This is a genomic window from Nitrosococcus wardiae (genome assembly GCF_004421105.1).
Lineage (GTDB): Bacteria > Pseudomonadota > Gammaproteobacteria > Nitrosococcales > Nitrosococcaceae > Nitrosococcus > Nitrosococcus wardiae.
This window is the reverse complement of the sequence record NZ_CP038033.1, coordinates 2,521,886-2,752,571: the sequence shown is the minus strand read 5'-3', so window position 1 is coordinate 2,752,571 and position 230,686 is coordinate 2,521,886. Positions and strand designations below refer to the sequence as shown.

At 51.9% G+C, this 230,686-nt stretch carries 195 protein-coding genes, 2 tRNA genes, 3 rRNA genes, 1 pseudogene and 1 CRISPR repeat array (1 of these 202 only partly in view); of the genes and pseudogenes, 77 read left to right on the top strand and 124 right to left on the bottom strand.

Going from position 1 to position 230,686, the window contains the following annotated elements; translation table 11 throughout:
- Positions 1-30 precede the first annotated feature (30 nt).
- Both E3U44_RS13105 and E3U44_RS13100 read right to left on the bottom strand, forming a co-directional pair.
- The gene (locus E3U44_RS13105; RefSeq protein WP_166805080.1) at positions 31-594 is read right to left on the bottom strand and encodes a phosphatidylglycerophosphatase A family protein; all 564 of its coding nucleotides are present in this window, start codon (positions 592-594) and stop codon (positions 31-33) included.
- Positions 595-865: 271 nt separating this feature from the next.
- The gene (locus E3U44_RS13100) at positions 866-1,276 is read right to left on the bottom strand and encodes an EF-hand domain-containing protein (protein ID WP_134358602.1); all 411 of its coding nucleotides are present in this window, start codon (positions 1,274-1,276) and stop codon (positions 866-868) included.
- A 653-nt stretch (positions 1,277-1,929) separates the two neighbouring features.
- Here E3U44_RS13100 and E3U44_RS13095 point away from each other — a divergent pair.
- Complete coding sequence (locus E3U44_RS13095) at positions 1,930-2,664, top strand: response regulator transcription factor (protein WP_134358601.1); 735 nt, start codon at positions 1,930-1,932, stop codon at positions 2,662-2,664.
- A gap of 193 nt (positions 2,665-2,857) precedes the next feature.
- Here the strand turns inward: E3U44_RS13095 and E3U44_RS13090 are convergent, their stop codons facing one another.
- On the bottom strand, positions 2,858-3,169 hold the full coding sequence (locus tag E3U44_RS13090) for a hypothetical protein (RefSeq protein ID WP_134358600.1): 312 nt from the start codon (positions 3,167-3,169) through the stop codon (positions 2,858-2,860).
- A gap of 190 nt (positions 3,170-3,359) precedes the next feature.
- On the opposite strand from E3U44_RS13090, the gene E3U44_RS19360 reads away from it, so the two are divergent.
- On the top strand, positions 3,360-3,500 hold the full coding sequence (locus E3U44_RS19360) for a hypothetical protein (RefSeq protein ID WP_166804969.1): 141 nt from the start codon (positions 3,360-3,362) through the stop codon (positions 3,498-3,500).
- A 36-nt stretch (positions 3,501-3,536) separates the two neighbouring features.
- On the opposite strand, the gene E3U44_RS13085 is transcribed toward E3U44_RS19360, so the two are convergent.
- Positions 3,537-4,751, bottom strand: coding sequence for a sensor histidine kinase (locus tag E3U44_RS13085; RefSeq protein ID WP_134358599.1), 1,215 nt, complete (start codon positions 4,749-4,751; stop codon positions 3,537-3,539).
- 60 nt (positions 4,752-4,811) lie between these two features.
- Between E3U44_RS13085 and E3U44_RS13080 the strand changes: the two genes are divergently transcribed.
- Complete coding sequence (locus E3U44_RS13080) at positions 4,812-5,069, top strand: hypothetical protein (RefSeq protein ID WP_134358598.1); 258 nt, start codon at positions 4,812-4,814, stop codon at positions 5,067-5,069.
- A 71-nt stretch (positions 5,070-5,140) separates the two neighbouring features.
- Here E3U44_RS13080 and E3U44_RS13075 read toward each other — a convergent pair.
- Positions 5,141-5,230, bottom strand: a tRNA-Ser gene (locus E3U44_RS13075).
- Positions 5,231-5,401: 171 nt separating this feature from the next.
- On the opposite strand from E3U44_RS13075, the gene E3U44_RS13070 reads away from it, so the two are divergent.
- Complete coding sequence (locus E3U44_RS13070; RefSeq protein WP_134358597.1) at positions 5,402-6,070, top strand: Bax inhibitor-1/YccA family protein; 669 nt, start codon at positions 5,402-5,404, stop codon at positions 6,068-6,070.
- An 81-nt stretch (positions 6,071-6,151) separates the two neighbouring features.
- Here E3U44_RS13070 and E3U44_RS20695 read toward each other — a convergent pair whose 3' ends face one another.
- The 8 genes from E3U44_RS20695 to queA all read right to left on the bottom strand — a co-directional run bounded on the left by E3U44_RS20695 (position 6,152) and on the right by queA (position 11,130).
- Positions 6,152-6,247, bottom strand: a complete 96-nt coding sequence (locus E3U44_RS20695) for a DUF6494 family protein (RefSeq protein ID WP_420812593.1) — start codon at positions 6,245-6,247, stop codon at positions 6,152-6,154.
- Complete coding sequence (locus E3U44_RS13065; RefSeq protein ID WP_206054792.1) at positions 6,208-6,360, bottom strand: DUF6494 family protein; 153 nt, start codon at positions 6,358-6,360, stop codon at positions 6,208-6,210. The genes E3U44_RS20695 and E3U44_RS13065 overlap by 40 nt, the downstream gene beginning before the upstream one ends.
- Positions 6,361-6,391: 31 nt before the next feature.
- The gene (locus E3U44_RS13060; RefSeq protein ID WP_134358596.1) at positions 6,392-6,715 is read right to left on the bottom strand and encodes a HesB/IscA family protein; all 324 of its coding nucleotides are present in this window, start codon (positions 6,713-6,715) and stop codon (positions 6,392-6,394) included.
- Positions 6,716-6,737: 22 nt separating this feature from the next.
- Positions 6,738-7,883 (bottom strand): cysteine desulfurase family protein, encoded by a 1,146-nt coding sequence (locus tag E3U44_RS13055; RefSeq protein ID WP_134358595.1) that lies wholly within the window; start codon positions 7,881-7,883, stop codon positions 6,738-6,740.
- 23 nt (positions 7,884-7,906) lie between these two features.
- Positions 7,907-8,407: a Fe-S cluster assembly transcriptional regulator IscR gene (gene iscR / locus E3U44_RS13050; protein ID WP_134358594.1), complete on the bottom strand. Its 501-nt coding sequence runs from the start codon at positions 8,405-8,407 to the stop codon at positions 7,907-7,909.
- Positions 8,408-8,482: 75 nt separating this feature from the next.
- Positions 8,483-9,292 carry a serine O-acetyltransferase gene (gene cysE, locus E3U44_RS13045; RefSeq protein WP_134358593.1) on the bottom strand — a complete coding sequence of 270 codons (810 nt, stop codon included), beginning with the start codon at positions 9,290-9,292 and terminating at the stop codon, positions 8,483-8,485.
- Positions 9,293-9,360: 68 nt separating this feature from the next.
- The gene (locus tag E3U44_RS13040) at positions 9,361-10,092 is read right to left on the bottom strand and encodes an RNA methyltransferase (RefSeq protein ID WP_134358592.1); all 732 of its coding nucleotides are present in this window, start codon (positions 10,090-10,092) and stop codon (positions 9,361-9,363) included.
- Positions 10,093-10,095: 3 nt separating this feature from the next.
- Positions 10,096-11,130, bottom strand: a complete 1,035-nt coding sequence (gene queA / locus E3U44_RS13035) for a tRNA preQ1(34) S-adenosylmethionine ribosyltransferase-isomerase QueA (protein WP_134358591.1) — start codon at positions 11,128-11,130, stop codon at positions 10,096-10,098.
- Positions 11,131-11,213: 83 nt separating this feature from the next.
- Here queA and E3U44_RS13030 point away from each other — a divergent pair.
- Positions 11,214-11,300 (top strand) — tRNA-Leu (locus E3U44_RS13030).
- Between the two features lie 278 nt (positions 11,301-11,578).
- On the opposite strand, the gene E3U44_RS13025 is transcribed toward E3U44_RS13030, so the two are convergent.
- The 10 genes from E3U44_RS13025 to E3U44_RS12980 all read right to left on the bottom strand — a co-directional run bounded on the left by E3U44_RS13025 (position 11,579) and on the right by E3U44_RS12980 (position 25,381).
- The gene (locus E3U44_RS13025; protein WP_134358590.1) at positions 11,579-11,902 is read right to left on the bottom strand and encodes an EF-hand domain-containing protein; all 324 of its coding nucleotides are present in this window, start codon (positions 11,900-11,902) and stop codon (positions 11,579-11,581) included.
- Between the two features lie 318 nt (positions 11,903-12,220).
- Positions 12,221-12,793 carry a peroxiredoxin gene (locus E3U44_RS13020; RefSeq protein WP_134358589.1) on the bottom strand — a complete coding sequence of 191 codons (573 nt, stop codon included), beginning with the start codon at positions 12,791-12,793 and terminating at the stop codon, positions 12,221-12,223.
- Between the two features lie 70 nt (positions 12,794-12,863).
- Positions 12,864-13,379 (bottom strand): hypothetical protein, encoded by a 516-nt coding sequence (locus tag E3U44_RS13015; protein WP_134358588.1) that lies wholly within the window; start codon positions 13,377-13,379, stop codon positions 12,864-12,866.
- A gap of 234 nt (positions 13,380-13,613) precedes the next feature.
- The gene (locus E3U44_RS13010; protein WP_134358587.1) at positions 13,614-15,452 is read right to left on the bottom strand and encodes a DUF885 domain-containing protein; all 1,839 of its coding nucleotides are present in this window, start codon (positions 15,450-15,452) and stop codon (positions 13,614-13,616) included.
- 15 nt (positions 15,453-15,467) lie between these two features.
- Positions 15,468-16,817 (bottom strand): aldehyde dehydrogenase family protein, encoded by a 1,350-nt coding sequence (locus tag E3U44_RS13005; RefSeq protein WP_134358586.1) that lies wholly within the window; start codon positions 16,815-16,817, stop codon positions 15,468-15,470.
- Between the two features lie 102 nt (positions 16,818-16,919).
- Positions 16,920-18,329, bottom strand: coding sequence for a phospholipase D-like domain-containing protein (locus E3U44_RS13000; protein WP_240761463.1), 1,410 nt, complete (start codon positions 18,327-18,329; stop codon positions 16,920-16,922).
- Positions 18,330-18,435: 106 nt separating this feature from the next.
- Positions 18,436-20,277, bottom strand: coding sequence for an ABC transporter ATP-binding protein (locus E3U44_RS12995; protein WP_206054790.1), 1,842 nt, complete (start codon positions 20,275-20,277; stop codon positions 18,436-18,438).
- A gap of 292 nt (positions 20,278-20,569) precedes the next feature.
- Positions 20,570-20,684 (bottom strand): 5S ribosomal RNA (rrf, locus tag E3U44_RS12990).
- Positions 20,685-20,752: 68 nt separating this feature from the next.
- Positions 20,753-23,657, bottom strand: a 23S ribosomal RNA gene (locus E3U44_RS12985).
- Between the two features lie 179 nt (positions 23,658-23,836).
- A 16S ribosomal RNA gene (locus E3U44_RS12980) occupies positions 23,837-25,381 on the bottom strand.
- The 16S, 23S and 5S rRNA genes sit together here, the layout of an rRNA operon.
- A gap of 688 nt (positions 25,382-26,069) precedes the next feature.
- Between E3U44_RS12980 and E3U44_RS12975 the strand changes: the two genes are divergently transcribed.
- From E3U44_RS12975 to E3U44_RS12950, 6 genes are all read left to right on the top strand, one after another.
- Positions 26,070-27,227: a Do family serine endopeptidase gene (locus E3U44_RS12975; RefSeq protein ID WP_134358584.1), complete on the top strand. Its 1,158-nt coding sequence runs from the start codon at positions 26,070-26,072 to the stop codon at positions 27,225-27,227.
- A gap of 64 nt (positions 27,228-27,291) precedes the next feature.
- Entirely contained in the window at positions 27,292-28,023 is a 732-nt protein-coding gene (locus tag E3U44_RS12970) for a F0F1 ATP synthase subunit A (protein WP_134358583.1), read from the top strand.
- Positions 28,023-28,301, top strand: coding sequence for a F0F1 ATP synthase subunit C (locus tag E3U44_RS12965; RefSeq protein WP_134358582.1), 279 nt, complete (start codon positions 28,023-28,025; stop codon positions 28,299-28,301). Before E3U44_RS12970 ends, E3U44_RS12965 begins: the two co-directional genes overlap by 1 nt.
- 3 nt (positions 28,302-28,304) lie before the next feature.
- Positions 28,305-29,066: a F0F1 ATP synthase subunit B gene (locus E3U44_RS12960; RefSeq protein WP_134358581.1), complete on the top strand. Its 762-nt coding sequence runs from the start codon at positions 28,305-28,307 to the stop codon at positions 29,064-29,066.
- Between the two features lie 24 nt (positions 29,067-29,090).
- The gene (locus E3U44_RS12955; RefSeq protein ID WP_134358580.1) at positions 29,091-30,602 is read left to right on the top strand and encodes an alternate F1F0 ATPase, F1 subunit alpha; all 1,512 of its coding nucleotides are present in this window, start codon (positions 29,091-29,093) and stop codon (positions 30,600-30,602) included.
- Positions 30,603-30,607: 5 nt separating this feature from the next.
- Positions 30,608-31,492, top strand: a complete 885-nt coding sequence (locus E3U44_RS12950; protein ID WP_134358579.1) for a F0F1 ATP synthase subunit gamma — start codon at positions 30,608-30,610, stop codon at positions 31,490-31,492.
- A 257-nt stretch (positions 31,493-31,749) separates the two neighbouring features.
- Here the strand turns inward: E3U44_RS12950 and E3U44_RS12945 are convergent, their stop codons facing one another.
- Both E3U44_RS12945 and E3U44_RS12940 read right to left on the bottom strand, forming a co-directional pair.
- A complete protein-coding gene (locus E3U44_RS12945; RefSeq protein WP_134358578.1) occupies positions 31,750-32,028 on the bottom strand; it encodes a hypothetical protein in 279 nt (92 codons plus the stop codon).
- A 97-nt stretch (positions 32,029-32,125) separates the two neighbouring features.
- Complete coding sequence (locus tag E3U44_RS12940) at positions 32,126-33,493, bottom strand: nicotinate phosphoribosyltransferase (protein WP_134359839.1); 1,368 nt, start codon at positions 33,491-33,493, stop codon at positions 32,126-32,128.
- A gap of 128 nt (positions 33,494-33,621) precedes the next feature.
- On the opposite strand from E3U44_RS12940, the gene E3U44_RS19355 reads away from it, so the two are divergent.
- A complete protein-coding gene (locus E3U44_RS19355) occupies positions 33,622-33,783 on the top strand; it encodes a hypothetical protein (protein ID WP_166805079.1) in 162 nt (53 codons plus the stop codon).
- Between the two features lie 197 nt (positions 33,784-33,980).
- Here E3U44_RS19355 and E3U44_RS12935 read toward each other — a convergent pair whose 3' ends face one another.
- The 8 genes from E3U44_RS12935 to E3U44_RS12900 form a co-directional block, all read right to left on the bottom strand.
- Positions 33,981-34,559, bottom strand: coding sequence for a TerD family protein (locus tag E3U44_RS12935; RefSeq protein ID WP_013033903.1), 579 nt, complete (start codon positions 34,557-34,559; stop codon positions 33,981-33,983).
- A 78-nt stretch (positions 34,560-34,637) separates the two neighbouring features.
- Positions 34,638-35,660: a DUF475 domain-containing protein gene (locus E3U44_RS12930; protein ID WP_134358577.1), complete on the bottom strand. Its 1,023-nt coding sequence runs from the start codon at positions 35,658-35,660 to the stop codon at positions 34,638-34,640.
- Between the two features lie 41 nt (positions 35,661-35,701).
- Positions 35,702-36,679 (bottom strand): HpcH/HpaI aldolase/citrate lyase family protein, encoded by a 978-nt coding sequence (locus tag E3U44_RS12925; RefSeq protein WP_134358576.1) that lies wholly within the window; start codon positions 36,677-36,679, stop codon positions 35,702-35,704.
- Positions 36,680-36,707: 28 nt separating this feature from the next.
- Positions 36,708-37,832 (bottom strand): cysteine protease StiP family protein, encoded by a 1,125-nt coding sequence (locus tag E3U44_RS12920; protein WP_134358575.1) that lies wholly within the window; start codon positions 37,830-37,832, stop codon positions 36,708-36,710.
- Positions 37,829-38,572: an HAD family hydrolase gene (locus E3U44_RS12915; protein ID WP_134358574.1), complete on the bottom strand. Its 744-nt coding sequence runs from the start codon at positions 38,570-38,572 to the stop codon at positions 37,829-37,831. Before E3U44_RS12915 ends, E3U44_RS12920 begins: the two co-directional genes overlap by 4 nt.
- Positions 38,573-39,691, bottom strand: coding sequence for a phosphoribosyltransferase domain-containing protein (locus tag E3U44_RS12910; protein ID WP_134358573.1), 1,119 nt, complete (start codon positions 39,689-39,691; stop codon positions 38,573-38,575).
- 62 nt (positions 39,692-39,753) lie between these two features.
- A complete protein-coding gene (locus E3U44_RS12905) occupies positions 39,754-40,332 on the bottom strand; it encodes a TerD family protein (RefSeq protein WP_134358572.1) in 579 nt (192 codons plus the stop codon).
- Between the two features lie 25 nt (positions 40,333-40,357).
- Entirely contained in the window at positions 40,358-40,810 is a 453-nt protein-coding gene (locus E3U44_RS12900; RefSeq protein ID WP_013033896.1) for a tellurite resistance TerB family protein, read from the bottom strand.
- Between the two features lie 285 nt (positions 40,811-41,095).
- On the opposite strand from E3U44_RS12900, the gene E3U44_RS12895 reads away from it, so the two are divergent.
- The 9 genes from E3U44_RS12895 to recD2 all read left to right on the top strand — a co-directional run bounded on the left by E3U44_RS12895 (position 41,096) and on the right by recD2 (position 49,741).
- The gene (locus E3U44_RS12895; RefSeq protein WP_134358571.1) at positions 41,096-41,638 is read left to right on the top strand and encodes an acyloxyacyl hydrolase; all 543 of its coding nucleotides are present in this window, start codon (positions 41,096-41,098) and stop codon (positions 41,636-41,638) included.
- A 41-nt stretch (positions 41,639-41,679) separates the two neighbouring features.
- Positions 41,680-42,669, top strand: coding sequence for a hopanoid-associated sugar epimerase (hpnA, locus tag E3U44_RS12890; protein ID WP_134358570.1), 990 nt, complete (start codon positions 41,680-41,682; stop codon positions 42,667-42,669).
- Positions 42,670-42,707: 38 nt separating this feature from the next.
- Entirely contained in the window at positions 42,708-43,454 is a 747-nt protein-coding gene (locus tag E3U44_RS12885; RefSeq protein ID WP_134358569.1) for an endonuclease/exonuclease/phosphatase family protein, read from the top strand.
- A 161-nt stretch (positions 43,455-43,615) separates the two neighbouring features.
- Positions 43,616-43,945, top strand: coding sequence for an ArsR/SmtB family transcription factor (locus E3U44_RS12880; RefSeq protein WP_134358568.1), 330 nt, complete (start codon positions 43,616-43,618; stop codon positions 43,943-43,945).
- 17 nt (positions 43,946-43,962) lie between these two features.
- Positions 43,963-44,790, top strand: coding sequence for a phosphate ABC transporter substrate-binding protein (locus E3U44_RS12875; protein WP_134358567.1), 828 nt, complete (start codon positions 43,963-43,965; stop codon positions 44,788-44,790).
- Complete coding sequence (gene pstC / locus E3U44_RS12870) at positions 44,771-45,634, top strand: phosphate ABC transporter permease subunit PstC (protein WP_240761461.1); 864 nt, start codon at positions 44,771-44,773, stop codon at positions 45,632-45,634. Before E3U44_RS12875 ends, pstC begins: the two co-directional genes overlap by 20 nt.
- Positions 45,631-46,509: a phosphate ABC transporter permease PstA gene (gene pstA, locus E3U44_RS12865; RefSeq protein WP_134358565.1), complete on the top strand. Its 879-nt coding sequence runs from the start codon at positions 45,631-45,633 to the stop codon at positions 46,507-46,509. The genes pstC and pstA overlap by 4 nt, the downstream gene beginning before the upstream one ends.
- 49 nt (positions 46,510-46,558) lie before the next feature.
- Positions 46,559-47,389: a phosphate ABC transporter ATP-binding protein gene (locus E3U44_RS12860; RefSeq protein ID WP_206054789.1), complete on the top strand. Its 831-nt coding sequence runs from the start codon at positions 46,559-46,561 to the stop codon at positions 47,387-47,389.
- Between the two features lie 159 nt (positions 47,390-47,548).
- A complete protein-coding gene (gene recD2, locus E3U44_RS12855) occupies positions 47,549-49,741 on the top strand; it encodes an SF1B family DNA helicase RecD2 (protein ID WP_134358564.1) in 2,193 nt (730 codons plus the stop codon).
- 58 nt (positions 49,742-49,799) lie between these two features.
- On the opposite strand, the gene E3U44_RS12850 is transcribed toward recD2, so the two are convergent.
- Positions 49,800-50,642, bottom strand: a complete 843-nt coding sequence (locus E3U44_RS12850) for a class I SAM-dependent methyltransferase (RefSeq protein ID WP_134358563.1) — start codon at positions 50,640-50,642, stop codon at positions 49,800-49,802.
- A 252-nt stretch (positions 50,643-50,894) separates the two neighbouring features.
- On the opposite strand from E3U44_RS12850, the gene E3U44_RS12845 reads away from it, so the two are divergent.
- The 4 genes from E3U44_RS12845 to pyk all read left to right on the top strand — a co-directional run bounded on the left by E3U44_RS12845 (position 50,895) and on the right by pyk (position 55,270).
- A complete protein-coding gene (locus E3U44_RS12845) occupies positions 50,895-51,383 on the top strand; it encodes a hypothetical protein (RefSeq protein WP_240761456.1) in 489 nt (162 codons plus the stop codon).
- 332 nt (positions 51,384-51,715) lie between these two features.
- The gene (locus tag E3U44_RS12840) at positions 51,716-52,840 is read left to right on the top strand and encodes a dienelactone hydrolase family protein (RefSeq protein WP_240761451.1); all 1,125 of its coding nucleotides are present in this window, start codon (positions 51,716-51,718) and stop codon (positions 52,838-52,840) included.
- A 3-nt stretch (positions 52,841-52,843) separates the two neighbouring features.
- Positions 52,844-53,737 carry an alpha/beta fold hydrolase gene (locus E3U44_RS12835; protein ID WP_134358561.1) on the top strand — a complete coding sequence of 298 codons (894 nt, stop codon included), beginning with the start codon at positions 52,844-52,846 and terminating at the stop codon, positions 53,735-53,737.
- A gap of 54 nt (positions 53,738-53,791) precedes the next feature.
- Complete coding sequence (gene pyk, locus E3U44_RS12830) at positions 53,792-55,270, top strand: pyruvate kinase (protein WP_134358560.1); 1,479 nt, start codon at positions 53,792-53,794, stop codon at positions 55,268-55,270.
- 93 nt (positions 55,271-55,363) lie between these two features.
- On the opposite strand, the gene E3U44_RS12825 is transcribed toward pyk, so the two are convergent.
- The 6 genes from E3U44_RS12825 to E3U44_RS12800 all read right to left on the bottom strand — a co-directional run bounded on the left by E3U44_RS12825 (position 55,364) and on the right by E3U44_RS12800 (position 64,352).
- A complete protein-coding gene (locus tag E3U44_RS12825) occupies positions 55,364-55,945 on the bottom strand; it encodes a thioredoxin family protein (protein ID WP_134358559.1) in 582 nt (193 codons plus the stop codon).
- A 140-nt stretch (positions 55,946-56,085) separates the two neighbouring features.
- Positions 56,086-56,304: a hypothetical protein gene (locus E3U44_RS12820; protein WP_134358558.1), complete on the bottom strand. Its 219-nt coding sequence runs from the start codon at positions 56,302-56,304 to the stop codon at positions 56,086-56,088.
- Positions 56,301-59,780, bottom strand: coding sequence for a UvrD-helicase domain-containing protein (locus E3U44_RS12815; RefSeq protein ID WP_134358557.1), 3,480 nt, complete (start codon positions 59,778-59,780; stop codon positions 56,301-56,303). The genes E3U44_RS12820 and E3U44_RS12815 overlap by 4 nt, the downstream gene beginning before the upstream one ends.
- Positions 59,767-62,505, bottom strand: coding sequence for a PD-(D/E)XK nuclease family protein (locus E3U44_RS12810; RefSeq protein ID WP_134358556.1), 2,739 nt, complete (start codon positions 62,503-62,505; stop codon positions 59,767-59,769). Before E3U44_RS12810 ends, E3U44_RS12815 begins: the two co-directional genes overlap by 14 nt.
- A gap of 167 nt (positions 62,506-62,672) precedes the next feature.
- Complete coding sequence (locus E3U44_RS12805) at positions 62,673-63,701, bottom strand: AIR synthase family protein (RefSeq protein WP_240761450.1); 1,029 nt, start codon at positions 63,699-63,701, stop codon at positions 62,673-62,675.
- A 69-nt stretch (positions 63,702-63,770) separates the two neighbouring features.
- Positions 63,771-64,352 (bottom strand): hypothetical protein, encoded by a 582-nt coding sequence (locus E3U44_RS12800; RefSeq protein ID WP_134358555.1) that lies wholly within the window; start codon positions 64,350-64,352, stop codon positions 63,771-63,773.
- Positions 64,353-64,626: 274 nt separating this feature from the next.
- Here E3U44_RS12800 and msrB point away from each other — a divergent pair, with 274 nt between their 5' ends.
- Both msrB and E3U44_RS12790 read left to right on the top strand, forming a co-directional pair.
- Complete coding sequence (gene msrB, locus E3U44_RS12795; RefSeq protein WP_134358554.1) at positions 64,627-65,172, top strand: peptide-methionine (R)-S-oxide reductase MsrB; 546 nt, start codon at positions 64,627-64,629, stop codon at positions 65,170-65,172.
- Positions 65,169-65,354 (top strand): hypothetical protein, encoded by a 186-nt coding sequence (locus tag E3U44_RS12790; RefSeq protein WP_134358553.1) that lies wholly within the window; start codon positions 65,169-65,171, stop codon positions 65,352-65,354. The genes msrB and E3U44_RS12790 overlap by 4 nt, the downstream gene beginning before the upstream one ends.
- Positions 65,355-65,564: 210 nt before the next feature.
- On the opposite strand, the gene E3U44_RS12785 is transcribed toward E3U44_RS12790, so the two are convergent.
- The 3 genes from E3U44_RS12785 to E3U44_RS12775 all read right to left on the bottom strand — a co-directional run bounded on the left by E3U44_RS12785 (position 65,565) and on the right by E3U44_RS12775 (position 69,399).
- Positions 65,565-66,560 carry a ribose-phosphate diphosphokinase gene (locus E3U44_RS12785; RefSeq protein ID WP_134358552.1) on the bottom strand — a complete coding sequence of 332 codons (996 nt, stop codon included), beginning with the start codon at positions 66,558-66,560 and terminating at the stop codon, positions 65,565-65,567.
- A 64-nt stretch (positions 66,561-66,624) separates the two neighbouring features.
- Entirely contained in the window at positions 66,625-67,734 is a 1,110-nt protein-coding gene (locus tag E3U44_RS12780; RefSeq protein WP_134358551.1) for a transaldolase family protein, read from the bottom strand.
- Positions 67,735-68,244: 510 nt separating this feature from the next.
- Positions 68,245-69,399 (bottom strand): NAD(P)/FAD-dependent oxidoreductase, encoded by a 1,155-nt coding sequence (locus E3U44_RS12775; RefSeq protein WP_134358550.1) that lies wholly within the window; start codon positions 69,397-69,399, stop codon positions 68,245-68,247.
- 115 nt (positions 69,400-69,514) lie between these two features.
- On the opposite strand from E3U44_RS12775, the gene E3U44_RS12770 reads away from it, so the two are divergent.
- Genes E3U44_RS12770 through E3U44_RS12740 form a run of 7 tightly spaced genes read left to right on the top strand, consistent with a single transcriptional unit; the run spans position 69,515 to position 78,345 of the window.
- Positions 69,515-70,069, top strand: a complete 555-nt coding sequence (locus E3U44_RS12770; RefSeq protein ID WP_134358549.1) for a DUF2760 domain-containing protein — start codon at positions 69,515-69,517, stop codon at positions 70,067-70,069.
- A complete protein-coding gene (locus tag E3U44_RS12765; protein WP_134358548.1) occupies positions 70,066-71,910 on the top strand; it encodes an Hsp70 family protein in 1,845 nt (614 codons plus the stop codon). Before E3U44_RS12770 ends, E3U44_RS12765 begins: the two co-directional genes overlap by 4 nt.
- A gap of 11 nt (positions 71,911-71,921) precedes the next feature.
- Complete coding sequence (locus tag E3U44_RS12760; RefSeq protein ID WP_134358547.1) at positions 71,922-74,711, top strand: Hsp70 family protein; 2,790 nt, start codon at positions 71,922-71,924, stop codon at positions 74,709-74,711.
- A 17-nt stretch (positions 74,712-74,728) separates the two neighbouring features.
- Positions 74,729-75,457 carry a DUF72 domain-containing protein gene (locus tag E3U44_RS12755; protein ID WP_134358546.1) on the top strand — a complete coding sequence of 243 codons (729 nt, stop codon included), beginning with the start codon at positions 74,729-74,731 and terminating at the stop codon, positions 75,455-75,457.
- A gap of 47 nt (positions 75,458-75,504) precedes the next feature.
- Positions 75,505-76,965, top strand: a complete 1,461-nt coding sequence (locus tag E3U44_RS12750) for an RtcB family protein (protein ID WP_134358545.1) — start codon at positions 75,505-75,507, stop codon at positions 76,963-76,965.
- 2 nt (positions 76,966-76,967) lie between these two features.
- Positions 76,968-77,894, top strand: coding sequence for a CobW family GTP-binding protein (locus tag E3U44_RS12745; protein ID WP_134358544.1), 927 nt, complete (start codon positions 76,968-76,970; stop codon positions 77,892-77,894).
- A 19-nt stretch (positions 77,895-77,913) separates the two neighbouring features.
- Positions 77,914-78,345, top strand: coding sequence for an archease (locus E3U44_RS12740; protein ID WP_134358543.1), 432 nt, complete (start codon positions 77,914-77,916; stop codon positions 78,343-78,345).
- A 90-nt stretch (positions 78,346-78,435) separates the two neighbouring features.
- Here E3U44_RS12740 and E3U44_RS12735 read toward each other — a convergent pair whose 3' ends face one another.
- Both E3U44_RS12735 and E3U44_RS19675 read right to left on the bottom strand, forming a co-directional pair.
- A complete protein-coding gene (locus tag E3U44_RS12735) occupies positions 78,436-79,140 on the bottom strand; it encodes a response regulator transcription factor (RefSeq protein ID WP_134358542.1) in 705 nt (234 codons plus the stop codon).
- Between the two features lie 503 nt (positions 79,141-79,643).
- Complete coding sequence (locus E3U44_RS19675) at positions 79,644-80,204, bottom strand: rhodanese-like domain-containing protein (RefSeq protein WP_206054788.1); 561 nt, start codon at positions 80,202-80,204, stop codon at positions 79,644-79,646.
- Positions 80,205-80,355: 151 nt separating this feature from the next.
- Here E3U44_RS19675 and E3U44_RS12725 point away from each other — a divergent pair, with 151 nt between their 5' ends.
- The 4 genes from E3U44_RS12725 to E3U44_RS12710 all read left to right on the top strand — a co-directional run bounded on the left by E3U44_RS12725 (position 80,356) and on the right by E3U44_RS12710 (position 83,662).
- Positions 80,356-80,706 (top strand): EF-hand domain-containing protein, encoded by a 351-nt coding sequence (locus E3U44_RS12725; RefSeq protein ID WP_134358541.1) that lies wholly within the window; start codon positions 80,356-80,358, stop codon positions 80,704-80,706.
- 174 nt (positions 80,707-80,880) lie between these two features.
- The gene (locus E3U44_RS20690) at positions 80,881-81,165 is read left to right on the top strand and encodes a zf-HC2 domain-containing protein (RefSeq protein ID WP_134358540.1); all 285 of its coding nucleotides are present in this window, start codon (positions 80,881-80,883) and stop codon (positions 81,163-81,165) included.
- A gap of 224 nt (positions 81,166-81,389) precedes the next feature.
- Entirely contained in the window at positions 81,390-82,799 is a 1,410-nt protein-coding gene (locus E3U44_RS12715; RefSeq protein WP_134358539.1) for a dihydrolipoyl dehydrogenase family protein, read from the top strand.
- Positions 82,800-83,092: 293 nt separating this feature from the next.
- Entirely contained in the window at positions 83,093-83,662 is a 570-nt protein-coding gene (locus E3U44_RS12710; protein ID WP_134358538.1) for a Uma2 family endonuclease, read from the top strand.
- A 74-nt stretch (positions 83,663-83,736) separates the two neighbouring features.
- Here the strand turns inward: E3U44_RS12710 and E3U44_RS12705 are convergent, their stop codons facing one another.
- A complete protein-coding gene (locus E3U44_RS12705) occupies positions 83,737-85,896 on the bottom strand; it encodes an FAD-dependent oxidoreductase (protein WP_134358537.1) in 2,160 nt (719 codons plus the stop codon).
- Between the two features lie 222 nt (positions 85,897-86,118).
- Between E3U44_RS12705 and E3U44_RS12700 the strand changes: the two genes are divergently transcribed.
- Positions 86,119-86,880 carry a DUF3047 domain-containing protein gene (locus tag E3U44_RS12700; protein WP_134358536.1) on the top strand — a complete coding sequence of 254 codons (762 nt, stop codon included), beginning with the start codon at positions 86,119-86,121 and terminating at the stop codon, positions 86,878-86,880.
- On the opposite strand, the gene E3U44_RS12695 is transcribed toward E3U44_RS12700, so the two are convergent.
- Entirely contained in the window at positions 86,840-87,607 is a 768-nt protein-coding gene (locus tag E3U44_RS12695) for an alpha/beta hydrolase family protein (RefSeq protein WP_134358535.1), read from the bottom strand. The two genes, E3U44_RS12700 and E3U44_RS12695, sit on opposite strands and share 41 nt — an antisense overlap.
- A gap of 96 nt (positions 87,608-87,703) precedes the next feature.
- Between E3U44_RS12695 and E3U44_RS12690 the strand changes: the two genes are divergently transcribed.
- Positions 87,704-88,387, top strand: coding sequence for a rhomboid family intramembrane serine protease (locus E3U44_RS12690; RefSeq protein WP_134358534.1), 684 nt, complete (start codon positions 87,704-87,706; stop codon positions 88,385-88,387).
- A gap of 163 nt (positions 88,388-88,550) precedes the next feature.
- Here the strand turns inward: E3U44_RS12690 and E3U44_RS12685 are convergent, their stop codons facing one another.
- Together E3U44_RS12685 and E3U44_RS12680 are read right to left on the bottom strand one after the other, a co-directional pair.
- Positions 88,551-89,438 carry an IS982 family transposase gene (locus E3U44_RS12685; protein ID WP_134357379.1) on the bottom strand — a complete coding sequence of 296 codons (888 nt, stop codon included), beginning with the start codon at positions 89,436-89,438 and terminating at the stop codon, positions 88,551-88,553.
- Positions 89,439-89,642: 204 nt separating this feature from the next.
- Entirely contained in the window at positions 89,643-92,879 is a 3,237-nt protein-coding gene (locus E3U44_RS12680; RefSeq protein ID WP_134358533.1) for a hypothetical protein, read from the bottom strand.
- Positions 92,880-93,078: 199 nt separating this feature from the next.
- On the opposite strand from E3U44_RS12680, the gene E3U44_RS20085 reads away from it, so the two are divergent.
- Positions 93,079-93,624 (top strand): hypothetical protein, encoded by a 546-nt coding sequence (locus tag E3U44_RS20085; RefSeq protein ID WP_240761445.1) that lies wholly within the window; start codon positions 93,079-93,081, stop codon positions 93,622-93,624.
- 131 nt (positions 93,625-93,755) lie between these two features.
- Positions 93,756-94,507: direct repeats of the CRISPR family, unit length 37 nt; unit sequence GTTTCAATCCACACCCGTCCCGAAGGACGGGTGATGC.
- A 177-nt stretch (positions 94,508-94,684) separates the two neighbouring features.
- Here the strand turns inward: E3U44_RS20085 and cas2 are convergent.
- The 8 genes from cas2 to E3U44_RS20075 are packed head-to-tail and all read right to left on the bottom strand — an operon-like array spanning position 94,685 to position 102,451.
- Positions 94,685-94,975, bottom strand: coding sequence for a CRISPR-associated endonuclease Cas2 (gene cas2, locus E3U44_RS12665; protein ID WP_013032921.1), 291 nt, complete (start codon positions 94,973-94,975; stop codon positions 94,685-94,687).
- A 14-nt stretch (positions 94,976-94,989) separates the two neighbouring features.
- The gene (cas1c, locus tag E3U44_RS12660) at positions 94,990-96,024 is read right to left on the bottom strand and encodes a type I-C CRISPR-associated endonuclease Cas1c (protein WP_134358532.1); all 1,035 of its coding nucleotides are present in this window, start codon (positions 96,022-96,024) and stop codon (positions 94,990-94,992) included.
- The gene (gene cas4, locus E3U44_RS12655; protein ID WP_134358531.1) at positions 96,009-96,659 is read right to left on the bottom strand and encodes a CRISPR-associated protein Cas4; all 651 of its coding nucleotides are present in this window, start codon (positions 96,657-96,659) and stop codon (positions 96,009-96,011) included. The genes cas1c and cas4 overlap by 16 nt, the downstream gene beginning before the upstream one ends.
- 3 nt (positions 96,660-96,662) lie before the next feature.
- Entirely contained in the window at positions 96,663-97,760 is a 1,098-nt protein-coding gene (gene cas7c, locus E3U44_RS12650) for a type I-C CRISPR-associated protein Cas7/Csd2 (RefSeq protein WP_134358530.1), read from the bottom strand.
- Between the two features lie 14 nt (positions 97,761-97,774).
- Positions 97,775-99,523 (bottom strand): type I-C CRISPR-associated protein Cas8c/Csd1, encoded by a 1,749-nt coding sequence (cas8c, locus tag E3U44_RS12645; protein WP_134358529.1) that lies wholly within the window; start codon positions 99,521-99,523, stop codon positions 97,775-97,777.
- Entirely contained in the window at positions 99,520-100,197 is a 678-nt protein-coding gene (gene cas5c / locus E3U44_RS12640; protein ID WP_134358528.1) for a type I-C CRISPR-associated protein Cas5c, read from the bottom strand. Before cas5c ends, cas8c begins: the two co-directional genes overlap by 4 nt.
- Positions 100,198-100,253: 56 nt before the next feature.
- The gene (locus E3U44_RS20080) at positions 100,254-101,315 is read right to left on the bottom strand and encodes a CRISPR-associated helicase/endonuclease Cas3 (protein WP_240761440.1); all 1,062 of its coding nucleotides are present in this window, start codon (positions 101,313-101,315) and stop codon (positions 100,254-100,256) included.
- Between the two features lie 26 nt (positions 101,316-101,341).
- Positions 101,342-102,451 (bottom strand): CRISPR-associated endonuclease Cas3'', encoded by a 1,110-nt coding sequence (locus tag E3U44_RS20075; protein ID WP_240761438.1) that lies wholly within the window; start codon positions 102,449-102,451, stop codon positions 101,342-101,344.
- An 802-nt stretch (positions 102,452-103,253) separates the two neighbouring features.
- On the opposite strand from E3U44_RS20075, the gene E3U44_RS12630 reads away from it, so the two are divergent.
- On the top strand, positions 103,254-103,655 hold the full coding sequence (locus E3U44_RS12630; RefSeq protein WP_134358527.1) for a cupin domain-containing protein: 402 nt from the start codon (positions 103,254-103,256) through the stop codon (positions 103,653-103,655).
- Between the two features lie 17 nt (positions 103,656-103,672).
- Here E3U44_RS12630 and E3U44_RS12625 read toward each other — a convergent pair whose 3' ends face one another.
- On the bottom strand, positions 103,673-104,494 hold the full coding sequence (locus E3U44_RS12625) for an MBL fold metallo-hydrolase (protein WP_206054787.1): 822 nt from the start codon (positions 104,492-104,494) through the stop codon (positions 103,673-103,675).
- Positions 104,495-104,691: 197 nt separating this feature from the next.
- Here E3U44_RS12625 and E3U44_RS12620 point away from each other — a divergent pair, with 197 nt between their 5' ends.
- A complete protein-coding gene (locus tag E3U44_RS12620; protein WP_134358526.1) occupies positions 104,692-105,036 on the top strand; it encodes a hypothetical protein in 345 nt (114 codons plus the stop codon).
- Positions 105,037-105,119: 83 nt separating this feature from the next.
- Here E3U44_RS12620 and E3U44_RS12615 read toward each other — a convergent pair whose 3' ends face one another.
- The 7 genes from E3U44_RS12615 to E3U44_RS12585 all read right to left on the bottom strand — a co-directional run bounded on the left by E3U44_RS12615 (position 105,120) and on the right by E3U44_RS12585 (position 113,921).
- On the bottom strand, positions 105,120-105,404 hold the full coding sequence (locus tag E3U44_RS12615) for a DUF4242 domain-containing protein (RefSeq protein ID WP_134358525.1): 285 nt from the start codon (positions 105,402-105,404) through the stop codon (positions 105,120-105,122).
- Positions 105,405-105,836: 432 nt separating this feature from the next.
- On the bottom strand, positions 105,837-107,417 hold the full coding sequence (gene mutL / locus E3U44_RS12610; RefSeq protein ID WP_134358524.1) for a DNA mismatch repair endonuclease MutL: 1,581 nt from the start codon (positions 107,415-107,417) through the stop codon (positions 105,837-105,839).
- Positions 107,414-110,074 carry a DNA mismatch repair protein MutS gene (gene mutS, locus E3U44_RS12605; protein WP_240761830.1) on the bottom strand — a complete coding sequence of 887 codons (2,661 nt, stop codon included), beginning with the start codon at positions 110,072-110,074 and terminating at the stop codon, positions 107,414-107,416. Before mutS ends, mutL begins: the two co-directional genes overlap by 4 nt.
- 86 nt (positions 110,075-110,160) lie before the next feature.
- On the bottom strand, positions 110,161-111,516 hold the full coding sequence (locus tag E3U44_RS12600) for a YfiM family lipoprotein (RefSeq protein ID WP_134358522.1): 1,356 nt from the start codon (positions 111,514-111,516) through the stop codon (positions 110,161-110,163).
- 124 nt (positions 111,517-111,640) lie between these two features.
- Positions 111,641-112,123, bottom strand: coding sequence for an efflux RND transporter permease subunit (locus E3U44_RS12595; RefSeq protein ID WP_134358521.1), 483 nt, complete (start codon positions 112,121-112,123; stop codon positions 111,641-111,643).
- A 32-nt stretch (positions 112,124-112,155) separates the two neighbouring features.
- Positions 112,156-112,341 (bottom strand): hypothetical protein, encoded by a 186-nt coding sequence (locus E3U44_RS12590; protein ID WP_134358520.1) that lies wholly within the window; start codon positions 112,339-112,341, stop codon positions 112,156-112,158.
- Between the two features lie 521 nt (positions 112,342-112,862).
- Complete coding sequence (locus tag E3U44_RS12585; protein ID WP_134358519.1) at positions 112,863-113,921, bottom strand: AI-2E family transporter; 1,059 nt, start codon at positions 113,919-113,921, stop codon at positions 112,863-112,865.
- A gap of 316 nt (positions 113,922-114,237) precedes the next feature.
- Between E3U44_RS12585 and E3U44_RS12580 the strand changes: the two genes are divergently transcribed.
- Complete coding sequence (locus E3U44_RS12580; protein WP_206054786.1) at positions 114,238-114,702, top strand: MFS transporter; 465 nt, start codon at positions 114,238-114,240, stop codon at positions 114,700-114,702.
- Positions 114,703-114,773: 71 nt separating this feature from the next.
- On the opposite strand, the gene bfr is transcribed toward E3U44_RS12580, so the two are convergent.
- Positions 114,774-115,238, bottom strand: coding sequence for a bacterioferritin (gene bfr / locus E3U44_RS12575; RefSeq protein WP_134358518.1), 465 nt, complete (start codon positions 115,236-115,238; stop codon positions 114,774-114,776).
- Positions 115,239-115,389: 151 nt separating this feature from the next.
- On the opposite strand from bfr, the gene E3U44_RS12570 reads away from it, so the two are divergent.
- Positions 115,390-116,592, top strand: coding sequence for an NnrS family protein (locus tag E3U44_RS12570; RefSeq protein ID WP_134358517.1), 1,203 nt, complete (start codon positions 115,390-115,392; stop codon positions 116,590-116,592).
- A 28-nt stretch (positions 116,593-116,620) separates the two neighbouring features.
- Complete coding sequence (locus tag E3U44_RS12565; protein ID WP_134358516.1) at positions 116,621-119,896, top strand: calcium-translocating P-type ATPase, PMCA-type; 3,276 nt, start codon at positions 116,621-116,623, stop codon at positions 119,894-119,896.
- A 6-nt stretch (positions 119,897-119,902) separates the two neighbouring features.
- Here E3U44_RS12565 and E3U44_RS12560 read toward each other — a convergent pair whose 3' ends face one another.
- From E3U44_RS12560 to E3U44_RS12535, 6 genes are all read right to left on the bottom strand, one after another.
- Positions 119,903-121,591: a cation:proton antiporter gene (locus tag E3U44_RS12560; RefSeq protein WP_134358515.1), complete on the bottom strand. Its 1,689-nt coding sequence runs from the start codon at positions 121,589-121,591 to the stop codon at positions 119,903-119,905.
- 143 nt (positions 121,592-121,734) lie between these two features.
- Positions 121,735-122,853, bottom strand: a complete 1,119-nt coding sequence (locus E3U44_RS12555; protein ID WP_134358514.1) for an AI-2E family transporter — start codon at positions 122,851-122,853, stop codon at positions 121,735-121,737.
- A 223-nt stretch (positions 122,854-123,076) separates the two neighbouring features.
- Positions 123,077-123,706: a hypothetical protein gene (locus E3U44_RS12550; protein ID WP_134358513.1), complete on the bottom strand. Its 630-nt coding sequence runs from the start codon at positions 123,704-123,706 to the stop codon at positions 123,077-123,079.
- A gap of 146 nt (positions 123,707-123,852) precedes the next feature.
- A complete protein-coding gene (purE, locus tag E3U44_RS12545) occupies positions 123,853-124,332 on the bottom strand; it encodes a 5-(carboxyamino)imidazole ribonucleotide mutase (RefSeq protein ID WP_134359829.1) in 480 nt (159 codons plus the stop codon).
- 61 nt (positions 124,333-124,393) lie between these two features.
- Positions 124,394-125,509, bottom strand: coding sequence for a 5-(carboxyamino)imidazole ribonucleotide synthase (locus E3U44_RS12540; protein ID WP_134358512.1), 1,116 nt, complete (start codon positions 125,507-125,509; stop codon positions 124,394-124,396).
- Between the two features lie 93 nt (positions 125,510-125,602).
- Positions 125,603-126,838 (bottom strand): ketose-bisphosphate aldolase, encoded by a 1,236-nt coding sequence (locus E3U44_RS12535; RefSeq protein ID WP_134358511.1) that lies wholly within the window; start codon positions 126,836-126,838, stop codon positions 125,603-125,605.
- Positions 126,839-126,982: 144 nt separating this feature from the next.
- On the opposite strand from E3U44_RS12535, the gene E3U44_RS12530 reads away from it, so the two are divergent.
- On the top strand, positions 126,983-127,882 hold the full coding sequence (locus E3U44_RS12530) for a LysR family transcriptional regulator (protein WP_206054785.1): 900 nt from the start codon (positions 126,983-126,985) through the stop codon (positions 127,880-127,882).
- Positions 127,883-127,911: 29 nt separating this feature from the next.
- On the opposite strand, the gene E3U44_RS20685 is transcribed toward E3U44_RS12530, so the two are convergent.
- The 5 genes from E3U44_RS20685 to E3U44_RS12510 all read right to left on the bottom strand — a co-directional run bounded on the left by E3U44_RS20685 (position 127,912) and on the right by E3U44_RS12510 (position 133,019).
- Positions 127,912-128,043, bottom strand: a complete 132-nt coding sequence (locus tag E3U44_RS20685; RefSeq protein ID WP_134358510.1) for a ribbon-helix-helix domain-containing protein — start codon at positions 128,041-128,043, stop codon at positions 127,912-127,914.
- A 243-nt stretch (positions 128,044-128,286) separates the two neighbouring features.
- On the bottom strand, positions 128,287-128,604 hold the full coding sequence (locus tag E3U44_RS20680; protein WP_420812591.1) for an AI-2E family transporter: 318 nt from the start codon (positions 128,602-128,604) through the stop codon (positions 128,287-128,289).
- The gene (locus E3U44_RS20675) at positions 128,585-128,755 is read right to left on the bottom strand and encodes an AI-2E family transporter (RefSeq protein WP_420812622.1); all 171 of its coding nucleotides are present in this window, start codon (positions 128,753-128,755) and stop codon (positions 128,585-128,587) included. The genes E3U44_RS20680 and E3U44_RS20675 overlap by 20 nt, the downstream gene beginning before the upstream one ends.
- Before the next feature lie 278 nt (positions 128,756-129,033).
- On the bottom strand, positions 129,034-129,651 hold the full coding sequence (locus tag E3U44_RS12515) for a hypothetical protein (protein WP_134358509.1): 618 nt from the start codon (positions 129,649-129,651) through the stop codon (positions 129,034-129,036).
- A 113-nt stretch (positions 129,652-129,764) separates the two neighbouring features.
- Entirely contained in the window at positions 129,765-133,019 is a 3,255-nt protein-coding gene (locus E3U44_RS12510; protein WP_134358508.1) for an HAD-IC family P-type ATPase, read from the bottom strand.
- A gap of 150 nt (positions 133,020-133,169) precedes the next feature.
- On the opposite strand from E3U44_RS12510, the gene E3U44_RS12505 reads away from it, so the two are divergent.
- Positions 133,170-134,459: a DUF3422 family protein gene (locus E3U44_RS12505; RefSeq protein WP_134358507.1), complete on the top strand. Its 1,290-nt coding sequence runs from the start codon at positions 133,170-133,172 to the stop codon at positions 134,457-134,459.
- Here E3U44_RS12505 and E3U44_RS20670 read toward each other — a convergent pair.
- Positions 134,394-134,738, bottom strand: a complete 345-nt coding sequence (locus tag E3U44_RS20670) for a c-type cytochrome (protein ID WP_420812590.1) — start codon at positions 134,736-134,738, stop codon at positions 134,394-134,396. The two genes, E3U44_RS12505 and E3U44_RS20670, sit on opposite strands and share 66 nt — an antisense overlap.
- Before the next feature lie 134 nt (positions 134,739-134,872).
- Entirely contained in the window at positions 134,873-135,808 is a 936-nt protein-coding gene (locus E3U44_RS12495; RefSeq protein ID WP_134358505.1) for a universal stress protein, read from the bottom strand.
- Positions 135,809-136,069: 261 nt separating this feature from the next.
- On the opposite strand from E3U44_RS12495, the gene E3U44_RS12490 reads away from it, so the two are divergent.
- The 13 genes from E3U44_RS12490 (at position 136,070) to E3U44_RS12430 (ending at position 146,787) form a co-directional block, all read left to right on the top strand.
- Positions 136,070-136,621, top strand: coding sequence for a Na+/H+ antiporter subunit E (locus tag E3U44_RS12490; protein WP_134358504.1), 552 nt, complete (start codon positions 136,070-136,072; stop codon positions 136,619-136,621).
- Complete coding sequence (locus E3U44_RS12485) at positions 136,608-136,886, top strand: MrpF/PhaF family protein (RefSeq protein ID WP_134358503.1); 279 nt, start codon at positions 136,608-136,610, stop codon at positions 136,884-136,886. Before E3U44_RS12490 ends, E3U44_RS12485 begins: the two co-directional genes overlap by 14 nt.
- A complete protein-coding gene (gene mnhG, locus E3U44_RS12480) occupies positions 136,879-137,193 on the top strand; it encodes a monovalent cation/H(+) antiporter subunit G (RefSeq protein ID WP_134358502.1) in 315 nt (104 codons plus the stop codon). The genes E3U44_RS12485 and mnhG overlap by 8 nt, the downstream gene beginning before the upstream one ends.
- The gene (locus E3U44_RS12475; RefSeq protein ID WP_134358501.1) at positions 137,190-137,480 is read left to right on the top strand and encodes a Na(+)/H(+) antiporter subunit B; all 291 of its coding nucleotides are present in this window, start codon (positions 137,190-137,192) and stop codon (positions 137,478-137,480) included. Before mnhG ends, E3U44_RS12475 begins: the two co-directional genes overlap by 4 nt.
- On the top strand, positions 137,464-138,165 hold the full coding sequence (locus E3U44_RS12470) for an MnhB domain-containing protein (protein WP_134358500.1): 702 nt from the start codon (positions 137,464-137,466) through the stop codon (positions 138,163-138,165). Before E3U44_RS12475 ends, E3U44_RS12470 begins: the two co-directional genes overlap by 17 nt.
- A complete protein-coding gene (locus tag E3U44_RS12465; protein WP_134358499.1) occupies positions 138,162-138,479 on the top strand; it encodes an NADH-quinone oxidoreductase subunit K in 318 nt (105 codons plus the stop codon). The genes E3U44_RS12470 and E3U44_RS12465 overlap by 4 nt, the downstream gene beginning before the upstream one ends.
- Positions 138,480-138,644: 165 nt before the next feature.
- A complete protein-coding gene (locus E3U44_RS12460) occupies positions 138,645-140,135 on the top strand; it encodes a complex I subunit 5 family protein (RefSeq protein WP_134358498.1) in 1,491 nt (496 codons plus the stop codon).
- On the top strand, positions 140,132-141,634 hold the full coding sequence (locus E3U44_RS12455; protein WP_134358497.1) for a complex I subunit 5 family protein: 1,503 nt from the start codon (positions 140,132-140,134) through the stop codon (positions 141,632-141,634). Before E3U44_RS12460 ends, E3U44_RS12455 begins: the two co-directional genes overlap by 4 nt.
- Positions 141,631-143,313, top strand: coding sequence for a complex I subunit 5 family protein (locus E3U44_RS12450; protein WP_134358496.1), 1,683 nt, complete (start codon positions 141,631-141,633; stop codon positions 143,311-143,313). The genes E3U44_RS12455 and E3U44_RS12450 overlap by 4 nt, the downstream gene beginning before the upstream one ends.
- 67 nt (positions 143,314-143,380) lie before the next feature.
- On the top strand, positions 143,381-143,722 hold the full coding sequence (locus E3U44_RS12445) for a DUF29 domain-containing protein (protein ID WP_338040763.1): 342 nt from the start codon (positions 143,381-143,383) through the stop codon (positions 143,720-143,722).
- A 621-nt stretch (positions 143,723-144,343) separates the two neighbouring features.
- Positions 144,344-144,784, top strand: coding sequence for a hypothetical protein (locus E3U44_RS12440; protein WP_134358495.1), 441 nt, complete (start codon positions 144,344-144,346; stop codon positions 144,782-144,784).
- A gap of 877 nt (positions 144,785-145,661) precedes the next feature.
- Positions 145,662-145,919: a hypothetical protein gene (locus E3U44_RS12435; RefSeq protein ID WP_134358494.1), complete on the top strand. Its 258-nt coding sequence runs from the start codon at positions 145,662-145,664 to the stop codon at positions 145,917-145,919.
- On the top strand, positions 145,909-146,787 hold the full coding sequence (locus E3U44_RS12430) for a TonB-dependent receptor domain-containing protein (protein ID WP_134358493.1): 879 nt from the start codon (positions 145,909-145,911) through the stop codon (positions 146,785-146,787). The genes E3U44_RS12435 and E3U44_RS12430 overlap by 11 nt, the downstream gene beginning before the upstream one ends.
- Before the next feature lie 26 nt (positions 146,788-146,813).
- On the opposite strand, the gene E3U44_RS12425 is transcribed toward E3U44_RS12430, so the two are convergent.
- The 5 genes from E3U44_RS12425 to E3U44_RS12405 all read right to left on the bottom strand — a co-directional run bounded on the left by E3U44_RS12425 (position 146,814) and on the right by E3U44_RS12405 (position 152,766).
- Positions 146,814-147,620: an energy transducer TonB gene (locus E3U44_RS12425; protein WP_134358492.1), complete on the bottom strand. Its 807-nt coding sequence runs from the start codon at positions 147,618-147,620 to the stop codon at positions 146,814-146,816.
- A 5-nt stretch (positions 147,621-147,625) separates the two neighbouring features.
- The gene (gene exbD / locus E3U44_RS12420; RefSeq protein WP_134358491.1) at positions 147,626-148,066 is read right to left on the bottom strand and encodes a TonB system transport protein ExbD; all 441 of its coding nucleotides are present in this window, start codon (positions 148,064-148,066) and stop codon (positions 147,626-147,628) included.
- Positions 148,067-148,071: 5 nt separating this feature from the next.
- Complete coding sequence (gene exbB, locus E3U44_RS12415; RefSeq protein ID WP_134358490.1) at positions 148,072-149,007, bottom strand: tonB-system energizer ExbB; 936 nt, start codon at positions 149,005-149,007, stop codon at positions 148,072-148,074.
- A 114-nt stretch (positions 149,008-149,121) separates the two neighbouring features.
- On the bottom strand, positions 149,122-150,372 hold the full coding sequence (locus E3U44_RS12410) for a PepSY-associated TM helix domain-containing protein (RefSeq protein WP_134358489.1): 1,251 nt from the start codon (positions 150,370-150,372) through the stop codon (positions 149,122-149,124).
- 15 nt (positions 150,373-150,387) lie between these two features.
- A complete protein-coding gene (locus E3U44_RS12405) occupies positions 150,388-152,766 on the bottom strand; it encodes a TonB-dependent siderophore receptor (protein WP_134358488.1) in 2,379 nt (792 codons plus the stop codon).
- A 456-nt stretch (positions 152,767-153,222) separates the two neighbouring features.
- On the opposite strand from E3U44_RS12405, the gene E3U44_RS12400 reads away from it, so the two are divergent.
- A complete protein-coding gene (locus E3U44_RS12400) occupies positions 153,223-153,903 on the top strand; it encodes a DUF6607 family protein (RefSeq protein ID WP_134358487.1) in 681 nt (226 codons plus the stop codon).
- Between the two features lie 86 nt (positions 153,904-153,989).
- Positions 153,990-154,694, top strand: coding sequence for a 4'-phosphopantetheinyl transferase family protein (locus E3U44_RS12395; protein ID WP_134358486.1), 705 nt, complete (start codon positions 153,990-153,992; stop codon positions 154,692-154,694).
- Here the strand turns inward: E3U44_RS12395 and fhuF are convergent.
- The 9 genes from fhuF to E3U44_RS12350 form a co-directional block, all read right to left on the bottom strand.
- Entirely contained in the window at positions 154,688-155,476 is a 789-nt protein-coding gene (gene fhuF / locus E3U44_RS12390) for a siderophore-iron reductase FhuF (RefSeq protein ID WP_134358485.1), read from the bottom strand. The genes E3U44_RS12395 and fhuF overlap by 7 nt on opposite strands.
- Before the next feature lie 6 nt (positions 155,477-155,482).
- Positions 155,483-156,784, bottom strand: a complete 1,302-nt coding sequence (locus tag E3U44_RS12385; protein WP_134358484.1) for a lysine N(6)-hydroxylase/L-ornithine N(5)-oxygenase family protein — start codon at positions 156,782-156,784, stop codon at positions 155,483-155,485.
- Positions 156,785-156,820: 36 nt separating this feature from the next.
- The gene (locus tag E3U44_RS12380; protein WP_134358483.1) at positions 156,821-157,819 is read right to left on the bottom strand and encodes a GNAT family N-acetyltransferase; all 999 of its coding nucleotides are present in this window, start codon (positions 157,817-157,819) and stop codon (positions 156,821-156,823) included.
- A 127-nt stretch (positions 157,820-157,946) separates the two neighbouring features.
- Positions 157,947-163,328: an amino acid adenylation domain-containing protein gene (locus tag E3U44_RS12375; protein ID WP_134358482.1), complete on the bottom strand. Its 5,382-nt coding sequence runs from the start codon at positions 163,326-163,328 to the stop codon at positions 157,947-157,949.
- Positions 163,325-174,151, bottom strand: coding sequence for a non-ribosomal peptide synthetase (locus E3U44_RS12370; protein ID WP_134358481.1), 10,827 nt, complete (start codon positions 174,149-174,151; stop codon positions 163,325-163,327). Before E3U44_RS12370 ends, E3U44_RS12375 begins: the two co-directional genes overlap by 4 nt.
- A 40-nt stretch (positions 174,152-174,191) precedes the next feature.
- The gene (locus E3U44_RS12365) at positions 174,192-174,395 is read right to left on the bottom strand and encodes an MbtH family protein (protein WP_013032791.1); all 204 of its coding nucleotides are present in this window, start codon (positions 174,393-174,395) and stop codon (positions 174,192-174,194) included.
- A 101-nt stretch (positions 174,396-174,496) separates the two neighbouring features.
- Positions 174,497-176,158: a multidrug ABC transporter permease/ATP-binding protein gene (locus E3U44_RS12360; RefSeq protein ID WP_134358480.1), complete on the bottom strand. Its 1,662-nt coding sequence runs from the start codon at positions 176,156-176,158 to the stop codon at positions 174,497-174,499.
- A gap of 211 nt (positions 176,159-176,369) precedes the next feature.
- Complete coding sequence (locus tag E3U44_RS12355; protein ID WP_276321935.1) at positions 176,370-178,451, bottom strand: TonB-dependent receptor; 2,082 nt, start codon at positions 178,449-178,451, stop codon at positions 176,370-176,372.
- 241 nt (positions 178,452-178,692) lie between these two features.
- The gene (locus E3U44_RS12350) at positions 178,693-180,654 is read right to left on the bottom strand and encodes a cytochrome c/FTR1 family iron permease (protein ID WP_134358478.1); all 1,962 of its coding nucleotides are present in this window, start codon (positions 180,652-180,654) and stop codon (positions 178,693-178,695) included.
- A 201-nt stretch (positions 180,655-180,855) separates the two neighbouring features.
- Between E3U44_RS12350 and E3U44_RS20400 the strand changes: the two genes are divergently transcribed.
- Together E3U44_RS20400 and E3U44_RS20395 are read left to right on the top strand one after the other, a co-directional pair.
- Positions 180,856-181,518 carry a SulP family inorganic anion transporter gene (locus E3U44_RS20400; protein WP_206054783.1) on the top strand — a complete coding sequence of 221 codons (663 nt, stop codon included), beginning with the start codon at positions 180,856-180,858 and terminating at the stop codon, positions 181,516-181,518.
- Positions 181,515-182,618: a SulP family inorganic anion transporter gene (locus E3U44_RS20395; protein WP_338040756.1), complete on the top strand. Its 1,104-nt coding sequence runs from the start codon at positions 181,515-181,517 to the stop codon at positions 182,616-182,618. The genes E3U44_RS20400 and E3U44_RS20395 overlap by 4 nt, the downstream gene beginning before the upstream one ends.
- A gap of 2 nt (positions 182,619-182,620) precedes the next feature.
- Here E3U44_RS20395 and E3U44_RS12340 read toward each other — a convergent pair whose 3' ends face one another.
- Positions 182,621-183,961: a KamA family radical SAM protein gene (locus E3U44_RS12340; RefSeq protein ID WP_134358477.1), complete on the bottom strand. Its 1,341-nt coding sequence runs from the start codon at positions 183,959-183,961 to the stop codon at positions 182,621-182,623.
- A gap of 822 nt (positions 183,962-184,783) precedes the next feature.
- Between E3U44_RS12340 and E3U44_RS12335 the strand changes: the two genes are divergently transcribed.
- Both E3U44_RS12335 and E3U44_RS12330 read left to right on the top strand, forming a co-directional pair.
- The gene (locus tag E3U44_RS12335; RefSeq protein WP_134358476.1) at positions 184,784-185,062 is read left to right on the top strand and encodes a transcriptional regulator; all 279 of its coding nucleotides are present in this window, start codon (positions 184,784-184,786) and stop codon (positions 185,060-185,062) included.
- A gap of 113 nt (positions 185,063-185,175) precedes the next feature.
- Positions 185,176-186,798 (top strand): phosphoenolpyruvate--protein phosphotransferase, encoded by a 1,623-nt coding sequence (locus E3U44_RS12330; RefSeq protein ID WP_134358475.1) that lies wholly within the window; start codon positions 185,176-185,178, stop codon positions 186,796-186,798.
- A 6-nt stretch (positions 186,799-186,804) separates the two neighbouring features.
- On the opposite strand, the gene E3U44_RS12325 is transcribed toward E3U44_RS12330, so the two are convergent.
- Together E3U44_RS12325 and E3U44_RS12320 are read right to left on the bottom strand one after the other, a co-directional pair.
- On the bottom strand, positions 186,805-187,104 hold the full coding sequence (locus tag E3U44_RS12325; RefSeq protein ID WP_134358474.1) for a hypothetical protein: 300 nt from the start codon (positions 187,102-187,104) through the stop codon (positions 186,805-186,807).
- A 12-nt stretch (positions 187,105-187,116) separates the two neighbouring features.
- A complete protein-coding gene (locus tag E3U44_RS12320) occupies positions 187,117-187,491 on the bottom strand; it encodes a PH domain-containing protein (protein ID WP_134358473.1) in 375 nt (124 codons plus the stop codon).
- Positions 187,492-187,832: 341 nt separating this feature from the next.
- Between E3U44_RS12320 and E3U44_RS12315 the strand changes: the two genes are divergently transcribed.
- On the top strand, positions 187,833-188,177 hold the full coding sequence (locus E3U44_RS12315) for a DUF1523 family protein (protein WP_134358472.1): 345 nt from the start codon (positions 187,833-187,835) through the stop codon (positions 188,175-188,177).
- Positions 188,178-188,252: 75 nt separating this feature from the next.
- On the opposite strand, the gene E3U44_RS12310 is transcribed toward E3U44_RS12315, so the two are convergent.
- Both E3U44_RS12310 and E3U44_RS12305 read right to left on the bottom strand, forming a co-directional pair.
- Positions 188,253-188,900: a class I SAM-dependent methyltransferase gene (locus tag E3U44_RS12310; RefSeq protein ID WP_134358471.1), complete on the bottom strand. Its 648-nt coding sequence runs from the start codon at positions 188,898-188,900 to the stop codon at positions 188,253-188,255.
- Between the two features lie 4 nt (positions 188,901-188,904).
- Complete coding sequence (locus tag E3U44_RS12305; RefSeq protein ID WP_134358470.1) at positions 188,905-189,951, bottom strand: hemin-degrading factor; 1,047 nt, start codon at positions 189,949-189,951, stop codon at positions 188,905-188,907.
- 213 nt (positions 189,952-190,164) lie between these two features.
- Between E3U44_RS12305 and E3U44_RS12300 the strand changes: the two genes are divergently transcribed.
- Complete coding sequence (locus tag E3U44_RS12300; protein WP_134358469.1) at positions 190,165-190,794, top strand: hypothetical protein; 630 nt, start codon at positions 190,165-190,167, stop codon at positions 190,792-190,794.
- A gap of 123 nt (positions 190,795-190,917) precedes the next feature.
- Positions 190,918-191,676, top strand: a complete 759-nt coding sequence (locus E3U44_RS12295; protein ID WP_134358468.1) for an FAD-dependent oxidoreductase — start codon at positions 190,918-190,920, stop codon at positions 191,674-191,676.
- Between the two features lie 13 nt (positions 191,677-191,689).
- Here the strand turns inward: E3U44_RS12295 and E3U44_RS19660 are convergent, their stop codons facing one another.
- From E3U44_RS19660 to E3U44_RS12280, 4 genes and pseudogenes are all read right to left on the bottom strand, one after another.
- Positions 191,690-192,025, bottom strand: coding sequence for a hypothetical protein (locus tag E3U44_RS19660; RefSeq protein WP_206054780.1), 336 nt, complete (start codon positions 192,023-192,025; stop codon positions 191,690-191,692).
- On the bottom strand, positions 192,022-192,372 hold the full coding sequence (locus tag E3U44_RS19655) for a hypothetical protein (RefSeq protein WP_206054779.1): 351 nt from the start codon (positions 192,370-192,372) through the stop codon (positions 192,022-192,024). Before E3U44_RS19655 ends, E3U44_RS19660 begins: the two co-directional genes overlap by 4 nt.
- A 5-nt stretch (positions 192,373-192,377) precedes the next feature.
- Positions 192,378-192,920 (bottom strand): annotated as a pseudogene (locus tag E3U44_RS12285) (IS630 family transposase); the annotation flags it as partial.
- A gap of 1 nt (position 192,921) precedes the next feature.
- Positions 192,922-193,329 carry a helix-turn-helix domain-containing protein gene (locus E3U44_RS12280; RefSeq protein ID WP_134356860.1) on the bottom strand — a complete coding sequence of 136 codons (408 nt, stop codon included), beginning with the start codon at positions 193,327-193,329 and terminating at the stop codon, positions 192,922-192,924.
- 199 nt (positions 193,330-193,528) lie between these two features.
- On the opposite strand from E3U44_RS12280, the gene E3U44_RS12275 reads away from it, so the two are divergent.
- On the top strand, positions 193,529-194,137 hold the full coding sequence (locus E3U44_RS12275) for a hypothetical protein (protein ID WP_134358467.1): 609 nt from the start codon (positions 193,529-193,531) through the stop codon (positions 194,135-194,137).
- A 161-nt stretch (positions 194,138-194,298) separates the two neighbouring features.
- Here E3U44_RS12275 and E3U44_RS12270 read toward each other — a convergent pair whose 3' ends face one another.
- On the bottom strand, positions 194,299-194,484 hold the full coding sequence (locus E3U44_RS12270) for a hypothetical protein (protein WP_134358466.1): 186 nt from the start codon (positions 194,482-194,484) through the stop codon (positions 194,299-194,301).
- 309 nt (positions 194,485-194,793) lie between these two features.
- Here E3U44_RS12270 and E3U44_RS12265 point away from each other — a divergent pair, with 309 nt between their 5' ends.
- From E3U44_RS12265 to E3U44_RS12250, 4 genes are all read left to right on the top strand, one after another.
- The gene (locus E3U44_RS12265) at positions 194,794-195,429 is read left to right on the top strand and encodes a SpvB/TcaC N-terminal domain-containing protein (protein ID WP_134358465.1); all 636 of its coding nucleotides are present in this window, start codon (positions 194,794-194,796) and stop codon (positions 195,427-195,429) included.
- A 64-nt stretch (positions 195,430-195,493) separates the two neighbouring features.
- Positions 195,494-196,081 (top strand): hypothetical protein, encoded by a 588-nt coding sequence (locus tag E3U44_RS12260; protein ID WP_134358464.1) that lies wholly within the window; start codon positions 195,494-195,496, stop codon positions 196,079-196,081.
- 29 nt (positions 196,082-196,110) lie between these two features.
- Positions 196,111-197,862 (top strand): Tc toxin subunit A-related protein, encoded by a 1,752-nt coding sequence (locus tag E3U44_RS12255; RefSeq protein WP_134358463.1) that lies wholly within the window; start codon positions 196,111-196,113, stop codon positions 197,860-197,862.
- Positions 197,859-198,719 (top strand): Tc toxin subunit A-related protein, encoded by an 861-nt coding sequence (locus tag E3U44_RS12250; RefSeq protein ID WP_134358462.1) that lies wholly within the window; start codon positions 197,859-197,861, stop codon positions 198,717-198,719. The genes E3U44_RS12255 and E3U44_RS12250 overlap by 4 nt, the downstream gene beginning before the upstream one ends.
- On the opposite strand, the gene E3U44_RS12245 is transcribed toward E3U44_RS12250, so the two are convergent.
- From E3U44_RS12245 to E3U44_RS12195, 11 genes are all read right to left on the bottom strand, one after another.
- Positions 198,686-201,808, bottom strand: a complete 3,123-nt coding sequence (locus E3U44_RS12245; protein ID WP_134358461.1) for an efflux RND transporter permease subunit — start codon at positions 201,806-201,808, stop codon at positions 198,686-198,688. The genes E3U44_RS12250 and E3U44_RS12245 overlap by 34 nt on opposite strands.
- Before the next feature lie 7 nt (positions 201,809-201,815).
- Positions 201,816-203,366 carry an efflux RND transporter periplasmic adaptor subunit gene (locus E3U44_RS12240; RefSeq protein ID WP_134358460.1) on the bottom strand — a complete coding sequence of 517 codons (1,551 nt, stop codon included), beginning with the start codon at positions 203,364-203,366 and terminating at the stop codon, positions 201,816-201,818.
- Positions 203,363-204,667, bottom strand: a complete 1,305-nt coding sequence (locus E3U44_RS12235) for a TolC family protein (RefSeq protein WP_134358459.1) — start codon at positions 204,665-204,667, stop codon at positions 203,363-203,365. The genes E3U44_RS12240 and E3U44_RS12235 overlap by 4 nt, the downstream gene beginning before the upstream one ends.
- A gap of 3 nt (positions 204,668-204,670) precedes the next feature.
- A complete protein-coding gene (locus E3U44_RS12230) occupies positions 204,671-205,669 on the bottom strand; it encodes a M56 family metallopeptidase (protein WP_134358458.1) in 999 nt (332 codons plus the stop codon).
- Entirely contained in the window at positions 205,666-206,070 is a 405-nt protein-coding gene (locus tag E3U44_RS12225; RefSeq protein ID WP_134358457.1) for a BlaI/MecI/CopY family transcriptional regulator, read from the bottom strand. The genes E3U44_RS12230 and E3U44_RS12225 overlap by 4 nt, the downstream gene beginning before the upstream one ends.
- Positions 206,071-206,241: 171 nt before the next feature.
- A complete protein-coding gene (locus tag E3U44_RS12220) occupies positions 206,242-207,039 on the bottom strand; it encodes an ABC transporter permease (protein ID WP_420812621.1) in 798 nt (265 codons plus the stop codon).
- Complete coding sequence (locus tag E3U44_RS12215) at positions 207,036-207,632, bottom strand: ABC transporter ATP-binding protein (RefSeq protein WP_134358455.1); 597 nt, start codon at positions 207,630-207,632, stop codon at positions 207,036-207,038. Before E3U44_RS12215 ends, E3U44_RS12220 begins: the two co-directional genes overlap by 4 nt.
- A 483-nt stretch (positions 207,633-208,115) precedes the next feature.
- On the bottom strand, positions 208,116-208,472 hold the full coding sequence (locus E3U44_RS12210) for an HMA2 domain-containing protein (RefSeq protein WP_134358454.1): 357 nt from the start codon (positions 208,470-208,472) through the stop codon (positions 208,116-208,118).
- Between the two features lie 59 nt (positions 208,473-208,531).
- Complete coding sequence (locus E3U44_RS20785; protein WP_166805074.1) at positions 208,532-208,774, bottom strand: hypothetical protein; 243 nt, start codon at positions 208,772-208,774, stop codon at positions 208,532-208,534.
- A gap of 38 nt (positions 208,775-208,812) precedes the next feature.
- Positions 208,813-211,167: a TonB-dependent receptor gene (locus tag E3U44_RS12200; protein WP_134358453.1), complete on the bottom strand. Its 2,355-nt coding sequence runs from the start codon at positions 211,165-211,167 to the stop codon at positions 208,813-208,815.
- A gap of 366 nt (positions 211,168-211,533) precedes the next feature.
- Positions 211,534-212,217 (bottom strand): transposase, encoded by a 684-nt coding sequence (locus tag E3U44_RS12195; RefSeq protein ID WP_338040793.1) that lies wholly within the window; start codon positions 212,215-212,217, stop codon positions 211,534-211,536.
- Between the two features lie 674 nt (positions 212,218-212,891).
- Here E3U44_RS12195 and E3U44_RS12185 point away from each other — a divergent pair.
- Together E3U44_RS12185 and E3U44_RS20390 are read left to right on the top strand one after the other, a co-directional pair.
- Positions 212,892-213,326 carry a phosphate-starvation-inducible PsiE family protein gene (locus tag E3U44_RS12185; protein WP_134358450.1) on the top strand — a complete coding sequence of 145 codons (435 nt, stop codon included), beginning with the start codon at positions 212,892-212,894 and terminating at the stop codon, positions 213,324-213,326.
- A gap of 214 nt (positions 213,327-213,540) precedes the next feature.
- Positions 213,541-216,015, top strand: coding sequence for a caspase family protein (locus E3U44_RS20390; RefSeq protein ID WP_134358449.1), 2,475 nt, complete (start codon positions 213,541-213,543; stop codon positions 216,013-216,015).
- Between the two features lie 105 nt (positions 216,016-216,120).
- On the opposite strand, the gene E3U44_RS12175 is transcribed toward E3U44_RS20390, so the two are convergent.
- The 10 genes from E3U44_RS12175 to E3U44_RS12130 form a co-directional block, all read right to left on the bottom strand.
- Positions 216,121-216,417, bottom strand: a complete 297-nt coding sequence (locus E3U44_RS12175) for a hypothetical protein (protein ID WP_134358448.1) — start codon at positions 216,415-216,417, stop codon at positions 216,121-216,123.
- A 109-nt stretch (positions 216,418-216,526) separates the two neighbouring features.
- Positions 216,527-217,231, bottom strand: coding sequence for a head GIN domain-containing protein (locus E3U44_RS12170; protein ID WP_134358447.1), 705 nt, complete (start codon positions 217,229-217,231; stop codon positions 216,527-216,529).
- 11 nt (positions 217,232-217,242) lie between these two features.
- Positions 217,243-217,851, bottom strand: coding sequence for an OmpA family protein (locus E3U44_RS12165; protein WP_134358446.1), 609 nt, complete (start codon positions 217,849-217,851; stop codon positions 217,243-217,245).
- Between the two features lie 103 nt (positions 217,852-217,954).
- Entirely contained in the window at positions 217,955-218,254 is a 300-nt protein-coding gene (locus tag E3U44_RS12160) for a hypothetical protein (protein WP_134358445.1), read from the bottom strand.
- A gap of 13 nt (positions 218,255-218,267) precedes the next feature.
- Positions 218,268-219,695: a DUF4384 domain-containing protein gene (locus E3U44_RS12155; protein WP_240761429.1), complete on the bottom strand. Its 1,428-nt coding sequence runs from the start codon at positions 219,693-219,695 to the stop codon at positions 218,268-218,270.
- Positions 219,696-220,121: 426 nt separating this feature from the next.
- Positions 220,122-220,460 (bottom strand): hypothetical protein, encoded by a 339-nt coding sequence (locus E3U44_RS12150; RefSeq protein WP_134358443.1) that lies wholly within the window; start codon positions 220,458-220,460, stop codon positions 220,122-220,124.
- 69 nt (positions 220,461-220,529) lie between these two features.
- A complete protein-coding gene (locus E3U44_RS12145; RefSeq protein WP_134358442.1) occupies positions 220,530-220,844 on the bottom strand; it encodes a hypothetical protein in 315 nt (104 codons plus the stop codon).
- A 249-nt stretch (positions 220,845-221,093) separates the two neighbouring features.
- Complete coding sequence (locus E3U44_RS12140; protein ID WP_166805073.1) at positions 221,094-224,228, bottom strand: CHAT domain-containing protein; 3,135 nt, start codon at positions 224,226-224,228, stop codon at positions 221,094-221,096.
- Positions 224,221-229,911, bottom strand: coding sequence for a two-partner secretion domain-containing protein (locus E3U44_RS12135; RefSeq protein ID WP_134358440.1), 5,691 nt, complete (start codon positions 229,909-229,911; stop codon positions 224,221-224,223). Before E3U44_RS12135 ends, E3U44_RS12140 begins: the two co-directional genes overlap by 8 nt.
- 21 nt (positions 229,912-229,932) lie before the next feature.
- Positions 229,933-230,686, bottom strand: the final stretch of a protein-coding gene (locus E3U44_RS12130) for a ShlB/FhaC/HecB family hemolysin secretion/activation protein (RefSeq protein ID WP_134358439.1). 1,019 nt of this gene lie beyond the right edge of the window; only the last 754 of its 1,773 coding nucleotides appear in the window; its start codon lies off the right edge, out of view; it ends in the stop codon at positions 229,933-229,935.

The following is a 230,686-nucleotide window of genomic DNA, read 5'->3' as shown; positions in this document are numbered from 1 at the left end:
TAATTTTCTAAGCCGCATCATGGCCAGAGTCTAGCGATTCCGGTATCTCATATTACGCCACCGGCGGTGGTACCACTCCCATCCGATCAATCCGAAGAGCAATGTCCAGGCGTTTACCACGACATCATCGTAAACAATACCAATGCCTCCAGGCAGCTTCTCGACAGCGCGGGCTGGGGGTGGTTTGAGGCTATCGAGCACGCGGCTTATGATGAAAACGCCCGCAAGCAGCGCCGGATGATAGCGCACCGGCAACGCTACCGTAGCCACGGGAAAAGTAAGCGCCTCATCGGCAACGATACGCGCCTTGTCGCTGCCTTGATACTCCCGTGCGCCGTATTCGCATATTGGAACGGCCAACGCTACGAGAACCACAGTTGTGAGTAGCTGCATCCAGGGGCGCAACCGATCCAGCGCCAAAGCGATAATGATCCCAAGGAGAGCGCCTGCTGTGCCAGGGAAATAGGAAATATACCCGAGGCCTAGGCCTATCGCTAAATAACCCATGAGGCCAGCAAGGGTGCTGCTGGGAATGGCGTGGATTGAAACGAAGAAGGCCAGACCGCAGGTGATGGTCACAGGCGCAATAGTCACCGCGAAGATTATCCACCTTCTGCTCGTACCTTTCATTATCTCCGCCAATGCCCCTTATTCACTAGCCGCGAACGAAGCGAGGAGTTCGGTGCAGTGCTGAGTTAGACATGGTTTGCTGTCGCGAATGTTGATGCGTAATTCATAGCCTCGTAAAGATGCTGTTGGCTTAACGGTTCATCAACTGCTTTCTGTAACCGGAGGCAAGAACAGAGAGGGTACCTGCCCGCTTTAGGAGAAGCTTTTTCACAGGCCCCCCCTTCTCTTTCACCGACTACATTCCTTCTCTCTGGTGTCCTTCGCTGCCTTCCGGTGCTCCGCGGTGGTGCTCTTTCATATGTTCCTTCATATGTTCCTTTTTATGTTCCATATGTTTCTCAGCGGCGGACTGCCATTCCTCCTGGGTTATGTGATCGTCATCATCCTTATCCATGCGCTCAAATTTCTTCTCCATGACCTCTTCAAATTCATCCTCGCCGATCCTGCCATCGCCATTGTTATCTAGCTTCTGGAACATCTTTTTATGCATCTCCTTGTGCATCTCCTCCTTCCCCGCTGTTCCCTCTTCTTCACTGGGTACATTGCCCCCCGGCACGGTAACCTGTGCAAAAGCGGGTATTAAAACCAGCGATAAGACCCCGCCAAGCAAGAGGGAATGACACATCATCTTGTATTTCGCAACCATCCTGAAGTTCCTCCTTTCAGTTTTTCATCGATAGAAGTCACACCAAGCATGTCTTCCTTCTAATCAAAGGGTAGAGACTTCTTCCCACATCACAAGGGGAAAGGGTATAGCGAATTACCCCTATTGCGGAACGGCAATAGGGCTCACAGGGGGGGCTATCGGAAGTGTGGCCAGAAAAGCAGTGTGCCCTCTCCGGCCCGAATGAGTGGGTGAGTGGCTTCCCAGAATTAACGCCTGAAAGCTCCGTCTTCAAATAAATGCATTAAAGGCCTCTTTCGGTCGTCTTATTCCACATTTAATGGCATCAACCCTGATGAACTTAATTATTATAGAAGCGAGGGAAACGACAAAAAGTACGTAGAAATACGCATTCTTATTCTAGGGTTATTAGGCTTTACTTAACTTTACGTTCTAAATGCATAAAAAGTTGCCAAATCCCTGTTAAGTACAGGCGGCCCTATCACAACAAGCGCTTTCGCCATTAAGGGAGGCTGTGATGTCATTAGAGAGGCATGCCGTGAACGGCCTCTCCCACACGCTCTACCGTCTAGCTGTGGCTTGCAATAGCCCCCGCGCACGCTCACCTCCCTTCCCGCCCAAGAGACGGCTTTTAATCCCTTAAATAAAACTTCACCTTAACGCGGAGGTGTTCCATGAGCGGGTCCTATTTAAAACCCATCCCCGGCCTTACCCCGTACCGGCAAGGCTTTGCCGATGCCCCGGATGCTGCGAGCCCACCGGTCACCATTTTTATTGTCAGTGGCGATCGGGGGATGCACCAGACGCTCCGCCAAATCAGTGAATCCACGGGCGCCCCCTGTTCCGCCTATACTACGGCTGAAGCGTTTCTAGCGGATTTTGACCCCACCCTCCCGGCTTGTCTGCTGCTCGATATCCACGCCCCCCATATGGGCGGCTTAATGCTGCAGCAACAACTCCAGCATCGGGGTAGCCGGATTCCGCTGCTCTTCGTCTCGGCAGAGGCGACGGTGCCTGAGGCCGTTCAAGCCATCCAGGCAGGGGCCATGGACTTTATTATCCAGCCCTTGAAAGGTGCGGGATTGGTCAAAACGCGCCTGAAAACCTGTCTCGCCCAAGCCCGGCAAAACCAAATCGAACGACAAAAAGAGGCAGAAATCGCCGCTCGGCTAGCCCGGTTAACCCCGCGTGAACAGCAGATCATAGAGGGAGTGGTCGCGGGTAAACAGAATAAGCAGATGGCCTTTGAGTGGAATATCAGCATCAAAACCGTGCAAATCCACCGAGCTCGGGTGATGAAAAAACTCCAGGTTAGAAACCGTGCCGAACTCATTAATCTTGTGCTCTCCCTGAGAAAAAGGACCCAAGAAGTAGCCCGGAGGAGAGGGGGTCGCGCCTCTCTGGAATAGTGATGGAGTCCCTTCTTCCGGCACAAGCCCTCTGGCGGTTATGGGAGGTTTCCCTTGCCGTCTTTTTTTTGGCCTGTCGGCGCTTGATATTTAGCCTGGAGCAGGCTTGCAAGCGACAAAATTCAAGGGTAGATCTTGAGAGTTTCCTGGCGCGGCCACAGGAAACGAGCGCTAGGAGTCAATGTCCTGTCTACTAGCGGGGTAGTAAGTGAATTGGAACCTCAAGGTTTTGTGGGCGATCGATATATTCGATACCTTGCGGCACTTCGCCACGAAGGGCGGACTTAGGCATGGGGAGTTGGATGTTTTGGTAATCTAGATCACCCCCTTCCGTCTTCTGATGCGGGCACGAATCGAAGCGAATTATTCGCTCGGGTATGACCACGGGTTTGCTCGGATACCTAATCCACTTCAGAACAAGCCAAAGCTTCCCTTCGTAAGCTATTCCATCGCAGGTCGCAATCTTGCCATCGCTTAAACTCACTGAACACGTGAATATATACATTTTTTATACTCCTCCTTGAATAGGTATCCTATCGACCCCCCCGCTTCTATTCTTGAATTAACAACCCCCTCCTTCCCGCAGGCCCATGAGCCGGATATTGAGGATAGCCCGCTTGACAACCTTCTCTTCAACTTTTCACTTCAAAAAGATCTAGTATGTCATGTTAACAATGAACGACAGAAAAGTTTACGTGGGCAAAGTCATCAACTTGGGCGAACCCACAGAAACGAATGGAATGGATCAGGATATATCGATTATGCCGCTCGATACTGCGAAAGAATCTCCGCAAGAAGTTATTTTTCCGGTGGAATATATCTGCGGCTTTGCTTAGGGTTGCCTTATGCTATGGCAGGATAAGCCCTTATTTCTATTTTGATTGGGGATAACCCAGAGGGAACTTTATAGTAAACAGGGTCCCCTGGCTTAACTCCGATTCGAGCGAAACCCCCGCATCTAGTAGATCGCAAAGCCGCTTCACAATGGTAAGACCAATGCCTTCGCCTGCGTATGAATAGGGAGAAGAGGGTTGGCAATCCAGATCGGAGTCAGGCTCATTCAACTCCTGGGCCATAGGTGAGCCAAGCACACTTTGGAGACCAAGCCCCGTGTCGCTGATGCACATGACCCATCGCTGCGCCTCTACTTTCCACGACAGCCGAATCTCACCTTGTGAAGTATGCTCTAACGCATTGAGCAAGAGATTTTGAGCAATACGCCGAACCTTCTCTGGATCGGTCTGCACAAAAACTTCCTTGGGACCCTCGGTACTTAACTTTAATCCCTTTTCAGCGGCTACAGGATGGTATTCTGCGGCAAGGGATTCGAGCACATCCACGATGTTGACCGAAAGCAGTTTCGCTGGGTCTGCACCTGACTCCAGTCGGGATAGATCGAGGAGCGAGTTGAGCATTTCTTTTACTGAATCTACACTCCGGCTGAGGACCTCTAGCACTTCCGTAAAGGATTTATTGGGCTCTTGAGAGAGCTTGAGAACGGCTGAGGCGCTTTCAATCGCTGACAATCCACCCCGTATGTCGTGTACCGCCTCTCGGAGGAGTTGCCCGCGAACCTGCGTCAACTGGTCAAATTGCGTTTTTACGATCTCTAAATCCCTTGCCAGCGCCGCCGCCTCTGCTCGGCGAAGCGCGTCAAAACGCTGCACGCTATAGCCCGTCGCTTCGATGATGAATGCGGCAACCCGGTCTAAAGCTTTGGCTCTCTCAGCGGGGGCTTGCGGGTAGTGTGCTTCAAAGAAGGCTTCCGTCATTGCTACGAGCACCCGATTCAAGTGGCCCCAATCGCGAATCAGCTCTTCGAGACTAAATCCCTGTTTCCAACGCTCATGCCCATGTTTGGCCACCTCGCGCTTTATCGTCTCCGAGGATGCTTCATTGCTCCCACAGCTTAATACCCGGCACAACCCCTCAATGGCGAGGGGAATATTGTTGTGAAATTCTGTACGGGTAAGTTTGCTGACCACTCCCAATGCATCATCGGCTTCGCACGCATGCACCCAGCGCTCGACGAGGGCCTCCTGCTGGTCACTCAGATAATTGGCAAGTTCAGATAGGGGATTATTCATGTCAAAAGGCGCAGCACTTATCCATCGCCATTATCTCCTCTGAAAAGGCGGGGGGCAAGAATGGATTGGCCAAGACGGGCGAAGCCCCATCAGCGTGGAATAAAAGAATTGAGATTACCTTTTAATCACCCAGTACAGACAGGGATGCACTGGAGTAGCTTCGAGCGGCTGACCGCCCAGCAGGATGTCTTCGTACAAGTTTCATTTGCAGAGATGGCGATGACATCTTCCGTTCGTAGGGGGCGATTGATTAGAATAGCCAAACAGCCTTGTTCTACCTACACCGGGAATCATGAGCTAGCCTGCACGCTGCTGTAAGACCAATAGTAAGACCCAGGCAAAATTAAAGATGTTTACTTATTATTAATCAACAACTTGTTACCAATTAATGGCGGAGGGCCAGGGATTCGAACCCTGGAGGGACTTTCGCCCCTGCTGGTTTTCAAGACCAGTGCCTTCAACCACTCGGCCAGCCCTCCGATAACTTGACTTATGTTTAAAGATAACTAAAAGATACCAGAGAAGCCAAACTATTGCTATTTTCAAGAAAACTAGTAAGCTTAGAACTAAACCGCTAAACGGTTGTCATAGTTGACGAAACTCCTAATTTAAAGGTAAGGATGATCCAACCATCAAGGGGGTCAGAATAGATGAGTTACAATGATCAAGCAGTTTCACGCGCAGCACCTTCGGCACTTGCCACAAATAAGCTTCTGCGCAACACCTATACCCTCCTCGCTGCGACGCTCGTTTTTAGCGCCGTCACTGCGGGGATTGCCATGGCAACCAATGCCCCCCCAGTGCATTGGGTAATTACCTTGGTAGGTTACTTCGGTTTATTATTTCTAACCAATGCCCTGCGTAACAGCGTTTGGGGCTTGGCCGCCATTTTTGCCCTGACTGGCTTTATGGGCTACACCCTGGGACCCATTCTTAACTTCTATATGGGCCTACCCAATGGCCATGAAACAGTCATGCTGGCTTTAGGAGGGACTGGCGCTATCTTCTTCGGCCTCTCCGGCTATGCCCTGGCAACCCGCAAGGATTTTAGCTTTATTGGCGGTTTCCTGATGGTAGGCATTTTAGTGGCCTTTCTGGCGGGATTGGCGGCTATGCTCTTCCAAATCCCCGCCTTATCCTTGGCCGTCTCAGCCATGTTCATCCTGTTAATGTCAGGCTTTATCTTGTTCCAAACCAGCCTGCTCGTTAATGGGGGGGAAACCAACTATATCATGGCTACGGTAAGCCTGTATGTCGCGATATACAACTTGTTCTTGAGTCTGTTGCAACTGTTAGGCATCTTTGGTGGCGATGAATAATCGTCCCTTCTAACAGGCCATTCATAGATAGAAAAGGCCCCGGAAAATCCGGGGCCTTTTTAGTTTGGGGGGCTTATTTCATCAGGAGAGCTTAATTTCCCCTTCCGTGTCCATTTTAAGCTCGATGCCTTCCACTTTCACTGTAGCGTGGGCTTTAAGGGTTTCGTCTCCTTGCAAACGCCCACTGTCGAGGGCGCGTCCCTTACGGCCTTTTCTATTTCCCGTTGTGCTGTCACCCCCAAAGTTTTGAGGAACTTGCGCACCGACATGTTGAACTGTTCTTCATCCATTCTCGCCCCTCACTCGGCTCGGCTAAAGCGGTTAAACGCTGAAACTCTCTCCACAGCCACAGGAGGCAACCACATTGGGATTCTGAAATTTAAAGCTTTCGTTCAAACCCTCGCGCCGATAATCCAACTCAGTACCGTCAATAAACCCCAAGCTTTGCTTATCAACTACGATCTTAATCCCGTCATGGTCGAAGACGGTATCCTCCGGTTCTACCTGCTCCGCAAAACCGAGAACATAAGCAAACCCCGAGCAGCCGCTCTTTTTTACCCCCACCCGCAGTCCTTCTACATTCGCCTGCTGGGAGAGAACTTTCTTAATCTGTTTTAGTGCCGAATTTGTGACTGTAATTGCCATTTCTCGCCCTCTCCTTAATCAATCAATATGCACACAACAACATCCGTTGCAGTTGTTCTATTTGACTTTTTAGCACAGCAACCAGTTCATCTATTTGGTCCAAATTATTCCCTGCCCCAAAGCTGACCCGAATCGCTCCTTGTGCCAGCTCTGGCGCAATACCCATGGCCAATAACACATGGCTAGGCTGATGGCTGCCGCTGCCGCAGGCCGAGCCACTAGAGACTCCAATCCCGGCCTTATCCAAGGCCATCAGCAAAGTCTCTCCTTCAATTCCAGGAGCCGCAAAAAATACAGTGTTGGGCAAGCGTTCAGCCTTTTCTCCAAAAATGACAACCTCCGGTAGTTGCCGCAAGGCTTGCTCCAGATATTCCCGCCACTGGGACCATGCTTGGGCCCGATGATGCAGTTCCGCGCTCACAAGCTCGGCGGCCTTTCCAAACCCCACGATAGCAGCCACATTCTCGGTACCGCTACGCCGTCCCTTCTCTTGGCCACCTCCTTGCAGGAGCGGAGCAAGGTCTAAACTACTATCCACAACCAATGCGCCAATCCCTTTAGGCCCCCCCATCTTGTGGGCGGAAAGACTCATGAGATGGACGCCGCTGCGGCGAAAGTCAAGGGGTAATTTCCCTACTACCTGAACCGCATCGGTATGAAATATACACCCTTGCTCTCGAATACCTTTGCTCAAGGCAGGGATATCCTGCAAAACACCGGTTTCATTACTGGCCCACATTACAGAAACCAACCGGGTATCGGGGCGGAGTGCGCTCTCTAAGGTGGAAGGAGTCACCCGCCCTTGGGAGTCCACCTCAATTTCAGTCACCGTAAGGCCTTGGGCCCGCAAGGACAAAGCCGGTTCCCGGAGCGAGGGGTGCTCTACCGCGCTGATGGCAAGATGCCCCTGGGGACGGGGGCCCATAACCCCAAACACCGCCAAGTTATTGGCTTCAGTGCCCCCACTGGTAAAAACCACCTGAGAAGGTGCCGCCTGAACCAAGGCGGCCACCTGGGCACGGGCTTGCTCTATGGCCTCTCGGGCGATGCGGCCATAACGATGTACGCTGGAAGGGTTGCCCTGCTGCGCTCGAAGGTAAGGAAGCATGGCTTCCAACACCCGTTCATCGAGGGGTGCTCCCGCGTTGTGGTCAAAGTAAATTGCCATACCAGCTTCATCCTTAAGGAAGCTTAATTTGTATCAACGACGACGACAGGTACAGCCCGGTCACCACTGCCTACCGAGCCTGCCTTAGCGGCATTATCCAGCCGGGCCGAAATTTCCTGAATGTCGCGGCGCTGAACCAATTCACCCAGGGTAATACGGGAAAGAAATTCATAGATCTGCCGGCTGAGATCTTCCCACAACTCATGGGTCAGGCAGCGTTGATCCCCCTGGCAGTTTTTTAATCCTCGGCAGCGCGTGGCATCCACACTCTCATCAACCGCACTGATCACATCAATTACGCTGATCTTTTCCGCCTCACGACTTAAGCGGTAGCCCCCCCCTGGACCACGGGCACTGTCGACCAACTCTTTTTTGCGCAAACGGGCGAAGAGTTGTTCTAGGTAAGAGAGAGAAATCCCTTGCCGACGGGAAATATCCGCTAAGGTGATCGGCCCCTGTTCATAATGTAGCGCCAAATCCAGCATCGCGGTTACCGCGTAACGACCTTTGGTTGTCAGCCGCATGTCATCCGCCTCATTAAATTAAGCGTTATCGGGTTCAACCAACCAAAGAGTTACATAACTGACCATATTAGTCAACTATTTGGCCGCCGCCGACTTGCCCTTATCCACTTGCTGTGCTGATTCCTCCTCATTGCCGCTTGCAGATAATTCACAAGCCTCCAGATCAGGTAACTGCTCCTCAGGGAGTTTTCCCCCCAGGCGCTGTATCTCGGCGGCCATTTGCTCAATGCGGTCGTCTAAACGCTGGATATGCTCAATCAGGCCATGAATCGCCCGCTCGATGGGATCAGGAGTATCCTGGGGCGCCCCATAGGCATCAAATCCAATGCGTTTAGCCATCGCCCGGCGCTTGGCCTCCTCTCTGCGCTGCTCCTTTGGTCGGGCCACATGCCCTGGTACCCCCACAATAGTGGCATTCTCCGGGACATTTTTGACCACCACTGAATTAGAGCCTATCCGGGCTCCACTGCCGATATATATAGGTCCGAGAACCTTGGCACCAGCCCCCACCACCACATTATTTCCCAAGGTAGGGTGCCGCTTACCCTTTTCCCAACTGGTTCCCCCCAAGGTCACTCCATGGTAGAGGGTACAGTCATCGCCGATTTCCGCCGTTTCACCAATGACCACCCCCATCCCGTGGTCAATAAAAAAGCGCCGCCCGAGCTGGGCCGCTGGATGGATCTCGATCCCGGTCAACCAACGGCTTAAAGTAGAAATGGCTCGCGCCGGCCATCTCGCTCCTAAATTCCACAGCCGGTGACTCAACCGATGCCATAAAATGGCGTGGAAGCCGGGATAAGTGGTGACCACTTCAAAGACATTGCGTGCCGCAGGATCCCGCTCGAACACACAATTGATTTCTTCTCGCAAACGTTCAAACATATTTCCCTAATCAATAGGCCTATAACATTAAATCAATGACAACCTATTATTGTTTCATAATTATGGTGTTATAACCCTTTTGCTTTATCCTGGGCAGCCGTCAAAATCCCGCGCAAGATATTCACTTCACGGATCTCAAGATGAGCACGAAAAAACAAGCGGCGTAAGCGGCGCATCAGAAGCTTAGGGTTACTTGGATTAAGAAATCCGATCTCTATCAAGGTTTGTTCCAGATGTTGAAAAAAGCCTTCCACTTCATCTACGGACGCCGGGTGCGATTCTGTGGAGCGTCGGGAAGGGAGAGAAGTCCCTGCCATAGCAGCCATCCGAACTTCGTAGGCCATCACCTGCACCGCCGCCGCCAAGTTAAGAGAGCTATATGCTGGATTACTTGGAATATGGACCCAATAATTACAATAATCGAGCTCCACATTGGAAAGTCCCGAATGTTCTCGGCCAAACACTATCGCCACCTCCCCCTCCAGGGATTCCTGGACAGCCAGGGCACCGCAAGCACGGGCATCTAGCGCTGGCCAGGAAATATTTCGAGGCCGGGCGCTCAACCCAAACACCGTTCGGCAACCAGCTATTGCTTGGGGTAAGTTGGTGCAAATTTCCGCCTGGGCCAATAATTCATCTGCACCGGAGGCCCGCGCCGTCGCCTCAGCACAGGGAAAACGCGCTGGATTCACTAAGTATAGCCGGGATAATCCCATAGTGTGCATAGCCCGCGCTGCCGCCCCAATATTGCCGGGATGAGTGGTCCCCACCAATATAATACGCACCTTCGCCAATGACATGGGTTAGCGCGCTCCCGCCCCAGTAACCAACATGGCATCGCCATAACTGAAAAAGCGATAACCCTCCTTGACCGCATGACGATAAGCGGCCAACACCTGGTCACGGCCGGCAAAAGCGCAGACCAACATCAGCAGTGTTGTCTCTGGCAGGTGAAAATTGGTGATCAAGGCATCCACAGTGTGGAACCGATAACCAGGAAAGATAAAAATCTCTGTCTCCCCCTGGTAAGGGGCGAGTGTTCCTCCCACCGCGGCGCTTTCCAGCGCCCGCACCGTCGTCGTCCCTACGGCTACCACCCGTCCCCCTTGCCGTTGCGTCTCCCGTACCTGAACACAGACCTGCTCCGGCACCTCTACATATTCGGCATGCATCCGATGCTCTGTGATATTTTCAACCCGTACCGGCTGAAAAGTCCCTGCGCCTACGTGGAGGGTAACATAGCCTAACCCCACCCCTTGGGCCTGCAACTGTTCTAATAACGGCCTATTAAAGTGCAAGCCGGCCGTCGGTGCCGCAACAGCACCTGGACGGGCGGCATAAACGGTTTGATATCGCTCTCTGTCAATGGGCTTTGTCTCCCGGTGAATATAGGGGGGTAAAGGCATTCGGCCTACCGCTTCAAGGAGTTGCAGCAGGGGGCGGGGGTCCTGAAAGCGCAATTCAAACAAATCCGCAACCCGCTCCCCGACTTCCACCTCCACTGACTGCTCCAACACCAGCCGGCGCCCTGGCCGAGGGGGTTTACTCGCCCGCACATGGGCCAGAGCCCGGTGCTGATCCAGAAGCCGCTCGATGAGCACTTCCACCTTACCCCCGCTATCCTTAACCCCCAGGAGCCGGGCCGGTATCACCTTGGTATCATTGAACACTAACAAGTCTCCCTCCGATAGCAAGGTGGGAAGCTCAGCAAACCACCGATCCCCGAGGGCGCCGCAAGCGCCATCTAAAAATAACAAGCGGCTTTCTCCACGCCGCTCAGGGGGATACTGAGCAATCAAGCGCTCGGGGAGGTCATAGGAAAAATCACTTAGCTGCATAACCCTAAATTTTAGCATTATCAGCCAAAATTCTGGTTTGCCTCTTCTCGAACGTCAAAATTCCGATATAATGGGGGGGCAATGCCGAGGTGGCGAAATTGGTAGACGCGCCAGACTCAAAATCTGGTGGTGGCAACACCGTGCGAGTTCGAGTCTCGCCCTCGGCACCAACACATGCCATATTTAAAGAGTTTCCGCGTGTCTTGGGTCTTTTAGAGTCTGCAGATTCTCGGACATACTGACCATGTCCGTTTATTGCCCCTCTATCTAACGGGGGTAGAGAGTTGTTGGACTGCACGGCTCATTAACTGCTCTCTGGGATCGGAGGCAAAGAAGAGGGTATCTATCAGCTTAGAAAAGGCTTTTCCACAGACACCCCCTTCTCTCTTTCCTGCTATTATTCTTCCCTCTAGTATTCCCCGCAGCCTCCCTGTGCTCCGCGGTGATGTTATTTCTTATCTTTCTTCATGAGTTCCTTAGCGGCGGCCTGCCACTCCTCCTGAGTTACAAAGCCGTCATCATCCTTGTCCTTGCGCTTAAACTTTTCCTTCTTGGCCTCTTCAAATTCATCCTTGCTGAGCTTCCCATTACCATCTTTATCCAGCTTTTGGAACAAATTTTTGTGCATTTCCTGCTTTTCTGTTGCCCCTCCTTCTTTACCACCTATGATCCTATGCGGTATGACAGTCTGCGCAAAGGCGGGTATTAAAACCAGTGAGAAAACCCCTCCAAGCAAGAGGGAAGAGCTCATTACCTTGTATTTCGCAAGCATCCTGAAGTTCCTCCTTTCAGTCATCCATCTACAGAAATCACACAAGCATGCCTTCCTTCTAAATTAAAGGGTAGAAACTTCTCCACACATCACAAGGTGAAAGGACATAGCGGATTACCCCTCTTACGGAACGGCAATAGGACTCAGTTGCACCGAATTACTCAAGGTGCGCCTTAAGGCATGTCTCGCCCAAGCCCTGAAAAGCCAGGGCGAGCAAAAAAAGGAAGCAGAAATCGCCGCCCGCTTTGTGCGTGAGAACGGCAGATCATGGAAGAAGTGGTCGCAGGGAAACAGAATAAGCAGATGAGTTTTCAAAGCTCAGCCGATAAATGCATGACGCGGCTCCGATACTCCAGCCGGTTCTTCCCCCTTGAGGGCGGCCAACATGGTATCAGCATCGGAGGCCTCGAAAGGATCGGTGGGGCAGTTATCAGATAAGCCAGGCTCCACGAACAATTTTTCAATCTTGCCATCATTCACTAGCATCGAGTAACGCCAGGAACGCAGACCAAAGCCCAGGTTGCTCTTATCCACCAACATCCCCATCTTGCGTGTAAACTCGCCATTGCCATCAGGCAACATTTTGACGTTCTTCGCCCCTACATGCTTGCTCCATTGAAACATGACAAAGGCATCGTTCACTGAAAGACAATAAATTTCGTCCACGCCCAAAGCCTTAAACTCGTCGTAAAGTTCTTCATAACGCGGCAGGTGGTTGGATGAACAGATTGGGGTGAAGGCCCCAGGCAGGGAGAAGACAATGACCTTCTTCCCAGCAAAGATTTCCTCGCTGGTGGTGTCCTGCCAGCGATAGGGATTGGGATCTTTAACCGATTCATCCCGGACACGGGTTTTGAATATGGCATGAGGAACGTGTTCAATGACGGGCATGTTCTATTCTCCTTATAGGGTGTCAAATTTTCCTATCACCGACAAAACTACTGTGTTCAGAGTAGTAAAATCACTCAGCTGCAACTGTTTCAGTTTCCGCGGTTTTGGTTTGTTGGTATTCGATGCGATCAACAATCAAAAAAGCATCCATGGTTTCAAGTCTGACCTGGGTGCCTATCGTAAGATTCTTGCTATATTTATCCTTAATAGCCTCCAGATTAATAGGATACACAGTCCCTGTAACCCTCACTTCAGACCCTTCCCTCACGGAGATCCCTCTTTCAATCAAATTGGCCGGTATTACCACAACTATCTCATCATTGAAAAATCCACCACTTTCAAGAATAAAGGTGCGTGGAGTATGGGGAACAATACCGTCTTTTACTTTTCCCGGTACAGTGACAATTTGGCCGTAATAGCGAGCCTCTTTGTCCAGAAGTGCTTCTACATTCTCCACCGCCTGCGGCTCTATATTCCCTCCTTGGCTAGTCATCTGCGTAAAGCCTAGGGCAGAAAAGGCCAAGAGCAGAACAGTTGCTATCACTGCCTGAGTCCGTCTCACTATGCGATTTATTAATTCAGCCATACTTTTCTCCCCCTCTAATAATTATTGCAGGCCAATATCGCTTCAGTCTTTAATCAACTACAACTGAATTTTGTGAGTTTACGGCTTTCATTACCGTTACTTTTTTAATCAAGTAAAGCAGTGCAGGTAGGTTTGTCAAGCTATTCGTAAACAACTCCAGGACACACTCTTCCTCTTCCCACTCGAAAATAAAAAGGCTAATATCACCCCATAGCTTTAATACAACCCCGGGGGCTACTGGGATTGGTCGGCACTCTGTTGGTTAATTGCTTTTTTTTCGGTCTCAATCCACTGCTCGACATTGCACTCTAGGATATCTAAGGGAATGGAACCACTGCTAAGCACTAGATCATGGAAGGCGCGAATATCAAAGTCTTTGCCAAGTTTTTCCAGGGCCTCCTGGCGTAGCGCCTGGATTTTAAGCTCGCCAATTTTATAAGCTAGGGCTTGGCCTGGCCAGGCAATGTAGCGATCGATCTCATTGATAATGTCATGCTCTGTCTTGGCCGAATTTTCCTTAAAAAAATCAATGGCCTGCTTCCGAGTCCAACCCTTGGCATGTATTCCAGTGTCCACCACTAACCGGATTGCCCGCCACATCTCATAGGTCAACTGGCCAAATTTAGAATAGGGATCCTGATAGATTCCCAGTTCTTCACCGAGGCTTTCCGCGTATAACCCCCAGCCTTCCGAAAAGGCCGTAAAACCAGAAAAACGCCGGAAGTTCGGCAGCTCTCCCAATTCCTGCTGGAGAGCGATCTGAAGATGATGGCCGGGCACCGCCTCGTGCAGGGTAAGCACTTCCATTTCATATTTTGGGCGCACCTCCGGCTTGTAGAGATTAACGTAATAATAGCCAGCCCGGCTGCCGTCGGCGGCCGGCTGTTGATAATAGCCGGTAGGCAGATCCGGTGCAGAGGAACGGGGGATCGGCTTCACCCCATAGGGTATGCGGGGCAACTTACCGAAAAGATTAACCAATTCAGGATCAATCTTTTTCGCGATGGCCCGATAGCCTGCCAACAATGCATCCGACTCTTGGTAATAAAATTGGGGATCGGTACGCAAAAAATGAAGGAAGGCCTCGAAATCGCCCTCAAACTCCAGCTCTCTGATGAGCTGATCCATTTCATTCCGAATCCGGGCAACCTCCTGAAGACCAATTTGATGAATCTCCTCCGGCGTCAACGAGGTGGTTGTGAATTGGCGAGCCCGATAAGCATAAAACGCGTTACCATCCGGTAGCCCATGAGCGCCTACAACTTCACGGCAATTCGGCAAATACTGCTGATTGAAGAATACTTGAAACTGGCGGTAGGCAGGAACAACGACGTTGGCAATGGCCTGTTCTGCCTCTTGCCGTAGCTCGGCTTGAGTGGTCGCCGAAATGCCTTCCGGCATCTTTCTGAAAACCTGGTAGAAGGGGCTTTTTGTTGGTTCAGTAACGACCTGGTGGGCAATCTGATCCGGAATCCGTTCCATGATGATCTTTGGCGGGACACGCTCCTCCGCCAACCCCCTCTTCATGAGTGCCATGGTCTCCTCAACAACCCGGTCAATTTGATTGAGCCGCACAATCCAATCGCGGAAATCCTGCTCTCTCTGGAAACGTAAGCGCTCGGCCACTTGGTGTAGAGTCTGAACGCCCCCTTGTTGATCGAGGGGCATGAGAAAAGCCCGGTACTGAAAACCCTCAATCTTCGTTTTCAGCTGCTGCTCAAAAAGAGCATAGTTGAGCTTTTCTTTTTTGGGCAATACCGCCCGGTTAATGTCGTAAAGTTGCGCTAGGGCTTTTTGATCTGCTTCGTGACTGGCACGAATGGCTTCCAGGGAATGCTCGCCCCACTCATCATTGTAACGGCGATCCCCCAGGGAAGAGGCAAATACAGGGTTTTCCCGCAGGTAGCGTTCCCATTCGTCTTGGAAAAGCTGGCGCAGCCGTTTGGTAACCTGGACCGATGCTTCCCCATTGATATTAGCCTCATCTGAGGCGATGGCCTCACGGCTAGTATCTGGCTGGCAGACTAACAGCAGAACCGCCAAAGCGGTAAGAAAAATAGCTTTGAAGCCCATTTTAGTCTTAATAAATTATCCCAATAAACGACGAAACCACTTCAAGGCGCTTGCAGAGTAAGGGGGGTATTTAAAACTAGGATCAAACCAGGTACCACTATGGAGCACGCTCTTGCGGTTACTAAATGTGACAAACCCATCATAGCCATGATAACGCCCTTGTCCAGATTGATTAATTCCACCAAAAGGCAAGTCGGGATTGCTCAGGTGAACCATGGCATTGTTGGTGGCGCCTCCACCAAACTGGAAACGATTTAAGTAAAAATCTTGGCTTTCTTTTTCACCGGTAAAAAGATAAAAAGAAAGGGGATAAGGATTCTTTCTAATAATATCTAACGCTTCCGATCTGCTTTGATAGGTGATTATAGGTAAAATAGGGCCGAAAATTTCCTCTTGCATGACGGGCTGTGACAAGTCTGTCACTTGCAACAGGGTAGGAGCAATATAGCGCTCTTCCAAACTGTGTTGTCCGCCATATAAGACTTTGCCCTGTTCCAGATAGCTTACCAAGGTCTTCCAACGCCCCTCATTTACAATTCGAGCAAGGTGCTGACTAGGCTGAGAAGGATCGCCATAGAATGTTAATAAAGTCTCCTTTAGGATTTTGATAAAGGGATCAACCACCGTTTTATCTAAGAGAAGATAATCGGGAGCGACACAGGTCTGCCCGCTATTAAAAAACTTACCCCAAAGCAAGCGCTTGGCTGCCACCCCAAAAGCCGCAGAAGGCTCTACAATGGCTGGACTTTTCCCCCCGAGTTCCAAGGTGGTGGAAATCAGATGACGGCCCGCTTGTTCCGCAATCATAGATCCCACACGGGATGAGCCGGTGAAAAAGATATGATCAAAGGGATAATTCTCAATTAATTCTGGAACGACTTTACCACCCTCTCCTTCCACCACAGTGAGGTATTCTGGTGGAAAATGGTTGCTGATTAAATTTTTTATTAAGGCTGAAGTGTGGGGAGTGAGTTCCGAAGGTTTAATCACCACGCAGTTACCAGCGGTCATGGCAGCCACGACGGGGGCTAAGGTTAATTGAAAAGGATAATTCCAGGGACCAATGACCAGAACGACTCCCTTAGGTTCAGAATATACGCGGCTTTTACTCGGTTGAAGTGCCAGGGGGGTAGATACTTTCTCTGGTCTCATCCACCTGCGGAGATATTTAAGAGTATGATGAATTTCCTGGTATAAAAAAGCAATTTCACTGGCATAGGTCTCCACCACCGGCTTACCAAAGTCAGCCGCTAGCGCCTGAGTGATTTTTTTTTCATGCCCAGAAATTATCCGATGCAATTTTTGTAGTTGCTGCCTACGAAACTCCTCATCGCGGGTATTGCCATCGGCAAAAAAGGACCGCATTTTGTCTCTGCCAGGGAATAAAAAGTCAGGATCAGCCACTTTTAAACCAATTTCATAAATGTTGTTAAAACATTAATTAGCGTAGCAGCTTTGCTTTTGCAATTATAGGTAAGCTGAAAATAGCCAAAAGAAGCCATCCCGCAACCGGACCGGGATAGAGCGCTGGTCCAAATCCTCCAACCGCAGGATCTGCGCGTCTTTCCAAGCATCATCAAGATAATGATTGACAGTTGCCGCTAGCGCGGTATCGAATAATTCCACTCCCACTTCGAAATTCAGCCTCAAACTGCGCGGGTCCAGATTTGCTGAGCCAGCCAGCACATAGTCATCATCCACCATAAAAAGCTTACTATGGGCAAATGGCGGAGGCTTAAGGCCAACACGCACCCCCCACTGCAATAACTCCCACAATGAGTGCTGAGTGGCCCAATCCACATAACGCAGGTTAGATCGCTGCGGGAGCAAAACTTCTACCCTGATACCGCGAACAGCCGCACCCTGGAGGGCACCCATCAATTCACGATGGGGGAGAAAATAAGGCGTCATAATGCGAATCCGCTGGCGCGCCCCGCCGACTAAGCCCATGAGAGTCATGGCTAATCGATCTAAGCTCTCGTCTGGACCGTCTTCAATGACCCGCGCGCGCGCATTACCCCGTTCTTCCCCTTTACCGATCCTGGCGGCGAGCACTTCACGGGTAGCGGCGTACCAGTCGCGGGCAAAAGCTTCGGCTAAACTAACCGCCGCAGGGCCGTACAGTTCAAAATGCACATCCTTATGAGGATTATCAATCCGTGGGGCTGCGACAAAATGGCGATCATCAATATTCAGTCCGCCAAAAAAGGCATAGTCCGTATCGATAACCGCGATTTTGCGATGATTGCGCAGGTTGATATGAAGTGATGGTGGCAGCAGTCGCAGTGGCAGAAACTCAACATATCGAACTCCCATATCCTGTAGCCGCCGCCGCAAACTGTGCAGTGAATACCAAGCCCCCACACCATCTACCAATACACGCGTGTCCACTCCCCGTTTCACGGCATTTATAAGAGCAGCGGCAATCTCCATACCAATACCATTGCCAGAGAAAATATAACTGGAAATCCAAACCCGTGCCTGGGCGGATTTGATAGCCTCGATCAACCGCGGATAGAAAGCATCGCCGTTCTCGAGAAAAGTAACCTTATTCCCCCCTATCAGAGGGGTTACCGTCGTGCGCCAGCCCACATGGGCTAGCGGATGATCATCACTCTTCGGTGGCAGTTCTTGCGGCAGAAAGACCTCACCCCGCTCATAACCAAAATAGGGCAAGGTGGACTTCCATCCTGTAACTTCCCTCGCACTATGATGAATACGGTTAACACCGAAAAAAAAATAGAGTAAGGGACCTGCGATGGGAAATAAAATCGAAACACTGATCCAGCCGAGCGCGGCGCGATGGTCCCGTTTGAATAATAAAGCATGGACAACCGCAAACGGCGCAGCAATAAAATGAAAAAAAAGAACTATCAACCCGCCGAGCATATAGGGGCAAGATTATCGTATTTTTAATGCGCCATCGGTGGAAATAATTTTTATTTTTAAAAACTTACCACTTGGGGATTAAAAAAGAGAAATTTCAAGTCTGTGCTGCACCATAGAGCCTGGCATAGAGACCGTCATTACGAATCAACTCGTCATGGTGACCTTCTTCAATAATGCGACCCCCATCAAAGACATAGACCCGCTCTGCCTGTTTCACAGCACTGAGACGGTGGGCAATAATAATTGTAGTCCGTCCAGCAAGGAATTTCCCCAATTCCTGATGTAACTTACCCTCAGTCTCTGTATCCAAGGCCGAGGTGGCTTCATCCAAAATCACCACCTTAGGATCGGCCAAGATCATCCGGGCAACAGCTAAGCGCTGGCGTTGACCACCAGAGAGCCTGACCCCTTGGCGTCCGACCATGGTATCCAATCCCTGGTCCATTCCTGCCACTATCTCGCGCAATTGGGCCATTTCCAGGGCCTGCCAAAGAAGCTCATCGGGCATCTCCCGAGCTAGGGTAATATTAGCCCGCACAGTATCGTTAAATAAGGCGGGATATTGCAACACAGTAGCCACATTCTCCCGCACCACATCGAGACCGATCTCGGTAACCGGCACGCCATCGAAAAGCAAAGTGCCAAATTGGGGAGGATATAACCCTAATAGCACTTGGACCAAAGTCGTTTTGCCGCCGCCACTGGCCCCTACTAAGGCGACCTTCTCCCCTGCCTGGATATCTAAGCTGACGTGATCCAATACCCGGGGACCATTACCATAAGCAAAACATACATCTCGCAGAGATACACTGGTGGTAAGCTTGCCAATAAAAGGATTCTGACGATGGGGATAATGGGGCTCTTTCTTTAAGGCGGGCAATCGATTGAGACGCATTAGGGCTCCCTTTGCACTGGCGAGGGAGTATTGAATGTTAAGCACCTCTTGCACGGGCCCCATCATGAACCATAGATAGCCAAATACGGCAAACATTTGCCCAATGGTTAAATCAGAAAACACGACCATGAGCATCGCGGTGGCTCGAAATATCTCAAAACCGCAGAGAAACACCAAAAAGGATAACCGATTAGCTGTCTCGCTTTTCCATGCATAGGCAACGGAGTGATTCCGTACCCTCTGGGCTAAATCCATAAGACGTTGGACATAATGCCGTTCCCGATTGGCAGCCCGAACCTGCTGGATAGCATCTAAAGTCTCAGTGAGGGCACCCTGAAAAATTTCATAAGCTGTATTTTCTTTGTGCTTCAGATGTTTGACCTGCTTTCCCAAAACCATCGTGAAATAAATCACGAGAGGATTCATCAATAGAATCAATAATCCAAGCTGCCAATTTACCCAAAGCAGAACTGCCGCTACGCCAATGATCGTCAGCACGGCCACAATAAACTTGCTGATGGTGATACCCACAAACTGATCTACAGTATCTAGGTCAGTTACAAAGTGAGAGGCCACAGCACCGCTACCCAATGTTTCATATTCAGCCATAGAAACCCACCTAAGGCGGGCCAGCAGGTCTTTGCGCAGGCGATAAGTGATGTCCTTGGCAATATGGATGAACTGACGCATCTGCCACACCGCTAATAACATCGATCCTAGGCGCAGCAGCAAAGTTAATGCCAATACCGCTAGTACGTAGAAAATTGGCCCCTGCCAAGTTGACGGAAAAAGAGCATTAATAGTCGATACGATAATCCCAGATTGCTCCAATAATACTTCATCAACCAAAAGGGGCATGAGCATGGGTATGGGGACACTCATAAGCGCAGCTAGTATAGCAATCAGCTGGGCAGAGAGCAGCTTACGGCGGTGCTCCAGTGCCATTCCTAATATATATTTCCAGCTATAGGTATTCTCTGAGGATTGGGCTGGTAATGGCGCCACCGGAGACTTAAGGCCATTATTTACTGCTTGATTCATTTCGAAAAAATTCTAGTAAAAAAGAAAACCTATCGACCCCATGGGAGCGGATAAATTCACCCCCTGGCAGGAGTTTGAGAGCGATGGCAGGTGGCATAACCATCGTCTAAAGCGAGACAAAATCTAATTTAATATTTTACGCTGAAATGCTGTGATATCGAAGAGTTCTGCTTAAATTGGAATTTTTCTAATAAAGAGGAATTAAGACGGGTAAAGAGCGAAAAAAAATACCCCCATAAAGCAAAACCCCCGACTGAGGGTTTCAATCGGGGGTTTAACGAAGATATAAGATGCCTGGCGGTGACCTACTTTCACATGGGCAACCCCACACTATCATCGGCGCTGAGTAGTTTCACTTCCGAGTTCGGCATGGGTTCGGGTGGGACCTACTCGCTATGGCCACCAGGCAAAAACTGCTCTCTCTTGGGGGAAGTCTGCTCTCTCTGGCAATCCACCCAACTTGCTTGGGTGTTATATGGTCAAGCCTCACGGGCCATTAGTACGGGTTAGCTTCACACATTACTGCGCTTCCACACCCCGCCTATCAACGTTGTCGTCTCCAACGACCCTTCAGGAACCTCGCAGGTCCTGGGAGATCTCATCTTGAGGAGGGCTTCCCGCTTAGATGCCTTCAGCGGTTATCCCCTCCGGACATAGCTACCCGGCCATGCCACTGGCGTGACAACCGGAACACCAGAGGTCCGTCCACTCCGGTCCTCTCGTACTAGGAGCAGCCCCTCTCAAATCTCCAACGCCTACGGCAGATAGGGACCGAACTGTCTCACGACGTTCTAAACCCAGCTCGCGTACCACTTTAAATGGCGAACAGCCATACCCTTGGGACCGGCTACAGCCCCAGGATGTGATGAGCCGACATCGAGGTGCCAAACACCGCCGTCGATATGAACTCTTGGGCGGTATCAGCCTGTTATCCCCGGAGTACCTTTTATCCGTTGAGCGATGGCCCTTCCACTAAGAACCACCGGATCACTAAGACCGTCTTTCGACCCTGCTCGACCTGTCCGTCTCGCAGTCAGGCACCCTTTTGCCTTTGCACTCACTACGCGATTTCCGACCGCGCTGAGGGTACCTTCGCGCTCCTCCGTTACCCTTTAGGAGGAGACCGCCCCAGTCAAACTACCCACCATGCACTGTCCCCGACCCGGATAACGCGCCTAGGTTAGAACTCCAAACATGCCAGGGTGGTATTTCAAGGTCGGCTCCACCGAAACTAGCGTCCCGGCTTCTTCGCCTCCCACCTATCCTACACAAGCAGGTTCAAAGTCCAGTGCAAAGCTGTAGTAAAGGTTCACGGGGTCTTTCCGTCTTGCCGCAGGTACACTGCATCTTCACAGCAATTTCAATTTCACTGAGCCTCGGGTGGAGACAGTGTGGCCATCGTTACGCCATTCGTGCAGGTCGGAACTTACCCGACAAGGAATTTCGCTACCTTAGGACCGTTATAGTTACGGCCGCCGTTTACCGGCGCTTCGTTCAAGGGCTTCGCCTCGCGACTAACCCCATCACTTAACGTTCCGGCACCGGGCAGGCGTCACACCCTATACTTCCTCTTTCAAGTTCGCAGAGTGCTGTGTTTTTAATAAACAGTCGCAGCCACCTGGTCACTGCAACCTCCTTCCGCTCCAGACGCTCGGTCCTTCACGTACCAGAGGCACACCTTCTCCCGAAGTTACGGTGCCAATTTGCCGAGTTCCTTCACCCGAGTTCTCTCAAGCGCCTGAGGATTCTCTCCCCGCCCACCTGTGTCGGTTTCGGGTACGGTCTCACATAACCTGATGCTTAGAGGCTTTTCCTGGAAGCCGGGCCTCAACTGCTTCGCCCTTCAATAAGAGCTCGTCATCACGCCTCGGAATACGCGCCCCCGGATTTGCCTAGGAACGCTCCCTACACGCTTAAACCGGGACTTCCAACCCCCGGCCAGCCTAGCCTTCTCCGTCACCCCATCGCAGTTATGCCAGGTACCGGAATATTAACCGGTTTCCCATCGACTACGCCTCTCGGCCTCGCCTTAGGGACCGACTCACCCTGCGCCGATTAACGTTGCGCAGGAACCCTTGGGCTTTCGGCGAGGGGGCCTCTCACCCCCTTTATCGTTACTCATGTCAGCATTCGCACTTCCGATGCCTCCAACATGCCTCTCAGCACGCCTTCTACAGCCTACGGAACGCTCCCCTACCGCATAAATCCCCCGCAGAGGACTCATACCCGCAGCTTCGGTATATCGCTTTAGCCCCGGTACATCTTCCGCGCAGGCCGACTCGACCAGTGAGCTATTACGCTTTCTTTAAAGGATGGCTGCTTCTAAGCCAACCTCCTGGCTGTCTTCGCCTTCCCACATCGTTTCCCACTTAGCGATAATTTCGGGACCTTAGCTGACGGTCTGGGCTGTTTCCCTCTCCACGATGGACCTTCTCACCCACCGTGTGTCTCCCATGCTCCCACTTCCCAGTATTCGGAGTTTGCCTCGGTTTGGTAAGGCTATACGCCCCCCTAGCCGAAACAGTGCTCTACCCCCAGGAGTGATACATGAGGCACTACCTAAATAGCTTTCGGGGAGAACCAGCTATCTCCGAGCTTGTTTAGCCTTTCACTCCTAACCACAGCTCATCCCCTGATTTTTCAACATCAGTGGGTTCGGGCCTCCAGTGGGAATTACCCCACCTTCACCCTGGCCATGGCTAGATCGCCCGGTTTCGGGTCTACTCCCAGCGACTCAGCCGCCCTATTCAGACTCGGTTTCCCTACGGCTCCCCTCTCGGTTAACCTGGCCACTGAAAGTAACTCGCTGACCCATTATACAAAAGGTACGCAGTCACCTCCCTAAGAAGGCTCCCACTGCTTGTACGCATACGGTTTCAGATTCTCTTTCACTCCCCTCTACGGGGTTCTTTTCACCTTTCCCTCACGGTACTTGTCCACTATCGGTCGGTAGGGAGTATTTAGCCTTGGAGGGTGGGCCCCCCTTCTTCAGACAGGATACCACGTGTCCCGCCCTACTCATCTTCACCTGTAACACCCTTTCGTGTACCGGGCTATCACCGTCTACGGCCGGACTTTCCAATCCGTTCCACTAAAATCCTACAGGCTTTTGGGCTGCTCCCCTTTCGCTCGCCGCTACTCAGGGAATCTCGGTTGATTTCTTTTCCTCTAGGTACTGAGATGGTTCAGTTCCCCAGGTTCGCCTCACATGCCTATATATTCAGCATGCAATACCTAGCCTCAACTAGGTGGGTTCCCCCATTCGGATACCCCCGGATCATCGCCCGTTTGCCGGCTCCCCGAGGCTTTTCGCAGACTACCACGTCCTTCTTCGCCTCCTACCGCCAAGGCATCCACCGTATGCGCTTATTCGCTTGACCATATAACCCCAAACAACCTGGGCTATATCATTCTCGCCAACATACCTCGCAAGCTCCTCGCTTGCCTCGCCTTGAACTTCTCTTCCCCTCGTTTTTAAAGAGCAATTACAACCACTTGAGTGAGATACTGCAAGCAATTTGTGTGAGCACTCACGACCTAGTTTAGCGTGCTAAACTTTTTAGGAGGTGATCCAGCCGCAGGTTCCCCTACGGCTACCTTGTTACGACTTCACCCCAGTCATTGACCACACCGTGGTAAGCGCCCTCCCGAAGGTTAAGCCACCTACTTCTGGTGCAGCCAACTCCCATGGTGTGACGGGCGGTGTGTACAAGGCCCGGGAACGTATTCACCGCGGCATTGCTGATCCGCGATTACTAGCGATTCCGACTTCATGCAGTCGAGTTGCAGACTGCAATCCGGACTACGACCGGCTTTCTGAGATTAGCTCCGCATCACTGCTTGGCCACCCTCTGTACCGGCCATTGTAGCACGTGTGTAGCCCTGGCCATAAGGGCCATGATGACTTGACGTCATCCCCACCTTCCTCCGTTTTGTCAACGGCAGTCCCCCTAGAGTGCCCGGCCTAACCGCTGGCAACTAGAGGTAAGGGTTGCGCTCGTTGCGGGACTTAACCCAACATCTCACGACACGAGCTGACGACAGCCATGCAGCACCTGTCTCCCGGCTCCCGAAGGCACCCCCGCATCTCTGCAGGGTTCCGAGGATGTCAAAACCAGGTAAGGTTCTTCGCGTTGCATCGAATTAAACCACATGCTCCACCGCTTGTGCGGGCCCCCGTCAATTCATTTGAGTTTCAACCTTGCGGCCGTACTCCCCAGGCGGAGAACTTATCGCGTTGGCTACAACACTGAAAGGCTTACCCTCCCAACGTCTAGTTCTCATCGTTTAGGGCGTGGACTACCAGGGTATCTAATCCTGTTCGCTCCCCACGCTTTCGCACCTCAGCGTCAGTTATGGTCCAGGAGGCCGCCTTCGCCACTGGTGTTCCTTCCGATATCTACGCATTTCACCGCTACACCGGAAATTCCGCCTCCCTCTACCACACTCTAGCTCAGCAGTATCAAGTGCAATTCCCAGGTTGAGCCCAGGGCTTTCACACCCAACTTACTAAACCGCCTACGCGCCCTTTACGCCCAGTAATTCCGATTAACGCTCGCACCCTCCGTATTACCGCGGCTGCTGGCACGGAGTTAGCCGGTGCTTCTTCTGTGGGTAACGTCAACACGATGCGCTATTCACACACCGCTTTTCTTCCCCACTGAAAGGGCTTTACAACCCGAAGGCCTTCTTCACCCACGCGGCATTGCTGGATCAGGCTTGCGCCCATTGTCCAATATTCCCCACTGCTGCCTCCCGTAGGAGTCTGGGCCGTGTCTCAGTCCCAGTGTGGCTGATCGTCCTCTCAGACCAGCTACCGATCGTCGCCTTGGTAGGCCCTTACCCTACCAACTAGCTAATCGGACGCAGGCTCATCCCCTAGCGCGAGGCCCGAAAGTCCCCCGCTTTCCTCCTCAGAGCGTATGCGGTATTAGCCCGAGTTTCCCCGGGTTATCCCCCTCTAGAGGCCAGATTCCTACGCGTTACTCACCCGTCCGCCACTCGCCAGCCGCCTAAGTAAACTTAGACGCTGCTGCCGTCCGACTTGCATGTGTTAAGCATGCCGCCAGCGTTCAATCTGAGCCATGATCAAACTCTTCAGTTGAATCTTTAGTCGTCACATAAATGTGACGTATATGGTGCTCGATACAAACTTCCTCAAATAACATTGAGGTTACTGCATCGAAAAGCTTTTTTGAGCACAGCTTCCCATCGACGCGAGCGCCCACACAAATTACTTGTTACTTGCATCTCATCAAGTTTTTAAAGAACTAAGGAAACTCTCCGCCCGGCTACCCTAGATGAGCGGATCCTTATAATTTCATAAATCTTAAATCAAGGCTACTAGTACAGCATCTCTGCTTAACCAGCACCTTTCAGCAGCAAGAAATATGCTGCTTCAAGGAAAGTTCGATTTGCAAATTATAGCACTTGGTAAATCCCTTTGCCAACATTTATCTTTCCCTCTGCCTCGTCCCTGTAAGCTTGAATGCCGCCAGGAAAGTTATATAAATGTTACCTGAATATGACAATAATAACAAAGGGTATTTTACATTCCTTAATCAACCTTTAGTCCTTCAAGCCAATCCCTTTGGCCCAAACCCTTCCCCCTAACTTTAAATCATAGAACCAACCGGGTGACAAGTTTTTTCTTTTTAATATATTGTAAGCAATTGATCGTTATAACAAATCATCAAAAGGAGAAACTGGCCTCTGTTTCAGTACCGCTAATAATCAATAACTTAGTCTAAACTTTTTATATTTTATAGCTTAGGTTGCAATGGAGGGGCTTTATGTTGATAAAGGGAAAAGAATGGAGAGTACTCCTCTCGTTCCTCCTCTACACCGTATTACTACTATTGCTCGGTTGCTCTTCAGAAGAAGAATCACCTCTGGCACCCCCAACGGAGACTTCCAGAGCCCCTTCCAAGCCACAAGCTAGCCGGGAAGCCTTGCTGCCGTCTTTCGCAGATATTGTTGCCGAAGCAAAACCTGCCGTCGTCAATATCGCAACCACCCAAACGATTGAGACTCCTGAAGGGCATCCCTTTTTTGGGCCTGATTCCTTTGGGGAAGAAAATCCCTTTGAGGAATTCTTTCGACGCTTCTTCCCCGATATGCCCAAGACCTTCAAGCGGCAAAGTCTGGGCTCTGGATTTATAATTGATGCCGAGGGCCTAATTGTTACTAACCATCATGTGGTTGATCGGGCAGAGGAAATCATTATCCGCCTTGAGAAAAAGGAATTTAAAGCCCAGATTCTAGGCTCAGATCCAGCAACTGATCTTGCCATCTTGAAAATCAAGCCTGACAGGAAACTCCCGACTCTTAACTTCGGCGACTCCAACCAGCTCCAAGTGGGAGACTGGGTGATCGCCATTGGCAATCCCTTCGGCCTTTCCCAGACTGTTACCGCAGGAATAGTGAGTGCTACCGGTCGGGTTATTGGCCAGGGTCCTTATGATGATTTTATTCAAACGGATGCTTCGATCAATCCAGGTAACTCCGGGGGACCACTGCTTAACCTTAAGGGGAAAGTGGTAGGCATTAATACCGCCATCTTTAGCCAGACGGGTGCGAATATTGGCATCGGATTTGCTATTCCCAGCAACCTCTCTCGTGACATTACTGAGAAGCTACGGACTCAAGGAAAAGTAGTACGCGGATGGCTTGGCGTGGTGGTCCAGGACCTGGATGAGGACCTTGCAGCCGCCTTTAATCTCCCTGAGGTGCAGGGAGCCCTCATTGTGGACGTCAAAGAAGGAGGCCCCGCAGATAAAGCAGGACTCAAGCGCGGTGATGTGATCGCCAATTTCGGCAGGGAATCGGTTCAATCATTACAGGACCTTTCCCGTGAAGTTGCGGCTACCGAGCCAGGGATTAAGGTCCCGGTTGAAATCATCCGCCAGGGTGAAAAACAAGCACTCACAGTTGAGGTTGGCGAACAATAACCACCGTAACCTAGCCTATTGAAATCTCCCCAGGCTATACCCTAATAATTAAGAGATTAACACCATGACTATCAGTCCCGATAATATCGTGCTTTGGTCCTGGGGACCGGTCTCCCTCAATGGGACTCTTTTATACAGCTGGATTGTAATGTTGCTACTGGTGGGAAATTCCTGGTTAATTACCCGCCCCCTTTCCAGCAGCACTAGCATCTCCCGCTGGCAAACTCTATTAGAAGTTCTGATTATCGGGGTGCGCGACCAGATCCAGGAAGTCAGCCACCAGAAGCCAGGGCGCTATCTGCCTTTTATAGGGACCCTCTTCCTTTTCATTGGGACTTCTAACCTGCTGACTATTGTGCCAGGCTTTATACCTCCAACTAGTTCCCTCTCCACGACCACAGCGCTAGCTATCTGCGTCTTCCTTGCCGTGCCCCTCTATGGCATCACCTATGAGGGGCCTCTTAACTACCTCAAGCATTATACTAGACCAACGCTCCTCATGTTGCCCTTTAATATCATTGGGGAAATCTCCCGCACTGTCGCCCTGGCAGTGCGTCTTTATGGCAATATCATGAGCGGCACCGTCATTGTCGCTATCTTGATCAGCCTCACTCCCTTCTTTTTTCCCATTGTGATGCAACTCCTAGGTCTACTAACCGGGATGATCCAAGCTTATATCTTTGCCATACTGGCTATGGTGTACATCGCTTCGGCCACTTCAGCCCATCATCGAGAAGCAAACGGGCTGCCGGAAAAAGAACAGGCAACATCTAACGAAACACAGGAGCGCTCCTAATGGAGAATTTTTCTCTTATCGGCATGATCTCCATCATTACTGCGGGATTAACCATTGCCATTGGCTCCATTGGGCCGGCAATCGGTGAAGGCCGGGCGGTCGCCCAGGCCTTAACGGCCATCGCCCAGCAACCCGACGAAGCCGGCACTATTACCCGCACCTTATTCGTCGGTCTTGCTATGGTGGAATCAACCGCCATCTACTGTTTTGTGGTTTCAATGATCCTGATCTTCGCTAATCCTTTCTGGGACTATACCGTTTCCCAAGCTGGAGGCTGATGGATGCAGATCGACTGGATCACGGTCAGCGCACAAATTGTCAATTTTCTCGTTCTTGTCTATCTTCTCAAACGCTTTCTCTACCAGCCGGTTATTACGGCCATGGAGCAGCGCCAACAGCGTATCGCTAACCGCCTTCAGAAGGCCGAGCAGCGGGAGCAAGAGGCAGGCCAAGAGGCTCAACACTACCGTGAAAAAGCCCAGAACTTAGAGCAGCAGCGGGATGAGTTAATAGCCAAAGCCAAGGAAGAAGCAGAAGCGCAGCGTCAACACCTCCTCAATGAGGCTCGAGAGGAAGTGGCAACCGCCCGTAAAGAATGGTTGCAACAAGTAGAGCGGGAAAAACAAGAATTTTTAAAGGCGCTTAAAAAACAGACTGGGGAAACAATGGTAAAGACCACCCGTGCTGCCCTGGCAGATTTAGCCGATACCACCTTAGAGCAACAAATGGTTGGGATTTTTCTCACCCGCCTTGAGTCTTTGGATGAAGCGGATCGACAAGCCCTCAAGGAAACTCCCGGGGCGCTTCGAATCACAACCTCTTTCGAACTTAGCCAGAACTTGCGTGATAAAGTCACAGAAGCGGTACACGAGCACCTCATGCCCCATACCGATATCCACTATACTCAATCGCCTGAGCTCCTCTGTGGAATCGAACTGAATACCGAGGGTCGCAAAATCAGTTGGACCCTAGCAGAATACCTGGATGCCCTGGAAAACCAAATGACCACGGTGCTGGACTCCGCAAAACCCTCTACCGGCTAAACTCGAATAAAGAGTGACCTCAACATGTTAGAACAAATACTGGATGGCACTCGGGCGGCTTTGAATTCAGCGCTAGAAAGAAACGTCCCTGCCCTGCAGCTCCGAGAAACCGGAACAGTCACCCAGGTCAGTGGGGGGATCGCCCGAATAAAAGGATTGCCTAGCATCACCATGGAAGAACTGATCGCCTTTCCTGGGAATCTATTGGGGATTGCCATCAATCTGGAACCGGAAGAAATTGGTGTCGCCCTGCTTGGCGATAGCCCCGAACTGACCGCCGGGGCTGAAGTCCATGCCACCGGCCGGCTTACCGACGCCCCGGTCGGTAAAGGCCTGCTGGGCCGAGTGATTGATCCCACCGGGCGGATACTGGATGATGGAGGTCCCTTGCAGGCCAGTGAGCGCCGCCCCATAGAACGGGACGCCCCGGCCATTATGGATCGCGCTCCGGTCAGCATCCCCCTCCAAACGGGCCTTAAAGCAGTAGATGCTTTAATCCCCATTGGCCGCGGCCAGCGGGAGCTTATTTTAGGCGACCGCCAAACCGGTAAAACTACAGTAGCAGTCGATACTATTCTTAATCAGCGGGATAAGGAAGTCATCTGCATCTACTGTGCAATTGGCCAGCGAGGAACCGCTGTTGCCCGGGTAATCAATGAACTGCGCAGTCAAGGGGCCAACCGCTATTCCATTGTGGTAGTGGCTTCCGGAGAAGATCCTCCCGGTCTCCAATTTATCACCCCCTATGCTGCCATGACCATGGCAGAGTACTTTATGGAACAGGGCCAGGATGTGCTGGTCGTCTATGACGACCTTACTCGCCATGCCCGGGCCTATCGGGAACTCTCCCTATTATTGCGGCGTCCCCCCGGCCGTGAAGCTTACCCGGGGGATATTTTCTATATCCATTCTCGATTGCTAGAGCGGGCGACTCACCTGCGACAAGAAAAGGGCGGCGGTTCCATCACGGCCCTGCCCATTGTCGAAACCCAGGCCCAGGATATTTCCGCCTACATCCCCACCAATTTGATCTCCATCACGGATGGACAGATTTATCTCTCCCCAGAGCTTTTCCACAAGGGCCTGATGCCAGCGGTGGATGTGGGGAAATCAGTCTCCCGGGTAGGCGGGAAAACCCAGCTCCCGGCCCACCGGGCAGTGGCTGGAGATCTTCGGCTCTCCTACACTCAGTTTGAGGAATTGGAGACTTTTGCCCGCTTTGCCACCCGCCTGGATGAAGCCACCCGACAGACCATTGAACGAGGCCGACGGGTACGGGAAATATTAAAACAGGCCGAACATGAACCTCTCAGGATGGCCGAACAAATCGCGGTACTCAATGGAGTCAATGCAGGACTATTTGATCCCTTAGACTTAGAGGAGGTGCCGAAAGCCGAAAGGGCCATTCGCCAAGCGGTGCTTGAACAACTGCCTGAGATCTGTGAGCGAATCGAAGCCGGAAGCAAGTTGGACCCGGAAGAGTGGGACCGGCTGGTGACCACTGCCAGAGAAGCTATCAATAAAACAGCATCTTAGAAACTATGGAAACCGCAGAACAACTCCAGCAGCGGATTGAAAGTTTTAAAGATCTGCGCTCCATTGTCAGCACCATGAAGGCCCTTGCCGCGGTGAGTATCCGCCAATACGAGAAGGCCGTAGAGGCCCTAGCCGACTATTATCGCACCGTGGAATTGGGACTCCACGTAGCCTTGGGGGACAGGCAGCACCCTGAACTCCACCGCCGAAAAAATCGCCGGTTAGGCGCTATTGTTTTCGGTTCAGACCATGGCCTCTGCGGTCGCTTCAACGAGGACATTGCGGCTTATAGCCTGGAACGGATGCGGGCTTCGCCAGCCTCGCCAGAAGGACGTTTAGTGCTGGTAGTAGGTGCCCGGGCAGCGGCGCAGCTAGAGCAAGCAGGCCAATTGGTGGAAGAAGACTTTCTGGTTCCCGGTTCCGCCTCCCGCATTACTGCCACCGTTCGGCAAATATTATTGAAAATCGATGAATGGCGCCAAACTAGCGGGATAGAATATATCTATCTTTTTTATAATCGCCATTTATCAAGCGCCAGTTACCAACCCACAGGAGTGCAATTGTTGCCTGTCGACTTGCGGCGCTTTCATCGCCAGGAAGAAACACACTGGCCCTCCAAGGTATTACCTACTTTCACCATGAATCGCCAACACCTGCTCTCTTCCCTCCTGCAGCAGTACTTTTTCGTTTCCATCTTTCGGGCTTGCGCTGAGTCTCAGGCCAGTGAACACGGCAGCCGTTTAGCAGCCATGCAAGCGGCTGAAAAAAATCTAGACGAGCGCCTTGATGAGATCATTACCGAATTTCGCCGAGTCCGCCAGGAATCCATTACCACCGAGTTACTGGATGTCGTTTCAGGATTTGAGGCCCTGACCGGGGGAAAAGCTTGAACAATGGCCTCAAAACTCAGCCGGTGACCGTTTCCAATGCCCCAGGACCTTTGGTCTCCTCCCTGGGTATTCAGATTTCAACAGCGGGCTTTCGGCGGATACAGTTATCTAACCCTTATCAGGGTACCCCCTAAGCATGGGTCGGAATCTGCTCGATCTCCTGGGCGATTCGCTGATTGGCCAAACGGAGTTCGTACTGCTTCTGTAGATTCATCCATAACTCCGGGCCGGTCCTAATGTTTATTAATCCGGATACTCTATTCCCCTGCCCTATCACCACTAAGCGCTTCTAGCCTATTGCTGCGCAATTGACGTAAGCTATCGAGGCTAGGGGCTGCCTCTAGTATCTCGAGACCTTTTTCAGTCTGCTGTTGGAAGCTTTCAAATTCTTTAATACGTTCTCCTTCCGCAAACCGCCGTGTCTTGTCGACCAAGAACGGCTCCGCACCGAACGCGCCCGTGTGAACGAGAGTATCGATGATCTTATCCAGCGCTATTCCCAGAAAAATGGCGGGCAAAGTTGAGGCGTGAAGCATTGGGGCAGGGAGATGGGGCGCATAATCAACCTATCTCTCTGCTCTTTTCCCTTCTCTCAACTTCCTAAAAAAAGGAAAATATAAGACCCCACCTCGCTCAGCTATTGAGCTCCGCTTCCAATTCATGCTGCAGTTGTTCATTAGCCTGACGCAAAGCCTCACTAACCGTCACCGGATACCCCTGTTTCAAGGATTGCAAAGCATGGAATTCAGGAGGTAAAGCCTCCATTTGCTTCCGGGCATGCTCACGGGCTTGTTCCAGGGAGACCTGTCCCCGCTCAAGCCGTTTGCCTTGACTCATCACCTGCTCAAGCAAGGGCTGACCCTCTAAAGTTTCATCAAATCGAGCAATCACGTCCCACTTCATCTGGCCTGCTTCAAAGAATCTGAACACTTGCTTGCGGCCAGGTAAGAGTTCCTTGCTAGAAGACAACTTGGTCCGCGGTTGGTTGGCGTATTCGACTAATTTATAAGAGAAATCGAGCTCCGGCGCATCGCCCGAGACAGCCAGTTGAGTTCCCACCCCAAACCCATCGATAGGTGCTCCCTCTTCCAGCAGCGCTTGGATTTTATATTCATCTAACCCGCTGGAAGCCACGATCTTGACCTGATTCAGCCCGGCTTCATCAAGCAACCGGCGTGATTCCTTGGCTAATTTGCCCAAATCCCCTGAGTCCAGCCGGATAGCTTTAACCTTAAAGTCCTGGCCCAAAGCCTCTGCCAACGCAATAACCTTACGAACCCCTGCCAAAGTATCATAAGTATCCACTAACAAGGTGGTTTCCGGAAATTCCTGAACAAAAGCCTTTAGGGCGGTATATTCATCAGGATGGGCTTGGATGAAACTATGGGCCATTGTCCCTGTAGCCGGAATATTATAATGGCGGCCGGCAAAAACATTGGAAGTAGCGCTAGCTCCAGCAAGATAACTGGTGCGGGCGACCTTTAGGGCCGCATCCGTCCCATGGGCACGCCGTGAACCGAAATCCACCACCCGATGACCCCGAGCTGCGCTCACCACCCTCGCCGCCTTGGTAGCCACAACACTCTGTAAATGAATTTGATTGAGTAGGTAGGTTTCCACCAATTGAGCTTCTGGAAGCGGCGCAATCACCTGTACGACAGGTTCATTTTCAAACACCAGAGTACCCTCCGGCACGGCAAATACGTCACCGGTAAACTGGAACTCCTGTAACTGGTCCAAAAACCGCTGGCTAAATCCTCCTTGTGCCTTAAGCCAGTCCCGCTCCTGGTCCGTAAAACGGAGATGTTCAAGATAATTCAGAATATCATCGAGCCCTGCTGCCATCACAAAATTGCGATGGTGAGGCAATTTGCGGAAGAATAATTCAAACACGGAGACGGCATTCATCCCTTCCGCATAATAAGACTGCATCATGGTCAGTTCATAAAGATCGGTAAACAATGCGCTTTGATGGGGCATATTACCCTGTTGCTCAGACATCATTCTCCGCTAATACCTTTTAAACTATTTTTATTCGCCTAAACTTAAATTATAAATTATAGCTATTACAGTTGATATTCCAGACACTGAGTAAAGCTTACTTTATAATCCATATTCAGGAGATTTTGGTGTCGTCACTTGCAATACTTTCCCTTATCGTGGCTATTGTGGCTGCATTATTAGCAGTTTTGGGCATTGCAGGGGCTCAATTTACAGAAGCCTTTGTCCTCATTTTTATCATTGCCTTTATCACCGCATTTATATTGTGGAGGCAATCACCCCGTAAATAAGTATTAGCAGTGAGTTTTGAGGATCTTTATCGCCCCCTATCGGAAGAGAGGCTGGGAGCCGTGCTGGGGGATATCTTTAAAAGGGGGGAGCCGCTTCCTCCGGCCGCATGAGGTAATAGCGCGCCGGAGAAAGCCCTCTGTTGAACTTATATCATCTTACCTAGGAACATAGGAACATAGGAACACAGCCCCTAAAATTACACATGGGGACGCATCGCGGGAAGCAAGTCATTAAAAGTCCTTCCGCTTGCATTTTCACCAATAGCGTGCATCTTCCACTCATTATTATGACGGTAGACTTTGGCCATGATTTGGGCGCTGTGATCCCCCTGGCAACTTAAGTCATAACGGGCGATTTCAGCGTTGTTACTGCGATTGACCAGGCGGCAAAAGGCATTTTGAACCTGACTAAAGTTTTGACCGGTAAAGCTATTGACAACAAACATCAAACTTTTGACATTTGCGGGTACGCGAGTCAAATCTACAATGATTTGTTCATCATCGCCCTCCCCTTCCCCTGTGAGATTATCTCCCGTATGGGTGATACTCCCATCTTTACTTTGCAACTGCCGGAACCAGACCGTATCAACCACATTGCCTGCCTCGTCAAAGAGCACGCAAGAAGCGTCTAAATCAATTTGCTGACCGCCACCAAAGCCAAAAAATCCCTTTTTTCCTGCGGCATCCCAACCCAACCCCATCACCACCTGACTTAAGGCCCCACCACTTTCTTTTTCAAGAGAGATTTTTTGGCCTTTGACTAGCTTAACTGGCATATACCCTCCTATAGAGCAAATTCGCTGTGGATAAATTTACTTTCATTTAAACCAAGAGAGATCTTTATAAATTCCCCTTCAGATCCTTGTTTCTTGTGATTGATGTTTATTTCTATACCGAACAGAAGAAAACAAAGACAAGCCAATGAAAGCCGCTCCAATCAACCCGGTAACCACTTCAGGGATATGGACTTTTGTGCTTGCGAGCATGATGAAAGCCAAGGCACCGATAGCATAATGGGCACCATGTTCAAGGAAAACATACTCATCCAAGGTTCCCTTACGTACCAGGTATACCGTGATAGAGCGAACAAACATGGCACCAATAGCCAAACCTAGCATAATAATGATGACATCTTTGGTAATCGCAAAAGCCCCAATGACACCATCAAAAGAGAAAGAAGCATCCAGTACTTCAAGATAAAGAAAACCCATCAATCCACTATGCCTTGCTGCATGAACGACTGCCTCTCCCTTTTCCTCCTCTTCAAACAACCTAGACGCACTGCCTACCAGTACAAAGAGCATGATACCGCTGATCCCTGACAGCAGGGCGCTCAATTTTTCCTCCGGAGGCAAGAAACCCTGTAGGGCCCACAACACCGCCAATGCGATAACGATCTCAAGGGATTCTAACTTACCCATACCGGCTAATTTCTCTTCCACAATGCCCAACCAATGCAGCTCTCTAGTCTCATCGAGCAAAAAGGATAGAAAGACCATCAGCAAGAACATACCGCCAAAAGCGGAAATCTCCACATGAGAGGCAAGTAAATGCGTTGAATAGGTCTCTGGATCATTGAGCGCCATCTGCGCCACTTCCAGCATTCCAATATCTGCTACCACGGCGACAATGGCAATGGGAAAGACCAAACGCATGCCAAACACAGCAATGAGAATCCCCCAAGTCAGAAAACGGACTTGCCATTTGGGGTCCATGTCCTTAAGCACCGAAGCATTGACCACCGCATTATCAAAGGACAGGCTCACTTCAAGAATGCTTAAGATAGCAGCAATAAATAGACCAGTAGGGCCTCCCCATAAAAAAGCCGCAATCAGCCCCACGATAGTCACTAAGAAGGAATACTTAAAATATTTCATAAGTGATTGATAAATTAATAATTTTATAGCACGAGGTGTCGTTAAAAAGATTTTGGAGGACAGAGACAACCATTTGGCTGCTCACAGCATGCACCATAAAGCTCCGCTTGTAGCAGTAACTGTTCCGCCCAAGCGTAGTGGGTAGCCGGTTCGACCATTTGGCTATTGAATTTGAATACTGCCGGAGCCCCTTCCTTTAGGACCTGTTGCGCCAAATCCATGTCTTTTTGACAAACACGATAAGCCGCTTCTATCACAGGAACTTGGGTGGGATGAATTGCCGTCTTGGTGAGCAACCCATGAACGATATCCAACTCAACTTCACGCTGCAAAGTGTCATGATTATCAAGGTATTCAAAAACAGGGGAAGAGAGTGCATAACCAGCCGGGCGAAAAGTTAGAATGATATCATTGATCACGTTTCTCAGCGGCGTATCATATATTGTCAACTGCTTAGGTCGCCTTAGCCCTAATAAACGCAGGAGATCATTACCACCAATTCGAAGACACAAAATGGGATTACCCACTTCAGACAATTTATTACGCAACGCTTCAAGTCGTCTTCGGCTAAAAGCCACCTCAGTTTCAAGGGTAGGCATTAACAGCAATTCTGGAATTCTAGCAGCAATTTCTGCATAAAAGGGTAAATTTTGCTCATTGACCTTGGGCAGCACAAACCCATCAATCCTCCTAATTTCAGGAATACGTATTAATTGAGACAACACCTCAGGATTACGAGGACGAATAAACCTTAGCATGGAGGAAGAACGGAGTTGTTCTAATACTAACTGCAGATTAGTAAGAGCAGGAGCCAACTCTTGTTCCAAGATAGAATCTTCAGTACAAACAACGGCCGAACGTAGGCCGGTGAGTTTTTGCTGATTAAGAATTTTTCCAATATCCTGCCGAGTGGCGGGCATATAAAGAGTGGCGCCCAATTCCATGTAGTAAGGTATTTGTGCCCCCACCGGATAGGGCTTTATAGCCGGTTGACTCCTCTGAAGTTGCGACTGATACATGGCTTTTCTTTAAGGTTTATAGGATAGCCTAAGTTATTTTTATCGTTTTGATAAAAGCCACAGCATTAAAAGGCATATTGGGCTGGTGCTCGACAATCACCCCCTTTTCTTCAGCCAATATCAATAGATGAGCGACATCTTCTGCCTCTGGATCCCGCAGTAAAAGCCTTTCTGGAACTCGGCGCAGCATGACCCGAGTCGCTTCGGCAATACCTGGTTTAATATGGTTGATGTTCTTGACTCCATAACACTTTATCCATCGCTCCAGGTAAACCCGAGTTTGGGCATAGCGTTGTTCCCGAGGAACGGAGGAAAGTGGCGCAACCGTTTTAGCGTCCATCTCCGCTTCCACCTCGTCTAGGAACCAATGACTGACATCATATTGCCGTAAATGCTCGTAAAGGACACAGCCATGAAATTGCCCTGGCTGAATCTGGTGATTTAATATTGAGCGAGAAACCAGCCCTGAAACCGGTGCATTGAGAATGCCAGAAGGGATTACATAATCTTCGTAGGTTGCGGCCACATCTGCCACTCCACCAATATCAGAGATGACATAGAGGGTGTCTTTGAGCTGCTCCGGGTGGCAAGCATTCCAACGGGCAATTGAGCGTTTCAGTTCTTCCGTTATTACTCCCTTGGCCGTCCAAGCATCCACGAAGACTATTCCGTCCGCCGGACGCTGATGCGCTCTTAATAAAAACGCCAAAGCTTGTTCATCGATTCCCCGATCTCGAATAATGGAGATTGAATAATGCCGAGAGTCTACCTGGAGATGGCCACTCAAGGCCCGCTGGAGCAACGCCCCAATGGGTGTGCCAGCCCGCACGAGTGACACCAAGGTAATGGGCGCTAGCCGCGTGTTTGCAATACTCTGGGCCAGCCTCATCACCTCAGCGGCTAAGCGGCTCTTATATCGCTGAGTCATGTTTTGGAATAAAGCCAAATAAGCCTCACTAGGCGGAGGCTCAAAGCTAATCATTTCCGAATAATGCTTCTCGCCCGATTGAATGAGGCGCTCCTTCTCCTGGATAGAAAAAAACTTGGCCTGGAGTGGAGTCAATAAAAATTGACAATCGGCCTGGCGATAGCTACCTGTTAAGGGTTGAAAACAGGCTTTAAGCTCGGCGGAGTTCTTTACCGTCCTGCTCACTCCCAGATCTCCTGGTGAATTTGGCTATTCTGCGGAATAACCGCATAGTGGCAAGCGCGCAGGAAGGGAATATCGGTCAAACTATCTCCCATGCCAACAAAAAGAGGCGGCTTAGCACAATGTTCGCGAATAAGCGCCATGACATATCTCACCGCCTTGCCCTTATCTGCATAAGGAGGCAGGAGTGCCATATTATAATCATTGCGGTGAACTACCCCCCCCATTTCCCGGACCCAAAGCGGAATTACCACTTTCTCAATCTCAGAAAGCTGTTCCGGACTGCCTTTAACAGAAAGGTAGACCGGTATCTCGGCGTCATAAATAACACGAAATCGTAAATCCACTAAATTTTCCGTCCTCTGATGATCCTCAATGATGGTGAGGAGATGCTGCATCCGAGGCTCCCAGAGGACAATCTTTTGCTTAATATCTCTCTCCCACTCTGGAATTAGAGTGTCATCAGCATTCCAGACCAAGGCGCCGTGACTGGTGATCCGATAACTGGAAAAAGAGGGCGAACGAATTCGGCCTAGCGCCACTAGATTGCGTCCAGTCACAGGAATCAAAGTGCAAGGTTCAAGTATTTGCAACAACAGCAGTTGCTCCGGGGAATGGAAAGACAAAGGGCGCCCTTCTTTATCTACCGCAGCTTCCGTTAACGGACCGGAGGTGGAGCACTTACGCGAGGTCTGCAGCAGAGTGTCATCCAAATCAGAAAAAACGAACACAGAGTGCTTCATTCAGCGGTCCAGCAAGGCACTGCGGTCAACTCCCCAAACACTTCCTCCAAGCTGTTCTGGAAGGCTGTGATTCTGTGCCAGCTTGGCATGCTCATAAGCAATAATGATTTCCCTGTTACAGGGAGGGTTATGAAGGTAATTGTCAACACCTTCTCCATATTCATCTTTAAAGCGAAGGCTTTCGCAGATTGGACCACCCAACTGAACGGGGGAACGGGTCGTACTCTGAAACAAGATATCAAATCCCCTTTTTTCTAGCCATTCGGCCCACAAAAAGGGTTGAAATTGAAACTCGCCGGTCCCCACAACGGAAACTTTATGCTCTTTTGGGTAAGGACCGTTTGGGATAAGAGATTTCTCTCCCATACCTATTCCCCGCCGCCCCATCTGCGGCAAAGCTTGTAAAGCCGGCTGCATCGACTCGACTTTTCCAGGCAGGGAAGGCCTAAATGCTGGATTAGGGGTAAAGGAAAATGTTCCCTCCAACAAATTGATAAAAGACACGGGCTTGCCAACTTTTTCTTGAAATGCTTGTTTTTGCTCAGGGGAAAGCCAATTGATAATCGACACCAATATGACTTGGCGGACATTGGATAACTTTTGTGACAATTTATAGCCCAGTTGTGACAACGTCCTCCCGGTACTGATTTCATCATCCACAAGAACCAAAGTTTGAGCCTCGGCAAATCTTTGCTGGAAAGTAGGTAATGGTCTATAAAGGATATGGCCAGGGGCATGGCTATGCACTTCATCAAAACATATCCACTCACTGACAGGTAGCCTATGGCGGGTGGTATGCTGAAAAACCACATCACGGCGCTTTGCTTTCCGAGCCAAACTATCCGCAACACCTGCCCCTAGACCCGTAGCTGTCTCCGCCATACCAATGAAGATAACCGGACCTGGCACCTCCAAAAGAGGAGTCGCTAACCGATGGTAAATGTCTCGCATTGTTGAGGGCTTACAAGGAATATGCTTACCAAGGACCTTGGAAACAAATAAATACCCTCGCTTAGGATTAGTTCGGCTGGCAAAATCTAATAAATCATTCAGAGGAAGATGGGCTTTATGGACTTCAATGTTTAGGGTTCCCGCAGCAAGATGTATGGTCTGGCTCATAAGAAGTCCAACCATTGTTGAATGCGCCAGCTGAAAGCTGGCGCATTCCTTCAATGGATTGTTCAGCCGATATTGACACCAAAATCCCTAGCCACACCGGCCAATCCTCCCGAATAGCCTTGGCCTACTGCTTTGAACTTCCATTCCTCGCCATGGCGATAAAACTCCCCAAAAATCATAGCAGTCTCGATGCTGGCATCTTCCGATAAATCGTAACGGGCAAGTTCCGCATTGTCAGCGTTATTAATCGCTCGGATAAAAGCGTTACTCACTTGACCAAAATTTTGGTTCCGGGATTCAGCTTCATGAATGGTGACGACAAAAACGACCTTTTTGGCTTCTGTTGGCATTTTAGAAACATCCACAACGATTCTTTCATCATCCCCTTCACCCTCGCCGGTACGATTATCCCCCGTATGAGCCACAGCACCGCTAGGATCAGTGGCATTATTATAGAAAATAAAATGATTATCGCTCAGCACCTTGTTGTCTTCACCCAAGATGAGGGCGCTGGCATCCAAATCAAAATCTGCACCATCCGTAGAGCGAGCATCCCACCCTAGTCCAAAAGCAACCTCTTTCAGCCCGGGGGCCTCTTTGCTCAGAGATACATTTTGTCCTTTCTGCAAAGTTACCGCCATTGTTTTACTCCTTTCAATCAGTCTCTCAAAGATCAAAATCAGCGGGATTCAGTCCCAGTTCTGAACAGATTTTGCTTACCATTTTTCTTTCAGAGTTGTCAAAATCCCCGTCCGATGCACCGATAGCACAACAAACACGTACTAAAAGCCGAGCTTCCCCTTCTCTCTTTTTGACTTTACTTACTGCTTGAAGCGCATTGGCTTCGCCAATGGCAAGATCAAACTCAAATTGATCAGAAAATTTCTCAAATAACTTGATGACATCTCCGGTATCAAAGACTGACAACACATCAGAGGTCTTCAGAAATCCCATCATCTTCTGCTTTTCTTCAGGTTTGACGACGCCATCGGCGTAAGCTACTAGGGCGCATCCGGCCACAACGCCTTCAAGAAAATCCCTATTCTTGATCTTAGTCACCTCATTTTTCAGATTGGTAGAGACTTCGTCAAATTTACCCTTTAACCAACTCAAAGCCATTATATGTGAACCTCTTAAACGTGTGCGGCATTCCGAGGAAAGTTGACATGAAATACCCTGAATGCCAAACTTAGGGTTAATACACTCTATGACCCTTTTCAGACCTGTATCGTTTCCCTTCTAGATGACTTTAGGGCATCTAACAAATGAGCGGGCAGCTCAACAGCAGTAAGCTAGCATACCTATGCCGCCACAAAAAGCAAGCCTCCTTTGACGGCAGCGAATCGCTATCCCAATTAAATCGCTATTTATTAACATAACTCATGAAATCAATAACTTACTCATATGAAAGCGTTTTCAAGAACGATAATAGGGGTGGTGTTGGCTTTCTTTGTCTGGAATCACCCAGTACTGGCAGAAGACACTCAGCGTGCTCCCTTTAGTATCGGCGACATTGAATTCCTTGGCAATGAACCGAGTTACTTAGATCTTGGGGCTGGAGCTTTTAATTTCAATGATGATGAAACCTCTGCTGCAGGCTATATTGAATACCGATATGGGAAAAAGCTGCTTTTCATCGGCCCCGTCATTGGGCTTATGGCAAACACGGACGGAGGGGTTTTTGGTTACGGCGGTATTTACGCCAACCTGAAGTACCAAAAATTAATCATCACTCCACTAGCTACTCTAGGGGGATATCACCAAGGGGGAAGCAAAGATCTTGGAGGAACCTTCCAATTCAAGACCGGCATAAATTTTGCTTATCAATTTGACGGGGGTTCCCGCCTGGGGATACGACTCGCTCACGTTTCTAATGCCAACATCCATGACCGCAATCCAGGCGAAAATGAAATATTTTTGACCTATGCACTCCCCTTAGCTTTTTAGCCATTAGTTTTTTTCCAACGAATCCTCGAGGAACGGCAACCATGACCAGCTTTGTCACTGGAGCGACGGGTTTTGTGGGCTCGGCGGTAGTAAAGCAGCTCCTTGATAGTGGAGAAACCGTCCGAGTATTAGCGCGACCCAGTAGCAATCGGCGTAATCTGGAAGAGCTCCCTGTAGAAATCTTTGAAGGCGACCTCCGGGATCAGCGACTATTAGAAAAAGCTCTCCATGGCTGTCAAGCCCTATTTCATGTGGCAGCTGATTACCGATTATGGGCGCGCCGTTCCCAAGACTTTTATGACACCAATGTCCAAGGCTCCCAAAATCTCATCCTGGCTGCGGCTGAAGCTGGCGTTAAACGTATTGTTTACACCAGTAGCGTCGCCACCCTGGGATTAAATACCGATGGCACACCGGCCGATGAGGAAACACCCTCCAGCCTTGAAACTATGATCGGTCATTATAAACGCTCTAAGTTTTTAGCCGAGGAAGCCGTCAAGGACCTGGGGCGCAGATTGGGGTTGGACATCGTTATTGTAAACCCCTCTACACCCATTGGACCACGGGATATCAAACCTACCCCTACCGGCAAGGTAATTGTCATGGCTGCTGCAGGAGGCATGCCTGCCTACGTCAACACCGGTCTTAACGTCGTCCATGTGGACGATGTCGCTTGGGGCCACCTCTTAGCTTTTGAAAATGGTGAAACCGGTCAGCGTTACATTCTCGGAGGCGAAAACTTTACCCTTCGAGAGATCCTGGAAACTGTTGCCCATCTCACCCGACGGCGCCCCCCTAAAATCCGCCTTTCCCCTCATGCTGTCATGCCTATTGCCTATCTTGCCCAAGGCTGGGCGCACCTTACTGGAGGCAAGGAACCCATGACCACTGTGGACGGTGTACGGATGGCCAAGAAATATATGTTTTTCTCCAGCGCTAGGGCAGAGCAAATGCTAGGATATAAGTTCCGGCCCGCTCAAGAAGCGCTTTACGATGCGATTACCTGGTTTCGGACCAATCATTACCTATAGGGCTTTTCCTGCTCCTCAATCAGAGGAAAGGAGATGGTATGTCCAATTCGTTTCGATTTGTCGTTTGCACCCATAACCTGTGGAAGGATGAACGCTGGGCGGATCGTCAAGAGCCCCTGCGGCAATTCATCACCCTCCATCAGCCGGACATTCTCTGTGTGCAGGAGCTGCGCCCCCAGAGTCGCGCCCTCCTCGATCAAGTGTTGAAAACCCATCAACGGGTAGATGACTCCTTTGAGGGCTGGATAAAGGAGGGCAATATTTATTGGAATCAGGCGCTTTTCAATATGATAGAGTACGGAGCGGAGGACATTGGGATCCTGGAACAGTGGCGCCGTCTATTTTGGGTACGGTTACAGCCCCAAGCCACTGCCGGACCGCCACTCTTAGTCGCTACCGCCCACTACACGTGGCCTGGCAACCGCAAAGAGCGCAGCGACGGCATCAATGTACGAATCGGGCAAGCGTTAAGCACTGTCAAAGCCGTGAACCGGCTAGTGGACCCTTCCTTACCCCTATTGTTTATGGGAGATCTCAATGATCACTATTTACCACTGAAAGTGCTTCAGGAAGCCGGCCTCACCGACTGTTTTACTGCGTTGGGCCGCATTCCCCAAGTGACCCGCCCCACCTTTCCTACCCATGCCCATACCCCTGAAGTTGTCGACTGGATGCTCCATCGGGGGCCATTGCGCCCCATGATCTGCGATGTGGTAGATTTCTTTGTAGAAGAGGTCGCCCCCTCTGATCACAAACCACTGCTTACCACTTATCGGTGGGCATAAAAAATCCAGTCCTCTAATCTGGGGATGGACTAGCCCATCTATCCCCCATTGAGCTTACCTAAACACCTCAAGAAGCTGACAGCTTTCGTATTTTAATTCTATTCCGCCCTTGATATGAATAAATATTCAAATAAAATTTGATTCATATCAGGAGCATGTTAATGAGCGACTACTTTCCAAAAAATACCCGCGCTACTTTAGCCAAAGAAACGCTGTCGTGTGCAAATCAACTAAAAGTGCTGGCAGAGGAAACCCGTTTAGCTATTGTTGAACAGCTTTTAAACGGCCCAAAGCATGTAAGTAAAATTAATGAAACACTACGGGTGGAACAGAGTCTACTGTCCCATCACTTGAAGGTATTGCGTAAGGCAGGATTCATTTTGGCTGAACGGGATGGCAAAAGTATTCGGTATCGACTGGCTCCCCAGGTTGCCATGGCATCTAAAGGCAAAGCCATCAACTTAGGGTGCTGTTTTCTTTCATTTGACTGAGTTACTGAGAAACCCCCATGAAATCTTGGAGTGGGATTACCTTTACCCTGTGGCTTCTCATTATCGTCACTGCTCTGCCTGGCTGCAACTCCCCCGATCGCCCGCTGACCTTAACGTTAACCGGTTCTAGCACTATTGCACCACTGGCTTCAGAGATTGGTAAACGGTTTGAACGTCAGCATCCAGAGGTTCGAATCGACGTACAGACGGGGGGATCATCACGGGGAATTGCCGACGCCCAAAGCGGTCTGGCCGATATCGGCATGGTCTCTCGAGCTCTCCGGCCCGAAGAAAATAATTTATATGGGTTTACTCTGGCCCGAGATGGGATTGCCATCATTACCCACAAAGACAATCCGGTTCAACAACTGACCGATCAACAAATCATTGAAATCTACACAGGCCAGATCACCCACTGGAAAGAGGTGGGCGGGCAAGACGCTCCCATTACGGTTATCAACAAAGCTGAAGGCCGTTCCACCTTAGAGCTATTTCTGCAACACTTTTCATTGAAAAGTCAGGATATCGCCGCCGATGTCATCATCGGCGATAATGAGCAAGGCATTAAAACTGTAGCCGGCAACCCTGATGCCATCGGATATGTTTCCATTGGCACAGCTGAATTCGATGCCCAACAAGGCATTCCCATTAAACTGCTCCCCCTGGGATCAATCCCGGCCACCATTGAAAATGTGCGGAAAGGAAATTTCCCCCTTTCTCGTCCTTTAAATCTAGTCACGAGAATGCCCCCTGAAGGCTGGGTTAAGGAATTCATTAACTTTGCCCAATCCTCCCAAGTGCATGATCTCATCAAGGAACAATATTTTGTCCCCCTGGAGAAATGACAGATTACTGGCTTGGTGCCTACGTGGATGCGCGAGCATTGCAGGGTTAATCATCCTGTTGATTATTGGGTTTTTGGTCCTTGAGGCAATACCGGCCCTCCAGCAGGTGGGGGTGAGCAAATTTTTCTTTGACAGGGGCTGGCACCCTTCTTCCCTTGCTTCAGAAGGACACTTTAATCTAGCGCCAATGCTAGCTGGAACTTTGGGGGCTGCTGGGGGGGCTATCCTTCTGGCCGCACCGTTAGGGATTGGCGCCGCTCTTTTCTGCCACTATTATGCTCCCCCGTTTTTGGCCCGACTCTATCGTCGGTTAATTGAACTGCTGGCAGGAATCCCCTCCGTTATCTATGGTCTCTGGGGTCTGGTGGTCCTAGTGCCACTCATTCGCCAATTAGAGCCCCCCGGCCCTAGTCTGCTAGCCGGGATTTTAATCCTCGCCCTCATGATCTTGCCCACCATTGCTCTGCTTGCCGACGCTGCCTTGGCGGGGATTCCCAGAGAATATACGCAGGGAGCAGCGGCCCTAGGCTTTTCCCGCTTTAGCCTCATTTGGCATGTGGCCCTGCCTGCGGCTAAATCGGGCCTGTTGACGGGAATCTTGCTAGGCACAATGCGGGCACTCGGAGAAACCATGGCGGTATTAATGGTCTGTGGTAACGTGGTGCAAGTACCGGGAAACCTCTTTGAACCCATCCGGACTCTCACGGCTAATATCGCCCTGGAAATGGCCTACGCTATGGGGGATCACCGCTCAGCCCTGTTTGTGAGCGGATTACTGCTCATGGCATTGGTGATGGCCTTGATTACCATTGTAGAAATCTTAAAACCCAAAAGCAGTCTATGATTAACCCCAGTAATGCCTCTTCCCTTCCCCTCAGTTCCCGCTGGCCAGACCGAATAGCTACGGTCACCATCTGGGCTATGGCCCTACTGGTTACTGCTTTCTTTGCTTGGTTATTTATCGATCTTATTTGGCGCAGTTTAGATCGGATTTCTTGGTCCTTTTTGACTGATCTTCCCCAAAATGCCGGCCGTGAAGGCGGCATTGGCTCGATCCTGGTTTCAACAGGGTTGATCTTATTAGTTTGTCTAACTGTCGCAGTGCCCATTAGCGTTGGAGCGGCTATCTTTTTGGCTGAATTTACCCGGGCTGATAATCCCTTTGGCCGGCTGGTGGGCCGCAGTCTAGATATCCTGGCCGGTGTTCCTTCGATTGTGTTTGGACTATTTGGGAATGCCTTTTTTTGCATTTATCTTGGTATGGGCTTCTCAATTCTGGCGGGGGGACTTACCCTGGCCTGCATGGTATTGCCACTTCTCATTCGCGCCACTGAAGAAGGATTTCGTAACGTGCCCTTGGAATACCGTCTCGGTGCTGCAGCCCTGGGAATGAGCCGGATTAGCACCCTCTGGCATCTATTGCTACCTACGGCAACTCCTGGCCTTGTGGTGGGCTTGATCTTGGGGATTGGTCGGGCCATAGCTGAAACAGCAGCTCTCATCTTCACCAGTGGTTATGTGGATCGAATGCCCAGTTCTTTGCATGATTCCGGTCGAGCACTTTCGCTGCATATTTATGATCTCGCTATGAATGTGCCTGGCGGGACGTCAACCGCCTACGCTTCAGCATTGGTGCTCATTACACTGCTAGTACTCATCAACGGAATGGCAAACTGGCTGACTCACCGCTGGTTACAGCGAAAAGTGATCCTCCCCTAAAACCCCTAAACTAAACTTGTTGTCTTTTTGCTAATTAACAGGAGATTTGGTGAACCCCAAAATAGGAAGTGCCTCCCCAAAGACTGCTCAACAGGCCCAGCCTGCAAACATCATTGAACCTTTCCTTGAGGTTAAATCCTTGTCCGTTTATTACGGTCCTAAGCCGGCCCTCAAAGATGTGGCCTTCGCCATCCCCAAGGGCGGGATCACCGCTTTAATTGGCCCCTCTGGTTGTGGCAAAACCAGCTTTCTAAACTCTCTGAACCGGATTACGGATTTAATTCCAGGATGTCAGGTCAAAGGATATGTCCGCTTTGGCCATAGCGATGTTTACGCACCCACAACTGATCTTCTCACCTTGCGCCGACGTATTGGCATGATCTTTCAAAAACCTAACCCCTTTCCCCTTTCCATTGTTAAGAATATGGAATTGCCTCTCAAGGAGCACGGGATAACACAGCGCAGGCAAAGGGAAGAAAAAATAGAGAAAGTACTCAAAGAAGTCGGCCTATGGGAAGAGGTCAAAGACCAATTAAACACCCCCGCCCACTCCTTATCCGGGGGCCAGCAGCAACGACTGTGCATCGCCCGGGCCCTCGCGCTGCAACCGGAGATACTACTTATGGATGAGCCCTGTAGTGCGTTAGATCCCTTTTCTAGCCAGATTGTTGAAGACCAGATTGTCGAACTAGGTCGACAAATGACTATTTTAATTGTCACCCACAATCTCGCTCAAGCTCGTCGTATCGCTGATAATATTGCCCTATTCTGGGTTCAAGAAGGGGCGGGTCGATTAATTGAAATGAACAATGCAGCAAAACTCTTTAATTCACCCAAAAATCCCATTACCGCCTCCTATATCAGTGGGGCAAAGGGCTAACAGTCTATTGTAAAATTCTCATTTTTTTTAGCCTTTATATGATGGTTCTCATTTCAAGCTTCCAGAGATGAATTGACAGCGTGTCTTTCACGCCGACCCCAAGCGGCTTGGGTTCCATTTAATTGCGATAGACCGGACATTAGTCCCCTTATTAGTCCAATGAAGTCCCTCCTACATTCAGAAAATCCACCCGAATTCCTCAGCGGCGCTGTAGAGCGCGTTACCTTCCATAGCGAGGAAAATGGGTTTTGTGTCCTGCGAATTAAAGTGCGTGGTGAGCGGGATCTCATTACCGTGGTTGGCAATACTGCAACGGTCACGCCGGGTGAGTATGTAGAGTGCCACGGTGAGTGGGTTAACGACCGCATCCATGGTCTCCAATTTAAGGCCAAGCAGTTAAAAGTTATCCCCCCTAGCACCCTAGAAGGAATTGAGAAATATCTAGGCTCAGGAATGGTCAAAGGAATAGGTCCCCACTTTGCTAAGAAATTGGTGCAGGCCTTCGGCGAACAGGTTTTCGAAGTCATCGAGCATAAGTCTGAACGCCTTATCGAATTAGACGGTATCGGTCCCAAACGAAAAGAGCAAGTCATTCGGGCCTGGGCAGAACAGAGGGTCATTCGAGCTATCATGGTCTTTCTACAATCCCATGGAGTGGGTAGCGCCAGGGCAGTCCGTATTTATAAAACCTATGGCGAGCAAGCCATCGAGCGAGTCCGTGAAAACCCCTACCGGCTTGCACTCGATATCCATGGCATTGGCTTTAAAACCGCCGATAGGATTGCCCAACAGCTTGGAATCCCTGCAGATTCTCTCATCCGCGCCCAGGCTGGGGTTCGCCATGTGCTCCAGGAATTTGCCAATGAAGGGCATTGTGCCATGGAACAGGGACGGTTAGTGGAAACGGCTAGCCAATTGCTGGAAATCCCCGCCCCTATCATTGAACAAGCCATTACTCAAGAAGTCGCTGGAGGACAACTAATAACCGAGATCATTGCGGGCAAACCCTGCCTATTTCTAGCTCCACTTTATCGATCAGAAATAGGCGTGGCCAAACATTTGCAGCGGCTATTTCGAGGAATGCCCCCCTGGGGAAAAATTAATGTAGATAAAGCGATTCCCTGGGTTGAAGCCAAAACAGGATTATTACTCTCCCCTTCTCAACGCGTTGCTCTTATTCAAACAGTCAACAACAAGATCACCGTTATCACTGGGGGACCTGGTGTCGGCAAAACCACCGTCGTCAACAGCATTCTCCGAATTGTTCGGGCCAAGCAAACCAAGGTACTCCTTGGCGCCCCGACCGGGCGGGCGGCGAAACGGCTAACCGAAACCACGGGTCTGGAAGCCAAAACGATCCATCGCCTGCTTGAATTCGATCCCCATGTCATGGGCTTCAAACATCATGCGACCAATCCCCTTCAAGCCGATCTCATCGTTATTGATGAAATCTCCATGGTCGATGTGGGATTAATGAATCAATTGCTCCAAGCTATCCCTAATCATGCGGCGTGCATACTAATAGGGGATAAAGACCAGTTACCTTCGGTAGGCCCTGGACAAATACTAGCAGATATTATTGCCTCTAAGAAAATCACTACCGTCCACCTTACCGAAGTCTTCCGCCAGGCAGCCAGTTCTAAGATCATCGTCAATGCACACCGAATCAATCAAGGAAGAATGCCAGAGAAACCCGATGAAGCGACCCCACTTAGCGACTTCTATTTCATTTCTACCGAATCCCCAGAAGCCATCCAGGATAGGGTGCTGGAATTGATAGCTACCCGTATTCCCAAACGCTTCGGGTTTGATTCTATTCACGACATTCAAGTCCTTACCCCCATGAACCGGGGCAGTCTTGGTGCACAAACACTGAATGGGCTCTTGCAACAACAACTCAATGGACAAGCTCACCCCAAGATCAATCGGTTTGGTTGGAGCTTTGCCCCAGGCGATAAAATCATTCAAACTGTCAATAACTATGATAAAGAGGTTTTTAATGGGGATATTGGGAGGATAACCAAGATAGTGCTTGAAGAAGGTCTAGTGTATATCGACTTTGATGGCCGAGAAATAGAATACGAATTAGGCGAGCTTGACGAAATTGCTTTGGCCTACGCCACCTCGGTGCACAAGAGCCAAGGCTCGGAATATCCAGCAGTTATCATCCCCCTCGCCATTCAACATTATACCCTATTACAAAGAAATCTGCTTTACACCGGCATTACCCGGGGCAAACAGCTGGTGGTGATTGTGGGGCAACCTAAAGCCCTTGCCATTGCCGTCAAAAGAGTCAATTCAACTGTTCGCCTCACCCATCTTTCAGCTCGATTAGCTAACAGTCAAATTTAAGCTCTCAGAAAAAATCGACTGAAAGGGTAGAAGAATAGGCTCTCTTGCTGAAAAATTTTCACTTTATTCTCTCAAAAGAGAGCACCAGATAACGCAATAACCTTAGACGACTTGCCCACTCCACTATCCAGGTTTCAAACTTTGCAGAAGGATCCTTTATTTTAAGTTCCTCCCCCATAGCACGGAGAAAAGAATAGGTTGGAAGCGTATTTTTCGTAATATCCTTCTCCACTCGCGGTTTAAAACCCGTATTTTCGGCCAGGGATTTATATTGAGCTAGGGTGCATTGCAGATTGCAGCGGCCAAAAAAACCCCTTGAAAAAGGCCATTTCATACTCAAAGCCGTCAGGGGTAAAAGAAAAGCTCGGGGAACAAAGTCGGATAGGGCAAGGCGCCCCCCTGGTTTAAGTATCCGAAAGGCCTCTTCAAAAAATTGGCGCCGCTGAGGGAAGTGAAAAATGCACTCCACTGCCAAAACTACATCAAAGGACTGGTCGGGGAAAGGCAGCCAACAAGCATTTCCCTTTGTAAAGCAAATGAGATTACCTGAGCAAGCCTTTATTTTTTCTTGTGCCCGGACTAACTGCCGGGTATCGATATTCAATCCGATCAGTTCTACTCCAGAAAAATTTTCATTCAGGCTAGCGATAGTGCCACCGAAACCACACCCCACATCCAAAATCCGCTGGCCATTTTCAATACCAGCCGCATCATAAACCTCTCTAGTGAGATTCTCAGCCGCCTGGGAAAAATCCTCTGGTGAAACTACTCCTTGAGGCGCTTGGGGCCAATAACCCCAGTGAACGTGGCGTCCAAAGGCAAGTTCTAGTTTAGCATTGCCTTGCTCCAGTTGCGCCAATAGTAAATCAAAATAAGGAAGCAGGATATCCTTGACGGCCATCAGTTATTTCTACCCATTTTTTTATAAGTACGGCAACACATTTTGTAAAATCCCGTATTAATGTCAAGGACCAATCTCTATAAGAACAATTGAAGTATTTTTATCTGATTTAACACCCATTTTGTTTGGCAGTTGCTTATTCTCTACGCTATCCTTGCTATATGTTCCACCCAAATTTTAAATTTTAAGATTATGGCAAAACGAACGACGAAAAAGAAAACAGTCAAAAATACACGTAAGCAAACACCCATAGTGAGCGGATCAGTTACCCGCGCCGAGAAATCAATCACTGTGGCTGAGAAAAATTTGGAAAGAGTAGCACAACGGGTCGATAAGGCAAAAGAGCGTGTAGCGCAAGCAACTGCTAAAGCTAAAGAAACCAAACGCGCTACCACTATAGCGGCGGCTGAACGAGCTCGTGAGACCTTAGCTAAGGCAAAAGAAGACAAGCGAGAAGCCGCAGCCGCATTGCGCCAAGCAAAGATAGACCTCAAAGCTGCGGTCAAAGCAGAACGTGATCGCATCAAGCTTGAGGAGCGAGAAAAACGGCTCGTAGAAAAAAAGGCAGCCGCTAAAGCCCGCGCTATGGCTGCTTTCGAAAAAAAATGGGAACGGGAGTGGGAGCGCAAACAGCGTGCAAGGAAAACGACCAAGCGCACCCAACGCAGAGGAAAAACACGTGCTCAGGAGAGCAAACCAGAGACCTTAAAGGATGTCAATACGGAAATAACTGCTTCATAAGTCTATATCTTCTCTCAGATGAGCGCCTACCCCGGTATGAGTGACTAGGAAAACAACACTATGCCCATGGACGAGGCAGTAACTCCTGGATTTCTAGAGCACTCATACCGGGTTGATAATCCGAATCCTATGGAGGCCTTAATTTATAGCAACGCTTAAGCCAATTTTTTGGCAAGTATGCCCATTCATGGGCATGAAGATTCCAGTACTTCTACTTCCATCAAAGTTCGAGAGCTGGATTTTTTAATGATTTCTAGTTTAAGCCAGTGGGTATTACACTAATTTCATACCCCGAAAAAGTTGATAAAAAATATTTATGGCTCTGCATAGGTTTGATACTTTTACTTAATGGTTGTGCCCCCCAGCGCAGCTATGAAGCAGCACTCATACTTGCCGACACTGCAGCCAGGGAAGCCCCTTCACGCTGGAAATCAACCACCCCTACCCCAAGCCAAGCAGTAGTCACTTATACAGTTGCTGGCCGTACCCACCGGGGAACGCTCTATCTACCTACCGCTGCACCACCCCAAGCTGGAATCGTATTAGTCCCTGGCATAGTCCCCCTTGGCAAAGATGATCCCCGCCTAGTCGCCTTTGCCAACACCCTGGCACGGGCTCGCTTTGCCGTACTTACACCAGCGTTAAAAGAATTTAAGCATCTCCAAGTCAGACCCCGACATCCTCGGGTCATCGCCGATGCCCTCGCCTATCTTGCGAAGCGCCCCGACCTTGTACCTCCCGATCACCTAGGGATTGGCGCCTTTAGTTTTTCTGTAGGTCTAGCAGTCATTGCTTCCCTAGAAGAGGATATCCGCACCAAAGTACAGTTTATTTTCGGGGTAGGCGGCTATTATGATCTGGAAACAGCTATCCGTTTTTTTACGACAGGATATCTTTTAGAAGATGAACATTACCTAGAACCCAGCCAATATGGGAAACTGGTCTTTGCTGCTACCAGCCTCAAGTACCTTACCAATCCAACAGATCATGCCGTACTCAGGGAAATGATACACATTAAAATCCGCAACCCAGATGCAGATATTACTTTTCTCGCTTCCCGTCTAGGCCCCCAGGGGAAGGCAGTCTATTCCCTTTTGAATAACACTGACCCGGCCCAGGTCTCTACACTCATCCAGGCCTTACCCCAGGGACTACAACGACTTATTGAAAACTTAAGTCTAAGCAACCAAAATTTGACCCTGCTCCAAGCACAGATCATTCTCGTCCATGGCAAAGATGATCCTCTTATTCCCTATACTGAAAGCATCACCTTGGCTAATGCTCTGTCTCCTAAACAAACTCAGCTTTATATCATAGAACAGGCGCTTAGCCATGTAGACTTTAAGTTTCGGAGCTTCTTTACCCCTGCTTTTTGGAGTCGCGAGCTACCGGATCTCTGGCGAATGTATCGAGCTATCTACTTACTGCTCGAAAAACGAGCCCCCACAGATCCCTAATTCATGGCACCCATAGAAACTCATTTCGTCTCCGCTAATGGTCTTTGCTTTGAAGTTGATCAATGCGGCAGTGGTGACCGGCTTGCTCTTTGCCTACACGGTTTCCCTGAATGTAGCTATTCATGGCGCTATCAGATGCCGCTACTCGCAGAGCGAGGTTATCGAGTTTGGGCACCCAATTTGCGCGGCTATGGGCGTAGCTCACGTCCTTCAAAAGTAGCCGATTACCACACCGACCTCCTCCTTGCGGATATTGCCGCTCTCATAGAGGCTTCCCACTGCCAATCGGTTCTACTTATTGGCCATGATTGGGGAGCTGCGCTTGCTTGGCTATTCGCCATTGGTAAAGTCCGTCCCCTTGAAGGCCTTATCATTATGAATGTACCTCACCCTGTCCCCTTCCTTAAATGCCTAAAAACCTGGAGACAACTGAGGAAATCCTGGTATATATTATTTTTCCAAATTCCTTGGCTTCCCGAATGGCTACTAAGTAGAGGTAATGGTTGGCTCCTAGGCAAAGTTATACGCTACATGGCAGTGAATAAAAACCGCTTCCCCGATGATGTCGTCAATGTCTATCGTCATCATGGAGTCCAGCCTGGCGCACTCCGAGCAATGGTGAACTACTACCGGGCACTGTTCCGGAAAGCACCCTGGCGGAAACATCATGATTATGAATCTGCTATTGAAGTTCCTACCTTAATGATCTGGGGTGAAGAAGATCTCGCCCTGGGAAAAGAAACCACTTACGGAACAGAACATTATGTAAACGATCTCACTTTGCATTACCTTTCCGGGGTTTCACACTGGGTCCAGCAAGAGGCCCCGGAGCAGGTCAACAATCTGATTATCGAATGGCTTTCAAAAAAGATAAAGACCCATTCAATTCCCTATTAACATCTTGTTCACCTTCGATAACAATCGATTGAGTCATTTTGCAAGAGGTGTCCAGTGACTTCAGGGAATCCCAAAAGGGCTAGCAATACCCTGTTTTCTCCTTTCAGGTTTGAGAAAAATCCACGAGCCTGCCGCATTGTTTGCACCATCGGACCGTCTAGCCAATCCTCAACCATTCTAGAGAAGATGCTGCTGTCAGGGATGAACGTCGCCCGCCTAAACTTTTCCCATGGTAACCAGAAAAGCCATGGGGAAATAGCCCATGAGATCCGCAAGACCGCGCAACGGCTCATGAAACCAATTGCCATTCTCCAAGATCTTCAGGGACACAAAGTCCGGGTCGGCAACGTTCAGCACCCACCGTCCATCTGTCTAAATGAGGGGCAAGAAATTCTTTTGGGCCATGGTGAAACTGTCTCCAATAAACGGATCGGTATTGATTATCAAGACATTAGCCATTCTGTCACCCCCGGCCAGCATGTCTTTCTCGATGATGGATCCATTGAATTGGAAGTTCTCTCTACTCAAGGAGATGACCTTCATTGCCAAGTCAATCTTGGTGGCGAACTTCATAGTCGGAAAGGGGTTATCTTTCCTGACTCCCACCTCAGCTTCCCTCTTCTCAATGAAAAGGATGAAAAAGATGCCCACTTTGGCGTCTCTCTTAATGTAGACATGGTGGCCATGTCCTTCGTACGCTCAGCGACGGAGATTATCGAGATGCGCCTGCGCCTTGCCGCATGGGGCAAAAAGGATTCATTTATTGTTGCTAAAATCGAAGATCGCAAAGGCATTGATAATCTCGACGAGATCTTGCATGTGGCTGATGCTGTTCTCATCGCCCGAGGTGATTTAGGAGTGACATTACCGCGGGAGAAAGTCCCCGGTATCCAAAAAACCATTATCCAAAAAGCCAACACCTTTGGTGTTCCCGTAATCACGGCCACTCAAATGCTTGAGAGCATGATCTATCATGACAAACCTACCCGGGCCGAAGTCAATGACGTTTATAGTGCCGTCATCGGTGGCTCCGATGCCGTCATGTTGTCCGGGGAAACGGCCTCAGGCCGTTACCCCCTCCACGCGGTTCGGGAAATGGATCGTATTTGCCGTGAGGCGGAAAAAGAACTCCGAAATTTTAAAGGTGAAATCCCGGTGCGGGGCAGGCAAGACATGCATGACAAAATGGCCGCTTCAGCTGTTAACCTAGCCCGTAATACCAAGGCGCGCTGCATCCTTGCTTTCTCCCTTTCCGGCGCAACCCTAAAAGCACTTTCCGCAGCTCGCAGCAATGTTCCCGTCTATGGAATAGTGGTCGAAGAACAGGTTCTGCGGCAATTGCTCCTACATTGGGGACATTCTCTCATCACCATGCCCCATGAGGAAAAGCTAGAAGATCTCATCGGCCCTGCCCTTAGGCAACTTCAAGAGCAGGGCATTGTCCGTACCAACGATCGGATCGTTGTCATGGCTAGCGAGGCAGAGCCGGGCGCGAAGGAGACTTATCTTTTCAAACTCTATCTTTTAAAGTAACACCTTATTTACCATGAAAAACGACTCCGAAAAATTCTCCTTCGCGCCGCTGCTGATATGAAACAGCCTTCCTTTGGGGCTGTAGAAACACTTTTAACCGAAATAATCCGGCTCATTCCCCGCCTTCCATTTAATATTGCACCCCATGCTAGGCCGCTGCTCACTGGGAGCGGGTTGACCGCTAAGCACTGCCTCAACTGCTGCCCGGAGATCTTTGCCAGTCACCGGTAAATCATTACGGGGCCGGCTATCATCAAATTGTCCCCGGTAAACCAGTTTACAGTCTTTATCGAAGAGAAAAAAATCCGGGGTACAGGCTGCCTTATAGGCCTTCGCGACTTCCTGGCTGTCATCGTAAAGATAAGGAAAAACATATCCCTGCGCCTTAACCTCTTCCGCCATTTTCTCCGGGCTATCGTCTGGGTAGTGCTCAACATCATTGGCATTGATAGCCACAATGGCAAGCCCTTTAGACTGATATTCACGGGCAAATTGGGCTAATCCATCATTGATATGTTTCACATAGGGACAGTGGTTGCACATGAAAATCACCAGCAATCCAGGGGCATCTTTGAAGTCCGCCAGTGATACAGTACGTCCTGTCGCCGGCTCAGGGAGTTGAAAATCTGGCGCTTGGATACCCAAGTCCAACATCATGGATTCAGTTCGAACCATCGTTTCCTCCTTAATAGAAAAAATCAACTCAGTACTTATACTAACCCCAGAAACTAACGCTCTCTTCTATTTCTTCTTTCCTTGTAAAAAAGGGTGAAAATGAGGGAATTAATAAAAAATTTAATTAATTGAGATTAATATTATTTACTTAAGCACTCACTTTCGACTTTTGTCAAAACGAGATTTGGATTATCTGCACGTTGATAGTAGGGGGGTCGCTGCTGTAGTGCTTCAAACGCTTTATTTCGCTCTTCTGCTGTCCGGTACCATCGATAAGCTTCCCAATCTTCGCCAAGCAAGTGGGGCGCCCGCATGGTATCACTTGATTGTAAGGTAATACGTATGCCAAATTGTTTCATTTCTTTACGCTCTTCATAACTTGGTGATGATCTTTTGAACTTTCCGGGTTAGACCAGATCCACTCTCGCCAACCACACAGTTGAGGATAATAAAGTCCCAATCGTATCTTCTGGGTCTCAGGCTCTTTCAAGGCCATCAGAGCCGCATAACTCTCCAGTTGGAGACGATAGCGTTCTTGTTCCCTATCCAGAAATGCCTCCCTATCGCTCCCTTCATGGCTACCGGTTTTATAATCTACAATCCAGCGAACCCCCTCCTGATCGACAAAGGTGCGGTCGATGACAGCCCGGATGATCCGACCGTTTAGGATACCACTTAAAGGATATTCATTCAGCGCTTGTCGATGACTCGAGGAGAGAATCCAACGCCCCTGGGGATCTTCAAGAGTTTGTTTGAGTACCTCCTGGGTACGCTCCAGCGCACTTTCCAGCTCATCAGCGGCGACTCCTTGTCCCATAAGCGCTCGGCGAAGAGCAGGCGCAAGCGCAGTGATCTGGGCCGGGTTCCAGTGTTCGGGACCTTCTTGAGCAATGAGTTGCAGATAGCGGTGAACCACTATACCCATATAACGGACGGTTTCTCCGGCCCAATCAAATTCAATGGGCTCCAAGGCAGAAGCCGCCTCAGGGAGGCTCCCGATGTCTGTCGTTACTCCCGGCAACGGATCGGGGCATTGCCACTGGATACTTAGCCGGGAAAAGAGTCCAGAGTCTGAAAAATTCAGGGAATCTTCGCTTTCTCCCTGAACGCAGGCTTGCCGTAGAGAGAGGGCTGCAGCTTCAAATTCCTCTTGGACTGCAGGCCACAGGGAGGCAAGGAGGGAGCGCTTCGGAGGCGCTTTAGGTTGATCTGTTTTATCAAGCAGTACCTGCCCGAGTAGATGTAATTGGTGTTTAGCTCGGGTTGCCGCCACATAGAGCAAACGACCATTTTCAAAGCCGGCCTTTTCCTCATGGAGCCCTTTAATATAGTGGTAGATGGCATCAGGCTGCTGCCCCGTCTCGGCGATGGGCGCCAACAATAGCTGGTTGTCGTTTCCTAACGAGCGATCAGGGGCTGGACGCTCCGCCCAAAGAAGCAGTTGATGACTTTCATAACGGGGGGAATGCCCCAAACCAGGCACAATCACCGTATCGAACTCCAACCCCTTAGCCCGATGAATGGTCATGATCTGGAGGGTTTCATCGGCGAGCTTATCTGGCGGAGCAAACAGCTTCCTTACCCCCTCATCCAGGGCCGCAAAATCGAGAACTTCATCCGCCACCGCCTCTTGCTCTAGCAAATCCAAATAAACAGAAGCTTCCTCAAGTGCCGTGGGTTCAGGAACACAGGCGGGTCCACCGATAGCTAACCAGACCCCTTCCACCCGTCGGCGAGGCGAAACCCGCCGCCGCTCCCTGAGGGCCTCGGCCAACACCCGGCGAATTCTAGCAAGGCGTTGCTGACCCTCTCCACTCAGACGCTGAACACAATTATCATCCTGGATTCGATCCCAAATCGCGGCTTGTTGATCTTCACCTGCCAGGACATAAAGATCGGCCAAGGTCAAACCGCACCACGGAGCGCGCAGTATTGTCAGCCAACTGAGGCGATCTCCCAAATGAAATAGGGCCTTGGTCAAAGCCAGCAAATCTTGTACTACCGGACGATTACCCAAGGGCTCAATCTCCAAGGCTCGGAAACGCAACCCCGCTTCCCTCAGCAAGGGCACTATCTCGGCCAAATGTCCCCGGCTACGCACTAGAATGGCGATAGTAGAGTCTGGCGCGACCTGTTTTGTTTTCTCAACCAAGCGGGCCACCACTTCAGCCTCCTCCGCCAAACCTTTCCCAAAAAAGGGATGGATCTGCACTGCCTTTTCCGCCCGAGGCGGATGGAAAGCATGGGAGGAACTATAAGGAACGGCACCAGTAGCAATCTCCTCGGTCGCCGGCAAAACCTGACAGAAGGCGTGATTGACCCAGTCCACAATGCCCTGCTGGGAGCGAAAATTCACCGACAAAGTTAAAGGGATCAGCGGCAACTGCCCTACACCTTGCTGCCAGGCCTGCAAATAAAGCCCAACTTCAGCCTCACGAAAACGATAAATGGACTGCATGGGATCGCCAACGACCAATAAGGTCCGTCCATCGCCCGGTTCCCAACCCGTCGTTAACCGTTCCAGCAAAATATACTGGCTGAGACTGGTATCTTGGAACTCATCCATTAGTAAATGGCGAATCTGGTAATCCAAAACCAAGGCCAAATCAGTGGGTGCCTCAGCCTCTCCCAGGGCAGCGACTGCCCGTTGGGCAACCTCGGTGAAATCCACTTCGCCTCGCTCCTGAAACACCAATTGCAATTGGGCCACGGCTAAGGGTAAGAGCTGAAACAGGGCCTCCATGAGTACCCATTGGGACTCGATGTAATGGGCGGGAGGTAAAGAACGCAAGCTATGCAGCGCCCGGCGAAGGTCTTCTTGCCCCCCCAAGCGCTCAAGAAAATTTAAAAAAGACTGTTTTTGTGCCTTGAGGTACTGCTTTTCTTCTTTATCGCGGGCGGCACTGGGGGCAGGAAACCCAAGCGCCTTGGTTGCTTGCCTGCGCCATTCTCCCTCACAGGTCAATAAAAGCTGAGCCAGTCCTAACCATTGAGGCAATGCCTCAGCCTGGACTCCAGGGCGGACCCAAAGATCTCGGCAAATCCCGATGGGGGAAGTGGGATCAAGGGTGGCTAAATTGCCGGCGGCGAAACGGGCAAACCCCAACCCCTCCTCCATCACCGATTCAGGGCAACAACAACTCACCTTCTGCAATCCAGCCTGAATAGCGGCCTGCAACACCTCCTCCAAGCTCTCCCGCTGCAACCGTTTATCGTCAGTGAGATGCCGCAGCCATTGGTCCCGACGGGTGAGCATCGCCGAGAGCAGCGTTTCAATTTTGCCCCAATCATTATTCAAATGACGTAGCAAGACCTCTACACTTGCAGACCACTCGGCACCGCTTTCCACCTCTGTCAAGGTGGCGCGGGCAGCCTGGCGGTAGAGATTCTCCGCTTCTTCCGTAATTCCCGGTTGAGCACCAAACCGGGACAATAGAGGCATCTGCCGAGTCAAACTGGCACAGAGGGAATCAATGGTCTGAATGCGCAAACGGCTTGGGTGGCGCTCCAGCTCCCAGCCCTTATCCGCGTCACGGCGGGCTACGACACGGGCCAGCTCCCAAGTAGTTTTAGCAGGTTCGGCCTGAGGCGGTTGATTCTCCCGAGCGCTGATTAAAGCCTCCACAATCCGGTAACGCATTTCCGCAGCGGCCTTGCGGGTAAAGGTGATAGCAACGATTTCCTCCGGGGCCTCCACCCGCGCTAGTAGCACCAAATAACGTTGAGTCAGCAGTTCTGTCTTGCCTGAACCCGCTGGCGCTTGGACTATGAAGGATTGATGAGGATTTAGGGCCTGCCGACGGGCGGCAGTATCTGGAATACTAGAGTTGACCATCACCGCTATTCTTGTTTTTATTATGAGTGATTTTGCCCCCTAACTCGCCAATCCGGCATAAGCCGGGCAAGGCACAATAATCGCAACTCTTAGTGTCCTTTGGCGCCACAGCCGCATATCCTGCCATCACTTCCTCGGCAAGGGCGTGGAGGACCTGTGACCACTGGGCGAGTAGCCCTTCCCAAGTTTCTGGACCTTCAACAACGCGAGTAAAATCAGAAACCTCCGGCACACTCTCCGCTGCTTTAGTCACGCCCAGATATTTCACCTCCCCTCGACGAACTTGAGCAAACAATACTGCCGCCACCGGTTCCCTGTGAGCGATACAATATAAAGGAAGCTGGGGCTCCTCAGGGCGCTCACCAAACCAATGGTGGGGATCAGGCCGTCCGGTTTTATAATCGATAATCACCCGCTCACCATTTTCCAACCGATCAATGCGATCCGCCCGGGTAATTAAACCGATCCCGCCAAGCTTTAAGGGCTGAGACTTTTCTTGATGCAGTACCGTAAAAGAATCCCGCTGCTTATCTTGCTCCAGCCACTCTAGCAATAACTGCTCCAAACGCTCCTGCTCTATGGCCGTAAACCGCTCGGTAAAGGTCTGGGGGCGAACTGCCATTTGCGCGGCAATGGCTTGTTTCGCCGCTTCCGCCACCAGCGTCTGTAATTCCTCGGCAGTACAGGTTAACAGTGTTTGCTGGTCTTCTAAGCGTTCCCAGAGATAATGCAAAGCGCTGTGGATCAAAATCCCCTGGTCCAAGGCCGCTAGGCCTACACTGGGTTCTTCAAGCCCTCTGGCGCCCAAACGATACTCGGCAAAGGCGCGGAAAGGACAGGCCGCCTGGGCTTTCAATAAGGCAGTACCGCCTTCCACCTGGGTCCCCCTTGCCAGGGGTGGCCCTTGACTGTCCGCCAGGGTTTCCCCCATAGCCGTACGCTGGATCTGGTGCCCATAGGACTCAACTAAAGCCAGTTCCAGCGCTTCAGGGGGGATAGAAGGCAACTCGGCAATTAGGGGGCTCAGCCGCAGATCACTATCGCCCTCGCGGCAAGGATGGCTGACAATCACAACAGGCGCGCAGGCAAGCAAGCGCGCCGTTACCATCCGGGCATAAGCCAACTCCCGCTCGGCAGAGGCATGGGGCAAACGATGGTGACGTTGCAGCTCTACCGGTAACAACGGATTAGGGCGAGGCGCTGGAGGCCAAACCCCGTCATGGAGCCCTAGTATCCAAACCCCGTCAAACCGCTCACCGGCTGCTTCCAGAATTCCCATTACCTGTACCGGTACGGGAGAGCTTTCAGGTTGAAAGAGAATATCGGCGAGGAAACGCCGGAATTTTCTAATGGCCGTCGATTGCTTCAACGATGGCACCACGCCGTCCAAACTGGCAAAAGACTGTATCCCCTTGCGCCAGGCAGAAACAGCCTGCTGTTCTTCGCTATTGAGGGAGCGTTCTCCTGGCCAGCCCAGCAATTGAAGCCAGCGGACAAAGCTTCGGGCCCAACCACTCGGAGGTTGCCTTGCCGGCAACTGAGCCAGCTCGGCTTTAAACTGTTGGAGCCGCTCACTCAAGGCCGGACAGCGATGGACAACGCCCTCCATTCCTTCTGAAACGGCGGCCCTGAATAAACGCTCCAAAGATACCCTGGCCTCCCGGGTCTTGCGGAGATAAGCATCCAATAGGGCACGACGAGAAAATTCCCGCTCAGCTTCCCCCAAAAAAGGTGATCTCAGAAGCGCTCCCATCTCCACTAAGGAAAGTTCACCTTTGGTAAGCTCTAAAACCAATAGGGCCGTATGAACCAATGAATTATCCACTAAAGGCTGAGCCAAAGAAATATTATAGGCCCGCTCTATCCCCTCCCGGCCTGGCAATACGGCTTCAGGATGAAAGATTTCATCAAAAATGCGCACCACCTGGGCCCGTAGAAATTCCAATTGGGGAACAATGATTCCAATCTTCTCCCGGGGTGAATCTTCCAGCCTCCCCCGAGCCCAATGGGCTGCCGATGTGATTTCCTCTACCCCATCAACCAACGCCACGCGCATTACTCGTTCCGGCCTTCCCTGGGAAGCCAATGCTTGTAGCATAACCCCCTGCTTGGCAAGGGCAGCAAGGAATTCCTGCTGCTGGGGCGTATATTCATCAAATCCTGCGAAGATGACCGTTGCCGGCAAGGGGAACTGCCGAGTTCCTAGCATTTGAAGCACCACTCCAGGCAAACGAGCATGGTCCAACCAATGCCCTACTTGGCAATGGTGTTCAAAGGCCTGGGCCCACTCTAAGAAAGCTTGAGTATCTTCCGTAACAAAAAGAGACTGGTCCTGCAGCGGTAGGCACCAGGCATGCCAAAGCTGCCAAGCCTCCTGGGCGGTGCGGGCGGTTGCAGGAACTTGCAATAGTGCTCCACTATAAGACGAATCATAGATCACCCGCTCCCATAAACTTTGTTCCTGCAGCGGGCTAAGAAGAGTAGGATTACGGTTATCGGGTTCAGTGAAGGTCAGACTCTGATAACCATGCTGTAACCAAGCGAGCCAAGGAAAAATCCGCGGCGTCTCCCAGACAGCTAACCCCTTCGACTGTTGGGCAAAATCATAGCGATCTTGAAACTCCCGCGCTAGCCGGTTATTAATAGTCAGCAGGAGTGCCCCAGCCTCCAACGCCGCAAACATATCATCTTCGCTAATCAAAGGAAGAGACTGAGCGGTTTTCATTATTTTTTATCTAGCGTTTCCTATACTCAAGCAGGACGACCCATTTATCCATGCCCCCCTCTCGCCGGAGAGTGTCGTTGCGAGCGAATTATAGCCCGTTCCGACCCCAACTGAAATTAGAAGCTTAAAGAGGGATGCTTAGCCCGACCGTGAATAATGAGGCTACTTTAAAAATAGCAGCGGGTATTCTGCTGACGCGCAATCTCATCTTGCTTAGGACGAGGTAGCAGTGCGCGCTCGGTAGGTGTTTTGCACCATACCGAGGGAGCACCTACTTGGACTTCGCCAATCTCAGTGCAAGGGATACCCTCCTCCTTTAACGCAGAACAAATAGCGGCGGCCTCTTCAGGCGGCACCGTCAATAGCAATGCCCCCGAAGCGATGGCAGCAAGAGGATCCAACTCTAAAGCCTGGCATATCCGCGCGGCAAGAGGAGGCACCACCACCACTGCAGGATCAATATAAAGTGAACAACCACTTGCCTCGGCTAATTCCCAAAGAGCTGTGGCCACCCCTCCCTCAGTGGGATCATGCATGGCAGTAACCCTTCCCGCCTGGAGAGCCACTTGCGCATCACGGAGTACACAAATACCCGGATCATGGAGAAAATTCTGCGCCTGCTCAAGCTCAACTCTGCTCAATGTACCTTCCAGCATCCCAGGAAATTCCCGAGCCAGAATCGCAGTGGCTTCAATAGGCACTCCTTTAGTCAGCAAAATCCGATCATGGGGGGCCGCGCCGCGGGGAGTAATGAGATGATCTCGACTGACCTCGCCAATCATAGTCCCCACCCCAATAGGGCGTTCTAGACCCTGAGTAATTTCAGTATGCCCCCCAATCACTGCCACATTTATGTGACGGCATGCGGCGTAAATCTGGTCTATGATGGTTTCCACAGAATCAACAGTCGTTCTCCCTTCAGGGAGTAACAGGGTAACCATGAACCAACGGGGTACTGCGCCGGTGGTAGCAATATCATTGACATTAACTTGAACTAAATAATCACCAATTTTATCCGTCGTGAAGGTGATAGGATCAGACTTATAGACCAGGAGCGTTTCCCCCACGGCAACCACTGCACAATCTAGCCCAATTCCAGGCCCCAGCAATACCGCTGGATCCTCTACTGGAGCCTTGGCCAAAAGACGTGCTAACAAGGGGGCAGGTAGCTTACCAACAGGAAAAAACTTCTCCATATCCATCATCCCGACGCCAACATGCCAAAATGCCCTCCATGGCGATTCGCCATAAACCCTGTTATAGCATTAAACTTCAGCTTCTTCCTCTTGACCAACAAATGCTGGCTTTTTGTTTGAAGTTGTGGCTTTTCCTTCCGCAAATTTTTCCCATTGAGGCTCGCTCCCTTTTGCTCTAGCAGGAGTCTTGGTTTTCTTCCTGCGCCGATATTTACGGGGTTTGGCCGCTTTTTTCTCAAGCTTTTGGATCGCCTTCTCAATAGTTTGAAACTGCCGGGAACGTTTTTTTAGATCAGAAACTTCTTTCCTCAATACAGCAATCTCAGCACGGAGTTCAGTAATATTTGCCTTTAGTTCTGCTACCGCTAGCTGAGCTTTCTCAAACCGGGTTTGGACTGCCGCAGTGGTCTTAATTTTTTTCTGCTCACGTGCTTTCGCTAGCCGATCCATTGCCTTTGCAAGGCGACCTTTTAAGGTCTCTAGATTTTTAAGCCGGGACGCCAATGTCCGCTCTGTTGCCGCGATTGCCTTTTCATATTCTGCAGGCAATTTTTGCCGTACCGTATCAAATTCAGATTCAAACATCGCTACGGCATCTTCTGCCTGTGCCTGAAGGTTTTTAGTCCCAGGAGATTTTCTTGCTCTGGCCATGTAAATTCCTCTTGATCTATTTCAGTTTTAAAATCGGTCCGCTAATTTTAACGATAATAGACTAATAATTAAATGCTATTATGATGATTTAATCGTAAAAATGAAATTATCATACTAGTTTAATGCAATTATTAACAAAAACATTATCTAAACTTTTAGAAATGAGCTCAAAAAAAAACCATTAGTGCCTCCATATCGTATCGGCCCAAAACTAATTTTTTGAATAAAATAGATCGTTGCAAATATTAGTTTTTTGATAGCAAGGATAACCGCCATGAAAAAAATACATATTCTCCTTCTCGCTATGACGTTGCTGGTTTCTAAGTCGATTCTTGCCGAGGACAATGAAAAAAAAGGGTTTGATGCCAAGACCTTTATTAAACCCAATCCACAAGAAATAAGCACCAGGCTTACCCCTCGGCAATATGAGGTAACCCAGGAAGATGGCACAGAGCCACCTTTTAACAATGCCTATTGGGATAATAAAGAACCTGGAATCTATGTAGATATCATTTCCGGGGAACCTCTTTTTAGTTCAACGGATAAATATTCCTCGGGAACAGGTTGGCCAAGTTTTACCAAACCTCTTAATAAAAAATATATTATCACCGAAGAAGATTGGTCTTTTTTCATAAAAAGGACTGAGGTGAGATCAAAATATGCCGATTCTCATTTAGGCCATGTTTTTAATGATGGCCCCCCTCCGACAGGGCTGCGCTACTGTATCAACTCTGCAGCGCTTCGGTTTATTCCAGTGGAAAAATTGCAGGAAGAAGGTTATGGGGAATATTTACCCCTCTTTGAAAAAAGCACTCAATGAGCGCGGAAAACCCACTCTTGCCACGGGGGGAGGAACTACGTAAAGCCCTACGCTGGCTATGGGAACAGGGTGAAATCACAGGGAAAACTATCGAACAAGCTAGCCGGCAATATAATCTCTCTCCTCTGGAAGAGGATTTTCTCATCAGAAAATTTCTGCAAAAAAAGGAGCCTCAGGATTAGCCGTGAATAGAGAGAAACGCTACTGGTGCCACGCCTATGGCGGGTCGCTTTACTGTCAGAAAGGCCAAATTGATAAAATTTTCAGCACTTGAGGCGGCTTTTACAGCCACGTAAAGGGATCCCATACTCCGAGCTCGCCATGCTACCCCGTCGCAGACGGGGTTTTCGCCACCAAGCCTCCTGCTGGCAACCTCAATGACCTTCATAGATTTAAGTGTCTAACAATTCAACGATAGATCCCCCTGAGTGAAGACATTGAATGGCATCTGCGAATAGCCCTGCCGAATCCACAACCTGCAATTTCTCCCTAATGATCTCTTCATTCAACCTAAAAGGGGGAATGGTGTTCGTAATGATCATCTTTTCCAAAGCAGGCTCTGCGAGGACTTGATTAGCCTGCCCCACAAACAAACCGTGAGTGGCTGCAGCATAAATTTTGTTTGCTCCCTGCTCCTGGCAAGCCTTGGCAGCCCGAGCCAAGGTGGTACCGGTACTTACCAAATCATCGATAATGATAGCAACTCGATCCTTAACCTCACCAACCATAGCTCCGCCACTAACCACACCGCCGCTACGTTGCTTCTCCATAAAAGCCGTGGTGACTTCTTTTCCCAGCGCCTTACTCAAAGTCTCTCGGAACTGCTCCGCCCGCTTTACTCCCCCCACATCCGGTGAAATCACGACCACCTTATTCTCTTCTGATAGAGCCGACAAAGACGAAAAATAGCCTGTGAACAGTTTTTTTGCTTCCAAATGGTCAGTCCGACAATTAAAGGCATTCTGGAAAGCAGCCAGGTTGTGGACATCGATAGTCACCACCCGGTCCGTCTGGACCGCTTCTAATAAATTAGCCACATAACGGGTTGTCACCGGATCGCGGGATTTGGTTTTTCGATCCTTGCGAGCATAACATAGATAGGGAATTACAGCCGTCACCCGTTTGGCCGAAGCATCTTTCAAGGCCCCTATGAAAAACAGCAAACGGCATAGTTTATCATTAACGCTCTGCTGAGGATCACTATAAAAGGACTGAATGACAAAGACATCTTTCTCCCTTACGCTGACCAAAGGACGAGTTTTATGCTCGCCGTCTTCAAAATTCCTTTCTTCATGCTCAGATAAGGCTACACCCAGCCTTTCACTCACCTTTTGGCCAAAAGAATTACTCCCGCTCAGGGCAAATAGACACAAATCACTATGGCTCATTTAAAGCATTTCCATTCTCTTTCACTAGGCCCGACGAGCCACTAATATCATTTAATAGGCAAAACTACGGGGCTGCATACCCTTTCATAACGGCCTGGCACTTGTCCTTTAAAACCAGCAGCAACTGCTCATAAGCATAAAGATTGGCTTCTATTCTTTCTTTTTGTAATTCCTCCATCAACCTCTCAAATCCCACTCCCATCGCTTCCAAATCTTTAAAATCTCGCTCAGCCTCTCCAAAGGGGTCATCCAAGGTCATTCGGATCGCGCCATGGTGCTCAAAGGCGTCCAACATTTCCGGACTCATACTCACTACGGTATCCCGCCCAATTAAGTCCTCTACATAGCCCAAATCAGAATAGCCAGGCAGCTCCATGCGGGGATTCGGCCAAAGCAATCGCTGCACCCGGGCGCCGCGCTGTTGTTGCTCAAGAAAAAAGTCGGATTTAATGAATCGCTGAAAGCCCTGATAGGTCAACCGGGCATTGGCGAGGGCGATTTTACCCTGGAGACTAAGAGCTTCAGGAGTTCCCCTTCTTTCCAACTGCCACTCTATCTTACTATCCACTGCACTGATCAGGAAAGAGACTACGGAAGCTACTCTTTCAGGGTTTGAGTTCATGGCAACGCCCTGGGCATAAGCTGCCGCCGCCGCTTCATAACCAGACACTGAACACAGCAAGGTCACATTGACGTTAATGCCTTCTGCCAGTAAACGCTCAATGGCAGGAAACCCTTCCTGGGTACCCGGCACGCCAATCATAAGGTTAGGACGATTAATCTCTTTCCACAGATGGCGAGCTGCTTCAAGGGTTCCTTGAGTATCGTAAGCAAACTGTGGTGAGACGTCGATACTCACAAAGCCGTCTTCCCCCTGGCTGCTGTCATAAACAGGATGCAGAATATCTGCCGCTATTTGGGTATCCTGAATGAGCAGCCACTGGTAAAGCTTGGCCTCATCAATCTCATGGTCCGCTTGCACTAAATCACGGAGGGTGTCATCGTAATGATGGGTATTATTGATAGTGTCACCCCACTGGGCCGAATTGTGGGTAGCTCCCCTCACCCCTGCGGTAACTAGCTGCTTTAAGCTATCATTGACTAGCAAGTCCCGGCCTGCATAGTCTAACCATAGCGACTGACCATGCTCAAAAAGCACCAAGGTATTAGACATCTCTCTCGCTTCCTCTTCATTGACCGTTCAACAAGGTAAGCACTGCCACATCCCATCCCCTCAGAAGCTGTTGGAAAACCTTTTCAATAAATTATTTAGGGAAGTCCCTGCTCCTTAAGAATTTGATATCTTACTGGTTTTCAAAGGGTTGTTTTAACCACTCTCTAGCATTGGGAGATATAGCGCTTATAGCCAAGGGGTTTTCCAACAGCTTCTCAACCCGCTTGCTTAATTACTTCCCAGAATTTTCTCTCCCCTCTAAGTCACGGTGCGCCCCTTTGTGACAACTGGCAGTTCTACAGCGCATTTGCAAATAAGAGGACCGTCGGTTCATTCCGGTATTTTTTCCAATCACAAGCGAAACTGCATCACACGAAACTTTAATTCCCGATGGGTGGCAGTAAATAAGGCTTCCACTCCAAGAGAGTTAATTCAAAAAAAAGAAAACCTATTTTAGGCAACCATAGTTCATGGTCATTCAATATTCCAATAAAGCCGATACTATCCGGATTAACGAGAGGATATGACCCGTTTTCCAAGTTTTTTTATCATTAGGCGTATATAATCTTTATAGTCGATTTCACCCGCTAAGAGATCGAGATATTTTCTTACCATACTCTTGCTATGGGGAATCAAGCTCACAAATAATCGCTGCATCGGCTCGGGAAAAACTAAGTACCGCATCATTCTCGCTTGGGAAAACAAGCTAACTATTTGCCGATACTCTAAAAGATAATGTTGCAAGGCAGTTTCAGGCTGACCGGAATTAGCCGCTGCGGCAATGGCCCTAGCAGCTAATCGACCACTTTGCATCGCAAAAGCAATTCCTTCCCCCGTCACCGGCTCGACCAGGCCGGCGGCATCTCCTACCAAAAGGATATTGCCCCGTCCTGGCTTTCGTTTATAGCTCCCAAAGGGAAGATGATATCCCTTACAGCGGATATGGGGGAGAGGATCATAGTGCTGGCGAAGAAACGCACCGAAGGCGCTTTTTAGATCGGGGTTCTTACTCAACAATCCCCCAACACCCACCGTCTGAGTTTCTTTTTTAGGAAATATCCAGCCGTAACCCCACTTCACTACACCGAGGTAAATTTCGGGATCCGTAACCACCCTGGTGGCTTGCTCGAGGGGTACTTCAATTTCTAACCCCAAGGCAAGGTTCTTTTTAGCAGCGGTGTGCAGTAAGATAGCTTCAGCGACACGGCTGCGAACTCCGTCCGCACCCACGATAAAATCCGCCTTAAGCAGCTTTCCATTGTGAAGACGAACCGTCTTGCCATCGTCTGCCAACGCGATCATGGAAGTCCCTTCCATAAGATGAGTCCCTGCCTCCTTGGCTAATGTCGCCAGGTAGGCATCAAAATGGGTGCGGGAAGTGAAAAAAAAAGGCTGATAGTCATGGACCCCATTGAGATAATGGTCCTGGTAATAAAAACTGGCTCCCCGGGCGGTCCTTTCCACGATGGTCTGCCATTTGTTCTCTCCGAATATCTGGGCAAACTCCCTTCGAGCACGGGCACTTAACAGGCCGCCACAGAGCTTTTCACGGGGAAAAGTCTTTTTCTCGACTAAGGCCACTTTGAGACCCAAGGCGGTAAGCGCATGGGCGGCGGCAGAACCTCCAGGCCCGGCGCCTATTACGATTACATCAAATGTCTTCACAGTCAGGATACCTATAGAACAATATACGCTATCTATTCCAGCCAGCAATTGTCAGCACAACCCTCAGGTTAGAATATTGCCTGTTCAGTCAACGGGACGAAAGGAGTAACATCCAATGACAGAGTCAAAGCCCTCATTTTTTAGCCGGCTATTCCTTGCTTTTAGTACTTTCTGGAGCATCCTGCTAAACAAGGAATTCGCCGCCGCCATGCTCCGCTTTCGCCATGGCGAAATTTCCCCCTCGGCCGAGCCCATCGAGATTCCCCCTGAGCCGCCAGCGTTGAAAGAAGCCAGCCCAGATGCCGCCCTCCAGCTTCTAGGGTTACTGCAAAGGGAAGGTCGATTCATTGATTTTCTTGAAGAAGAGATGGACCGCTATTCCGATGCCGAAATAGGTGCAGCTGCACGTATCGTTCATAGAGGCTGTCGCAAAGTACTCCATGAGCACTTTAGCATTGTTCCAGTACGCACTGAAACTGAGGGAACGCGGATTACCCTAAATCGAGGATTTGATGCCTCCACCATCCGGCTCACTGGCAATGTGGTGGGAGAACCTCCCTTCAATGGGCGATTGACTCATCCCGGGTGGCAAGCACAGGATATCAGACTACCCAAGATCGCTGCTGACCATAAGGTTGAAGTGTTGGCACCCGCAGAGGTAGAACTATGACCACGCCCCGCTACGCCATTGGTATTGACCTGGGAACCACCCATTGCGCCTTATCCTATGTGGATCTCCACACCAGTGAGGGGGAACAGATCAACCAACAAGTAATGTTATTACCACAACTCAGGGGACCGGGAGAAATCGAGGAGCACGTGCTACTCCCCTCTTTTCTTTATTTACCTCATCCCGATGAAATGGCACCCGGGGATTTGACCTTACCCTGGACTGATCAACAACCCTTTGTGATAGGAGAGCTAGCTCGAGAATTAGGGGCACAAACCCCGATTCGCTTAGTCTCCAGTGCCAAAAGTTGGCTCTGCCATCCAGGGGTCGATCGCCGTGCCGCTCTTTTGCCACTAGATGCCCCGGCTGAAGTCCCCCGGGTCTCTCCTCTTGAAGCCTCAACCCGTTACCTGGAACATGTCCGGGATGCCTGGAATTTTGCTTATCCTGAATTCCCCCTTCAGCAGCAGGAGGTCACTGTCACCATTCCTGCTTCCTTCGACCCGGCAGCCCGGGAACTCACCTTAGAGGCAGCGGAAGCGGCCGGTTACCAGCAACCCACCTTACTTGAAGAGCCCCAAGCCGCCCTCTATAGCTGGATTCAAAGCAGTGCCGGCGGTTGGCGTAGTCAAGTCCAGATGGGAGACATCATTTTAGTAGTGGATGTGGGAGGAGGCACTGCCGACCTCTCCCTAGTGGCCGTCATCGAGCGGGAAGGATGGTTGGAACCCCACCGCATCGCCGTGGGCGATCACATTCTGCTGGGGGGAGACAATATGGATTTGGCCCTCGCCCATCTCATTGCCAGAAAGCTTGCTGCTCAGGGCACTCAGCTAGACCCCTGGCAATTACGGGCACTCACCCATGGCTGCCGGGTCGGCAAAGAAATTCTCCTCCACCAGGCGGATCAAGAGACCGTCCCCATCGTAGTTCCAAGCCGAGGTTCCAATCTGATCGGGGGCTCAATCCGCACTGAATTGACCCGCTCCGAGGTGACAGAAACCCTCTTAGAAGGCTTTTTTCCCCAAGTGGAAGCCTCTCACCGTCCCGCCAGCCGAGCGCGCGCCGCCTTGACTCAATTGGGATTACCCTATGCCCAGGATGCGGCCATTACCCGTCATCTAGCTGCCTTTCTCGGCCGCCAGACCCAAGCCATCAGTGACCTGGAGGGTTTTGCCAAAGCTCTTCCGGAAGGCGCCACCTTTCTTCATCCCACCGCCGTGTTGTTCAATGGCGGCGTCTTCAAGTCTTCCTTATTGGTAGAACGCACCATGGGGACCCTGAACGCCTGGCTGGCCGCTGAAGGCGCTCCCCCGGCCCGCTTGCTAGAGGGCTCTGATCTGGATCTCTCTGTGGCCCGTGGAGCCGCTTATTACGGTTATGTCCGCCATGGCGGTGGCGTCCGTATCCGGGGAGGAACCGCTTGCGCCTACTATGTGGGGGTAGAGTCCGCCATGCCTGCGGTGCCCGGTTTAGAACCTCCTATTCAGGCCTTGTGCGTGGCCCCCTTTGGCATGGAAGAGGGCACGGAAGGGGATTTGCCGCCCCATGAGTTTGGTTTAGTGGTCGGTGAACCGGTTCGATTTCGCTTCTTCAGCTCTTCAGTACGGCGCCATGATACGGTAGGGGTGGTACTGGAACAATGGTCACCGGAGGAACTCCAAGAACTGGGGGATATCGAAGCGACACTACCGGCAGACGGACGCCCACCGGGTGAAATTGTGCCCGTCCGCCTCCGCTCTGCCTATACAGAAACCGGCATTTTAAGATTGGAAGCGTTGACTCGTGAAGGTGACGAACGTTGGAAAGTAGAATTTGATGCCCGTGGTGAAAAGGACTAGGAAGGCTTGAGGTGTCCCATTATTTGGTTGGTATTGATTTAGGTACTACCCATACCGTCGTCGCCTATGGGGAAAAGAACGATCAGGGGCAGGTGCCCCTCATTCAGCTATTTGAAATCGAGCAATTGGTGGCTTTGGGGGAGGTCGCCGCTCGGCCGGCGCTGCCGTCGGTACGTTATCACCCGGCCCCAGGGGAATTGAATGAGGCAGATATCCAGCTCCCCTGGCCTCGAGCTGATGTGGTCGACATCCCCCAAGCAGTAGTGGGAAGTTTGGCCCAGGATCTGGGTACCCAAGTCCCGGGCCGGTTCGTGGCCAGCGCTAAAAGCTGGCTTTCCCATCACGGCGTGGACCGCACTGCGCCCATTCTGCCTTGGGGAGCGGTGCCCGAGGTGCCCAAGATCTCCCCCCTCAATGCCAGCGCCAGCTACCTGGCCCATATACGAGCGGCCTGGAATTGGCGTTTCCCCAAAGCGCCCCTGGAACAGCAGGAAGTGGTGCTCACTGTACCGGCTTCCTTTGATGAGGCGGCCCGAGCCCTTACTGTCCAGGCGGCTAACGCCGCCGGCCTCAACCACATCCGCTTGCTGGAAGAACCTCAAGCGGCTTTCTATGACTGGCTTTTTCGGCACCAAGATGAGCTTGACCCCGCACTCCAGGATATCCGTTTAGCATTGGTCTGCGACGTGGGTGGGGGAACCACGGACCTGACCTTGATCCGGATAGCGCCGGACCAAGCAGAACCAGAACTGACGCGGGTAGGCGTCGGCGACCATCTCATGCTGGGGGGGGATAATATGGATTTGGGGTTAGCCCACGTGGCGGAAGGACGCCTCGCGGCCTCCGGGACTCCGCTCGGGACTGCCCGCCTGTCCCAACTAACTCAGCAATGCCGCGTCGCCAAGGAACGCTTGCTAACCCCCCAGGCCCCCGAGGCGGTAACCGTGACCCTCCTTGGGGCAGGCACCCAATTGATTGGCGGTGCCCGCTCCACCGAGCTCACCCGGGATGAAGTCAACCGCATGGTCCTCGACGGCTTTTTTCCCCGGGTAGGGCCCGAGGAGCGGCCCCAGCGGGTACGCGGCGGTATTGTCGAATTTGGACTACCTTATGTGGCCGATCCGGCCATTACCCGCCATGTGGCAGCGTTTTTAGCCCAGCATGCCCAAGTCTCTCGGGAAGCCCTGGGCGACCGTGCCCCTTCCAATGAGACCCTGCCCATCCCCGATGCCGTGCTTCTTAATGGCGGGGTATTCCGTAGCCAACTGCTGGCCGAACGGCTGCTTGAGGTGTTAGCTCAATGGCGCCAGGCGCCCCTGAAAGTGCTCCACAACGAAAATCCTGAGGTGGCAGTCGCGCGAGGTGCTGTCGCCTATGGCTTAGCCCGTTCAGGGACTGCGCCCCGGATTGGCGGTGGCTCGGCACGCAGCTATTTTTTGATGCTAGAAGAGGAAAAAGAGACCCACCGCGGCGTTTGCGTGCTCCCCCGAGGAACCGAAGAAGGGCGGGAGATCCAACTCAAAGAACGCACCTTCTCCCTGCGCCTCGGTCAACCGGTCCGCTTTCATCTGGTTTCTTCCACTGCCGATACGACTTACCAACCTGGAGAGTTGGCAGCCATCCAAATTCCCCACTTTACCTCTCTTCCCCCTATCGCCACGGTGATTAAGCCCACCTCCCAAACCTCAGTACCGGAAATTCCAGTACAACTGGCCACCATCCTCACTGAGGTGGGAACCCTGGAAATGCACTGTGTCAGCGTTGAGAAAGGGGGGGGACGCTGGAAATTAGAGTTCCAACTGCGCGCCGAAACGGCGGAACCCCAGCCAACCCCTGAGCCTCTCACCTCACTCCATCCTCGATTTGGCGAAGCCGCTCAACAGCTTGACCGCATTTACGGGAGCCGTTCCCAAGCCGTATCCCCCAAGGAAACTAAACGGCTGCGCAGCGACTTGGAGAAGCGCCTAGGACCTCGTGACCACTGGGATACCGCCTTGTTGCGGGAATTATTCGGTCTCCTTTGGGAGCGGGCGCGGCGGCGACGGCGCTCAGCAGACCATGAACGGGTATGGTTCAACCTCACCGGCTATTGTTTGCGGCCGGGTTTCGGCTATCCTCTTGATGATTGGCGAGTCCAACAAGTATGGACTCTCTTTGAGCAAGGCATTCAATTTGTGCCTGTCACCCAAGTCTGGGCCGAATGGTGGACCCTCTGGCGGCGCATCGCCGGCGGTTTAGAGGAAGCCGCTCAAACGCATATTTTTGAGGACATCGCTTTCTATCTGCAGCCACCCGGCAAGCAACAAGGAAAGCGACCTGCCGGGCCCAAGAAGCAAGGCTATGACGATATGGTCCGTCTCGCCGGTTCTTTAGAACGCCTTTCCGTATCCCACAAGATAGAAGTCGGTGAATGGCTGCTAGAGCGGTTGCGCAAGCCTAGCGAAAATCCCCACTCCTGGTGGGCCGTAGGCCGTATTGGGGCACGGGTACCCTTTTATGGCAGCGCCCATAACGTGGTTCCCAAGGAAGTGGTTGCACAGTGGTTGCAGCAGCTCTTGGAGGTCGATTGGAAAGCGGTTACCCCGGCACCTTTTGCCGCGGCCTTAATGGCTCGCAGGAGCGGGGACCGGGAAAGGGACCTGGAGCTAAAACTTCGGACCCGGATCATTGAGCAGCTCATAGGGGTAAAGGCTCCCCCCGCTTGGGCAGGGATGGTTCGAGAAGTGGTAGAACTGGATGAGGCTGATGAACGCCGAGTTTTTGGGGATTCCCTGCCGCCAGCGCTGAAACTTATCGACTAATGAAGGAGGTCACCTTCATGGGCAAGGCTCGGGGAAAACCCTATATTGGCACTTCAGGGTATCAGTATGATCATTGGCAAGGGATTTTTTATCCTGAAACGTTGCCCAAACGACATTGGTTTGGAGAATATGCCAAACATTTCGATACTGTTGAAATTAATAATACTTTTTACCGCCTCCCCGAAGCAGAAGTCTTTGATTCCTGGCGAGAACAAGCCCCCTCCAATTTCTGCTATGCTCTAAAATTTAGCCGCTATGGCAGCCATCTTAAGCGGCTTAAAGATCCTCAAGACACCGTTCTCCACTTCCTGGAGCGGGCTGATCATCTCCACTCCTTTCTTGGCCCCATCCTGGTTCAATTGCCCCCCCGCTGGAACCGGAACCTCCCCCGTTTGACCGCCTTTTTAAAAGCCCTGCCGACCCCTTACCGCTGGGCCATGGAGTTCCGCCATCCGAGTTGGTTGTGCGAGGAAGTTTTTCAACTACTGGAGCACCACAGGGTAGCCCTTTGCATCCACGACATGCTTCCGGAACACCCACGCCGTATCACTAGCCACTGGATTTATCTCCGCTTTCATGGCAATCATTCCCAAGGCAGCTACTCTCCCCAGTTTCTCACCACCGAAGCCCGCCGTATTCACACCTATCTCCAAGAAGGCCTGGATGTCTACGCCTACTTCAACAATGACCAACAAGGCTATGCTATCCAGAACGCTGTCGATCTCAAGCGTTATCTGCAAAATTGATCTATATAGATTCATCATATGGCAAACAAATTCGGTGATTTGATCTTATGGCAACTCTCAATCAGCTAGAGCGAGTCACAGAGACCATTTGGGAACTCCCCCGTTCCTTCAAAGCGGGAATGCGGGTCCCGGCGCGAATCTATGGCACAGAAAAGATTATCCGCGCCATGGATGAGACCGTTTATGACCAAATCAGCAATGTGGCCTGTCTTCCGGGCATCACCCAATACGCCTTCTGTATGCCTGATGGGCATTTCGGCTATGGGTTCCCCATTGGCGGGGTGGCTGCCATGGATGTGGATAACGATGGTGTTATCTCACCCGGGGGGATTGGTTTTGACATTAACTGCGGCATGCGCCTCATAAAAACCCATCTCAGCTATAAAGAAGTTAAACCCCATTTGAAAACCCTGGTAGATCGGCTTTTCAAACAAATACCCGCGGGAGTGGGAAGCAGCGGTCTACTCAAGGTTTCCCGGTCTGAATTCCGCCAGGTATGCCAACAGGGTGCCCGCTGGTGCGTACAACAAGGCTTGGGATGGGAAGAGGATCTAGAACGCACCGAAGAAGGGGGAGTTATTGGCGGTGCGGAGCCGGCCAAGATCAGCGAACGGGCCATTGATCGGGGACTCAACCAACTAGGGACGCTAGGCTCAGGCAATCATTACCTTGAGATCCAGGTCGTCCATCCAGAAAATATCTATGATCCAACACTTGCCCGTTTCTTTGGACTGGATCTGCCGGAACAGGTGGTGATCATGTTCCATTGTGGTAGCCGAGGTTTTGGCCATCAGGTCGCGACCGATTATCTGCAACGGTTCCTCAAAGTGATGACCAGCAAATACGGCTTAGAAATCCGGGACCGGGAACTTGCCTGCGCCCCCTTTCATTCACCGGAAGGCCAGGACTATTTTGCAGCGATGAAATGCGCCCTCAATATGTCATTCGCCAATCGACAAGTTATTCTGCATCGAGTTCGGGAGGTCTTTGCAGAAGTTTTGGGACGCTCGACAGAAGATCTCGGCATGCACATGATTTATGATGTCGCCCATAACACAGCAAAATTAGAACCCCATCAAGTCAACGGCAAACAGCGAACGTTATTGGTCCATCGTAAAGGAGCCACCCGGGCCTTTGGCCCTGGCAGATCCGAACTTCCGGAAATCTATCGCCAAGTGGGCCAGCCTGTCATCATTGGGGGCAGCATGGAAACCGGCTCTTATTTGCTGATTGGCACTCCGGACGGCGCCCAAACCTTCTTTAGTACCGCCCACGGCAGTGGCCGCACCATGAGCCGCCGCAAAGCACGAAAACAATGGCAGGGCGAGGCCTTACTCAGTCAACTGGAAGAACGGGGCATTTATATTCGTAGCGTCTCCAAACGAGGGGTGGCTGAAGAAGCAGGTGGCGCTTACAAGGATATTGATGAGGTGGTAACAGCCACGGATCTTGCCGGTCTCAGTAAACCGGTAGTGCGCTTTATCCCCATTGGCAACATCAAAGGATAATCATGCCCATCCAAACTCCTCTCATTCTCCTCACTGGACCTTTAGGTTCCGGCAAAACCACACTGCTGCAGCACATGGTCCAGTCTTCTGCCCTGCGCCTTGCTCTCCTCATCAATGAATTTGGAGAATTCGGTATTGATGGCAAGCTAGTCAAAGGCAAGAACTTACAAATTATCGAGCTGGAGGGGGGGTGCGTATGTTGTTCGCTGATGGGAGAATTTGAGGCCGCCCTCGAAGAAATTATTGAAACCGCGACGCCGGAGGCCATTGTAGTGGAAGCCACCGGTGTCGCTGAACCTGATGCCCTGGTTTTTGATGTCTCGGACCTGATTCCTCAAATCCGGATGGACGGCGTCATCACTATCATGGATGCCGATGCGATGGTGGCATTTCCAGATGTGGGGCACACGATCCAAGTCCAAATCAAAGCAGCTGATTTACTGCTGCTGAACAAGTCCGACCTGGTGTCCCCCCACCAGCAGCAATCGCTCCAAACTAGGTTACGCACCCTCAATTCAAGCGCACCGATTATTCCCACTACTTATTGTCAGGTGGATCCTGAACTGCTGTTTGGGCTTGTTCATCATCAGAAAGTGCAACCTGCGGAATACTCCCACCAGCCTGAATACGAATCTTTCAGCTATCGTCCAACAGGCCCCCTGCAGCGAAGCTGCTTTGAGCGCCTTGTCAAAGAACTTGGGCCTGAAATTTACCGAGCTAAAGGATTCGTGCCTTTTCCAGACAGAAGCTATCTTTTTAATTATGTCAATAGACGATGGACACTGGAACCTTTATCCGAAGAAGAAACCGGACTTCTGGTGTTTATTGGCTCAAACATCAAACCGAAGGAAGCTCAAATTAGGGAATCATTACGAGCCTGCGAGATCTCGCAAGTGGCGCCGAGCCCCTTTACTAACGCTGCCAGCTAAAGAAGGAGCATTCAATCCAATGCCTTACCAATTTCTCGATGAAGTCGCGATAGCCGATGTGGAGTTTCGGGCTTGGGGACCAGATCTTGGCGAAGTTTTCAGTTCTGCAGCCGACGCCACCATGAACGTGATGATCGAGGACTTAAATTCCATTAAACCTAAACAACACTGCTCGATCACTTTAGAGAACGAGACTGCCGATATGCTGCTTTTCGATTTTCTGCAAGAGCTAATTTATTACAAAGATTCAGAACAGTTATTGCTACGTGCGCCCAAGGTGGCCATTCGGGAAGAACAGGGGACCTATTACCTGCAAACCGACGCAGTAGGAGAAAAGCTCAATCCCCACCGCCATGAACAAGGAGTTGACGTTAAGGCAGTGACCCTGCACCGCTTTAGCTTGGAGCAAGATGAAAATGGTTGGACAGCTAATATAATCCTTGACATCTAGTAAGACGTTGCTATGCAGAATATCGAATTTTCTATTCTCCAGATTAAGTTCCGGTTTAACCGGAACTTAATCTGGAGAATAACGGATACTTTAATGCTCCATCTTGTCAGAATATAACAAAAACAAGTGGATCAGATCAGCCTGGGTCCTTACTTGGAGTTTTTTCATCACCTGTGCTCGGTGAGTTTCAACTGTTTTGATGCTAATCCCCAAATCAGAGGCAATCAATTTGTTCAATCGCCCCTTTACCACCAGTTCCATAACTTCCTGTTCCCGTTGAGTAAGCTGAGCTATCCGCGCAGTAATTTCTTCCCGCTTTCGTTGTTTTTCCCGAGCAGCTCGGTCCATATCCATACAGGTCCAAAGACGTTTTAATAGCACCGTTTTCTGCAAAGGATTCGTAAAAAAGTCGACGGCGCCCCCGTGGATCGCCTCCACCGCCTCAGGGACTGTTCCATGGGAGGAGATAAACAAAATAGGCAACAAACTATTCCGCTCTCGTAATTGTCTCTGGAGCGACAACCCCCCCATCTTGGGTACATGGATGTCGAGTAGCAGACAACCTGGACGCACAGGGTCAAATTCATCCAAAAAAGCTTCCGCTGAAGAAAAATTTTTAATCTCCCATCCCCCCGAAGCACACATCTGATGCAATGCATGCCGCTCCTTTTTATCGCTATGGATAATAAAGATGCTTCCCGCTTGGTTATCGTACTGCCTTACGTTAAGCCCGTATTGCAGTAGCGTGTTGGAATCAGTGATAGCATTTTCTAGGCATTGATCCTTCATACCCATACCCACCTCCTACTAAATTTATATAGATTTTTTGGGATAGCATTCCCCAAGAATGCCTACCTAAAACAAAATTATCTATTCATATGCAAAATAAAAGCCATATTTATATTTATAATTAAAACAATAACTTATGAAAAATTAGAGTAAAAAATATCAGAAATTATGTCGCTACCACACGACACTTTATAGATAAAGACACGCAATCAAAAAAACCGGGAGTAGGTTTAAGAAAGGCAGAATAGATTCTAGCCCTTGAGCTTCAGAAGTTTTTTTATTTGAAAAATGTATTGCAAAATAAGCCTATTTAAAAAAGGAAGTAGGCTAAGAGCCCACCCACGATACATTTAAACGCCTAATGAATCTTTACCTTGAATGCCGTGTGCCATCCCTAACTGAGTAAATAATGAGTCCTAGGGCGCTTGGGGTCAGCGTGACCCCAAAGCCAATGAAGTTCCATCTCAATGGGAGCTGCTATAGCAGTCCCGGTTAAGAAAATTGAAGGGTTAACCCTCGCCCTTTACGGGATATCCCCCCTCTTTCCAATCTTTGGTACCACCTTCATAATCATACACTTGAGTAAAACTTGCTTGCTCTAGTTGCTTAGCAGCCGAAGGCGAAGCAGAACAATCAAAACTTGCACAGTAAACAACGATTTTCTTATCCTTGCTACCCGCTTTCTGCTCAACTTTATGAATAAAATTTTTGTCTGCAGCTGGAATATTATAAGAACCTGGAATATGGGCCTGCCGGAAGGCATCTTCGGATAACACATTAATCAATAAAAAATCTTCATGTTGTTCCAACATGGCGTTTAATTCATTACGTGTTAATGTCTTCATAGAAGTTCCTCCTATTTTCACCACCCCTGCGGTAGCATGCAACACCTGATTAGTCAACGGTGAGCAACAAGGATCGGCTGAACGCGCCGATGAAAAAATTGACCAAGCGATAGAGGAAACGGGCCAGCGTTTAGAAAAGGTTACAAATATTTTTTGAAAGAAGCGTAAAGCAAAGGTTGTCTCTGTCCAGAGGCAATACCCACAACCCCTACTAGCTGCGACCACATAGGAATATAGCACCTCCTGGTATATAATTCATAAAGTTAATTAAAGTAAAAATCCTTGGGATCGCAACCAATAAAATATATAAAATTCGGTTAATTATACTACAATCTTTTTGTTTCTAGCGGAGTGTATCGTAAGGAAGATAAGCACTATGAATAAATTCACTTCTCCTATTAGATTAATAAATAAAAAAATTTTTTTTATATCTGCTATTAGCTTATGGCTTCTCCCAGGAATGCCTCCCCATGCAGAACAGAACCTACCACAACAAAATACGGAACAAGAGCACTGGATTTCGCGGCAACCCACCTTTTCAGAACTAGATAAAGACCAAGATAGCTATCTTGGCAAAGCCGAAGCCAAAAGTTGGCAGACACTGAATGATAAATTTGACCAAGTGGATAAGAATAGTGACCAGAAAATCGACCGCTCTGAGTTCAGTGCCTTTGAGACTCACCTCATAGAAGAATCTATCCAAGAGTTTACATCACCCCAGGAATAAGCGTATTTCTCCCCTTCTCATTCTCAATTCCTAGGTGAAACTAGTATTAACTATTCCTTTGGCAGGTAAAATACCTGCGAAGGCTAAAATGGATAGTGTTTAAAAAGGGCTGGAGCTCGATGAGTTGTGGTTCTTTTCACTGTAAGTCGTCGAAAATTCCGAAAAGGGAAAAAGATGCTAAGCTGCCGGGAAGTGACCGAAAAAGCAAGCGACTATCTGGAAAACACACCGCCCTATCGGCAACGCCTCGGTATACGCTTGCATCTTCTTCTCTGCCATCATTGCCGCCGTTATCTACGGCAGCTCCGTGCGGTGACCATAGCCTTTAAAAAATGTCTAAACCCGGAATTTATGAGGAAGCTATCAATAAGCAGATCGACAACCTTAAGACCTATTTTTCACGCCCAGAAGATCATACGCGAAAGGCCGGAGTCGTCATTCCCCCATAGGCGGAAATGACAAACTACGTAACTCTAGATTAGTTCACATTTTTATTAGATATCTTCCAAATTGTCTATTATTCTAGACTCATATCAGGAAGGGGTTGTTACAGTTTAATTTGAAAATTGAGTCCCAGCAGAAATTATTTTTTATGGACTCCAAATTTCCTATCCAGATCCTGTAATAGATAAAGTGCAGCACAGGCTGCTAAGCCAAGCAGCAAAAAAAGGAGGAAATACCCCATGCCACCCGTCTCTGTCTCAACCAAAGATCGCTTTGATGTGCTTGTGCTCGGTGGGGGTACAGCCGGAACCAACGCGGCCCAGGCGGCTTGCGAAGCAGGGGCCTCCCGGGTGGGGATGATTTATACCCCTGATATGTTCAATACCTGTGTGCAAGAAGGGTGTATGCCTTCGAAGAGCGTGCTGGCTTCATCTGCTCAGGGGCATCTATTCTCAGAAGCGATATACCGCAAAGACGTACATCTTACTCGCCTTGCTCGCGCCCTCAAAGGAAAGATGCAACAGGCGCCCTATACCCTCATTAAAGGAAGCGCGCGGTTTTTGCCAGGTCCTGAAGGAGTGGAGGTCACCCACAAGGGAAAAGTGCGGCATCTGTGCGCTAGAAACTATGTGGTCGCCACCGGGGCGCACGCCTGGGTTCCTCCCATAGAGGGGCTTGAGCGCTTGCCTTCCGGGCGCGTGCTCGTCAGCGACGATATTGTAGGCACAGAGACTCTCCTGGGCGAGGCGCCCAAACGTCTACTAGTACTTGGCGGCGGACCTATTGGCTTAGAACTGGCCACTTTTTTTGCACGGGTGGGAACGGAAGTGCTTGTGATTGATATCAACGGCCTCTTAGAGCCCTTTGATCCGGAGTTTGGCCAAGCGCGGCTTCGCGCTCTGCAGGCCACACCTCACATGGATGGCCTGGTACCTGGAGAACTCCAGTCGGTGACAGATACAGCGAACGGGGTGTTATGCCGCATTGCCCATAAGGACACGCTGCTTGAACGCTATGCTGATAGGCTATTAATTGCTACTGGCCGAAAACCGAATATTGAGACCCTGGCCCTGGAAAACGCCCATGTGCGGGTAGAAAACTCAACCATATGGCATGATGAGCACCTCCAAACCAGCAATCCCCAAATCTATGTCGCAGGTGATGTGGTCCATCACCACCAGATACTGCATTATGCAGCAGAGATGGGCCGGGTGGCCGGTATCAATGCGGCCCGCAGCGAACCCGCAATGGCCATGGATTATCAGAAGAATACCTTAGCGGTTACCTTCGACGAATACCCTTCGGCCCTGATCGGCTTGACGGAGAAAGAGGCCAAAACACAAGGGTACGATGTCATTTCAGCGACCCAGGATTTATCCTCCCTCGGCGTGGGTATTCTTGAGGATCTTCCTTGGGGCCTTTGGAAATTGGTAGCTGATCGGGCAAAGGGCCGTGTCCTGGGATCCCAAATTTTGGGTCCTTCTTCCGCACCGGAGCTGATCCAACTTCTCGCCCCCATTCTCTATTACCGAGGGACCCTACAAGATATTGTGCACATGACCTGGTATCATCCTACCTATGCGGAACTCCTCCGCTCTCTAGCCCGTAAGCTTTGCTCGGAAACTGGGATTGAATGCCCTGGCGCCTAGGCCTAATCCAACTTTTACAGGAGCGCCTCCATAACGCAGATGCAGGTATTCTCTTCGCCTGGAATCCCGAAAATTTACTCAATAAATATAGGCTTTTAGGGCTACAGAATATTATCGATTTACTTAAAAAATATAGGATCCTTATCCTGGCAACACTTCCCATGGGACTGAGGCAGGAGCTGCTCGGTTTCGAGTTTTTATTTAATCTGTTGGCTGATATTTGGCTTCCGTTATAGAATCGCAGAAGATGAGAGCATCCCTATAGGCCGGGACAAAATAGTAGGTGATTTATTATGTCAGGCACCGCTCAAGATCTGCTTCAAAGACATCGGCTGACCATCAGCGATTACCACCGCATGGGTGAAGCCGGTATCCTGCATGAGGATTCCAGGATAGAGTTGATTGAAGGGGAACTGCTCGATATGGCACCGATCGGCAGCCAACATGCTGGGACGGTAAAACAGTTAAGTCGATTGCTTCATTTAGCAATCGGCCAAACTGCTATCGTCTCCACTCAGGACCCGATAATCCTCGATAAATATTCAGAACCTGAACCTGATATCATGCTTTTACAACCCCGAGATGATTTCTATAAATCTTCCCATCCACGACCTGAAGATGTTTTGCTGATCATTGAGGTAGCGGATACTTCCCTCCAGTACGACCGCCATATCAAGATTCCCCTATACGCTGAGCACGGCATTCCCGAGGTGTGGCTGGTGGATTTGGTGAACAAGGCACTGACCCTGTTCCGCTCACCCCGTGGCCATGATTATCGAGAAGCCATATCTCCTCCCTCTTTAAGCGCCCTCTCGCTGAAACTACTGCCGACGATCAACTTGGATCTATCCGATCTCTTTTAAAAAAGGAGTGAAATAAGCCCCACCGAAACCCTTGAGGCCCTATAAAAATTGGAACACCTCATGGCGATTCATCCCTAGCCAATGCGCCAGTGATGAAAGCGCTCTAACCAGCGCAATAATTTCTCAGGGGCATGGGCTTTCTTCCACTCCCCCGCCGTAAACTTAACCGCTTCATTCCAGGTGGGATAGGGATGAATGGTCCCCAGAAGCTTATTGAGGCCAATCTTGTGCTTCATAGCAAGAATGAATTCCATCAACAACTCAGCCCCATGAGGACCGACAATCGTCGCGCCCAGAATGCGATCTTTGCCCGGCGGCGTCAGCACTTTGATATAACCGTAGGCTTCGCTTTCAGCAATGGCCCTATCCAGATCCTCAAGATCATAGTGGGTCACTTCGTATTCCACACCTTGCTCTTTGGCCTCCGTTTCATTGAGGCCGACCCGACCCACTTCAGGGGAAGTAAAGGTGACCCAGGGAATCACTGAGTAATCCACCCTAAAGCGCTTGAAGTTGCCGAACAGGGCGTTGACCGCCGCAAACCAGGCCTGGTGAGCCGCCACATGGGTAAACTGATAAGGGCCGGCGACGTCACCACAGGCAAATAGATTTGGATAGCAAACGCTCATGTCTTCCTCCACCGGCAAAGTACCCCCCTGGCTGGTTTTGAGGCCCAGGTTTTCTAAGCCTAGATTCTCGGTATTGGCCCTGCGGCCTACAGCCACCAAGACCTGATCGAAGGGAATCCGCAACTCCCCCTGCGGGTGCTCACAGTAGGCCACTTTCTCACCTTCCTCAATGGCAAACCGAGCGGCCTTATACTGCAACTTCACTTCAATGCCTTCCTCACCAAAATGTCTCAGAATCTCGGCACTGGTATCCGGATCCTCCTTGGATAGCAATCGCTCACCCATTTCCACTTGGGTGACCCGCGCGCCTAACCGAGCAAAGGCCTGGGCTAACTCACAACCGATAGGACCGCCCCCCAGCACCAGCAGCCGTTGGGGAAGTTTTCTCAGTTGCCAAATGGTATCGGAAGTCAGCGGCTCAACTTGGTCGATACCTTCGATGGGCGGCACAAAGGGGCGACCGCCTGTGGCAATGATGGTGGCCTTGGCGGTGACACGGCGAGTGGAACCCTCGGTCTCTTTTACTTCCACTTCCCAGGGGGAAATGAGAGTCGCCTCCCCTTGGATGCAATCCACCCCCAGGCGGGTATAGCGCTCCACCGAATCATGGGGCTCGACTTGCTTGATCACCTTTTGAATGCGTTCCATCACCGGCGCAAAAGGGATCTGTGGACTGACCACGGGCAAGCCGTAATGGTCCGCCTGGCGCATGGCCTCGGCCATCCGCGACGATTTAATCAGCGCTTTGGAAGGAACGCAGCCGGTATTGAGGCAATCGCCGCCCATCTTATCCCGCTCAATCAAAGCGACTTTAGCTTTCACTGCGGCGCCAATATAAGCCGATACCAAACCCGCCGAACCGGCGCCGATCACCACCAAATTGTAGTCAAAGCGCTTAGGCTTAGTGAACTTCCTATAAAGGCGAGCGCGTTTGAGAAGCGCCAGTAGAAACTTGGCAATAAGAGGAAACAACGCCAACAGTAAAAAGGAAAACAGCAACGGGGGCGACAAAATATCGCCTACCTGCTTGATCGCCGCCAACTGAGTACCCGCATTCACATAAACGATCGTGCCGGGGAGCATGGCCAACTGACTCACCCAATAAAAAGTCCAGGTGCGAATTCCGGTCAGCCCCATGACAAGGTTGATCACAAAAAAGGGAAAAACCGGCACTAGCCGCAGGCTAGCCAGATAAAAGGGACCATCGACGGCCATTCGCTCATCTACCCGTTGGACAGTTTTGTCATACCGTTGGCGGAGCGATTCTCGAAACAGAAAGCGGGAAGACCAAAAAGCCAATGTCGCACCCAATGTGGACGCAAAGGAAACGATGAGAGTACCGGCTAGCAAGCCAAATAAGGCCCCTCCCGCAATGGTCATCACCGCTGCCCCCGGCAAAGAGAGGGCAGTGACCAAAACATAAGCGATGAAGAACACCGTCACCGAAACCACCGGCGCTCCTGCAATAGTTTGCTGAAGCCGTTCTTGCTGCGCTTTTAAAACATCAAGATCAAGATATTGAGGTCCCTCAAAGTAAAAGAAGGCGCTGACTAGAATTAAAATTAGAACGATAAGCCCTAGGCGCTTCATCGAAAACATTCCCATCCACTTGTTCCTGCTATGTTGAGTGAGACATTCTAAACCATCGTATAGCGCCTCAATATAAGGGGTATGGTGATATTGACGCCGCAGTACGGCTATTGTTACACATGTACGAAGCCGATTGGATAACTATTTTTCGAAAAAATTGCCCTCTAAGACCAAACCTGTTGTAACAATCCACTCTTCCAAACAACAAAAAACGAAAGGCAAGAAAGGTCACCCACCATGTTCGCTGAATTATTGTTTAGGAATAAAGAGCGTTTGTTAAGGACGGCTTTTGCCGCTTTATGGGGACTAACAGCAGGAATCACTCCTGTACAGGCTGAAGATGTCCAGCTTGGATTTCAGGATGCTGCCGCATGGAAACAATGGAAAAAAATAACTTTCCCCCGAACAGCAGAAACCCAGTATATCTTCAAGGAAGAAATCCAGGCTGTTTGTGCTTTGGCTGAGGACTCAGCTTCGGGGATGGCTATTGAGTTCCCCGGCACGCTGGAAGAATACCCACTGTTAAGCTGGGAATGGAAAATCGACCGCGTGCTTGAAAAAGGGGATACTCGGAAGAAGGAAGGAGACGATTACGCGGCCCGGATATACATTAATTTTGAACGGGATGTCCGGCTAAGTTGGTGGGAACGAACCAAAGCAGCGGTGTTTGAAACCTTCTATGGCCAGGATATCCCAGGACAAACATTAAATTTCATTTGGGCGAATCAACTTGAGATCGGAAAAATTGTTTCCAGCCCTTACACAGAACATGCCCAAATGGTAGCACTTCAAAGGGGAAATAACCGGGCCGGAGAATGGGTTCGGCAGGAAGTCAATATTCTGCAGGGGTACCAGCAAGCCTTCAAAGCCGATCCCCCACCGGTCCATTCAGTGGCCATAATGACCGACAGTGATGATACCGGTGAAACGGTTAGGGCCTGTTTCCGTAATCTCGTGGTTAAGTCAAATACCGCTCTGCCCAAGCCGCCAATACATTAGCGACAAAAATGGCATCTTTTCTTCGAGACAGTAAATGATCGGCGTCATCCAACGACACAAAGCTCTTGGGATGTTTCGCAGCCTCGAAAATATGCCGGGCATGCTCAATGCCAACTATCGTATCTTTGGGCCCATGGAAGATCATCAACGCTTTCCGAAGCGACTTTACTTTCTGAAGTAGATTATGCTCGCCAATATCGTCCAAAAACTGTTTTTGAATTTGGAAAGAACGCCCCGCTAGTTGAACTTCAATTTCACTCTGGTCTTCGAGTTCAGATATCGATTTGGCAAATAGTTGGCTAACATGGGCTGGATCGCTAGGAGCGCTGATCGTGGCCACGGCCAGGGTTTTAGGAATTTCGCCTGCAGCAGCCAATACCGCCGCTCCACCTAAGCTATGTCCAATAAGTAACTGAGGGGCTTGGTAGTGCTCTCCCATGAAAGAAGCCGCTTGCACCAGATCCGCAATATTGGAAGAAAAGTTAGTATTGGCAAAATCCCCCCCGCTACTGCCCAAGCCCGTGAAGTCAAATCTTAAAACGGCTATCCCCCGCTCCGCCAAAGTGTTGCTAATCCGGGTCACTGCAAAGAAGTCCTTAGAGCAGGTAAAACAATGGGCAAACAATGCATAGCCTAAAGGCGTCTCATGGGGCCGATCCAACCGAGCCGCCAATTCATCACCCTGGTGACCGGAAAAATTCACGCGTTCGACTTCCACAGCAGGCATTTCTATCTCCTTCATATATCTATTAAGAACCTGTAGGGATTACTGTTAAGCCGGTAGAATAGAGTCTAAGTAATGGTTCGAGAAAAGGAAACAAACATGATTCCAGTCAGTGATAACTATCCCGTCCAGCGTGCCCCCCTGATTAACTGGATTCTTATTACGACCTGCGTGCTGGTTTTCTTCTGGCAGTTAAGCCTACCCCAAGAGGGCTTTCAGGCCTCAGTTTTCCTATTTGGGGTCATCCCTCGGGCTTTGGTTGATGCCCCTCTAGGCCACCCTCAATTGCTGATTCCTCCTGTACTCAGCCTGTTTACTTCCATGTTTTTACACGGCAGCTTCATGCACCTGCTAGGTAATATGCTCTACCTTCATGTATTTGGTAACAACGTAGAAGACTCCATGGGGCACGGCCGCTTTATCGTCTTTTACTTGCTCTGCGGCGTAGCCGCGGCGCTAGCCCAGATCTTAATAGCCCCTTCTTCCACTATCCCCATGGTAGGAGCCAGCGGCGCCATCTCAGGCATCCTCGGTGCTTATTTGCTCTTGCATCCCTTTGCTCAGATTAAAATGTTGGTACCCTATTTCATCCTCTTCTTCGTTTGGGTACCCGCCTGGCTGATGCTAGGCATCTGGTTCCTATTCCAGCTACTGCAATCCGTAGTGACTCCCAGTGATCAAGCCGGGATAGCTTTTGCCGCCCATGCTGGCGGGTTTGTGGCCGGTATGGTTCTGCTGCCTTTATTCAAACGCTCCGATGTGAAGCTATTCCATCAACGTTAGCAAAATGCTCTATTCTAGTCCAAGATTACGGTAGTATAAGGCCCAACCCACAGGAGCCCCGTTAACGCACCTGATTCTGGCCGACAATTGCACATCACCTTCACCTGATATACTGGGTGCAGGTTAATAGGCAAAAATCTTAACGACGTCAGTTCGACATAAGCTAGATCCCGATGGGTAAGGATTGATCGGGGTGAAAGCGAAGGTGAAGAGAGGGTTTTTTGTCCTGATAGGTGTAGGCAATCAGGGCGGCCACTAGATTGACCATAAAATTAGCGATGCTGCGATGGCGGGTGTGCTCAATTTGGGAGATATTTTTGAGCTGATCGTTGACCGTTTCAATGAGGGCCCGTTTTCGGGTGAGGATCTTATCAAACAAGGGAAGAAGTTTGTTTTTCATGTTTTTCTTGAGCTTGGTGATAAGTTGTAAGTCCCGCTCAAACAAGAGGTCGAAGAGGGGCTGAGAAATATACCCCTTATCCCCGAAGAGCTTTCCAAACATCCCTCGGGTCATCTCGGGAACGGGTTGGCGGTCATCGACATTGGCCGGGGTCAGCTTGAAGGCGAGCAGTTCCCCTTCATCGTTGATGATCAAATGCAGCTTAAATCCATAAAACCATCCCATGGAATTCTTGCCCCAGTGGGACTTTTTTCTAAAGAGTTGATGGGTAGGAGCCCGTTGGCGATGGCAGACGATAATGGGCGTAGAATCAATAAAACCAATACCGCTGACCTGGCCTTTACGGGTGTGCAGATAACTGCACAAGGGAATCAACGCCGAGCTCATCAGTTCCACAAAGCGGGGATAACTGACCAGCATAGGAAAGGCTCCCCGCCAGTATTTCGCCACATAGCCGGTGTAATAGTGCTTAAAGGTGCGATAGTTCGAGCGATGGAAAGCAATGATAATCGTCATCACCTCACTCAGTGACAGGCTTGAGGTTTTTCGCCGCTTTCTCTCGCCTGAGTGTAGAAGCTGCTGATGCCACTGGGGTTCAAACGCTTGGCAGAAATCATCGACCTCACAAAAAACCCGCTCTAAATCTATCATGACCCTCACCTGCTTCTTTGAATAACCCTCTGAACAGGCACATCCTATCTCCTACCCAGGACTATGAAAACAGCCCCCCGCTTATGTCGAACTGACGTCTTAACGACTAGATCGAGGATAGCTCACCAGATATGGCATCAATATTGCTTCCCTGTGCTACACTATGCATGTTTGTAGCACTTAGGTGAGAAAAATACCGAAAATCTACGAATAGATCTTTAATATATATTCCAGCAATGCGGCTCCTCCGACCCCCCCAAAGGGAAGCAAAATTATCTTTAATTGCTGCGCCAGGGAGCGAAAAGCACCTTCGCGGTTTGACCTCATTTCTTCTATCATCAGCTGGATTTGCTCGACCCGTGCTTGAGCTTTATCTCTCATCGCTTGGGATAGTCTTTGATTCATCCTGTCAAGAATATTTTGGCGGGCTTTCTTCGCTGCATTCCTAAGCAGCACTGTGCCAATCACTGGGGCAGCTATTATCACCAAAAGAAATATAATAAGTCCGGGCATCCAAAGCCAGCGATCAAAGAAAGTGCTGTGTGAAATAGCTAAGAGAAAGAGAATAAAAAAAGGATAGGAACTCAGGCCTTCTACACTACGTGTCCGCTCGGCAATTAATTGAATAGTTAACCAATCATTCAAATCATTCCAAGTGCTTATTCCTCGTCTCTCAGAAAATTCTTTAAGGGTTTGCTGCGGCCAATCAACCGGTTTCTCACTCAATTCGGTAATAAATTTCCGGCATAAGCTCGTGATTCCCATAATGTAAAATAACAAAAAAGTAAAAGCTATGAAGGCGCTTATTAAGATAATTCGGCCTGCCTCATAAGCAATCTCACCTCGATAAATATACCGAGCATAAAGAAATTTAAAAACATCATTAAGATTAAAGAATATCCATACAAATACACCCAATAACAATAGCATAAGCGATAGGAAAGCATACCCGAATAAACGCCACCCCGTATGCTGCGCAAGATAGTGGGTCCATAATTCCTGTACCTGGGTTGCTGACATTTCGCCCTCTCCGTGCAGATGATAGCGCTGGGTGAGATCACGGTCGCTTTTACGCAGTAAATGGTGGGCTCGGTAAGTAAGTATTCCTATTAAAATTATAGCTAGTAGACGAAGCGTTTCCGTTGGCCAGACGCTGACTCCCGAAGTAAGTGCAAAAGGTTCTCCCTCCATTCCTTCATAGGCGACGAGTACCCCTATTATCACAATAGGGAACATTACCACAATAAGCCCAATAACTATCGCTACCCAAAACTTCGTAAAGGCCCGGTAAAGTAAGCTGACTAAAAGAAGATAAAGCAAAATTAAAATTACCATCGCAGCTACGGCCGCAGCAATAGTGTCAACATTTTTTTTAACCTGCCAATAAGGCCAATACTCTGTCTTTGGATGAAGAGGTGAGCAATTCGGATTAAAATAGCATTGCTCCTCCTTATTGGCCTTAACAGGAAGCGCCACCGGTTCGAACCTGCCTATTTCAAAGAGTTGAGGTTTTAAAAACAGGTAATTTAGTAGCGGCTGAAGATCGCAACATTCTTCTTGGTCAATTAGGGGGAAAATTTTTTGAAGTATGCATTTACCCTTATTCTCTTGAGAACGACAAAGGGCGAGTTGCACGGCAAAAAAGAGTGAAGTTTGATAATTATCGCGAAAAGGAGGTATTTCCTTTTGCAACTCCGGTTGAAGCTGTAAGCCAAAGCCAGAAGCTACAATCAAATTCCTTGCCCACTTTGATTCTGCAGGATGAGCATAACGCGCATCCAGATCATGGGAAAAAAACAAAACGGTTGGAAAACGATCGCGCAATGCTTGTAATACCAAGAACTTGTCATATACATCGCTGCCTAAAACACCAATCGCCTTCAGCTCTCGTTGGCCTTCAATCTGATAGTCAAGTTCACGTTCTAAACGTCGGGAGAAACGACGGAGGTAATCGAATTGATTAACACCTACGGATCGCTCTATGGATTTCGCATCTCCCATTTCACCCCATTGCTTTCCATTCTCTTGTTCCTGAGAACGTAATTCCTGCTTTCCATTAGGGGGTAATTCACCGTCAAGCCCCCGGAGATAACTGTAGCGGCAGATGCCTCCTTGACAGCGACTGCTTGCTTCATTTATGCTATTTTTTCTTTTTGTCTCTGTTATAAAAAGATCAGCAAAAGTCTCGGGCAAAGCCCGGCCATAATGGGTATCCCATTCTGAAACCAAGGCAATCACATGCTGCGGATCATTAATATTAACTCCACGAAGAGCCAATTCCTTACACACCACCCGCGCTAATTGCCTATCTGAAGGGATGGTGCGATAAAAGGAGATACCGATACCCTTGAGAGCTTCTCTGATCTTATTTAAGGATTTAAATCCGCCACCTCCACAGGGCTCTGAGTTATCTTCCGCTTCTTTTGCTAAATTCTCTCTCGAATTCTTATTGGAGATCTCCAAGGAATTCTCTTCTAAACCCGCTCGCAGCAACTTCGCGCTTGCCGTGGCGGTCGCTGAATAGATTTCTACTTCCCATTTTTGGAAGAAAGAAATTTTTTCTTTATCTTTTTTTAACTGATACGCTTCTTCCACCATGCGGCGTAAAGTAGTTGAGCCTGCAGGACCCATTACCTTGAACCTCAGACTGGGAGCATTGGCCTCTTCCGGTTGAACTTCCCCTACTTTATCTTCTATCTCTTGGAAAAGTTGTGCTAATCGTGCAAGTGGGCAGTCCGCAAAGAGATAATCGTTTAACCATAGGACAAGCACTGGAGGTTGGGATGAAGAAGGTTCATATTTAATCTCATTCCACTCAAGCCATTCATAAGGAACCTTCAATGTCTTTTCACCGCCCGAAGTCATCTCTGTTAGCTGGATTGGACAAGACAATTTGTCAGAATTACCTTTGGGGCTCTCTTGAGAATGTCTAAATTCTAGCTTGGAAGCCCAAGGAATTTGAAAATAACCGAGGTGTTGAGAGTCCAAGGGCATATAGTCAGACACGGCTAACGCCGACAATGCGGCATATCGTCTCCGACGGCGCGTTTCGACACTCTCTGCATAAGGCCCGCCATAAACCATGATGGGCATAACAATGATTTCTTCTTCAATCCCGAATTTAATGATCTGCTTTGCTAAATCCCTAAACTTATTATTATCCTTGTTGCTATTCTTATTATTCCCAGAAAGCGCACTAAGTATCGCCTTAGAGATAGCACTATCCGTGGTTGGGTGTTTATCAACGGCAGTGAAGGGATCCTGCCACATCCGCGCTGGCACCTCTTCGGGGCCGAGCGTCGAAACCCTGGAGGTAGGTTCGCCACCAGGACGCGAGGTCTCAAAGGGTTTATAAAAATAGAATCCACCAGCCGTCGCTATAAGCAACAATAGGACGACAAGAGGGGTATTAGATCCTTGCGGTGGTTGGGTATCACGCAAAATATCACCCGTGCATAAGTCCCCTGGAGAGCTTAAACCAACAAAAGCATTTCCAAGAAGCCTTTTTATAGGAGCTTAGAAGGATTGTTTTGTGGTGTCGAGGTTTTGTCAGACCTTTTTTACCCTGAGGAAAGACCGGCTATTATTTCTAGAATATTTCGCCTCGCGCCTAGGAGACTCCACAACAGGAGGAATAACCATGGAAAAGATACGATTCGGGGGGTTTAAAGTGTGGCTATTCTTAGCCGCAGCACTGGTAAGCTCTGCCGAGGCCTATGCGCAGGCAGGTTTTGAAGATGGTCGGGTTATGCTTCAGGGATTCTACTGGGAATCCCACCGTCACGGGGATCCTGAAAGGTTCCCGGAATTCGGCGAAAAGCGGTGGTACGAGATCGTCCGGGCACAAGCCGACTGGATTCGCGCAGGCCGTTTTGACTTACTTTGGCTGCCGCCCCCCTCTTACGCAGGGGAAAAGAGCGCCGGGTACAATCCGGCAGTATCCCGGTTGAAGGAGGACTTGAGCGACCGCCCAGAAAAGGATCCCGACCCCGGTGCCCCCAGCAAACAACAGGGTTATCCAAGAAACGTCACCCGCGGGTTCATTCCCTTCAACAGGCCGGCAGAGGCAGGTTCAAGCATTCACCGTCTCCTCCGTTTCTACATAAGGAACAAGGTATGCGTATTCCTCAACCACCACCACAGAAATCTTTTGACCTGGATATTTCTCCTGGTTGGGGTGCTCTAAGATATCCACTTCATCACCCCGCTCTATATAGAAGACGATCTCCTCAAAAGAAATGCCTCTTTCAGCCTTAAGCTTTATAGGGATTCGTAACTGTAAACATCCGCAAACAAATTAAATGGGTGTCCTTTAATTTTTCGACCCACACCCGTCCCGAAGGACGGGTGATGCGTTTAGGTTTGCAGCGTCTTGCTGATGTTATCAGCGTTTCAATCCACACCCGTCCCGAAGGACGGGTGATGCGGCGAGCGTTTGGCGGGTAAGCCAACAACACAATAGGTTTCAATCCACACCCGTCCCGAAGGACGGGTGATGCCACTACCTGAAGTGGTAATGGGAATGCCATCATAGTTTCAATCCACACCCGTCCCGAAGGACGGGTGATGCGATAATCCTTTGCCTTGGGTTGATGAACTGATTGGTTTCAATCCACACCCGTCCCGAAGGACGGGTGATGCCTTTCGCCCCCTCGATCCCCGCTCGGTTAGACTTGTTTCAATCCACACCCGTCCCGAAGGACGGGTGATGCCAACCGCTGGCCAGGCTATGAGGAGCAGGTTCAAGTTTCAATCCACACCCGTCCCGAAGGACGGGTGATGCCGGGGCCTTGGGGCGCGTGGCCCGCCTGGAGGAGGTTTCAATCCACACCCGTCCCGAAGGACGGGTGATGCCTCGAGAATTGGTATCAAAAGAACGGCTCCAAATGGTTTCAATCCACACCCGTCCCGAAGGACGGGTGATGCGAATCCACCGGGGATTGCTCGCGCTTGACATGGCGGTTTCAATCCACACCCGTCCCGAAGGACGGGTGATGCAAACAACAGAGGAGTTAGCGCGATGAGCATGAAAGTTTCAATCCACACCCGTCCCGAAGGACGGGTGATGCAGCATTGCCGCAAGATAATGATATTGCAGGTTCCACAAAACGCATAGCGCGATCTGGTCTTTTTTGATCCACTTTACCCCATAAATGTGCAACTATAGATACATTCATCCATTGCATTTCAATGACATACATAATACGCGAACCTCCTAGCCTTTCATTGCCCACTTAGGGTTCGCGTTATACGATCAGCGGAGCCTCAAAATCTACTGCACGAAATTTACCGAACTCTTGGACATTGCGTTCCAGTGGTTCAGTTAAACGATAAATGCGAAGGCTATCTTCCTCTTCGCAAATAATTTTCAACAAATAACGCTGTAGCGCCTCTAAACCAGCCTGATCAACCTTACATTCAAATACCGATTTTTGTACCCTTTGCCCATAATTCAAGCAGGCTTTGGCCACTTGCCGTAATCGCCGACGGCCGGCAGGGGTTTCTGTGGAAACGTCATAAGTCACGAGAATTAACACAGCTTGTATTTTCCTTAACGGGTTAGAAAAGGTAGGTAGCCCTCCATTTCCCCCCTTAATGTGCGTGCCAATAAGCGCGCCTGAACATGGGGCAGTAAACCAATTGCTACGGTTTGTTCTAACAAGGGGTGGGTTAATTCTTCCTGCTTACGTTGCTGATAAGCGGTAAGTACAACCTTACGGCCTTGTTCACTGAGATAAACGGCTCCCCCAACCCGTGATTCGAAATTCTGTTCTGTCAACTGGCCCCGATTAATAAGGGTAAGCGCCAATCGGTCCACCATAATAGGGCGAAATTCTTCCATCAAATCCAAGGCCAAAGCAGGGCGGCCAGGGCGCACTGCATGAAGAAAACCCAGTTGAGGATCTAGACCTACACCTTCCAAGGCAGAACGGCAATCATTTACCAAAAGTGTATATAGAAAGGAAATCAAAGCATTGAAGCGGTCTAACGGTGGCCGCCGACTGCGGCGCTCAAAATTGAACACCTTACGCTGATTAGCGCGAATCAGTAAAGGAATAGCCGCGAAATAAATTCGGGCGCCATCCCCTTCCAAACCGCGTACAAGATCTAGATCCACTACTTCCGGCAACTTGCGGATCTGATTGGCTAACAGCCGGGATGCCTGCTGCAGGCTCTGGGTATCCTCAGTATTTTTGGCTTCTCGAGCCCCCCTCAGCAGGACTTGGCGGGCGTTCCGCAACTTGCCGACAACACAGGCGCGGGCAATACCCAATGCAGTGAGTGCATTACCGGCGGCATCATGCTGGGCCTGACGCAGCAGGATATTGCCGCTGACAGGTCCCTCTATCCGGGCACTGAACTCTCCATTCCGATCCAACAACACCACGCCTCGTCCATCCTGGGCGCAGCGGCGTAGGACGGCGGGAGTTAGCATGACATCGCCGAACGCCACCACACTGCCAATATGATGGAGAGGCACTTGCAGGCGCTTTTCCCGCTCCACTTCCACGCACAGTGTTTCCCCTTCCAAACGCAAATAGGCGTTGGGGGTAGTGACAAACAAGGTATTTAAGAGCTGGCGCATTCATCCTCCGGTGTGAACAAAGCCCTATGCAACCGATGCAAACGTTGTTTTGCCGCTACCGTGTGGGGCTGACAGGAATCCTTGAGAGAGCAATGCCGACAGCGCTCGTCGGCAACCGGAGGAGGTAATTGACCAGTCCGCAGCATATCCCGGATTTTTGGCACCATCGATTTCACCCTATCGCGCAGGGCGGGGGTAATTGCGACTTCACGCCGCCGACGGGAGCTATGGTGATAGATAGCCCCGACAGACACTTCCCGGCCGGTCATTTCCTCCAGGCACAGAGCCTGGGCCGCCAATTGGATATCGTCATGTTCACTCGACCGACGCGGGCCGTGCTTATATTCCACCGGATAAGGTGTACCATCGACAGCAAATTCCACCACATCCGCCTTCCCCACCAACCCCACGCACCGGGAATAAAGAGGCAGAGCACGTTCAATGCGCATGCCCTCTTCCAACCGACTTTCCGACATATCCACCTGTTCATGCACAGCCCGACCTCGGAGCGTATAGAGGTTCTCGTCAAAGGTCTGCTCCATATGAATCAGGGCGCATTGCCGCGGACAATAACTGTAGTGTTGTAAGGCAGAGATGGGAACCGCATCATCCAGATCATCGCCAGACTGGTCCATAGCTCAGCCCACTTGACGCATGAGAGTTACCCCCTGGGGAAGCCCAGTATCGTTCACTGTCACTTGATAATCAGAGAATTCCCTCGGCACATTCACGCCTTCCCTAGGCTGTACTGTGATGCCATCGAATAGCATATGCGCAGGCGCATGGCCAAGGGCGTTATCATGTTTAAAGACATACAATCCCCGCACCGACATTTGCCCACGAGCGGCAGAATGATCATGCTCGAACATATTGGTCAGCGCCTCCCATAGAAGCGCCAGATCCTCTTCGGAAAACCCCGTTTGCCTGGCCAGATGGGCAGAGATATAACCATGCCCTCGATAGAGGGCATAGGGAATGGTGAACTTGCGCCCCATAGTGCGGTTATCCCCACCCTGCTTCTCCGCTTCGGCTTCAGTAGCTACCGCCATGCGGGTGATGCTGTGCTCCAACGGCACTACAGGGCTAACACTACGGGCAAAGCTCATTTGCACCGGGCCACGGACCTGACCGCAGTTCGGAGCTGACTTCAGACTCATAACGGCTCCGAAAGTGCGAATATCAAAAAACCACTCGCACATTTTCTCCCGTCCCTGCTGAACTTCCTCTCCAGTGGGCTTGCGTGACTTCGAATTTTTAACCGCAGAATTTATGAAAGTTTTCACTGCGCTATCTAATTCTGCATTTTTCAGCCAATCTTTTATTTCTTTCTTATCGATACCAGCGGCAACTACCAAATCCAATAGCTCATCCTGATTTTCCACTAAAGAAAGGCCACCAGGAAGCTCTACTTCTCTAATTTTTTCCTCTAATTCTTTTTTTACAGCAAGCTTGCTCTCTTCTCCCAGTTGAATATCCAAGTGTTTGAAAGCCTCCAAGTGGGATCGACCAAGGACTGCCTTTTCTTTCACATAAATATCAAAGGGGCGTTCATAACCCTTTGCAAAGGCCACATAATTTCTAATTTTCCGCTTCAGGCACACATCCGTCACCAAACCATTACCAGTTTCCGGATCCACACGGGGCAAATTGCCTGCATCCGGGTCGCCATTGGGATTGCCGTCCTGTACATCGAATAGCAAAACAAATTCATAGCGATTCTGGATAGGATTACTCATGATTACTCTCCCTGTTAGTTATCTAAATTCTTTTTATTGAAAAATGCTTGGCGTTGGTGATAATAGCCCACAGTAAAGCGGCCTTGATCGTCCAAACTCAAATGGGCAGGAAAATATTCAATGCCGTCCATGATTTCACCCATCAATTTTTCCAACCAAATGATTTGTCCCTCTTCCAACTTATCGAGGTGGTAGTTCTTAAGCTTTAACAGATGAGGAAAAGCCGTCCTAGGCGTTGAGGAAGCGGCACTGTAAAAACGATCCCGGATAGTGGCTTCAACGTTGGGGAGAGCGAGATTCTGGACTCGTTCTAGCACGGCGAACAATCGTCCTAGCCGATAACCGATGTTCAAATTTTTCAAATCCAAAGCCACATTGACCTCCTGTTGGGGATGATTAAATAACCGGGCATTACGGGTTAACACTGCCTTAATCAAAGCAACTCGAGGATAAGTAATATGGTGCTCCGCCCTAACCCGGCGAAGAGCAGCCGCTAGCAAGGTTCGCGGATAAGGCATACCCACCAGAATCGCCTTCATGAAATCGCCAGCCAAATTAGGAGGAACATTTTCAACTTTGCCCTGTAAAGCGCTTGCCTTCAGCAAGCGGAATAACGGCAGAAATTCCGGCTCCTGGGGTGCATGGATGATATGGGTATCATCGAAATGCTGGCGTATATGCCGGGCTACTTCGCCCACGGTGCCCGGATACCAGAAGCGGACGGCGATACGTGCGGCGTTGGGGGCTAGGCCCAGCACATAAAAAGGGGTATCATCTTCATCAATCGGCTTGGCCCCGCTTTTAGGGGCGGCATAAAGAGCACGAATAGCCTCTGTGCCCCGATCTGGATCATCTGGGTCGGGATCCAGCCAAGCTACAAATTGCTCCTCTGAAGGATGATCCTTTGCCGCCCAAAAGACAGTGGAAGCATCCCCTACCTGAATTCGCTGGCGCGATCCTTTGCGCAGTAGATGATTCAAAGCGGTAGTGTAGGCAAAGGTAACCCGTTCGCCCACCGGTGCATTAATTCCTTGGTGCTTACCGTAGGACGTGAAAGCATCCCGATTGAAAGAAACGATATCCGCACCCGAAGGTTGTGCCCCCCGAACGCCTCTGATGGGAGGGTGAACTCGAGCGATGGTGTCCACCTCACCGCTAACCAGACAACGCTGGCGTTGTTTCTTGCGCTCTGTCACCCACTCGGCGATAGCCCGCCGCACAGCATTTCGTTGGCAGATAAGTTCTGTACTATTTTGCAGGCGAAAGGAGAGGTTACCCGTGCTCCTATTAATTTCATCCCAAAGAGAGTGATTATATAAAGATTGAAAATCGCCCTTTTCCAGAAAGGCCAATACAGCCTTTATCCCCTTATCGGCACCCACCTCGGGAAAGGTATCTTTAATACGTTGGATAAATGCCGCCCGTTTTTCCTTTGCCCGTTGTTGCTCCTTTTCCCGCTTGTTAGCCTCAAGTCTTTCAGCTTTTACAGCACTAACCGTGCCTAACACATAATCGAGAGTATCCCATAATAAATTAGGCAGAATCCCTGAAGTTCTCTTCTCCCCCTGAGGAACAATAAATATCCGCCCAGTTTTCTTTTTTCCCTTCCCCGTTCGGGTATCTTCTAAATCTACGAAATATCCCTCTTCATCCAATACAATTAGGAAGGGAATCTCCTTCTTCTCGAACCCTATCGGAGGCAGTTCATTACTACCCTCACGGGTTTTGCGCTGGTAATATTCGCTGAGCGCCTGCAAGATCATCCCATCACCTCAGAGCTATCCCAGGCGGGCACCCGGATAGTTCCCTGTTCCATCATTGCCCGAAAAAAATACGGCCTAGGCTCAGCTTTTAGATGATCCAAATCGTAAAGCATCCAGCCCAAATCGCGGCTTTCAGAGATAGGCACCGGCAATTCCTCCTCCTGCTCAACAGGCTCGAAGGCGGCAGAAAATTCCCGGCAGCCCAAGTAAGGCTGATTGAAACATTGACCTTTTTCTGCACGGCGACGGAACATTTGGGCAAATTTTATGTGATTGTCCTCATGGCCAGCTTTATCGGTTAGCTCAAAACAAGCGTGAATCAAATAATCCACGTCCCGCAAGAATAACCCCGCTCGTTGCTGGCGGGCCTCTTCTATATAGAGGCCAAGCTCCCCTCTGCCACTACTCATCGCCGTCGTAACATTGCGGGTGGAAACCACTGTCTCCACTTCATTACGTCGCACCGATTCCCAGCGAATGGGTTTGAGCACATCAATACGGGTTACTTGCCACCGAATGGCGGGCTTCCAGAGAATGGCTTCAAGGATTCCTCGAGCAGCGGAAGGGGTCATCACATCATAAGAGACTCGCTCCACCTTCATTTCCGGGCGGGTAAAACAAGCATTGTCACCCCAGACCCGCAGGCAAACGGCGTTTTTTCTGGCATCGTTCATTAAATGGATCTCTTTATCTTGAAAGTCTAAGCGACACAAAAATCAGCAATAATCCCTCAAACAATTAACTGATCAGGATCGTAATAGGCAGGATCATCCCCGAGCAGTCCTAGATCTTGGTGGTACAAGCCATCATGAGCCTGAAAGAACAATCCTGGATGGATTTCCTGAATATCGCACTGATTCAGCAATTGTTGGTGTCGGTAGCGAGGCAGGTTGACCACATAGCGCTGGAGCTTGCGCAGTAGCCCACGCTTCGGCCCAAGGTGACGTAGCTGTTCAATCAAATCTACTCCCTTCCCATAACGTACGATCACTGGAGCTTGTTGAGTCTCATCGATTAGCCGGAACTTGACGGCGGCGCTGCTGAAAAGAAAGCGCAATTGCCCGTCGTGTTTAAGATCCTTAAGAATACCCTCGCGATCCAAACCCTCTGTCCCTTTTTTCCAATACAACTGCTGGAAATAAGTGACAAAATGCTCAGGCGCTAGGGGATCAGTAGGGCGCTGTTGTAATATCTGCCGTCCACAGTCCTGAGCTTGGCGCAGATGCCCAATGGGAGCTTGCTTCGGTGGAATAAACACCACTACCTTGCCCTTGCCCTCCAATAAACCTTCTCGATTACAGCGTCCGGCCGCCTGAGCGATGGAATCCAGTCCTGCCAGAGCACGGTAAACTACTGGGAAATCCACATCGACTCCCGCCTCCACTAACTGGGTACTAACTACCCTGACGGGTTCTCCCGCCTTCAGTCGCTGCTTGATCTCAGCGATCACTTCAGATCGATGTTGTCCGCACATCAGACCAGACAAATGGAAGGTGCCTTTGGGCATTAAATAGTATAATGTGCGGCAGTCATCCCGGCGATCCACAATGCACAGTACGGAATCATAACCTTGCAGCTCTTCAGCCAATTCCTCCCAGGCAGTGCTGTCATGCAGATCATCGGGAACCGTCACCTCGACCCGGCGCAGGGCTTCATGCAGCGCCTGGGGGCCATCCATGATCTCCCGCACCCCTTCCAAACCTTCAAAGGAACTATCGAATCCCTGGCGCGACTCAAAGGCTGGTTGGGTGGCGGTACAAAGCATAAAGCTGGCTTGGTAATTTTTAGCCAATTCCCTAATAGCATGAAGGATGGGCCTTAAAAAGTCTGGTGGTAACAACTGAACTTCATCCAGCACCACCACGCTGTTAACGATATTGTGCAGTTTGCGTACGCGGCTGGTCCGGGCGGCAAATAGGGATTCAAAAATTGTACAGAAGTGGTAACGACAATGGGTGCATCCCAATTCTCGCAGGCCAGTCGGCTGCGGGCATCCTCATGATCTGAGTCCAAATTGCTGTGATGTTCCAGCACGGCATCGTCAAAGATCTGACGAAATACGTTGGCTGTCTGCTCGATAATGCTGGTGTAGGGGATCACATAGATGATCCGACGCTTGCCATAGGCCCGTGCATGATGAAGAGCAAAAGCCAGAGAAGATAGAGTCTTGCCTCCACCGGTAGGCACGGTTAGAGAAAACAGCCCTGGTGGCTGAATTGCCTGCCCTCGACAACGATTTAGAATCTCAGCCCGTAATCGATTGACGGGCGTGCTGCTTGCACCTTTTTGCAGCCCCTCTATATAGCATTCAAAGGAAAACAAAAGTTTGCTCAAGCTCGGATAACCGCTGCGCGCAGCGGTCTTATCCCCATCCATGAACGACTCGGTGTCTAGGAAATCGGCATCTACCAAACAGGAAAACAGCATTCGGATCCACAAGGCAAGATCTCTTCCCCTAGGCTGGCTAGTAGGAGAATCCGCTTGCAGGATAGCCTCGGGAATCGGTTGGCTAAGAGTTTCATCTAGAAGTGACTGCTGTTCAGGCCTAAGTCGATGAGCCAAAGCTTTCCTCCCAGCTTCCACACTCTGCCAGTCTGGCAAGCCGGCATGATGCCCGGCAATGAGGTAAGCCAATATCCGTCCTTCCGGACCCGGACCAAGCTGCTTGCAAGCATAGAGAGCTCCTACAGTGGAATGATCCACCCTGCCGGGTGCTTCGATATGCGCATCCGGATCATAGCCAGAAGCACTTCTGATATAATGTTGGAAAGCCAGGCGGTATTTCCCTAGATCATGCCACAAGCCTGCAAGATAAGCCCAATCACCGCTTCCAAACGGGGTCGCAAACCGATCGGCCAACTGTGCCGCAGTTTGCAGGTGTTCTTCAAGGGCGTGCTCTTCCCAGTGCCCCGCCTGGGTCTCACGCACATGAGCAAGAAAAACCTTATTGCCCCTACTAGTCAATTTATTCAAAATTATAAAAAATGCAGTTTTTTATTTTATTTATAAATAGTCGGCTGAAATATTCCTTTTATTAGGTGCTTCAGAAACTCAACAGACCGTCGAAACTCTTAGCCTTGTAAGTCTCCCTACTTAAAAATTTTTTTCTTACAAGCTTAATTATTTCAATACTTCGGACCCATCTTCCTCCAGCGCTGCATAAGTGGTTGATTTTACTATAGAGATTACATGGGTACAAATACATTAATTTGAGGTGGCTTTTTATCTTTTTACCCGGGGTTTATGGTTGATACTGCTTGAAATAACCTTGGTAGGTTTTGCCTGGACTTTTAATTTTTCTTACGGGGAGATGGGGTTAGCCGTTATCTGGACCTTGGGAGGCGCTATGGTGATATTGGCTGTTGAGTTATCTGTAGGCCCAAGATTATCTTTATAGGGGAGAAAGCTGCTTTCATCGGCAAGTTTTCGAAGTCAATATTTATCAATCGACTACCAAATTTATAATAAAAAAAGCCACCAAGTATCTCTACTTAGTGGCTGTGGAGTCATCAATGAAAAATTGAAGTAACACCATGTTATATGGCAGGTTTTTTATGCCACACTATGGAAAAAAATAATGTGATTGGGGCCACAGAACTCACAGATTATCCTCTAGAGATAAGGTTTTCATTCAGAGAAATCGCAAAGGATATTTATTAGAATCGCCTCTAATATAAAATCCCATCTAGGGGATCTACTCCAGGTGAGCTGCAATTAAAGGGAGGCAACCATGCGACCGGAAGTAAAAAAAAGCAATTTATCTACAGAATTCAAGACGGAGGAGCGGTGCTATATTGCAGAAACAGCAAATGATTCCGGGGATGAATATGTTTCTATTTCACGGGCAAGAGTCGAGCCTGGCGTAACTACAGCTTGGCACAAATTAAAAGGAATAACTGAACGTTACATCATCATTTCTGGACAAGGACGTGTAGAAATAAGTGACTTAGCTCCAACTGATGCCATCGAGGGTGATGTCGTCCGAATCCCAGCAGATACAACCCAGCGAATCACCAACACAGGTCAAATTGACCTTATCTTTTATGCTGTGTGCTCTCCCCCCTTTCAAACTAGTTGTTATGTCAGTCTCGAAGAAGATTTTAGGAATCCTAATGGTAATTCATTATACTAAGGAAAAAATCTTTATCATTATAGCTTAAGCTTTTCCAACTCAATAGCATCGTGAGCAGAAAAAATCTGAACTTCTTGGCGATCATGAATTAATTGACGAAGACGTTCTTGATTTTCCAAACGTAATTTTCTATCGACTTCCATTATTCTCTGAAAAAGGCGAAGCCCAAACGTACAGTGGTACTTTTCGGGGTCCATCTCACCTCTAAAAAAGTAAGCATCTCCAGCATGTAATACCCACCCATCTTTGGCTTTGATAGCCACTCCCGTATGTCCCCTCGTATGTCCTGCAAGAGGAACAAGCAGAATTTCAGGAGGAAGAGATTTAAGGTTTCTCACACTCTCAAAGCCAAACCATTTTTCTCCACTGAAAGAATAAGTAACCCAGTTTTTTTCTAAGCTCCACTGTTGAGAACGATACCGCTGCCTAGCCAGGAAATTATGAGGGTGGCGGGCAGCTTCAAGCTCTGAACCCAGCACATGAATTTGGGCTTCAGGAAAATCTGTGATGCCTCCAGCGTGGTCAAAATCCAAGTGAGTCAAAATAATATGCCGTACGTCCTGGCGCTTAAAGCCGAGTTTTTCAATCTGGCGTAAAGCTGTCTGCTCCTCTTGGAGTTGAATCCCAATGAGTTTTAAAAAGATTCGATCTAACCGATGATGAGTTACCCTGATGTCTTGAAGGCCAAAACCGGTATCAACAAGCACGAGACCCACATTAGTCTCAATGACTAAGCAGTGGCAAACTAATTTTGCCGTCAACCCCCAGCTAAAGCCATCAATGAAACGGCCCCCAAAGGGGCACATTGTCCCGCAATTAAGGTGATGAATAGTAATCACTTTTTTAGCCTATGATAAAAATATTGCTGCGATCTCTCGACGCTCAGGGTAATGCTGCTTTAAAATCGCCGAACTCAAAGAAAATCGGTGCCAATCGCTTGAGAGCTGATAAACAAACTGAGAAAAGGGATGATTAAACGTTAAATCTTCGCCCTCTTTGACAAAAAACCATAACCATATCATAGGTTTTATAAAATATGGACATATTCATTTATATATTGATAGCGATCGTAATTGTAGGTCTCACCTATTTTGCCTACAAGCGCCCTGAGAAATATGAGCGGTTGTTTAATCCACTCTCCATTTTTATTTTCATAACCTACATCAGCCTGAGCATCTGGAATACGGCTATGATGAGAGCGCTCATAGCGCTTAGTGAATTTATAAAAAAAGATGAATTGGAAGCCGCAAGAGCAATGATTGAAACGTGGCAGATCCCCTGGATTCCGCTTCATACTATTGTGTGGTTTCTATTTGTCTACCTCCTGTTTCTAAGCTTTCTGCCAAGGATGCTGCGAAAAGAAAAGGAGAAAAAAAGCTAAACGTGGAGCCTACCTCAGAGGCGCGAAGCGCCCCTGAGTAGCTCAAGCAAGAGGGATCAGGCCCCCTATAAGGTCTTGATCCCTTATGCTGGATCTTCCCGGACCACTACGGTCTCAGCAATAGGGGTAATTTCATCGGCCTGCAAGCTAGCACGCTTGGCATGCTCCCGGATCGCTTCAGGGTCGGTGGCCTGATAGATACATACCGTACCGAGCTGACCATCCTCTTCCTCTACCACATAGGATCGGATCCAGCGCACCTGGTCGGGCATTTCTTCATTCCCAACTTGCTTTGAGCGGCTAGCTGCTTCTTCTAGTTCCTGGGGCGTCTTCCAGGCGCTTCGGCGACGGATCATATAGGTATTCATGAGTTTACTCCTTTCTCCACAGAAGATTTGATGTTTCCGCCCCTTGAGAAATAGGACCCAAGCAGCGGCTATTAAATATCAGAACTTTGAGCAGAGATTGCCATTTTTGCTATTCTTTACAAATACGAATGGGGGTATCCTCCACTATTAATCATAGTCGTTTCCTTGCCTAGACAACCCCTCCTAAAGTTGCAGGGATACTGCCATACGTATCTCAGTGAAAGTTTTGAAGTATTCTTGGAGCGAGCCGGTGACGTGGAGCTAGGGGACAGGAAAGCCCCCACACCGATTTGCCGGGAGCGAATCGGGACATCCGGAGGAGGCCCCTCAGGGGGCGCGCCAGGGAGGGCGCGCATCAAACCCTTTTTCAGGGAAGAAAAACGGGGTTGCGGAACACCACCTCCCGGCAGGGAAAAATAGGGAGATTACTCTTTATCCGGAAGGGGTGTCGAACTCGCAGCTCAAGCCCGTCCTGCCTACTTTGCGCCGAACTTCATCTAAGGAAAGGCGAAAATACACGGGCCGATTATGGGCACAGGCATGGGGATGTTCGGTCTGGATCCAGGCATTCAGCAACCGCTCCTGAGCTTCAGGAGCAAGAGATTCTCCGGCCTTAATGGCCCCCAGACAGGATAAGGCTTGCTGGAAATCTTCCCTCTGACTGCGCACCCGGGGTAAAAGGCGAGAGAAAATAAGGCCCGATTGGGGGGGCGAAAGAAAATCAGGAATAGCCCGCAGGGCCAAGGCTTGGGGACCTAGAGGCTCGACGATAAATCCACAGGACTCAAGGGCTTCCCGGTGGTCCTCTACAAAGGCTCGTTCTTCCAGAGAAAGGGTGACCACCTGGGGGGCAACCAGCTCACGGCGTTGAACTTTTCCCTGTTGCAGCCGTTCATAAAGAACCCGTTCTTCGGCTGCATGCTGATCCAAAAGGTAGATCTGGCCTTCGGCCAGGGTGACCAGAAAAGTATTCTCCACCTGCCCCAAGAGACGAAAGCCCTGGGATGTTCCATAGGCTGATTCCTCTTCCGCCACCCGTTCATTTTGTGTTTGCCACGGTAAAGTTCGTTGCTTGAGGGCGAATCGAAGCTGTTCATAAAGGGCTTGCTCATCACGGAAGCGCACCTCAGCTTTGGCCGGATGCACGTTGACATCTACTTGGGAAGGATGAATGTCAAGAAACAAGAGTACGGTGCTGCCCGCTTCCTGAAGTCCATCCCGAATAGCACGATAAAGGGCGACATTACGCACCGGGCGGCAGTTAACAAAGAGATAAAGGGGACTTCGCACCCGGGTTTCAGTAGCGATCACAAAGCCCCCTAGCCGCCCCCAGGAACCTGTGGCATGGAATTCCTCTAGGTGGGCAGCGGCCTGTTGACCCAATAGCGTCGTGATCCGGTCTACCCGAGTAGCCGGAGGCAGGACGTGCAGCTCTCGGCCATCCATCGTAAGCGTAAAGTGCTTCTCGGGAAAAGCCAAAGCAAAGCGGGTAAAGGCGTTGAGGATATGGCCGTATTCGGTCCGCAGACTACGGAGGAATTTTTGCCGGGCAGGGGTATTATAAAATAGATCCCATACTTCTACCCGTGTTCCCACCGGCGCCCCCATTTCCTGCAAAGAGAGCATCCGCCCGCTTTCCAAGCGCGCCTCAGTGCCCAACAATGTTCCCTTTTTCCGGCTCAGAAAACGTAGCCGGGACACTGAGGCAATACTCCCCAGGGCCTCACCGCGAAAACCAAAGGATCGCACCGCTGCTAAATCTTCCACTTGAACGATTTTGCTGGTGGCAAAACGTTCAAAAGCCAGGGGTACGTCAGTGGCTGCCAGGCCTGAACCATCGTCGATTACCTGAATGAGACGCCGCCCCCCCTCCTGCACCTTGACCCGCACCGTTTCAGCCCCTGCATCTAGGGCATTTTCCATGAGCTCTTTCAACACACTGGCGGGGCGCGCCACCACCTCGCCTGCGGCGATGCACTGTTGGACTTGGGGCGAAAGAAGGCGGATAGTCATCCTTTACCGGACTGCTTAGAAAAGGGCATTACCGGGGCAGCTTCCACCCCTTCTGAGCGGGAAGTGAACTGGGCTAAATGCTTGAGTTCCGTCAGCAGTTCCAGGGCCTCCAAAGGGGTCGTGCGCAGAGGGTCAAGCTCCAACAAGCGGATCACTAAAGCCTCCTGTCTAGGCCAGCCGGAAGGGCGGGGAACTTCCCTGACCTCCGCACTGGCGTTGCCGGCGAGAGAAACGGTTTTTTCCTGCTCCAGTTGGGTCAATAGTTCGCTTGCCCGCTGGACCACAGCAGGGGGCAAGCCTGCCAACTTGGCCACATAAATGCCATAACTCTTCGGGGCCGCTCCAGGAACCACTTTGTAGAGAAAAGAAACTTCCTCTTGCTCTTCCCGGACTGCCAGACGGGCATTGGCCATGCTGGGAATGCGATCCGCCAACGCTGCCAATTGATGATAATGGGTAGTAAATAAGGTTCTGGCTTTGATTTCCTGAGCCAATATTTCCGCCACCGCCTGGGCAATCGCTTGCCCATCGGAGGTACCCGTACCCCGCCCCACTTCATCCAGGATCACCAGACTGTTAGGGGTGGCGTAGCGGAGAATATTGGCGGTTTCCATCATCTCCATCATAAAAGTGGACAACCCCCGAGCAAGGAAGTCCGCTGCCCCGACCCGGGTGAAGATACGGTCCACCACGCCAATGCGGGCAGTTTCCGCCGGGACAAAGCTCCCTATTTGGGCTAACAACACCAAAATAGCCGCCTGGCGGGCATAGGTGCTCTTACCGGCCGCATTGGGGCCAGTTAAGATGAGAAAAGAGGTGTCTTGGCCCAAATGGAGATCATTGGGCACAAATTCGCCTCTCAAGGACTCCACCACCGGATGACGGCCTTCCGTAATCATCAGGTGATGGCCTTCGCTCACTTCCGGTTTCACCCAGCCTTGGCTGGCGGCCACCTCTCCTAAGGAAGCTAATCCATCCAAGGTGCCTAAAACTTCAGCGGTTTGACGTAGGCGGGCGGCCTGGCTGGCCACTTGATCCCGCAGTTCCACAAAGCGCTGGTATTCTAATTCTTTGGCCCGCTCCAGGGCCAGTAAGGTTTGCTGTTCAAATGACTTAAGTGGGTCGGTAATAAAGCGCTCTGCATTGGCTAAGGTCTGGCGGCGCTGATAATCCGGAGGAACCGCTCCTAGATTGGACTTGGTGATTTCAATATAGTAGCCAAAGACTTTATTGAACCCCACTTTAAGGTTCCCGATTTGGGTGCGCTCCCGCTCCTGTTGCTCATAATTAGCCAGCCAGCCCGTTCCCTCATGCCCCAAGGCATGGAACTCGTCCAACTCGGCACACACCCCAGGGCGAATCAGTCCGCCCTCTTTCACCGTCACCTTGGGCTCGTCCACCAGGACCCGTTGGATCTCGGCGTGAATATCCTCCAACATATCTAGCTTGCCACCCAGCCGGTAAAGTAACGGGATGGGAGTAGCGCTTAGCAGATCATAGATGAGAGGCAATGGTGCCAATGAGGTTCTCAGAGCGGCTAGATCCCGGGGATTGGCCACTGCCGAGGTAATGCGTGAAGTCAGCCGTTCCAAATCCAGGACTTGGGATAAGGCTTTCTGCAGTCTGGTCCGCAAGGGAGACTTTAACACCAACTCAGCCACAGCCCCTTGGCGCTCCTGAATAGGAGTCACTGCCCGCAAGGGGTGGAGAAGCCACCGTTTGAGGCGACGCCGCCCCATGCTGGTCCGGGTACGATCCAGAATAGCCAACAGGGTGCCTTCCTCCGTGCCTTGGTAGATGTTCTCCACCAATTCCAAATTTCTTTGGGTTTGGGCATCCAAAAAGACAAACTGATCCCGGCTCTCCAATTTGGGGACTTGCAAATGGGGCAAGAAACCCATTTGAGTTGCTTTTACATAATCCAGCAACACCCCCGCTGCCACCAGCCCCTGTTGTGCAGTAGGCCCTAGAGAATCAATGGCTTCACGGCCAAAATGGTCGACTAAAAGGGTCAGTGCCTGTTCTGGAATAAAGGCTTCGGCAGGTCGCTCGGCAATAAAGGGCTGATAATGGGTCACGAATTCTAGCTTCTCTCCCTGTTGGAGAAGAATTTCCTGGGGTCGAAACCGGCTCAACACCCCCGGCAACTCTTCCCGGCTGACCTCCAATAGGAGAAACTCACCCGTGGCAAGCTGCAACAAAGCCATCCCTATCTGCTCCCCTTCAAAGCGCAGCGCCGCCAAGGCCCCTTCCTGGCGCTCGGCCTCAAAGAAGGTGCCTGGCGTTACCACTCGGATCACTTCCCGTTGAATCAATCCCTTGCCTTTGCTGACTCCCTCTAGCTGCTCACAGATGGCGACTTTATGGCCCTTTCCGATCAAGCGGGCCACATAGGTTTCCAAACGGTGGCAAGGTACCCCACACATGGGGACCCGTTCGCTATTTTTGGCCTGGGGCCGCGAGGTCAGGACGATATCCAACTCCCGCGAAGCCAGCGCTGCATCCTCATAAAACATCTCGTAGAAATCACCAAAACGAAAGAACAGCAATGCGTCCTGGTAGTGCGCTTTGATCCCACGATACTGGGCCATCATATCGGTTTCAGGGGGTTGCTGTGCCGTTTGAGTGTTTTTCCTACCTTTGCCTTGCTCCACCATTTTCACCGTAAAAAAAGTGAACACTTTTAGTCTGACATAGACCCTAGAAAGGGTCCAATCGTTGGATAACTTAGTTTTCTCAATAATTAAGTATTTTTCTGTCTCTCTCTATTGGCATAGGCAGGTAAACTCCCAATGCGACGATCAATCTCTTCAACCATCGCTTGGTAGGCTGGACTTTCCACAGTAGGGAACTGGTCCGTAAATTGCTGTTTAGTCAATCCCTCAGGCAATCCAGCTATTTTCGGAAAAAAAACCCCTTCATCCGTGTTTCCAGCTAACTGTTTCTGCAACTGCTCGGCCCCTCCCGAAGGATCAGTGGCCTGTTCGGCAAAGCGAATCCCAGCCCGATCGGCAGCCAAATCCACAAAACTATAACCGCTCCCTCCTGAAGCAGCATCTAGCAACTCTTTGAGTTCCCCAATGGCCATTGCCATCCCCTTATCGGCAGCGATCTTCAGGGCAGCCGAAAGAATAAAATGCAACATTAAATCGCGACGGTTCGCCAAGTGCACCCGCCCCCTTTGGGGAAGATAGGTACGAAGCACTCCGGTTCGCACCGGACCGGTTAGCCGCTCTAAGCGGGCATCGCCAAAGTAGATGGCAAGTGCCAAGATGGCGGCTTGATTCTCTGCTGCGGCCTCTCCAATCCGAGAACGCTCACGGGCAAGCTGAAACAGTGCTCCTATATACTGGGCCAATGAAACCGGCTCGCGGACCGGATTCCTTTGTTGGATTTCAGCCAATTTAGCGTAGTAAATCCGGATAATGTCCGGATCACCAAACAGCGCTACCCTGTCACGGATCTGTTTTAGCCTGCCGGCGAGTTGGGCCAATTGGGCCTTTACCTCCGGCGTCGAGCGGAGATACAGGGTCATTTCTTTCTCTCTGAAGACTACCCCTCGCACTGCCCCCAACAAAGTAGCGCCTTGCCCATCACCCAGGACGACATTGAGTATGGAGCGAAGGAGGAATAAGGTGATATCGCCGCTAAGCTCCAACTGACCTAGAGCAATTCGGGTAAATTGTAGCCCTGTTGCCGAGGGTTTCAGACCGCCACGCAGATTCACGTAATTACCCAAGAAGTTAGAGGGCAGCGATAGGGTCAAAACAGCATTGAGTCCGGCAGGGGTGATGTTTGCTTGCCCGGATAAACGGGGAATACCCCGTGCTAACCATGCCATGAGGCTATTCAACTCGTGTTCATTCGCTGTGATAGTCGTGGCCCTCTGCGCTGATAAGGCATGACTGAACTGGTGGGCTAAAGCGTGCACTTGATGCGCATCCGCTACCCTGAGCGGCGACACTTGACGGCTGACAGGCTGATCTTCAATCACCCAAAAAAGCGCGACAACAGGTAGCAGAAGCAAACCTAAGAGAAGCAACCAAAGAAGACGTTTTAAAAATTTCCCCACAGCGATGACTACCTCCCATCCGAGCATTGCAACAAGGGTTAGGTCCCTCGGATAAAGCTGTAAGGATAGCCGATGAGATGGGGGAATTGCCTATTACGGTATCCAGGATACTCTGACCATTACCAATTAAAATGACAATTTTCCATCCCACTCATAAAATCAAGGGCAACCCCATTTTGCCCCAGCGCCTTATCCCCCTTTGGATATCCGCGAAGATTAAATAGCCCACCGGCACCAGCATTAAGGTCACCAGAGTCGAAAACAAAACGCCAAAGGCCAAGGTCACCGCCAGGGGGATCACCCGCTCGGCTTCCGCCCCTTGTTCCCACAAAATCGGCATCAGTCCCAGGAAAGTGGTCAAGGTGGTCAGCAGAATGGGCCGAAAGCGCACTTGCCCGGCCTGCAACAAGGCGGGTAATCGATGCTCCTCGGTGGCTTCATTGCGATGGATACGATCTAGTAGCGCGTTTCTCGATTGAATACCCTTACCGCCGAAATGAAAGCCTGCGTTCAGATCGGCCAGCGCCTGTCGGTGCGCTTGTTGATACCGTTCTTCCTGAACGATTTTGGCGGTGAACTCGTCGCCAATCATCCGACTGATGGAGGTTGCGTTTTTGGCTGTCAGTATGTGCACCTTTTTAATAATTTCTTTATCTATGAGGTATTTTAGGAGCGAGCTGGTGGTGTTCCGCAAACCCGTTTTTCCTCCCTGAAAAAAAGGTTTATGGGAACTTCCCTGTCCCCTGGCTCCACGCTGTCGACTCGCTCCAGGAATACTTCAAAACTTTCACTGAGATAGCTACACAGCCGTTCCTCGAATTCCTCGGAGCCGGCACCGGGATAGTAAGCCATCACGCTGATTCGCTGCGGACTGGCGAGAGGAAACACCTCGTTGATAGATAACGAAAGATTGTGCCGCCGAATACGGGAGGCTTAATCCGGACTACTCCTTTGCAATAACAGGGGTAGGGTGGATAAGCGCAGCGCATCCACCATTGGTCAGTTTTTTATTCTAGATGGACAGAAAAAACAGCGGCACTTCCTTGTGCCGCAGCAAGAATTAAAAATTGTTTTCCATAACAAATTAAAGGGAGAGAGGATAAGTACAGTTTATAAAGTAATCACAATTCATGCCAAATAAATTTTATCAATTAAAACAAATTGTTAACATAAAATGCGCCTGTCAGAATAAATTCAAATCAGGCATTTCACGCAATCGATAGGGCAAAAACAAAAATCATCATCGCCCTTTTTTCATGTAAGGGATGTCACCCTAGCGCATAAAAAATTGATACCGACAGGGGGCTAAACTTTTGTCAAGGAAGGGACAAAAAACCTGACTGGTTGTGCCTAATTAAGAAAAAACCTAATTTTTACAATTTATTTTTGCCCGAATTACCCAATATATCCTCGACATAAAGCATCCGTATCAAAACCATCAAAGCCGCGACCAGGGGGGTTGCCAGCATCAGACCAAAGAACCCAAGCAAGGTACCGAATAACACTTGTACCGAAATGGTAAGTATTGGCGGCATTGCCACTGTGCGCTTTTGTACCAGTGGAGTGAGTAGGTAACCCTCGAAGGATTGTAAAAAAAGATAAAGCAATAAAACATTAATAACCTGTATTGGACTCTGTAACAAAGCAAGAAGTGCAGCAGGCACAACCGAGAGCACAGGACCAACATAAGGAATAAAAGTCAAAAGACCTGCAAGTAGGCCAAGCGTTAAAATATTGGGAATGCCAAGCAACCACAACCCGGGCACAGTCAACATCCCCACAACGGTCATCGAAATCATTCTTCCAAAAAGCCACCATAAGAGGGTCTGCCCCACTTGATGCAAAACCATACGAGCCCGTTGCCGCTTCCGAATAGGAATAAGTCGGATAATGCCATCCACATACAAGCGTGGCTGCGCAGCGCCATAAAGACCGATAAACAAAATGATAATAAAACTGAACAGGACATCTAATGTAGAGGAAAAAATATTACTCGCCTGAGTCAACATAAATTCTCTGCTAGGCATTAAATCCTTGCCTATCAGCGCAAGGAGTTCTTGGCCCCAGGTATACTGTGCGAAATATTGCTTAAGACGCTGTAATGCTTCAGGCAGTTGTTGTGAGAGATGATACGCTTGATCGGCAACCTCAGGAGCGATCAACGATAGACTCACTAAAAAAATAGTCGCCAGATCAAGCACTACGAAGGTCAATGACCAACCATAGGAAAGAAAAGTATGTCGGGCGATCCAACCACTCAAACCCTGTAAAAAAATTGCCAATAAAATACCCGCAAAGACAAGTAGTAGGACAGGTATCGCGTACCACAAAAAAAGTAGCGTGCCGGCAACAGCGGCAGTAATCCCGACTACCATAAAAATTTGCGGCACCGTGATACGAAAATACTGCCCTTTATAATTTTTATCCCTCATCACCAGCCCCACCTGCCAAAATGCGAGATTTCCAATTGCATAATCTTCCCAAGAAGTGTTCTCCAGGATTAATGCCGCGACTATATTTTTACTATTCTTTAGTTATTTAAATAGCCCTCTGAGTTTAGAACTTTTCATCTTCAAACAGGGGCAACCAATCCCCCCCAATAGAGCCTTCCCCTCCTTCTGGTCTAGCCGCCCTTCCCAGAAGCATTTGGGCACTGGGGCTGGTCAGCCTGTTTATGGACACCTCCTCAGAGCTTATTCATAGCCTGCTGCCCGTATTTTTTTGGTTTCAGTGCTGGGGGCAAGCGCAGTGTCAGTGGGTATCATCGAAGGTATCGCCGAAGCCACAGCTTCCACCACCCCAGTATTCTCGGGAGCCCTAAGTGATTATCTGGGCAAGCGGAAGCCGCTGACCGTCATGGGTTATAGTCTAGCTGCCTTTTCTAAAATCTTGTTCCCGCTCGCCGGATCCGTAGGCTGGGTATTCACCACCCGCTTTATTGACCGAGTAGGGAAAGGTATTCGAGGAGCCCCTCGGGACGCCTTAATAGGAGAAATTGCACCTTTGCGCCTCCGGGGAGCGAGCTACGGGTTGCGACAATCTCTTGCTACGGTGGGGGCATTTACCGGCCCCCTGCTGGCAATAATGCCCATGGTGCTCTTCGCAGGCGACATTCGGCTGGAGTTTTGGGTAGCGGTGATACCGGGATTTATCGCCGTTGTGATTCTAATACTCGGCATAAAAAACCCACGATTCTCCCCCCCAACCTTCTAGGCATTGAAGTGGAGGGTCACCCATCCCAGCATTACCGGGATGGGTGATTTTCGGAAAAATTTCGAGGAGATCTACATCTGAGATTGTAGGTAATTTTGCAATCCCACTTTCTCCATAAGCTCTAGCTGAGTCTCCAACCAATCAATATGCTCTTCTTCGCTGTCTAGGATCTCTCCAAACAGTTCCCGGGAAACATAGTCGCTCTGCTTTTCACAATAGGCAATGGCCTCCCTGAGCAACGGCAACATTTCCTTCTCCAGCTTGAGATCGCATTCCAGCATCTCTTTGGGGGCCTCCCCAATCAAAAGTTTGCCTAGCTCCTGAAGATTAGGGAGCCCTTCAAGAAATAAGATTCGCTCAATCAGCTGATCGGCATGTTTCATTTCATCAATGGAGGCCTCGTACTCATATTCATTGAGTTTTCCAAGACCCCAATTTTTATACATGCGGGCATGGAGAAAGTACTGGTTGATAGCCGTTAACTCATTGGTCAGCACCTTGTTGAGATAGCTTATGACCTTTTTATCGCCCTTCATGATGCATACTCCTTGCTGGTGTTGTATGATGGCCTGAAAAATACCCTAGCGAAATACTAAGGAATTGTCAATTTTTCTTTTTATTACAACCAGTTAAATAGAATAAAGAATAGTTCTTATTTCGCCTGTTATTTGCAGGAGCTAAAAGTTTATGTCTTCATCCACTCCTATGACTAATATTGTTTTTCGACGCCCCCGGTGGAGTTTTCTAGGTACCGGATTCCGGCCCTTTTTCTGGCTTGGAGCTTTGATGAGTAGTATCTGGATGCTTTTATGGTTATTGCTATTAGAGGGCCAGTGGCACCTCAATGGGTACTTTCCCCTTCCCTATTGGCATGCCCATGAGATGTTATTTGGCTTTGTCTCCGCCATTATTGCGGGATTTCTTTTGACTGCAGTCCAGAACTGGACCGGGCACCCCACGGCTACTGGGCCTTCTTTACTTCTTCTTGTCCTATTATGGTTAGTAGGACGGGCCGCCATGCTTTTGGGAAATACGTTGCCTCCCCTCGCCGTCATCACCATGGATATGGCCTTCATTCCCTGCCTGATGTTTTTTATCGCCCGACCTATCATCGCTGCGGGGAATACCCGCAGTATTCCCCTCATTGGAATATTGGGAATTTTGGCAAGTTGCAATTTACTCGTTCACCTAGGCGGTGCAGGTTATTTTCCCTCAGCCCTAGCACCGGCCCTGCAAGCCACAGTCAATGTCATTACCCTATTAATGGTAATCATTGGCGGTCGGGTGATTCCTTTTTTCACTCGCAATGCCCTTCCTCAAACCCATATCCGTCAATTTTCCTGGCTCGATCGCCTGGCTATCGGCTCTGTCGCCGTACTTTTAATTATAGAAGCGCTCACTGGCATAGGCGCACTGACCGGCGTCATCGCCCTGGCAGCAGGGGGACTCAACCTGGCGCGCCTGCTCGGCTGGGGCGGGCACAAAACCTTATCACGGCCTCTTCTCTGGGTACTCCACCTGGGGTATTTATGGATCTGCGCCGGACTAATAGCCAAAGGGTTGGATGCCTACCTGCCGGGGAACTACCGTAGCATTGTTATCCATCTGTTGACGGTCGGCGCCATGGGCACCCTTATTCTAGGGATGATGTCCCGTGTTGCCCTCGGTCATACGGGACGGCGGCTGGAATTGCCCCCAGGGATGACCTGGGCTTATTTATTGCTTACGCTAGGGGCTATTGTCCGGATCGGGGGTCCGCTACTGCTGCCCGCCCATATAATGGCTGTTTTGCTGCTTTCCGGCGGTCTCTGGATTGCCGCTTTTGGGCTTTTTCTATTCCGCTATACCGCTATTTTATGGCGACCGAGGGTAGATGGGCGTCCAGGATAAAACTCCTATTGGCACGAAAGGATTAAGAATGATGACCCAGCCTCTTGGGGGAATGGACCGCTCGCAGGATGACCCAGGCGATTTGCCTTGGCATACCCTATCGGCCAGCGAGGCGGCAAAGCATCTGCAGGTTGACCCCAAAGCCGGGCTTAGCAGTGCCGCTGTAGCGGCGCGCCTGGAACAATATGGCCCCAATCGCCTCCGGGAAAAGCCGGGGCGTTCAGCCTGGAGGTTGTTTCAGGAGCAGTTCAAGAGTCTGCTGGTGATGGTGCTACTGGGCGCTGCGGGGCTAGCAGGGGCGGTTGGCGATCTTAAGGATGCGGTGGTTATTCTGGTCGTAGTGCTCTTCAATGCTTTACTTGGCTTTTATCAAGAACACCGCGCCGAAGCCACCCTGGCCGCCTTGAAGAAAATGCTGGCCCAGACCGCGCGGGTACGGCGTAATAATCAGATCCAAGAGATCCCTGCCGAGGAGTTGGTGCCCGGCGACAGGGTACTCCTCGAAGCCGGCGACCGTGTTCCCGCCGATGGACGGATCATGGCCGCCCATAGCTTAGAAATCAATGAAGCCACCCTGACTGGAGAGTCTCAGACCGTGGCCAAGACCGCAGAGGCCCTTGCGCCCGCCGATATCCCCTTGGCGGAACGGATCAACATGGCGTATATGAACACCGTGGTGACCCGTGGGCGATTGGAACTATTGGTGACCGCTACCGGCATGGCCACCGAGATGGGGCGGCTCACCGGGATGTTGGAGGAGGCCGAGGAAAACCCCACCCCCTTACAGATACAGCTTGATCAGCTCGGTCGGCGGCTTGCCATTATTGCCGGCGGCGTAGTAAGCCTGATCTTTGTGCTTGGCCTGCTGCGCGATCAACCCCTGGTAGACACCATCATGACTTCTATCGCCCTGGCGGTGGCGGCAATCCCTGAGGGATTGCCGGCGGTGGTGACCGTGACGCTGGCCCTGGGGATGCATCGCATGGCCAAGCACCGCGCCATTATCAAGCGGCTGGCAGCAGTGGAGACTTTGGGCTCCACGACGGTGATCTGCTCGGATAAAACGGGGACCCTCACCCTCAATCAGATGACGGCACGTGCGGTGTTCTTCCAGGGACAGTCTTTTACCGTCAGTGGCGAAGGCTATTCCACCGCCGGCCAAATCGCCGCGCGCGATTCCCAATCTCTGCTTGATTTAACCCCCCTGCTGATACCTGCCGCCCTCTGCAACGATAGTCGGCTACAGGCAGATCAGCTCATTGGTGATCCCACCGAGGGGGCGCTGCTGGTGCTAGCTGCCAAAGGCGGCATTGAGGCAGAAACCCTGACAAGACGCCTGCCGCGCATCGCCGAAATCCCCTTCGATTCGGCCACCAAGCTGATGGCCACCTTCCATCAGGAAGGCAATCAGGTGCATCTGTTGGTCAAAGGGGCTCCAGATGTGCTGCTCGAGCGCTCCGCCCGCTGGTTAAAAGTAGAAGGCGAGACGCCACTAACCGAAAACACGCGCAATCAGCTAAACGCAGAAAATGAGGCTTTAGCCGCCCAGGCCATGCGGGTGCTAGCCATCGCTTCCCGCCGCCTGCCAATGCAGGACTTTGCGCCAGGCCAAGATCTGATGACCTATGTCCAGGACCTCACCTTCATCGGTCTGGTCGGTATCATCGACCCGCCTCGTCCCGAGGCCCGTGATGCCATTCAGCTATGCCACCGGGCGGGGATTACGGTGAAGATGATTACCGGCGATCACAAAGCCACTGCAGGCGCTATTGCCCAAGAGTTAAATCTTAGCGGTGAGGTAATCACGGGCACTGAGCTGGATCAGATTGATGTGGGGCAACTCGCTGAGCGCATTAAACAGGTGGCGGTCTTTGCCCGCGTGGCTCCCGAGCACAAAGTCAAAATCATCCAGGCACTCAAGGCTCATGGCCACGTGGTGGCCATGACCGGCGATGGAGTAAACGATGCCCCCGCACTGAAGAACGCCGACATCGGCGTGGCCATGGGTGTCACCGGCACTGAGGTGACCAAAGAGGCAGCGACCATGGTACTGACGGATGACAATTTCGCCACCATCGTGGGGGCGGTCAAGGAAGGGCGCACCATCTACGACAATATTGTTAAATTCGTGCGCTTTCAGCTCTCAACCAATATCGGTGCCATCCTCACGGTAGCCAGTGCCCCGCTACTGGGCCTACCGACTCCCTTTACGGCTATCCAGATCCTTTGGATCAATATCATCATGGACGGTCCTCCAGCCATGAGTCTGGGCGTCGAGCCTCCCCGGCCTAATCTCATGGACGAGGCACCCCGCCGCCGGGGCATGCCCATATTGACCCTGGGGCGATTGCGGCGGTTACTCTTTTATGGCGCCATCATGGCCATCGGAACACTGGGCATGTTTTATTATAGCTTGCCAGAGGGATCAGAATACGCGCTAACGCTGGCCTTTACCACCTTCGTGCTATTTCAATTTTTTAATGTTTTTAATGCCCGTGTGGAAGTGGGCTCCGCCTTCACCCGGCAGTTCTTCAGAAACAGTAAGCTCTGGTTAGCGTTGCTGGCGGTAATAGTTCTCCAAGGGGTGGTGGTACACTGGGAGCCTGCCCAGGCCATATTTCACACCACCGACCTGTCCCTCCAAGATTGGGGCTTAGCTTTCGCCATAGCGGCGAGTGTTTTGCTTTTGGAAGAAGCACGCAAGTTCTTCATGCAGTTAAAGCGAAGGGAAGAAAAGGCCCCGCCCCGGAGAGTTAAAGCGCCTGTGCCAGCCTTTGAGCGGTTTAAGTCCTGGGGAGTGTGGCCAGCGGCGCTTATTGTTCTGCTGCTCGGCGTCGGGGTAGGCAGTTGGGTATGGGTTCAACGCGAGGGAGAGAAAGAACAAGCCAGGGTGGTGGCAGAAGCTGAAAGACAGACGCCCTTACCTGCCGAACCCCTGCCGGACATGCCGTCTCCGAAAGTAAAAACACCTTCTGAGAGGACGCCGACGCCTGCTCCCCAGCCGCCTGAAACGGCGCAAATACCGCGGCCGGAGGAAGAGCAGGAAGCACCGGAAAGGCCTGATGTGGCCCCTCAGCCCCCCACCCGGGAAGCGCCGGAACAGGCCGAAGTGTCCCCCGCGGCAAAGACTGTGGTTGTCCAGCCAGGCGATACCCTCTCCCAGATCGCGGCACGCGCCTACGGCGATCCCAACCAATGGCCGCTTATCTATGAAGCCAATCGGGACAAGATCAAAAACCCGAATGTCATCACCCCAGGCATGGAGCTGACTCTTCCCCTCCTCCCCAAGAACTCAAATTCATGAAGAGAGTCACGCACCCATCGAGTTCTTTGTGCTGTCGTCTGGGTGGCTTCCTACGGTGCCAGACTCCAGCAGGTGGTCAGCAGCCTCTCTGGCCGCCTCGAAATAGGGCACGAGGACGAGATCCGCGCCCTCGCGCCGAAACATCTCAGCTTCGTGCTGGCCATTGGCAGCCACTGCCACTCGGCCCCGAAAACCTTGCTGGCGTAGCGTGTGCAATAGGGTCCGGTTCACGCTCTTCTCCCGCACGGTGCTGACAACCCAGGGCACCCGCTCAAGGGGCAGGGAGGCGACGAATTCGGGGTCTTCGGCATCCCCATACCGAGTCATATACCCTTCGCCAGCATGCCGGCGCACCAAATCGGGGTCGAAATCCACCGCAAGCACTCGGCAGCCGCGCTGCTGCAGGATCTGGGCAATCCCCGCGCCAAAACGTCCCAAGCCAAAGAGCAGCGCGTACGTATTGCCATGGATTGCTGTCCCTCCCGCATCCTCTTCGCGGTGAGCCACTTTACGCTCAAATATTCCTAACCAAGGAGCCAATCGTTCGTACAGGGGGTGAGAATAAAGAATCATATAAGTAGAGAGACTGATGGTGATCAAACCCACCAGGGTGATAAGCCCCATCGTCTCCTGGTCGATATGACCCAGTTTGAGCCCCAAAGCGCCCAGGATCAGCGAGAATTCACTGATCTGGGCCACGGTGAGACCCGCGAGAAAACCGGTGCGTTTGCGATAGCCCATCGCTCCCATGATGGCCATAACAATGAAGGGGTTGCCGATCAGTACAAAAAACGAGAACACCGCGGACGCCTCCAAGTGGGCTCCCAAAGTGCTCATATTCAGGCTCGCACCAAGGTCGATAAAAAAAAACAGCAGCAGGAAATCTCGCAAGCTGACAAGACGCGCGGCAACCAGTTCGCGGTATGGAGTAGAGGCGATCGATACCCCGGCCAGAAAGGCCCCAACCTCTTTGCTAAAGCCTAGGGTATCCCCCGCTGACGCTCCCAGTATTGCCCAGGCGATGGAGAAAAGCACGAGTAGCTCTGATGAACGCGCCAACCGGGGCAAGGACAGTGGCAAAACATAGCGCATCAGCAAGCCGATGACTGCCAGCATTGCCGCTCCCTTGGCGAACACTAGCAATGCCTCCCGGCCCAGGCTGAGCGCATCACTCGCCTGACCAAAAGCCGTCAAGCCAATCATCACCAGCACCACCACGATATCCTGCACGATAAGAAAGCCGATAGCGATCCGACCATGCAGAGAGTCCACCTCCCGCTTATCCGATAACAATTTGACGATGATAATGGTACTGGAGAAAGTGAGCGCCACGGCCACATAGAGCGCAGACACCGGCGCCATCCCCAAAGCGAGGGCGATGAGATAGCCCACTACCGAAGTGAATACAACCTGGCCAAGTCCCGTTGCCAGCGCTACCGGCCCCATTGTCCGGATGATATGCGGATCAAGCTTTAGTCCGACTACGAACAGCAACAGGGCGATCCCCAGCTTGGCAAGCAAATCCACTTGATCACTGGCAACCACCCATCCAAAACCCGTGGGTCCTACTATAATGCCAACGGCAATAAAAGAGACGATCAGCGGCTGGCGCAGAAGGATTGCCAAAACGCCGCCCGCGGCAGCTACCCCCAGCAGAGCACCAATCTCATAAAAAACATTTTCAAACGGCACCATCTACGGCTTCTCCTCACTATGCGGAAATAGCCTCGAGCAAAAGGTCATGGTGGCAGATACCACCACTGAGAGACTTATCTTGCCTTCATGGGCTCTATCGATAAGCAACCGGCGGGCACGGCTGTGGCCTACAATACTCTGCCTCACCGGGACCGTTGTCGTCCCGGCAAGAAGCGAATACCCCAACGTTTTAGCAGCGGACGCTGTTCTTCTACAGGGGGGAGTTTAGGCCAAGCCTTGAGCACTGCCTGGATGAGCGTGGCCAGCGGAATCGCAAAAAAAAGCCCCCAAAAACCCCAAATTCCTCCAAAAACCACAATCGCCACAATTACCGCTACCGGGTGCAAATCCACCACTTCGGCAAACAAGAAGGGAACCAACACATTGCCGTCCAAAAACTGAATGATCACCGCAGCACCCAACACTTCCACAAACTCGGCGCTAAAACCCCATTGAAAATAAGCCACAAACGCCACCAGTAAAGTGATGGCCATCGCCCCAATATAGGGAATAAGAACCGACAAGCCCATGAGCAGCCCCAGCAGGATAGGAAACTGCAAACCTAGGATGGAAAAGGTGAGAAAACTCACCACCCAGACAATCAGAATCTCGATGCATTTACCCCGAACATAGTTCCCTATCTGAAAATCCACTTCACGCCAGACTTGCACTATCAACTTTCGCTCCCGCGGAAGATAGGACTTACACCACTCAATCAGCTGCTCTTTGTCCTTGAGAAAGAAAAATACCAACAATGGTACCAGCACAAAGTACATCGCCAGCATAAAGAGATTCCTTACTGACGCCACGGACCAGGAAAACACCTCTTGCCCTGATTGGGCCACCTCAACGTGGATAGCGCTCACCAGATGATTGACCTGCGCCTCGGAAAATAAATCGGGATAGTGCTCGGGCAAACTCAATAAAAGTTCATGCCCCCGAGCAATCATAGTAGGCAAGAGCTGGAAAAATTGAGCGGCTTGTTGAGAAAGCAAGGGAATTAACCCAAAAATGTCCCCAAAAAGGGCCACCAAGAACACCATAAACACCAAAATCACGGCTAGCCAGCGAGGGCAGCGGCGTCGCTCCAGATATCCCACGATTGCCTCTAGCAAATAGGCGATCACCAGACTAGCCAACACCGGTGCTAATAGGCGCCCCATAAAGACTACAATGGCAAAACCAACGACAAGTAACAGGGCCAGGCCCGCTACCTGAGGATTGGCAAAATGACGCTGAAACCAATCACGAACAAAGCGCATATGAGAAAGTAGGCGTTACGCCGTTGCCAGTAACGTGTACAAAAGCTGACTCATCAGCAGAGAAAGAGAATAAGCATTCGGCCAGAATGCCCGCTACTGAGAACTCCAACGTTCATGCCCCAGACTACCGCGGAGCAGACCAAACAAGTACTCTGTAGAACATAAGATTCAATCTGGCAATGTTAAATGCCACCTTTTGCCCGCTGGGACGTTTTTCAAACGACTAAATGCGGCTGTGGCTGGAGGGTGGAAGTTTTCCTGGAAATTTTCTATGGAAATAAATCCCCAAGGCGATTATTCCGATAGCAATTAATAATATTAACCATATATAAGCTTGCAAATAAGCCAACATGATGAGAGAAAAAGCCTGGAATAAGGCTACTATGGAAAATCGCCAATCCACATAGACGCCTACCAGAAATGTCGTCTGCGCCAGCAAAAGAAGAATCACTAAGCTCACACCTTCATTGCTGAGCCGGCCAAAATTAAATAGCAAATACACCACCTCTACGGAAACCAAAAGTGCTCCCCAGTGGAAAAGTTGGGCTCGCAGTAGCGCTCGCCATCTAGTGCCTGTTTCGCGGCCCCTTACCCACTCTACATAGAGAGTAGCGGCAGCAATAATCGGTATCATGGCCAACCAATAAAGACGGCCCACAACAACAGAAGCCTGGGTGATTGCAGCGCCGACCACCGACAGGATGATTAAGCCATAAAATATCACCTCAGCGAAGGTAAAGCCCTTCCGGGAATGAGCATCTTCTACTAAGATAACTTCTTCCCCCTCCTGCACTTCCGGGATGTTCACTTTTCTTGCCCCCGTTTCAGAATCTGCCTCTTGTCTTGTATTCACCAGCCCCTCTCCGCTCTTAGAAGATAAACTCAAACTGCTTCTTAATCATATAGACTAAAGAGTTTTACGAACCAAGCGCAAGACGCACTGGTGCAAGGTGCAGCGGCCCAATCCCGCTTGCCAAAAACTAACACAACGGCATCCACTTATGCCCCAGGCTCCCGTTCTCGTGGGACAGAATGAACAAGTACCCTCTCAGTTTGTTGATGCCGATACTCTATTAATGCCTGGTGTATCCAGGGAAACTTATTAGCGAGAATAGCAGCAGCAAGTAGCGCTGCATTAATGGCCCCTGCCCGACCAATCGCGAGTGTCCCCACCGGCACACCGGCCGGCATCTGCACAATGGACAACAGAGAATCCAAACCATTCATCGCCTTAGACTGGACCGGAACGCCGAGCACCGGCACAATAGTTTTGGCGGCCACCATTCCTGGTAAGTGAGCAGCCCCACCGGCACCTGCGATAATCACTTCCAATCCTCGTACCTCCGCCGATTCAGCATACTGGAATAGCTTGTCCGGTGTGCGATGTGCGGAAACCACCTCCACCTCATGGGGAACTCCGAGCTGAGCCAGTGTTGCTGACGTATGGTTCATAGTCTCCCAGTCCGATGCCGATCCCATGATGACTCCCACTAGTGGCTGTGTGTCTTGTTTTTCACTCACTGCATGTCTCCAACACGACTTAGGAAATTAATGCTCGGAAAGCCCTTGCCCTATCACCCCCCTTAAGCGCCCGTAGCTGGTTGAGTCTGGTCGGCAAGGCGCGCCTGTCATGGGTCCAAAGCGTCACATGACCGAGCTTGCGTCCTGGATATGCTTCCTTGCCGTAAATATGCAGATGCGTCTGCGGTATAGCGAGCACCTGTCCGATCTCGGGCAGCGTGCCGATAAAATTGACCATGGCAGCGCATCCGACGGAAGCCGTGGATCCAAGCGGCAAGCCCAGGATCGCCCGCATATGGTTTTCGAACTGACAGGTCTCGGCGCCCTCGATAGTCCAATGCCCGGAGTTGTGAACCCGCGGGGCGAACTCGTTTGCTAACAGCCCTCCGCTGACCTGAAAGAACTCCACGGCCATTACGCCCACGTATTTCAGTTCGTCCAATAAACGCCGCACGTAGTCCTCGGCAAATTCCTGTAATGCATCACCTGGGCGGCTCCAGGACACGCGCAAGATGCCGTCATGGTGGAGGTTTTCCGTAAGCGGGTAGAACGCAGTCTCCAGATCACGACCCCGCACCACCACCAAGGACAGCTCACGCTCGAAAGGCACGAAACGTTCCACAATCATTGGAACCGCGCCGAGCCGCAGCCAAGCCGCCTCGATTTCAGATGCCGCGCGCAGTACTATTTGGCCCTTGCCATCGTAGCCCTGCGTGCGCCTCTTGAGCACTGCTGGTAATCCGATTTCGGCCACCGCTTGGGCGAGGCTGGCGCAGTTGTCCACCGCAATGAAGGGCGGCGTTGGAATACCAAGTGCACGAAACAGATTTTTCTCGTGCAATCTATCCTGAGCGGCTGCTAGCGCTGAGAGTGGCGGATAAACCGCAGCCTGCGCGGCCACGAACTGCAAGGATCCATGCGGTACGTTTTCGAACTCAAAGGTCACGCAATCCGACGCTTGGGAAAGCCGCGTGAGCGCATTACGGTCGTCGTAAGCGGCGATTATGTGTTGCGCAACGGGCGCGGCGCAAGCATCAGGCTGGGGATCGAGGGCTAGGCAGTGCACACCTAACCGGTGCCCCGCCAACGCCAACATGCGAGCGAGCTGACCGCCGCCCATGATGCCAACCTTCATGAGTTCCTCCCCGATCTGGTCACCTTTGGCCACAGCGTCCTATCCCCGTCAAAAAGCAGCACCTTAAACTCCATCACACGCACTCTCAGACCTTCACGTGGATTGACGCTGGGACGGAGCGGCCGATAGCGGCAAAGCGGCGACACCAGTATGGACATTAGCCATGCAGTAATCGGCAGTGATGCGGTCAGGCGCCGCTGGGCGGAATAAGCGCTCGGCGAAGACAACATGAGCGGGGTGGTGCTGGTAACTGTCAATCACTGCCGACGAGGCGAAGCGAATGAACCAACAATAATGATAGCGAGCGCCTTTTGACACCAGGCTGCCCACCCTCACCTCGCGCACACCGGCGATGGCGGCAAGCACCCGCTGGCCTTCCTCCATCATAGCACGCAGTTCCTTCTCGTCAAGCTCGGGGGCGTTGTAGACCACCACGTGTTCTACATTGAGCCAGGGTCGGCAACGGTCCAAAACCTCTGCGGCACGGTCAGCAGACCCCCACACTCCTATGCAACGTTCCACCTCACTCGCAACAGCTTCGCGGATTCCAGCAACCAGTGCAGTATAACCCCTGGCTCCCCTCTTCGCGGCCGTGCGGATGACCTCACCGGCAATATCGGCCAGCGCGGTATAGTAGTTGATCTTAACCACACCCAAGGAGATAAGCTTGCGGAACTCATCATCGGAGAGGCCAGTGCCGCCGTGAATAACTAAGGGTAAGCGGATGGCAGCGTTGATCTCCTTGAGCCGGCCCCAATCGAGCCGGGGTTTATCCTTCATACGTCCGTGCACTGTCCCGATAGAGACCGCCAAGCAGTCCACGCCAGTCTTCTCTGCATATTGCCGGGCTTCGGCCGCGCTGGTATACCTAAGTGACCCCGGATGGCGTTCGGCGTCCTCTCCCTCAACGCCGGGGACATAACCCAGCTCGCCTTCCACAGCTACGCCACAGGCATGGGCCATTTCCACTACCTCGCGGGTTGCGGCGATATTCTCTCCAAGCGGTAAGTGGGAAGCATCGACCATGACGCCGTTGGCGCCCAGCCGGATCGCCTTGACTGCCGATTCCATACTAGCCCCGTGATCGAGGTGAATGGCGACCGGCACGGCACTGCGTTGAGCTGCGGCTTCTACCGCCGGCATCGCGAGCTCGAAGTCGAAATGGCTGAAGTGGGACTCGGCCAGGCTGAGAATCACTGGCGCGCGGGCGCGTTCGGCCGCAGTAACAATGGCTTCCAAGAAATCCAGGCTCACTAGGTCAAAAGCGCCCACGGCATAGCCGTTGTCGTAGGCGTGAACGAGCAGGTCTTTCATGTTGACGAGCGGCATGATTTCAATTCTCCGCGATCAAAGTGGTTTTGGCGGTTGCGGCAGGCAGCGAACTGGCGCGCAACTAACGTAATATTGATTTTACGACAGAAATAGGGATAAATAACAGTAAATTTAAAAAATGAAAACCATTTACTATGGTATATGATACATCGTTGGACACTACAGCAATTGCGCCTTTTTGAGGCAGTCGCACGGCACCGCAGTTATACCCGCGCCGCTGAGGAGCTACACCTCAGCCAACCGGCTGTTTCCATCCAGCTCAAACGGCTGGAAGGGAGCATTGGGCTACCGCTGTTCGAACAGGTGGGGAAAAAACTTTTTCTGACTCGCGCTGGGGAGGAGGTATACGCGGCAGCTAGCGAGGTGGTTGCTCGGCTTAAGTATCTGGCGGGTGCTGTGACAGACATGAAAGGCATGGTGGCAGGTCCCTTGCAAATCGCGGTTGTAACCTCGGCCAAATTCTTTATGCCCCATTTTCTAGGCCGCTTCCTCCGCGAGCACCCCGAGGTACAACCCCAACTCACGGTGACTAACCGAGCGCGGGTGCTTGAACGCCTCGCCGCTAATCAGGATGATTTCGTGGTTATGGGTCAAATTCCAGAACATCTGGTACAAAATGCACAGCCGTTCATGGAGAACCGTCTAGTGCCGATCGCGCACCCGGATCATCCCCTGGTCAAGGAAAGCACGATCCCTCTACAACGCTTTTCCAGTGAGCGCTTCCTGATGCGAGAAGCGGGTTCCGGTACTCGGGCCATCACTGAGCGCCTGTTCACTGAGCATGGACTGCTGGTAAAGCCCTATATGGAGCTGGGGTCGAGCGAAGCCATCAAACAAGGTGTCATGGCCGGGCTAGGCGTTTCGGTATTGTCCACGAGCAGCCTTGCTCTAGAACTAGAAACCGGCCGTATTATTGTGCTTCCAGTGCAAGGCTTCCCGATACACTGCATGTGGCACGCGGTCCACCTGGAAGGAAAACGCTTAGGTCTAACAGCGTCGGCCTTTCTTGATTTTCTCGTAGGAGAGGGTAGGTCACAGTGAGCTGTAATCTATGAAAGTCGGCTATAACCTCATGTTTTCTCATGATGCTCAAGATAGAATATAATGGCTTCTCTAACCATTGCCGCAAGCGTCCGCCCTTGCGAAATGGCTTTAAGTCTCTTGATGAGTTCTTCAGGAATATAAATGTTTGTGCGCTTCATTTTGGTTTATTGGATTTATGATGTACGGATAATAGGATTATTTTTGGCGGACATTATCTTACAAATATGTTCCTGGCGCACAAGATTGAGTGAAGGGTTGCCATCTATCCAGGAAGCAAATTAGTCCTGATTTTCAGGCACCGGGGGAAGAGTCAGCCCCATGCCTGGGACGATGACGTTAGGGTCTTTGATCTTGCCCCCATGGGCTCTATCGATAAGCAGCCGGCAAAGCACGGCTGCTGCCTACCATACCCTGCCTAACCGGGACCGTTGTCGTCCCGGCAAAAAGCGATTACCCCAATGTTTGAGCAGCGGACGCTGTTCTTCTACAGGGGGGAGTTTAGGCCAAGTCTTGAGCACTGCCTGGATGAGCGTGGCCAGCGGAATCGCAAAAAAAGCCCCCAAAAAACCCCAAATTCCTCCAAAAACCACAATCGCCACAATCACCGCCACCGGGTGCAAATCCACCACTTCGGCAAACAGGAAGGGAACCAACACATTAGCTGGAAAAATTGAGTGACCTGTTGAGAGAGCAAGGGAATTAATCCAAAAATGTCCCAAAAAGGGCCACCAAGAACACCGTAAACACCAAAATCACGGCTAGCCAGCGAGGGCAGCGGCGTCGCTCCAGATACCCCACAATCCCCTCTAATAAATAGGCAATCACCAGGCTAGCCAACACCGGTGCCAATAGGCGCCCCATAAAGACCACAATTGACAAGTAACAGGGCCAGGCCCGCTACCTGAGGATTGGCAAAATGATGCTGAAACCAATCACGAACAAAGCGCATATGAGGAAGTAGGCGTTACGCCGTTGCCAGTAACGTGCACAAAAGCTGAGTCATCAGCAGTGGGTGAGCATGCGAGCAAGATGCCCGCCACCGATAGCTCCAACGATCATATGTGAGGGAGACCGAGCAAATACCCTATAGAGCATAAGATTTAATCTGGCAATATCCACTTTTACACGCCAGGAGGTTTTTCTAACGATTAAAAGCGACGGCGGTGGGGAAATGAAAATTTTTCTGGGAATTTTCTATGGAAATAAAATCCCAAGGCGATTATCCCTATAGCAATTAATAAGATTATCCATATATAAGCTTTCAAATAAGCCAGCACGATGAGAGAAAAAGCTTGGAATAAAGCTACTATGGAAAATCGCCAATCCACGTACACGCCTACTAAAAATGTCGTCTGCGCCAGCAAAAGAAGAACCACCAGACTCACGCCTTCATTGCTGAGCCGGCCAAAATTGAAAAGCATATACACCAACTCTACGGCGACCAAAAGCGCTCCCCAGTGGTAGAGTTGGGTTCGCAGTAGCGCTCGCCACTTAATTCCCTCTTCACGGCCCCTTACCCACTCCACATAAAAGGTGGCGGCAGCAATAATCGGTATCATAGCCAGCCAATAGACACGGCCCATAACAACAGAGGCCTGAGTGATTGCAACGCCTACCACCGATAGGATGATTAAGCCATAAAATATTACTTCAACCAAAGTAAAGCTCTTCCGAGGATAGGCCCTTTCGACCATATCCATGGCCTCGTCTTCTTCTTCCCCGGCCTCATGCTCTTCCCGCTCTTCCATCTCTCGTTTTGATCCCATTCCCCTTTCTCCGCTCTTGGAACATAAACTCAAATGGCTACTATTTGAATTGCAGCCTAACAAAATTACCCTGGGTTAGCTAGTAACCAGGCGTTTAGTCCCCCCTGTCCAGATTAGTCCTGATTTTCAGGCACCGGGGGAAGAGTCAGCTCCATGCCTGGGGTGATGACATTCGGGTCTTTGATCTTGTCCCGATTGGCTTCATAGATAAGCGGCCATTGGTTGGGATCGCCGTAGGCGCGTGCCGCGATCTGGGAGAGGGTGTCGCCTGGCTGGACAACTACTGTCTTTACGGCGGGAGACACTTCGGCCTGTTCCGGCGCTTCCCGGATGGGGGGCTGAGGGGCCACATCAGGCCTTGCCGGTGCTTCCTGCTCTTCCTCCGGCCGCGGTATCTGCGCCACTTCAGGCGGCTGGGGAACAGGCGTCGGCGTCCTCTCAGGAGGTGTTTTTACTTTCGGAGTCGGCGTGTCCGGCAGGGGTTCGGCAGGTGAGGGCGCCTGTCTTTCGGCTTCTGCCACCACCACCGCTTGTTCTTTCTCTCCCTCAAGCTGAACCCATACCCAGCTGCCTACCCCGACGCCGAGCAGCAGAAGAATAAGCGCCGCTGGCCACACTCCCCAGAACTTAAACCGCTCAAAGGCTGTCACAGGCGCTTTAACTCTCCGGGGCGGGGCCTTCTTTTCCCTTAGCCTCAAAAAGAATTTTTCCAGTTCCACGAGCACAAACACAGAAGAAGTGACCAGCATAATCCAGCCCCAATCATGGAGGCCTAGAGCCACGCTGGCAAACAGTTGCTGCATCGGCCCGGTATAGGTAAATAGCCACTGTAGTCCTATTACTACGGCGATAGCTATCAAGACATAGCGATTACCTAACAAACCCTCGCGGGATAAGACTGAGCTAGTTATATAGCGGGTGTTGAGAAGATAAAAGATCTCAAACATCACCAAGGTATTCACGGCTATGGTACGGGCATATTCAATGGAAGCACCCTGTTCGCGGTACCAAAGAAAGAGCCCAAACGTGCCTGCCACCAAAATGGCCGAGACGAAGATAATGCGCCAAATAAAAAAACCGGATAATATTGGCTTCCGAGGATCACGAGGGCGGCGGCGCATGACATTGCCTTCTGGGGGCTCAAAAGCAAGGGCCAAGGCAAGAGTAACTGCGGTGACCATATTAATCCATAGGATCTGCACCGGAGTAATGGGGAGCATATAGCCTAATAGAATGGCGGCGATCAAGGCCACTGCCTCGCCCCCATTGGTCGGCAAAATAAAGAGAATGGACTTCTTTAGGTTATCGTAGACGGTACGCCCTTCCTTCACCGCCTGGGCAATAGAAGCAAAATTATCATCGGCGAGCACGGCTTCGGCGGCTTCCTTAGCCACCTCCGTCCCCTTGTGACCCATGGCGATGCCTACATCAGCCCGCTTCAACGCAGGCGCATCGTTAACCCCATCACCGGTCATGGCCACGACCCGTCCTTGGGCCTGCAAGGCCTTGACCAGACGGAGCTTATGTTCTGGGCTAGCCCGCGCGAAAACATCCACCTCTAACACTTCTTTACCCAGGGCCTCTTCATCCATGTTCTCCAGTTCCGCACCGGCCAGAGCCTTATGGCTATGTTTAAGACCCAGTTGCTGGCTGATGGCCTGGGCAGTCAAGAGGTGATCCCCGGTAATCATCTTGACGCGGATTCCTGCTTCCTGGCATTCCTTGACCGCAGCGATGGCTTCCGTCCGAGGGGGATCGATGATCCCAAGCAATCCCAACAGGGTCAGTCCACCTTGCACATCCTCAAAGCGCAAACTGCAATGGTTAATATCTGTAGCTTGAAAAGCTACCGCTAAGACCCGCTTACCCTGGCTGGCCATCTCCTGAATACGTTCATGCCAATAGCGCAGATCCAACGGTTGATCTTCACCCTGGCTGCGCTGACGGTGGCACATTTCCAAAACCCGCTCAGGAGCCCCTTTAAGATAGATGAAAGCATGGCCCACCCGATCACAATGCAGGGTCGCCATGAAACGATGTTCTGATTCAAAGGGAATCACATCCACACGGCGCCATTCCTCCCGCTCCAATTCTGGTATCAAATTCGCCTTCATTGCCAGGCTGACTAGGGAGGCTTCAGTAGGATCCCCTTGTATGACCCATTGAGATTCCACGTTGTGGAGATTTGCATCATTGCAAAGCAGACCGGCACGGCATAGTTCCCCTAATTCAGGATAATCCTCCATTTGGATAACCTGACCCTGACGACTAAACCCGCCATGAGGGTTATATCCCACCCCGCTGACCTCGAATACCTCGTCCGCAGTGGTTATGGTGCGCACCGTCATCTCATTCCGGGTCAAGGTGCCCGTTTTATCAGAACAGATCACATTGACGGCGCCTAAAGTTTCCACCGCCGGAAGACGACGAATAATGGCATTACGACGCGCCATACGCTGGACCCCAATGGCCAAGGTAATGGTCATAATGGCGGGTAATCCTTCTGGAATGGCCGCCACCGTAAGGCCTACGGCGGCGAGAAACATCTCCTGGGGGGAATACCCTTGGACCCCTACCCCAAAGGCAAAAACCGCCGCCGCCAGCCCCAAGATAGCGACCGTCAGCCAGCGGCTAAACACAGCCATCTGTCGCAGCAAAGGCGTGGTCAGGGTTTGTACCTCCCCTAGCATAGTACTAATACGCCCAATCTCGGTATCATCCCCCGTGGCCACTACCACCCCTTCTGCCGTCCCGTAGGTGACTAGTGTTCCGGAATAGGTCATGCTGGCCCGATCCCCCAAAGGCGCATTTTCAGCGACAGGTTCAAGCGCCTTTTCCACCGGCACGGATTCTCCAGTCAGGGCAGCTTCCTCAATGCGTAAGTTCTTCACCCGGATAAGGCGAAGGTCTGCAGGCACCTTATCCCCTGACTGCAAAGTGACTACATCGCCAGGAACTAACTGCTCGGCAGGGATTAATATATAGCGGCCATCACGCAATACATTAGCCTGGGGCGAGAGGAGGTCGCGGATAGCCTCTAGCGCCTGCTCAGCTTTTCCTTCTTGGATAAAGCCAATTAGGGCATTAAGGACGACAACCCCTAGAATGACCCCCGTGTCTACCCAATGACCAAGCAAGGCGGTGACAACAGCAGCGGCAAGCAATACGTAAATGAGGACATCATGAAATTGGGCTAAAAACCGTTCTACGGGTCCCCGTCTCCTAGACGGAGTAATTCGGTTGGAGCCATACTGCTGAAGGCGTTGCTCTACCTCGCTCTGGGTCAATCCCAGACGCTCACTGTCTATCCGCTGTAATACGGCCTCTACTGTATGGGCATGCCAACTTTCTTGCTTTACCGATTTCATAATTATCCTATGCCTTCGCTTTTCCATAAAATATAGGACCCTTTACAGTAAACATTTTTGCAGGGGTGGCAATTTTGAACATAACCAATGACCAAAATTCGGTAAAATCAAAAGCCTTACCTCATCAGAAGGAAGCCAAAGTCTAGACCGATGCCGATACCTGCCGATCATCCTCAGCGGTGGCTACTCAACAACGAACTGCACGCCCGGCCGCCAGAATCACTCGTTCCTCCGGAGCAAGTATCACACCTTGTGCTTACCTCAGATCCTAAAATGGAGGGGCTGGAGCGGGAAAAACTCGCCGAGATTTGTGCCCGCTTTGGCCACCCCATCCTGGTTCCAAAAAGCAATCACTTTCGCATCGATCTTGGTCCATTTCGCCTCAAATGGCAGAAACATACGGAATTCACCAGCTACACCTTTTTCCGGCGTGGCCCCTTCCAGGAACCCTTCGCCAACACCGTCATCGAAAGCGTACCCCAAGATTGGCTAGCGGAGTTACCGGGACAAACGCTAGTCGCCGCCCACCTAGCCATCTATCCCATGCCCGAAAAACCACGCACTCCTGATGAGCTGGCAGATCTATTTGAGGGCAACGTGCTCACTGGCGCCCGCACCGGCGAAGGGGCGGCCATCGCCTACGCCGATTTCCGTATCCATGGGGACGGCTTTAGCCGATTTATCATCAAAGACATTAGCCTCACCCCGCGTCAGGCCGGACGGATGGTGCAACGGTTGCTGGAGATTGAATCCTATATCATGCAAGCACTACTCACCTACCCACTGGCACGTAGCACCATGCCGATGTTGGGGCGCGCTGAACAGGAATTAGCCAACATTACCGAGGCGATCGCCTCAGCCACCACTGAGGAAGAACCGGCGCTTCTGGATCAACTAACGAAATTAGCTGCGACCACCGAAAGCATGGCCTCCTCCATCCAGTATCGCATCACCGCTGCCCAGGCTTACTATGAGCTAGTGCAGCGGCGTATTAGTGAACTGCGTGAGTTGCGAGCCCAAGGAATGCAGACCTTTCGTGAGTTCAGCGAGCGGCGTATGGGGCCGGCAATGCATACCTGCAAGACGGTGCTCCGGCTACAGGAAAGCCTGTCCCGGCGTATTGGCCGGGCAAGCGAGCTATTGCGTACCCGAGTGAATATCTCCCTTGAGCACCAAAATCAGCAGGTGCTGTCTTCCATGGCCAAACGGGCCAAGCTCCAGCTCCACTTGCAAGAGACCGTGGAGGGCTTATCGGTAGCGGCAATCACTTATTATGTGGTGGGTCTGGTAGGGTATCTTGCCAAGGCGGCAAAAGCAGCTAATTTGCCCATTAATCCTGATTTGGCCATCGGTATTTCAATCCCGGTGGTCGCCCTACTGGTCGCCCTGGGCGTGCGGAAAATCCGGCGTATGGTAACCCAAAACCAGGGAGCGGACTGATACCAAAACTACGTGACTACAGCCTCCGAGTAGGGTGGATAAGCACAGTGCATCCACCAAAACCAATCCAGAACCGCTTTTAATCACCCAAAACAACTGTCCATTGGGTAAAGCGTCCATCAGTTCTGCGCAAGTAAAATTAGTGGGTGGTGGTTGCAGGTATTTGCCGATGGGGCCCTGGCCATCACCGTGAACGCCATGGCAGTTCGCACAGGCAACCGGTTCGGCGTCCGTCAAATACAACTGTTTCCCTTTCTTTCTGCTTACCTCTCTGTGCATTGTGGGAATAACGCTTGATAGAGGTAACAATGAGCCGTTCAACTGGCACAGCCGCTGAACTCTGACCACGCCCAAAGGACGTGGTTTTTTCATTTACCAATAAATTGGAAAAATAGAGTGGGATTAATCCGTTTTTAATAATCTACCTTCACCGGAGTCACAAAGCCGTCCGGCTTGATGGCAAGAATTGAACAGTCCACTTGGGGAAGCACCGAATCAGCGGTATTGCCAATAAAAAAGCCCGGTATCCCGGTTCGCCCAACAGTCCCCATGATCAATAGATCAGTTTCTGTTTTATTAGCTATGGTGGGGATTAACTTTTTCGCCTCACCTTCATAAAAATGGATCTGCACCTGTTTCTGCTCTACCCCATTTTTTGCAAGTGCTTCATCTAGCCACTGGCGATGCCGCCGCTCCTCCTCTCGCACCAGGTTGTCGACGGTATCCGCCAAAACCGTTCTTCCTCGCAAAGTCGTTTCCCCATAAAGTTCCCAAACATGAAACACGTGAAGCTCGGCACTCGCCAAATGAGCAATCACTTTTCCCCACTGAATCACTTTGTCAGCAAGGGCACTTTTTTCTTCCTCAAAGGGAAGCAAATCTACGGCAATCATAATTTTGCCCACTTGGGTATGGTGAGTCGGTTTAATGACCCACACCGGAGCAGGGCACATCCGCAAAAGCTGCATATCCGTGCTGCCAAACAAAATGCTCCTGGTGGTAGCCTCGCTTTCCGCGGGCTTCATAACCAGATCATAATTTCCTTTCAAAGCTTCCCGAATGATTTCGATAAAAGCCTTTCCTTGTGAGACCTTGACAGTCACTTGAAGGCCATGCCTTTCAAGTTCCGAGGCGATATCCTTTAACTGCTCCACCCGATCTTCGGTCATCAACCGCTGGAGTTCTGACGGCTCTATTCCCACCTCCTGCTTGCTTGGCGGCGTTTCCAAAACACTCAATAAAGTTGCCTGGGCACCGCCCTCTCCTGCCACCGCTGCCACTTGGGCTATCAATGCCTGCCGGTGATATTTGCCATCCAGGGCTAAAAGGATATTCTTAATTTGTTTCATACCAGTTGACCTGCCTGTTAAATATGATTAGGTAAATAAGCTAACTTGGAAAGGAAAGAGGGAGCCGCACATTGGAAGTTGAGCACACCGCAGAGAGAAAAAACGATGTACTGTAAATCATTACCCATCTTGTTGTTAATAATAGAGCATGCTTAACTTAATTTAGAATACACCCTAAAACAGTGGACCCATGGGGAATAGGCCTTTTCACCATCCCCTTGGTGATTACTGGATAACCACGTCAAGAGAGAGAAAGCCGACTTGAAACCCCCATCGCAAAGTAAACGCGATCAAGCCTTCTTGTTCCCCATCCTCGGCCGAATTTTACTATTTGCCTGGCTATGGTGGATCCTAACTGGCGGCGCTCCTACCTCCTGGGGAGTGGGAATACCCGCTGTCTTAGCGGCAACCTATGTCAGCCTACAGCTTTCTCGCCGCAAATTTTTCAGTCTAAATTATTTTAGTTTACTACGTTTTATTCTCTTTTTTTTGTGGCAATCCCTGCGCGCTGGCATCGATGTGGCAAAACGGGTGCTTCAACCGCGGTTACCCCTCAACCCTGGCCTGGTGGAATTTCCAACCCAGCTCCCCCCGAAGACTCCCGCCCGTACCCTGCTTGTCTATACCATCAATCTGTTGCCGGGTACCCTAGTGGCACGTATCCATCGCCATCGCCTCACGCTCCATGTCTTAGATATCCAGGCACCGATTATCGAGGAAGTCCAGGCCCTGGAAACCCGCATTGCAACCCTGTTCCGTTTGCAGCACACTAATAGTGAGCAGAACAAGGAAACCGGGAATGGCGTTATTTGATTGGGGATTGGTTCTTAGTGAAATTCTAATAGTCACCATCATGGTGGGCCTTATCCGGATAGTGCGAGGGCCTACGGCGGCAGACCGGATGCTCACAGCGCAACTTTTTGGCACCACCAGCGTGGCTATTTTACTGTTATTGGGCGAAGCCCAGGATAACCCTTCTTTGCAGGACGTGGCTTTAATCTTTGCCCTCCTGGCGGCCATTACCGGCATCGCCTTCGTGCGACACACCTGGAACACGGAACCCGAAACCCATGACTAGCCTGATCTCTCTCAGCCATTGGCTAAGCGCTGCCTTCATTCTATCTGGGGTCCTCTTTTTTGTCGTGGGCACCCTCGGTTTGCTACGGTTTCCCGACATCTACAGCCGCCTCCATGCCCTCACCAAAGCGGATAACCTGGGCCTCGGGCTGGTCATCGCCGGTCTGGTGCTACAGGCTGAGACTTTAACTGGCGCACTCAAGTTGATTTTAATTTGGCTATTGGTGATCGCCTCTAGCGCCACGACCAGCTTTCTCATTGCGCGGGCCGCATTAAACCGAGGTATCCAGCCCAGGAGTCAACCATGAGCTTCTTGCAGTGGAGCATTGATGGACTGCTGGCACTCACTTTACTCTGGCTGGCTTGGCAGTTGCTCACCCATCCGGATCTGTTCCGGGCCATCGTGCTGTTTATCGCCTTTGGCCTTATTATGGCATTGGTCTGGGTTCGGCTGGCTGCTATCGATATCGCCCTAGCGGAGGCGGTCATCGGCGCAGGCTTGTCGGGCACCGCCTTACTAGTCACCTTGCGCCGAATGGGCGAGCGACAACCCCAGCAAAGGAACTCAGAACCCCACCATGATTCGGAAGCCTAAATTCTCACTCAAGGCTGGGATAGACCCCCATCGGGCCCTGTTATTTTTGTTGCTGTCGATCCTTATGGCTATCCTGATAGGGGGAATCATGGAACTCGTCCTTGTCACACCGGGCCTGGAACCGATGGTCCTCGCCGCCAAAGAACCTGGCGGGGCAATCAATCCGGTGACGGCGGTATTGCTGATATTTCGTGATTACGACACCTTGCTGGAACTTACCGTCTTGCTCCTTGCCTTGATCGGGGTCTGGTCTTTAGGAGAAGTCCCTCCTCCCCATCCCACAAGCCCCCCTGATCCTATCCTGCTCGATTTTCTGCGGCTGGTGATTCCCTTGATTATCCTCGCCTCCCTTTATTTGGTCTGGGCCGGGGGAAGCACTGCCGGCGGCGCTTTCCAGGGCGGGGCCATGCTAGGCACCATTGGGGTGCTCCTCATCCTCACTAACCTTTATGAAATTCTACTCCCCTTGAGGATCTGGCTACGCCTTGCGGTTGTATTAGGCATTGCCATCTTCCTCACCGTGGCTATCATTCCCCTAGTTACTGGAGGCCCCTTCTTGGAAACCCCTCCCGAGTGGATGAAAACCAAAATTTTGTGGCTGGAATTCCCCGCCGCCCTTTCCATTGGCGTTATCCTGGCCGCCCTTTTTGCCGGTGGCCGACCACGCAAAGGAAAAAAGCCATGATGCTAACGCCCGTTTTACTTTATATCCTGACTGGAATTGGACTATTTATCATCGGCCTATACGCCCTCCTGGCCTACCCCCATCTGCTGCGCAAAATTCTGGCCTTCAACATTATGGCCAGCGGGGTTTTTTTGGTCTATGTGGCGGCAGCCTCCCGCACCCCTGAAAGGGTCCCCGATCCCGTCCCCCAGGCGATGGTGCTTACCGGAATTGTAGTGGCTTCGGCTTCCATGTTACTAGGGCTGGCCCTTGCCACCCGATTCAAAGCCATCACTGGCCGGACAGAACTTGAGGATGAGCCTCCCTCGGAGTGATCCCTTAGCCTGAACAATTTATAAAATCACCACAAAGGCATAAAGATCACATAAAAATCATAAACTTAAATAGATTAGAATGGATTGCTTCATCAGAAACACTCATTGCCTTCAGTTTTTCCCAAGTGAGTGGGGTTCCTTTACCTTTATGTCCTTTAAGTCTTGATGGAACCCCCTAACTTCAGCGCCCACTGGCCAGCCTGGATCATGGTTCTACCTCTGGTAGGGGCGCTTCTTGCCTTCACCGTGCCCCGCTACAAAAGCCTGATTGGCCTAATCACCGCTATTGGTGTGCTATTGTTAGGGGTTGCACTCACTCAACAGGTGCTCGCAGAAGGCCCCCAGCGTTACGCTATTGGTGGTTGGAGAGCCCCCCTCGGCATTGAGTTCTATGTGGATGGTTTGAGTGCGCTCATGCTCCTTCTGGCTGCCTTGGTGGGTGTTTTTACCAGCCTCTATGGGGCGGCTTATTTTGGTTCGAAAGAAAATCCCCACTACGCCCATGAACGCGCTTATTTCTGGCCCCTATGGCTTTTTCTGTGGGCCGCCCTCAATGGCCTTTTTCTCACCGCGGATATCTTCAATGCCTATGTCACCTTAGAGCTAATCGGATTAGCCTCTGTTGGCCTGGTAGGACTTTCTGGCCAGGCAGCGGCGCTAGGCGCCGCTATGCGTTATTTGCTGGTCAGCCTCTTAGGGTCCCTGTTCTATCTATTAGGCGTGGGCTTACTTTATGCCGGCTACCATACGGTCGATATGGTTTCCCTAGGCCAGGCTATCCAAGCTGGACCCTTACCCCGGGCGGCGCTTACGCTGATGGGTGTGGGTCTGCTATTGAAAACCGCCCTCTTTCCCCTCCATTTCTGGCTACCCCCCGCTCATGCTGATGCGCCTACGCCTGTTAGTAGCATCCTCTCAGCCTTGGTAGTCAAAGCCACTTTTTATCTCTTGCTACGGCTGTGGTTTATCGTTTTTCCGGATGCTACCACCGCCGCAGCCGCCAATCTGTTAGGGCTGTTGGGTGCCTTTGCCATCCTTTGGGGTTCCATCCAAGCCCTGCAGACACAACGCCTCAAGCTCCTTGTGGCTTACTCCACCGTGGCCCAGTTAGGTTATCTGTTTCTGGTTTTTCCCTTGACCCAAGAGACGGCCACTGCCTTCACCGCCTGGAGCGGCGGCCTTTATCACGCCTTAGCCCATGGCCTGGCTAAAGGGGGCATGTTTTTAGCCGCCGGCACCGTGCTCTATGCACTGCAACACGATCGCATCCAAGACTTAAACGGTATCAGCCAGCACTTGCCCGTGACCCTCTTTGCCTTTGGCCTGGCAGGGGTAAGCCTCATGGGGCTACCCCCCAGCGGTGGTTTCCTGGCCAAGTGGTCTTTACTCACCGCGGCTATTGCCAGCCATCAATGGGGGTGGGCCTTCATTATTGTGCTCGGCGGCTTGCTTGCCTCCGGTTATGTCTTTCGGGTATTGGCCCGCGCCTTCGCCCAAGTCCCCAGTACGGCAAATTACCGTCCTGTCCCTTGGTTTATGGAGTGGTCAGCCCTCCTACTTGCTTTAATGGCTGTCGCCCTCGGCCTCATCGCCCAGACGCCCCTGACTCTCATCGGCATCGGCGCCCCGGTGCCTGATAAGGAGCTATTGCTGTGAATTGGAGCTTCTGGCTACCGCTGCTTATCCTGCTGAGCTCCTTAGTGCCTGGGATTGCAATTTTTTTCCTCCCCCAGTACGCCCATAGGGCGCGCACTACCCTTAATATGGCGGCAGCCACCCTCAAATTGCTTTTAGTCGCATTTTTAGTCTGGGGCGTCTTCCACCAACAACACTATGAGACCCGGCTATCCCTACTGCCGGAAATAGATCTGTTATTTCGGGTCGATACCCTGTCAGTGCTGCTTGTAGTTCTTTCTTCGGTCTTGTGGTTTTTCACTACCCTTTACGCCGTCGGCTACCTAGAGGGTTCGCCCCATCGGAGCCGTTTTTTTGGCTTTTTTAGCCTTTGTGTCAGCGCCAGTGCAGGCATTGCTCTCGCTGGTAACCTGCTGACCTTTTTTATTTTTTATGAAATGCTGACTCTCTCCACCTATCCCCTGGTGATCCACCGGGGGACGAAAAAGGCTCTGCGTGCGGGCAAGATCTATCTAGGCTATACCTTAGCCGGTGGCGTGCTGTTTCTGGTCGGCATGGCCTGGCTACGAACACTGGTGGGACCGCTTAGCTTCATTCAGGGGGGACTGCTGGCCAATGCTCCTCCCGTGGACTCCCAAACGCTGACTATCATCTTTGCTTTGCTCATCGCCGGGGTCGGAGTCAAAGCGGCCCTGGTGCCTTTGCATGGTTGGCTCCCCCATGCCATGGTGGCGCCAGCGCCGGTTAGCGCCCTCTTACACGCAGTTGCGGTGGTAAAAGCAGGCGCCTTTGGCATCGTGCGGATAGTGGATAATGTGTTTGGAATTGAATTCGTGGCCAGTTTGGGGCTGGCGGCACCTCTGGCTTGGGTGGCTTCCTTTACTATTGTCTATGGCTCAATACGGGCCCTGTTCCAAGATGATCTCAAACGCCGGTTGGCTTACTCTACTATCAGCCAAGTCTCTTATATTGCCCTCGGCGCTGCTATCTTAAATCCAGTGGCCACCATCGGGGCCATGGCCCATCTAGTGCACCAGGGACTGATGAAGATTACCCTGTTTTTCTGTGCCGGGAATCTGGCCGAAACCTTGGGAATTCACCGCATTAGCGAAATGGCAGGCGTTGGCCGGCGCATGCCCTGGACCATGACCGCCTTCACCCTGGGCGCTTTAGGGATGATCGGTGTCCCACCATTGGCCGGCTTTATCAGCAAATGGTATCTAGGTAGCGGGGCCGTCTTGGCGGGAGAGGAATGGGTGCTAGTGATTCTGGCCCTCAGCAGCCTGTTGAATGCCGCCTATTTTCTGCCCATTCTTTATATCGCCTGGTTCAAGCCCCAGGAAAACCCTTGGCCCGAAGAGGTTTCCCACGGTCGTTTCGAAACCGCTTGGATGCTGCTCCTGCCACCGCTGGTCACGGCGACCATGGTCCTAGCCGCTGGCCTTCTGGCCCATGTCCCCTTTAGTCCTGCCGAGTGGGCCCGCCTCATCGCCGTGCGAGAATACCACCATCCTTTATGAGTCTACTCCTACCCTTTGCACTGATTCTGCCCTTGGCTCTGGCCCTTGCCTGGTCAGTGCCTACTTTGCGCCCTGTGATCACTCGGCTCACACCTTGGGCTTCCCTCCCGGCACTGGCAGCAAGCTTCTGGCTACCTGCAGGCGTGGAACTCAAAGTGCCTTGGTTGCTTTTGGGTTCACGCTTTGGCCTAGACCCTACTGGAGCCCTGTTTCTATCCTTTACTGCTTTGCTGTGGTGGCTGACCGGCCTTTACGGCCTTCGTTACCAGGCCAATGATCCCCAACGGGACCGGTTCTTCTTTTTCTATCTCCTCACCATGGCCGGCAACCTAGGGCTGATTATGGCCCAGGATATGCTGAGTTTTCTGCTGCTATTTGCCCTCATGAGCATTGCCGCTTATGGCTTAATCATCCACCCAGGGAATCAAGCAGCGAGGCGGGCCGGACGGGTTTATTTATCCATGGTGGTCATTGGCGAGGCCTGTCTCTTCTCGGCCATGATATTACTGGCCGTGGAGATGAATACCCTGGTGATGACTCAAGCCCCTACGGCAAGCGCTGACCCGGTGGTCCTGACCCTCTTATTGATAGGTTTTGGCATCAAGCTAGGACTCCTCCCCCTCCATTTCTCTTTGCCCCCAGCCTACGCGGCGACCCCCACGCCAGGGGCTGCGGTCTTAGGCGGGGCTATGATCAATGCGGGACTATTAGGCTGGCTGCGGTTCCTGCCCCTAGGGCAAATGTCGCTTCCCTCTTGGGGCACCGGTTTGATTGTGGCAGGCCTTATTGCGGCTTTCTACGGCGTGCTGGTGGGCCTGGCCCAACGGGAACCGAAGGCCCTCCTGGCCTATTCCAGCATCAGCCAAATGGGACTCATCACCCTAGGCGTCGGGGTGGGCCTAGCAGCACCGGCCCAGTGGCCCCTGGTGCTCACCACCCTCACCCTTTTTGCCCTCCACCATGCCCTGGCCAAAGGGGCACTGTTTCTGGGCGTCGGGTTGGCTCGCCATAGCGGCGGGGTCCTAGTGGGTTTGACCCTCCTGTTTCCGGCTCTTGCCTTGGCGGGCACCCCTTTCACTAGCGGGGCCATTACCAAAACGGCCTTAAAATCCCTCAGTCCTCTAGCCCCCTGGCCATGGAGTGATGGGTTGCCCGGTCTGCTGTTGGCCTCTAGTATCGGAACCACTCTACTCATGGCACGGTTTATTGACTTGACTTGGCCCAAGGACTTAAAGGGACGCTTACCCTTAGGGATGTGGCTGCCTACTCTAGGGCTTTTGCTTGCCCTCGATCTTGCCACTTGGCTTTGGCCCTATGCTGAACAAGCCGCCGCAGATTCTCTCAAGCTTTCTGCTATCAAAAGCGGTGGGGAAACCCTCCTCCTCGGCATTGCGTTTTTCATCCTAGGGAGCTTACTGTGCCGCAGACTCGGGTGGAGTTGGTTTATTCCTAGCGGCGATATTTTGATTTTGATTGAGCAATGGTTAAGAACCCTTGCCCGCTGGACCCAGAGGGTCATTCAGCCGATCCCTCGCCTCCAGTCTCAATTCTTCACCCTGCCCCAAAGGTTAGATCTCCATACAACTCCCACCCGTCTGGAAGCAGCCTTGCAGCGCTGGAGAAACTTCGGACTCCTCTTCCTGATCATTGCCTTAGTGCTGTATGGGACCCTCATATAACAGGGGTAAAGGAGTTGGCTATAATCCCAGAAACGGCAGTTGACCGCTTAGAGGCCCAGGAAAGAACATGACTGATCCAGCCCAAGATTATTACGCCTGGACTCAAGAGACCATTGAAAAGCTACGCCAGGGAAAGCTGAGCGAGGTAGACGTGAAAGACTTGATCGAGGAGCTTGAGGATATGGGGGCCAGTGAGCGACGGGCCACCGAGAGCCATCTTGAAGTGCTGCTGGCCTATTTGCTCAAGTGGCAATACCAGCCTGAGCGGCGAGATAAAAGCTGGCGGCTGACAATTGAGGAGCAGCGTCTACGAGTACAGGATCGGCTTGAGAGTCCCAGCCTCGGGCCTGTCATCCATGAGAGACTGCCAAAAATTTATCGGCGAGCGGTGTTGATAGCCGCTCGCTAGACCAATAAAGAGAAAAATGATTTTCCCGATCAATGCCCTTGGTCAATGGATGAAATGCTAGATGATTGCTTTTGGCCAGGGTAGATACCTTCAAACTCAGTTTAGAAAGGCTGGCGGTACCGGCGCAGCGACTATTGAGCAAAACCAGCACCCGACTGTGGAAATCCCGCCCCTGGCCGCTGGGGGTACTGCCGCGCAGATTTACCCTAAAGCGGCTTTGAGCTTTGAGAGAGTTCCATCAGCTGACACATTCTATCTGGACATAGCCGTCACAGCACATTCCCTTAGGCGCTCTACCAGCTCACGTGCAAAAAGCCAATCAGATTCTTGTCCTACCCCGGCCTAATGAAAAGATTAGCGAATTGCTTTCTCGCCCACACTCTAACCTTGTTCCTACAACTAAAACCCGGATCACGCCTTTCTATCGGTATTTTTTCTTGCTTTATACGTCAGCCCCTCTTCACAAAATTCTTCCCACTCATCATAAACTGACACTTCCCCTTTAGTTATCTTTAACTATAGAAGGTATCCACGAGCACGGTATTTGTCCGCCGTTTTCGAGGTCTTTCATAACTTGACTCGCCCGACCGTGTGTTATGCCGAAAAGATAGGGTTATTAGGATGGCTGCTAGTATTAAAAAAAGGACTGAAACCGAGTCTCAAAAGATAGCTAAAGAGCGAATTGTTAAGCTGTACAATGAATATAAGAAAAAGAAAAACCTTGAAGGAGTTAAGGTGACTCAATCCTATGTTGCGGAAAGAATGAGCGTAGAACGCTCACTCATTTCTGGAGAACTCGGCACACACGCACCGATTGGCCCGACTGCCGCCGAGCGTTGGGCTAAGTTTTTTGGCATTGCGCCGTGGGAGATCCACCCGGATATTGAGAAACCCTACACGATTGATAAAACTTTGATGGAAATTTTATTGAGGGAGGTGATTGATCTCATAACTATTGCTCATATAGTATCTCTGTTATATATGGATTGTAAAAAACAGAAAGTTAGTGACCCTAGAGAGATACGAGAGAAAACAAGACTAGCGTTACTATTCAGCAAATAAGGTTATCTGGTGCCTTCAGAAAAAGGGAGCGATGGCGCTCACCGACTAGCCCGTTCATAAAAGTCTAGGATAATCTATAAATACCCGCCTATTCACACCGTCAACTTAGCTTCTAGCAAGTCCACGGGAATAATTCCCCGTTATTTTAGGAAAAAAAACTCATTGATTATGAAATATTCCTATGCCAAATCCGTGACAATATCGCCTAGTGAGTATTTTAAGGCCGGGGCAAACTAACAAACAGTTCGCCAATAAAGCTCTGTGTTGGAGGAATAAAGTTTGAATCCTACCTCTAAAACCCTCCCCTGGCGATACGCAGCAATGGCCGGGGTGGCCATGCTCATTTTGTTGCCCGCCTCAACAGCTAATGCTCAAGAGGATGAAACGGTTTACCCATTGCCGCCCCTTGACGTGATAGGGATAACCCCCTGCACGGCGCAGGCCTGTTCAAGCAGCTTGTCCCCTCCCATATCCAGGGGGCCACCGCAGAAGACCTTAAACGCCAACTGAGCTTAAATCTCTCTGACTTTCTTAACCACACTTTTGGCAGTATCAATCTCAACGCCGCCCAAAACAATCCCTTTCAGCCAGATCTGCAATACCGGGGTTTTACCGCCTCCCCCCTCTTGGAGTTGCCCCAGGGGCTAGCAATTTTCCAGGATGGAGTCGTATCAATGAACCTTTTGGAGATGTAGTAAACTGGGAACTGGGATCTTATCCCCCCCTCGGCCATTGCCAGTATCAACCTTATGCCTGGCTACAATCCCTTATTTGGCCTTAATGCCCTGGCGGTGCCCTCTCTATCCAAACCAAAGACGGTTTCACTGCTCCCGGCCATGCCGTTCAAACCTACGGCGGCTCTTTTGGCCGGGTGGCGGTGGAATTTGAAAGCGGCGCCAATAATGGCCAGTGGGGTTATTTCATCACCGGCAACTTTATTGATGAAACCAGCTGGCGGGATGAAGCCCCCTCCCAGGTAAAACAGATCTTTGCCGATTTTGGGTGGCAGGCTCTTGGCACCACGTTGGATCTGAAAGTGACCGCCGCCGATACAGATCTCAATGGCCACGGCGCGGCCCCTATAGAACTGTTGGCCAGGGACCGGGAAGCGGTGTTTACCTTTCGTGACAAATAGCTTCTCTCGTTTCAATCCTGCCGTAGAACTCACTTATGCCTTTCGGCCAGAGGTGAACTTTTACGGCAATTATAGTGAATCCTCCCGCGCCCCTATCCCCTCAGAGCTCACTTGCGCCAATCCGGACGATCCTTGCCGTTTGCCCAACCCCTTTGTAGCCGATCCCCCCTTGGAGCAGGTGATCGCTAAAACCAGGGAAGCGGGGTTTCGGGGAACTTTGCGGGGTCAAATTGACTGGAATGCCAATTGGTTTCACACCCGGAATGATGACGATATCCTCTTCCAGACCACAGGGGGAGTCACCACTAGTGAAGGCTTTTTTGAGAATGTAGGCGAAACCTTGCGCCAAGGGGTGGAAGTGGGGCTTAGGGGACGCCATGAACGCTGGCGCTGGTTTGCCCATTACACTTACTTGGAGGCTACTTTCGAGCCCCCCTTTGTCGCCTTAAGCCCCAGTAATCCCCAAGCGGAAGAAAATGAGGGGCGGCTTCAGGTGGAGGCCGGAGACCGAATCCCGGGACTGCCCAAGCATAACTTCAAAGTCGGTGCCGGCTATTGGCTGCAGCCTAATCTTTCCCTGGGCTTTGATGTCTTAGGTCAATCCAGTTTGCGTTTTCGCGGCGATGAGAGCAATAATTTCAGCCAGATCCCCGGGTTTGTCATCGCTAATCTGCGAGGCCGTTATAGAGTCAATCAACACCTGGAAATTTTTGCCCGGGTGCAGAATATTTTCAACCAGGACTATGAGACCTTTGGGATTTTTGGCGAACCGGATGAGGCACCAGGGCTTAGCGATTTGGAAGATCCCCGCTTTCTTGGCCCAGGGGCACCTATTGGGGCTTGGGTTGGGGTTAGGCTGACACTATAGTTGAGACAAAATGAGCCAATGCCTCCTCAACGGAGAGAAAATTGCACCGGCACGACAAACTCTAACTGCTTGCCGGAAACCTCCGGGGGGGGAGCCGGCAAAGGCGCGGCCCGCTCAATCAGCGCTTGGGTTTCCTTATCTAAGAGGGCATAGCCTGAACTACGTTCGATCCGGGCGGAAAGGACTTGCCCCTCCCGGTCCATCACAAAACGCAGATAGGTGACCCCCTCTTGTCGCCGTCTCCGGGCTGAGCTGGGGTAGCGCTTGTGGCGTTGGATATGAGCAAGCAATAGCTGTTGCCAAGTTTGCACGGTCTTCCTAACCTGGGCCGATGACGCACTGGGCGCTGGCGCCTCTGCCCTAGACGCCGGTGGCGATTGTTGCGCCGGTGCCGGCGGCTTTGGCTTTGATACCGGCTCGGGCGGCGGAGTCTTTTCCTCAATTGGCTGAGAGGGTGGCTGGGGCTGTTTAGGACGGGGCTTAGGCTTAGGCGGCGGTTTAGGCAACGCCACCTCCGGTTTGACCTTAGGCTTAGGCGGCGGAGGAGTCTCGACCTTCTCCGATAACGGTTCTGGCTCCGGTTCAGGGAGAGGGGGTTCCACCTCCTCTTGTTTAGGCTCAGGTGGCACATCGCTGGGCTGGGGTGGCGGCGCAGCGGGAAGTGCCGCCAACTCAATCATCATTGCCGGCGGCGGCGATGGCGGCGGGGTCCTAGTGGCATTCCAAACGATTACCCCAAAGGCTGCGCCCACATGCAGAGCCACGGCAAGGAATACCCCCAAACCCCAGCGAACAGCCTCCTCTCGCCTGGCTTTATCCATAGCCAAGGACACGCTGATTATCCTTCTCCTCTGGAGTCCTTACTCGCTCCCTCAAGGCCAACCAACGCGACCTTCAGGTAACCTGCGGCTCGCAGACCATTCATCACTTCCATCAAGTCGCCATAAGCCACCGTCTTGTCCGCGCGCAGAAACACGCGGCTTGTCTTATCCCCCTCTGTTGCTCGATCCAGTGCTGTTTCGAGCATCTCGAGTTTGATCGGCTGCTCATCAAGCACCAGGGTGAGATCCTCCTGTAAGGTCAGATAGAGGGGCTTGTCGGGGCGAGGTTGGGGCTCGGCCGTGGAAGCCGGTAAGTCAACCGGCACATCCACCGTGGCTAAGGGGGCAACCACCATAAAGATAATCAGCAACACCAATATTACGTCGATAAAAGGCGTGACATTGATTTCGTGGGTTTCGGCAAGATCCTCCTCCCCCTGATCGAACTGAACACCCATGAGGTCTACTCCATCACATTACGCAGCAATGGTTGCCGCTGTTCAGGTGCTGAGCTTGCAAGTTGCCGCTGGTCTAAGTCTCTGCTCACCAGCTGCAGGACTTCGCTGGAGATGTCCCCCAGCAAAGCACGGTAACCAGCAGTTGAACGGGCAAAAAGATTGTAAATCACCACCGCCGGAATGGCGGCGATAAGGCCAATTGCAGTGACCAGAAGCGCTTCGGCAATACCGGGGGCCACCACGGCAAGATTGGTGGTCTGGGCCTCAGAGATGCCAATAAAACTGTTCATAATCCCCCAAACCGTCCCAAACAACCCTACAAAGGGCGCGGTTGAGCCAATAGTAGCCAGTATGCCGGTACCCCGGCTTATGCGTCGACTGGCTGCCACTTCGATCCGACCCAACCCCGCGGCAATGCGCTCCTTGATACCTTCTTTCTCGGGAATAGAATCGGCAAAAAAATCCAATTCCTTCTCCACAACGTCGGCCAATAAGCTGACAATGCCCTCTCTGTGATGCAGGGACTCCATTCCTTCCCCTAAGGTACGGGCCTCTCCTAACTCTGCCAACGTCCCTCTCAAGCGCCGTTTTCCCATCCCCAATTCTAAGCTCTTCGCCAGCCCTATGGTCCAAGTCACTATCGAAGCAAAAACAAGGCCGATGATGACCGCCTTAACCACCCAGTCTGCGCTTAGAAACATCCCCCAAGGGGACAAATCATGGGGCAATGTGGCAGGGTCGACTACCCGTGCCTTTGCCGAAGTAACGCTTGCTGTTTGCTCAAGGGAAGGGGAAGCTTCTGCTAAAGCTTCAGTCTGCCCCCAAGCAGCACTCTGAATCCAAAAGACGATAAGGATCGTCCACAGAGCATAAGGCCAACAGAAACGAAACATCCTTCGCCTAGATAACAAGCGTGTCACATTAAGGGTAACGGCTTTCATTTTCTTACAGGGGTCGCGGCTATAAATTAATAGGGAGATGCATCCAAGAATAATTAAGATTTATTATCATTATTATTACTAATAACCCATCAGTCAACCTTCCCCTCCATGATTTTAGCGATCTCCAAATTCAACCGGTAAAGGCCCCGTTGCTACAGGTGCATTTTGCTTACGCACCCCAGCAGCTAAGCGTGCGCGGCGCTTCCTGGCCCAGATGACAATGCCGGTCACCGAGAGTATGGCAACAATCAACCCCATGACGGAGATAAGGATGCGCCCAGGCAAACCCAGGATACGTCCGGAGTGCAGCGGAAACTGGGCCTGCATGAAGATATCGCCGAAACTCCCGGTCCCCGGCACCTCCGCACCGGCGAGAGAGCCGTCCATGCCGTCCACATAGAGGCGCGGATTACCCAAACCGCCATCACCGTGATCATTGCCTGGCGTAAAGAAACCGACCCCGTAAACCCCATAAGCCGGCGAGTAAAATATCCCGCCGGCCGGGACCGTCCAGCCACGCCGATCTGCCTCGGTCTGGGCGATCTCTAGGGCGCGGGCGCGATCAATCCGCGGTTCAATAGGTTGATTTGGCGGGCTGGCCGTGCGGGTTTCAAATGGGCTAGGAGTTAGATTAGAGAAAACGGATACCAAGGGGCGCATGACCTGGAACTCAAGATTCATCGAGACGGAGGTCACGGCCATAATTAATAGCAATCCCCAGACCCAGACACCGCCGGAGCGGTGTAAGTCGAAATTGAGCTTATAGCCGCCCTGGCGCCAGCGGAAGGCGAAGGATTTGCGCCAAGCACTGGCGCTTGGAAAAGCAATCCACAAGGCGATGAAACTGTCGAGCACCCAGACGATGCCCACGATGCCCATGAACAAAATGCCCAGTTCGATGCCCCAGCCATCCGGGATATGCAGGCTGTAATGCAATTTGTAGAGAAAGGGCAGCAAATTTTCGCGGTTAAGTCCAATCTCGCCCCATAGGCGTCGGTCCTGGATCTCCCCCGTGATAGGATCCAGCGCAACCTGGTTGTAACCGGGTTCGAAAGCCTCTCCTGTAGCCGGATCTATGCGCGGCTGAACAAACAAAACCACAGTATGGCCTGGCTCGGCTGCAAGGGGCAAATAGGTGACCCGCACCCGCGGATCGGCGGCTTCTGCTTGCTCGGCCAAAGCCACTGGGGATAGGGACTCCCCTCCCTCCTCCGACCCTGATTGGGCCTTGAATAGCTGTGGATTAAGCCATTCGTCCAGCTCGTGATCCCAGGAGATCACTGCCCCCGTCAGGCCCGCGATCAACAGGAACACGGCGATGAACAACCCTAACCAGCGGTGGAGAAGTACCAGGAAGAACCGCATGTGAATCCTCTCTAACTACCAGCGATAGCGAATGGTTCCAACGACAGTGCGCTGGGGACCAAAGGAGCAGAAATTACCCCCGCTGAAGCAGACGAAAGCCTCTTCATTAAAGAGGTTGCTGGCATTCAGCGCGAAGCGGAATTGACGCCAATCATAGGAGATAGTCGCATCCACCATAGTGAAATCCGGACTTTCAAAAGTGTTTGGGGTGTTGGCGAAGCTGGCTCCGGTATAGCGAACGCCCCCCCCCAAACCAAGCCCTCGTAAAAGGCCCTTTTGAACCGTATACTTGGCCCATACTGAGCCCTGGTGCTCCGGTACCTGGGTGGGCCGCTCACCCTCCTCGCCAGGAACGTTGCTCTTGGTAATTTCCGCATCCAAGTAAGTGTAAGAAGCAATCAAGTCCAAACCAAAAGTAAAGCTTGCCACCCCATCCAATTCAACCCCGCGGGAGCGAACTTCCCCTGTTTGCACCTGGTTTAAGGGATTGTTTGGATCGGGCGTACGCACATTCTGCCGTTCGAGATCAAAGGCTGCTACAGTCACAAAACTGTTCCACCCAGGGGGCTGGTATTTAACGCCAATTTCATACTGCCGGGCGGTCTCCGGTGCAAAAGGCTGCCCAGCCAGGTTGACATCCGCAATGGGTAGGAAAGATTCCGAGTAGCTAAAATAGGGCGCCAAACCCATATCAGAGAGATAGACCAAACCGACACGCCCGGTAAATTCAGTGTCATCCTGTTCAGTATCCACACCTGTTAGGTTATTCATCCTCCCCGTATTGGCCCAGTCGTGGCGTCCACCTAACGAAAGCACCCATTTATCATAGAGCTTGAGTTGATCCTGAAAATAAACTCCGATTTGATCCAAATTAGTATCCATATTGCTGATAATAGGAGGCGGAGGAACCGGCGCCCCATAGACGGGATCAAAAATATCAATGGCAGGCGCACTACCGAAGGGAGTCAAATTGCGAACGTCGAAATGTTGGTAATCAAGACCCACCAGCAGCGTGTGCTCAACAGGGCCAGTTGAAAAATTCACCTGGGCCTGGTTATCCAGGGCAAAAACACCTAGGTCTTTGTCATTGCCAAAAGCAAACCGATCCAGGGTCCGGAGATCATCCCGCAAACCCGCGCTGAACACGACAGCCCTGTCCAGATCACTGTGGCTGTAACGGAGATTTTGGCGGAAGGTCCAGGCCTCACCCACATGATGCTCGAGCAGGTAACCCACTGAATACACGGTTCGCTCTAAATTGTCGAAGTCGGGCTCACCTGTGAAACGGCTTGCTGGCAGGCTGCCATGGGGGTTGGGCAATACTGTTCCCTGGCTAGGTAAAAATTGGAAGTCGCCTAGCTCATCTTCCTGATAATGGCTCAAAAAGGTCAGAGAAGTATTTTCAGTCGGGCGCCAGGTGAAGGCCGGGGCAATAAACCGGCGATCGTTTTCAATGAAATCCACTTGCGTGTTGCTGTCCCGAACGAGACCGGTCAACCGATAAGAAAACACCCCCCCCTCATCAATGGAATCGCCAAAGTCAAACCTTCCTTCATAGCGATCGAAATTGCCTGCCAGGAATTGCAATTCTCGCAGCGGTTCTTGCGGCGGCCGTTTAGTAACAATATTGATAATGCCACCGGGGCTGCTCTGGCCATAGAGGACAGAGGCGGGCCCACGCAGGACTTCAATCCGTTCCGCCCCATAGGGTTCGGGGTTAAAGGCCTCCCCCGAAGTGGTGGGAGTACGAAGTTGGAGACCATCTTGGAAAAGGCCCGTACTAATCGAATCGAAACCCCGAATTTTTAATGAGGTCGCGCGGGGGTTAAAACCAAAGGTCTCGCCCTGCACACCTGGAGTGTAACGCAAGGCTTCGTCAAGACTGTCGGCACGCTGGTCCTGCAACCGCTCCTGGGTGATAACAGAAACCGATTGCGGTATCTCAATCAGCGGCGTGTCGGTTTTAGTCCCGGTGGCACTTCGGGCGGCACGATATCCTTCAACCGGCCCAAAGGCAGATTCTGCGGCCCCTTCGATTTCGACGGGTCCGAGCATCATCGCCTCCTCTTCCAATGTCACCGCCTGCTCCAGAATCACCGTTTTCGCGCCAGTGAATCGGTAAGTAATCCCCGTGCCGCTCAGCAGCGCCCCCAGGGCGGCTTCCGGAGTATAGCTACCACGCAGGGCCGGCGCCTGGTGGCCACGCAATAGCCCAGTATCGCCACCAATGGTCAACTGAGTCTGGTTCGCCAAGGCAGTGACCGCCTGGTCCAGCGGTTGGGCCGGGATATCCAGTGTGACCGCAGTATCGGCTGCGGCCGGCCGAAACAGAGTCAGGTTGATGATAAACAGTAGCCCCAAATAAACCACGGGGATACCTAATCGTTTTCGCATGGTAAAAAACCACTCCTTATTTGTTGTTATTAACAGACCCCATATTCTTTCGAGTACGACATTTCCCCTTGCTCGGCTGTTTCAGTATTAAAACACGAATGAAAATAATAATTATTATTATGATACACAAAGAATTTCTTTTCGCAATAATTAATTTGGCCCTAACTTGCAGAAGGGGTAGGTTTTCAAATCATTTAATAAATCAACTGCTTGCTGCCTGCATCTTGGTCCGCTCTTCAGGTCAACGTTACTGACGACAGCAACTAAAGCATTGAAGCATTTAATAATAATAATTATTATTATTTTTTATACTGATATTATTAACTAACTAGTAGGTTAAAATTAATCAAGGAAGTCCCGATCATCCCTTGTGTTTGGGTAGCTAGCCATGGCGAATTGACTGCCCTCCCTTGTGGGGGCAGATAGCCAGAGAACTTCAACTCAGGAGCAAAGATAATGAATTGCCGCCAGATATTAAGATTAGGTTTAATGGCTATTCTCGGCAGTGAAGCAAGTACCCTCTCGGCAGAATCCTTGCCCCAGGGAATGGGTAATGTAGAAAACCTGGCGGGATGCTTTGATGTGACTTATCGTTTTGTAGAAGATGGCGTTCACGATCTTTTTGCTGAAAAGTACACGCTTGACGAGCCGATTAGGGAATGGATAGGTTTTCAACAGGAAGAAAAGAATGCATTTATCCTGCAACATGCCACGTTGAACGCTGATCAAGTGGCTTCCCATTTCCATGAAGTGTGGAAATATCATCCTGACAAAGAAAGCTGGACCCAAGAAGTTTGGAGCCGCTCATACCAGGATGAAGGGCGAAAGCTGCGTTATCAATGTACCGCCCCCTGGAAAATGAATAGATGGGAATGCCATGCCGGTAAAGCCGAGAAACCCTTTCGGGATAGTGGCGCGCCCTTTGGTTTTAACAGAACCGATTACAAGCGGTTGGATCGGGAAAATATCTTGCTTGTGACCCCTAGTGGCTGGGTTCAAAATGAATCCAATAAAAAACTGTCGGCCTCTGACCAAATCATCTCTTATGAGCTTGGCTGGATCACCTACCGTCGGCTGGAAGATAAATCTTGTAAAGCGGCTTTGGAGCGCTTTCCGAGAGAAGCTGTCGATAAGTAGTAATCCAGGCAAGGGGTTAGGGAGAAGCGGAAGAGGCCCATACCGGTTTGAGCAAATATCGGCAGCAAAGCGCCTAGGAGATACCCGTGTACGATGCAAGTTCCACCTCGTCTACGCTGGCCACTATCTCCCAATGGGGTCCCGGCCTGATATTCAGCCAATGTTCATACCATGAATTGCCTATTCCGCCATTATTCTGCCAGCAACTTGGGCTCGAACTACCCACTTCGGTCCAGCAGGCCGCAAGTAAACGCCAGGCTGAGTATGTGGCCGGACGAATCTGTGCCCAGGCTGCCATCAAGGCCCTGCAGCACAAACCTGTGTTCCCTGATATGGGGCCTAATCGTGCGCCACAATGGCCCACAGGCCTAACCGGAGCCATCACCCATGCCAATGGTCAAGCTGCCGCACTAGTGGGTCTTGGCCATCATTGGCAAGGGATTGGATTAGATCGGGAAAGAATATTGCCTGAAAGAGAAGCACAGGAAATAGCCGGTGATATTCTGACCCCGTCTGAGAAAAGTAGGCTAGATAGACTGCCAGGGCCACAGCGGGGGCAGTGGGTGAGTTTGGCTTTTTCAGCGAAAGAAAGCCTCTTTAAGGCGCTATTTCCCTTGACCCATCAGCCTTTCTATTTTCATGATGCGGAATTGATTGATGAACAGCATATCCGTCTGTTAACCACCCTCTCCGATCGCTGGAAAGAAGATAAAATTCTACGGTTTAATTGGCGCCAAGAGAGGGATCAGCTCCTGAGCTGGATGCTTATTCAGGCCGAAGCCGATCAATAAAAGGGTCGAGACTGGCGTACGCCACCGGCAATCTCAAGAGGGGATCGCTGGCAACGGCAGGAGCGGGGACAGTCGGAGCAAAGAGAAATACCGGATAACCGGTAACGAATACAACAAGTACGTCGAACTCGATGGGGTGGTTCCCGATTCGAGCCGGGGCAATAACGGTATAGTTGGTAAAGAGGGTTGCGCTCACCATTCCAATCCTCTGGCAGGTTTAGCCAATCCTGCAAGGGTGCCCATACCTGCGAAGGCTGCCCCAGTTCTTGAAATTGCGTGAGCAGCCAATCTATGTAGCGCCCCGCGTTGCCCCAGAAGACCCGTTCCGACAGCCCCGTTTGGCATGACCAAGCCCTGATGAGTGGCGCCATATGCTGCTCGCTCAGCACCTGGAAACGAGTCTGTACACTCACACCCACTCCCAAAGGGGTCCCTTCATCCGGCAAAACGAAGGCGACAGGCAATCCATTGCCGCCAATAACCACACTCATGCCATCCAATGCCAGCGACAATGACCAGTCCATTATCAGATTAGCGGCCAGCACCGGCGGCAGCAGGCGCAAAAAATAAAATTGGCTCCAGATGGAAAGCAAAGCACGCGGATCCTGATGCTGGCAATTGGGCCAATATTGCGCCATTACCTCATTCAGCGTAGAGGGATGCAATAAATCCGTGGCCGGTCGCGCCTGCGAGTGTGAATTTGGATCAGGCAGCCGCAACACCGGTTCATAAGGCGCCAATACTCCCTCAAACAACGGAACCAAAGGGGGAATAGCTGCCATAGGGGCTCAGCCGGTGTTTTCCAAAGGGGCTTTTAACTCATTAAGCATATACAGGGAATCAACCACTTCTTTGGAGCGCATCGCTAAGACTGACAGTAAGGAATCGGCAATGCCATGAGTCTCTTCACAACACCCCTGCAGAAATACACGCGCCTGACACTCCCTCGCCATGGGCAACTGATAACTGCGCTCCACTGTTCTGGAGACCATCCAAGGTTCCAATCCTCTCAGCAGCTTGTGGTGCCCATCACGCTGATACCCTGTAGCAAGGACGATGCCGTCATATTCCACTTCCTTATGCTCGCTAGTATTTTTATTGAACAACGTGATCTGCAGTCGTTCTTCTGAACTACTCACTGCCTGGATGAGACAGGAAGGAAAATAACGATGCCGCACATCACCAGTGACGCGCTGCATATAAAGCCGCTCATAAATCTCTTCGATCAAGGGCAAATCCACCACAGAATAGTTGGTATGACTGAATGCACGGAGGAACAATTGTCGCTGCTCCCTAGGCGTGTGGTATATTTCGTCGGTGAAGTCTGGATCAAATATCTCATTGACAAAGGGGCTGTCGTCAGAGGGTTGCAATGCCCGGCTGCGGCTAATCAAATCAATCCGCCCTTGGGGATAACGGCCCATCAGATCCCTAAATATCTCCGCCGCACTCTGCCCCGCACCAATAACCGCCAGCCGCGGCTTTTCGCCCATCCGGCTAAAACGAGAGTGGCAATTTTTATATTGGGATGAATGAATAATTCGTGGATGTTTTTGTGCTTTAAATGCTTCTGGAATGCGGGGATAACCACCAATACCGATAATCACATTCCGGGCATATCGATGTTCAATGGTGCCCTCCTTGAGGCGCGACACTACCTGCAACCACTCAACCTTGCCGTTTTCCTCTAGGGGTTCAACGGCAATCACCTCTTCCCCATAATGGACTCGATCCTTGAACGCTGTGGCTACCCACCGCATGTAATCATTGTATTCCAGGCGACTCGGGAAAAAGGTGCCCAAATTGATAAAGGATTCGAGGCGCCGCTGCTGATGCAGATAATTAATGAAAGAGTATCGACTGCTAGGATTACGCAAGGTCACCAAGTCCTTTAGAAAGGAAACTTGTAAATGGGTATTATCCAGCAACATACCACCGTGCCATTCAAAATCGGGTTGTTTCTCGATAAAGCAGCAAGCCAACGGCGCCTTGTTAGCCTGTTGATGCTCTTCCAGGGCAATGGCAATAGCCAGATTCGACGGACCAAAGCCGATACCGATCACGTCATAGCTTAGGGTCTGAAAATTCATTATCTTTGCTCCTTTGAATAACGGTTTTTCCGGCATTTAGCCCAAGGTACAGCGATCAAAGAACGCTTCCCGCGTCAATATCATCAAGGAAGCCCGTTTATGGGGAAACTCAAACTCTTTGATCTTCGCAAAACGATGTGCTTGCAGATAACTGATCATTTTTTGATTATCAAAACGCGGCTCAGAAACGATACGCTGAGTACGCGGATCGTCTAGAAAAAGGTAATGGCATAAAGCCGTTAGCCAAGCCTTCACTTTATGAGGGCCGCGGTGGTTTTCTTCTCCTACCAGCATATGAATCCCCCGATCATAGTCATCAGCCTGATAGTAAGGGGCAATCCGGTCTTCTTTCGCCCAATAGGCTTCAAAATAGGCAAAGGACTCATTATTGATACAGCCGATCAGGGGGAGCACCCGGGGATCATCGAACAGCCTTTGCAAATAGCCTTGATGCTGTTCCAATGTGCCCCGCTCCTGCCAGAAACAAGCCACCCGCTCACTGTTTTGCCAACGATGGAACCGCTCCAAGTCTTCGTTAATCTCCAAAGTACGCAACGAAACCCAAGCTCCCAGTTGATAATCAAATCGCCGATACACCTCCCCTTCTGGCCGAGCTGGCCGAAGCGGATGGCAATGGCCATTTGCGCCCATCGTATAAAGGGTAGGTGCCGCCAAGCGAGATTGGCCTTGCAGCCAGAGTTCTGGCCACTGCCAAAGTGCATCCCGATACAAGTGCCATTGCTGGGCAGCGTGATAAAACATCAAGGCAGAATCAATTAAAACCCCGTCTGCCTGATCGAATACCAGCACGGTTACGGAGGGATTCCCAACAAATAGGGCATAACTTGCTGAGCGCAGGGCACTGAGACTGTCTGGTGTCCTGAAAACCCGCAGCCTATGGGGCTGCTCGGGATTCGCCTCCACCCCGAGTAATTGCCTACCCTCCAATAAGCAACGCTGCACCGTACCGGTCTGTTCAACCGTCAACTGCCGCCCCGAAGGTAGGGGTACGGTAATGTCTTTATTACCCGCCATAACGTAAGGTCACCCTGGGCAAAATATGAGAACTTCTCAAAAATTAATATAAAAAAAAATGATAATCATTAAACTAATAATTTAACTTAAGTTGCATGTATAAATTTCCCACTAAGTTTTATTGATTTTAGATGCGGAGTAATCGGTGCAGATCTGATAGGCATTCAGCATCCCGGACAATGCTGAGATGATCTGCGGCAACGATACGACTGAAGGTCAATTGAACCTTTTCCTGCAAGGCGTGCTGAAGCTGCTGGCCTCGACCTTCCGGCTTAGCCGCCCACCAGGCGTGTGCCTTTGCACTCACCGAGGGCAAGATATAACTGTCACAAAGCCGGCGGTAATGCTGTTCCAGAGCCCATGAAAACAGGAGTTGCTGGGCATTTTCCGCGCTCACAGCATCAACCCCCTGAGTGGATAACCAAGCCGAGAAGATCTCCGGCCATTGCTGTGGTTGCGACTCGCTGAACTGAGCCAAGCAATGCTGTAAGCTCTCCTCAGCCACACTCGGTAACAATATTCGTAGATGGTCTGCCAACTTTTGCTGGGCCTGGGGAGAAGTCCACTGATCCTCAGGAATTTCGAACCCCGGCACATAACTATCTAACAAGCCCAGAAAAGCGATGTCCTCGCCGGCTTGTTCAAGCCGGCAGGCTATTTCCATGGCCAAGGCACCTCCCAATGACCAGCCCAGCAAGTAGTAAGGTCCTGCCGGTTGCCGGTAGCGCAAGGTTGCCACATAGCGGTCCGCCATCTGGCTGAGACTATGGTCAAACCAAAGGGTATCCACAAAACTACGGGATTGCAGTCCAATCAGAGTTCGATGCCCCTGCAGGCCCATGGCTAGGGACTGATAGCCATTGACGCGACCGGTCACCGGGTGAATACAAAACACTGGCGGTTGCTCCAATGAAGCCTCAGCCAAGGGAACCAGCAAGCGGGGATCAGCCGTGGCGGGCGCGTTACTTACCGGCGTTCCCAACAGGGTAAGTAGCACTTGCTTATAGCGCTGGGCCAGTTGCTCGATCTGCAAAGAATCATAATGATCCTGGCTATACAGCCAGTCCAGACTTAACTGCCCTGCCACTACTTGAGCATTGACTGATAGGGGTGCCGCCATGGGATTCTCCGGCGCCTGCGGATCACCGCCGCCAGGCAATGGCGAAAACCAGTGCTCCAGCCCATCGGAACGGTACTGCCCCAAATAATTAAAGGTAACGGGAGCAGCGGCTGCCCCTGCCAGTTGTCTACGGCTGCTTTCATGACCCTGATAACGCAATGCCCCATAGCTGATCCCGCCATCCTGATCAGCACGGCGCAACTGTTCCGCCACCCCGGCCAGACAACGCTGGAGATCGGACTGCCACTCCAGCGCTACCGGATAAAAGCTGGTAAACCAGCCCACAGTGCGGCTGACGTCCAGAGAGGGAGCCATATCATCTGTACGCCCATGCCCTTCCAGATTTACAGCAATTCGCGGCTGCCGCTCATCGGCCAATACCTGCACCAGCGCTGTTACTAGCAAAGCAGGGACATTTACATCAAGCTGCGCCGGTGCCTGATAAAGTAGCGTTTGGGTCTCGGCCCTGCTCAACATCATCGTCCAGTGACCACATTTTGCGAAGGGCGTCCGGCAGCTTATTGTTGCTGTGAATTGCTGTTGCCAGAATGGCAAACGAGACTCGACCTGTGCAGTCTTAGCCCAGGCTGACAGAGCTTGGGACCAATCGCGCAGGCTATGGGTCTTGGCAGGCAGCTCAATGGGCTCCCCAGCCAAGTACTGCTGATAAGCACGCAACAAATCCTCCAGCAAAATACGCCAGGAGACTCCATCCACAGCCAGATGGTGAATACACAACAGCAGCCGATCCGGCTGACCAGGGCTACTGACATACAAAGCGCGCAGCAGTTCTCCAGTTTCAATATCGAGGCTGCGCTGGGCTTCGTTACACCACCGCTCCACCTCCTCCTCGCCCTCAGCTGCTCGCACCCACAGGAGCTCGCTGTTCAGCTTCGCCGGGTCGACAAATGACTGTTGCCATTGCCCTCCTTGCTGTCGAAAATGCAAACGCAAGGCATCATGATGCCGCCTCAAGGCTTGCAATGCCGCCGATAATGCCGTCATGTCTAGGGACACCTTCAGCCCTAACCACACATGTTGATTCCAATGTGAGGGAACAGGTGGCTGCAGCTCAAAGAAATGGGATTGAATCGGCATCAAAGGTAGCGGACCAACCAGAGTCTCCTGGACCGCATCACTGGCCTTAGCCGGCTGCGCCACGGCGGCCAGGGCAGTTAGGGTGGGCTGCTCGAACAAGTCCCGGGGACGAAGCGACCAACCCGCCTGACGGGCCCGGCTGACCACCTGCAAGGCAATAATGGAATCCCCCCCCAGTTCAAAGAAGCGGTCCTGGCGTCCGACCCGCTCCACCCCCAGCAACTGCCCCCACACCTGGGCCAACATCCTCTCAGCCTCGGTCCGCGGCGGCTCATAGCCCTCGGCTGACCACTGCGGCTCCGGCAACCCCTCCCGGTCCACCTTCCCCGCCGGGGTCAGCGGCAACGCCTCTAATCTCACCACCTGGCTCGGCACCATATACTCGGGCAACTGCGCCGCTAACGCCGCCCGTAACCGCTCTCCCTCAACTTCCGCCGGCGCCGCCACATACCCCACCAACCGCTCGCCTCCCGGCCCCGGGCGCATCACCACCACCGCTTCCCGCACCGGCGCTAAGGCCAATAGCCGCGTCTCAATCTCTCCCAGCTCTATGCGAAAACCACGGAGCTTGACTTGGCCGTCCACCCGGCCTAAATACTCCACCACCCCGTCTGCTCGCCACCGCACCCAGTCCCCCGTGCGGTACATCCGCTCTCCCGGCACCCCCCACCGGTCCGGTAAAAACCGCTCCGCCGTCTGCCCCGCTCGACCCCAATACCCCCGCGCTAAACCCACTTCACCGCCAATGTAAAGCTCGCCACTGACCCCCGGCGGCACCCGGTTTAAGTCTCCGTCCAGCACGTATAGCCGCCGCGCACCAACCGCCGTGCCAATGGGCGCATAGGCGCTGCTCATCGGCGTGCCCCTATCGGCTTCCCACAGCAGCGGCGTGACCACTGTCTCCGTCGGCCCGTAGCCGTTGAGTATCCGCCGCGGCTTGAGCACCCGCTGCAGCCGCTCATAGAGCTCCCGCGTAAACGCCTCTCCCCCCAACGTCCAGGAGCGCACCTTGAGCGGCGGGCGGCGGTGCTCAATCCAATCCAGTAAGGGCCCCACGTAGCTCGGGGGAAAACAGGCAATGCTCACCCCTTCTTCTTCTAATACCTGGCAGGTCCGCTCCGCACTCCATAACCCTTGCTCCCGTATCACCAGCCGGCTGCCAAAGGCCAGCGGCACCGCCCAACGCTCCACCGCTCCGTCAAAACTGATGGAGGCAAAGTGCAACTCCACATCTTCCGGACCCATGCCGTAGCGCTCCCCAATGCTTTGCACGTGCATGCTCAGCCCCCCGTGGGTGACCCCCACCCCTTTGGGCTGTCCCGTGGACCCGGAGGTGTAAATCACATAGGCCAGTTGCTGCGGATGCACGGGAACGGCTAACTCCCCAGCTTCCTCTGCCCCGTAGTCCAGCCGGTCCAACGCTACCACCCGCAGCCCGGCCACCGCCGGCAGCCGACCCGCCAGGCCGCTCTCGCTCAGCAGCAATTCCACTCCGCTGTCTCGGAGCATGTACCCCAGCCGCTCTTCGGGATAGTCCGGGTCCAGCGGTAAAAACGCTCCCCCCGCTTTGAGTATCCCTAAAAAGCTGGCGATCATCCCCACACCACGCTCTAACAGCACCCCCACTACCGTCTCCGCGCCCACTCCTTGCGCACGCAACCAGCGCCCCAGCCGCGCGCTCCTCGCCTCCAGCTCGCCGTAGCTGACCCGCTCCTCTCCACTGACCAACGCCTCCGCCTCCGGAGCCCGCACCGCTTGCGCCGAAATTAATTCCGCTAACGTCACCCCACGCGCATATGCCTCACTCCCCCCAGACCACAACAGAAGACGATGGCTTTGCTCCGGGGTCAGCAATTCTAGGCTACCGAGAGGTCGCGGTGCCTCTTGAGTGAAGCCCATCAAGGCTTGTTTAAGCATACTTAGCAAACGCGAGATGGTATCCACTTTGAAGCGGTCCGCGGCGTAGGTCAGGGTAAGACTTACCTGACCATCGGCCTGCTCGTCCGCATCCAGCGCCAGATCAAAAAGGGCATGAGGCACACCTTGGGATAAGGGCCGCAGAGTCACGCCCGGCAATACTTCAAAGGCCTGGGCATCTCGCTGCTGGTAATTGAACAAAACCTGAAACAACGGGGTTTCTCCCGGTTTCCGCCGGGGAGCAATAGCCTCCACCAGCTGATCAAAAGGCAGCGCTTGGTGATCCTGAGCATCCAGCACCCGGGCGTGCAGTTGCCTCACCCAGTCGCGCACGGATGCAGCCGGGTCCGGCTGGCCACGCAACACCAAGGTATTGACAAAAAAACCGATCAGGGGCGCAATTTCGGGCCGGTTCCGGTTGGCTACAGGCACGCCCACCGGAATATCACGACGTCCGCTTTGTACCGCCAGCGCCCACTGCCAGGCAGCCAGCAATACGGTAAACAAGGTAGCATCGCACTCCCGCGCCAACATGCGCAATGCTGTGACCAATGACACCGGCAAGCTTAACTGCTCCGCGGAAGCCTGACGGAGATCACTGTCAGCCACCGGCGTGTCATAGGGCAGCAACAAGGGCGGTTGTCCCGGCTCCAACTGATCATGCCAATAGGTCAGTTGGCGTTCCCGCTCACCGGCATTCAACCAGGCCCGCTGCCAGATGGCATAATCCGCATACTGCACTGCCAGCGCTGGCAACCCTTCGGTGTTGCCGGCTTGGCGGTTCCGCCAAGCCTGTTCCAATTCCTTGAAAAAGATACCAATAGACCAGCCATCGGCAATAATATGGTGCATCACCACCTGCAGACGCCAACGCTGCGGTGTCAACCGGAGTAGTTGAATTCGCAGTAGGGGCCCACGGCTCAGGTCAAACCCAGCCCGGGCATGATCATCCGCCAGATGCTGAATGGTACTGCTGTCTGCGTCAGTCATGTCCTGTTCGGTAAGCGCCAGGGGCGGATGCTGGTCAATCACCTGCCAGAGCTCACCGTCAATCTCAACAAAACGGGTACGCAGCACTTCATGACGGCGTTGAATATCCGTCAGTGCACCGCGCAGTGCTTCACTCTGTACCACCCCGCTAAGTTCAAATGCGCCTACCATGTGATAGGCGCTGTTGTCAGGCTCCATCTGGTGCACCAACCATAATCGGCGCTGGGCCGGCGCCAACGGTGCCCGATTGCCTCTTTTTCCTTTGACGATAGGCAAGCGATCGAAACGGAGACTTTTTTCCCGCAGCACAGCTAAAAAACGCTCTTGCTCAGCGTCACCTAAGGCTAGAAAACGCTGGGCCAGCGCCTGCTTATCCAAACTCATAGTTCCCCCAATTCATTCAGCAGAGCAGCCATGGCATCCAACTCGTTCCGTTCCTCCTCTTCACCCGCCATGGATTTATATTCCAGCTGATTGGCCAGTGCCTCCAGGCTCTCACATTGGAAAAATTGCCGTAGAGAAATCTCCAGGTCCAGTTGCTCACGAACTTGTGCCACGGCGCGAACCGCCAGCAAAGAATGTCCGCCGAGGGCGAAAAAGTTGTCATCCAACCCAATGCGGGGCTGCTTTAACAAACATCGCCAGCACTCGGCCAACTGCTGCTGCAATGGAGTTTGCGGTGCGCGATACCCCTTACTTTGCCACTCCGGTGCTGGCAATGCCTTACGATCCAGCTTGCCATTTGGCGAAATGGGAAACCCATCCAGGGACATAAAGAGCGCCGGCACCATGTAATCCGGCAGCTGGGCTGACAAGGCTGCTTTTAGCTGTTCCCGCCAATCCTCTGCCGGCATTCCATCCAAAATGACATAGGCCACCAGTTGATCTCCAATGCTGTGGGGCTGGGCAATCACGAGGGCATCCGACACGAACGGTTGCTGGCGCAGCAGGCTTTCAATCTCACCCAATTCGATGCGCAGCCCACGAATTTTGACTTGGTGATCCAACCGCCCCAGGTACTCCAGCACGCCATCTGCTCCCCGCTTGACTTTGTCGCCGGTGCGATACATGCGGCTACCGGGAGCGCCAAAGGGGTTGGGCAGAAACCGCTCGGCGGTGAGATCGGCACGGCCAAAATACCCCCTGGCCAGCCCCACACCCGCTAGATACAGTTCACCGGGTATTCCTATGGGCACCGGATTTAACTGCGCATCCAGCACGTGCAATTGAATATTGCTGATGGGCATTCCAATGGGCACCGTAGGCCGGTTATCCGCTTGACATTGCCAGTAACTGACATCAATCGCAGCTTCTGTAGGCCCATAGAGGTTGTGCAGCTGTAATTTCGGCCTTGCCTGTAATACCTGCTGCTGCAGATCCATGCTTAGAGCTTCGCCGCTGCAAATCACCTTTCTAAGGGAAGCGCAACCCACCAGATGGGTGGCCGCGATAAAGGCCTGCAGCATGGATGGCACGAAGTGCAACGTCGTCACCTGCTCAGACTCAATCACCCGCTGCAATGCGACTGGATCACGGTGCGCCTCCGGCGGCGCCACCGCCAAACGGGCGCCTACCATGAAGGGCCAGAAGAACTCCCAGACCGATACGTCAAAGCTGAAAGGCGTTTTCTGCAAAACACAATCATCGCCGCCCAGCAGATATTGCTCCTGCATCCACAGCAAGCGGTTTTCCAGGGCGGCGTGGGTATTGACCACTCCCTTGGGACGCCCCGTGGACCCGGAGGTGTAAATCACATAGAAGGCCTGATCTGGATGCCAATCGACCATCGGCGGGTAGGTAGGCTCATCACCGCAATCCAGATCATCTAGAGACCAGCAAGGGCAACCGGTATCCTCCAACCCAGTCAAAGCCAGGGTGCTCTGCGTCAACACCAGCGCCGGCTCCGCCGCCGCCAAAATGTAGCGCAAGCGTTCCTCAGGGTAACTGGGATCCAGGGGCACATAGGCCCCCCCGGCCCGGGTGATCGCCAGAATACCCACCACCAGTTCCACGGAGCGGTGCAGGCTGATAGCAACCCGAACCTCAGGGCCTATACCGGCGCGCTGCAACCGGTGGGCCAGTTGATTAACCCGGCGTTCCAGTTCGCCATAGCTCAATTGCCGACCATTAAAACTCAAAGCAACGGCCTCAGGGGTTTGCATTGCCTGCCGGCTCTGCCTAATGGGTATGGGCACAAACGGATCTCGCGCGACACCGCTATCATTCCAATGTCCCAACTGCTGCTGCTCGGTTTGGCTCAGTAGCGGCAAATTGGCCACAGGCCCACTCCCATTGTTTAATACGGCATCCAGCAGGTTCGAATAATGTCCCCACAAACGCTCAATGGTGGCCTTGTGAAACAACTGGCTGGCATAGCTGAGGTAACCGTGGATACTGCCGTCACCCTGCAGTTCCGTATCCATAGCCAGGTCAAACTGAACCCCGGCGGCACCAGGATCAAAGGGAGTAATGCTCCCCTGGGGCCATTCCGCCAATGCCTCTGTAATCATTTGCTGATGATTAAAGGCCACCTGAAATAGGGGATGATATTCCAGGCTGTGCCCTACTCCCAGGGCCTCCACCAGAGCTTCAAAGGGCAACTCCTGATGGCTTTGGGCCTCAGCCGAGCGCTGCTTGACCTGCTCCATCAACGCAGCAAAGGAACTATTCGGGTCGATCTGAACCCCTAGCACCACGGTATTGATAAAGCAACCTAGCATGGTTTCAGTTTCAGGGCGGATTCGCCCTGCTACAGGAATGCCAACCCGAATATCCCGCCGGCCGCTGTAACGAGACAAGAGCAGTAACCACAAACTCAGAAGCGGGGTAAAAAGGGTCGTCTCATGGGCTCTTGCCAGTTGCCGCAATCCTTGAGCCTGGACTGTGCTCAAGCGAAAATGGTAACGCGCCCCCTGGGGAGGAGTTGTCCTGCTCCGGGGATAGTCGGTGGGAAGCTCCAGGGGCTCTGTATCCGTTCCCAGAGCTTGGCGCCAATAATCCAGTTGTTGCTGCGCCTTTTTACCTTGCAACCAGCGCTGTTGCCAAATGGCATAATCGGCGTATTGCAGCCGCGGCGGAGCTTCCAATAGCAGCTCCCCGGCCATAATGGCCCCATATACATTGATCAGGGATTCGAGGAAATGGGCGGTTGACCGGCCGTCGGTGATAATGTGATGCTGCACCAGCAACAATTGGTAGCAATGCTCATCCAGCCGGACCACACCCAAACGCAGCAAGGGATCTCTGGCCAGATCAAAGGGCTGCCTTAACCATTCCTGGAACAGCTCCGCCGCTCTGTCCTGGGGCTGTGACTGTTCCCGTAAATCAATATAGTCTAATTTGAGTGGCGCTTCGGGGAGAATTCGCTGCCGCGGCTCACCATTATGCTCCACAAAACGGGTGCGCAATATTTCGTGCTGTTCGACCAAATGATTCAGCGCTGCTTGCAGCGCAGTCAAATCCAGCGTCCCTTGCAATCTTAATCCGAGCGGCAAATGGTAGGCCCCACTTTCAGGATTGAGTTGCTGCACAAACCAAAGACGGCGTTGAGCAGATGAGGTGGGCAGATCTTGGTCCCTGGGCGCGGCCACAATGATTTCATCCTCATCAACGGCATCGATCAGGCGCGCCGCACAATCGGCCAACCGAGGAGAGTCAAACAATACCTGCAACGGTAACTGCTTTTGATAGTCCCGGCGTAACAGGCTCACTGCCTGCATTGCCAGCAGAGAGTGCCCCCCCAGTTCAAAGAAGCGGTCCTGGCGTCCGACCCGCTCCACCCCCAGCAACTGCCCCCACACCTGGGCCAACATCCTCTCAGCCTCGGTCCGCGGCGGCTCATAGCCCTCGGCTGACCACTGCGGCTCCGGCAACCCCTCCCGGTCCACCTTCCCCGCCGGGGTCAGCGGCAACGCCTCTAATCTCACCACCTGGCTCGGCACCATATACTCGGGCAACTGCGCCGCTAACGCCGCCCGTAACCGCTCTCCCTCAACTTCCGCCGGCGCCGCCACATACCCCACCAACCGCTCGCCTCCCGGCCCCGGGCGCATCACCACCACCGCTTCCCGCACCGGCGCTAAGGCCAATAGCCGCGTCTCAATCTCTCCCAGCTCTATGCGAAAACCACGGAGCTTGACTTGGCCGTCCACCCGGCCTAAATACTCCACCACCCCGTCTGCTCGCCACCGCACCCAGTCCCCCGTGCGGTACATCCGCTCTCCCGGCACCCCCCACCGGTCCGGTAAAAACCGCTCCGCCGTCTGCCCCGCTCGACCCCAATACCCCCGCGCTAAACCCACTTCACCGCCAATGTAAAGCTCGCCACTGACCCCCGGCGGCACCCGGTTTAAGTCTCCGTCCAGCACGTATAGCCGCCGCGCACCAACCGCCGTGCCAATGGGCGCATAGGCGCTGCTCATCGGCGTGCCCCTATCGGCTTCCCACAGCAGCGGCGTGACCACTGTCTCCGTCGGCCCGTAGCCGTTGAGTATCCGCCGCGGCTTGAGCACCCGCTGCAGCCGCTCATAGAGCTCCCGCGTAAACGCCTCTCCCCCCAACGTCCAGGAGCGCACCTTGAGCGGCGGGCGGCGGTGCTCAATCCAATCCAGTAAGGGCCCCACGTAGCTCGGGGGAAAACAGGCAATGCTCACCCCTTCTTCTTCTAATACCTGGCAGGTCCGCTCCGCACTCCATAACCCTTGCTCCCGTATCACCAGCCGGCTGCCAAAGGCCAGCGGCACCGCCCAACGCTCCACCGCTCCGTCAAAACTGATGGAGGCAAAGTGCAACTCCACATCTTCCGGACCCATGCCGTAGCGCTCCCCAATGCTTTGCACGTGCATGCTCAGCCCCCCGTGGGTGACCCCCACCCCTTTGGGCTGTCCCGTGGACCCGGAGGTGTAAATCACATAGGCCAGTTGCTGCGGATGCACGGGAACGGCTAACTCCCCAGCTTCCTCTGCCCCGTAGTCCAGCCGGTCCAACGCTACCACCCGCAGCCCGGCCACCGCCGGCAGCCGACCCGCCAGGCCGCTCTCGCTCAGCAGCAATTCCACTCCGCTGTCTCGGAGCATGTACCCCAGCCGCTCTTCGGGATAGTCCGGGTCCAGCGGTAAAAACGCTCCCCCCGCTTTGAGTATCCCTAAAAAGCTGGCGATCATCCCCACACCACGCTCTAACAGCACCCCCACTACCGTCTCCGCGCCCACTCCTTGCGCACGCAACCAGCGCCCCAGCCGCGCGCTCCTCGCCTCCAGCTCGCCGTAGCTGACCCGCTCCTCTCCACTGACCAACGCTTCCGCCTCCGGAGCCCGCACCGCTTGCGCCGAAATTAATTCCGCTAACGTCACCCCACGCGCATATGCCTCACTCCCCACAGACCACAATAGAAGACGATGGCTTTGCTCCGGGGTAATGCTTGCAATAGAGGCCAGCGGCGCCTCGGGCTGTGTAGCCAACGCCATTAATACTTGCTTGAAGGCATCCGCCAGCGGTGCTATCACCCTTGGCGGCAACACCGCCGCATTATAGGCAAACACCACCTGCAGCTCGGTGCCCGGCAATACCGCCAGCGTCAGAGGATAATGGGTAAACTCGTAGCTATCCGGAGCACCAATGGTCAATCCATCAGCCTTACTGTTAAGCAGGTTGTCATCCAGAGGGTAGTTCTCAAATACCATCAGGGTATCGAACAGCCCCTCACCGGCACAACCAGCAGCCTGCTGTATTTCAAACAGGGGCAGGTGGCCATGCTCCCGAGCATCCAAGCCAGCCTGCTGTAGCGCCAATAGCCAACGCCCGCAAGGCTCAGCGGCAGGTATCTTGACAGCTACCGGCAAGGTATTAATAAAGAGCCCCAACATACGCTCGCTGCCGGGCAGCTCAGGCGGCCGTCCGGCAACGGTATTGCCGAAGACCACCTGCTGCTGGCCGGTATAACGGGACAATATCAGCGCCCAAGCCCCCTGCATCAGAGTACTCAAGGTAACGCCCTGCTGGCGAGCCTGATCCTGGAGATGTTGCTGCAGCTTGGAATCAAAGATCACGGAATGGCGACGGAAATCCTTTGCTTCTGAAATCTGCCCCATACTGGAGGCTAGCCAAGTAGGTGAAGTGATAGCTGATAGGTAATCTTGCCAGAAGGCCCGCGCACGCATTTGATCCCTATCCGCCAACCATTGCAGAAAGGCGCTGAATGGAGGCGGCTCAGGCAGGAGCGTCTGGCCATGATACAATTGCAGCAACTCCTGCAGCAGGATAGCGGTGCTCCAACCATCCATGAGTAAATGATGCAAGGTCAGCACGCAGTGATAATCCTCGTCCCCCGTTTGCAACAGATCCACATGCCACAAAGGAGGGCGATACAAATTGAACCCCTGCTGCCGGCGCTCGGTCCGAACCCTCTCCATAGCCTGGGCCGCATCTTCCTCTCCACGCAGATCCTGCTGGCTCCAGGGGAGTGCTATCGATTGCCACACCCCTAGCAGGGGTTGATCGAGTTTCCCCTCACCAGCCAGCAGAGCGCTTCTCAATACGGAATGACGCTGTACCAGGCGCTGCCAGGCCTGCTCCAAACGAGCGGAATCCAAGCCTGACAGGGGCAAGCTTAGCTGGTTGACATAGGTATCGGTTTGTTGACTTAATTCGCTATGAAATAGCAAGCCCTGCTGCAAGGGTGAGAGGGGCAGAACATTTTCAAGCTCCAAATTCGACAGCTGATCCAAGGCTTCCTGATCGAGGCCAGACAGGGGGACATCGGACGGTGTCAACCAAGGTCCATGCTGCTCACAACAATCTATCAGGGCCTTCAGCTCTACTTCAAAAGCGGCCATCAGCGCCTGCTGCAAGGAAGGCTCAAAATGGAGAGGACTGAATTCCAGCGCCATTATCAGTTCCCCCTCCTGCTGGTGGGCATTGATCACCAAGGGAGCATCTCGCCTACTTCCTGGCGACCGCCAGAGCCCTGCGCTCAAAAATGACAACGTCCCCTGGCCATCCCACTGCAACTGCCCCAGATAGTTAAACAGCACCTCAATACGATGGTTTGCCGGCGCCCAATCACTCCAATGGGATAAGGCCCCAAAGGCCAAGCCTTGATTGTGAACCGCATGGAGCTGTTCTTTGAGCCCTTTAAGCGCTTCCTCCCGAGCCGTGGGCACCCTCAAAAGCAGGGGATAAAGGCTGGTAAACCAACCCACTGTTCGGCTCAGATCCAAGCCGCTGAAGCTGAGATCCCGGCCATGGCCTTCTCGATATATGCGCACAGCAGATTGACCACTATGTTGTGCCAAAACTCGGGCTAGAGTCATCACCAATAGATCGTCCAGGTTGCTTCGCAGATGGGTCTGCGCGACCTGCATGGCCCGTCGCGTCATCTCGGCAGGGATAACCAAGCGCAGTGTCTGCGCCTCGGTGGGTTGTTGGTTCATATCCCAGAGGGGAGGGACATCTGCAGTCATTGCTTGCCAAAAGGCCTGTTGCGCCTGTGCCTCATCCTGGGCCCACGCCGCCAGCGCCCCTGTCCAATCGCGAAGACTGTGTGTTTTGGCAGGCAGATGGATCGGCTGACCAGCGGCGGATTGCCGATAAGCCAACAACAAATCCTCCAGCAAAATACGCCAGGAGACTCCATCCACAGCCAGATGGTGAATACACAACAGCAGCCGATCCGGCTGACCGGGGCTACTGATATACAGGGCGCGCAACAGCTCCCCGGATTCAATATCCAGGCTCTGCTGTGCCGATGCGGCAAACCTTTGGATCTCAGTCTTTGTCTGTGCTTCTCTTACCCACAACAGTTCCGATTTAATCTTCTCAGGGGCCTGAAAGATTTGATGCCACTGACCCTTATGGCGGTAGAAACGGGAACGCAACACATCATGATGAGCGCACAACGCTTGCAACGCCGCCTGGAGATCTTCCGGGTTTGAGGGCGCATCCAGCTGAAACCAAAAATACTGATTGCAGATTGCCGCCCCCTCCCGCTCCAGAAAGCGCGCCTGGATAGGGGTCATTTCAACCTCACCCATCAAAGGCGCCTGCTCTATCATTGTCGTTGTTGTGGTTTCGGCCACGGCGGCCAGGGCAGTTAGGGTGGGCTGCTCGAACAAGTCCCGGGGACGAAGCGACCAACCCGCCTGACGGGCCCGGCTGACCACCTGCAAGGCAATAATGGAATCCCCCCCCAGTTCAAAGAAGCGGTCCTGGCGTCCGACCCGCTCCACCCCCAGCAACTGCCCCCACACCTGGGCCAACATCCTCTCAGCCTCGGTCCGCGGCGGCTCATAGCCCTCGGCTGACCACTGCGGCTCCGGCAACCCCTCCCGGTCCACCTTCCCCGCCGGGGTCAGCGGCAACGCCTCTAATCTCACCACCTGGCTCGGCACCATATACTCGGGCAACTGCGCCGCTAACGCCGCCCGTAACCGCTCTCCCTCAACTTCCGCCGGCGCCGCCACATACCCCACCAACCGCTCGCCTCCCGGCCCCGGGCGCATCACCACCACCGCTTCCCGCACCGGCGCTAAGGCCAATAGCCGCGTCTCAATCTCTCCCAGCTCTATGCGAAAACCACGGAGCTTGACTTGGCCGTCCACCCGGCCTAAATACTCCACCACCCCGTCTGCTCGCCACCGCACCCAGTCCCCCGTGCGGTACATCCGCTCTCCCGGCACCCCCCACCGGTCCGGTAAAAACCGCTCCGCCGTCTGCCCCGCTCGACCCCAATACCCCCGCGCTAAACCCACTTCACCGCCAATGTAAAGCTCGCCACTGACCCCCGGCGGCACCCGGTTTAAGTCTCCGTCCAGCACGTATAGCCGCCGCGCACCAACCGCCGTGCCAATGGGCGCATAGGCGCTGCTCATCGGCGTGCCCCTATCGGCTTCCCACAGCAGCGGCGTGACCACTGTCTCCGTCGGCCCGTAGCCGTTGAGTATCCGCCGCGGCTTGAGCACCCGCTGCAGCCGCTCATAGAGCTCCCGCGTAAACGCCTCTCCCCCCAACGTCCAGGAGCGCACCTTGAGCGGCGGGCGGCGGTGCTCAATCCAATCCAGTAAGGGCCCCACGTAGCTCGGGGGAAAACAGGCAATGCTCACCCCTTCTTCTTCTAATACCTGGCAGGTCCGCTCCGCACTCCATAACCCTTGCTCCCGTATCACCAGCCGGCTGCCAAAGGCCAGCGGCACCGCCCAACGCTCCACCGCTCCGTCAAAACTGATGGAGGCAAAGTGCAACTCCACATCTTCCGGACCCATGCCGTAGCGCTCCCCAATGCTTTGCACGTGCATGCTCAGCCCCCCGTGGGTGACCCCCACCCCTTTGGGCTGTCCCGTGGACCCGGAGGTGTAAATCACATAGGCCAGTTGCTGCGGATGCACGGGAACGGCTAACTCCCCAGCTTCCTCTGCCCCGTAGTCCAGCCGGTCCAACGCTACCACCCGCAGCCCGGCCACCGCCGGCAGCCGACCCGCCAGGCCGCTCTCGCTCAGCAGCAATTCCACTCCGCTGTCTCGGAGCATGTACCCCAGCCGCTCTTCGGGATAGTCCGGGTCCAGCGGTAAAAACGCTCCCCCCGCTTTGAGTATCCCTAAAAAGCTGGCGATCATCCCCACACCACGCTCTAACAGCACCCCCACTACCGTCTCCGCGCCCACTCCTTGCGCACGCAACCAGCGCCCCAGCCGCGCGCTCCTCGCCTCCAGCTCGCCGTAGCTGACCCGCTCCTCTCCACTGACCAACGCTTCCGCCTCCGGAGCCCGCACCGCTTGCGCCGAAATTAATTCCGCTAACGTCACCCCACGCGCATATGCCTCACTCCCCACAGACCACAACAGAAGTTGCTGACGGCTGGAGGCTGTTAACATATCTAACGTCGCCAAGGTAGCATTGGGTCGCTCGGCACACTGTTCAAGCAGCCGAAGATACCCCTCGGTCAACTGTTCCATGAAGGGATCGCTAAACACCCCTTGTCCGGCAATAAACCGCAGAGTCAAGCCTTCATCCAGAATTGGCGCCACATCCAGCACCAGGCTAAAGGGCGTTTCAACCGCCATCATTTCTTCAAAACGAGCGTCCAGCCCCCCGGCAGACCAGCTCTGCTGGCCACCCTGCTGACGGTAATTGAAGGCCACTTGAAACAATGGATGCAGACCTGGATGACGTTCCGGCGCCAGGGCTTCGACCAAGGTTTCAAAGGGCAACCGGCCATTCTGCCGCGCCTCAGTCAGGTGACTTTTAACCTGCTGAATCCACTGACTCACAGAGAGTGAAGGCAAGGGCCGCCCCGCCACCACCCAGTTATTGACCAAGAAACCGACAATCTTTGCCGTATCCGCAGAGCGATTAGCACTGGGGACGCCGACACGCACCTCCTCCTGTCCGGACAACCGCGCCAGCAAAAGCTGTAAAACCGCCAGCAACACCGTAAAACGACTTACCCCTACCTGCCTGGACAGCTTATCCAGGCGCTTAGTCAGGTCCCCCTCTACCGGCATAAGATAATGCTCAGCCCTCTGCACGCTCCCTGAGAGCCGTTGCATGGGCAAATTCAATAGCCTGTGATGTTGCCCTAAGCGTGTCTGCCAATAAGCCAGCTGATCCGCCGCCTGCTCACCTTGCAACCATTGTTGTTGTCCTAGGCTGTAATCCACATAGTGCTGTCGTAGACGCGGTAGCTTGAGCGGTTTGTGGGTAGTGCTGCTCTCATAGCATGACATTAATTCCCCCATAAACACACCAAACGACCAGGCATCGAACACGATATGATGGAATCCCAAGACCAACATATGGCGCTTTGACCCTAAGCAGTAGAGGCGATGACGAAACACCTCCCCTCCATTTAGATCATAGGGCCGCAGAAGAAGCTCTCGGCCGCGCTCTTTAGCCACCGTCTCAGGTTTAGAAAGAGTGCTCAGATCTTCATAGCCAAGGGCAAACGGCGCCATGGGCATAATCATCTGCAGGGGTTCCCCCTGGTGATCGCGAAAACAGGCCCGTAGCATCTCATGCCGCTCTACCAGCTCGTTTAAGGCCTGGGTCAGTGCTGCCCGATCCAGTTCGCCTTCGAGCCAAAGCCACCCACCAAGGTTATAAGCACAACTTTCAGGCTCCAGTTGAGCAAAAAACCACAACTGCCGCTGCGCCGCCGACAGCGGATACCCCCCATGGTGATTATCGGTGGCTACTAGCGACAGGGACTGACTCATAACTTCCTCCTCATAATGTCAATACAAACACTTATGCCACTTACTGCTCCAGCGCTTCACGCAGGCTCCGCGGGCGCATATCCACCCAAGTCTCAGAGATATACTGGAGACAGGTTTGCCGATTTCCCTTGACACCGACTGACTGCCAGCCTTCGGGAATAGGGTGATATGTCGGCCAAATGCTGTACTGGTCCTGATCATTCACAACTACTTCGAACTGGGTATCCTCATGATCGATACTCATTACATACCTCTAAATTAATCATAAATTTAATGATAGTGCTAATGATTATCATATATATTTAATAATTAGGCAAAACCGACCCAGAGATTCATCCCGAGATGTTAGGCGGTACTGATTGCCCGAACCGCATCGACTGACACTCGGGCTCGTTCATCACCATCCAATTCTATGAGCTGACCACCATCCATCTTAAGAATCCGATCCGCCCCATCAAAATAATGATCATCGTGGGTAATGGCGACAATAGACTTGCCGGCGATACGCAGCTCCGGTAGCAGCTGACGATAGAAAAAACGTCGAAATTGGGGATCTTGATCGGCCGCCCACTCGTCAAGCACCAGAAAATCCCGCTGCTCAAGCATCATCATCAACAGTGCCAACCGCTTACGCTGCCCTTGGGAAAAGCGGGTATCACTAAGCCGACCATTACTGTGCCTCACCTTGTGTTGCATCCCTAAACGTTGCAGCCAATGATCCACCTGTTCAATAGGCACGTCCTGACCTTCTCCCGTTAGCAGGCGCTGGAACAGGTGAAAATCGGTAAACACGCTGGAAAAGAGATGGCGATAAGCTTGCCAATCATCCGCGCTTACCTCAGCACCATCCACATAAAGCTTTCCTGCCTGCGGCCGGTAGAGCCCCGTCAGCAAGCGCGCCAATGTGGATTTGCCACTGCCATTGCCCCCAATGAGAAAGACCAACTCTCCCCGTTCTAAGGTCAAATCCAGTGGCCCGACACTGAAACCCTGCTCGCCGGTGTGCTCATAGTGGTAGGAAATGCCCTGCAAAGAAATACGGCGGCAACCAGAAAAAGCAGGGGAAATCGATTCAAAGGAGGCCCGATAAGGGGTTAGCGCCAGCGACTCCAGCTTGTTCAATGAGACATTAGCGGCGATTAGTGCGGGCATCCCCGCCAGCGCACCAATTAGCGGCGTGCGCAGAAACAGTATCGTCAACCCATAGGTCGTGGCCACACTCATCTCCGCCCAGCCCAAACCTAACGCTAAGTAAAAAATAATGCCAATTAGCCCCAGTACCATCGTATTGGCCACATTACCGGCCAACCCATTATAAATATCGGCACGGGTGACATGATCCCGGTATGCCTGCGCATTCCGCTCGAACTCCTCTTCATACAAGCGTTGAGCGCGGTAGCGGTTGAGAGCCAACTCCTTACGACCTTCAATAATGGACTGATAGTCGCCGTAAAGATAATCGTCATTTTCACGGACACAACGAATATAATGATTGATACGTCCAATCAGGTATCCGCCCGCCAACAGCAAAATACCCAACCACAGGGCTGTCATCGTGAACAAGGGCAGAGATAGCGCCGCCAAATAAGCGAGCGCCGCCAAGCTGAGCGCTAGGCCATAGACCATTTCTGGCAAATGCACAAAAGCGATGGTCACATTGCGTATATCCGTGCTTAGGGCCGCGATAATACGGGAGCCATTGAGCACTTCAAGCCGCTCGATGTCGGTATCTAACACCTGCTTAACTAATTTGCACCGCAGGCGATACACAAACTGATGCCCTAACATATGCAAAGCCGTCCGGGCCCCAGTCGCCGTAATTAACAATAGCCCTAATAATGCCGCGAATTGCAGCAACAACCCGGAGACATCGTCTGCAGACTGCAGCATATGCTGATTTACAAACGCAATCACTCCTACACTCAATAGGGCACTCAACAGGCTGAGAAAAACCACTCCGGCAAACGCCCATCGTCTTTCTGCAAGCAATAAGCGAATGAGTTTCATTCCATTTCACCCTGGGCCGTGAAGGATGGAGCGACCAGTCTACGCAACACTTTAATCCCTTCCTACTTCTAATAGTGGCGGGGGGAGAAATAAGCTTGTTTGCAACTCAAAAATTCCGTGCCCCTATCTACTAAAATTCTGAGCAAAAAATTTACTTTTATCACGCCTTTTCCACTGAATTGAAAAATATTTCGATAAACAGCTGTGTGCCCTACCAACTCAGGGCATAACTGACAGCGACTGTACGGCCTGGGGCTTTGGCAAAACCATACGGCGTCTGCGAGGCCTGGCTGATAAGAGTGAAGTAGTCTTCATTCAGCAAATTTTCCACCGCCACACTCAAATAGCCTGGCCCCACCGCAAAGCGACTGGTGAGATCGACGATGGTGTATGTTTCGACATCGCCACCACCGAATTGGGTCGAGTCGGGACTCCGATCACCGATGTATAGCACCTGCAAGCGGTTATCCCACCAGGGTTGAGGACTGTATTCCACAAAACCGGTCAATTTCACCGGAGAAATGCGGGTGCTGGGCAGGTCCTCTTCAAAGTCGCCATCGTCATCGAGATCGACTTCCCCTTCCGCCCAGCTCACCGTACCGCCGGTATTCCACTGCGGATTGAAACGGTATGCTAGCGCGCCCTCCACACCCCAGATGCGCTCAGGCTGCTTCACAATATTCAGATCACGGTCAAAGGTCGTACCGTTATCGGACTCACTGTAAAAACCGGCAACGGAGGCCTGCAACGGACCCTTACCGCCACGCAGGCCAATTTCATAATTGTCGACTTCCTGAGCCTCGGATTCGAGTTGACCGGCACTGGTGATTGAGGGGTTGGCATCCCGAATGGCGCGACCGATATCCGCCACCGAGAAACTCTGGGAAAAGCTACCGAATACTTCGAGATAATCAGTCAGATAAAACACGGCGCTAGCGTTGAACAAGGTCTTGCCGTAGTCTAGGGTACCACCTTGGATAAACGTGCCCCCGCGATTGACGATATCGTCGATATCGACCGAAATCTGCTCATGCCGAAAGCCGCCGCGTAGCAGACCGATATCACTCAATGGCAGTTCCAGTTCCAGAAAACCGGCAATGGCCTCCTGCTGCATATTGGGAACGATCGTAGGACCATCTATGCCTGCCTGCACGGTTTCATCTTGCAAATAATCGATACCCCAGATGACACCGAAATAGTAATCCCTCAAATTCAGAGGCGTATCAATGGTCAGGCGGGTACCGTATTTCTCGGATTGAATTTCAGTCTGGGCAAAACCGGGAAACTTCGCAAAGCGCGCGGTCAAATCCCCATAATAGGCTTTGATATCTACATGGCTGCCGGCTAGATCACGGTTAATGTAGTCCATACTGACAAGGGTATTTTCGGTACCCGGATCAGCCACATTGAAACTGCCGGGAACAGCGGGTGTCTTGATACCGCGCTCCGGATCACCGAGACCGAAAGTAAAATCAGTATCCTGCTCGATATTGAAATGGTCAACCGTTACCTGCAGGCGCTGACGATCATCATCGAAATTGAACCCGAGTTTGCCCAAGATATTATAGGAATCGGTGTCGGCCAAGCCGCCCTGAACCCCGATCGGGTCCGGGGGAATACGATCCCCATCGGCATCGAAAAAGCCGCCACGTTGGGCAAATGTTCCAGACACTAAATAATCGATATTTTGCCGCGTGCCGGAAATACGCTGGGTCGTTTCCCAGCCAACGGAATCGTCAAGGTGTTCAGTGGAAAGACGCACGCCGGCTTGGGAATAACCTGCCAAAGGTTCCTTAGAAGGTTTCTTGGTAATGATATTGATAAGCCCCCCAGCCGCGCCGAATCCATAGGCCGCGGTACCCCCACGTATGACCTCGATACGCTCAATAGCATCCACGTCAATGGTGTTGAGATCGCGGCTGGTCGATCGCAGCGGGGTGGACTGGGGAATGCCATCAATCAACACCAGATAATCACGACCGCGTAATGTTTGGCCAAAAGTGGAGATGGCTTCTGTGCTAGGACCGAGGCCAGGCACGGTTTTCGCCAAAACATCGCCCAAATTTCGGTCCAGGCTAGCTTGCTGTTGTATTTCCTGCTCCGAAATCACCGTGACCGAGCGGGTAAGTTCGGAAATAGGTGTCTCAGTGCGGGTCGCCGTGACCACGACCGGCTCTAGCCCTACGCTTTCATCCGAAATATTCTGCGCAAGCACGCTGCCAGGAAGTGCGCAACCTACAAATAAAAAATTGATGTTCCGTAAAACACGCCACTTATTATTTTGATGAAACATTTCGGGCATTTTTTTCGACATCAATAAAAATTTAAAATTTAGAGTTATTGATAATGATTAGCATTTAGATTATTTCATGTAACCTGTATCTTGTCAATTATTCTAGAAGGGAAAAGTATTAGCCGTGGATGGATGAGGGCGATTGGCTGATGGGGTTGACCGGGATGACGATGCTGAACTGCAGCATCGTCATCCACCACCAGATTTTTAGGAAGTTCTCCGGCCGGACAAAGAAATCTATTTAAGCATTATCTGCCGCCGGTAGCCGCCGAGAAGTGATATGGGTATAAGCAAAACCTACCACAACGGCTACTAGCAAAATCCCTTGCAGGAGCAACACCTGCCAGTTGGGATAAACACCGAGCGCGGGCAGACTTGGAAAGGCTACCGGATGCACCGGAATCATTCCCGCTTCTTGCAGGGCACCAACTCCTTTTCCGGTCAAAATCACTGCTAGTAGCGCTAACAACCCAGAAGTGACCCCGAAGAAGAGTTTAATCGGCAGCCGAACGCTATAGTAAAAAATTAATCCACTGACAATCAGCAGTACCACCACCCCGACACCAAATCCACCAAGCACTGCCCCCTGCCCCTCCGAACCCGCTTGGGCCCACAAGGCTTGGTAAAACAACACTGTCTCGAAAACCTCCCGGTAAACCGCCAGAAAGGATAACAAGGCCAGCGCCCATAGAGTCCGTTTATTCAAAACGCCCCTCACCTGTTTGGCAATAAATGCCCGCCAACCCTTCGCATAGGCTTTGCCATGCAACCAAAATCCCACATAAAGCAAAATGATGGCAGCCACCAAGGCGGCAATACCTTCGGTCAGCTCCCGGCTGGCCCCGCTAATAGAAATGAAATAAGTGGCTGCAAACCAAGTCGCCACCCCCAACACCAACGCAGGAATCCAACCTAAATGCACATACATCAACGCATCACGCCGTCCGGATCGAATCAACAAGGAAATAATGGCCCCCACAATCAGGACCGCTTCCAACCCTTCTCGCAAGATAATGGCCAAGGCACTCAATGCAATGGCCGTGGGGGAAAGTTGGGTCTCCTCCAGCCGTTTCTGGGCTTGACCCAATAGCTCTTGCAATGCTTTTTGTTCGGCTTGCAGTGCCGCTATCGGCGCACCTTCCCGAAGCAATGCCCGATAGGCCATCATTTCCCTCTCAATGTGGGTCCGCAGGGTGGAGTCCAAGGTATTCAAGCTCGCCTCCACCAGTTCGAAACCTTCCAAATAGGCTTCTACCGCCAATTGCTGAGCCCGCTCATTATCGCCTTCCCGGTAGGCTTCGAGGCTCTGTTCAAGGCGTTTCAAACTCAAGTTCAGTGGCGATTCTTGGGGGCGTAGAAGGGCAGGCTCACTACGCAAATAGGCTAACACCTGACGGGCCTCTTCCCCATGCTGGGCACTTACCTCCCGGGGCGTTTGACTAGTCAGGGCTTGCAAATCGGGGAAGATTTCCTTGCCAAGCCCCTGTTGCCATAGAGCAGCTCCCGCCTTTCGCTCCTCTGAAGCGGTGGCAAAGGTGCTCACATAAAAGGCCAGCGCCCAGCGCTGCTGCTCACTCAAAGGCTGCTGGAAGCTGGGCATCGCCGTGCCGGGCACCCCTAAGGTGATGGTGCTGAAAAGGCTATAAATACTGCGCTGCTCTTGACGCGCCTGATTGTGAAAATTAGTTGGTTCCGGTTCTAAACCCTGGGCGGCCGGACCATCCCCATAACCCTCAACCCCATGACAAGTCGCGCAGCGGGCCTGGTAAAGGGCTTCGCCTGCTTCTAAATTGGGCGCTTGTTGAGGGGCAATTTCAATTTGATAGATCCGGATAATCTCCCAGCGTAATTCATTAGCTGCGGTGGCTACCCTTTCTCCAGGGGCTTTGTTTTGAATCAATGCTAGGAGCTGATGGGCTTGTTCTGCTATCTCGCTTTTTTGAGGCGTTGTGGGTAATTGCTCAACGATTCCCAAAACTTCATGGGCAAACTCGAGCTGCTCCTGATACTCTTCTACATTCAGCACCTGGCCGTCCTGGATGAACTCAGGATAGTCCACGCTAATATAGTCCAACATATGCAAAGCCGTCTGTGCCCGGCCTGCTGCAACCTCAGCACTGCCCACTCCACCGTATCCCATCAGACCGATGAGCAAAGCTAACCCGCCAAGCCACTTTCTTAAAGAGGGTATCGTCAATCCCATTATTCGCACCCTTATCCTCGGTTTGATCCCATGAGTTCCGCTAATATTTATCCAGAAAGGGATCCTATTTTCAAGAAACAAATCAAATGAGAAGAATTTAAAATAGCATTTGCAGGATTACCGGAGCCAAGTAGTCTCTTGAAATGAGTTATCACAAGTTATATAAAATGCCTGCTATAAACTAGCGCAATATAAAGGGCGATGACCCAACAAAACTCAACCCGTCCGCCCTACGAGCAATGGCTACCCGCACTCGAGTGGCTACGCCACTATCGACGGGCAACTTTTAGCGATGACCTCACCGCCGGCATCATCACCGCTATTTTGCTGGTACCCCAGGGCATGGCCTACGCCGTACTCGCAGGGCTACCCCCGGAGGTGGGCCTGTACGCCAGCGTGGCGCCCCCCCTCCTCCTCTATGTGCTGACCGGCACCAGCCGCGCCATGTCGGTAGGTCCTGTATCGGTTGCGGCGATTCTGGTGGCTGAAACGCTAGCCACGACTGACCAGACAGCCGGCGATGGGAGCTACCTGGCGGGCGCCATCCTGCTGGCGGCACTGTCTGGCGCAGCGTTGCTCCTACTGGGCGCACTGCGCCTAGGAGCGCTTGCTAATTTCCTCAGTCATCCGGTGCTTTCCGGCTTTACCAGCGCCGCTGCCCTTATCATTATTGCCAGCCAGCTTGGTAATCTCACCGGCATCCCCCTTGCGCGGGGCGACCTCTGGCACACGCTCGAAGGGTTGGCGACCCACGCCCTCGACGCCAACGGACCGACCCTCGCCATCGGGGTGGGCACCATCCTGGCACTTCTAGGGCTGCGCGGCCCCGTGGCGTGGTCAAACTGCTTAGCCGGCACGGCATGAGCCAGGACAGGGCTCAGCTCATGGGGCGGGCGGCCCCTTTGCTGCTGGTCATCCTCACCACCGCGGCGGTAGCAACCCTCCATCTCGACGCTCGCGGCGTAGCCACGGTGGGCGAGATTCCGGCCGGTTTGCCGCAACCCACGCTGTCATTCTTAACCAACCCGGCATGGCGTGAGCTGTTGCTGCCCGCATTCATGATCGCCCTCATAGGCTATGTGGAAAGTGTCTCAGTGGCCAAAGTACTGGCCCGCAAGCGCCGCCAGAAGATCGATCCCAACCAGGAACTGGTGGCTTTAGGACTCTCCAATTTGGGCGCTGCAGTGGCGGGAACCATGCCCGTTGCCGGCGGCTTCAACCGTTCCATGGTCAACTTCGCTGCCGGGGCCCAAACCCAGTTCGCCGCGCTCATCACCGCCATTCTTGTCGGCACGGTAACATTGTGGCTTACACCGTGGTTTTACTATTTGCCACAAGCCGTCCTGGCGGCGATTATCATTGTCTCGGTGGCACCACTCATCGATCTGGCCACTGTACGCGAGAGCTGGCGCGACGACCGCGCTGATACACTATCGCTGGCCACCACCTTCGGCGGAGTCCTGTTCTTGGGACTCGAAGGGGGGTTCGTCCTCGGGGTATTATTATCGATAGCGCTGTACCAGTGGCGCGCAGCCAAACCCCACATCGCCATCGTTGGACGGGTACCTGGCACAGAGCATTACCGCAATATTCACCGCCATCAGGTCGAAACTTGGCCTGAACTGCTATTGGTGCGCATTGATGAGTCATTATACTTCGCCAATGCTGCTTATCTCGACCAATTCGTCGCCAATGCCGTAGCAGAACGCCCCCAACTAAGCCATCTGGTATTTCTCATGAATGCGGTGAATCACATTGATTTGTCAGCCATTGAGATGCTCATTGGGCTCACCACTGGGCTCCGGGAGGCAGGTATCACGGTACACCTTGCAGAAGTTAAGGGGCCGGTCATGGACCGCCTGCAGCAGTCCCGCCTCCTTGCCGAACTGCCTCCGGGGCAAGTGTTTCTATCAACCGAAGAAGCGGTGCAGGCGCTCATCCAGAAAAGCCGCTCTAATTTCTAAGATTATTGTTCAAAAAAGAATTTCTCTTCACCGAAGGCCGGTCGCAGATGGTCAAGCCAGGTAGCATTGGCATCGTAGCGGGCAAAAAACGGACGTTGTACCCAATCCGGGTTACGCCCTTGGATCATCCGCAGAACAATCGCCTTTTCACCCTGAATCTCGGTAACCCCCTGAATCTCCACTTTACCAGGGTGAGCGCTCATCGAAGGGCCCCGCGCAGTGCGGCCAATCCCTGAAACCCCCTGGATCGCATCACGGTAAATCTGCCAAGCCTTGATCAGGGGCACTTCAAAGTAATTCCGTGCACCGGTATCCCGCTCCACAAACATGTAGTAGGGGATAATACCCAGTCTGATCTGAGTTCTCCACAGGCGCATCCACACATCGGCGTCATCGTTAATGTGCGCCAGCAATGGCCCCTGGGAACGAATTTGGGCGCCGGTGGCGCGCACCCGGCGAATGGCTTCCCGGGCGATGGCCGGTTCCAGTTCCTGCCAGTGGTTATAGTGGGCCATCAACGTCAGGTGTTTACCGGCCCCTTGAATCTGTTCAAATAGGGCCAACAAATCATCGGCATCCTCATCGGTGACAAAGCGTTGGGGCCAGAAGGTCAGGGACTTGGTGCCAATGCGGATGGTTTTTACATGGGCAAATGCCTCGCCCAGTAAAGGTTCAAGGTAGGCTCGCAAATTACGGGTTTTCATCACCAATGGGTCGCCCCCGGTAACCAGCACATCTGTCACTTCCGGGTGCGCTCGCAGGTAGGCTTGCAACTGGTGGGTCTCCTTGGCCGCGATTTTCAACTCCTTGTCGCCGACAAACTGGGCCCAGCGAAAACAGAAAGTACAGTAACTATGGCACACCTGACCGGAACTGGGGAAAAATAGCACTGTTTCACGGTATTTGTGCTGCAAACCCTCGATCCGCTCCCCATTGAGGATGGGAATATTGTCTTCCAGCTGCCCGGCTGGATGGGGATTCAACTCGGCACGCACCTCGCGGATAAGGGCATCCAAGGTTTTCCTGTCGGCACCCCCGGTAATTGCGCTGGCCACTCGGTCGAAATGTTCTGGAGCCAACATGTCCCGCTGCGGAATGGTCAACTGAAAGATGGGGTCATCGGGCACATTTGCCCAATCAATCAATTCATTGATCACGTATTCATTGACCCGAAAGGGTAAAATGCGGGCAACCACTTCCATCTCAAACCGCCGTTCGGCGGAAAATTTTTGTAACTGAGGTATCTGCTCCAGTTGCCGGGCGGTAAACACCTTGAAACGCTGCTGGCCAAAATCGGGCCAATTCTTAGTGCGGCTAATCGCCACGATATTTTGCTTAGACATTGATCGGGCTCCCCAACGATTATTTTACAAACTGGGTTACGCCACTTGGCACAACTTGAAGCGCAGGCAATCACTGCGCGTTAACTACGGCGTGGCGGAGGTGCTGTACCACGCCCAAAGAACGCCAAATTGGTTGGCTCTAAGAGGATAAAATTGACACCACCATTTATTCGGCGGGGCGGCAATGCTAACAAATTCAAGCCGTTTTTTGAAATTTTGGGGGCAATCAACGCCCCGAAAGTAACTATCATTCCCAAGTCCCAGGTAGTCGCGCAGATGGACCTATAATGGCGGGGGAATTTTCGGGCAGGGGTTGGGTGAGGGGGATTTTTCGTAGGAATAGTGGAGCAAACCAGGCCGCCATCAACGAGCACAATCGCCGTATAATCGGCCTTGACGAGGCTTGCTCCTTGATGCTCGTTTAATTCCGTTCCTTCAGCCAGACCAACACCTTAATCTGGCATTTCATTGCGGTTCTCAGGGGTGATTTCCCCCAATAGACGGCGGATCACCGTGGTTTTGCCCACGCCGGGCACACCGGTCAATAAAGGATGGCAGAAAGCGATCGGCACTTTGTTTCCCTTATGCTAGTCTTTTTTATTAAGTACCTCAGTGAAAGCTTTGAAGTATTCCTGGAGCGAGCCGGTGGCGTGGAGCCAGGGAAGTCCTCGTAGCGATTCGCCGGGAGCGAATCGGGACATCCGCAGGAGGCCCCTCAGGGGGCGCGCATCAAACCCTTTTTTTCAGGGAGGAAAAACGGGTTGGCGGAACACCACCAGCTCGCTCCTAAAACACCTCATATTTTATTCATAGGTACTTAACATGTACCGAAAAGAACTTATCAAGATTCTGCTGAACAATCCCATGTCAGTGCATGAACTGGCAGTGGCGATGGAAGAACCTATCAAAGAAGTAAGGGATGATCTCCAGCATCTACAAAAATCGTTGCGCCATAGTCCCTACCAAATCGAGATTACCCCGGCGAAATGCAATCAATGCGGTTTTGTGTTTCACCGGGATAAGATGTCAAAACCAAGCAGGTGCCCCCAGTGCAAGGGGAGCTGGATCAGTGCCCCCCTGATCGGGGTCAGAGAAAAATAACAAGTTAACTGAACCATAACAAAGGACCCAGAGTCTAATTAAAGTTAAGAGCCAATATAGAGCCTAAAGGCTCCAACTCAACTAAGCGACTTTCCTCGGCAGGGGGTAAAGTCATGCTTTATACCACCACAGAAATCCAGCTCAAGGGTATCCCGCTTTCACCTGGGGTCGCCTGGGGACGCGCCTGCTTCTATAGCGAAGCCACACCTTTCCTTGCACTTGGTCATCGAGAAGCGGTCGATGAAGCAGGCCGCCTTCATGAGACCCTAACGTGGATGGTAAAACGCCTAGAAGCCCTCGCCCAGGAAGCCGAAGCGAAGTTGGATTCGGGAATGGCAGATGTCTTTCGAATGCAGCGGATGATCCTGGAAGACCCAAACCTGCAGCAACGCCTTTTCGCCTTCATTGAACATCAGGGATTAGACGCCGAACGGGCAGTAGAGAGGCAACTAGAGCAATATCAAATCCAACTACAGGCCTTAGAAACGGAATACTTGCGACAGCGCGCTGCGGATATTGCTGAAATTAAACAAGGATTGCTGGATCATCTTCGCAGGGCAACCCCCTTTCTTCGCTGCAAAGACGTGGCCCACTGTGAGATGGGGGAGTGTCGTCTTAAAAATGACCATATTGTGATTGCCTCTCAGCTCACTGCCCACTTGCTTATTGAGGCGGATGGCCAGGTCAAAGGCTTTCTGGTAGAAAAAGGAGGGGGCCACTCCCACGCAGCCATCCTAGCCCGCGCTTTAGGCCTGCCGGTTATCGGCGGTATTCAGCACCCTCACCAAACCATTCCTCCCGATACGGAAATTTTAATCAATGGCGATACCGGAAAAGTTATCCTAAATCCGTCTGCAAAAACCCGCCACCGGAGGACCCGTCAGGTCCAACCTAAACCGCCGAGAATCGGTCCCATTCCCGAACTTCAGGTCATGGTTAATATCGACACCCCGGCTGATCTTCAGGAAGCGCTCACGGTCGCTGCAGAAGGAATCGGACTGTATCGCACAGAAACAGAGATCCTCATGAAAGGACGTTTGCTCACCGAGACAGAGCAGGAAGCCCGCTACACCGAGGTGGTGAAAGCAATGGCTGGACGGCCCGTGTATATCCGCCTATTAGACTTGGGAGCCGATAAAGCAGCCCCTTGGCTAAGGTTGCCTCCCGAGGAGAATCCGGCGTTAGGATGTCGTGGTGCCCGCCTCTTACTCTCCCATCCCGAAATCCTTAAGGATCAGGCACGCGCGCTGGCCCGGGCCTCTATTCATGGGCCCATTCACGTGATTTACCCTATGCTCACTGATCGGGATCAGTTCCATAAACTGCGTGCCCTCTTCGACTCGGCCCTAGCAGGCCTGCCTTCAGAGACCTTACTCCATGGGATCATGTTTGAAATCCCCTCTGCTTGCCTGCAAGCGGGGCAACTATTCCAAGAAATCGACTTCGGCTGCATTGGCACCAACGATTTGGTGCAATACCTCTTCGCCGCCGACCGAACCAATAACCATACAGGATACAATGCCCTACTTAACCATCCCGTATTGTGGGAACTCATACAGGAGCTTGCAAAAACAGCCCAGGCAACGGCGAAACCTCTCTCCTTATGCGGAGAGGTTGGAGGTAATGTGCATTTTACCCAAAAGATTATCGCGGCAGGCATTCAGGTAGTCAGCGCTAACCCTAAACAAGTTTTTGCGGTAAGGCAGGCAGCTCAAAGAGTAATCCTTAAAAATTAAGAGGCGTCAAAATGCCCAAGCGATGAGCAAGGTGATAATGCCGAAGAAAGCAAAAAAACCCCCTAACATATACTGAAGCTCACCTAAAAGGCCATCGCCAGCAGCCACCGCAAACCCGACAAATAATAGGACAGTGACTCCGAATGACCACTTGGCCGCCGCTTTAAGACCAACCCCTGGCTCCAGCGCCTCCATTGCACCGGTCACTAAAAAACCTCCCGCCATAAAGGCAATGATCACAAACACAGCGGCAACCACAAGCACCACGGCCAGAATTTTAAGATCACCTCGAGAGCCTGCCCCCATGCCCTCTCCTCCTCATTCGTTCTGACCCTTGATATAATCACGGATTTTGTCCGGCTCCGGCAAGCCTTGAATCATCACTTCAGGATTGTCCCCGGCAGTGTAAATCACCACATCACCTGCGTTTAACATTCTTTGCAATAAAGATTGGTTGACCTTGACCGTACGAACAGAGCTCATATGGATCTCCGTATAAGATTTATTCAATAAGCCGTGTGCCCAAACAATCTCGTCTGTTTTGATGGTGAGCTTGTCCATCTTGGTCTTGATATACATCCACAAGAGAACGATAATTCCGATTCCCAGAGGAATCAGCAAGATAGAAAATACTGTGAGAAACGGATTCATCCGCAACATGGAAGGATTCGCTTCATAAAGTATGGTTGACACAATTGGCCTTCCTTTGTCTTATTTGATTTTAAAACAGAAAACTCATAGTATCTTATCCGATCCCAACCCGCGAGTTGATATCCCATCAGAGCCACCTGCTAGAATAGACCATTATCGGGGAAGCGCCTTCTCGCTTACGAAGAGGAACGCTACTGTTGCCTTTGCCAAAACAGACAGTTAGACTGCCACCGTGATAAATTTATCAAATTTTTAAGGTCGCACTTATCCACCGGTCCACCGGGCGACGTTCATCTCAAGTTAACTGACCATACCAACCAAGCGAAGGATTTCGTGTGAAAACACTCAAAACAACCGTCACCGTCATCGCTATAACGCTAATAATGGGGAGCCTCGTTGCTCTGATTAGCTACCACTGGCCTAGAACTGCACTTTTCCGGGTTGTAGATACTGAGGTCAAACGCATCGACAACAACGACCAGTACCGCATCACCGCTATCCGCCAAAAGGACGACAAGCGAATGGTATTCCGCAACGAGGATGCTTGGCATCGGCTTAAGTTCAACAGCGCTGACATTCAAGGCGATGCGGCAATTGCAGAACGGGAAAATCTGGTGGTGGAAATGACCTATTATGGCTGGCGTAGCAACTTCTTGTCGTGGTTCTGGAATGTCAGCGATCTGGAAGTCTTGCGAGAGAAGACAAGGAACCTACCGCAACAAGAATAGGAGAAATTGCTCCTTCTAGTTATCCAATACAGGAGTTTCGAAATGCTCATGGGGGACTGTTGTCCTCCTTAGTGCTTACTTTTTAGCTTCCCAGAATGTCAATAAATTGAACCATCGCCCCACCGGCTGTACCTGGCGAAAACCCGCCGCGGACAAATAATCCGGAATTTCACCACGCACATGGACAGCGACAGCAGGCATGAACAACTGAGGCCATAGCAGCAACCACCATAAAGGGTGACCTGGCCGGTCAAAATCTACCGCCAACAGGCGCCCACCAGACTTGAGGACACGATAAATTTCACTCAATCCCTCTCGTTTCAACCCTGCAGGCAAGTGGTGTATCATCAAGCTAGATAACACCACATCAAAGCGCCTATTCTCAAAAGAGAGATCCTCTACAATCCCCAACTTGAACTGAGCCTGGCTCCCGGAACGGGCCGCTTTTTTCCTGGCCAAGGTAATCATGGGAACAGAAGGATCAATCCCCACCACCGCCCCGGAAGGACCTACTTCCTCCGCCGCCAATTGGGTTAACACCCCCGTCCCGCACCCCACATCCAGAACTTGCTTGCCAGGGCTCAGCCGAGCATAGCGCAGCGTCTCCCGTCGAAACTTCTTTCTCAAACCCACCAGGGCGCATTCTGCATCATAAAACGGTGCCTGCCATTTCAGCACGGCTCCCCGGGTTTTGGGCACCACTTCCCGGCTTGAATCATTCATGTTGTTATCCTGTGAGTAATAGACTGCACTCTGAAATTGATGCGGTTTCCAACGCTGCCAACAACCCTTGCCAGATCCCATACTCAACCTGTCCTGGCTGGGAGGGACTAAAGATCTGCAGCACATTTTCTCCTGCCCAATTATACAGCTCCAGGCAGGACAACGTACCTCCCTCCCCCGGCTTACGCAGGATCCAGGCACTGGCAATCCCGGTTCCTCGTAAGTAGAGGGTAAAATCAGTATCTAAGGCAGTCAGCCAAAGGCCCGTGATCCCCACCTGCTTGACCATTCCTGTATGGATTTGCACCACCCCCCCATTGCCCACATGAAAGCTCAAGGGCAACGCTGTCTCCCGCAACACCTTCATGAATACTTGCAAATCAGGCAAGACAACGGGAGTGGCTAGGTCAGCGCCGACCAAACGCAAACCTTGAATCCGAGTCATCCCAAAATTTTTAAAAAGCGCCGGAAGATCATGGATATCCTGAAGAGCGCACCATGACTGTCGGAGTAAAGCCATGTCAATTTCTTCGTCGGCGCAAAAAAGAGGCCGGGGCACCGGCGCTACTGACTGCCGGGGTCTTTGATCGGCGCTGCGGTAATAGGCTATTAAGTTTTCATAGGCTTCCCAATGACTGTCCCTGGTCAGGTAAACCTTATGCACGCCAACACCATCTCGATCAAAGAACTGTAAACTATGGCGAAAGCCATCATCCCATTTCTCTTTAACGGCAAAACCATAATGCCAATGGTTGAGAAACAAGCGTAAATCGATGGCGTCACCCTGTACCCGCCCATGAGAATCGAATAATTTAATGGCCTGGTATTGGCTTACTTTCTCCTGGACCACGTGGCGATTACCCGTTACCACCCTCACCTTCCCTAGTTGGGGTAACTCCTTAATTAAATCCCGCAGACCACATAAGCGAGTGACCGTTTTTCCGCAAGAGGCTGCCAAAACTTCAACTTCACTGACATCCCCATGGGCAGCTTTTCTTGGAAGGCAAACCCTGGGCTTTTCTTGGTCATGCCGCCATTGCGTTCTCAACATTTTAGGCCTACCCCTATTAGAAAGAGAAGTTTATTATATGTAAATGATAATCATTATCATTTAAATGTCAATCAATTTACAAAAATAATTGATAATAATTTGCATTCATTCTCAAATCGATTAGGATTAACAATAAGCAAGGATTGAAACGAGAAAAAAGGGCCGCGTGCGCAGGGAAAGGCCCGGGATTGTGAATCTGAAAGGGATACTAAAATGCGTTTTTTTGTGACTGGAGAACAACGCCGCAGCGCGCTGCTAAATACCATTATCCTACTTTTTCTGGGCTACATCGCCCTGCTCTGGGTCAGCAATGGTTTGATGTATTTTCATAAGATGAGTTTAACGCCAAGTTCTGTTACAGACTATTATCTTGGCTCGGAAGAAGACTTCACCCAACCCATTAGCTACCAAAGCCTGCTGGAAGTCTCCCACTTCCACCTTTTTTCCATGGGTATTCTCGTGCTCACTCTAGCCCATCTGATGCTGTTTACGGAACTTCCCACCGCTCTTAAAATTTGGCTTTCCGGCCTAACCTTTTTTGCCGCAGTGGCTAATGAAGCTGGCGGCTGGCTGGTGCGCTTTGTCCACCCAGATTTTGCCTATTTCAAGATTGGCTCTTTCCTATTATTAGAGGCGACTCTGGCTGCTCTACTCATCTTCATAATCGCCTCACTCATCCAAACGAGGCGCCGTTTACGCACCCACCAGTCCGTTTCCCCCCTAAAACACGGGGAGAAATATGCCTCCCAAATGCAGATGTCAACCCGCCATAAAGACTACGAAGCAACAACCCCGGTCTTCGAAGGCAACCTAAATCACACCTCAAACCATTCCTCCCATTAATTGGCGGAAAAAGGTTGAAGGAAAGTTCCAAGGAAGGTAGCTCATGTCAGCAAAGTAATTTCCTCGACCAAAGTTTTGAGGTATTGGAGCGAAGGGGTCGCCGAACTTCTCTGTGAGACTTCAATGAGAAATTCCCGTGGTCATGCGGTGGTCATCGGAGCCAGTATTGCTGGCTTGCTGGCGGCTCGAGTTCTCCAAAACCATTTCCAGCGGGTCACCCTGGTGGACAAGGATATTGAAACACCAAGCCCACGAAAGGGAGTCCCCCAAGGGCGGCACGGCCATGTTCTGTTGGCAAACGGCACCACTGTGCTCGCCAAGCAATTTCCTGAACTCTTCGCAGATTTAGTAGCACAAGGCAGCACTGTGGTCGATATCTCTACTGAAGAGCTCCAGTGGTTCCATCATGGCGCCTGGAGACTGCCGCCAAGCACCAAAATTCTTGGATATTCACAAACCCGCCCGTTTCTTGAGTGGCATCTAAAACGCCACTTGGCATTGCATCACCCTGTTCAGTTTCTCACTGCTACCTCGGTCGTCGGATTACAGACCGATGCTCAGAAACAACGCGTCACCGGAGTCCGCATTCGACCTAAAAACAAGGGAACCGTGGCAACCCTGGCGGCAGATATGGTCATCGATGCCAGCGGTCGAGGCAGCAGAACTCCGAAATGGCGGGAAGCATTGGGCTATCCTAGACCGGAGGAAACTAGAGTGGGAATCTATCTGGGGTATGGAAGTCGACTCTACCAACCACCTCCAGATTTTAAATCTGACTGGAAAATTCTAGCTGTCTATCCCCAAGCCCCCTCCAGCACTAAGTTTGGCGTTATTTTCCCTGTGGAAGGAACACGACTTGGAACGTTACCCTCCCCATGCTGAGAGCGGGCTTGATTTAGACGGGCATGAGTCGCTCCAAAACCTGTTGATAAGATTGCCCCTGAGCGAAGAGGCCCTGTGCCAACTGCACCCACTGACTCAAGGCATCACGGGTGAGGGTATAGAGCTTCTGAGCGACGGTTTGCTGATTATCTTCAGCAAAGGCAAATCGTTCTGATTTTCTGCCACCCGCCGGGGTCCGCTGAAGCAACGACTGCGCTACGCCACTCAAGCGGAAGTGGCGTTTGAGCGCTTCCTCCTTACGTACCTGAGACGCTTCCAGGCCCACGGCTTGTTTGCAGAACTCATGAAAGATCTCCACCGGCCAGCGATCGCTCCAGACCCGAATCACCCGGCCTGCTTCCCAGTGCAGGGCATCGGTGACCGGTCATGATGCACGTAGGTCCAATCCAGAACCATGACTTCCAAGCCCCGTCCTCGATGCTCGCCTGCGACCACCGCTCGATGGCGCGCCAGCAACCCCTCACTATCCCCGCCGGCTTCAAACACCGCCGCATGCATCGCTCGTCGGCTCACCCCTCCAGCCTTCGCCCAAACCTGCTGGGCGTCAATCCCTTGCAGCGTCTTATTGGGACTGAGCAACAATCCCGTGATATAGCGACTCACATGCTCAAACCCGGCGTCCCGACAAAAGAACTCTCGGTAAGGCTCAAGACCCTCCTTTATAGCGGTTCTCATTTAAGTTAGGGACAGAGGCCACAATGCTTAAAGTAGGCTTGACAGTTTTGAGGGGAAATCAGCGTAAGCGCTTCGCTGAGGGCTTGATAAAGCTGCTCTTTTGTCCGGGCCGCTTTTTTCTTTAGGACATGTTTTAGCTTGGACCAGGCGTATTCAATAGGATTGAGCTCAGGATGATAGGGGGGTAGAAAGACCACCTTGGCGCCGGTCTGCTCGATCTTCTCGATAGCCTCTTCATATCGATGAGCGGCGGCATTATCTAAAATGACCACTTTCCCTTCCTGGAGGTGAGGCCAGAGGAAATGTTCGACATAATAAAGGAAAACGGGGCCATTGAGTGTGCCTTCAAAACACATCGCTGGCAGTACTCCGTCTCTGGACAGAGCGCCGATGGTGCTGATGCGCTCGCCTTGGGTCGTTGGTTTTTCTCCATAGGCTCTTTGCCCTTGAGGGGCCCGGCCATACACCGGGGTCAGATTCAACACCGCTCCGGTTTCATCGAGCACAATGAAGTCTTCGGGGGAACACAGGCTCACTTTGATCCAATACTCAAGCCAGCGTTGTTGGACCCGGGGGGTGTGTTTTTGGGGATCGTAGACCGTTTTTTTTTCGCGTGATCCGGTGCTTTTTCAGCCCTCGATCCATCGCCGAGGTGCTAATCGTTTCACCAAAGCGGGCTTCAAATCGCTGGCACAATTCCTGGAGCGTTAAATCGGGTTCGCACTGCAACACCTCGGTCAAATACTGGGCCCTCGGCTCATCAATTTTTGCCGGATGCCCCACTCCTTCCCGGCGCTTGGGATGGACCGTCCCCGTCTCCCGAAAGCGCCTCAAAAAACCACTGACCGTGTTCTTCGACAGTTTAAATCGTGTCGCCAGCTGACGGATTGAACCCTCTTTGTTCGCATAGGCTTCAATGACTTTTTGGCGTAAATCCAATGAATACGGTGCAGGCATCGTCGTTAAACCCCTTCAATCGGGTTGAAGAAAACAAGCTATTTTAACATTGTGCCTAATGAAAACGGGAAGTGCTATATTAGGCTGGGAACACCGACTAACGGTAGCCACATCTCTATGCATTTTCTTCAGTTGTTCTTCCCCCTATCATCCCTCTTAAGCAGTTAACTTTCCAAGTCGTGAAGGAAACCGCTGGCTGGTGACCTTAGTTGGAGCATTGCGGGACTATCCTCCAGAGGATGAGGAAGGATTCCTGCAATTTGCCAAAGCCTTGGATCACCCGGGAATTTACCAAGCCATTCAAAATGCCACCCCCCTTACCCCCATTGCCAAATACCGGTTTCCCAACTATCTTCGCCGACATTACCAATGTCTTGTGCCATTCCCTGAAAGTTTTCTGGTCATGGGAGATGCCATGTGTAGCTTTAATCCCATTTATGGCCAGGGAATCACCGTCTGTGCCCTAGAAGCGGAAACGTTTGAGAGGTGTTTACAGCACTCGAAGGGTGAGCTACCAGTACTATCCAGAGACTATTTTAAAAAGGCCTCCCGTATTATTGATAACGCCTGGAGAATGGCAACCAGCGTTGATTTTCTCTACCCCCAAACGGAAGGCAAGCGGCCCCTAGGGACTTCCTTAATGAATTGGTATAACGCCCGGCTACTTGCATTGTCAGCCCGGGACAAAAAAATTGCCACTACCTTCCATGAAGTGTTGCATTTCCTAAAACCCCCGACTGCCCTCTTTCATCCCTATATCATGGCACAAGTTCTAAAGTCGGGCTTGAAATCTAACAGATCCTCTTGAGTGAGAGCCGTCTTCTAATCTTGCATTCAAAGTTCCTTACGGCGTTCCCGGCTTTTTTCCTCAAGAACCTCTTTGATGAGGAAATCTAATTTGCCCGATTTAGCGTCCTCCTCAATTTGTTTATGCCACTGCTCTCAATCTGCCTTATAACCCTTAGAAAATCATCGCCTTAAGCGCACGGACTCTTCAGGAGAAAGAGATTCAATGGCCGACTTTATTTCTTCTACTTTAGGCATAAGATTATCCTTGTCCACGCCTGCTTCCACAAAGACTCTGTAACATCGGGAGCCGCCACCCACCAAGCCCAGGATAAAAGCCATGTGGAGCCAACCTGGAACACGCAGCACAACCTCCACCTCATTAAAGCTAAGATTGGTTTTGCTGCCAATTTAGTCTAGGTTTTTAAATAAAGCTTTATCTAAAGCTTATTCTGCTTCCGGAAAGTTAATGCGACCTTGAGCTCACACCTATTATTACTTCCCCATCGCTTGCCTTCATGGCGTTAGAAATGAACTCAAGTGACTGAAATTGTTACTGGGCGTCACGCTTTTTACGGGCATCTCGATGGATCTAGTGCTGCTAATCCTGTTGGCCGACTTCGAAGCATTGTTTTAGATCTAGGCTCAGGCCCCCCGGGATATAAAGGAGCCCAGTAGATGGCTAATAAATCCGGCACTTCAAGCCAAGTGATTTCACTCCCGAAAGGGGGTGCCGCGCTGCAAGGAATCGGAGAGACATTCGTCCCTGATCTCCACACCGGCACTGGCAATTTTACTGTTCCAGTTGCTCTGCCAGCAGGCCGAAATAGTTTTCAACCCGAACTCAATCTGGTCTATAGCACTGGGAATGGTAATGGACCCTTTGGACTGGGGTGGAGCTTGAGTATTCCCGGGGTGAGCCGCAAAACCTCGAGGGGTGTGCCTCGCTATGATGACTCGGAAAATACCTTTGTCCTTTCGGGTGCAGAAGACCTGGTGCCGATTGAGGAGCAACCTGGAGCCATACAGTACCTACAGGATATCGTGCTGGTATATGACGGCAATGTCGAATACTGGCCCAACTTGGGCCATGGCAACTGGGGTAAACGTATTCACATGCGCAACAGTCCGCATTTCCCTTACGGTCAAGCAGGTCACCGATCCCAACGGCAACCGTACGCGCTATATCTACACCCCATTAGGACTCCTGGAATCCACCGCCCTCATGGGGCGGCCAGGCGAAAACCTAGGCGATTCCGACCAGGCACCCAGTACCCGCTTTGCGTACGACTTCCTGGCATTCGAGCCACATAAGCAACCCATCTCGGTTCGCACCATCCGTCGGGTACACCACATCAACGACACGGATGTGGACTTCATGGAGCGTGATCAAACCATCGAGACCGTCGAATATTCGGATGGCTTTGGGCGGCTCCTACAGACCCGCACCCAGGCCGAGGACATCACCTTCGGCGACGCGAGCCTGCCGCCTGACCAAACCGCACCGAACCAGAACGCCATCGGCTGGCTGGCCTGCCCGGGCGGCCAGCCCAACGTGGTGGTGAGCGGGTGGCAGACCTATGACAACAAGGGCCGGGTGATCGAAAAGTATGAGCCCTTCTTCGCCTGCGGTTGGGACTACCAAGCGCCGACCAATGCCGAGCGGGGGCAGAAGGCGGAGATGTTCTACGATCCACGCGGTCAGGTGATCCGCACCGTCAACCCCGATGGCTCGGAACAGCGGGTTATTTACGGGGTCCCCCCCGACCTGGCCGACCTAGCCCACTTCACGCCGACGCCCTGGGAGATCACCACCTACGACGAGAACGACAACGCCGGCCGGACCCACTACAACGATGCGCTGGAGTACCAGCACCACTGGAACACCTCAAGTAGCGCCGAAGTTGCCTCGTCGACTACGCGGACGCCGAGTTTACCCGTGACACCAGCGAGTCGGTGGCCCTAGCGCGTGCGCTTTATGAAACAGCCCTCGGTTTGCTGGAAATCGAGGAGATCAAGCAGGGCCCCGATCCCTGCAGCGACCCAATAAACCAACTGCAGATCGATGTGGAGTTGAAGCATGAGGTGCCCGAGGAGTGGATGCCATCCTTCTCGTACATCATGGGAAATGTCTCCCAGGTGCAGCATCCCGAGATTGTGCAGACGGCGATCACCGAAATCAACACCATGCTTGCCGCGGATGCCTCATGGGAGAACCGGATGAAAGGTGCCCAGATGGTTGCTGAAAAGGCCCTCTCCCAAAATGGAACCAGCCCCAAGACCGTCGGTTCGGCGTTTGCCGACAGTATAAAGGCCCTCGACTCTGCTTTTGGAGCCTTACTCAGAGATAACCAAGTGTTCGACTCTGTCAAAAACGTTGGCATCAACGCCGGCAAGGGCAGTGCCGTATCCTCCGCGCCTTACCAGAACATGGCAATGTCGCTCAGCCAGGACGCTTTCAGCTACTGTATTTCTCCGAACCCAATCCCCAGAACATTGAGGCTACGAGCGGAGTTGAACCTGCACAAACTCCGCACCTGCCGCAACATCACAGGCATGAAGCGCACGCTCGAACCGTATGCCGCTCCCACCGATCAGATTAGCGGATTACCCCAAATTGGCGCCCGCGGCCAACTCCTGCTACCGGGGGCCACGACCATCGTGCCCACGCCTTACCGCTTCTCCTTCCTGATCGACCGGGCCAAGCAAATCCTCGGCGTCGCTCAACAAATGGAAGCGGCTATGCTCGCCGCCTTGGAAAAGCGTGATGCAGAGACCTACAGTCGGTTAAAATCCAAGCAGGATATTGAGCTTGCTGGCGTTCAAGTTACACTTCAATCTTTACGAGTTAAGGAGGCAGAAGACGGCGTGCAACTGGCGGGCCTGCAGAAAGAGCGAGCACAGATCCAAGTCGACCAGTATGAGACTTGGCTCTTAGGAGATCTAAGTGCCAACGAGAAAGCCAACCTGCAACACTTTGAATGGGTTGCGGCCAGCTATAAAGCAGCTTCTCTCGTATACTGGGGTTTTACAGAAGTGTCTAGGTCGGCCGAATTTGCCATCAAAATGCTTGAAACAAAGGCGCAAATACTCGCGCAACAGGCAAGCTACGAGCGCCGAGCGCAACAATGGGAGTTCGAAAAGTCCCTTGCCGAGCAAGACGTTCGCATCGGCGCACAGCAGGTCACGATCGCTGAGGATCACGTGCGGGTGGTTGGGCAGGAGCGCACCATTGCCCTGATGCAAAAGGATCACGCCAAGGACACCGCCGAGTTCCTGGCCAACAAATTCACCAACGTCGAGCTCTACGACTGGATGAGCGGCATACTCGAGGATGTCTACAGCTATTTTCTGCAGGAAGCTACTGCCGTGGCCAGGTTGGCCGAGAATCAACTCGCCTTTGAACGCCAGGTCACACCGCCAAATTACATCCGACAAGACTATGGGGAGGCGCCTTCCGAAGACATGGTGGCGACAACCTTGACGCCAGGGAAAACTATTGATCGCCGTGGCCTCACCGGCTCGGCCCGCTTGCTCCAGGACATCTACCAGCTCGATCAGTACGCCATCGAAACCGACAAACGCAAGCTCCAGCTCACCAAGACGATTTCCCTGGCGGCCCTGTCGCCGGTGGAATTCCAGCGCTTCCAGGAAAAAACAGGTGTGATCACTTTCCGCACACCCCAGGAGCTCTTTGACCGCGATTTCCCCGGTCATTACCTGCGGCTTATCAAGCGAAGCGGGTGAGGGTTTCCGTCATTGCCCTTATCCCTTCGACCCAAGGCATCCATGCAACGCTTGCCACCACCGGCGCCTCTCGCGCGGTCATTGGCGGAGATGTGTTCCAGGAGGCAGTTGTTCGACGCGATCCGGAGATGGTAGCGCTCACCTCACCCCGGGATGCCACCGGCCTCTTCGAGCTACAGCAACAGTCGGAAATGCTTTTTCCCTTTGAGGGCTTGGGCGTCGATACTACCTGGGAATTCCGCATGCCCAAGGCGTCGAACCCGTTTGACTACAAGACCCTCGCTGACGTGCTGATTACGATTGAATACACGGCCCTGCACAGCTCCAACTACTACCAGCAAGTCACCCAGACCTTGAAACCAAGAGTGAGCGCGGATCGGGCCTTCAGCTTCCGTCACGAACTCTCGGATCAGTGGTACGACCTTCACCATCCGGACCTTATCCAAGCGCCGAATGTACCCATGACCGTCAAATGGAAGACCCGACGCGAGGATTTCCCTCCGAACCTGGAATCACTGAATATCGATCAAATAGTGCTTTACTTTGTTCGCAAAGAAGGCAAGACCTTTGAGGTACCTGTAACCAAGCTCCAATTTACCTTCACTGACAAGACGGGAGAGCACAAGCCAAAAGGTGCTGCCACCTCCATCGATGGGGTGATCAGCACACGGCGCGGCAATGGAGGCACCTGCTGGATACCAATGACTGGCAACACACCGGTCGGCGAGTGGGAGCTGGCTCTGCTTACTCCTTTGAAAGATGGCAGAAAGCCAGAGGAAGTATTCAAAAACGAGGAAATCGAAGACATCTTGTTTGTCATTACCTACTCGGGCAGGACGCCGCAATGGTCCGCATAGAATCGCGACCTCACCGCCCCAAAGCGCAGATAAAGGGCTGGCACCACCACCATGTTGAGCATTGTTGAAGTCAAAAGGCCGAACAGGATCACCATAGCCATGGGCGCTTGGATTTCGCTTCCCGGTTCGCCGGCGCTCAACGCCAAGGGAATTAGGGCCAGGGCTGTGCCCAAAGCGGTCATAAGAATGGGAATAAGGCGTTCCTTGGCCCCCCGGATGACGGCGGTAAGGGGCTCCCGCACGCCCTCTTTCTCCACCAAGTGATGGATATGGGCAATCATCATCACTCCATTACGGGTCGCAATCCCAAATAGGGTAATAAAACCAATCAGGGAAGCCACGGAAAGTATTCCCCCGGACAGATAGACGCCGATCACGCCTCCCATGAGGGCCAAGGGCAGATTCACCATGACCAAGCTGGCATCCCGCGCCGAATGAAATGCCATAAACAGCAACAGGAAAATGCTGAGAACCACCAACACCCCCAGAATGGACAGAGTGCGGGAAGCCGTTTCCGCGCTCTCGAACTGACCACCGTACTCAATATGATAACCTGCCGGCAGAGGAACCCTTTGCTGAACTTCTTGTTGTATTTCCTCCACCACGCCCACTAGATCCCGTTCTGCCACGTTGGCCATGACCACCATCTTGCGCTGCACATTTTCCCGGCTGATGGTATTGGGACCCCGATCCTTGCGGATCTCCGCCAGGGCGTGGAGAGGTAGACGGGCACCGCCCGGGGTGGTGATCAAGGCCGCCCGAACAGCCTCCAGATCGGCTTTGACTCTCGGGTCATAGCGCACCACCAGATCAAAGCTAGACTGCCCCTCTAAAATTTTAGAAACCGACTGTCCATAGAAAGCCGTGGTCACTGCCTCCGCCACCTCTTGCACCTGCAGGCCATGGCGGGCAATCGCTTGGCGTTTGAATTTAATCGTTAGAAAGGGAATATCCGCCTGCTGCTCCGTAGTCAGGTCCACCACACCGGGTATTCCTTCCATCACAGTCCTAACCTGCTGCCCCATCCGGCGCAATTCATAGAGATCAGGCCCAAAAATCTTGACCGCGATATTGGCCCGCGTCCCCGAAAGCATATGATCGATGCGGTGGGAAATGGGCTGACCAATGTTGATTTGCATCCCGGAGATAGCCGCTAAATCTGCCCGCAGGTCGGCGAGAAAGGTCTCTTTGCTCCGCTCTCCCCCCCTCAAGCTCACATCAATCTCGGAGGCATAGATGGCCTGGGCATGGGGGTCGAGTTCGGCACGGCCGGTGCGGCGGGCGGTGGCCACCACCTCCGGATGCTGGAGCAGAATTTCTTCCACCCTTTGGCCTAAGCGATTGGACTGGGCTAATGAGGTCCCCGGCAAAGTCAATGCGCTGATGGTGAGACTACCTTCATTAAAAGGCGGCAAAAAGGATTGCCCCACTCCAGCAAGGGCCCCTAACGTAGCGGTTAAGGCGATGAGTGCCACCAGGGCAATGGTTTTCCAACGGGTTACGGTGGCGGTAAGAAACCGTTCATAGTGCCTTTTAAGGTACCCCACGAGCCGGGTTTCTTGGTTAGCCTGAACAATCCGTGCCCGAGGCAACAGCAAAAGGCTCAGCACAGGGGTAACGGTAATGGCAACCAACAGGGAAGCCGTCAGGGAAATGATGTAGGCCAACCCTAGAGGCTGCATCAAGCGGCCTTCCACCCCAGAGAGAAAAAACAGAGGCAAAAATACCAAGATAATGATCAAGGTGGCAAAAACAATGGAACCTTGGATCTCCCGGGTTGCTGACAAGACCACCCGGCCCAGGGAGCGCCGTTGCTCCTTTTCTCGCAGTTGATTTTCCCGAAGACGACGGACAATATTTTCCACCACGATAATCGCGTCGTCCACCAGGGCCCCCAGGGCAATGGCCATTCCCCCCAAAGTCATGGTATTGAAGTTCGCGCCCAGAGCCTTCATGGTGAGAACGGCCGTCACCAGGGACAAGGGAATGGCCAGCAAGGTAATCACGCTGGCCCGGAGGCTCATCAAAAAAGCAAACACAATGACCACCACCAGGATGGCCCCATCCCGCAGGGCTTCTAACAAGTTCTCAATAGCCACGGTGATAAAATCCGCCTGCCGGAAAATATGGGTTTTGAGGGTCATTCCCGGCGGCAAAGCCGTTTGGATGTCAACCAAAACCTGATCAAGACGTGCGGTCAGTGCCAAGGTATTGGTGTCGGGTTGCTTTTGAATCCCAATAATCACTGCTGATTCCCCATTATGGGCGCCGGTACCCCGCTTGGGGGCCGGACCCAGGGCCACTTCTGCCACATGGCGCACCAGCACCGGCTGGTCGCCACGCTGGGTAATAAGGGTTTCGCGGATATCTTCCAGGCGCTGGACCCGGCCTATCCCATGAATGAGGTATTCTTGCCCCCCCTGTACATAGAACCCAGCCGAAATATTCTGATTGGTCTTTCGTAACGCCTCCACCACTTGGTCTACCGCAATATCGTAGGCAGCCAAGCGTTCCGGCTGAATGATCACCTGGTATTGTTTGGTATCGCCGCCGATGGGAATCACCTGGGCTACTCCCGGGACAGCCAGCAAGCGGCGGCGCAATACCCAGTCCGCCTTGGTCTTGAGCTCAAGGGCGCTGTGCCGATCGGAGGTCAAGGCAATAAACATAATCTCGCCCATAATGGAAGTCACCGGCGCCAGCATCGGCGGCGGAATCTGGGGTGGAAGGGCGCCGCGCACCAATTGCAGTTTCTCGGCCACGATCTGCCGCGCCCGATAAATATCCATCCCCCAGTTAAATTCGATCGTGATCACCGCAATCCCCACACCGCTGGAGGAGCGCACCCGCCGCACGCCGCTAGCTCCATTAAAGGCCGTTTCCAAGGGAAAAGTGATCAGGGTTTCCACCTCCTCCGGGGCCATGCCATGGGCCTCAGCCACCACCGTCACCCTAGGCGCGGTCAGATCGGGAAACACATCCACCGGCATCCGCCCGGTCTCCACGCCGCCCCACACCAAAAGGGCTGCAGCGCCAAGAAGAATCAACAAGCGTTGCTTCAGGGACCATTGGATGATTTTGGTGATCATAGAATCCTCAATGGGCGTGACCGTGACCTGGTGCGGCGGGCGAAGCCGCCGCCAGGTGAACCAGGTAGGCCCCTTGGGTGACTACCCACTCGCCGGCGCTGAGTCCTTTCAACACCTGCACAGTGTCCCCTTCGCGAATACCCAATTGCACGTTGCGGCGCTCGAAGGACTCCCCTCCTACCAGCACATAGACCACGTCTTGGCCGTTGTGATCCACTAGGGCTGAGCGGGGAACAGCAACGTCCCGGACCTTTTTACCCGTCAGCACCTGCACCCGGGCAAACATCCCAATCCGCAGAGCCTGATTGGGGTTAGGAAACTCAAATATCAGGGGTGTTGTCCGGCTCACCTTATCGACTACTGTGCTAAAAGCTACTCGTTGCCCTCCCTGCTCCGGGTCAATCCGGAAAGGCTGGTCAAAGCCATCCACTTCAAACCAAGCGGCGGTAGGATGATGCAAGCGTCCCAGATCCGCCTCCGCGATTCGGGCTTCCAGCCACAATCGATCTAACTGCACCACGTGAAATAAAGCCTGGCCTACTTCCAGGTAACTGCCTGCCGCCACCTGGACCTGGGCCACAGTGCCGCCGATAGGCGCCCGGACGGGCACCCCCGAGACAGCCCCAGAGGATTGGAGTTGATATTGCTCCAGGCGACGCCGGGCGGCTTCCAATTCCGCCTTGGCGATGGCCTCCTCCTTCCGCGCCGCCACCAGACGGTGTTTGGGGGCCGCATTTTGCGCCCACAGTCCTTCCAAGCGCTGGCGCTCATGGACAGCAAATTGATATTGGGAACGGGCCTTTTGCCCCGCCAATTCTAAGGAAGCAAAATCGGCTTCAACGGCGAGATGGGGGGCGATTACCGCCAGGATTTGACCTTGCTCAACGGACATGCCCACGCGGGGAAAATTGGTGCCCTGGGTGAGGAGATGGCCCGCCGTCGGCGCATGAATCTGAGCCTCTCCATCGGCGCGGGCACCCACTACCCCCGTGGCGGCAACCGACTCCCGGAGGGTATGCTGGCGGACCGCTTCAAGGGCAAAATCAACCCGCCATTGCTGCTCCAGCAAGAAAGTGATCCCATTCTCTTCTTCCGCTTCAGGGGGATGGGCTTGAGCGGCTGCCTCCCGGTCCGGATAAACAGTCACCGCTCCCAGTAAATGGGTCACCGTCACTCCTGGTGCTACCAGCCGGATAGCCAATTGCCGCCGCCCTGAATGCTGGGGCGTAACTACCGGCCGGAAAATCCCGGGAATTTGGGGGGCATCAACGACAAATTTTTCGAGTTCGAGGGGGAGATCTCCCCCTCCCAAGAATACGGTCACCCGCCCCTCAGCCATGGGCTGGAAACCCTCAAGCCGCGTCAAATGGGCCGCAAAGGGAGATTCTTGGCCCACCACCAGGGGAGGAAACTCCACAAAGAGTTGCGTCTGATCGGTGAAATCAGTGACACTGATCCCTGCCAACTCAGGCGTACCGTCCTGGACCGGTGCTTGGGAAGTGCTACAGGCCACCAGTAAAAAGAGTGGCCATAACCACCCGGTTCTCAATCCCCTCATGACAAGCCCTCTCCGGCCAACCGCTCCAGTTCAATCTGGGCCTGGCGGGCGCGGCTTTCCAATTCTAAAGCGCGGGTCACCGTATTCATTTCCTCCCGATAGGCATCAAGCAGCTCCAAGATTCCAATTTCCCCCCCTTCATAGGCGGCTTTTGCGGTGCGCACCAACTCTCTAGCTGCGGCCACATCCCTACGGCGCACCTCTCGTGCCGCGGCAGCCAACTGCCGCACCTCCTGCCAGCGGCCACGAACCGCCCCTTGGGCCTCGGTTAGGGCCAATTGGTATTCACTGCGCACCACTTGGAGCCTGGCCGAAGCCCGATCCCGTTTGGCTTGATCACGATCAAACAGGGGCAGATTGATTCCGGCACTAAAAAAAGGCCCGGCATCACTGCCAAAAGCATCTTTCCCCTTTTTACTCCCTAAACTGAGGGTGAGATCCGGGATCCAACCCCGGGCGGCGGCCTGACGCTCCAAGGCATGAGCATTGGCCTGCTGCTCCAGACTTTGCAGATCGGGGCGATAAGTGAGCATTTGTAACAGCCGCTCTAATGGCGGCAGGGATTGGGGCAACAGGGAACCGGTCACGCCCCTATAAACCGTCTTTTTCTCCTTCGCCCCTAATATCCCCAGGAGGTGTTCCCAAGCCCGATGATGGATAGCCTCCTCGCTCTGCATCTGGGCCCGGACCGCCGCCTGCTCCCGGGTCAGCCGCAAACGGTCATAGCCTGAAATCTCACCGGCGACCTCCCGCTTCTGGACCACGGTTTCAATCACCCCGAGGCGCTCCAACCACTGTTCCAAGTTCTGCAGCAACTCCCACTGATGCAGAACCTGATAAAACCCCTGTCGTATCTTTGTTGTCAGCACTAAGCGCCGAAACTCGGCTTCCTGTCGGGTCGCTTGAACCCGCTGCTTGGCCGCATTGACCTGTAATCCCCGCCGGCCAGAAAAATCAAATTTCTGAGTTAGCCATAAGAATTCATCAATAGAAGCTCCCCCACCGGTATTGGTTTCTTCCCGCTGATATTGAAGCTGGGGGTTGGGCCAAAGGGCGGCTTGGGTGGCTTCGCTCTGAGCCACGCCAATCCGACCTTCCATCCACCGATTCACCTCCGGACGAGACAGCCCCAGACGAATGGCTTCCTGGGCGGTAAGCCATTTGGCAGAAGAGTTGTGGGTTTCCGAAGCGGCCAAAAAAAAAGGAACCGACAGCAACCACAACGTCACCGCCAATCCGATTCCCAAAAACCGATAGCTCATCGGTTTTTTATCAGCACCACTTGGCAGCCGAGGTCTCATCGCTTATTCCACCAAAAATCCCAGCACAGCCTCAGTCAGTTGATGGAGGGGATCAGCGGCAAACAGAAGGGTGATCAGCACCAAACCCCTGGAAACACCAATTATCATTCGATACATCCAGCCGGGTTCCTGGGGGCTGGCCAACAAAGATTCCACCCGCGCCACCACCTGACTGCCCACAAAGGAAGGCAGGGGAACAGGTGCAGAGCGGCGCTGTTGATGGCACCAACGCTCCACTTGCACAATGGTATCCGCCACCAGCAAGCGGTCGCCTACCTGCTTGGCAGCCTCCTCGTCACAGGCCTGCTCGGCGGCCAGGGATAAGTCTTCCAGCAATTTTCGACGGAGCCAGGAAACATGGAGGCAAGCAATCGCCCGGGCGAAAAAATACCGGGCTGGATCATGATGATAGAGGTGGGCACGCTCATGGGCCAGAACGACTGCCAGTTGGGGCGATGAAAGATCACGCACCAATTTTTCGGAGACAAAAATCCGAGCCTGGGAAATCCCCGCCGCAAAGGCTAAGGGCCATTCGCTTTTTACTACCCAGATATCCCGGGAGGCATCAGGAGCACTTGCCAGGGTGAGCGCGCGCACAAACCGGCGCACACGCAACCACTCCCAAATTATCTGCCCCAAAAAAAATAACCCCAGCGCAGTCAATGGGAAAAGTAGAAACCAAGGAAGTTCTCTTTCCATTGAGGTGAAGGGATGCAACAAGCAAGGATAGGCAAAACCTGCCCCGCCAGCCTGGCAATGATCGGAGGCCATCCCCAGAAGACTTAATACAGTGGGTAAAAAAATAAAGCTGGTCAACAACAGCCCTACCGCAGCAGGAGCCACCGTCCAGGCTAACACGTGATTGGCCCGCATCACCGGTGGCAGGGACAAAAACCAACGACGAGCCACAGGATAAAAGAAAATGCAGAGCAATGCGGTCACCCCGGCAAACCCAAACCAGGCCACGAAAGCAAGCGAAAAAACTTCTGCAAACGCCGTCATGGGGAGTCCTCTGGCTGCTGCTTGCGACGCTCTGCGATTAACTGCTCCAAGCGATCCAGGCTATGCTCGTCTACTCGGGCCGCAAAATCTACAAAGGCCGATAACAGATCGTGGCCCTTCCCTTCGGATAAGACATGAACCACTTGGCCCACCCATTGAGCCATCAACTCCTCCCGCTGCACCGTAGGCGCATAGACATAGGCATGGCGGACCTTCTCTCGGCTCAGCAGTTTTTTCCGATACAACCGCTCCAAAGTCGATTGGACGGTATTCAAGGAAATCCCCCGCTGGATACCAATCCCCTGATGCACACCTTTGGCCTCCAGTGCCCCTGCGGACCACAGGTGTTCGAGAACGGCAATTTCCAGCTCTCCCAGGTATGAAGATCGAATCGACAACATCGCCCTGCTACTTCCAAATTGACCATCATTGTCACGAGACCAAAACCGATTGTCAATCGGTTTTGGGCAGAGTCCATATCTTAGCGGTATCGGATTGCAACTCAGAAAGTGCCTGCGCTTGCTCTGGCGTAGGTACCAGTTTGATGGAGACCGTGCGTTTCATATGATGCCTTAAGGCTGTCTTAGCCGCTCTAGCCTCAATCTGTGTCGAGTGTCCGTCGTCCAATAGACAGCCCCCAACACGGCGCTTACCGACCCAAACGCCGTGCCACCAGCAATCAGAAACATGATCAACATTTGATATTCTACCGCTTCCATGGGCTCGGCACCGGCCAAAATCTGGCCGGTCATCATCCCCGGCAAGGACACCAGACCCGTGGCCGCCATAGTGTTAATGATCGGCATCAAAGCACTACGCAGGGCATTTCGGGCCACAGGAAGAGTCGCCTGCCAGCGGGTAGCCCCCAGGGCCAGTTGGGCCTCAACGGCGCTTCGATCCCGCACCAGCCCAGTCAAAAGACTGTGTAAACCCAAGCTAATCCCGGTCATGGTATTGCCAAGAATCATTCCTAATAAGGGCAGCGCGTAGCGAGGGTCATACCATGGATCGGGCCGGACTTGTGTCGTCAAGGCAAAAATAGTGACCAGGCTCGCCGCCAATAGCATACAGCCTGTCCCCAGGCCATAGGACCAAAACCCTGTCATCCGGCGTTCCTGGCGGGCCATGATCTCCCGGCCCGCGAAGAGGATCATGACCAAAGCAGCAACCCCTGTCCATCCAGGAGAAGATAGAGCGAACAGGGTTTTCAAGACGAGCCCGATGAGAGCCAACTGCACAATCATGCGAAGAGTCGCAATCAGGAGTTGCCGTTCTAGCCCAAGTCCCAGGAAAAAGGACAAAGCGCCATTGAGGATCACCAGCACCGAGGCAATAGCCAGATCGAAAGTACCGAGAGGAATATAATTCAAAGCCATTCCTCATGGACATGACCGTTTTCCAAGAACAAACATCGCTGGGCGACCCGGCGAGCCTGGGCTGGATCATGGGTCACCCAAAGGAGGCTGGTGCCCCTGCTTAAGCGTCCCTTGAGGATTTGTTCAACATTGTAGGTGGTTTTATTATCCAGTCCAGAGGTGGGCTCATCCAACAGCAATACCCGTGGGTTAAGGACCAGGGCCCGGACCAGCGCGAGACGCTGGCGCTCACCCGTGGATAAGCGTTCCACGGTCCGGTCCCGGATCGCCGCCGGCAGGTCCAGGGCTTCTACCCAGGGAATCGCCTCCTCCCAAACAAGAAAGTGATCAACTACATAATCGCTCCACCAACCCGGTTCGGAAGGTAAATAAACCACCTGCCGCCGCCATTGGGTCGCTGGCATAGAGTCCCAAGATTTATCATCAAGGCTGATCTCCCCCTCATGGGGATCTAAATCGGCAAGAGCGCGCAGCAGCAAACTTTTGCCGGAACCAGAAGAGCCTTGCACGGCCAGGCATTCTCCATCTTCTAAATCAAAAGAGACCGGAGAAAGGCCCGACCGGCGTAAATGACGAACGGTTAGCATGACAAGTCCACAAGTAAATCCGCCAATCTTTGATAAAGGTATCAAACAGCTTATCCCAAAATCGGGTACTTGAAGGTAGACTTTCAATGGGCCATGGTGTCATAATGCTTATTCCATAATAAATACATCAATGTTTTACTCTATAATTAGTTGCTGCTAGTTACTAATGAACCATTGGTAATATTAATTCAGCAAATCATAAGGCCAAGTGTGCCAGCGCTTGGCCTTTTTTATTGCCAACTTAGTTAATCAGCACGCAACCACAAGAAGCTGTGGTCAACTTCCTTTGGAAGCACAACATAGGGTGTTTTTTAGGGAAGCGCAAGAGGGAATTGAGGGGGCTTTGCGAGGCCTCTTGTGGATAAGTTGCGCACCAGCCGATGGGATGGATATTTCTAAAAAATACTTAAATTTTGACAGCCATTTGCAAGGAGGAAAATAAGCGGGTTTTACAGCAAAAACACCGCTCATAACACTACTCCCCTATCTCGATTTAAGAACAGCTAACAGGGAAACCAGGGAACGCTCCAGGGCCTTGGCAATAAAAACATCAAATACCGCTTTTCCAAATACTTCACCAGCTTTGGCCGCCGCGGCGGAGTGATCTCGGCTGGGTAGGGCACCCTCCAAACACCCCGCTTCCTCAAACATCTCTAAGAGGGTGTCGGCAGCTAATTCGTGAGCGTGGTAGAGAATGGTAATACTGCTGATTTTAACGGATTGGACCCCCGGCAAAGCGGCGATCCGTCTCTTGAGGGCTTCAGCTTGAGTGGGATAATGTTTAATAAAGGATGAACGGACCCGTAACCTACCTGGTAAACTATGGATATAGTATGCCACCTTCTTAACCCCTTTCTCTTTATTTAATATAAATGATAATAATTATTATTTAATCTACTCTACTTCAGTGTTTTTTTTTCCAGCAATAGACTGATTACTTTTTTAAAGAAAAATTTGATCCCCAAACTAATGACGGTGACCACAGTTTTAAACCCCGCAAAACCTCCGGGCGTACGGAAAGAGAAAATTGGGAAGCAGCAATGACAGCCATCATCGATTTTATCGGCAAGCTCTCCTCCTGATGGGTTGGGCGCTTCGTGGCAAAAATAGCGCCTGTCCCGGAATGCACAAATACCTGTCAATTATCGAGTCCTTCCATGTGCCGGGCGGAACATGGGTATTACCACCTCAAGGTGTAAGACACCCGCGCAGTCGCGCCACGTGCGGCAAGATGACTCGTATTACTCCCGCTACGCAGCAACTGGCCAAAGACAGTGTGGTATTGATTGTTCAGCAGGTTCTCAATACCAATTCGCAAAGTGCCGGGACCCGCATCGAAGCTACTATACAAATCAACGACGGTATAGTCCTCCACCTCGCGACCGCCGAAGCCGACACCATCTTCTGCGGCATCATCGCGGTTGCCGGAATAGAGCACCTGCAGCCGGGCGTTCCACCAGTGGAAGGGGCTGTATTCTACATAACCAGTCAGCTTCAAAGGCGGGATACGAAAACCATTCAGAGCGATATCTTCACCTGTGGCCGGCTCCTCCCGCTCCCCTTTCTGCCAGGTAAAGGTACCCCCGATTTTTAGCTGGTCACTGAAAATATAATCCAAACTGCCCTCAGCGCCATAGATATGCTCGGGGGTACGCTCCTGTACCAGCGAGAAATTTTCGACGAATACCCCACCCAAATCAGACTCGCTGTAGAACCCTGCGGCAGAGATTCTTAGACCCCCGAAGCGCCCGCGCATTCCTATCTCAAAGTTGTCTATGATCCGGGGTTCTAGATTGGAATCGGTGACGTTGAAGCCTGCGGGCGCAAAGCGCAGCTGTAGGCCAATGTCCGGAAGCTCAAAGGATTGGGAAAAGTTGAAATAAAGATCGAGGGGAGAAACAGGAGTATACACCACACCCGCATTAAAGGTGGTTTCAGAATAATGAATTTCACCGCCCTCGATTTCATTGCCCTGCCCCAGGGTAACAAAATCATCAAAGCTGACGTCTACCCATTCATGGCGAATACCACCCCGCAGGATCACCTGATCCAGCGGTATCACTTCGAATTGGCCGAAAACTCCATAGGACTCCGTGGTCGTCTCCGGCACGAAGGTTCGCTCCTTGTCGGTCACTTCGAAAACCCTGCCCCCCGAGGCATCAAAGACGTCACCATTGAAAATGGTGGCCGGCTGTTCCGTTTCCTCATAATTAATGTCAGCCCCCCAGAGCAGGAAGGCATCCAGGTCTTCCAGCAGTGGAAGGGGCGTGTCGATGGTCAGGCGTCCCCCGCTCACTTGCGAGTCCAGAAAAGTCTGCGCTACAGCATTCCAACCGCTGAATGGGCGCCCATCAAAAGGAAAGAAACGGCTATGGTAATCCCGATAATAGGCTTGAGCTTGAATCTTACTGCCCAAGAGATCCTCTTTGATATACCCCAAGTTAAGGAGGAGGTTCTCGTTCGCCGTCTGCTCGTCAAGCTGAAGCCCTTTCAGTGCTTTTGCCTTCACGCTCCCTGGTGGGAAATCATTTACCGCCGGATCGGAAATAAAATCCGTATCCTGTTCCTGGTCGAGATAATTAACGCTCAATTCAAGCCGTTGGTCAGCACCAAATTCATAACCCAGTTTGCCTAGTAAATCCAGTGTGCCCGTGTCCGAAAGGTCGCCCTGGCTAGGCTCCGGCGGAATACGGTCACCTTCCGCATCGAAGAAACCCTGCGTCTGTTCACCACTGAAAGAGAGGGTGTAGTCTACCGGTCCCTTTTTGCCCAAAACCCTTTGCACCAAACGGCCGCTAAGGGCTTCATCATCCATCTCGGTCAAGCTGGTACCGCCACCCAAAACGGTTTCAAATTCGATCCCTTCTTCTCGTCGTCCCTGCAACGTATTGATGTAAATAATGCCGCCAGCCGCGCCGCCCCCATAGACAGAACTACCCCCGTGAACAACTTCGATACTTTCAATGGCCGACGCTTTAATATTAAACAGGTCCCGGGAGACGTTCCGGTTGGTATTCATAGGAACACCGTCAATCAGTACCAGGACGTCGCGGCCGCGCAAAGTCTGATTAGAGTTGGTAAAGGTCTGACTCGCGGGCGCCATTCCTGGCACCATTCTCCCCAGGATTTCTGCGACGCTCTGGGTCGTTTCCTGCTGCTTCTCAATTTCTTCCCGCGTGATCCGAGTGACATAGCGGGAGAGAGTATCGAGGGCACCGGCTTGACGTACCGCCCTTACTTCAATAGCGGGTAGCTTAAGATTATTTCCCTCTGCCTCATCGGCCATTGTCTCTCCTGGTACGCCAAGCAGTAAGCCTAAAATCCCTAGGGTGAAGGAGCAATGGGCAAGCCCCCGTACCGTAACCCATGACTGAAGACTCGTCCTCCCTCCTGTGGCCGAGAATGCATTACCTTCACAGATTGCTTTGTAGGAGAAAAGTCCCTTTGAATTAACCTTTTGATGGGGAGCAGGTGGCGAGATAGCCGCCAAACCCAAAAACCATCTCCCGCTACGCCAACCTGGAATCTGCCACATTTCTCAATTCTCCTCCGACCCAAACACTTCATAGAAAAAACCATGCCTGGCTGTCTTTTGATGGAGGACATCAGAAAACAAAAGATGGCTGGCTAGGTATCCTAGTTTCTTATTTTTTTTCTTTTTCAACTCAAGAAGCCCCACTCTAATGGGAGCAGTGCTATGAGCGTAGCTCTGCTGACAAAGAGTATTTACTTTAATTAACACCACCCCTCGTTAATTCGAGTCTGCATTTAAGTGCAAATACGAATTATTATCATAAAAAATATGATCTATGTCAATACTCATTATTAGATTTGACGTAGAAAAACATCAACCCTCAAAAAACTAATTTTTTTCTTATACTTATCAATACTCCAGACAGTTTTAAGCTGCCGTAGCCCCATAGTTTTGCAGGGTTTCATAGGCGGGATGGGATTTTATCAAACTGAAGTCTAAACCTAACTTTTCAGAAAATCGTTGGAGCAGATGCGCGTTGAATTTACGGATTTTCCAGCTCATGATAGAAATGACGTGCCCCTGTGAGTTTGAAGCTTGCTGACGGTCTTCAAGTTTAAGCAGATTCAACACGGTCATGGCGGCATTGAAGTGAAAATGAAGGGCTTCTTTGCTTCGCGCCTGGCAGTCGGACAAGCCGGTAAATTGCTTAGCGTCACGAAATAGAAATTCGATTTGAAAACGGGCTTTGTAGTACCGATACATCTGCTCCGCAGAGAGTTCGGTATCGGTCGAAAATAGCAGAGCGGTCTGCAACCTGTGCCCATCTGGCTTGAGCAAATAGGTGATGCGGATCGTGCGTTTGAGCCCGACACTGTGGACGACTGTGGTGTAAATATAGACCCCCTCCATTTCCCGGACCCACTTAAGGCGGCTCAAGTCGTCAAATTGCACCTTGCCGTCGTACTGCCTGCGACGGCCCCGGGGTTTTTGTGGACCCTGGTAGAGATAGCGTAGGTTGGCGTCGTGGCGAAGCTTGCCGATCTGATGAAGACCGATGTCCACGACCCCATCAGTAAACTTCTTTTTGCTGTAATAGCCGTCGGTGACCAGGTAATCGATAACGCGTGCCGGTCTTCTCTGAGATGCTGCAAGTACCCATCCACTCGTGTTTCATCCGGATGCTCAGGGGGAGGCGTCTGGCGGGTGGAGAAGCTGTAGGCGGTAGCATATTCCACATCCACGAAGGCCAGCGTAGAGATTTCCAGACCCTTCTGGGCCCTATAGTGCGTGCTGTTGTAGAACTTATCCAAACCATAGGTGTGCCGACCACTTTTTTCACTAAAGCTGCAATCCATCACGGCAATAAGCCGGGTACGCTGCGCCAAAAGATCGGCTAAACACAGACGATTGAACTCGACAAAATCAAACGGTCGCCGGAACCACCGGGCGTACGTCTTCTCATTGAGTTGGCTATAACAGCTTAAATTACGAAAGGTGGCTTTGCCACGCAGACACATCCACGTCGTTAATAACACCTTCATAAACTTACGTTGCGCCGTGGAGAGACTGGACATTTGAGCTAAAAGGGTTTCTATTATCAATGTAGGGGCCTTTGGTTATCGTCAAAAAATGGCGTTGTCGTAGACACCATTTTCCGATACCAGCAGGCCCCTGCCTACAGCAACAAGGTATAAAAACTGTCCGAACTATTGACTTATAAATTCAACAGCTATTCCTGGTGCTTGCAGAACCTGTAGCGACAATACTCTAGTTAGAGAAAATCCATGAGAGATTTCTTGAAAGTATTTGAGCAGATCATCGTTCTTGCTCTCATTGTGATGATGGCTTTTGTTCTGCTCATGACAACCATTGACCTGGGCTGGCTCATCGTAAAAGACCTTATCGAGCCGCCTGTACTGCTGCTCGACGTGGATCAGTTGCTGGATATCTTCGGCTTTTTTCTACTGGTACTGATCGGGATTGAGCTTCTGGGAACCATTAAGGTGTATTTCGATGAGAAAGTTCTTCATGTGCAGGTGGTGTTAGAAGTGGCGATGATCGCCATCGCCCGTAAAATCATCATCTTAGACGTGAAGGAATTATCTAGCCTGACCCTAATTGGAATTGCCTCCATCGTGATTGCGCTTGCAATAGCTTTCTACCTGGTTAAACAGATATTTCCACTCCATTCCAAGTCCCCCCCTAAAAGAAAGGATTAATAAAATGCCTCCCACTGATTTATAGTGGTTCCCATTTAAAATGAATTGATTTTTTTATGGTAGAGTCCCATAAAATAAAAATACGAACAAAGCAACCCACTTAGACTAGGGTGTTGTATCCAATATTATTCGGTGAAATTAATCCCCCCCTTCAAGTTCAAGATTAACAAAGAAGAGCCGTTCTTTAAGGCAATCCGCTGTTCCAGAACGGAGAGTGACGAAGCATATGCATGTGGATAAGGGGAGTTTTTTGTACACCGGCAACAATGGTCTGGCTTTAATAATTCGAATTTTGGCGCTGATAGCCCTATGGCTGCTGTTGAATTCTTGTGCTTCTAAGCGCCCCCTTGAGGCCGAACAAATGAATGCCCAATCCGGCATGAACGAAACCGACCAAATGCAGGTGGTCGACTGTTTGCTGCCTCCCCAAGTCAGAAGATTGGGAACCCATTTCACCTATATGGCTGCCCGGCGCCCCCTTCGCACTACCGCCAGAGATTGCGCCGTGAGAGGCGGCGAATACGCTGCTTATGACCGGGCCAATTATGCCACTGCCCTTAAGGTCTGGCTGCCCCAGGCAAAACAAGGTGACCCTGAGGCCCAAACCTATGTGGGGGAAATTTTTGAAAAAGGCCTAGGTCTGCCACCAGATTACCCAGCAGCCGCCAAATGGTATCGCCTAGCGGCCCAACAGGGCTATGAGCCAGCACAGATCAACTTAGGTTTCTTGTATGAGAAAGGTCTAGGAGTCGAACAAAACCTAGTTGAAGCCCTGAACTGGTACCGTAAAGCGTCAGGGCTAGAGGAAAAGCAAATCGCTTTTGCATCGTCCGTAGAAGGGATCAGCCAGCAACTGGAACAGCTCAGAAAAGACGCGACCCATTACAAACGAGAGGCCGACTCTCTTAGACTAAAACTCCAAAAGGCACGGCATAAACTTGAACAGACACAAACAGAACTACAGCGCCGCCAGAGTGAATTCAAGCATAGTCAACAGAAGCTGAACGCCTTACAGGAACAGCTTGCTCAGAAAAAAGCGGCGCTAGCGGACAGCAGTAAGTCCAGCGAAATTTTGTACCTCGAAACACAATTGGGGGAACAGAAGGCGGAACTCTACCGTAAGCAGCAACTCATCGTCCAGTTGGAAGAGACTGCAGCACAGCAGCAGCAGGCCTTGAAATACTTGAAGCAAGGAGCAGCCCGCTTTGCCACAGATACTACCGAGGAAATCAAGACGCTCAAAGCGGCACTGGACCACCGCAACGACGACATAACCGCACTACGCCAACAACTGGCGGCAACTCAGGAACAGTTGCAGAAAGCAAGGGCCGATCTAGAACAACGGGATAAAAACTCAAGCGCCAAATTGGTCCAGTTTAAACAACAGCAACTACTTGGGCTAGAGCAAGTAAATCAGAAGCAGTCGGAAAGTTTGGAACAACAGAAAGCTCGGATCAAAGAACTTGAAGCCCTGTTAGCAAACGAAAGTAGAAAAAAAGCGCTTGCCCAAGGAGCCAACAAAAAAATTGCTGTGGTCGCACCCACCATTGAGGTCATTGAACCGCCACTCGTTATTAGCCGGGGGACTCCCGCCGCGCATACCCGCTCCGGACTTGAAGCTCGGCCGGTGGTGGGCAAAATCGTGGCACCAGGAGGATTGCTGGCACTCACTGTCAACGAGCAGGAACAAAGGGTGGATGATCACGGCTTATTCAAGACTAACGTGCCGATCCGCGGAGAGAAAACCCTGGTCAGCATCGTTGCCGTGGACCGTAATGGTAAACGGTCAGCGATCGAATTCACATTGGTACCGGATCGATCGCCAGCCAGCAACTTGTCTGCACTATCCCTGCCCCAGGACGATACTCCACCGAAAAGTTTGTTACCTCCTTCCCTGTTTGGGAATTATTACGCTCTAGTTATCGGCAACAATAAGTATCAGCATCTTCCCCACTTGGATACAGCCATGCGCGACGCTGAGGTTCTCGGCAATATCCTGAAAAATAAATATGGGTTTAAAACCCAGGTGCTGCTAAACGCCACCCGTTACGAAATGATGAAGGCACTCAATGAGTATCGGAAGAATCTATCGGAAGATGACAATTTGCTGATTTACTATGCGGGCCATGGCACCCTGGATAAAGTAAATGACCGCGGCCATTGGCTACCAGTTGACGCCGAACCTGACAGCAATGCAAACTGGATTTCCGTACAGAATGTAACAGATCTGCTCAAGATTATGGCAAGCCGACATCTTCTTGTGATCTCGGACTCTTGCTACTCTGGTGCTTTGACCCGCAGCTCCGTGGCACGTTTAGAAGCAGGGATGACCGCAGGAAAACGAGCAGAATGGGTAAAGCAACTGCTGAAGAAACGCTCTCGGGAAGCATTAAGTTCAGGAGGACTCCAACCGGTCCTTGATGGGGGCGGCGGCGGCCACTCAATCTTTGCTAGGGCGCTGATTAACACCCTGCAACGCAACTCTGAAATCCTAGCAGGGCAACGGCTTTACCGCCAGGTGTCGGCACTCGTCAACGATGCAGCTCAGGCACAGGATTTCGATCAAGTTCCCGAATTTGCCCCCATTCGACACGCGGGCCACTCCGGTGGACAGTTTTTCTTCGTGCCTGTATCTTTTGAATCACAAGCAGCCGTTTGGGGTTCGATGCTTAACCAAGCTTGGAACTGACACCTACAGGGATAATTGTATTGCGTTCGTAGGCAACGGGCTTTGTGAATTAACGCTGCCAAAACGCGGCAGGGCAACAGGAAACCCAGTGTATAAAATCAGAATTCAATATTTCTCTTTGGTTTCTCTTAGACGATAGATCACACCTGCGGTATCGCGTACTAAAAATCTTTTCGAACCCACAATTTCCCCAACAACGTATATTTGCCGACTAGCATTTTGATATAGATAGCCGGCTACATCCCCTTCGCCAAGAATCTGGAGCTGACCATACACATAGCGAGAATCCCCATAACCGGCCACCTCCACCCAATGTCCCCTTTGTAGTTTTTTTTCCTGCTCTATGGAATAGGGCTGAGGGGAAAGTTTCTTTGACTTTTTAGCAGGCGCTGATTCCTCCATTGATACTGTGGCAGAAATCAATCCCGCTTTAAGTCGACTAGATTCAAGCGGCGAAAAAGCAAAAGACGGCCCAATTATCCCCCCTAATAGCCCTGCTAATAATATCCCCCTACTCGGCCGCTTCCACATTACCCGCACCCGAGATATTTTTTTCCACCCGAGCAGGACGGCCATAGTAGAGGATATCGCCCGCACCGGTAACATTAACCTTCAGTGATTTTGCTGCATAAACGACAACATCGGCCGCCCCTCCTGCGAAAACCTTGGCATGATTCGCGTGCAGGTTCCTCAAATCCAGCGTTCCGCTGCCTTCGACGATAACCTCCAACAGATCTACCTGGCCCTGGACGCTTACATCACCGCTACCCGCCACCCGTATCACCAGCGAAGGGACATGGAGTTTTCTCAATACCGCATCTGCCGCCGATAGAATATCAACACGGCTGAGACTTGGGCTCCTCGCTTCTACTTGTACCGGGCCCTCAGTTTGGAAGGAACGCCGCGCGGCAATGTTTAGTATATCCCCGCCCACCTCGGTCTCAATGATGGGATGAAGATTAGAATCAGCATCAAGGGTGGCGCCACAATCGTCGCCGGGCAGGTAAACGAGATCCACGCCTGCCTGTACTGTAATTTGGTCAAAGCATGGTAAGGGGCGGCGAACTACCGAGGGCTGGTGATTGCCCCTTACCACATCATCACCATAGACATTCCCGTCAATCACAATTTTTCCGGTGACGGCTTCTGCCTTTAATGGCTCCACACAAAAAAACCCTAGCGCTATCCCTGCCAAAACTCCATAGTATTTATTCATCGTTTATGACCTTAATTTACTGACCCCTCTAATCGATGGAGTTCTACTCGGCGGTTGAGACCGTTGTTAGGGTTCAGATCAGGCAGAGGCTCCCGTTCCCCTCGTCCTACAACCATCAAACGTTCAGGATCGACCCTAAAACTGGACACTAGATAATTTTTAACGGACTTGGCTCGCTCTTGGGAAAGCCAATTATTATAATTTTCAGAACCCTGGGCATCAGTATGACCTTCAATGATGATACGCTCTTCTTTGAACTGCTCCATATTTAATAACCGCCCCACCTCATCTAGATATGGCCGGGTCTCGTCCAAAATTTCAAATGAATTCAAGGCAAATTGGATCGGCAATGCAATACCCACGGATTTTTTCTTTTCCGCTGCCGGCTGAGGATTTGCCGAGGGTGAAGGTGTCATCACGAGCGAACGGGTTTTAAACTGCGGTTTTGGAGATGCCTTCTCTTTTTCAGGGAAAAGGAGCGCTCCCATTTCATCTGCCGAAGGGGGCTTAGTAAACAGTTTGACCTCTTCGGCGGCTGCCATTCTCAAGCTCAAAACAGCCATCACTATGAGGGGGCATACGCCCCATAATGCCACTTTAAAAAATAATTTTCTAGCCATTACTTTATCTCCTTGCTAGCTACTTGAACCTTCTAAGTTCAAGCTTGCACTAAAACCCCATAGCAAATACTTTTGAAGATAATAGAAATTCGCAGTAGAGTTTTTATTTAGGACCCCACCGCATTACTAAGCCATCAGTGTTAAAAAAAACCACTTGGGTACGATACTCCCACGACTCGCCCCATTCCCATTTGCGGGTCCCCTGACAGGTATTACAAGGTTCCCCCCATGCAGCACGCACTTGTTCCTTAGTCATTCCTTTCGCAATCATACCAGCGCGAATCACTTCTACCATTTGAGGATCCCAATCAGAATGCTTGGCGACAAAATCCTCCCGCCGCACCGTCGGAGTTTCACAGGCGACTATCCAACTGATCACTACAATGATCATAAAGTGTTTCATCGCTTAACATCCCTCAATTCATGGCTTTTTCGAGAGCATTATCCACGACTTTGAATTCCGCTCCTGCAAAGGCAAAACGTTCCTCCTGATTCTGGTCAAACTCACCGTCCTCAGTTAAAGGCAACGAGGAAGCGGGTATCGATTGAGTTGCAGCAATAGCGCGAATCTTATCCAGTCCAGCCGGTGCAGCAACCGACAAAGTAAAAGGAGCACCAGCCGGAGGAATACGATAAACCTTGCCAGGTAAGGTATAATTATCACTTTGGTGAGGATTTGGAAATAGCGTGGCCATTTGGCCAGCAGCATTGATGCTCACGATACGCACAAACATGGGTTTAGTGACTTCAAAAAAAACTTCTAAATGCTCCCCAATCTGTAATTCGCTTTTATTGAGCCATACTTTGAGGGTCCCCAATTCAGGTCGAGGCTTAGGGGGATCAGAGATTTCATGTGGAGCCTCTGCCATGATCTCAACCGTTTCCTGTAATGCTAAATCCCGGAGATTTTGCTGGTAATTTTCGATCATTGCGTTTACCTGGCGTCGACGTGCTTGAGTTTGGAGTTCAATAGGAATATTTTCAAACAGGGCTAAATAAACTTTTTCACTAACGGGAGCAGCATTCCCTAAAGCGTGTTCAGACTTAAAAGCTTGAAGGGCGTCCAAGGTGGCTTTATCCAAACGTCCCGTCACTTCTACCGGCTTGCCATATAGGTAGAGATATTCCTGAATCCTGGCAATTCGATCAGCTTCCTCAAAGCTGTAAAATTCTTCACGTACCGCATCAAGCACAATGGAATCCGGTTCCGCATTAGGAAGCAAACGCCAGTAGGGTAATTTTTGGTACTTGCCTACCACTTGGATTACACTGAGCTGGACTAAAAGCCGCACCGCTGCATGCCGGCCTTGAATTTTTTTGATATTGCCACGCAATCCCAGGGTCTGCCCATAAACGGTAAAGCCCAATTGATCCTCACCGACTCCTTTATGCACTTTGATATTATTGACTGCCTGCATAAAAGGAATGCCAGTGAAAGTTCTGAAATCCACCATGTTGAAATCTAGGGTAATGCTTGCCAAAGAATTTTTTCGAATATCCCCAAACTCCAGTGCTATAGGTAAATCTAGTTCTTCTAGAGTACCGCCAAGATCTAGGGCCTTTTCCTTAGTCACCAGCCCGCGATCAAATTCGGTAATTCCACCTACTAACACCACATTGGGTAAGAGCTTCTCTCCCCACTCCGAATAGCCGGTCTGGGCCGTATTCAACATAAATTCTGGATCGTAGGGAACATACAATATCCCACCGCCAATGGAGTTGAGAGTGCTTTTGACCATCTCCGTAATATCGCGGGGAATCTCACCACTGGTGGGTAGGGATGTGCCGGTATTGTCAGTCATCGGCTTAGACATGATTTTGAGCGGACCGCGGCCATAAATCATATTAGCTCGCCCTAATCCCCTCACCGCACGACTGAATATAGTCGTTTTAACTTCAGGCAGCGTTTTATTTAAATCAATATTTACATTCTGAGGATTAAGGCTACAAGCAGAGATAAGTGCAGCAGTAGCACTCGCTACAAGAATTTTGCATATTATAGATTGAAGCCTGGTTTTCATTTCACTGCCTCTGTTACCGCATAGGACAAAACATAAGACTTACTCCACACAGATTTTCATTTAATCTGATTAGGCCGAAATAAGAGGCGTAGTATAGCGCCATAAGGCCCTATATTGGTATTCATCCCCACGGACGATGTGCCGTAACCTATTTTCAAAATAGATTTTAAAAAAATGGTCCTATACTGTAAGGCATTATTTGCCTGTCCTGGAATGGCACATTAGCAGTCAAATAAGAATATGATTGGTTTATTTTGCGATCGCTGCTGCTCCTCGATTATCAGAATTATTAATGATAACGGTTCCAGGGCCCAATTTCGCACCAGGCCCTAAAATAATATTTCCTTGACCAACCACGTTAGTATCTCTATCGGTAATCAGCGTTTTGTTCTTGTTTTTCGTGGCGCTTAGCTCTCGACCTTTTGCTTTCATAAGAACAAAAGGGATATTAACCCCTGTCTTTAAGGAATCATCTACTGGAGTATCCAAGGGTATACCATCATCAAGATCAGAACTCATCCCTACTAGGGGGGACATCAACACCAGCGAGAAAAATATTCTTTGTAATTTTCTTTTTTTTTGATACACGGTATTACTCCTTCTCTTAGCGTTATCAAGAAATAGCCATCCCTGGCCTTTCTTCGTCCATACTTTTGATTACTCGACAACAACAGAACCTTGATTGGCCTTCGCCCCACCTAAAAGCCCACCAACTGCTATATTAGAAGAATTCTTAACGTCGGCTTTGTTGGAAATAGTCGACCCTTTAACCGCGGAACCCTTGATTTTCACTGTCCCCTGATTGGCCTCAGCACTCCCCAAAAGTCCACCAACCGCTATATTGGAAGAATTTTTAATGTTGGCCTTATTGGTGATAGTTGAGCCTTGAATCTTTGAACCTTCAGCCAGCACACCCGTTGCCATGCTCATGCCTGCCACCAAAGCTACTAATACAATCATCTTTTTCATCATTCTATACCTCACAAAGTAAGTTTGTTATTAATCAACAGCGTGTATAACTTTTTATCCCAATCAATGAACTCCCATAATCGGGGTCATAAAATGCAAGTTTGAACTGTTGTCCCCTCACATTGAAAAAAATTATAATCCGTTGATTGAATTCACTCCTGTTAAAATTATCACCACAATAATGTTAAAAAATCACAAACTCTTATTTTTTCCTCCTTTACTAAGCCAAAGTATGAGTGAGAGGGGCAAATCTTATAAGATATCAACCACCCCTCGCGCGCCATCCCCCACCAAGGTAAATGCCGCCCAAAAAAAGGGATGAGACCAGTATTGCTGAATATTCTGATCACCCTCTTTTAGATTAACTTGCTGAGCCTCCCGAGCATCCTTTATCAAGCTAAGTTGCGCTGAACGCAAAGCCTCGCTCCATCCTGTAGTAGGCATTTCGCGCATGTGTTCAAACAATCGGGTCATCAGCTCTTTCGTAGCGACGTCTTCAACGACCCAGTGCGACACCAATAACGAGCGAGCACCGGAAAAGAAAAAAGCACGCGCCAGCCCGGATAAACTCTCCCCACCTGTTTGGGTGCCAGGTCCCCCCGTGTTACAGGCGGAAAGCACCACCAAGTCCGCATCAAGCTCTAACTTGTACACTTCACTGGTATCAATCAGGCCGTCTTCGCCAGCCTCCAAGGGTTGGGAAAGCGAAGCCACTAGCGAGGGCTCCGGTTGACAGCTGAGCTCTGCCGGAAGCAACGCGTGGGTAGCAAAATAGACAATCCGATAGGTGGACAGAGGCAGTGTCCGCACGATCCCTTCGGTAAATTCTCTACCCAAGAACAAATCGGTTAAATGGGGGGGAAAGGTTTTAGCGACTTCCTGGATTTCACTTTCAGTCATCGGTAGCGAGCCAAGGCGTAATAACATTTGCCGGTGTTGCTTGAGCCGTTCCGGCTCGGAAAGACATTCTTCGGGTATATCGACATCAATTTGGGCAACCTCATCCGCCGTATAGGGAATAAAATTATTAAAACCGGCAAACGCCTTTGGCGCTTTGGAAGGCTGTGCAATCACACGCAGATCAATAAAAGAGCGCACAGAGGGGACTAGGCTGAGGGCACTACGCTGCGCCAACCATTTCACCTTGGTGTAATCATAATTTTCAATAGAGGGAGGTGTTTCAGTGACCAGCAAGCCAAAAGGCAAACTTAGCAGGGGACCGGAGGGAACCGTAATGAGATGTTCCACCTTTTTAATTTGCTTGGCCACAGACGAAAAGAGTTCCTGATAGAGCTGATGGGCACGAACCACGTCAAACGCTGGCAACCCCCCATCGGGCTGTGGTGTAATCTTACTCCGCAGCTCCTCTACGGCAAGCGCCGCTTCTCTTATTGAAAGCTCCAATGGATGGGCGCTGACTTTACCGTGGTGAGCAAGAAATAAAAAGCCACCGGTGTCTCCTAGCAACACTTGCACTAGGGCCTCGTGGGGCTCAATTAATTCAAGCACCCGATCAGTGTTAGTCACCGTATCAATCACTTGGTTATAACGAGGAAATGCAGCCTGAACTTGCTCGCTCAACTTCCGGATGCGTTGATTAATCTCCACGAGTTCAGCGCTCAATGCTTTGAGGCGTTCTCGGTTTTGCCGCGCTTCCGGTTGCGCCACTTCCGCCTCATAGGCCCGGTACAAAAGGTGGCGTTCATCTTGGGCCTCTTGAAATGCACGGATCACTTCTCCCGCATGGCCTTCAGAGGCCGCCAACCGCGCCGCAGCACGAGCAATATCCTGAATTGTCTGCCCGCTGCGTACTAACTGCCCCGCCTCGAACATCTCCGCATAAAGAGCAGGACGCTTTGCAGGCTGCGCTTGCGCTACTTCAAAGGCTGTTTTGAGATAGGGCTGTAGCTGCTCGAAGCGAAGACTACCATTTTGATTTTTGAGAAGCTTGATTCCACGGCGGAAGGCAGTCATAGCCTCATCCAGACGACCTTGTTCGCGATAGGCCTTCCCGAGTTCCAGATAAGTAACCGCCCCTGGCCGCTCCCGGGGCGCAATTTGCCCCCAGAGGGTAACCGCCGTACTCAAGTGCTGCTGACGCTCCCCGCCTACCTCTTGGGAAGCCGCAATTTCTGCATCCACCCGAAGTAGTTCCGGTTCCCATGTGGGTGGCACCTCCTGGGCAGCCAATAAAATCTCGTTTGCCTCTTGCAGCACTTTTTCTGCCTGTGCCGCTTTGCCAAGCCGGTGCAACATTGCCGCCTCCAGAGACAAACTCTGCACCATATCGACAGAGCCGGAAGCTTGAGTCCTATGGAGGATCTCCATATCTGCTCGTTGCCCCACAGGCAAGACTGTTTGGCCTCCCTTCACCCTCTCGCTAGCAGCAAATACAGACGTGCGTGAAGCCAACTCTCGCCTCAGTTTGGTGGCTTGGCGCGCTAATTCAAGGGCCTTTTTAAACTGCCGCTGATTGGCGGCATGGAAACCTCGGTAACTTAGATAGCGGGCATAATCCGCCTGATCAAGGGCTTGTTTCGCTATTGTGCTAACCCGTTCAAAGAGGGCTTCTGCTTCAGTGAAGCGTTGCTGATTGCTAAGTTCCAAGGCAAGGTGCATCACCGGATCCAACGTTTCAGGATTGCCCAGGCCTAACAACCGTTCGTGGAGAGCAAGAGCCTCACGGTAGCGATTTGCTGCGGTAACAAAATCTTTGATGCTGTTGTAATACTGACCGGCCGTCATCAACTGGTAATAGACTTGGAGATCACCTGCGCCATACATGCGATCCGCAAGCTGGGCTTCCAAGCGCTGAATAGCCGCCGAAACTGTCCCCTCTTCCTCTAACTTCAATTCAACCTGCCCCGAAAGAAAGCCGATGCTTTCCTCCAGCACACGCAATAGGGCAGGTATTCCATCCGCCAGGAAAGTGGAGCCGTTAATCCGAGCCGCGAGGGCGATATAGGGCCAACCGCCGTTACGTAATCGGCATTGAAGAAGACGTGCCTCTACCCCCTCAAGGAGAGTGGCAGGCTCCTCCTGTTCGCACAGCATTCGCTGTTCAAGGACTTCTCGCCACCATCCCCCTGAGGTCCAGGTCTCAAGGGAAGCTGAAGAAGCCACCTGGTAAAGGCGTCCGCTTGGATGCTCCCAGCGCCCGCAAAAAACTTGGAATATCTGTTCTGTTTGGTCTGCGAAATCAGGATAAGTGGCAGGCTGGACCCGACATTTTTCGCCTACTAGATTAGGGCGAACCAAAATTTCGGCCTCCTGCGCTTTACCCTGCTCACGCTGAAACGCCGTTGACTGGCAGCCCAAGAGAATCAGGAATCCCCCCAGAAAAATAACTAACCGGCTAAGCCACCTCTGCATCAAATGCTCAATCATCTTCGGGTTCTTTAACCCACAGTTCTTCATTCCCTAAATTGGAGAACTGGGATGTGCTCGGATCTCCTGAGGGCATACCCCCTGTCCCGCCTCCCAAGTTGGAGAACCGAGGCGTCGACTCCTCCGTGGAGGAAACAGACTGCGTTCTATCTCCCAAGGAGGGAAGCTGGAACGTCATTTGATCTGCAAAGGGATTACGCCGCGTTCTGATCACCCACAGGGGAGGCTCTTCTATCACTAATACCGGTACCTCCTGGACAAGAAGATTAACTTCCCTGTTAGGCTCTGCTGAAGGGGGGAGAAAACAGGGCGCACCAATCGTGCAACCGTTGATAGTGAAGTTGGGATCCCCCACAGGACCTTCTACCATCACGGCCGTTCCCAAACCGGACACCCCGGCCACCGTCCCAAAGATGGTGGCAGAAGTTCCGGTAGGTTCGATAAATAAACTCGCCAAATTCAATGAATCTTTAACTGTCGTAAAATCACCGCTATAAATTACCCGGGTGTCACCCGCCACAAACCGACCGTTCATTGTCACATTGCGAGCACTGTCAATAGTGATTGGACCCAGGGGAGTAACGGCACCCACGTCATGGCTAAAGATAATATCTCCAGCCCCATTTCCTGCGCTCAGGATCAAAGCTTGCTGGCCATTCACAGGACCATTAAAACGGATATCTGCCCCTGGGGCCTCACCCTGGGTAGTATCCAGTTGCACCGCCATCCCCAATAAAACAGCATCATTGAAAATAATGGGCTGCCCTTGAGTCACGACATCGGCATTGAGGGTAGTCGTGGCCCCTGCCCCCACCAATGTCAGGGAAGCATCATCGACACCACTTAATCCCGGAGCTGATCCCAAAGCGTTCACGGTAATGGAACCACCTACCGGCGTTCGCAGGATTACCGGGTCCCGGAAGACGGCCTCAGTCACCGTGATTCGATGGGCACCATCCGCCCGGCCAATAGTAATGGTTTCAAAACCCTCCTGAAAGCGTCCAAGCTCCTGGTTTGTAAGCTGGAACCCACCTTCTGACCGGCCTAGCGTAATAGGTTGTTCAGGCGACAAGGGTTGTAAAATCAGCCGCCCTGAGCCGGCAATGGAGGCGCCTGCTTCAGTCCCATCAAGAACATCAAGGGTATCGGTAGTCACCACAAAATCGCTACTGCCCACCATGGATGGGCCTAAACGAAGCCCATTGATATCTGTAATCCTGACCTCATTTGCGCCGCTATTATTCAGGAACACGGTATCAACAAAATCATTCCCTTCATCTGCCAATAAAATCGGGCCAGCACCTCCATTGAAGCTGGCCGTCCCCGTGACCGTTAGCGGACCAATACCATTTATTCCTGAAGCGGCCGTCACCTCCAGAGCGCCGGTCACTGATGAAGAAGCCAAGTTAATCTCGTTCCTATCCCAAATCAGGACATCGTGACCTGTAGGAATTTCAACGGTCGCAAAATCATTACCCCGATTAGCAGCGTTAATGTCTCCCTCCATTCCTGCAGTCAGGGAAAGGAGATTACTATCAGCTATTACCGGACCTTCAAATACAATATTGGCGCCCGCTATAGAACCTTTAGCTGTAGTATCCAGCGCCACCTCTGCTCCAAGGAGCACGGCATCGTCAATCACAATGGGCTCGCCCTCGGTGGTCACATCCGCATTGAGGGTGGTGGTCGCCCCCGGACCTATCAGGGTCAAGGACGCATCATCTACCCCCCTAAGCCCCGGCCCCGTACCGCTGGCATTGACCGTAATTGATCCTCCCGCCGGCGTTTGTATCGTCACCGGGTCCCGGAATATGGCATCGGTCACGGTCGTTAGGTGCATCCCGTCAGACCGACCCACGGTAATGGAGCCAAAACCCTCTTCCAGAAAGCCCAATTCCGTGGTGTCCAAACTAAAGGTGGAAGACAGTAAATTGTCAGAAGACACTGTACCCAACACCATGGGGGTCCCCGGTTGCCGGGGCTGCAGAGTTAAATTCCCACCCCCTTCACTGGCCACAGCACCGTTAAGAGCAATTTCGTCGGTGCTTAAGGCGATATCATTCATCACCCGCAGGGCCGCTGCCGTCAACGAACCAGCTTCCACGGTCACTTCGCCTAACACCGTGCCGGTCCCCACCGGCCCTAAACCCACGGTCCCGCTCTCCGCCTCAAGTTCCAGGGTGCGGTTGCTCCCGGCCTCGTCGCCATCCACTGCTCCCTCAAAGCGCATCGCCCCGCCTTCTGAGCGCACAGTCACATCGCTGCCTAAAGTCGAGGGACCGGCCACGGTAAATGCTCCTCCACCGGTGCTATAACCCCTGCCATTGAAGGTCACCGCCCCGGTATAGGTTTGGTCCCCTTGGGTGCTCACCGTCTGGACGTCAATCCTCGACCCCGTGGCGGTCAGCTCCCTCAACGCCGTGCGGCCCCCCACCGGCTCCCTCAAATCAATGGCGCCCGCGCCGGCATTGAGCGTGAAAGCCTGGGCACCATCCACCGGGCCCAAAATCTCAATCCCCGCGCCCTCGGATTCACCTTGGGTCGTAGCCAGCACCACCTCTGCTCCGAGAAGCACCGCATCGTCAATCACAATGGGCTCGCCCTCGGTGGTCACATCCGCATTGAGGGTGGTGGTCGCCCCCGGACCTATCAGGGTCAAGGACGCATCATCTACCCCCCTAAGCCCCGGCCCCGTACCGCTGGCATTGACCGTAATTGATCCTCCCGCCGGCGTTTGTATCGTCACCGGGTCCCGGAATACGGCATCGGTCACCGTAATCTCATGGGCCCCATCCGCTCGACCGATAGTTATCGTGCTAAAACCATCCCTCAAAGCGGCTAAATCAGCTGCCGTAAGATCTAAGTCCCCTGTTTCAGCAGAACCGCCGATCACAATATCCTGTTCGCGAATTGCAGGCTGGATTAATAGATTGCCGCCAGGATTACTAGGACCCTTTCCATTTACGCTATTAGGTCCCCTTAGCAAGTCGATTTCATTCCCTGAGAGAAATATATCGCCATTTCCCAAGCCCCCCCCTGTGTCGATATTACCTACCGATACTCGGGTAGCGGCAGAAAAGGTAACATTACCACCAGAGCCATTTATGGAAGATGAAGTGGCACCTGAGGCGGCCTCAATAGCTTCGAATTGAGTTTCGAATGAGAAATTCTTAGCTTCTATGGCCCCATTTGTGCTGGTCAGGTTAATGTTTCCTCCACGCGAAAACCCACTCGAGGTAAGCTCACCGATAGAGATATCCCCCCGAGCATTGATGATAATTTCACCCCCAGCGCCAGAAGTTGAGGAAGAATCCATATTGCCGATATCAACGAGACCGGCGCTAGTGATTTTAATTGCGCCGCCCTCTGAAGAGCCGTTAGAGTCAAAATTTATAAATTTATTATCAGTTTTTATACTCCCATTTTTGCTGGTGAGACTAATGGCTCCACCTACTGTGGTGATATCAGCATTGACTTCTATATCATTTCCAGCTATTAGGGCTAAATCGTGGCTACTCGTTTGAATAGATCCATTGGCTAAAATCCTCCCCCCCGTGCTTGGCGATTGAAGAATAAGGTTGTCGTTAAAGATCACACCCTCAGCTTCAACAATAATAGCTCCGGTGCCATTATCACGGCCAATGGTGACTGTGCTAAAATCATCCGCCAAGGCAACCAGATCGTCTGCTGTGAGCTCTAACGCTCCAGTTTCGCCGGAACCTGCAATCCTGATTTCCTGTTTAGGGTTTACTGGCTGAATAAATAGATTGCCCCCAGAACCAGTGACGCTATTAATGCCCTCCCCTAAGTCAATTTTATCCCCCGTAAGAGTAATATCTCCGCCACCACTACTAATTGGTTTCGAGATGGAAGGGCTTAAGCTTAAGTGCTGTATATTTGCTCCTGCCACTGTACCTCTGAGGGTAATATCTCCACCATTACTATTAATATCGGCTACTCTTATTCTCGCGCCTTCAATGGTAATATTGCCCCCCTGAGTCTCAATACCAACTTCCACGCTGCTGAACTCTCGCCCCGGTACATTTTCATTGAGTGCGGAAAAAGCTCCTTCATTGACTGCAGAGAAAACTCCCACACCATCCTTATCGGCATCTGCACTAAATGTCACCGAGTTGGTTTGGAGGCTTAAGGCAAAAATTCCAGAAAAAGTAATATCTTCATCCGCCTCGAGTTTGAGATTAACGTTTTCTCCCAAAGCCTCCAGGGTGTTCTCGTAGATGGTGGAGTCGGTGTCATCACCACTACCGGGGATGATAGTGATATCTGTCGGATCAAGCAGCAAAGTACCACTACTGCCCTTCGGGGCACTTAAATCAGCCATACCCCGAAAAATTAAATTTTCCTTACCCGAAACCTCGACAAATCCTCCATCGCCTCCCTCTACCCCTCCCTGGGCGCTAATCTCACCGTGATAGCCCGTCACCTCATCGGCCCAGACAATGACCTCGCCCCCCTCCCCTTGAGTCTTCGCATCAGCGGCAATGGTGGCCGTGGGGCCCACATAGGTGCGCTTGGCATTGGGCTCGGGGCCTTTGCCCTGGAAATTGCCTCCGACCCACACCTCACCACCGCCTTGATCTCCCGAGGCATCGATATGGGCGTTTTCAAACACGCCTACTTTCTCGCCTAGCACTTTTACAGTGCCGCCGGTTTGGCCTGTTTCAGCGCCTGAGGCGTCCAATATTCCCGAAACGGCAACCTCCCCCTCCTCACCCCCGGAGAGCACAATGGTGCCACCTTTAGTTTCCACCGCCCGGGCTTGGACGACCCCTTCCATGTTGATTACCCGGTCCACTACCGCATCCGCTCCATGTGAAGTCAGGGTGACCACACCGCCATTGGCAACAATCTTGCCGGTGTTGGAAACGAGGGACTCTAGGGGCTGGCCATCAGGACCCGTGGGTTGCACCCTCACCTGGGAGCCCACATCAAATTGCAACAGGCCATCGCCGTGAAAATCTAGGGTAAACGTGCGGGCACCAGCCAAGGCAACGCGTCCCAGACGGGCCTGAATGAGCCCTTTGTTATGGACTCCCGAAGCCGCTAGCACCGCAATACCGTTTTCGGCCACTTGAATCTGACCCAGGTTAATTACCGAGGCCTCTCCATTTTCCGAAGAGAGACCAAAGACATAATTTCCAGCGAGAAAATCTTCATTGCGGATGTCCGCTGTGGTAGCCACCAGGCCCGCCACATCTACCTGGGCCCCGGGCCCAAACAGTACCCCATTCGGGTTTACCAGAAAGATCTGGCCGTTGGCGGTGAGCTGCCCGAGGATTTGGGAAGGATCAGCCCCTTTCACCCGGTTCAAAGCGATGGCAGCGGTAGAGGGCTGCTGAAAGTGAGTGTGCTCGTCAGCTCCAATGCTAAAGCGACGCCAATCAATAATGGCCTTATCACTTTCCTGAACCACATCGAGGCGCGAGGGGTCTCGTTGGACGATGGAGGCCGATCCTGCGACCACCCGGCCACCGCGGGGATTGGCCTCGGCCGATCCGGGCCACGAGATGGCTGACGAAACCAGCAAAACAATCAAGGAAACCTGCACCGGGGCCGTCGACCGACTCGGCGCAGGGCCATAATCCCCCCTCATGGATTGGCCTGGACCAGACCGACGCTTCCGCCGTCTCACCCGCTGCTTTCGCTTACCTGTATGTGACATCGTAGACTCCCCTGTATCTTCCTAGAAACGCGCCAAGACCTGAAAGAAGAACCGGGGATCCTTATCCCCCTCGGAAATAGGCGTCCGGGTCAAAGGATTGGCCATTTCCAAATCCACAAACCAATGCTTTAAAATCTGAGTACGGACACCCACTCCCGTGGAAGCCAACGAATCCCGAGAATCCCCGGCATCTCCCAAATCCCGGTTCCATACCACCCCATAATCGTAGAAGGCATACCATTGCACATTAGGCAATATCTCAAAGGGGGTGGGTTGGTTATATTGGGCCTCGGCAGTCAAACCCAGGCCATGATCTCCCAAAATCTCTGAGGGATCGTAACCGCGGCCAAACTGCTCGCCGCCCACGCGAAACTCTTCTACCGACAGCAAAGTATTGAAGGAAAACTGGCCCCGGGCCGCCAAATACACGCCAAACCGATCCCCCAAAGGTTGGTAACGGGAAGCTTGGGCGTTTAAACTGGTGAAATCCGGGAGCCCGCCTTCGCGGGAGAGGTTTTCTTCCCCTTCTTCACTGGCACCCAAGGCATCTAAACCCTGGCGTATCCCTAGACTCACCAAAGAACGCCCCTTCAGGGGATCTTCAAAATCAAAAGCAGCCCCCGCAAACAACACCCGAAGCCGATCTCGATTAAGGCGCTCTCCCGAAAACTCAACTTCTGAATCAATGGTCTGAAAGCCAAAATTAAGATAAAGATTCTTCGCTCGGGAGCGGATCAGAGGATAGCTCATGGAGACCTCCGTCGATAAGATCTCG

Coding starts and splice junctions, on each gene's coding strand:
- E3U44_RS13100 (WP_134358602.1), bottom strand. CDS start 1,276: ATGGTTGCGAAATACAAGATGATGTGTCATTCCCTCTTGCTTGGCGGG.
- E3U44_RS13095 (WP_134358601.1), top strand. CDS start 1,930: ATGAGCGGGTCCTATTTAAAACCCATCCCCGGCCTTACCCCGTACCGG.
- E3U44_RS13090 (WP_134358600.1), bottom strand. CDS start 3,169: ATGTATATATTCACGTGTTCAGTGAGTTTAAGCGATGGCAAGATTGCG.
- E3U44_RS13085 (WP_134358599.1), bottom strand. CDS start 4,751: ATGAATAATCCCCTATCTGAACTTGCCAATTATCTGAGTGACCAGCAG.
- E3U44_RS13080 (WP_134358598.1), top strand. CDS start 4,812: ATGGATTGGCCAAGACGGGCGAAGCCCCATCAGCGTGGAATAAAAGAA.
- E3U44_RS13070 (WP_134358597.1), top strand. CDS start 5,402: ATGAGTTACAATGATCAAGCAGTTTCACGCGCAGCACCTTCGGCACTT.
- E3U44_RS13065 (WP_206054792.1), bottom strand. CDS start 6,360: ATGGATGAAGAACAGTTCAACATGTCGGTGCGCAAGTTCCTCAAAACT.
- E3U44_RS13060 (WP_134358596.1), bottom strand. CDS start 6,715: ATGGCAATTACAGTCACAAATTCGGCACTAAAACAGATTAAGAAAGTT.
- E3U44_RS13055 (WP_134358595.1), bottom strand. CDS start 7,883: ATGGCAATTTACTTTGACCACAACGCGGGAGCACCCCTCGATGAACGG.
- iscR (WP_134358594.1), bottom strand. CDS start 8,407: ATGCGGCTGACAACCAAAGGTCGTTACGCGGTAACCGCGATGCTGGAT.
- cysE (WP_134358593.1), bottom strand. CDS start 9,292: ATGTTTGAACGTTTGCGAGAAGAAATCAATTGTGTGTTCGAGCGGGAT.
- E3U44_RS13040 (WP_134358592.1), bottom strand. CDS start 10,092: ATGTCATTGGCGAAGGTGCGTATTATATTGGTGGGGACCACTCATCCC.
- queA (WP_134358591.1), bottom strand. CDS start 11,130: ATGCAGCTAAGTGATTTTTCCTATGACCTCCCCGAGCGCTTGATTGCT.
- E3U44_RS13025 (WP_134358590.1), bottom strand. CDS start 11,902: ATGCTTGCGAAATACAAGGTAATGAGCTCTTCCCTCTTGCTTGGAGGG.
- E3U44_RS13020 (WP_134358589.1), bottom strand. CDS start 12,793: ATGCCCGTCATTGAACACGTTCCTCATGCCATATTCAAAACCCGTGTC.
- E3U44_RS13015 (WP_134358588.1), bottom strand. CDS start 13,379: ATGGCTGAATTAATAAATCGCATAGTGAGACGGACTCAGGCAGTGATA.
- E3U44_RS13010 (WP_134358587.1), bottom strand. CDS start 15,452: ATGGGCTTCAAAGCTATTTTTCTTACCGCTTTGGCGGTTCTGCTGTTA.
- E3U44_RS13005 (WP_134358586.1), bottom strand. CDS start 16,817: ATGCGGTCCTTTTTTGCCGATGGCAATACCCGCGATGAGGAGTTTCGT.
- E3U44_RS12995 (WP_206054790.1), bottom strand. CDS start 20,277: ATGAATCAAGCAGTAAATAATGGCCTTAAGTCTCCGGTGGCGCCATTA.
- E3U44_RS12975 (WP_134358584.1), top strand. CDS start 26,070: ATGTTGATAAAGGGAAAAGAATGGAGAGTACTCCTCTCGTTCCTCCTC.
- E3U44_RS12970 (WP_134358583.1), top strand. CDS start 27,292: ATGACTATCAGTCCCGATAATATCGTGCTTTGGTCCTGGGGACCGGTC.
- E3U44_RS12965 (WP_134358582.1), top strand. CDS start 28,023: ATGGAGAATTTTTCTCTTATCGGCATGATCTCCATCATTACTGCGGGA.
- E3U44_RS12960 (WP_134358581.1), top strand. CDS start 28,305: ATGCAGATCGACTGGATCACGGTCAGCGCACAAATTGTCAATTTTCTC.
- E3U44_RS12955 (WP_134358580.1), top strand. CDS start 29,091: ATGTTAGAACAAATACTGGATGGCACTCGGGCGGCTTTGAATTCAGCG.
- E3U44_RS12950 (WP_134358579.1), top strand. CDS start 30,608: ATGGAAACCGCAGAACAACTCCAGCAGCGGATTGAAAGTTTTAAAGAT.
- E3U44_RS12945 (WP_134358578.1), bottom strand. CDS start 32,028: ATGCTTCACGCCTCAACTTTGCCCGCCATTTTTCTGGGAATAGCGCTG.
- E3U44_RS12940 (WP_134359839.1), bottom strand. CDS start 33,493: ATGTCTGAGCAACAGGGTAATATGCCCCATCAAAGCGCATTGTTTACC.
- E3U44_RS12935 (WP_013033903.1), bottom strand. CDS start 34,559: ATGCCAGTTAAGCTAGTCAAAGGCCAAAAAATCTCTCTTGAAAAAGAA.
- E3U44_RS12930 (WP_134358577.1), bottom strand. CDS start 35,660: ATGAAATATTTTAAGTATTCCTTCTTAGTGACTATCGTGGGGCTGATT.
- E3U44_RS12925 (WP_134358576.1), bottom strand. CDS start 36,679: ATGTATCAGTCGCAACTTCAGAGGAGTCAACCGGCTATAAAGCCCTAT.
- E3U44_RS12915 (WP_134358574.1), bottom strand. CDS start 38,572: ATGAAGCACTCTGTGTTCGTTTTTTCTGATTTGGATGACACTCTGCTG.
- E3U44_RS12910 (WP_134358573.1), bottom strand. CDS start 39,691: ATGAGCCAGACCATACATCTTGCTGCGGGAACCCTAAACATTGAAGTC.
- E3U44_RS12905 (WP_134358572.1), bottom strand. CDS start 40,332: ATGGCGGTAACTTTGCAGAAAGGACAAAATGTATCTCTGAGCAAAGAG.
- E3U44_RS12900 (WP_013033896.1), bottom strand. CDS start 40,810: ATGGCTTTGAGTTGGTTAAAGGGTAAATTTGACGAAGTCTCTACCAAT.
- E3U44_RS12895 (WP_134358571.1), top strand. CDS start 41,096: ATGAAAGCGTTTTCAAGAACGATAATAGGGGTGGTGTTGGCTTTCTTT.
- hpnA (WP_134358570.1), top strand. CDS start 41,680: ATGACCAGCTTTGTCACTGGAGCGACGGGTTTTGTGGGCTCGGCGGTA.
- E3U44_RS12885 (WP_134358569.1), top strand. CDS start 42,708: ATGTCCAATTCGTTTCGATTTGTCGTTTGCACCCATAACCTGTGGAAG.
- E3U44_RS12880 (WP_134358568.1), top strand. CDS start 43,616: ATGAGCGACTACTTTCCAAAAAATACCCGCGCTACTTTAGCCAAAGAA.
- E3U44_RS12875 (WP_134358567.1), top strand. CDS start 43,963: ATGAAATCTTGGAGTGGGATTACCTTTACCCTGTGGCTTCTCATTATC.
- pstA (WP_134358565.1), top strand. CDS start 45,631: ATGATTAACCCCAGTAATGCCTCTTCCCTTCCCCTCAGTTCCCGCTGG.
- recD2 (WP_134358564.1), top strand. CDS start 47,549: ATGAAGTCCCTCCTACATTCAGAAAATCCACCCGAATTCCTCAGCGGC.
- E3U44_RS12850 (WP_134358563.1), bottom strand. CDS start 50,642: ATGGCCGTCAAGGATATCCTGCTTCCTTATTTTGATTTACTATTGGCG.
- E3U44_RS12835 (WP_134358561.1), top strand. CDS start 52,844: ATGGCACCCATAGAAACTCATTTCGTCTCCGCTAATGGTCTTTGCTTT.
- E3U44_RS12825 (WP_134358559.1), bottom strand. CDS start 55,945: ATGGTTCGAACTGAATCCATGATGTTGGACTTGGGTATCCAAGCGCCA.
- E3U44_RS12820 (WP_134358558.1), bottom strand. CDS start 56,304: ATGAAACAATTTGGCATACGTATTACCTTACAATCAAGTGATACCATG.
- E3U44_RS12815 (WP_134358557.1), bottom strand. CDS start 59,780: ATGGTCAACTCTAGTATTCCAGATACTGCCGCCCGTCGGCAGGCCCTA.
- E3U44_RS12810 (WP_134358556.1), bottom strand. CDS start 62,505: ATGAAAACCGCTCAGTCTCTTCCTTTGATTAGCGAAGATGATATGTTT.
- E3U44_RS12805 (WP_240761450.1), bottom strand. CDS start 63,701: ATGGAGAAGTTTTTTCCTGTTGGTAAGCTACCTGCCCCCTTGTTAGCA.
- E3U44_RS12800 (WP_134358555.1), bottom strand. CDS start 64,352: ATGGCCAGAGCAAGAAAATCTCCTGGGACTAAAAACCTTCAGGCACAG.
- msrB (WP_134358554.1), top strand. CDS start 64,627: ATGAAAAAAATACATATTCTCCTTCTCGCTATGACGTTGCTGGTTTCT.
- E3U44_RS12790 (WP_134358553.1), top strand. CDS start 65,169: ATGAGCGCGGAAAACCCACTCTTGCCACGGGGGGAGGAACTACGTAAA.
- E3U44_RS12785 (WP_134358552.1), bottom strand. CDS start 66,560: ATGAGCCATAGTGATTTGTGTCTATTTGCCCTGAGCGGGAGTAATTCT.
- E3U44_RS12780 (WP_134358551.1), bottom strand. CDS start 67,734: ATGTCTAATACCTTGGTGCTTTTTGAGCATGGTCAGTCGCTATGGTTA.
- E3U44_RS12770 (WP_134358549.1), top strand. CDS start 69,515: ATGACAGAGTCAAAGCCCTCATTTTTTAGCCGGCTATTCCTTGCTTTT.
- E3U44_RS12765 (WP_134358548.1), top strand. CDS start 70,066: ATGACCACGCCCCGCTACGCCATTGGTATTGACCTGGGAACCACCCAT.
- E3U44_RS12755 (WP_134358546.1), top strand. CDS start 74,729: ATGGGCAAGGCTCGGGGAAAACCCTATATTGGCACTTCAGGGTATCAG.
- E3U44_RS12750 (WP_134358545.1), top strand. CDS start 75,505: ATGGCAACTCTCAATCAGCTAGAGCGAGTCACAGAGACCATTTGGGAA.
- E3U44_RS12745 (WP_134358544.1), top strand. CDS start 76,968: ATGCCCATCCAAACTCCTCTCATTCTCCTCACTGGACCTTTAGGTTCC.
- E3U44_RS12740 (WP_134358543.1), top strand. CDS start 77,914: ATGCCTTACCAATTTCTCGATGAAGTCGCGATAGCCGATGTGGAGTTT.
- E3U44_RS12735 (WP_134358542.1), bottom strand. CDS start 79,140: ATGGGTATGAAGGATCAATGCCTAGAAAATGCTATCACTGATTCCAAC.
- E3U44_RS12725 (WP_134358541.1), top strand. CDS start 80,356: ATGAATAAATTCACTTCTCCTATTAGATTAATAAATAAAAAAATTTTT.
- E3U44_RS20690 (WP_134358540.1), top strand. CDS start 80,881: ATGCTAAGCTGCCGGGAAGTGACCGAAAAAGCAAGCGACTATCTGGAA.
- E3U44_RS12715 (WP_134358539.1), top strand. CDS start 81,390: ATGCCACCCGTCTCTGTCTCAACCAAAGATCGCTTTGATGTGCTTGTG.
- E3U44_RS12710 (WP_134358538.1), top strand. CDS start 83,093: ATGTCAGGCACCGCTCAAGATCTGCTTCAAAGACATCGGCTGACCATC.
- E3U44_RS12705 (WP_134358537.1), bottom strand. CDS start 85,896: ATGGGAATGTTTTCGATGAAGCGCCTAGGGCTTATCGTTCTAATTTTA.
- E3U44_RS12700 (WP_134358536.1), top strand. CDS start 86,119: ATGTTCGCTGAATTATTGTTTAGGAATAAAGAGCGTTTGTTAAGGACG.
- E3U44_RS12695 (WP_134358535.1), bottom strand. CDS start 87,607: ATGCCTGCTGTGGAAGTCGAACGCGTGAATTTTTCCGGTCACCAGGGT.
- E3U44_RS12690 (WP_134358534.1), top strand. CDS start 87,704: ATGATTCCAGTCAGTGATAACTATCCCGTCCAGCGTGCCCCCCTGATT.
- E3U44_RS12685 (WP_134357379.1), bottom strand. CDS start 89,438: ATGATAGATTTAGAGCGGGTTTTTTGTGAGGTCGATGATTTCTGCCAA.
- E3U44_RS20085 (WP_240761445.1), top strand. CDS start 93,079: ATGGAAAAGATACGATTCGGGGGGTTTAAAGTGTGGCTATTCTTAGCC.
- cas1c (WP_134358532.1), bottom strand. CDS start 96,024: ATGCGCCAGCTCTTAAATACCTTGTTTGTCACTACCCCCAACGCCTAT.
- cas4 (WP_134358531.1), bottom strand. CDS start 96,659: ATGGACCAGTCTGGCGATGATCTGGATGATGCGGTTCCCATCTCTGCC.
- cas7c (WP_134358530.1), bottom strand. CDS start 97,760: ATGAGTAATCCTATCCAGAATCGCTATGAATTTGTTTTGCTATTCGAT.
- cas8c (WP_134358529.1), bottom strand. CDS start 99,523: ATGATCTTGCAGGCGCTCAGCGAATATTACCAGCGCAAAACCCGTGAG.
- cas5c (WP_134358528.1), bottom strand. CDS start 100,197: ATGAACGATGCCAGAAAAAACGCCGTTTGCCTGCGGGTCTGGGGTGAC.
- E3U44_RS12630 (WP_134358527.1), top strand. CDS start 103,254: ATGCGACCGGAAGTAAAAAAAAGCAATTTATCTACAGAATTCAAGACG.
- E3U44_RS12620 (WP_134358526.1), top strand. CDS start 104,692: ATGGACATATTCATTTATATATTGATAGCGATCGTAATTGTAGGTCTC.
- E3U44_RS12615 (WP_134358525.1), bottom strand. CDS start 105,404: ATGAATACCTATATGATCCGTCGCCGAAGCGCCTGGAAGACGCCCCAG.
- mutL (WP_134358524.1), bottom strand. CDS start 107,417: ATGACTATCCGCCTTCTTTCGCCCCAAGTCCAACAGTGCATCGCCGCA.
- mutS (WP_240761830.1), bottom strand. CDS start 110,074: ATGGTGGAGCAAGGCAAAGGTAGGAAAAACACTCAAACGGCACAGCAA.
- E3U44_RS12600 (WP_134358522.1), bottom strand. CDS start 111,516: ATGCTCGGATGGGAGGTAGTCATCGCTGTGGGGAAATTTTTAAAACGT.
- E3U44_RS12590 (WP_134358520.1), bottom strand. CDS start 112,341: ATGGCTTACTATCCCGGTGCCGGCTCCGAGGAATTCGAGGAACGGCTG.
- E3U44_RS12585 (WP_134358519.1), bottom strand. CDS start 113,921: ATGAGGGATAAAAATTATAAAGGGCAGTATTTTCGTATCACGGTGCCG.
- bfr (WP_134358518.1), bottom strand. CDS start 115,238: ATGAAGGGCGATAAAAAGGTCATAAGCTATCTCAACAAGGTGCTGACC.
- E3U44_RS12570 (WP_134358517.1), top strand. CDS start 115,390: ATGTCTTCATCCACTCCTATGACTAATATTGTTTTTCGACGCCCCCGG.
- E3U44_RS12565 (WP_134358516.1), top strand. CDS start 116,621: ATGATGACCCAGCCTCTTGGGGGAATGGACCGCTCGCAGGATGACCCA.
- E3U44_RS12560 (WP_134358515.1), bottom strand. CDS start 121,591: ATGGTGCCGTTTGAAAATGTTTTTTATGAGATTGGTGCTCTGCTGGGG.
- E3U44_RS12555 (WP_134358514.1), bottom strand. CDS start 122,853: ATGCGCTTTGTTCGTGATTGGTTTCAGCGTCATTTTGCCAATCCTCAG.
- purE (WP_134359829.1), bottom strand. CDS start 124,332: ATGGGATCGGCATCGGACTGGGAGACTATGAACCATACGTCAGCAACA.
- E3U44_RS12540 (WP_134358512.1), bottom strand. CDS start 125,509: ATGAAGGTTGGCATCATGGGCGGCGGTCAGCTCGCTCGCATGTTGGCG.
- E3U44_RS12535 (WP_134358511.1), bottom strand. CDS start 126,838: ATGCCGCTCGTCAACATGAAAGACCTGCTCGTTCACGCCTACGACAAC.
- E3U44_RS12530 (WP_206054785.1), top strand. CDS start 126,983: ATGATACATCGTTGGACACTACAGCAATTGCGCCTTTTTGAGGCAGTC.
- E3U44_RS20685 (WP_134358510.1), bottom strand. CDS start 128,043: ATGAAGCGCACAAACATTTATATTCCTGAAGAACTCATCAAGAGACTT.
- E3U44_RS12515 (WP_134358509.1), bottom strand. CDS start 129,651: ATGGGATCAAAACGAGAGATGGAAGAGCGGGAAGAGCATGAGGCCGGG.
- E3U44_RS12510 (WP_134358508.1), bottom strand. CDS start 133,019: ATGAAATCGGTAAAGCAAGAAAGTTGGCATGCCCATACAGTAGAGGCC.
- E3U44_RS12505 (WP_134358507.1), top strand. CDS start 133,170: ATGCCGATACCTGCCGATCATCCTCAGCGGTGGCTACTCAACAACGAA.
- E3U44_RS20670 (WP_420812590.1), bottom strand. CDS start 134,738: ATGCACAGAGAGGTAAGCAGAAAGAAAGGGAAACAGTTGTATTTGACG.
- E3U44_RS12495 (WP_134358505.1), bottom strand. CDS start 135,808: ATGAAACAAATTAAGAATATCCTTTTAGCCCTGGATGGCAAATATCAC.
- E3U44_RS12485 (WP_134358503.1), top strand. CDS start 136,608: ATGGCGTTATTTGATTGGGGATTGGTTCTTAGTGAAATTCTAATAGTC.
- mnhG (WP_134358502.1), top strand. CDS start 136,879: ATGACTAGCCTGATCTCTCTCAGCCATTGGCTAAGCGCTGCCTTCATT.
- E3U44_RS12475 (WP_134358501.1), top strand. CDS start 137,190: ATGAGCTTCTTGCAGTGGAGCATTGATGGACTGCTGGCACTCACTTTA.
- E3U44_RS12470 (WP_134358500.1), top strand. CDS start 137,464: ATGATTCGGAAGCCTAAATTCTCACTCAAGGCTGGGATAGACCCCCAT.
- E3U44_RS12465 (WP_134358499.1), top strand. CDS start 138,162: ATGATGCTAACGCCCGTTTTACTTTATATCCTGACTGGAATTGGACTA.
- E3U44_RS12460 (WP_134358498.1), top strand. CDS start 138,645: ATGGAACCCCCTAACTTCAGCGCCCACTGGCCAGCCTGGATCATGGTT.
- E3U44_RS12450 (WP_134358496.1), top strand. CDS start 141,631: ATGAGTCTACTCCTACCCTTTGCACTGATTCTGCCCTTGGCTCTGGCC.
- E3U44_RS12445 (WP_338040763.1), top strand. CDS start 143,381: ATGACTGATCCAGCCCAAGATTATTACGCCTGGACTCAAGAGACCATT.
- E3U44_RS12440 (WP_134358495.1), top strand. CDS start 144,344: ATGGCTGCTAGTATTAAAAAAAGGACTGAAACCGAGTCTCAAAAGATA.
- exbD (WP_134358491.1), bottom strand. CDS start 148,066: ATGGGTGTTCAGTTCGATCAGGGGGAGGAGGATCTTGCCGAAACCCAC.
- exbB (WP_134358490.1), bottom strand. CDS start 149,007: ATGAAAGCCGTTACCCTTAATGTGACACGCTTGTTATCTAGGCGAAGG.
- E3U44_RS12410 (WP_134358489.1), bottom strand. CDS start 150,372: ATGCGGTTCTTCCTGGTACTTCTCCACCGCTGGTTAGGGTTGTTCATC.
- E3U44_RS12405 (WP_134358488.1), bottom strand. CDS start 152,766: ATGCGAAAACGATTAGGTATCCCCGTGGTTTATTTGGGGCTACTGTTT.
- E3U44_RS12400 (WP_134358487.1), top strand. CDS start 153,223: ATGAATTGCCGCCAGATATTAAGATTAGGTTTAATGGCTATTCTCGGC.
- fhuF (WP_134358485.1), bottom strand. CDS start 155,476: ATGGCAGCTATTCCCCCTTTGGTTCCGTTGTTTGAGGGAGTATTGGCG.
- E3U44_RS12385 (WP_134358484.1), bottom strand. CDS start 156,784: ATGAATTTTCAGACCCTAAGCTATGACGTGATCGGTATCGGCTTTGGT.
- E3U44_RS12380 (WP_134358483.1), bottom strand. CDS start 157,819: ATGGCGGGTAATAAAGACATTACCGTACCCCTACCTTCGGGGCGGCAG.
- E3U44_RS12375 (WP_134358482.1), bottom strand. CDS start 163,328: ATGAGTTTGGATAAGCAGGCGCTGGCCCAGCGTTTTCTAGCCTTAGGT.
- E3U44_RS12370 (WP_134358481.1), bottom strand. CDS start 174,151: ATGAGTCAGTCCCTGTCGCTAGTAGCCACCGATAATCACCATGGGGGG.
- E3U44_RS12365 (WP_013032791.1), bottom strand. CDS start 174,395: ATGAGTATCGATCATGAGGATACCCAGTTCGAAGTAGTTGTGAATGAT.
- E3U44_RS12360 (WP_134358480.1), bottom strand. CDS start 176,158: ATGAAACTCATTCGCTTATTGCTTGCAGAAAGACGATGGGCGTTTGCC.
- E3U44_RS12355 (WP_276321935.1), bottom strand. CDS start 178,451: ATGTTTCATCAAAATAATAAGTGGCGTGTTTTACGGAACATCAATTTT.
- E3U44_RS12350 (WP_134358478.1), bottom strand. CDS start 180,654: ATGGGATTGACGATACCCTCTTTAAGAAAGTGGCTTGGCGGGTTAGCT.
- E3U44_RS20400 (WP_206054783.1), top strand. CDS start 180,856: ATGACCCAACAAAACTCAACCCGTCCGCCCTACGAGCAATGGCTACCC.
- E3U44_RS20395 (WP_338040756.1), top strand. CDS start 181,515: ATGAGCCAGGACAGGGCTCAGCTCATGGGGCGGGCGGCCCCTTTGCTG.
- E3U44_RS12340 (WP_134358477.1), bottom strand. CDS start 183,961: ATGTCTAAGCAAAATATCGTGGCGATTAGCCGCACTAAGAATTGGCCC.
- E3U44_RS12335 (WP_134358476.1), top strand. CDS start 184,784: ATGTACCGAAAAGAACTTATCAAGATTCTGCTGAACAATCCCATGTCA.
- E3U44_RS12330 (WP_134358475.1), top strand. CDS start 185,176: ATGCTTTATACCACCACAGAAATCCAGCTCAAGGGTATCCCGCTTTCA.
- E3U44_RS12325 (WP_134358474.1), bottom strand. CDS start 187,104: ATGGGGGCAGGCTCTCGAGGTGATCTTAAAATTCTGGCCGTGGTGCTT.
- E3U44_RS12315 (WP_134358472.1), top strand. CDS start 187,833: ATGGGGAGCCTCGTTGCTCTGATTAGCTACCACTGGCCTAGAACTGCA.
- E3U44_RS12310 (WP_134358471.1), bottom strand. CDS start 188,900: ATGAATGATTCAAGCCGGGAAGTGGTGCCCAAAACCCGGGGAGCCGTG.
- E3U44_RS12305 (WP_134358470.1), bottom strand. CDS start 189,951: ATGTTGAGAACGCAATGGCGGCATGACCAAGAAAAGCCCAGGGTTTGC.
- E3U44_RS12300 (WP_134358469.1), top strand. CDS start 190,165: ATGCGTTTTTTTGTGACTGGAGAACAACGCCGCAGCGCGCTGCTAAAT.
- E3U44_RS12295 (WP_134358468.1), top strand. CDS start 190,918: ATGAGAAATTCCCGTGGTCATGCGGTGGTCATCGGAGCCAGTATTGCT.
- E3U44_RS19655 (WP_206054779.1), bottom strand. CDS start 192,372: ATGAGAACCGCTATAAAGGAGGGTCTTGAGCCTTACCGAGAGTTCTTT.
- E3U44_RS12280 (WP_134356860.1), bottom strand. CDS start 193,329: ATGCCTGCACCGTATTCATTGGATTTACGCCAAAAAGTCATTGAAGCC.
- E3U44_RS12265 (WP_134358465.1), top strand. CDS start 194,794: ATGGCTAATAAATCCGGCACTTCAAGCCAAGTGATTTCACTCCCGAAA.
- E3U44_RS12260 (WP_134358464.1), top strand. CDS start 195,494: ATGGAGCGTGATCAAACCATCGAGACCGTCGAATATTCGGATGGCTTT.
- E3U44_RS12245 (WP_134358461.1), bottom strand. CDS start 201,808: ATGATCACCAAAATCATCCAATGGTCCCTGAAGCAACGCTTGTTGATT.
- E3U44_RS12240 (WP_134358460.1), bottom strand. CDS start 203,366: ATGAGGGGATTGAGAACCGGGTGGTTATGGCCACTCTTTTTACTGGTG.
- E3U44_RS12235 (WP_134358459.1), bottom strand. CDS start 204,667: ATGAGACCTCGGCTGCCAAGTGGTGCTGATAAAAAACCGATGAGCTAT.
- E3U44_RS12230 (WP_134358458.1), bottom strand. CDS start 205,669: ATGACGGCGTTTGCAGAAGTTTTTTCGCTTGCTTTCGTGGCCTGGTTT.
- E3U44_RS12225 (WP_134358457.1), bottom strand. CDS start 206,070: ATGTTGTCGATTCGATCTTCATACCTGGGAGAGCTGGAAATTGCCGTT.
- E3U44_RS12215 (WP_134358455.1), bottom strand. CDS start 207,632: ATGCTAACCGTTCGTCATTTACGCCGGTCGGGCCTTTCTCCGGTCTCT.
- E3U44_RS12200 (WP_134358453.1), bottom strand. CDS start 211,167: ATGTGGCAGATTCCAGGTTGGCGTAGCGGGAGATGGTTTTTGGGTTTG.
- E3U44_RS12185 (WP_134358450.1), top strand. CDS start 212,892: ATGAGAGATTTCTTGAAAGTATTTGAGCAGATCATCGTTCTTGCTCTC.
- E3U44_RS12175 (WP_134358448.1), bottom strand. CDS start 216,417: ATGGAGGAATCAGCGCCTGCTAAAAAGTCAAAGAAACTTTCCCCTCAG.
- E3U44_RS12170 (WP_134358447.1), bottom strand. CDS start 217,231: ATGAATAAATACTATGGAGTTTTGGCAGGGATAGCGCTAGGGTTTTTT.
- E3U44_RS12165 (WP_134358446.1), bottom strand. CDS start 217,851: ATGGCTAGAAAATTATTTTTTAAAGTGGCATTATGGGGCGTATGCCCC.
- E3U44_RS12160 (WP_134358445.1), bottom strand. CDS start 218,254: ATGAAACACTTTATGATCATTGTAGTGATCAGTTGGATAGTCGCCTGT.
- E3U44_RS12155 (WP_240761429.1), bottom strand. CDS start 219,695: ATGATTTATGGCCGCGGTCCGCTCAAAATCATGTCTAAGCCGATGACT.
- E3U44_RS12145 (WP_134358442.1), bottom strand. CDS start 220,844: ATGATGAAAAAGATGATTGTATTAGTAGCTTTGGTGGCAGGCATGAGC.
- E3U44_RS12140 (WP_166805073.1), bottom strand. CDS start 224,228: ATGATTGAGCATTTGATGCAGAGGTGGCTTAGCCGGTTAGTTATTTTT.
- E3U44_RS12135 (WP_134358440.1), bottom strand. CDS start 229,911: ATGTCACATACAGGTAAGCGAAAGCAGCGGGTGAGACGGCGGAAGCGT.